This is a genomic window from Streptomyces sp. NPDC017940 (assembly GCF_044328435.1).
In the GTDB taxonomy this organism is placed as follows: domain Bacteria; phylum Actinomycetota; class Actinomycetes; order Streptomycetales; family Streptomycetaceae; genus Streptomyces.
Genome location: NZ_JBIRHJ010000002.1, coordinates 457917 through 688602 on the forward strand (window position 1 = coordinate 457917; position 230686 = coordinate 688602).

At 73.2% G+C, this 230686-nt stretch carries 173 protein-coding genes, 1 tRNA gene and 4 pseudogenes (1 of these 178 running past the window's edge); 77 read left to right on the forward strand and 101 right to left on the reverse strand.

The annotated features are described in order from the left end of the window. Positions 1 to 206 precede the first annotated feature (206 nt). The 3 genes from ACH4DX_RS07640 (at position 207) to ACH4DX_RS07650 (ending at position 2741) form a co-directional block, all read left to right on the forward strand. Positions 207 to 1151, forward strand: coding sequence for an aldo/keto reductase family oxidoreductase (locus tag ACH4DX_RS07640; RefSeq protein WP_398114304.1), 945 nt, complete (start codon positions 207 to 209; stop codon positions 1149 to 1151). Between the two features lie 56 nt (positions 1152 to 1207). Further along, positions 1208 to 1678 carry an MSMEG_6728 family protein gene (locus ACH4DX_RS07645; protein ID WP_398114306.1) on the forward strand — a complete coding sequence of 157 codons (471 nt, stop codon included), beginning with the start codon at positions 1208 to 1210 and terminating at the stop codon, positions 1676 to 1678. Between the two features lie 133 nt (positions 1679 to 1811). Continuing rightward, complete coding sequence (locus tag ACH4DX_RS07650; RefSeq protein WP_398154400.1) at positions 1812 to 2741, forward strand: type II CAAX prenyl endopeptidase Rce1 family protein; 930 nt, start codon at positions 1812 to 1814, stop codon at positions 2739 to 2741. Positions 2742 to 2906: 165 nt separating this feature from the next. On the opposite strand, the gene ACH4DX_RS07655 is transcribed toward ACH4DX_RS07650, so the two are convergent. From ACH4DX_RS07655 to ACH4DX_RS07675, 5 genes are all read right to left on the reverse strand, one after another. After that, positions 2907 to 3965, reverse strand: a complete 1059-nt coding sequence (locus tag ACH4DX_RS07655) for a type III polyketide synthase (RefSeq protein WP_398154401.1) — start codon at positions 3963 to 3965, stop codon at positions 2907 to 2909. Between the two features lie 59 nt (positions 3966 to 4024). Then, a complete protein-coding gene (locus tag ACH4DX_RS07660; RefSeq protein ID WP_398154402.1) occupies positions 4025 to 6205 on the reverse strand; it encodes an MMPL family transporter in 2181 nt (726 codons plus the stop codon). Positions 6206 to 6342: 137 nt separating this feature from the next. Continuing rightward, entirely contained in the window at positions 6343 to 7566 is a 1224-nt protein-coding gene (locus ACH4DX_RS07665) for a beta-ketoacyl-[acyl-carrier-protein] synthase family protein (protein ID WP_398154403.1), read from the reverse strand. After that, on the reverse strand, positions 7556 to 7897 hold the full coding sequence (locus ACH4DX_RS07670; RefSeq protein ID WP_398154404.1) for an acyl carrier protein: 342 nt from the start codon (positions 7895 to 7897) through the stop codon (positions 7556 to 7558). The genes ACH4DX_RS07665 and ACH4DX_RS07670 overlap by 11 nt, the downstream gene beginning before the upstream one ends. 141 nt (positions 7898 to 8038) lie before the next feature. Continuing rightward, positions 8039 to 8239, reverse strand: a complete 201-nt coding sequence (locus ACH4DX_RS07675) for a hypothetical protein (RefSeq protein ID WP_398154405.1) — start codon at positions 8237 to 8239, stop codon at positions 8039 to 8041. Between the two features lie 29 nt (positions 8240 to 8268). On the opposite strand from ACH4DX_RS07675, the gene ACH4DX_RS07680 reads away from it, so the two are divergent. Next, positions 8269 to 9081 (forward strand): MMPL family transporter, encoded by an 813-nt coding sequence (locus ACH4DX_RS07680; protein WP_398154753.1) that lies wholly within the window; start codon positions 8269 to 8271, stop codon positions 9079 to 9081. Between the two features lie 724 nt (positions 9082 to 9805). On the opposite strand, the gene ACH4DX_RS07685 is transcribed toward ACH4DX_RS07680, so the two are convergent. The 9 genes from ACH4DX_RS07685 to ACH4DX_RS07725 form a co-directional block, all read right to left on the reverse strand. Beyond that, positions 9806 to 11224, reverse strand: a complete 1419-nt coding sequence (locus ACH4DX_RS07685) for an MDR family MFS transporter (RefSeq protein WP_398154406.1) — start codon at positions 11222 to 11224, stop codon at positions 9806 to 9808. Then, positions 11221 to 21213 (reverse strand): amino acid adenylation domain-containing protein, encoded by a 9993-nt coding sequence (locus tag ACH4DX_RS07690; protein ID WP_398154407.1) that lies wholly within the window; start codon positions 21211 to 21213, stop codon positions 11221 to 11223. Before ACH4DX_RS07690 ends, ACH4DX_RS07685 begins: the two co-directional genes overlap by 4 nt. A gap of 1 nt (position 21214) precedes the next feature. After that, positions 21215 to 22000: an ABC transporter ATP-binding protein gene (locus ACH4DX_RS07695; RefSeq protein ID WP_150164510.1), complete on the reverse strand. Its 786-nt coding sequence runs from the start codon at positions 21998 to 22000 to the stop codon at positions 21215 to 21217. Then, positions 21997 to 22938, reverse strand: coding sequence for a FecCD family ABC transporter permease (locus ACH4DX_RS07700; protein ID WP_398116015.1), 942 nt, complete (start codon positions 22936 to 22938; stop codon positions 21997 to 21999). Before ACH4DX_RS07700 ends, ACH4DX_RS07695 begins: the two co-directional genes overlap by 4 nt. A gap of 77 nt (positions 22939 to 23015) precedes the next feature. Next, complete coding sequence (locus tag ACH4DX_RS07705) at positions 23016 to 24041, reverse strand: FecCD family ABC transporter permease (protein WP_398154408.1); 1026 nt, start codon at positions 24039 to 24041, stop codon at positions 23016 to 23018. Further along, a complete protein-coding gene (locus ACH4DX_RS07710; protein ID WP_398154409.1) occupies positions 24038 to 25033 on the reverse strand; it encodes an ABC transporter substrate-binding protein in 996 nt (331 codons plus the stop codon). The genes ACH4DX_RS07705 and ACH4DX_RS07710 overlap by 4 nt, the downstream gene beginning before the upstream one ends. Before the next feature lie 125 nt (positions 25034 to 25158). Further along, complete coding sequence (locus tag ACH4DX_RS07715; RefSeq protein ID WP_398154410.1) at positions 25159 to 26010, reverse strand: siderophore-interacting protein; 852 nt, start codon at positions 26008 to 26010, stop codon at positions 25159 to 25161. Continuing rightward, entirely contained in the window at positions 26007 to 26246 is a 240-nt protein-coding gene (locus tag ACH4DX_RS07720) for a phosphopantetheine-binding protein (protein WP_398114332.1), read from the reverse strand. The genes ACH4DX_RS07715 and ACH4DX_RS07720 overlap by 4 nt, the downstream gene beginning before the upstream one ends. Positions 26247 to 26402: 156 nt before the next feature. After that, the gene (locus ACH4DX_RS07725) at positions 26403 to 27767 is read right to left on the reverse strand and encodes a mycothione reductase (protein ID WP_398154411.1); all 1365 of its coding nucleotides are present in this window, start codon (positions 27765 to 27767) and stop codon (positions 26403 to 26405) included. Positions 27768 to 27979: 212 nt separating this feature from the next. On the opposite strand from ACH4DX_RS07725, the gene ACH4DX_RS07730 reads away from it, so the two are divergent. The 3 genes from ACH4DX_RS07730 (at position 27980) to ACH4DX_RS07740 (ending at position 29918) form a co-directional block, all read left to right on the forward strand. Next, entirely contained in the window at positions 27980 to 28126 is a 147-nt protein-coding gene (locus ACH4DX_RS07730) for a hypothetical protein (protein ID WP_398114336.1), read from the forward strand. 89 nt (positions 28127 to 28215) lie between these two features. Further along, on the forward strand, positions 28216 to 28788 hold the full coding sequence (locus ACH4DX_RS07735; RefSeq protein ID WP_398154412.1) for a dihydrofolate reductase family protein: 573 nt from the start codon (positions 28216 to 28218) through the stop codon (positions 28786 to 28788). A 164-nt stretch (positions 28789 to 28952) separates the two neighbouring features. Further along, the gene (locus ACH4DX_RS07740; protein WP_398154413.1) at positions 28953 to 29918 is read left to right on the forward strand and encodes a pirin family protein; all 966 of its coding nucleotides are present in this window, start codon (positions 28953 to 28955) and stop codon (positions 29916 to 29918) included. A 57-nt stretch (positions 29919 to 29975) separates the two neighbouring features. On the opposite strand, the gene ACH4DX_RS07745 is transcribed toward ACH4DX_RS07740, so the two are convergent. Beyond that, on the reverse strand, positions 29976 to 30341 hold the full coding sequence (locus ACH4DX_RS07745) for a PRC-barrel domain containing protein (RefSeq protein WP_398114342.1): 366 nt from the start codon (positions 30339 to 30341) through the stop codon (positions 29976 to 29978). A 377-nt stretch (positions 30342 to 30718) separates the two neighbouring features. Here ACH4DX_RS07745 and ACH4DX_RS07750 point away from each other — a divergent pair, with 377 nt between their 5' ends. The 4 genes from ACH4DX_RS07750 to ACH4DX_RS07765 all read left to right on the forward strand — a co-directional run bounded on the left by ACH4DX_RS07750 (position 30719) and on the right by ACH4DX_RS07765 (position 35570). Beyond that, the gene (locus tag ACH4DX_RS07750) at positions 30719 to 32302 is read left to right on the forward strand and encodes an SDR family oxidoreductase (protein WP_398154414.1); all 1584 of its coding nucleotides are present in this window, start codon (positions 30719 to 30721) and stop codon (positions 32300 to 32302) included. Positions 32303 to 32355: 53 nt separating this feature from the next. Further along, positions 32356 to 32700 (forward strand): tetratricopeptide repeat protein, encoded by a 345-nt coding sequence (locus tag ACH4DX_RS07755; protein WP_398154415.1) that lies wholly within the window; start codon positions 32356 to 32358, stop codon positions 32698 to 32700. 592 nt (positions 32701 to 33292) lie between these two features. Beyond that, positions 33293 to 34528: a glycosyltransferase family 4 protein gene (locus ACH4DX_RS07760; RefSeq protein WP_398116017.1), complete on the forward strand. Its 1236-nt coding sequence runs from the start codon at positions 33293 to 33295 to the stop codon at positions 34526 to 34528. A 115-nt stretch (positions 34529 to 34643) separates the two neighbouring features. Next, positions 34644 to 35570, forward strand: a complete 927-nt coding sequence (locus ACH4DX_RS07765) for a glycosyl hydrolase family 18 protein (protein WP_398154416.1) — start codon at positions 34644 to 34646, stop codon at positions 35568 to 35570. 13 nt (positions 35571 to 35583) lie between these two features. Here the strand turns inward: ACH4DX_RS07765 and crcB are convergent, their stop codons facing one another. Both crcB and ACH4DX_RS07775 read right to left on the reverse strand, forming a co-directional pair. Continuing rightward, a complete protein-coding gene (gene crcB, locus ACH4DX_RS07770) occupies positions 35584 to 35958 on the reverse strand; it encodes a fluoride efflux transporter CrcB (protein ID WP_398154417.1) in 375 nt (124 codons plus the stop codon). Then, a complete protein-coding gene (locus ACH4DX_RS07775) occupies positions 35955 to 36425 on the reverse strand; it encodes a fluoride efflux transporter FluC (protein ID WP_398154418.1) in 471 nt (156 codons plus the stop codon). Before ACH4DX_RS07775 ends, crcB begins: the two co-directional genes overlap by 4 nt. Before the next feature lie 295 nt (positions 36426 to 36720). Between ACH4DX_RS07775 and ACH4DX_RS07780 the strand changes: the two genes are divergently transcribed. Together ACH4DX_RS07780 and ACH4DX_RS07785 are read left to right on the forward strand one after the other, a co-directional pair. Then, positions 36721 to 37800 carry an aminoglycoside phosphotransferase family protein gene (locus ACH4DX_RS07780; RefSeq protein WP_398154419.1) on the forward strand — a complete coding sequence of 360 codons (1080 nt, stop codon included), beginning with the start codon at positions 36721 to 36723 and terminating at the stop codon, positions 37798 to 37800. A 65-nt stretch (positions 37801 to 37865) separates the two neighbouring features. Next, entirely contained in the window at positions 37866 to 38192 is a 327-nt protein-coding gene (locus ACH4DX_RS07785; protein ID WP_398114356.1) for a WhiB family transcriptional regulator, read from the forward strand. 140 nt (positions 38193 to 38332) lie between these two features. On the opposite strand, the gene ACH4DX_RS07790 is transcribed toward ACH4DX_RS07785, so the two are convergent. Further along, positions 38333 to 39775, reverse strand: coding sequence for a dihydrolipoyl dehydrogenase family protein (locus tag ACH4DX_RS07790; protein WP_398154420.1), 1443 nt, complete (start codon positions 39773 to 39775; stop codon positions 38333 to 38335). A 152-nt stretch (positions 39776 to 39927) separates the two neighbouring features. Here ACH4DX_RS07790 and trxA point away from each other — a divergent pair, with 152 nt between their 5' ends. After that, complete coding sequence (trxA, locus tag ACH4DX_RS07795; RefSeq protein ID WP_398114360.1) at positions 39928 to 40311, forward strand: thioredoxin; 384 nt, start codon at positions 39928 to 39930, stop codon at positions 40309 to 40311. A gap of 146 nt (positions 40312 to 40457) precedes the next feature. On the opposite strand, the gene ACH4DX_RS07800 is transcribed toward trxA, so the two are convergent. Next, positions 40458 to 41591, reverse strand: a complete 1134-nt coding sequence (locus tag ACH4DX_RS07800) for a LacI family DNA-binding transcriptional regulator (protein ID WP_398154421.1) — start codon at positions 41589 to 41591, stop codon at positions 40458 to 40460. Between the two features lie 459 nt (positions 41592 to 42050). Here ACH4DX_RS07800 and ACH4DX_RS07805 point away from each other — a divergent pair, with 459 nt between their 5' ends. The 6 genes from ACH4DX_RS07805 (at position 42051) to egtD (ending at position 48769) form a co-directional block, all read left to right on the forward strand. Next, the gene (locus ACH4DX_RS07805) at positions 42051 to 43472 is read left to right on the forward strand and encodes an amidase (RefSeq protein ID WP_398154422.1); all 1422 of its coding nucleotides are present in this window, start codon (positions 42051 to 42053) and stop codon (positions 43470 to 43472) included. Between the two features lie 59 nt (positions 43473 to 43531). Continuing rightward, complete coding sequence (locus ACH4DX_RS07810) at positions 43532 to 43891, forward strand: hypothetical protein (RefSeq protein ID WP_398154423.1); 360 nt, start codon at positions 43532 to 43534, stop codon at positions 43889 to 43891. Between the two features lie 280 nt (positions 43892 to 44171). Continuing rightward, entirely contained in the window at positions 44172 to 45569 is a 1398-nt protein-coding gene (egtA, locus tag ACH4DX_RS07815) for an ergothioneine biosynthesis glutamate--cysteine ligase EgtA (protein ID WP_398154424.1), read from the forward strand. Continuing rightward, positions 45559 to 47004: an ergothioneine biosynthesis protein EgtB gene (egtB, locus tag ACH4DX_RS07820; RefSeq protein ID WP_398154425.1), complete on the forward strand. Its 1446-nt coding sequence runs from the start codon at positions 45559 to 45561 to the stop codon at positions 47002 to 47004. Before egtA ends, egtB begins: the two co-directional genes overlap by 11 nt. After that, positions 47004 to 47759, forward strand: coding sequence for an ergothioneine biosynthesis protein EgtC (gene egtC, locus ACH4DX_RS07825; protein WP_398114372.1), 756 nt, complete (start codon positions 47004 to 47006; stop codon positions 47757 to 47759). Before egtB ends, egtC begins: the two co-directional genes overlap by 1 nt. Then, a complete protein-coding gene (gene egtD / locus ACH4DX_RS07830; RefSeq protein WP_398154426.1) occupies positions 47756 to 48769 on the forward strand; it encodes an L-histidine N(alpha)-methyltransferase in 1014 nt (337 codons plus the stop codon). The genes egtC and egtD overlap by 4 nt, the downstream gene beginning before the upstream one ends. 80 nt (positions 48770 to 48849) lie before the next feature. Here egtD and ACH4DX_RS07835 read toward each other — a convergent pair whose 3' ends face one another. Beyond that, the gene (locus tag ACH4DX_RS07835; protein WP_398154427.1) at positions 48850 to 50124 is read right to left on the reverse strand and encodes an extracellular solute-binding protein; all 1275 of its coding nucleotides are present in this window, start codon (positions 50122 to 50124) and stop codon (positions 48850 to 48852) included. Between the two features lie 259 nt (positions 50125 to 50383). On the opposite strand from ACH4DX_RS07835, the gene ACH4DX_RS07840 reads away from it, so the two are divergent. Then, the gene (locus tag ACH4DX_RS07840) at positions 50384 to 50599 is read left to right on the forward strand and encodes a dodecin (RefSeq protein ID WP_030571831.1); all 216 of its coding nucleotides are present in this window, start codon (positions 50384 to 50386) and stop codon (positions 50597 to 50599) included. Positions 50600 to 50683: 84 nt separating this feature from the next. Here ACH4DX_RS07840 and ACH4DX_RS07845 read toward each other — a convergent pair whose 3' ends face one another. Beyond that, positions 50684 to 51184, reverse strand: coding sequence for a hypothetical protein (locus tag ACH4DX_RS07845; protein ID WP_398114376.1), 501 nt, complete (start codon positions 51182 to 51184; stop codon positions 50684 to 50686). A 25-nt stretch (positions 51185 to 51209) separates the two neighbouring features. Then, positions 51210 to 52409: a PP2C family protein-serine/threonine phosphatase gene (locus ACH4DX_RS07850; RefSeq protein ID WP_398154428.1), complete on the reverse strand. Its 1200-nt coding sequence runs from the start codon at positions 52407 to 52409 to the stop codon at positions 51210 to 51212. 219 nt (positions 52410 to 52628) lie between these two features. Between ACH4DX_RS07850 and ACH4DX_RS07855 the strand changes: the two genes are divergently transcribed. Beyond that, complete coding sequence (locus ACH4DX_RS07855) at positions 52629 to 53492, forward strand: SigB/SigF/SigG family RNA polymerase sigma factor (RefSeq protein WP_398154754.1); 864 nt, start codon at positions 52629 to 52631, stop codon at positions 53490 to 53492. Here ACH4DX_RS07855 and ACH4DX_RS07860 read toward each other — a convergent pair. Continuing rightward, a complete protein-coding gene (locus ACH4DX_RS07860; protein WP_398154429.1) occupies positions 53489 to 54994 on the reverse strand; it encodes an amidase in 1506 nt (501 codons plus the stop codon). The genes ACH4DX_RS07855 and ACH4DX_RS07860 overlap by 4 nt on opposite strands. Before the next feature lie 188 nt (positions 54995 to 55182). Between ACH4DX_RS07860 and ACH4DX_RS07865 the strand changes: the two genes are divergently transcribed. From ACH4DX_RS07865 to ACH4DX_RS07875, 3 genes are read left to right on the forward strand one after another with little or no spacing between them, the layout of a single operon-like run. After that, entirely contained in the window at positions 55183 to 55794 is a 612-nt protein-coding gene (locus tag ACH4DX_RS07865) for a TetR/AcrR family transcriptional regulator (protein WP_398154430.1), read from the forward strand. Continuing rightward, the gene (locus ACH4DX_RS07870) at positions 55791 to 56927 is read left to right on the forward strand and encodes an MsnO8 family LLM class oxidoreductase (protein WP_398154431.1); all 1137 of its coding nucleotides are present in this window, start codon (positions 55791 to 55793) and stop codon (positions 56925 to 56927) included. Before ACH4DX_RS07865 ends, ACH4DX_RS07870 begins: the two co-directional genes overlap by 4 nt. Before the next feature lie 42 nt (positions 56928 to 56969). Then, a complete protein-coding gene (locus ACH4DX_RS07875) occupies positions 56970 to 59369 on the forward strand; it encodes an ABC transporter (RefSeq protein ID WP_398154432.1) in 2400 nt (799 codons plus the stop codon). Positions 59370 to 59451: 82 nt separating this feature from the next. Here the strand turns inward: ACH4DX_RS07875 and ACH4DX_RS07880 are convergent, their stop codons facing one another. From ACH4DX_RS07880 to ACH4DX_RS07890, 3 genes are read right to left on the reverse strand one after another with little or no spacing between them, the layout of a single operon-like run. Beyond that, complete coding sequence (locus ACH4DX_RS07880; RefSeq protein ID WP_398154433.1) at positions 59452 to 60198, reverse strand: succinate dehydrogenase/fumarate reductase iron-sulfur subunit; 747 nt, start codon at positions 60196 to 60198, stop codon at positions 59452 to 59454. Beyond that, positions 60195 to 62243 (reverse strand): fumarate reductase/succinate dehydrogenase flavoprotein subunit, encoded by a 2049-nt coding sequence (locus ACH4DX_RS07885; protein WP_398154434.1) that lies wholly within the window; start codon positions 62241 to 62243, stop codon positions 60195 to 60197. The genes ACH4DX_RS07880 and ACH4DX_RS07885 overlap by 4 nt, the downstream gene beginning before the upstream one ends. A gap of 3 nt (positions 62244 to 62246) precedes the next feature. Next, positions 62247 to 62954, reverse strand: coding sequence for a succinate dehydrogenase (locus tag ACH4DX_RS07890; protein ID WP_398114392.1), 708 nt, complete (start codon positions 62952 to 62954; stop codon positions 62247 to 62249). Positions 62955 to 63048: 94 nt separating this feature from the next. Between ACH4DX_RS07890 and ACH4DX_RS07895 the strand changes: the two genes are divergently transcribed. Beyond that, positions 63049 to 63924, forward strand: coding sequence for a LysR family transcriptional regulator (locus ACH4DX_RS07895; protein WP_398114394.1), 876 nt, complete (start codon positions 63049 to 63051; stop codon positions 63922 to 63924). 168 nt (positions 63925 to 64092) lie between these two features. Further along, positions 64093 to 66969, forward strand: coding sequence for a hypothetical protein (locus ACH4DX_RS07900; RefSeq protein WP_398154435.1), 2877 nt, complete (start codon positions 64093 to 64095; stop codon positions 66967 to 66969). A 124-nt stretch (positions 66970 to 67093) separates the two neighbouring features. On the opposite strand, the gene ACH4DX_RS07905 is transcribed toward ACH4DX_RS07900, so the two are convergent. The 3 genes from ACH4DX_RS07905 to ACH4DX_RS07915 all read right to left on the reverse strand — a co-directional run bounded on the left by ACH4DX_RS07905 (position 67094) and on the right by ACH4DX_RS07915 (position 71317). Then, positions 67094 to 69244, reverse strand: a complete 2151-nt coding sequence (locus ACH4DX_RS07905) for a putative bifunctional diguanylate cyclase/phosphodiesterase (RefSeq protein ID WP_398154436.1) — start codon at positions 69242 to 69244, stop codon at positions 67094 to 67096. After that, positions 69241 to 70053, reverse strand: coding sequence for an SAM-dependent methyltransferase (locus tag ACH4DX_RS07910; protein ID WP_398154437.1), 813 nt, complete (start codon positions 70051 to 70053; stop codon positions 69241 to 69243). Before ACH4DX_RS07910 ends, ACH4DX_RS07905 begins: the two co-directional genes overlap by 4 nt. 229 nt (positions 70054 to 70282) lie before the next feature. Continuing rightward, a complete protein-coding gene (locus ACH4DX_RS07915; protein WP_398154438.1) occupies positions 70283 to 71317 on the reverse strand; it encodes an SCO0930 family lipoprotein in 1035 nt (344 codons plus the stop codon). Positions 71318 to 71579: 262 nt separating this feature from the next. On the opposite strand from ACH4DX_RS07915, the gene ACH4DX_RS07920 reads away from it, so the two are divergent. The 3 genes from ACH4DX_RS07920 (at position 71580) to ACH4DX_RS07930 (ending at position 74100) form a co-directional block, all read left to right on the forward strand. Continuing rightward, a complete protein-coding gene (locus ACH4DX_RS07920; protein ID WP_398154439.1) occupies positions 71580 to 72233 on the forward strand; it encodes a hypothetical protein in 654 nt (217 codons plus the stop codon). Between the two features lie 16 nt (positions 72234 to 72249). Beyond that, the gene (locus ACH4DX_RS07925; RefSeq protein WP_398114404.1) at positions 72250 to 73014 is read left to right on the forward strand and encodes a DUF4239 domain-containing protein; all 765 of its coding nucleotides are present in this window, start codon (positions 72250 to 72252) and stop codon (positions 73012 to 73014) included. 552 nt (positions 73015 to 73566) lie between these two features. Beyond that, entirely contained in the window at positions 73567 to 74100 is a 534-nt protein-coding gene (locus ACH4DX_RS07930; protein WP_398154440.1) for a hypothetical protein, read from the forward strand. Between the two features lie 61 nt (positions 74101 to 74161). Here ACH4DX_RS07930 and ACH4DX_RS07935 read toward each other — a convergent pair whose 3' ends face one another. Continuing rightward, a complete protein-coding gene (locus ACH4DX_RS07935) occupies positions 74162 to 74656 on the reverse strand; it encodes a hypothetical protein (protein WP_398114408.1) in 495 nt (164 codons plus the stop codon). A 341-nt stretch (positions 74657 to 74997) separates the two neighbouring features. Here ACH4DX_RS07935 and ACH4DX_RS07940 point away from each other — a divergent pair, with 341 nt between their 5' ends. Then, the gene (locus ACH4DX_RS07940) at positions 74998 to 75660 is read left to right on the forward strand and encodes a class F sortase (protein WP_398114410.1); all 663 of its coding nucleotides are present in this window, start codon (positions 74998 to 75000) and stop codon (positions 75658 to 75660) included. A gap of 74 nt (positions 75661 to 75734) precedes the next feature. On the opposite strand, the gene ACH4DX_RS07945 is transcribed toward ACH4DX_RS07940, so the two are convergent. Then, positions 75735 to 76610 (reverse strand): polysaccharide deacetylase family protein, encoded by an 876-nt coding sequence (locus ACH4DX_RS07945; RefSeq protein ID WP_398154441.1) that lies wholly within the window; start codon positions 76608 to 76610, stop codon positions 75735 to 75737. Positions 76611 to 76778: 168 nt separating this feature from the next. Here ACH4DX_RS07945 and ACH4DX_RS07950 point away from each other — a divergent pair, with 168 nt between their 5' ends. Both ACH4DX_RS07950 and ACH4DX_RS07955 read left to right on the forward strand, forming a co-directional pair. Next, positions 76779 to 77249 (forward strand): universal stress protein, encoded by a 471-nt coding sequence (locus ACH4DX_RS07950; protein ID WP_398114414.1) that lies wholly within the window; start codon positions 76779 to 76781, stop codon positions 77247 to 77249. A 159-nt stretch (positions 77250 to 77408) separates the two neighbouring features. Next, positions 77409 to 78842: an amino acid permease gene (locus ACH4DX_RS07955; protein ID WP_398154442.1), complete on the forward strand. Its 1434-nt coding sequence runs from the start codon at positions 77409 to 77411 to the stop codon at positions 78840 to 78842. A gap of 54 nt (positions 78843 to 78896) precedes the next feature. Here ACH4DX_RS07955 and ACH4DX_RS07960 read toward each other — a convergent pair whose 3' ends face one another. After that, entirely contained in the window at positions 78897 to 80150 is a 1254-nt protein-coding gene (locus tag ACH4DX_RS07960; RefSeq protein WP_398154443.1) for a CapA family protein, read from the reverse strand. A gap of 293 nt (positions 80151 to 80443) precedes the next feature. Between ACH4DX_RS07960 and ACH4DX_RS07965 the strand changes: the two genes are divergently transcribed. Beyond that, on the forward strand, positions 80444 to 80977 hold the full coding sequence (locus ACH4DX_RS07965; protein WP_398114419.1) for a hypothetical protein: 534 nt from the start codon (positions 80444 to 80446) through the stop codon (positions 80975 to 80977). Positions 80978 to 81019: 42 nt separating this feature from the next. Here ACH4DX_RS07965 and ACH4DX_RS07970 read toward each other — a convergent pair whose 3' ends face one another. Together ACH4DX_RS07970 and ACH4DX_RS07975 are read right to left on the reverse strand one after the other, a co-directional pair. Then, positions 81020 to 81880: an Fpg/Nei family DNA glycosylase gene (locus tag ACH4DX_RS07970; RefSeq protein WP_398114421.1), complete on the reverse strand. Its 861-nt coding sequence runs from the start codon at positions 81878 to 81880 to the stop codon at positions 81020 to 81022. Positions 81881 to 81887: 7 nt separating this feature from the next. Continuing rightward, on the reverse strand, positions 81888 to 83897 hold the full coding sequence (locus tag ACH4DX_RS07975) for a SpoIIE family protein phosphatase (RefSeq protein WP_398116024.1): 2010 nt from the start codon (positions 83895 to 83897) through the stop codon (positions 81888 to 81890). A 306-nt stretch (positions 83898 to 84203) separates the two neighbouring features. Between ACH4DX_RS07975 and ACH4DX_RS07980 the strand changes: the two genes are divergently transcribed. Continuing rightward, positions 84204 to 85595: a lipase maturation factor family protein gene (locus ACH4DX_RS07980; protein WP_398154755.1), complete on the forward strand. Its 1392-nt coding sequence runs from the start codon at positions 84204 to 84206 to the stop codon at positions 85593 to 85595. A gap of 129 nt (positions 85596 to 85724) precedes the next feature. After that, positions 85725 to 86771 (forward strand): hypothetical protein, encoded by a 1047-nt coding sequence (locus ACH4DX_RS07985; protein WP_398154444.1) that lies wholly within the window; start codon positions 85725 to 85727, stop codon positions 86769 to 86771. A 53-nt stretch (positions 86772 to 86824) separates the two neighbouring features. Here ACH4DX_RS07985 and ACH4DX_RS07990 read toward each other — a convergent pair whose 3' ends face one another. After that, positions 86825 to 87298: a MarR family winged helix-turn-helix transcriptional regulator gene (locus tag ACH4DX_RS07990; protein WP_398154445.1), complete on the reverse strand. Its 474-nt coding sequence runs from the start codon at positions 87296 to 87298 to the stop codon at positions 86825 to 86827. Between the two features lie 89 nt (positions 87299 to 87387). On the opposite strand from ACH4DX_RS07990, the gene ACH4DX_RS07995 reads away from it, so the two are divergent. Continuing rightward, complete coding sequence (locus tag ACH4DX_RS07995) at positions 87388 to 88239, forward strand: alpha/beta fold hydrolase (protein ID WP_398114434.1); 852 nt, start codon at positions 87388 to 87390, stop codon at positions 88237 to 88239. A gap of 90 nt (positions 88240 to 88329) precedes the next feature. Here ACH4DX_RS07995 and ACH4DX_RS08000 read toward each other — a convergent pair whose 3' ends face one another. The 5 genes from ACH4DX_RS08000 to ACH4DX_RS08020 form a co-directional block, all read right to left on the reverse strand. Then, complete coding sequence (locus ACH4DX_RS08000; protein ID WP_398154446.1) at positions 88330 to 91347, reverse strand: alpha-mannosidase; 3018 nt, start codon at positions 91345 to 91347, stop codon at positions 88330 to 88332. Positions 91348 to 91613: 266 nt separating this feature from the next. After that, positions 91614 to 92888 (reverse strand): glycosyl hydrolase, encoded by a 1275-nt coding sequence (locus ACH4DX_RS08005; protein WP_398154447.1) that lies wholly within the window; start codon positions 92886 to 92888, stop codon positions 91614 to 91616. A gap of 86 nt (positions 92889 to 92974) precedes the next feature. Next, positions 92975 to 93796 (reverse strand): carbohydrate ABC transporter permease, encoded by an 822-nt coding sequence (locus ACH4DX_RS08010; RefSeq protein ID WP_398154756.1) that lies wholly within the window; start codon positions 93794 to 93796, stop codon positions 92975 to 92977. Between the two features lie 125 nt (positions 93797 to 93921). Further along, on the reverse strand, positions 93922 to 94950 hold the full coding sequence (locus ACH4DX_RS08015) for a carbohydrate ABC transporter permease (RefSeq protein WP_398154448.1): 1029 nt from the start codon (positions 94948 to 94950) through the stop codon (positions 93922 to 93924). Positions 94951 to 94999: 49 nt separating this feature from the next. Then, positions 95000 to 96238: an extracellular solute-binding protein gene (locus ACH4DX_RS08020; RefSeq protein WP_398154757.1), complete on the reverse strand. Its 1239-nt coding sequence runs from the start codon at positions 96236 to 96238 to the stop codon at positions 95000 to 95002. 604 nt (positions 96239 to 96842) lie between these two features. Between ACH4DX_RS08020 and ACH4DX_RS08025 the strand changes: the two genes are divergently transcribed. Continuing rightward, a complete protein-coding gene (locus ACH4DX_RS08025; RefSeq protein WP_398114442.1) occupies positions 96843 to 97862 on the forward strand; it encodes a LacI family DNA-binding transcriptional regulator in 1020 nt (339 codons plus the stop codon). A 369-nt stretch (positions 97863 to 98231) separates the two neighbouring features. Here ACH4DX_RS08025 and ACH4DX_RS08030 read toward each other — a convergent pair. The 9 genes and pseudogenes from ACH4DX_RS08030 to ACH4DX_RS08070 form a co-directional block, all read right to left on the reverse strand. Further along, positions 98232 to 98978 (reverse strand): annotated as a pseudogene (locus ACH4DX_RS08030) (class I SAM-dependent methyltransferase). A 58-nt stretch (positions 98979 to 99036) separates the two neighbouring features. Continuing rightward, positions 99037 to 99660, reverse strand: a complete 624-nt coding sequence (locus tag ACH4DX_RS08035) for a histidine phosphatase family protein (RefSeq protein ID WP_398114446.1) — start codon at positions 99658 to 99660, stop codon at positions 99037 to 99039. Beyond that, positions 99660 to 101060, reverse strand: coding sequence for an MFS transporter (locus tag ACH4DX_RS08040; protein WP_398154449.1), 1401 nt, complete (start codon positions 101058 to 101060; stop codon positions 99660 to 99662). The genes ACH4DX_RS08035 and ACH4DX_RS08040 overlap by 1 nt, the downstream gene beginning before the upstream one ends. After that, the gene (locus ACH4DX_RS08045; protein WP_398114450.1) at positions 101053 to 101799 is read right to left on the reverse strand and encodes an ArsR/SmtB family transcription factor; all 747 of its coding nucleotides are present in this window, start codon (positions 101797 to 101799) and stop codon (positions 101053 to 101055) included. The genes ACH4DX_RS08040 and ACH4DX_RS08045 overlap by 8 nt, the downstream gene beginning before the upstream one ends. A 189-nt stretch (positions 101800 to 101988) precedes the next feature. After that, positions 101989 to 102162 carry a hypothetical protein gene (locus ACH4DX_RS08050; RefSeq protein ID WP_169749740.1) on the reverse strand — a complete coding sequence of 58 codons (174 nt, stop codon included), beginning with the start codon at positions 102160 to 102162 and terminating at the stop codon, positions 101989 to 101991. Positions 102163 to 102416: 254 nt separating this feature from the next. Then, the gene (locus ACH4DX_RS08055) at positions 102417 to 103985 is read right to left on the reverse strand and encodes an SDR family NAD(P)-dependent oxidoreductase (RefSeq protein WP_398114452.1); all 1569 of its coding nucleotides are present in this window, start codon (positions 103983 to 103985) and stop codon (positions 102417 to 102419) included. Between the two features lie 379 nt (positions 103986 to 104364). Then, complete coding sequence (gene glgC / locus ACH4DX_RS08060; RefSeq protein WP_398154450.1) at positions 104365 to 105609, reverse strand: glucose-1-phosphate adenylyltransferase; 1245 nt, start codon at positions 105607 to 105609, stop codon at positions 104365 to 104367. Positions 105610 to 105626: 17 nt separating this feature from the next. Further along, complete coding sequence (glgA, locus tag ACH4DX_RS08065; protein ID WP_398154451.1) at positions 105627 to 106799, reverse strand: glycogen synthase; 1173 nt, start codon at positions 106797 to 106799, stop codon at positions 105627 to 105629. Positions 106800 to 106836: 37 nt separating this feature from the next. Next, on the reverse strand, positions 106837 to 107634 hold the full coding sequence (locus tag ACH4DX_RS08070) for a (2Fe-2S)-binding protein (protein ID WP_398154452.1): 798 nt from the start codon (positions 107632 to 107634) through the stop codon (positions 106837 to 106839). A 238-nt stretch (positions 107635 to 107872) separates the two neighbouring features. On the opposite strand from ACH4DX_RS08070, the gene ACH4DX_RS08075 reads away from it, so the two are divergent. Beyond that, positions 107873 to 109105 (forward strand): DMT family transporter, encoded by a 1233-nt coding sequence (locus ACH4DX_RS08075; RefSeq protein ID WP_398154453.1) that lies wholly within the window; start codon positions 107873 to 107875, stop codon positions 109103 to 109105. 67 nt (positions 109106 to 109172) lie between these two features. On the opposite strand, the gene ACH4DX_RS08080 is transcribed toward ACH4DX_RS08075, so the two are convergent. Beyond that, entirely contained in the window at positions 109173 to 110516 is a 1344-nt protein-coding gene (locus ACH4DX_RS08080) for a transglycosylase family protein (RefSeq protein ID WP_398154454.1), read from the reverse strand. A gap of 152 nt (positions 110517 to 110668) precedes the next feature. On the opposite strand from ACH4DX_RS08080, the gene gndA reads away from it, so the two are divergent. Beyond that, a complete protein-coding gene (gene gndA / locus ACH4DX_RS08085) occupies positions 110669 to 112081 on the forward strand; it encodes an NADP-dependent phosphogluconate dehydrogenase (protein ID WP_398154455.1) in 1413 nt (470 codons plus the stop codon). Between the two features lie 137 nt (positions 112082 to 112218). On the opposite strand, the gene ACH4DX_RS08090 is transcribed toward gndA, so the two are convergent. From ACH4DX_RS08090 to ACH4DX_RS08105, 4 genes are all read right to left on the reverse strand, one after another. Next, positions 112219 to 112440 (reverse strand): hypothetical protein, encoded by a 222-nt coding sequence (locus ACH4DX_RS08090; protein WP_398154456.1) that lies wholly within the window; start codon positions 112438 to 112440, stop codon positions 112219 to 112221. A gap of 223 nt (positions 112441 to 112663) precedes the next feature. Further along, positions 112664 to 113104 carry a nitroreductase family deazaflavin-dependent oxidoreductase gene (locus tag ACH4DX_RS08095; protein ID WP_398114466.1) on the reverse strand — a complete coding sequence of 147 codons (441 nt, stop codon included), beginning with the start codon at positions 113102 to 113104 and terminating at the stop codon, positions 112664 to 112666. A gap of 101 nt (positions 113105 to 113205) precedes the next feature. Further along, positions 113206 to 114258, reverse strand: coding sequence for an aldo/keto reductase (locus tag ACH4DX_RS08100; protein WP_398154457.1), 1053 nt, complete (start codon positions 114256 to 114258; stop codon positions 113206 to 113208). A gap of 188 nt (positions 114259 to 114446) precedes the next feature. Further along, on the reverse strand, positions 114447 to 118142 hold the full coding sequence (locus tag ACH4DX_RS08105) for a hypothetical protein (RefSeq protein WP_398154458.1): 3696 nt from the start codon (positions 118140 to 118142) through the stop codon (positions 114447 to 114449). Between the two features lie 344 nt (positions 118143 to 118486). Here ACH4DX_RS08105 and ACH4DX_RS08110 point away from each other — a divergent pair, with 344 nt between their 5' ends. Next, the gene (locus tag ACH4DX_RS08110) at positions 118487 to 119023 is read left to right on the forward strand and encodes an RICIN domain-containing protein (protein ID WP_398154459.1); all 537 of its coding nucleotides are present in this window, start codon (positions 118487 to 118489) and stop codon (positions 119021 to 119023) included. 57 nt (positions 119024 to 119080) lie between these two features. Further along, entirely contained in the window at positions 119081 to 119683 is a 603-nt protein-coding gene (locus tag ACH4DX_RS08115; protein WP_398154460.1) for an RICIN domain-containing protein, read from the forward strand. A gap of 117 nt (positions 119684 to 119800) precedes the next feature. On the opposite strand, the gene ACH4DX_RS08120 is transcribed toward ACH4DX_RS08115, so the two are convergent. The 3 genes from ACH4DX_RS08120 to ACH4DX_RS08130 form a co-directional block, all read right to left on the reverse strand. Next, entirely contained in the window at positions 119801 to 120445 is a 645-nt protein-coding gene (locus ACH4DX_RS08120; protein ID WP_398154758.1) for an aspartate/glutamate racemase family protein, read from the reverse strand. A 217-nt stretch (positions 120446 to 120662) separates the two neighbouring features. Next, positions 120663 to 121232, reverse strand: coding sequence for a TetR/AcrR family transcriptional regulator (locus tag ACH4DX_RS08125; protein WP_398114476.1), 570 nt, complete (start codon positions 121230 to 121232; stop codon positions 120663 to 120665). A gap of 103 nt (positions 121233 to 121335) precedes the next feature. Beyond that, positions 121336 to 123252, reverse strand: a complete 1917-nt coding sequence (locus ACH4DX_RS08130; RefSeq protein WP_398154461.1) for an ABC transporter ATP-binding protein — start codon at positions 123250 to 123252, stop codon at positions 121336 to 121338. A gap of 191 nt (positions 123253 to 123443) precedes the next feature. On the opposite strand from ACH4DX_RS08130, the gene ACH4DX_RS08135 reads away from it, so the two are divergent. Further along, positions 123444 to 125771, forward strand: coding sequence for a glycoside hydrolase family 3 N-terminal domain-containing protein (locus ACH4DX_RS08135; RefSeq protein ID WP_398154462.1), 2328 nt, complete (start codon positions 123444 to 123446; stop codon positions 125769 to 125771). Between the two features lie 52 nt (positions 125772 to 125823). Here the strand turns inward: ACH4DX_RS08135 and ACH4DX_RS08140 are convergent. Beyond that, a pseudogene (locus ACH4DX_RS08140) lies at positions 125824 to 126345 on the reverse strand (GNAT family N-acetyltransferase). Positions 126346 to 126402: 57 nt separating this feature from the next. Here ACH4DX_RS08140 and ACH4DX_RS08145 point away from each other — a divergent pair. Together ACH4DX_RS08145 and ACH4DX_RS08150 are read left to right on the forward strand one after the other, a co-directional pair. Further along, entirely contained in the window at positions 126403 to 127497 is a 1095-nt protein-coding gene (locus tag ACH4DX_RS08145) for a medium chain dehydrogenase/reductase family protein (RefSeq protein WP_398154463.1), read from the forward strand. A gap of 324 nt (positions 127498 to 127821) precedes the next feature. Then, a complete protein-coding gene (locus ACH4DX_RS08150) occupies positions 127822 to 129759 on the forward strand; it encodes an ATP-binding cassette domain-containing protein (protein ID WP_398154464.1) in 1938 nt (645 codons plus the stop codon). On the opposite strand, the gene ACH4DX_RS08155 is transcribed toward ACH4DX_RS08150, so the two are convergent. From ACH4DX_RS08155 to ACH4DX_RS08175, 5 genes are all read right to left on the reverse strand, one after another. Further along, positions 129719 to 131674 (reverse strand): helix-turn-helix domain-containing protein, encoded by a 1956-nt coding sequence (locus ACH4DX_RS08155; RefSeq protein WP_398154465.1) that lies wholly within the window; start codon positions 131672 to 131674, stop codon positions 129719 to 129721. The two genes, ACH4DX_RS08150 and ACH4DX_RS08155, sit on opposite strands and share 41 nt — an antisense overlap. A 26-nt stretch (positions 131675 to 131700) precedes the next feature. Next, positions 131701 to 133203, reverse strand: a complete 1503-nt coding sequence (locus ACH4DX_RS08160; protein WP_398114485.1) for an MFS transporter — start codon at positions 133201 to 133203, stop codon at positions 131701 to 131703. A gap of 72 nt (positions 133204 to 133275) precedes the next feature. Continuing rightward, the gene (locus ACH4DX_RS08165; protein ID WP_398114487.1) at positions 133276 to 134061 is read right to left on the reverse strand and encodes a 3-hydroxybutyrate dehydrogenase; all 786 of its coding nucleotides are present in this window, start codon (positions 134059 to 134061) and stop codon (positions 133276 to 133278) included. 270 nt (positions 134062 to 134331) lie between these two features. After that, entirely contained in the window at positions 134332 to 134817 is a 486-nt protein-coding gene (locus ACH4DX_RS08170) for a phospholipase (protein ID WP_398154466.1), read from the reverse strand. A 654-nt stretch (positions 134818 to 135471) separates the two neighbouring features. After that, a tRNA-Pro gene (locus ACH4DX_RS08175) sits at positions 135472 to 135545 on the reverse strand. Positions 135546 to 135684: 139 nt separating this feature from the next. On the opposite strand from ACH4DX_RS08175, the gene ACH4DX_RS08180 reads away from it, so the two are divergent. The 3 genes from ACH4DX_RS08180 to ACH4DX_RS08190 all read left to right on the forward strand — a co-directional run bounded on the left by ACH4DX_RS08180 (position 135685) and on the right by ACH4DX_RS08190 (position 139577). Beyond that, positions 135685 to 136242, forward strand: a complete 558-nt coding sequence (locus ACH4DX_RS08180; protein WP_398154467.1) for a DUF309 domain-containing protein — start codon at positions 135685 to 135687, stop codon at positions 136240 to 136242. Between the two features lie 229 nt (positions 136243 to 136471). After that, the gene (gene cobF, locus ACH4DX_RS08185; protein WP_398154468.1) at positions 136472 to 137269 is read left to right on the forward strand and encodes a precorrin-6A synthase (deacetylating); all 798 of its coding nucleotides are present in this window, start codon (positions 136472 to 136474) and stop codon (positions 137267 to 137269) included. Between the two features lie 166 nt (positions 137270 to 137435). Beyond that, positions 137436 to 139577, forward strand: coding sequence for an MDR family MFS transporter (locus tag ACH4DX_RS08190; protein WP_398154469.1), 2142 nt, complete (start codon positions 137436 to 137438; stop codon positions 139575 to 139577). Positions 139578 to 139580: 3 nt separating this feature from the next. Here ACH4DX_RS08190 and ACH4DX_RS08195 read toward each other — a convergent pair whose 3' ends face one another. From ACH4DX_RS08195 to ACH4DX_RS08215, 5 genes are all read right to left on the reverse strand, one after another. Then, complete coding sequence (locus tag ACH4DX_RS08195; protein ID WP_398154470.1) at positions 139581 to 140363, reverse strand: sulfite exporter TauE/SafE family protein; 783 nt, start codon at positions 140361 to 140363, stop codon at positions 139581 to 139583. Between the two features lie 48 nt (positions 140364 to 140411). Beyond that, positions 140412 to 141599: a thiolase family protein gene (locus tag ACH4DX_RS08200; protein WP_398154471.1), complete on the reverse strand. Its 1188-nt coding sequence runs from the start codon at positions 141597 to 141599 to the stop codon at positions 140412 to 140414. A gap of 246 nt (positions 141600 to 141845) precedes the next feature. After that, the gene (locus tag ACH4DX_RS08205) at positions 141846 to 143189 is read right to left on the reverse strand and encodes an NAD(P)/FAD-dependent oxidoreductase (RefSeq protein ID WP_398154472.1); all 1344 of its coding nucleotides are present in this window, start codon (positions 143187 to 143189) and stop codon (positions 141846 to 141848) included. A gap of 14 nt (positions 143190 to 143203) precedes the next feature. Further along, the gene (locus ACH4DX_RS08210; protein ID WP_398154473.1) at positions 143204 to 144817 is read right to left on the reverse strand and encodes an FAD-dependent oxidoreductase; all 1614 of its coding nucleotides are present in this window, start codon (positions 144815 to 144817) and stop codon (positions 143204 to 143206) included. Then, positions 144817 to 146253, reverse strand: coding sequence for an FGGY family carbohydrate kinase (locus ACH4DX_RS08215; protein WP_398154759.1), 1437 nt, complete (start codon positions 146251 to 146253; stop codon positions 144817 to 144819). Before ACH4DX_RS08215 ends, ACH4DX_RS08210 begins: the two co-directional genes overlap by 1 nt. A gap of 419 nt (positions 146254 to 146672) precedes the next feature. Here ACH4DX_RS08215 and ACH4DX_RS08220 point away from each other — a divergent pair, with 419 nt between their 5' ends. Next, complete coding sequence (locus ACH4DX_RS08220) at positions 146673 to 147674, forward strand: hypothetical protein (protein WP_398114517.1); 1002 nt, start codon at positions 146673 to 146675, stop codon at positions 147672 to 147674. 110 nt (positions 147675 to 147784) lie between these two features. Then, positions 147785 to 149311, forward strand: coding sequence for an amino acid permease (locus tag ACH4DX_RS08225; RefSeq protein WP_398114519.1), 1527 nt, complete (start codon positions 147785 to 147787; stop codon positions 149309 to 149311). A gap of 95 nt (positions 149312 to 149406) precedes the next feature. Here the strand turns inward: ACH4DX_RS08225 and ACH4DX_RS08230 are convergent, their stop codons facing one another. The 4 genes from ACH4DX_RS08230 to ACH4DX_RS08245 form a co-directional block, all read right to left on the reverse strand. After that, positions 149407 to 152604 (reverse strand): M20/M25/M40 family metallo-hydrolase, encoded by a 3198-nt coding sequence (locus ACH4DX_RS08230; RefSeq protein WP_398154474.1) that lies wholly within the window; start codon positions 152602 to 152604, stop codon positions 149407 to 149409. Between the two features lie 223 nt (positions 152605 to 152827). Then, entirely contained in the window at positions 152828 to 154240 is a 1413-nt protein-coding gene (locus tag ACH4DX_RS08235; RefSeq protein ID WP_398154475.1) for a helix-turn-helix domain-containing protein, read from the reverse strand. A gap of 175 nt (positions 154241 to 154415) precedes the next feature. Beyond that, positions 154416 to 155147: an SDR family NAD(P)-dependent oxidoreductase gene (locus ACH4DX_RS08240; RefSeq protein ID WP_398154760.1), complete on the reverse strand. Its 732-nt coding sequence runs from the start codon at positions 155145 to 155147 to the stop codon at positions 154416 to 154418. 29 nt (positions 155148 to 155176) lie between these two features. Beyond that, entirely contained in the window at positions 155177 to 156487 is a 1311-nt protein-coding gene (locus ACH4DX_RS08245) for a radical SAM protein (RefSeq protein ID WP_398154476.1), read from the reverse strand. A 226-nt stretch (positions 156488 to 156713) separates the two neighbouring features. Between ACH4DX_RS08245 and ACH4DX_RS08250 the strand changes: the two genes are divergently transcribed. After that, complete coding sequence (locus ACH4DX_RS08250; RefSeq protein ID WP_398154477.1) at positions 156714 to 158177, forward strand: CAP domain-containing protein; 1464 nt, start codon at positions 156714 to 156716, stop codon at positions 158175 to 158177. Positions 158178 to 158268: 91 nt separating this feature from the next. Here ACH4DX_RS08250 and ACH4DX_RS08255 read toward each other — a convergent pair whose 3' ends face one another. The 6 genes from ACH4DX_RS08255 to ACH4DX_RS08280 form a co-directional block, all read right to left on the reverse strand. Then, positions 158269 to 159288: a Gfo/Idh/MocA family protein gene (locus ACH4DX_RS08255; RefSeq protein ID WP_398154478.1), complete on the reverse strand. Its 1020-nt coding sequence runs from the start codon at positions 159286 to 159288 to the stop codon at positions 158269 to 158271. Further along, positions 159285 to 160346 (reverse strand): Gfo/Idh/MocA family protein, encoded by a 1062-nt coding sequence (locus ACH4DX_RS08260; RefSeq protein ID WP_398154479.1) that lies wholly within the window; start codon positions 160344 to 160346, stop codon positions 159285 to 159287. The genes ACH4DX_RS08255 and ACH4DX_RS08260 overlap by 4 nt, the downstream gene beginning before the upstream one ends. 83 nt (positions 160347 to 160429) lie before the next feature. Then, on the reverse strand, positions 160430 to 161317 hold the full coding sequence (locus ACH4DX_RS08265) for a carbohydrate ABC transporter permease (protein ID WP_398154480.1): 888 nt from the start codon (positions 161315 to 161317) through the stop codon (positions 160430 to 160432). Continuing rightward, positions 161310 to 162254: a carbohydrate ABC transporter permease gene (locus ACH4DX_RS08270; protein WP_398154481.1), complete on the reverse strand. Its 945-nt coding sequence runs from the start codon at positions 162252 to 162254 to the stop codon at positions 161310 to 161312. The genes ACH4DX_RS08265 and ACH4DX_RS08270 overlap by 8 nt, the downstream gene beginning before the upstream one ends. Further along, the gene (locus ACH4DX_RS08275; RefSeq protein ID WP_398154482.1) at positions 162251 to 163513 is read right to left on the reverse strand and encodes an ABC transporter substrate-binding protein; all 1263 of its coding nucleotides are present in this window, start codon (positions 163511 to 163513) and stop codon (positions 162251 to 162253) included. The genes ACH4DX_RS08270 and ACH4DX_RS08275 overlap by 4 nt, the downstream gene beginning before the upstream one ends. A 46-nt stretch (positions 163514 to 163559) precedes the next feature. Beyond that, positions 163560 to 164687 (reverse strand): ROK family protein, encoded by a 1128-nt coding sequence (locus ACH4DX_RS08280; RefSeq protein ID WP_398154483.1) that lies wholly within the window; start codon positions 164685 to 164687, stop codon positions 163560 to 163562. Positions 164688 to 164920: 233 nt separating this feature from the next. Between ACH4DX_RS08280 and ACH4DX_RS08285 the strand changes: the two are divergent. From ACH4DX_RS08285 to ACH4DX_RS08305, 5 genes and pseudogenes are all read left to right on the forward strand, one after another. Continuing rightward, positions 164921 to 165229, forward strand: a pseudogene (locus ACH4DX_RS08285) (hypothetical protein); the annotation flags it as partial. Further along, positions 165226 to 166134, forward strand: a complete 909-nt coding sequence (locus ACH4DX_RS08290; protein ID WP_398154484.1) for a hypothetical protein — start codon at positions 165226 to 165228, stop codon at positions 166132 to 166134. The pseudogene ACH4DX_RS08285 and the gene ACH4DX_RS08290, both read left to right, overlap by 4 nt. A 584-nt stretch (positions 166135 to 166718) precedes the next feature. Beyond that, positions 166719 to 167819: a mechanosensitive ion channel family protein gene (locus tag ACH4DX_RS08295; protein WP_398154485.1), complete on the forward strand. Its 1101-nt coding sequence runs from the start codon at positions 166719 to 166721 to the stop codon at positions 167817 to 167819. Between the two features lie 258 nt (positions 167820 to 168077). Further along, positions 168078 to 169481, forward strand: a complete 1404-nt coding sequence (locus ACH4DX_RS08300) for a family 2B encapsulin nanocompartment shell protein (RefSeq protein ID WP_398154486.1) — start codon at positions 168078 to 168080, stop codon at positions 169479 to 169481. After that, positions 169468 to 170814, forward strand: coding sequence for a SufS family cysteine desulfurase (locus ACH4DX_RS08305; RefSeq protein WP_398154487.1), 1347 nt, complete (start codon positions 169468 to 169470; stop codon positions 170812 to 170814). Before ACH4DX_RS08300 ends, ACH4DX_RS08305 begins: the two co-directional genes overlap by 14 nt. Positions 170815 to 170851: 37 nt before the next feature. Here the strand turns inward: ACH4DX_RS08305 and ACH4DX_RS08310 are convergent, their stop codons facing one another. From ACH4DX_RS08310 to ACH4DX_RS08325, 4 genes are all read right to left on the reverse strand, one after another. Then, positions 170852 to 171676, reverse strand: a complete 825-nt coding sequence (locus ACH4DX_RS08310; RefSeq protein WP_398114550.1) for a hypothetical protein — start codon at positions 171674 to 171676, stop codon at positions 170852 to 170854. Then, positions 171663 to 172328, reverse strand: coding sequence for an ABC transporter ATP-binding protein (locus tag ACH4DX_RS08315; RefSeq protein WP_398154488.1), 666 nt, complete (start codon positions 172326 to 172328; stop codon positions 171663 to 171665). The genes ACH4DX_RS08310 and ACH4DX_RS08315 overlap by 14 nt, the downstream gene beginning before the upstream one ends. Then, positions 172325 to 173098 (reverse strand): TetR/AcrR family transcriptional regulator, encoded by a 774-nt coding sequence (locus ACH4DX_RS08320; protein WP_398154489.1) that lies wholly within the window; start codon positions 173096 to 173098, stop codon positions 172325 to 172327. Before ACH4DX_RS08320 ends, ACH4DX_RS08315 begins: the two co-directional genes overlap by 4 nt. 74 nt (positions 173099 to 173172) lie before the next feature. After that, positions 173173 to 173682, reverse strand: a complete 510-nt coding sequence (locus ACH4DX_RS08325; protein WP_398154490.1) for a hypothetical protein — start codon at positions 173680 to 173682, stop codon at positions 173173 to 173175. Here ACH4DX_RS08325 and ACH4DX_RS08330 point away from each other — a divergent pair. The 4 genes from ACH4DX_RS08330 to ACH4DX_RS08345 all read left to right on the forward strand — a co-directional run bounded on the left by ACH4DX_RS08330 (position 173681) and on the right by ACH4DX_RS08345 (position 179452). Further along, positions 173681 to 174385 (forward strand): BTAD domain-containing putative transcriptional regulator, encoded by a 705-nt coding sequence (locus tag ACH4DX_RS08330; RefSeq protein ID WP_398154491.1) that lies wholly within the window; start codon positions 173681 to 173683, stop codon positions 174383 to 174385. The genes ACH4DX_RS08325 and ACH4DX_RS08330 overlap by 2 nt on opposite strands. 99 nt (positions 174386 to 174484) lie before the next feature. Next, positions 174485 to 177778: a beta-ketoacyl synthase N-terminal-like domain-containing protein gene (locus ACH4DX_RS08335; protein ID WP_398154492.1), complete on the forward strand. Its 3294-nt coding sequence runs from the start codon at positions 174485 to 174487 to the stop codon at positions 177776 to 177778. Next, positions 177775 to 179079 (forward strand): L-prolyl-[peptidyl-carrier protein] dehydrogenase, encoded by a 1305-nt coding sequence (redW, locus tag ACH4DX_RS08340; RefSeq protein ID WP_398154493.1) that lies wholly within the window; start codon positions 177775 to 177777, stop codon positions 179077 to 179079. Before ACH4DX_RS08335 ends, redW begins: the two co-directional genes overlap by 4 nt. Before the next feature lie 16 nt (positions 179080 to 179095). Then, positions 179096 to 179452: a RedY protein gene (locus ACH4DX_RS08345; protein ID WP_398154494.1), complete on the forward strand. Its 357-nt coding sequence runs from the start codon at positions 179096 to 179098 to the stop codon at positions 179450 to 179452. A gap of 89 nt (positions 179453 to 179541) precedes the next feature. Here ACH4DX_RS08345 and ACH4DX_RS08350 read toward each other — a convergent pair whose 3' ends face one another. The 5 genes from ACH4DX_RS08350 to ACH4DX_RS08370 all read right to left on the reverse strand — a co-directional run bounded on the left by ACH4DX_RS08350 (position 179542) and on the right by ACH4DX_RS08370 (position 185081). Continuing rightward, on the reverse strand, positions 179542 to 180219 hold the full coding sequence (locus ACH4DX_RS08350; protein WP_398154495.1) for a response regulator transcription factor: 678 nt from the start codon (positions 180217 to 180219) through the stop codon (positions 179542 to 179544). A gap of 413 nt (positions 180220 to 180632) precedes the next feature. Further along, complete coding sequence (locus ACH4DX_RS08355; RefSeq protein WP_398154496.1) at positions 180633 to 181907, reverse strand: RedV protein; 1275 nt, start codon at positions 181905 to 181907, stop codon at positions 180633 to 180635. A 13-nt stretch (positions 181908 to 181920) separates the two neighbouring features. Beyond that, complete coding sequence (locus ACH4DX_RS08360) at positions 181921 to 182682, reverse strand: hypothetical protein (protein ID WP_398154497.1); 762 nt, start codon at positions 182680 to 182682, stop codon at positions 181921 to 181923. Between the two features lie 4 nt (positions 182683 to 182686). Further along, complete coding sequence (locus tag ACH4DX_RS08365) at positions 182687 to 183631, reverse strand: DUF6206 family protein (RefSeq protein WP_398154498.1); 945 nt, start codon at positions 183629 to 183631, stop codon at positions 182687 to 182689. A 55-nt stretch (positions 183632 to 183686) separates the two neighbouring features. Next, complete coding sequence (locus tag ACH4DX_RS08370; RefSeq protein ID WP_398154499.1) at positions 183687 to 185081, reverse strand: beta-ketoacyl-[acyl-carrier-protein] synthase family protein; 1395 nt, start codon at positions 185079 to 185081, stop codon at positions 183687 to 183689. Between the two features lie 506 nt (positions 185082 to 185587). Between ACH4DX_RS08370 and ACH4DX_RS08375 the strand changes: the two genes are divergently transcribed. From ACH4DX_RS08375 to ACH4DX_RS08420, 10 genes are all read left to right on the forward strand, one after another. Then, the gene (locus tag ACH4DX_RS08375) at positions 185588 to 186619 is read left to right on the forward strand and encodes a beta-ketoacyl-ACP synthase III (RefSeq protein ID WP_398114572.1); all 1032 of its coding nucleotides are present in this window, start codon (positions 185588 to 185590) and stop codon (positions 186617 to 186619) included. Between the two features lie 83 nt (positions 186620 to 186702). Next, a complete protein-coding gene (locus ACH4DX_RS08380) occupies positions 186703 to 187065 on the forward strand; it encodes an acyl carrier protein (protein WP_398154500.1) in 363 nt (120 codons plus the stop codon). A 7-nt stretch (positions 187066 to 187072) separates the two neighbouring features. After that, positions 187073 to 187333 carry an acyl carrier protein gene (locus tag ACH4DX_RS08385; RefSeq protein WP_398114575.1) on the forward strand — a complete coding sequence of 87 codons (261 nt, stop codon included), beginning with the start codon at positions 187073 to 187075 and terminating at the stop codon, positions 187331 to 187333. Beyond that, on the forward strand, positions 187330 to 189204 hold the full coding sequence (locus ACH4DX_RS08390) for an aminotransferase class I/II-fold pyridoxal phosphate-dependent enzyme (RefSeq protein ID WP_398154501.1): 1875 nt from the start codon (positions 187330 to 187332) through the stop codon (positions 189202 to 189204). Before ACH4DX_RS08385 ends, ACH4DX_RS08390 begins: the two co-directional genes overlap by 4 nt. Before the next feature lie 5 nt (positions 189205 to 189209). Next, positions 189210 to 191054 (forward strand): amino acid adenylation domain-containing protein, encoded by a 1845-nt coding sequence (locus ACH4DX_RS08395; RefSeq protein ID WP_398154502.1) that lies wholly within the window; start codon positions 189210 to 189212, stop codon positions 191052 to 191054. An 11-nt stretch (positions 191055 to 191065) separates the two neighbouring features. After that, the gene (locus ACH4DX_RS08400; RefSeq protein ID WP_398154503.1) at positions 191066 to 199267 is read left to right on the forward strand and encodes an aminotransferase class I/II-fold pyridoxal phosphate-dependent enzyme; all 8202 of its coding nucleotides are present in this window, start codon (positions 191066 to 191068) and stop codon (positions 199265 to 199267) included. 48 nt (positions 199268 to 199315) lie between these two features. After that, on the forward strand, positions 199316 to 200146 hold the full coding sequence (locus ACH4DX_RS08405; protein ID WP_398154504.1) for a thioesterase II family protein: 831 nt from the start codon (positions 199316 to 199318) through the stop codon (positions 200144 to 200146). Next, positions 200134 to 201273 (forward strand): SAM-dependent methyltransferase, encoded by a 1140-nt coding sequence (locus tag ACH4DX_RS08410; RefSeq protein WP_398154505.1) that lies wholly within the window; start codon positions 200134 to 200136, stop codon positions 201271 to 201273. Before ACH4DX_RS08405 ends, ACH4DX_RS08410 begins: the two co-directional genes overlap by 13 nt. Next, positions 201270 to 204008 (forward strand): PEP/pyruvate-binding domain-containing protein, encoded by a 2739-nt coding sequence (locus ACH4DX_RS08415; protein WP_398154506.1) that lies wholly within the window; start codon positions 201270 to 201272, stop codon positions 204006 to 204008. Before ACH4DX_RS08410 ends, ACH4DX_RS08415 begins: the two co-directional genes overlap by 4 nt. 49 nt (positions 204009 to 204057) lie before the next feature. Then, positions 204058 to 205332, forward strand: a complete 1275-nt coding sequence (locus tag ACH4DX_RS08420; RefSeq protein ID WP_398154507.1) for a Rieske 2Fe-2S domain-containing protein — start codon at positions 204058 to 204060, stop codon at positions 205330 to 205332. 49 nt (positions 205333 to 205381) lie between these two features. On the opposite strand, the gene ACH4DX_RS08425 is transcribed toward ACH4DX_RS08420, so the two are convergent. From ACH4DX_RS08425 to ACH4DX_RS08435, 3 genes are all read right to left on the reverse strand, one after another. After that, positions 205382 to 206413 carry a Ppx/GppA family phosphatase gene (locus ACH4DX_RS08425; protein ID WP_398154508.1) on the reverse strand — a complete coding sequence of 344 codons (1032 nt, stop codon included), beginning with the start codon at positions 206411 to 206413 and terminating at the stop codon, positions 205382 to 205384. Positions 206414 to 206481: 68 nt separating this feature from the next. Next, positions 206482 to 207366 (reverse strand): DUF4097 family beta strand repeat-containing protein, encoded by an 885-nt coding sequence (locus tag ACH4DX_RS08430; RefSeq protein ID WP_398154509.1) that lies wholly within the window; start codon positions 207364 to 207366, stop codon positions 206482 to 206484. Between the two features lie 175 nt (positions 207367 to 207541). Next, positions 207542 to 209797: an MMPL family transporter gene (locus ACH4DX_RS08435; RefSeq protein WP_398154510.1), complete on the reverse strand. Its 2256-nt coding sequence runs from the start codon at positions 209795 to 209797 to the stop codon at positions 207542 to 207544. A gap of 423 nt (positions 209798 to 210220) precedes the next feature. On the opposite strand from ACH4DX_RS08435, the pseudogene ACH4DX_RS08440 reads away from it, so the two are divergent. Next, positions 210221 to 210464: pseudogene (locus tag ACH4DX_RS08440) on the forward strand (hypothetical protein); the annotation flags it as partial. 556 nt (positions 210465 to 211020) lie between these two features. Here ACH4DX_RS08440 and ACH4DX_RS08445 read toward each other — a convergent pair. The 4 genes from ACH4DX_RS08445 to argJ all read right to left on the reverse strand — a co-directional run bounded on the left by ACH4DX_RS08445 (position 211021) and on the right by argJ (position 216388). Beyond that, positions 211021 to 212313 carry a cytochrome P450 gene (locus ACH4DX_RS08445; RefSeq protein WP_398154511.1) on the reverse strand — a complete coding sequence of 431 codons (1293 nt, stop codon included), beginning with the start codon at positions 212311 to 212313 and terminating at the stop codon, positions 211021 to 211023. A gap of 683 nt (positions 212314 to 212996) precedes the next feature. Then, entirely contained in the window at positions 212997 to 214271 is a 1275-nt protein-coding gene (locus ACH4DX_RS08450) for an acetylornithine transaminase (protein WP_398154512.1), read from the reverse strand. A 54-nt stretch (positions 214272 to 214325) separates the two neighbouring features. Further along, the gene (gene argB, locus ACH4DX_RS08455; RefSeq protein ID WP_398114600.1) at positions 214326 to 215237 is read right to left on the reverse strand and encodes an acetylglutamate kinase; all 912 of its coding nucleotides are present in this window, start codon (positions 215235 to 215237) and stop codon (positions 214326 to 214328) included. Continuing rightward, a complete protein-coding gene (argJ, locus tag ACH4DX_RS08460) occupies positions 215234 to 216388 on the reverse strand; it encodes a bifunctional glutamate N-acetyltransferase/amino-acid acetyltransferase ArgJ (protein WP_398154513.1) in 1155 nt (384 codons plus the stop codon). The genes argB and argJ overlap by 4 nt, the downstream gene beginning before the upstream one ends. A gap of 665 nt (positions 216389 to 217053) precedes the next feature. Between argJ and ACH4DX_RS08465 the strand changes: the two genes are divergently transcribed. Beyond that, positions 217054 to 217278 carry an MbtH family protein gene (locus tag ACH4DX_RS08465; protein ID WP_030568432.1) on the forward strand — a complete coding sequence of 75 codons (225 nt, stop codon included), beginning with the start codon at positions 217054 to 217056 and terminating at the stop codon, positions 217276 to 217278. Positions 217279 to 217426: 148 nt separating this feature from the next. Here the strand turns inward: ACH4DX_RS08465 and ACH4DX_RS08470 are convergent, their stop codons facing one another. Next, a complete protein-coding gene (locus ACH4DX_RS08470; RefSeq protein WP_398154514.1) occupies positions 217427 to 218740 on the reverse strand; it encodes a lysine N(6)-hydroxylase/L-ornithine N(5)-oxygenase family protein in 1314 nt (437 codons plus the stop codon). 400 nt (positions 218741 to 219140) lie between these two features. On the opposite strand from ACH4DX_RS08470, the gene ACH4DX_RS08475 reads away from it, so the two are divergent. Further along, complete coding sequence (locus ACH4DX_RS08475; RefSeq protein WP_398114606.1) at positions 219141 to 219785, forward strand: FMN-binding negative transcriptional regulator; 645 nt, start codon at positions 219141 to 219143, stop codon at positions 219783 to 219785. 228 nt (positions 219786 to 220013) lie between these two features. Here the strand turns inward: ACH4DX_RS08475 and ACH4DX_RS08480 are convergent, their stop codons facing one another. Beyond that, positions 220014 to 220718, reverse strand: coding sequence for an LmbU family transcriptional regulator (locus ACH4DX_RS08480; RefSeq protein ID WP_398114608.1), 705 nt, complete (start codon positions 220716 to 220718; stop codon positions 220014 to 220016). Between the two features lie 1369 nt (positions 220719 to 222087). Between ACH4DX_RS08480 and ACH4DX_RS08485 the strand changes: the two genes are divergently transcribed. Then, positions 222088 to 223296, forward strand: a complete 1209-nt coding sequence (locus tag ACH4DX_RS08485) for an IS701 family transposase (RefSeq protein WP_398154515.1) — start codon at positions 222088 to 222090, stop codon at positions 223294 to 223296. A 201-nt stretch (positions 223297 to 223497) separates the two neighbouring features. Here the strand turns inward: ACH4DX_RS08485 and ACH4DX_RS08490 are convergent, their stop codons facing one another. Then, entirely contained in the window at positions 223498 to 224103 is a 606-nt protein-coding gene (locus ACH4DX_RS08490; protein WP_398154516.1) for a hypothetical protein, read from the reverse strand. Between the two features lie 192 nt (positions 224104 to 224295). Between ACH4DX_RS08490 and ACH4DX_RS08495 the strand changes: the two genes are divergently transcribed. From ACH4DX_RS08495 to ACH4DX_RS08505, 3 genes are all read left to right on the forward strand, one after another. After that, positions 224296 to 224721: a nuclear transport factor 2 family protein gene (locus ACH4DX_RS08495; protein WP_398114613.1), complete on the forward strand. Its 426-nt coding sequence runs from the start codon at positions 224296 to 224298 to the stop codon at positions 224719 to 224721. Between the two features lie 113 nt (positions 224722 to 224834). Continuing rightward, complete coding sequence (locus tag ACH4DX_RS08500) at positions 224835 to 225158, forward strand: nuclear transport factor 2 family protein (RefSeq protein ID WP_398114614.1); 324 nt, start codon at positions 224835 to 224837, stop codon at positions 225156 to 225158. A gap of 229 nt (positions 225159 to 225387) precedes the next feature. Beyond that, complete coding sequence (locus ACH4DX_RS08505; protein ID WP_398154517.1) at positions 225388 to 228693, forward strand: AfsR/SARP family transcriptional regulator; 3306 nt, start codon at positions 225388 to 225390, stop codon at positions 228691 to 228693. Here ACH4DX_RS08505 and ACH4DX_RS08510 read toward each other — a convergent pair. The 4 genes in view from ACH4DX_RS08510 to ACH4DX_RS08525 are tightly spaced (each overlapping or abutting the next) and all read right to left on the reverse strand, a layout consistent with a single transcriptional unit that may run on beyond the window. After that, a complete protein-coding gene (locus ACH4DX_RS08510; protein ID WP_398114616.1) occupies positions 228665 to 228982 on the reverse strand; it encodes an AzlD domain-containing protein in 318 nt (105 codons plus the stop codon). The two genes, ACH4DX_RS08505 and ACH4DX_RS08510, sit on opposite strands and share 29 nt — an antisense overlap. Next, a complete protein-coding gene (locus ACH4DX_RS08515; RefSeq protein WP_398154518.1) occupies positions 228979 to 229686 on the reverse strand; it encodes an AzlC family ABC transporter permease in 708 nt (235 codons plus the stop codon). Before ACH4DX_RS08515 ends, ACH4DX_RS08510 begins: the two co-directional genes overlap by 4 nt. Beyond that, complete coding sequence (locus ACH4DX_RS08520; RefSeq protein WP_398154519.1) at positions 229683 to 230639, reverse strand: branched-chain amino acid transaminase; 957 nt, start codon at positions 230637 to 230639, stop codon at positions 229683 to 229685. Before ACH4DX_RS08520 ends, ACH4DX_RS08515 begins: the two co-directional genes overlap by 4 nt. Continuing rightward, a protein-coding gene (locus tag ACH4DX_RS08525; protein ID WP_398154520.1) for a nuclear transport factor 2 family protein crosses the window boundary here: on the reverse strand, positions 230636 to 230686 show its 3' portion. It continues 384 nt past the right edge of the window; 51 of the gene's 435 nt are visible here — the last part of the coding sequence; its start codon lies beyond the right edge, outside the window — the gene reads right to left on this strand; it ends in the stop codon at positions 230636 to 230638. The genes ACH4DX_RS08520 and ACH4DX_RS08525 overlap by 4 nt, the downstream gene beginning before the upstream one ends.

The window sequence follows — 230686 nt, forward strand, 5'->3', positions numbered from 1 at the left end:
GCCCCCCCGCCCACGGAGAATACCAGGGCCGGGGCCACCCAGGGGGGGCGCGGGGCCGGGCGGGGGACCCCCCGGTGGCCACCTCCGGGGGGGGCGGCCCCTTCGAAGGGGCCGCCCCACCGGCATGTGCCGCGGTGACGCGGTAGGAAGGCGCGCCCTGGGCACATCTCCGGTGGGAGAGTCCACCGAGACAGGGAGGGCGACGCATGACCGGGCAGACCGACGTACGCGCCGGACAGCCGGTGTACGGGTGCATGGGGCTCGGCGGCACGTGGGACGGCGTGCCGTACACCGCCGCGGACATCGCGCACGCCGAAGCCGCCGTCGAGGCCGCGCTCGACGCGGGGATCACGGTGTTCGACCACGCCGACATCTACCGGCGCGGCAAGTCCGAGGCCGTCTTCGGCGAGTTGCTCGGCAGAGCGTCCGGGCTGCGGGAGCGCATCGTCCTCCAGACCAAGTGCGGCATCCGGCAGGCCGAGGGCCACCGCCCCGGCATGTACGACCTGCGGCGCTCGCACATCCTGCGGAGCGTCGAGGAGAGCCTCACCCGTCTGCGCACCGACGTGCTCGACGTCCTGCTCCTGCACCGGCCCGACCCGCTGGCCGACCCGCAGCACATCGCGAAGGCCCTCACCTCGCTGCACGGGCAGGGCCTGGTGCGCCGCTTCGGCGTGTCGAACATGAGCGCCGCGCAGATCGCGCACCTCCAGGGCCACCTCGATGTCCCGCTGGTCGCCAACCAGCTGGAGATGAGCCTGGGCAGCCGGGACTGGGTCGAGGCGGGCGTCCTCGTGAACACCCCCGCGGCGGCCGGGAACGGCTTTCCGCACGGGACCGTCGAGTACTGCCACGCCCACGGGATCCAGCTCCAGGCCTGGGGCGCCCTGGCCCAGGGGCGTTACACCGGCGCCGCCGACTCACCGGCCGCGCGGCTCGTCGCGGACCTCGCCGAACGCAAACGGACGACACCGGAGACCATCCTGCTGTGGTGGCTGCAACGCCACCCGGCCCGCATCGCCCCGGTCATCGGCACCAGCCGTCCCGAACGCGTCCGCGCCTGCCGCGACGCCGTGAGCCGCGCGCCGGAACTCACCCACGAGGAGTGGTACGACCTGTGGGTCACCGCCCGCGGCGGCCCCTTGCCCTGACCGAACCGGCCGAACGGGTACGGGTGGGACCGGGCCTGCCGCGGTAGGCATTGCGCGTGCAGACCTTCCTTCCGTACGCAGACTTCACGCGCTCCGCCGCGGTCCTGGACCGGGCCCGGCTCGGCAAGCAGCGGGTCGAGGCCCTCCAGGTGCTGCGCGGCCTGACGGTGCCCGACTACGGGTGGCGGCACCATCCCGCGGTACGCATGTGGATCGGCTACGAGGAGGCCCTGGTCCGCTACGGGCTCGACGTGTGCGCGGTGTGGGTGGCGGAGGGGCGCGCCGACACCTGCGCCGCCACCTTGGTCACCGACTTCACCCGACACCGCCCCGGCGCCACCGTCCGCGCCCAGGAGCAGCTCGCCGCCGAGGGCGAACTGCCGCCCTGGCTCGGTGATCCCGCCTTCCACCGCAGCCACCGTTCGGCGCTGGTCCGCAAGGCCCCGGAGGTCTACACCCCCCTCTTCCCGGACGTCCCCGCCGACCTGCCCTACCTCTGGCCGGCCTCGGACCGCGCCTCCTCCTAGTCCCGGGAGCCACGTCACCGCTGCATCGAACGGTGTACCGGCATCTCGTCCGGCGCTACGACCCGCACGCGCTGCCCGGCGCGGAGGATGGTGAGTGATCACACCCCGCACGCCGTGGAACGAGGAGAGACACATGACCGGGCTCGCATCCCGCGCCTGCGTACCCACACGTTTCGGAGCTCTCGGGCGCGCGCTGGGCGGCGCGCTCCTCATGGGCGTCGCGTTGGGCTCGGGGACAGAGCTCGGGCCGGCGGTCGCCGATGTGCTGGGGCTGACCGGGTTCGCGGCGCGGATGATCCCCGCCCTGCTGGTCAGTGCGGTGGCGGTGCCGCTGGTGGGGTGGGCGTTGCGCCGAAGGGGCGGTTCGCTCGAGGACATCGGCTTCGGTGGCGCGGGGGCGAACGTCCGGGCTCTGCTCTTCGGGGCGGGGGTGACCCTGGCGGCCGCGGTGCTCGTCCTCGGCGCGGGGACGGCCGCCGGGATGCTGCGCTGGACGCGACCCGACCTGTTCGCACTCACCGGGTACGTCGTGGCGAACGGGGCGGTCGCGTTGCTCCTCGAGGCGCTGCCCGAGGAGACGACGCTGCGGGGTTACGCGTGGACGTCCCTGCGCGGCCGGTTCGGCGGCCTCGGCGCCGCGCTCGGCACGACCGCCCTGTTCCTGGTCACACCCGGCGTCTCCACGGTGGTGGGTGCGGGGGTGGCGCCCCTCGTCGGCCGCGAGGCCGGGCCTGTCGGGTTGGCCCCCGGCGGTCAGGAGCCGGTCGGCTATCTGATCCTCCTCACGGCGTTCGGCGTGCTGCTCCTCGCGGCCCGCACCGCGACCGGGCGCGCTCCCCTGTGCGCCGCGATCGGCGCCCACCTGGCCTTCCTGACCGTCAACCGCGTCGTGTTCGAGGGCGACCGACGCGACGCGGGCTGGTACGCCGAGCTGTCGTCACCCGGGGTGGAGCTCCTCGTACCGGTGTACGCGCTGGTCGCGGCGGCCGGGTTCGCGCTGTGGCGGCGCCGGGCGGTTGAGCCGTTCGGCCAGGGCGCGGTATCTGCCCGCGCGGGCCGCTGATTCCTCCAGGTGCGCGGCGATCTCTTCCTGGGCGTGCCCGCCGTGTCGAGCGCGTCGGCGACTACCGGTTCGAGATCGATCAGGATGCGTGCGTCGGCGGGGATGGCGGGCACGGTCCGTGACACCTTTCCAGTCGTGCGGGCGGCGGTTTTCGGCGGGCGGCCGCTACCAGCGGAGGAGGACCAGTTCGATGGCGAACCCCGGCCCCATGGCGGCGACCAGGCCGGGGGTGTTCGCGGGGGGCGGTGTCTCCATGGCCGCGCGCAGGATGTCCAGTACGGAGACGGACGAGAGGTTGCCCCGCTCGGCCACGGAGCGCCGGGTGAGCTCCAAGGCACCAGGTTCCAGGCCGAGGGCCTGCTGTACAGCGGTGAAGACCTTCGGTCCGCCGCCGTGGATGATCCAGCTCGCGATCTGGTGCGGGGCCAGCGCGTGCCGCGCGAGGAGCCCTTGGACGGCCGTCGGCACGTGCTTCTCCGTGAGCGCCGGGACCTCGGGCGACAGCAGGATGCGGAAGCCGTGGGAGCCGATGTCCCAGCCGAGGACGTCCTCGGTGCCGGGGACCAGCAGGCTGTGCGTGTCCACCAGCGCGGGCCCGGCGGGGCAGCCGTCCCGCCGGGATCCGAGGGCCACGACGGCGGCCACGCCGTCCCCGAAGAGGCTGCCCGCGACGATGTTCGCCACGGAACCGTCCGCGAACTGGTGTGCCAGGGAGCACAGTTCCACGGCGAGCAGGACGGCCACCTGGTCGGGGTGGGCCAGGAGGTGGTCGTGGAGCCGGGCCAGACCTACGGCGCCTCCGGCGCAGCCGTTGCCGAACAGCGGGATGCGTTTGACGTCCGGTCGCAGCCCGACCCGGTGGGCGAGCCGAGCCTCCAACGACGGTACGGCAAGGCCGGTGACGGTGGTGCTGATCACCGCGTCGACCTCATCCGGCTGGACGCCCGCGGTGCGCAGCGCGCCGGTCAGCGCCTGTTCCCCCAGGTCCATGGCGGTGTCGAGCCAGACGCGGTTCTGCTCGGTGAAGTCCTTCCCGCGGGTGAGTTCGACGAGCTTCTCCAGCGGCAGGGACAGGGAGCGGGTCTCCACACCCGAGTTGGCGTGGATCTTGCGGAGGACCAGGGCGCCCGTCTCGGACTCCAGGAGCGTCGTGCGGGCGAGGGCGGCGAGGATCTCCTCCTGCCGGTACTGGTACGGCGGGAAGACCGTCCGGATCGCCGCCACCTGTGGCCCGGCGGCTCCTGACGGCCGGGTGTGGTCATGTGTCGCCTGACGCGTCGGCATCAGCTTCCGCCTTTCTTCACGGGTGCGGTGGTCGACAACGGGGACCTGACGAGGGCCGGGGCCCACCAGTTCGCCGGGCCGAGGGCCGCCATGACAGCGGGCACCAGGACTCCTCGCACCAGGACGGCGTCCACGAGCGCGCCGAGTGCGACGCCGATGCCGATGAACTTGAGCAGGGCGACGTGGGAGGTGGCCATGGCCGCGGTCGAGATCGCCACGGCTGCCGCGGCGGACGTCATCAGCCGGCCGGTGCGGGCGACGCCCTCGATGATCGAGGTGCGGTTGTCTCCGCAGCGGTCGTACTCCTCCCGGATGCGGCCGAGGAGGAAGACCTCGTAGTCCAGCGACAGGGCGAGCGTGACGAGCAGGACGAACAGCAGGGTCGAGGCGTCCAGCGCTCCCGTCGCCGTGAAGTGGCCGAGCAGCGCGCTGCCGTGGCCGTCCTGGAACAGGACGACGAGCGCGCCGAGGCTCGCCCCGAGGCTGACGGCGGCCACGAGCAAGGCTTTCAGGGGGGCGACCAGCGTACGGGTGCAGGCGCTGAGCAGGACCAGGAGCCCCACGGCCAGCAGGAGCAGGCACCATGGGAGGGCGCCGAGTACGGCGTCCGCCGTGTCGACGACCTCCGCGGCCCGCCCGCCCACCTCGACGCCCCCCGGGGCGGAGGTTTGCCGTACCTCGCGCACCACGCTGTCCGCCTCTGGCGTGCCGGGCGCGGCGGACGTGGCCGCGAGCAGCACGAACGCCGCACCGGACGGAGCCATCCGCACCACGCGGACACCGGTGATGCCCGGGACCCGGGCGAGCCGGTCGCGGTAGGCCGGTGCGGCATCCGCGATGCCCGGGACCGGGGCGGGTCGGTCGGCGTGAGCCGGTGCGCCGTCCGCGATGCCCGGGAGACGGGCGGGTCGGTCGCTGTGAGCCGGTGCGCCGTCTGCGACACCCGGGATACGGGCGGGTCGGTCGGCGTGAGCCGGTGCGGCGTCCGTCGCCCGCGGTCCGGTGACGACCACGGTGAGGAGCCGCTCCGGTGGCACGGTGAACTCGGCGCGCACCCGCTCGGCCGCGGCGGCGGCCGGAGCCGTCGCGGGCAGCGTGCGTTCGTCCACGACGCCGAGCCGTGCGTGGGTGAAGGGCAGCGCCAGCAGGGCCAGCAGCAGCACCGCGAGGCCGCCCGCCAGGAGGGGCCGTGCGGTGACCGTGGACGTCGTGCGGTGCCAGAAGCGACTCACGTCCCCGGTCCGGACACGCCGCCACCGCGCCAGCGGGTCCCACGCCTGCGCCCGGGGGCCGAGCAACCGCAGGCAGGCGGGCAGTACGGTCAGGGCGACCAGTGCCGCGAGCACGGTGACGATCATGCCCGCCAGGGACAGTGCGCGCAGCATCGGCACCGGCACCAGCAGGGCGCAGGCGAGGCACACGGTGACGGCGGCGGCGGAGAACGCGATGGAACGGCCGCTGGAGCGGCGGGCGGCCACCAGCGCCGTGTGCAGGTCCGCGCCCCGCGCGGTCTCCTCCCGTACGCGGGCCATCAGGAAGAGGCTGTAGTCGACGGCCAGGCCGAACCCGATCGCCGACGCGGCGTTGACCGCGACCCGTGAGATGTCGGTCACCTGCGCCAGCAGGCCCAGAACGGGGACGGTGCAGCCGATGGCGAGCGCCGCCACGACGACGGGCAGCAGCGCGGACACCACGGACCCGTAGACGAAGACCAGGACGACGAAGAGCACCGGCGCGGCCAGCAGTTCGGCCCGGCTCAGATCGTGCTCGACGGTCTCGTCGATCGCGCGGTCGGCCCACATCTCGCCGCTGGGCTCCACCCGCGTCCCGGGGACGGCGGAGCGGGCGGCCGCCACCACGTCGGGCGCCGCCTGCTTGCGTTCGTCGTCCGTTCCCTTCAGCCGTACGGCGACCAGGTGGGTCCGTCCGTCCTTGGAGCGCGGCCCTGTGCCGTCGGTGGTCTGTGCCGGCCACACGGCCTCGACGTCGCGCTGCCCGGCCAGCTTCGCCGTCATCGCTGCGGTGCCGTCCCGGACGCGGGCCTGACGTTCATCGCCGGGGCGCTGTGCGACGGCCAGGAAGAGATCGGGCGTGAGCACGCCGAGCCGCTCTGCCCGCTGCCGGGCGCGCGCCGCCTCCGTGTCCGTCGCGACCGTGCCGCCCGTGCTGAGCGCCGACATGGCGACGGGGGCAAGCAATACTGCGCACACCGCCGCCGGCAGGGCACTCAGCACCACCCGCCGGGCCCGGCGCCGCAGGCGCGTCCGTTCGTGTGCCTCCGTCCCGCCTCCGGTCCTGGCGCTACGTCCGGCTCCCACTAGGAAGCCGTGAACAGCAGAACGGCGTTCTGGCCGCCGAAGCCGAAGGAGCAACTGAGCCCCGCTCCGCCGCGCGTCGGGCGGGGCCGTCCGGCGACGATGTCCAGCTTGTGCTCCCCGTCCTGGCCGTCGAAGTTCGCCACCGGCGGGACGGCAGCATGGCACAGCGCGAGGACCGTGTACGCCGCCTGGATCGCCCCGGCCGCCCCCAGCGCGTGCCCGATCACGCCCTTGGACGCGGTGACCGGCGGCCCGTCGGCACCGAAGACGCGGACGATGGCCCGTGCCTCGGCCGCGTCGTTCAGCGGGGTGGAGGTGCCGTGCGCGTTGACGTGGCCGACGTCCCCCGGCCCGCACCCGGCGTCCGCGAGAGCGGTGTGGATGGCACGGACCGCGCCGTCGCCCTGGGGGTGCGGGGCGACGGGGTGGTGCGCGTCGGCACCGGCTCCGTAGCCCCGCAGCAGCGCAAGGACGGGAGCCCGCCGTGCCCGGGCCGCGCGGGCGCGTTCGAGGACGAGGACGCCGGCGCCCTCGCCCAGGACGAAGCCGTCACGCCGCGCGTCGAACGGGCGGCTGGCCAAGTCCGGTTCTTCGCCGCGCCGGGACAGCGCCCGCATCCGCGTGAAGCACGTGGCCGTCATGCGCGAGCGAGCCGACTCGCTGCCGCCCGCCAGGACGATGTCACAGGTGCCGGACCGCAGCAGGTCCCGGGCCACTCCGATCGCGGTGGCGCCCGACGCGCAGGCGCTGGCGGTGGTGAAGTTGGGGCCGCGCGCACCGAGGTCGATGGCGACCTCGCCCGCGGCCATGCTCGGAACGCTGCGCGTGAGCGCGAGGGGCGAGACCCGCTCGGGCCGCCCCGCGCCGAGGTGGCCGAACTCGGTGACGTACGCACTCAGACTGTTGGATCCCACGCCCAGCACGACACCGACCCGCTCCGCTTCCCAGGTGCGACGATCGAGGCCCGCGTCCGCGACGGCCCGCCGGGCGGCGACGCGGGCGAACTGGATGAAGCGGTCCACGCGCCGGGCCTGCGCCCGGCCGAGCTCCGTGTCGGCGTCGAAGTCCGTCACCCGGCAGGAGAAGTCGACGGGCAGTCCCGCCAGGTCGGGATCCGTAGCGGCCAGCGAACGCCCTCGGCACAGGGCCGTCCAGTTGGCGTCCGCCGTGTGCCCGGCCGGGGTCACCAGGCCAAGCCCGGTGACCGCGATCTCAGCGTGCATGCGCGAACGCCCGAGCCGCCTCGCCCAGGGTCGAGGACGGGCGCAGGTCCAGAGCGTCCGCGGGCAGGACGATGCCGTACTCCTCCTCCGCCGCCACCACGAACTCCATCAACGACAGCGAGTCCAGGCCGAGACTCTCGAACGTCGTCCCGCCGGACAACTCACCGGCATCCGCCCGCACATCGAGGCGGCCGGTCAGCAGGGCCACCAGTTCCTCGGGAAGAGCGGACTCCGCCGCCTCGGGGAGGACCACCTCCGCTTCCTCGGGAAGGACCGCCTCCGCTCCCTCGGGAAGGACCGCCTGCGCCGCGTCCTCCGCTGCCTGCGTCATGCCTGGATCTCCTGTCACCCGTTTGTCCGTGCGCCACCGTGTAAACACCGGCGAGGGGTATATGGGGACGGTCTGTCACCCGTTGGTGTCGCGTCATCGGGCAGCAGGGGGCTTCGGGAAGCGTGCTCGCGGGCCGCACTGTCATGCCGCGGTGTGCTGTTCCAGGCCGCCGAGGATGAGGGTGAGGTCCGCCTCGAACGCCGTCTCATGATCGAGTACGGGGACGTCGCCCGGCAGGTCCTTGGCGTCCGGCGGCTCTGTGTCCGCCTGCTCCTCCAGGACGCAGCCGACCGTGTAGCGGCCCGCTGCCAGCATCGCCGTCTGCGCCGCCCGCTCGGGCACCCGTCACCTACACCGTCTCCAGCGACGAACTGAGCGGAGCCACGTCCGCCGCGCTCATGGACGCCGTCGAAGACGGCCGCGCGGCGGGCCTGACCGTGGAAGTCGGAGGTTCGGCCGTCGACGGCGGCCCTGAACTCGGCGGTGTCACCGAACTGATCGGCATCGCTGTCGCCGCGCTCGTGCTGTTCATCACCTTCCGTGCGATAGTCGCCGCCGGACTTCCCTTGGTCACCGCCCTCGTCGGCCTGGGCGCCGGAGTCTGCGCCATCGTCACCGCGGGCATGTCCACCACGACGATCACCCTGGCCCTGATGCTGGGCCTGGCCGTGGGCATCGACTACGCCCTGTTCATCGTCTCCCGCTACCGCGCCGAACGGACCGCGGGGCACGCGCCGCAGGAGGCCGCGGGCCGGGCGGTGGGCACCGCCGGATCCGCGGTCGTCTTCGCCGGCGCCACCGTCGTCATCGTGCTGGCCGGGCTGTCCGTGGCGGGCGTACCGACGCTGACGGACATGGGTCTTGCCGCCGCAGGAACCGTCGTCATCGCCGTACTCGTCGCCCTGACGCTTCTGCCCGCCCTGCTCGGCTTCTTCCCCCGGGCCGTCCTGCCGCGCGCCCAGCGCCGCGGCGCCCCCAACCGCCCCCCGCGCGTCACCGCAGCGGCCACGGTCCCTGACGTACGCGACATCGAGGCCTCCGGCGACGACCAGGGCGGTGGTCGCAGCCACGCAGTCGGTCACGGGCATGGCCGTACGAAAGCGGGAGCGATGCCCATCTCCGACGGCACCGCTCCCGCTCACCTTGCGATCCACTCACCCTGTTGGTCGGGTTCCCCTATGTGAATTCCGCCCATACGCCCGGCATCGTCGGCCGCGCGTTCAGACCGGGTCGCGTCACGTCGGGTTCGGCGTAGCGAGATTGCGGGTTCAGCAGGAAGGCAAGGACCCCCGACAGGCCGGTGCCGAAGTCAGCGAGCACGGCGGCGCCCGACTCGTCCGGGAGCTCACGGCGCGATGACGAGTGCGGTCAGGCCTGCGGCATGTTGCGTGCCGCTCCGCTCCGAGACAGCGCGCCGCATGGGCCCTTGCCCCCTTTTTTTTGGTTGTCCTGCCGTGCGTTCTCGTGCCGCTGTCTGCTCGCCTGTGTATCGAGTGAGTGCGGTGCATGAGCGATCAGGTCGCAGGCGAGGAGTATCTCTGCGCGCCTCCAGCATGGCCAAGGTTCGTTCCGCTGAGCGGAACAGCACGTGCCGGCGTCACCAAAGTGGACCCGCGCCGTGCCCGCGCCCTCCACGTCGTGGACGAGTCGGCGCGCGTCGAACGGTTCCAGAGGGCCACAGTCCACAGCGCGCTTGCAGCTCATGGCCGCGATGGGCGTGCCCGACGCCGCCGACCTGGGCCCGCATCTCGTGCGGCGCCGCGAGGACAACGGCAGGTTCCGGTCCTACGTACGCCGAGCTGTACGACTGGCTCTCCCCCGGCGAGCTCACCGCCGGGCCGCCCGAGAGCTGGGCCGCCGACCGGCACACGGCGGTCCCGGACAGCTTCACCCCCTGACGACGCCCGCTCACCCCTTGGGGCGAGTCCTCGGCAGCCTCGTCGCTCCCGCGGCGGCGAGCAGGCAGAAGCCGAGGACCCACCAGAAGGTGTCGCCGAACGCCGCGGAGATGTCGGGGCCCCGGGCCGCGAGCCGGTTCTCCAGGACCACGGCTAGGGCGGCCGTGCCGACCGAGCCGCCCACCGTGTTGAGCAGGTTGAGCGCTCCCGCCGCCCGCGGGAGCTGTTCGGGCTCGATGCGGCTGTAGACGATGTTCATCACGGGCGCGCCGATCATCGCCATCCCGATCCCGCGGACCACGAGCGCCACGATGATCACCGCGTCCGGCGGTTCGTGGCCGAGCAGGGTGAACGGGACCGTCCCGGCGACGATCAGGGCGATGCCCGTGACGACCAGGGTCCGCGGCGCGACCTTGTCGATGGTGCGGTTGACCAGGACGGACCCGGCCGCCGCGCCGATGCCCTGCGGGGCGAGCAGCAGCCCGGCCTCCCACGCGGAGAGGCCGCGGCCCGTCTGGAAGTACAGCGGCAGCAGGAACGTCGTACCGAACACCGACGCGCCGAGGACGAGCAGCGCGAGGGCCGCCGCGCCGAACGGCGGCCGGGCGAACAGCCGGGGGTCGACCAGCGGCGTGGCGCGGGTGCGCAGCCCGTGCACGGCGAAGCCCGCCAGCATCGCGAGGCCCGCCGTCACGCCGAGCGCCGCGGGCAGGTCGCGGCCGTGGGCCACCTCGGTCAGCCCGTACACGAGGACGGCGAGGCCGGGCGAGAGCAGCACGGCGCCCCGCAGGTCGAACGCCGTGCGCCGGGGCGCTGGGGGCACCGCGGGAACGTGGCGGCGGGCGAGGACGGCCGCGACCACGCCGATCGGCAGGTTGACGAGGAACAGCCACGGCCAGGACGCCGCGCTGAGGATGGCGCCGCCGACGAGCGGGCCGAACACCGGTGACAGCAGCGGGACGACGGCGACGACGCTGATCACGCGGCCGGTGCGGTTGCGGCCCGCGATGCGGGCGAGCAGCGCCTGCCCGGTCGCGGGCAGCAGCCCGCCGCCGAGCCCCTGGACGACCCGGAACACGATCAGGCTGGTCGCCGACCAGGCAAGCGCGCACAGCACCGAGCCGAGCAGGAAGACGCCGATGGCGGCGAGCCAGGTGCGTCGGCCGCCGAAGCGGTCGGCGAGCCAGCCGGACGCGGGGACGGCCGCGACGACGGCCAGGAGGTAGGCGGTGCTGACCCACTGGATGTCGGCGACCGACGCGTCGAACTCCTCGGTGAGGCGGTCGATGCCGACGCTGACGATGGTGGCGTCCAGCGTGGCCATGAAGGTGCCGAGGACCAGGATGAACGCGATGCGCAGCAGGCGGCCGTCGACCCGGTCGGCGGGCGGCGAGGCCTCCGTCGCCCCGCCGCCCGAAGTGCTGGTCATCGGCCCTCCAGGAGGTCGCGGACGTCGCGGTCGAGGTGCTCGTCCAGGGTGCGGAGGACGTCGAGGAGTTCGTCGGCGAGTCCGTCGGCGCGCACCCCGGCGCGGTGGGCTAGCACGCCGGTCCAGCCGTCGCCGTCCGGCATGACCGTCAGGGTCACCGGGTGGTGCGTGGACTCGCGGAAGCGGGTGCCGACGACCGTGAGCCCGGGGGCGGGCTCGCGGAGCCGGTCGGGGTCGACCGGGTAGTTCTCGAAGACCACCATGCTGTCGAAGAGCCTGCGCCGCCCGGTCAGCCGCTCCAGGTCGGTCAGGGCGACGTGGTGGTGCTCGACCAGTGCGCGCTGCCCGGCCTGGAGCCCGGCGAGCGTCTCGGCGAGGGTGCCCGCGAGCCGAGCGCGGACCGGGACGGTGTTGGCGAGCAGGCCGACGATCTCCTCGACGCCCGCGAGCTCCGGGGGACGGCAGGCGACCATGGCGCCGAAGCAGACGTCCGTACGGCCGGAGCGCCGTGCGAGCAGCACCGACCAGGCGCCCTGCACCAGCGTGTTGCGGGTGAGGCCGCGGCGCGCGGCGAGGCGGGTGAGGGCGTCGACGAGTTCCGCGTCGAAGGTGATGAGGGTGGGTTCCTGCCAGGCGGGGCCCGGTTCGCCCTCGCTCAGGTAGTCGCCCTCGGGCAGCCCGGCCAGTTCGGCGGTCCACAGGCCGAGGTCGGGTTCGTGGTCGGCGCGCCAGCGCAGGTAGTCGCCGAACGGCACGGGGGCGGGCAGGTCGGGGGCGACACCGCGGGTGCGGGCCGTGTAGAGGTCGAACAGTTCGGTGAGGATGCGCGGGGCGGACCAGCCGTCGGAGAGGACGTGGTGGCTGGTCATGACGAGGTGGGACCGGTCGGCGCCGTCGCGGATCACGGTCAGGCGCAGGAGCGGGCCCTCGGCGAGGTCGAACGGTTCGGCGAGGTCGGCGGCGAGCGCCTCGTCGGCGGGTCCCTCGACGACGCGGAAGTCCGGCCGCGGCGACGTGGGGAGCACCGCGAGGTCGGCGGGGAAGACCGCGCCGAGGTTCGGGTGGCGTCCCATCAGGTCGGCGCCCGCCGCGCGCAGGGCGTCGACGTCGAGCGGCCCTTCGAGGGTGAAGGTCGACTGGACGGTGTACGGGTCGGGGTGTTCGGTGCGCGAGTGCCGGAGCATCACTTCCTGGAGCGGGGTCAGCGGCTGGATCTCGGCGCCGGTCCCGCCGCCGTCGAGTGCGCTGATCTCCGGTGCGGCGGCGAGTCCGAGGAGGGCGGTGCGCAGGCACTCGGCGAGCTCCTCCGCCTCCGCGGCGGTGAACAGGGCGGCGGGCCGGGTGAGGCGGACCCCGAGCGCGTCGTCGCGCACGAGGGCGTTGACCATCAGGCTGTGCGGCAGGGGCAGGGCGTCGGTGCCGCCGGAGCCGAGCGGGTCGGCGTCCGGGGACGGCTGCCAGGGCGTCTCGTCGGTGGGGGCGCCGGGGAACTGGCCGAGGTAGTTCCAGGCGATCTCCGGCGTGACCGGGTCGAGGAGACCCGCGGAGGTGAGGATGCCGTGGCCGAGCCCGTCGCCCTGGGCGCGCAGCCGCTCCTTGACCGTCTGTACGTCGTCGTCCGCGTCGAGGCGCACGGGGTGGACGGCGGTGAACCAGCCGACGGTCTGGGAGAGGTCGACGTGCCGCGGGCGTCCGTGGCTCTCCAGCGCGACGAGGACCCGCGGGGTGCCGCGCCAGGCCCGTACGGCACGGGCGAGCGCCGTGAGCAGCACGGCGTCCGGTGTGGTGCGGTGGGCGGCGGGCAGGGTCGTGATCAGCGCGCGGGTCGCGTCGGTGTCGAGGTGGATCTCGTGGTGGCGTGCGGTGGCGACGGTGTCTCTGGTGGGGTCGAGCGGCGCGGTGAGGGCGGGAGTGGCGGTCATCCGCTGCCAGTGCGGGAGTTCGGCTCGGCGGTCGGCGTCGCGCAGACCCTGTGCCCAGCCGAGGAAGGACTGCCCGTGCCGGGTCAACTCCCCGCCTGTGTAGGCGTGTTGGACGTCGTCGAGGAGGATGCGCCAGGAGACGCCGTCGGCGACCAGGTGGTGGGCGACGAGGACGAGCCTGCCGGGCCTGTCGGGTCCGGCGTCCACCCACAGGGCCCGCAGCAGTGGTCCTGTGCGCGGGTCCATCGCGTCCCGGATGTCGGCGACGCAGGCGTCGATGAGGGTGCGCAGGTCGCCGTCGGCAGCGCGGACGACGGTGAGGATGTCGGCGCCGGTGACCGCGCCGGCCCGCGGGATGTGCAGCACGTCCGCGCCGAGGCGGGCGCGCAGCACGTCGTGCCGGGCGAGCAGCGCGTCGAGCACGGCCTGCCACTCCCCCGCGTCGCCACCGGCCGGGACGCAGATCTCCACCCACTGGCAGAAGCCGTCGGCGGCGGTTCCGGCGCGGCGCAGCAGGTCGCGCATGATCGGGGTGAGCGGTGCGTCGCCGGTGGCGGGTGCGTCGCCGTCGTCGAGGGTGCGGGCGCGGGCGGCGATGCCGGCGACCGTCGCTCCCTCGAAGACGTCCCGTGCGGTCAGGCCGAGGCCCTTGCGCCGGGCGCGGGAGACGACTTGCAGTGACACGATGCTGTCGCCGCCGATGGCGAAGAAGTCGTCGTCGGGTCCGACGGCGTCGGTGCCGAGGACGTCCCGGAAGACGCCGAGGAGTACCGCTTCGGCTTCGGTGGCGGGGTCGCGGCGTGCGGCGGTCACGGTCTCGGGGGCGGGCAGCGCGGTCGGGTCGAGCTTGCCGCTGGGGCTCAGCGGCAGCCGGTCGATGGGTACGAGCACGGTCGGGACCATGTGGTCGGGCAGCTCCGCGGCGAGGAACTCCCGTACGCGGGCGGTGTCCAGGTCGGCGCCGTCGGTCGGGATGACGTAGCCGACGAGGCGTCCTTCGCGCACGATGACGGCGCAGGCGCGGATGTCGGGGTGCGCGGTGAGCGTGGACTCTATCTCGCCGAGTTCGACGCGGAAGCCGCGGACCTTGACCTGGTGGTCGACGCGGCCGAGGAACACCAACTGCCCGTCGGGGCGCCACCGCACCAGGTCGCCGGTGCGGTACATGCGCTCGCCGGGCGGCCCGAACGGGTCGGCGACGAACCGCTCGGAGGTGAGTCCTGGACGCCCCAGGTAGCCGCGGGCCAGGCTGGGCCCCGCGAGGTACAGCTCACCGGTCACGCCGACGCCGACCGGCTGGAGGCCGCCGTCGAGGACGTACGCCCGAACGTTGGGGTCGGGCAGGCCGATGGGCAGCGGCCCCTCGTCGTCCGGGTCGTAGTGCCAGGTCACGGAGTTGATGGTGACCTCGGTCGGGCCGTAGGCGTTGAAGAGCGCCCGCCGTCCCTGCCCCCAGCGCCGCGCCAGTTCGGGGTCGAGGCGCTCGGCGCCGACGACGAAGAACACGTCGGGGTCGACCGTGCGGTCGTCGGGCATCGCGGCGAGGAACGACGGCAGCAGGTTCACGCCCGTCACCCGGTGCTCGACGATGTAGTCGAGCAGTTCGTCGCCGGGGACGCGCACCTCCTCCGGGGCGATGACGGACGTGCCGCCGGAGAGGAGCGGCACCATCGTCTGCCAGAACGCGACGTCGAAGCTGGTCGACGCGAAGTGCAGGTACCGGTCGTGCTCGGTGACGCCGACGACCTCCTCCTGCAACGCGATCAGGTCGGGCACGCCCCGGTGGGTCACGCCGACGCCCTTGGGGCGCCCGGTGGTTCCGGAGGTGTAGATGACGTACGCGAGGGCGTCCTCGGTGAGCCGGGCGCGGGCGTCGGCCGGGTCGGTGTCCGGCGCGGCGGCGAGCGTGGCGGGGTCGTCGAGGCGCAGGACGGGGATGTCGCGGTCGACGGGCAGTGCGGCGCCGGTCGACACGACGGCGGCCGGGGCGATGTCGTCGAACATGTACGCGAGCCGCTCGCGGGGGTAGCTCGCGTCCATCGGCACGTACACCGCACCGGCCTTCGCCACGCCGAACAGTGCCACGGTCATCTCGATGTCGCGGCCGAGCAGCACGGCGACCGGGTCCTGCGGGCGGACGCCGCGGGCGATCAGCGCGTGGGCGAGGCGGTTGGCCTCGCGGTCGAGTTCGCTGTAGCTGAGACTGCGGTCGCGGCAGACGAGGGCCTCGGCGTCGGGCTTGCGGCGTACCTGGGCGGCGAACTCCTCCAGCCAGTGGCCGCGGGCCTTGGCGGGGACGATCTCGGTGCCGGTGCGCAGGATCCGCTCGCGCTCGTCGGCGTCGAGGGTGGGCAGCCGCAGGGCGGGGCGTGCCGGGTCGGCGACGATCTCGCGCAGGAGGTGGTGCAGCCAGCGGCCGTAGTCGCGGACGGTGCCCGCGTCGAAGGCGCGCGGCTGGTAGCCGAGGCCGATGGTGATCTCGTCGTCGGGGATGACGATGACGGTCAGGGCATAGTGCGTGGCGTCGGTGATGTCGACGCCCGTCAGGTCGAGTCCGGGGGCGAGCGGGGCGCGCTTCCTGCTGGACAGCGGGAAGTTCTCCATCACCAGCATGGTGTCGAAGAGTTCACCGACGCCGACCGCCCGCTGGATGCCGGGCAGGCCGACGTGGTGGTGCTCGGCGAGCGCGACGCTCTCCGCGTGCACGTGCGCCATGAGGTCGCTCGCGGTCTGGTCCTGGGTGTGCCGCACGCGCACCGGGATGGTGGTGCCGAGCTGGCCGATCATCGACTCCACGCCCGGGACCTCGGCGGGGCGGCCCGACACGGGGCAGCCGAAGACGACGTCGCGGCGCCCGGTGAGCTTGCCGAGGAGCAGGCCCCACGCCGTCTGGAGGACGGTGGTGAGGGTGATGCCCTGTTCGCGGGCGAAGGCGCGCAGCCGGTCGCTGAACTCGCGGTCGAGGGTGACGCATTCGCGTCCGGGCCGCTCGACGGCGGTCCCGGTGCTGGCGGGGGCGAGGCGGGTCGCGTCGTCGACGCCGCCGAGCGCGTCCCGCCAGGCGCCGAGCGACGCCTGGTGGTCGCGGTCCGCGAGCCACCGGAAGTACTCGGAGAGCGGCGGGGCGACGGGGGCGGCGGGGCCGCCGGTCAGCTCGGCGTAGAGGGCGAGCAGGGTGCGGCCGACGATCGGCATGGACCAACCGTCGAGCAGCGCGTGGTGGTTGGTGATGACGAGCTTGTGCTCGTCGGGGCCGACGCGGGACAGCAGGAAGCGGACGAGCGGCGGGCGTGCCGGGTCGAAGGGGCGCTCCAGGTCCTCGCGGGCGGCCTCGGGGAACCGGTCGTCCTCGCGCCAGTCGAGGTGGACGTCGGCAGGGACGACCTGGACCACGTCATCGCCCACCGTGCCCAGGTACACGCGCAGCGCGGGGTGGCGGCGCAGGAGTTCGCGTGCGGCCTCGGCCATCACCTCGGGTCGTACCTCGCCGACGAGCGTCGTCACGGCCTGCACGACGTACACGTCGGCTTCGTGGTCGTCGCGGACGAGGGTGTGGAAGGAGAGCCCGACCTGGAGCAGGGTGGCGGGCAGGACGTCGGCGACGCGGCCGGTGCGTTCGAGGGCGTCGATGGTGGGCTGGTCGAGGTCGACCAGCGGCAGGTCCGACGGGGTGAGTCCGCCGGAGGTGTGGCGCGCGTGCTCGGCGAGCGCGTCGAGGGCGGCCGTCCAGGCGCTTTGCAGGTCCGCGACCGCTTCGGCGCCGAGGACCGCGGACGCGGCCGTCCACTCGACGGCGAGCCGGGGGGCGCCCTCCTCGTGGACGAAGCAGTTGAGGGCGAGGACCTGTTCGAGTGCTTTGGCGTCGGGCTCGATGACGGAGAACGCGTCGTGTTCGGGCAGCCGCCAGCCGGTGCCGGGCAGCGAGCCGAAGCGGCCCAGGTAGTTCAGCAGGACGTCGGGCGGGCCGACGGCGCCCAGTTCGGCGCCCGCCTCCGGGTCGAGGTGGCGCAGGACGCCGTAGCCGATCCCGGCGTCGGGGACGCCGCGCCGGGCCTCCTTGGCCGCGCGCAGCGCCTGCCCCACGCCGTCGGCCAGGGGGACGCGGACCGGGTACTCGCTGGTGAACCAGCCGACCGTGCGCGACAGGTCGAGGTGTTCGCGGCCGTGGCCTTCCATGGTGACGGTCACCGCGTCGTCGTCGACCGGTCCCCACGCGCGCAGGGCGAGCACCAGTGCGGCGAGCAGCACTTCGTCGACCCCGGCGCGGTAGGCCGCGGGCAGCGTGGTGAGCAGCGCCTCGGTGACCTCGGGCGAGGCGACGGTGACGGTCCGGCGGGCCGTCGCGACGGTGTCCCGCTTCTGGTCGAGGGGGCGGGCGCCGACGCGGGACGCGGAGCCGAGGGCGGCGCGCCAGTGGTCGAGTTCGGGGCGGCGCGCGCCGGACGCGCCCTGCTCGGCCAGGAGCGTGGCGTGGCGGCGCCACGACGTGCCGGCGGGTTCGAGTGCGGCGCCCGTGCAGGCGGTGTGCAGGTCGGGCAGCAGGATGCGCCAGGACACTCCGTCCATGGCGAGGTGGTGGACGACGACGACGAGCCGGTCCGGCGTGTCGTCGCCCGTACGGAGCAGCGCGGTCCGCACCAGGTCGCCCGTGCGCGGATCGAGTCGCGCGGCGAGGCGTTCGGCGAGCGCGGTGACGTCGTCCTCGCCGTGGACCTCGTCGACGACGGCGCGCACCGCGCCGCGGGGCAGCACGTCGAGTCCGTCGTCCACGCGCAGCCGCAGGGCGTCGTGGTGGTCGAGGACCGCCTGGACGCCCGCGACGAGGTCGCCGTGGGCGAGGTGGTCGTCGACGTACAGGGCGGTCCACTGGGCGTACCCGGCGACGGTGTCGACGTCCGGGTGCGGGTCGAGGAGGCCGCGCACGATGGGCGGCGCGGGCACGGGCCCGGTCGGCTCGTCCGCCGGGCCTGCGACGTCCTGAACGAGGGTGGCGGAGGCGGCGAGCGCGGCGAAGCTGCGGCGGGCCAGGAGGTCCCGCGGCCGCAGTTCGAGGCCCTTCGCGCGCAGGCGGCTGCTGAGGGAGATCGCGGTGATGCTGTCACCGCCGAGGGAGAAGAAGTCGTCGTCGACTCCGACGCGTTCGACCTCGAAGACGTCGGCGAGTACGGCGCACAGGAGCCGTTCCCGCTCGGTGCTCGGCTCGCGGCCGCCGCCGGAGGCCGCAGGGGCGGGCAGGGTGGCCCGGTCGAGCTTGCCGTTGGGGGTGACGGGCAGTTCGTCGAGGACCACGACGGCCGCGGGCACCATGTGCTCGGGCAGCCGCGCGGCGAGTTCGGCGCGGACCGCCTCGCCGGTGACGGTGGTGGACACGACGTACCCGACGAGGCGGGAGGAGCGGACGGTGGCGGCGGCCGCGGTGACGCCGGGCACGGCGCCGAGCGCGGCCTCGACCTCGCCGGTCTCCACGCGGTGGCCGCGGATCTTGACCTGTCCGTCGCCGCGGCCCAGGTAGGTGAGGCCGCGGCCCGGTATCCAGCGGGCGAGGTCGCCGGTGCGGTACATGCGCGCGCCGGGCGGGCCGAAGGGGTCGGCGACGAACCGGTCGGCGGTCGCGCCGGGTCGGCCCAGGTAGCCGCGGGCCAGGTGCGGGCCCGCCAGGTACAGCTCGCCGGTGCGGCCGTGCGAGACGGGTTGCAGCGCGCCGTCCAGGACGTAGACGCGGGTGCCGGCGAGGGGGTGGCCGATGGTCGGCTCGCCGCCGTCGATGCGGGCGGTGGTGGCGTCGACGGTGGCCTCGGTCGGGCCGTACATGTTGCGCGCGGTGATGCCGGAGTCGGCGACGCGCCGCCACAGCGCGGGCGGGGTGGCCTCGCCGCCGAGGACGAGGAGCGTGGGTCTGCGGTCGAGGAGGCCGCCGTCGATCAGCGGCGCGGCCATGGACGGCGTGGTGTCGACGATGTCGATGGCGTCGCGGGCGTACGCGGCGAGCAGGGCGTCGGCGTCGCGGGCGGTCTCGGTGTCGTACACGTGCAGGCGGTGCCCGCACAGCAGCCAGATCAGGTGGTCGAACGCGGAGTCGAAGGCGAACGAGTAGGTGTGGGAGACGTGCAGTTGCCTGCCCGCGGCGCCCTCGGCCTCGGCGACGACGGTCGAGCGCTGGTGGTGCAGGAGCGCGGCGAGGCCGCCGGTCCGGCCGAGCACGCCCTTGGGGCGGCCGGTCGATCCGGAGGTGTGGATGACGTAGGCGAGGTGTTCGGGGTGGCGGGGCGCTGCCAGTTCGTCGACGGTCAGCGGGGCGCCGGACAGGGTGGCGGCCTCGTCGAGCAGCGTGCTCCAGGGCACTCCGTCGATGTCGTCGGCGGCGGTGAGCACCAGCGCGGGGCGGGTGTCGTCGATGAGGCCGCGCAGCCGCTCGGTGGGGTACGCGGTGTCCAGGGGCAGGAAGGCGGCGCCCGCGTCGAGTACGGCGAGGAGGGCGACGACCGAGTCGGCGGAGCGGGGCAGCGCGAGCGCCACGACGTCGTCGGTGCCGATGCCCCGGGCGCGCAGGGCGCGGGCGACCCGGTGGACGCGGTCGGCCAGTCCGGCCGCGGTCCACCGGTCGTCGCCGCACACCAGGGCGGTGCGCCCGGGGTCGGCCGCGACCATCGCGTCGAACGCGGCCGGGATGTCGGCGGGCACGCCGGGCAGGGCGGGCGGGCACCAGGCCGCGAGGAGGCGCTCGGTGTCCTGCGGGCTTCCGGCGAGCGGGATCCGGCCGACGGGCCGGCCGTCGATCAGCCCGGCGAGCAGGGCGCGCAGGCCGGAGAGGAGCCCGTCCACGGAGGCCTGGTCCTGGGACCTGGCATCGACCTCGAAGCCGAGCAGCAGCCCCCCGTCGCGGGCCGGCAGGACGCTCAGGCCCATGTCCTCGGGCGGGCCGCCCGCGACGTTGCGCAGCACGCCATTGGCGCCGGCGAAGTCGAGGGCGAGGTCGAAGGCCTTGAGGTTGATGCCGCGGCCGTGCAGGAGCGCGCCCGCGCCGGGCACGCCGAGGTCGCGGGGCAGGTCCTCGCCGCGGTAGCGCTGGTGGTCGCGCATCTCCTTCATGGCGGCGGCGACGCGGCGGCTCAACGCGCCGAGCGCGTCGCCGGGTTGCACGGTGACGCGCAGCGGCAGCACGTTGACGGCCATGGCGGGCGTGCGCAGCTCGACCGAGCCGGTGCGGCACATGAGCGGCAGGGCGAAGACGACGTCGGTGCGGCCCAGCATGCGGTGCAGGAACGCGGCGTAGCAGGCGATGAGCGCTTCGCCCCAGGTGACGCCCTCGGCGTCGGCGAACGCGCGGAGCGCGGCGGTCTCCTCGGGGGTGAGGGCGGCGCGTGCGGTCAGCGTGCTGTCGGGCGCGCCGCCGGCGGCTTCGGCGTGCTCGCCGAGTTCGGGGAGCGGCGTGAACCGCTCGACCCAGTACGCGCGGTCCTCGGTGAAGCGGTCGCTCGCGCGGTAGGCGCGGTCGGCCTCGACGAGGGCGGCGAACCCGCCGAACGTCGACGTGCGGGGCTCGGTGCCGTCGACGAGGGCGGTGTAGCGGGCGGCGGTGCGGCGGGCGAGCATCGCGGCGGTGTAGCCGTCGAAGATCAGGTGGTGGCCGAGCTGGGTGTACCAGACCTCGCGGTCGGAGAGCCGGATGACGGTCCGCGCGTACAGCGGCCGGTCCACCATGCCCCGGCAGGCGGCGCCCGTCCGGGCCCGTTCGGCGTCGACGAGGGCGTGGGCGGCGGCCACCGGGTCGGGGTCGCCGCTGACGTCGATCACCTCGGGCGCGGCGACGGGGTCCTGCGAGACCGTCTGGCGCGGCCCTTCCGGGGTGTCGTACACGCGCAGCCGCAGCGTCTCGGCTTCCTCGGTGGTGGCCCGGACGGCCTCGACGAGCGCGGCGACGTCGACGGGTTCGCCGCCGGATATCTCGACGACGTCGCCGACCACGTAGTACGGCGAGTCCGGTTCCAGGCGCTGCGCGTTCCAGATGCCCAGCTGGGCGCCGGTCAGGGGGAGCAGGCCGTCCGAGGAGACGCTTGCGGTGCTCAACTTACTCTCCTTGCAGGGTGGGGACGACCATCGGCGTGGCGGTGACCGGGTCGGGGACGATGACGCTCGGCAGGTCGAAGACGTCCTTGATCAGCGCGGCGTCCACGATGTCCCCGGGGTCGCCCTCTGCGACGACCCGGCCGTCCTTCATGGCGACGAGGTGGTCGGCGAAGCGGCACGCCTGGTTGATGTCGTGGAGTACGGCGATGACGGTGCGGCCCTCGTCGCGCAACCGGGCGAGCAGGCCGAGCAGTTGGTACTGGTGCGTGATGTCGAGGAAGGACGTCGGCTCGTCGAGCAGGAGGTAGGGCGTCTCCTGGGCGAGGACCATCGCCATCCACACGCGCTGGCGCTGTCCGCCGGACAGCTGTTGCGCGGGCCGGTCGCCGAGGTCCTCGACCCCGGCGGCGACCATCGCCTCGTCGATGGCCGCGTCGTCGTCCGGGGAGCGCAGGGCCAGCAGCGACTGGTGCGGGAAGCGGCCCCTGGCCACGAGCTGGCGGACCTTGATGTCCTCGGGGGCGAGGGGGTCCTGCGGCAGGAAGCCGAGCTGCTTGGCGAGGGCCTTGGCGGGGTAGCCACCGACTTCGCGGCCGTCGAACTCGACGCGCCCTTCGTGGGGGCGCAGCAGCCGCACGAGCGCCCGCAACAGGGTCGATTTGCCGCAGGCGTTGGGGCCCACGATGGCGGTGAAGGCGCCGTCGGGGACGTCCAGGTTCAGCCGGGTGGAGACCACCCGGTCTCCGTAGCGCAGGGTGATGTCCCGCGCGGTCAGGCGTGCGGTCACGCGCGCGCCACCTCCTTGCTGAGGAGCCAGATCAAGTAGCAGCCGCCGATCGCGGTGCTGACGACGCCGACCGGCAGGGCGACAGGGGCGAGGAGCATCTGGGCGATCAGGTCGGCGCCCTGGAGGAGCACCGCGCCGGTCAGCGCGGCCGGGAGCAGCGGCACGCCCGCGGCGCCCGCGAGTCTGCGGCCGATCTGCGGGGCGGCGAGGGCGATGAACGCGATCGGTCCGGCGACGGCGGTCACCGTGGCGGTGCAGCCGACGCCGACGAGCACCATGAGCAGCCGCAGCCGGCCCAGTCCGACGCCGGTGGTCACGGCGATCGCGTCGCCGAGTGCCGCCTGGTGCATGGCGTGCGCCCGCGACGCCATGAGGGCGAGGAGCACGGCGATGACGGTGAAGGGGATGCCCAGGTCCTCCCAGCCGACTCCGGCGAGGGAGCCCGCGCTCCAGCCGACGGCGGCGATCGCCACTTCCAGGTCGGCGCGGAGCACGATCCACGAGTTGACCGCGGTGACCATCGCGTTGACGGCGATGCCGATGACGACGAGGCGCAGTCCGGAGAAGCCGCGGTCGAACGAGAGCAGATAGATCACGGCGGCGATGACCAGTCCGCCGAGCACCGATCCCGTGGCCAGCTGGGCGGAGGTGCCCGACAGGACGGTGAGGGCGAACAGGGCGCCGGTGTAGGCGCCCGCGTCGAGGCCGATCACGTCGGGGCTGCCCAGCGGGTTGCGGGTGAGGTTCTGGAAGAGGGCACCGGCGACGCCGAGGGCGGCGCCGAAGACCAGTCCGGCGAGGACGCGCGGCAGCCGCCAGTCGGAGATGACCACGGAGCGGTCGGTGCCGGTCAGCGAGGCGAACACCTCGCCGGGGGTGGACCATGACGTGCCGTAGCAGAGTCCGAGCAGGCCGAGGCCGAGCATCAGGACGGTCATGACGGCGACGAGGACCACCGTGCGGCGTTCGGTTCTCGGTACGAGGGTGTGCACGGCTCTTTTCGTCACGAGTGTGTTCACAGCGACCCCGCCCCGTAGCGGCGCACGGCCCAGATGAGCATGGGGCCACCGAGGAACGCGGTCACGATGGCCACCGGCACCTCGCCGGTGGGCAGCAGGACGCGCGAGCCGATGTCGGCGACGAGGAGCAGGATCGGGCCGAGCACCATCGTGTAGAGGATCAGCCACGGCACGGAGCCGCCGGCGGGCCTGCGGACCAGGTGCGGCACGATCAGGCCGACGAACAGGATGGGTCCCGCCACGGCGGTCGCCGCGCCGCTGAGCAAGGTGATCAGCACGAGTGCGGCGATGCGCACCCGTCCGACGTTCGCGCCCAGCGTGTGCGCGACGGTCTCGCCGAGCGACAGGGCGTTGAGCGCCCGGCTCAGGAGCAGCGCGCCGACGAGGGCGAGGGCGATGACCGTCAGGGGCAGGGCCATCGGTGCCTGTTCGCGGGCCGCGAGGGAGCCGACCGACCAGAACCGGTACGCGTCGAAGGTGTCGGGGAGCATCAGGCGCAGGCCCAGGGCGACACCGTTCAGTACGGCGGTGAGGGCGACGCCCGCGAGCACCAGGCGCAGCGGCGAGTGCCGTCCGACCGCGACGACGACGAGTGCGGCGACGACCGAGCCGGCGACCGCGAAGCCCAGCTCACCGGCTTGATTGACCGTCAGCCCGAGGGCCGAGCCGATGGTGATGGAGAATCCGGCTCCGGCGGTGACCCCGAGGATGCCGGGTTCGGCGAGGGGGTTGCGGGCCAGCGTCTGGATGAGGGCGCCCGCCACCGCGAGGGCCGCGCCCACCGCGATGGCGAGCAGGGCGCGCGGCACGCGGACGTCCCGCACGATCACGTGGTCGTCGTTGGAGCCCTGGTAGTCGAACAGGGCCCGCACGACCTCGCCGGGCGCGACCGAGCGGGCGCCGATGCCGATGCTGAGCACGGCGACGACGGCCATCAGCACCAGGCCGCCGACGAGCAGGCCGGTCCGCGAGACGGTCCTTCCGGTTCCGGCCGCCTCACAGGCGCGGCCCGCGACGGTCACCGCTTCAGGAGCGGAGCGAACGACGTGTCGATCGCGTCCAGGGTCTGCATGGCCTGTCCGTAGGTCGCGGCCTCGGTGTAGCGGATCGGGAAGGTCTTGCCGGCCTTGACGGCGGGCAGGTTCTTCCAGAGCTTGGAGTCCATGACGTACTTGACCGGCTTGGGGACGCTGCCGTCGGGGTTGACGGAGTAGGTGATGGCGTCGGCCTCGCCGAGGGCGTCCGGCAGTTCCTCGATGGAGGGGTACTCGCTGACGGCCTTGGAGCCGGGGCCGGGCTCCTTGACCTTGCCGTAGTACTTCGCGCCGACGTCCTGGGCGATGTTGGTGCCCCACGAGCCGCCGAACTCGCGCTGGAACGTGCCCTTCGCGGTCTCGCCGTACGCGCCGACGTGGCCGAGCTTCAGCCGGGGCAGCACGTTCGCGTATTTCTCGGCCAGCTTGCCGGCCTCGGTCTCGTACTTCTCCTTCGCGGCGTCGAACTTCTTCAGCGCGCCCGCCGCGTCGGACTGCTTGTGGGCCAGCTTGCGCCAGGCGGACGGCACGGTCGGGCCGATCGCGACGACGGGGGCGATGCCTTCGAGCCGCTTGACGTCGATGTCGCCGAGGACCGGGGCGGGCACGCCGATGACGATCAGGTCGGGCTCGGCCTCGGCGATGGCCTCGTAGTTGGTCTCGGTCGCGAGCTCGCCCGCCACCTTGGGCGTCTTCTTGTACGTGGCGAGGTCCTGCTTGCTCATCATCGACTCGCCCCGCTTCCAGGACGAGATGCCGACGAGGGGGGCGCCGCCCTCGATCAGGGCCGGGACGGCGTAGCCGGTGGCGACCACACGCTTCGGGTCGGACGGGATCTTGATCTTGCCGTTGTCCGCGGTGAACGTCCGGGTCTTCCCCTTGCCCGAGTCGTCCGACCCGCCGTCCGACGAACCGCACCCGGTCACCAACAGGGCCAGCGCCACGGCACCGACCAGACCCGACGATCTGCGTATGGACATGTTTCGCTCCTTGTTACGTGTTACTAGTTACTTGTTACTCAGGTAGGGGTGGCCTTGGTGGACGGCCCGCCCGGCAGGTCGATCGGGGCGCGTGACGGTGTCGCGCGCCCGGTCCGGCCGGTTGATCAGTGGTCGTCCTCGTCGAAGTCGGCGACGCCGCGCTTCCAGTACCCGGTGATGTCGTGGTCGGCCTTGCCGAGCCCCAGCTCGTCGCGGACCCAGCGGCGCAGGGGCTTGATCTGGCCCGCCTCACCGGCGACCCACACGTAGACGCGCTCACCCGGGGGCACGGACACCGCGGTCACGGCACGCTCCAGGGCGCCGCCCGTGCCCGCGGGCAGCCCGCCGCGGTGCAGCCAGTGCACCTCGAAGCCCTCGGGCGCGGACAGCTCGATCTCCTCGCCGGCGTCGGCCACTTCGACGAACGCCCAGCCCTTCGCGGTCCGCGGCAGCTCCTCCAGCCGGCGCGCGATGGCGGGCAGGGCCGTGATGTCACCGGCGAGCAGATAGCGGTCGTAGGTGTGCGGGACGATCAGGCCGCCGGGCGGGCCCGCGACGTGCACGACGGCTCCGGGCTCGACCGCGTGCGCCCAGTCCGACGCGAGGCCGCCGTCGTGCGGGACGATGTCGATGTCGAGTTCGCCCGTGGCGGGGTCGTAGCGGCGCACGGTGTACTCGCGCGAGGTGGGCGCGGGCCGGGGCCAGCGCAGCATCGCCCCGTCGCGCTCGGGCAGCCGCAGCTCGCCGTCCGGTTCCGGGAAGATGAGCTTCACGTGCTCGTCCGGGGCGTGCGCCTGGAACCCCTCGGTGCCGGGACCGCCCAGGGTCAGCCGCAGCAGCCCTTCGCCGACCTTGGCGGTGCGGACGACCTCGGTCCTCCGGATGCCGATCGGGTAGCCCACCTTCTCGGCGTGCTGCCCTTCGCGGACCTCGGCGATCCGGTCCAGGTGGCGGTGGCGGTGGTCGGCCCGGGTCACGCGGCGCGCTCCGTCACGAGGGCCGTCCAGTGGCCCAGTTCGGGCTGCTCGGCCAGGTCGGGGAACTCCAGCGTGGTCGCCCCCGCGGCACGCCACCGCTGAACCAGGGTCATGATCCGCACCGAGTCGAGACCGAGGTCGAACAGGTCCTCGTCCGGAACGATCTCGGCGGGGTCGCAGTCGAGCAGCTCCGCGATGTCGGCGCGGACACGCTCGGGCGACAAGCTCTGGTTCATCGGACGCTCCTTCAGGAAAACACGCAGCACGGACTCTCCGCCCCCGCCACCAATTCAGGGAAGGCTAACCTAACTTAACCATGGTGGGAGCGTGAAAACGGGAGGCCTGTTCGAAGGCCTCCCGTTGTTCCGTGCCGATTGCCGCGTGCCGCGGCGTCACATGGCGTCGCGCAGGGCGTTCTCCACCACTTCGGTCAGGGCCGGGTGGATCCACAGCGGACGCTCGGCGACGTCCCGCGCCGTCAGCCCGAAGGTCATCGCGAGGACGAGCGGCTGGATGAGGGTCGCGGCCTGCGGCCCCAGCACATGCGCGCCGAGCAGGCGGCCCGTCCGCCGGTCCACCAACACCTTGCAGAAGCCCTGGGCTTCCTCCAGGGCCCAGCCGTACGCCACGTCCTCGTACCGGCGCGCGCCGACCACGTACTCCTCGCCCTGCTCGCGGGCCTCCTGCCCGGTGAGCCCCACCTGGGCGATCTGGGGCCGGGTGAACACGGCCGCGGGCACCACGTCGTACGACATCGTGCGCGGCCGGTCGGGGTGCAGAAGGTTGTGGGCCACCACTTCTGCCTCACGGTTGGCCACGTGCTTCAGGGGCGGTCCGGGGATGATGTCGCCGAGCGCCCAGACGCCCTCGGCGCCGGTCCGCAGCTGCGCGTCGACCTCGATCATTCCCTTGTCGTCGCACGCGATGCCCGCCTTGTCCAGGTCGAGGGTGTCGCTGTTGGGCTCGCGGCCCACGGCGACGAGCAGCGTGTCGGCCTCGACGACCGAGTCGTCGTCGAGGGTGAGGCGCAGCCGCCCGGGGCTTCCCTCCACGCGGACGAGCTCGCGGCCGAGCCGCAGGTCGTACTGGTCGCGCACGGCGTCGGTGAAGGCCGACGCGACCGATTCGTCCTGCTCGGCGAGGAGCGTGTCCTTCTTCTCGACGACGGTGACGGAGGTGCCCGCCGCGTGGAAGACGTGGGCGAGCTCGGCGGCGATGTAGCCGCCGCCGAGTACCACCATCCGCTCGGGCACCTCGTCGAGGCGCATCACGGTGTCGGACGTCTCGTAGGGCAGACCGGAGTCGGCGACCGGGGGCGGGACGACGGGGCGGCCGCCCGCCGCGACGACGATCCGGTCCGCGCGCAGCGTCTCGGGCCCGTCGGCCGTCTCGACCAGGACCTCGCGCTCTCCGGTGAAGCGGGCGCGGCCGCGGTACACGGTCACGAAGTCCGAGGCGCGGCGGCCGTCCTCGCCGTCCCGCGACACGGAGTCGAGACGGTCGAAGACGCGCTTCTGGACGGCCGGCCAGTCGATGCCGTCCGCCGTCGCCCGCACGTCGTGCCGATCCGCTTCCCGTACCCCGTCGGCCACCTCGGCCGTCACGGACAGCATCTTGCTGGGGATGCAGCCCGCGTTGAGGCAGGTGCCGCCGAAGGGGCCCTCCGCCAGGACGGCGACGTCCAGATGGGAGAAGCGGTCGTCGATCAGCACGTTTCCTGAGCCGACGCCGAGGACGAGGAGATCATGGTGACGCATGTACGGAGAGTATCCATATATGACCTTGGTACACCTCCGGTGCCGCGCTCCCTCCCGCCCATGGCGTGCGGGCCGCCGTGCCGTCGTGCTCATCTATACGGGCGGTCGGTCAGACGGCATCAGACGGGCCGCTCCGGGTACGGGAACACCAACCGAAGACCGACCGCCCCCGCCCTTACGGCAGGACCGCGGAACGAACCGAGGAGGACTCCATGGCCGGACTGCTCTCACGCCTCAAGGCCTACAGTCGCACCCCGCAGGGACGACGCACCATCACGTCCGCGCGCCGCGCCGCCTCCGACCCGCGCAAGCGCGCGCAGGCCCGCTCGCTCCTCTCCCGGCTGCGGGGACGCCGCTGAAAGCGGCACCCGGACCTGCGATGAGTTCCCGCGCGTGCGGCGGTCCTCAGAGATAGTTGCCGCACACCAAGACTTCCGGGAGCCTCCAGATGCGTACCTTGATCAGCACCGCTTTCGTCTCGCTCGACGGCGTCGTGGAGGCTCCGGGAGGTGAACCCGGCTACCGGAACTCCGGGTGGACGTTCAAGGACATCGACTTCCTCCCGGAGGCGTACGAGATCAAGGGCCGGGAGCAGCAGGAGGCCGCCGCGATGATGATGGGCCGGGTCAGCTACGAGGCGTTCAGCCCCGTCTGGCCGGGCATGGAGGACTTCGCGGACTACAAGGTGATGCCGAAGTACGTCGTCTCCACGACCCTGCGCGAGGGCGACCTCGTCGACAACTGGGGCGAGACCACGATCTTGCGCTCGCTCGACGACGTCGCCACGCTGAAGAAGACCGAGGGCGGCCCGATCATCGTCCACGGCAGTGCCGCGCTCAACCGCGGTCTCGCGGACGCCGGTCTGATCGACCGCTACCACCTGCTCGTCTTCCCGCTCCTCCTGGGCGCGGGCAAGCGGCTGTTCAGCGACACGGACAAGGACGCGCAGAAGCTGCGGCTCGTCGAGCACGAGGCCTACGCCAACGGCTTGCAGAAGAATGTGTTCGACGTGCTGCACTGACCTCGATCGCGTCCGCCTCACTGCGACAGAGCGGCGGACGTTGGGACGTCGCCGACCAGTGCCCCGCACTGGAACCCGACGCCGCGCCCCGGTCCACTCGTCTCCGCGAGACGGGATCGGGGCGCCGGTATGTCCGCCACCAGACCACGGATACGTTGTCCGACATGAGTAACCTTGACCAACAGGCCACCCCCTCACTGTGCGGTGGCCGCGGGTTCGTCGTGGCCGAACCCGTCCGGGAGCTGCTGAGCCCGCGCCGTGTACAGCTCGGCGCGGGCACGGAAGTCCGCCGACTCCTGCCCAACCTCGGACGACGCATGATCGGGGCGTGGGCCTTCGTTGATCATTACGGGCCCGACGACATCGCCGACGAGCCCGGCATGCAGGTGCCGCCGCACCCGCACATGGGTCTCCAGACCGTGTCCTGGCTGCACGAGGGCGAGGTCCTGCACCGCGACAGCACCGGCAGCCTCCAGACGATCCGCCCCCGCGAACTGGGGCTCATGACGTCGGGCCGGGCCATCTCCCACTCCGAGGAGAGCCCCAGGGCACATGCCCGCCTCCTGCACGGCGCGCAGCTCTGGGTGGCCCTGCCGGACGCCCACCGGCACACCGAGGCGCACTTCGAGCACCACGCGGACCTGCCGAAGGTGACCGGCCCCGGCATCGACGCCACCGTGATCCTCGGCAGCCTCGACGACGCCACGTCACCCGGGACCACGTACACGCCGATCGTCGGTGCCGACATCACCCTCGCCGCGGGCACCGAGACCCGCCTGCCGCTCGTGCCCGACTTCGAGTACGGCGTGCTGTCGATGTCCGGCGAGGTACACGTCGACGGCGTCCCGGTCCTCCCCGGATCGATGCTGTACCTGGGCTGCGGCCGCACCGAACTGCCCCTGCGCGCCGAGTCCGAGGCCGGAGTCATGCTGCTCGGCGGTGAGCCGTTCGAAGAGGAACTGATCATGTGGTGGAACTTCGTCGGCCGCACGCAGGAGGAGATCGAGCAGGCGCGCGCCGACTGGATGACCGGCACCCGGTTCGGCGAGGTGAAGGGGTACGACGGTGGCCCGCTCCCTGCGCCGACACTCCCCTCGACGCCGCTCAAGCCGCGCGGCCGGGCACGGTAGGACAGCCGCCGCGAACGCCCCCGCCCGCATCGCTACTGGTGGGGGCGTTCGGGCCGCTCAGAGCTCGGAGCCGGTGTCCAGCGTGGCGTAGTACGCGCCCACCTCGTTGAGGTACGCCGGATCCCTCGTCTCGCTGTCGGTGGTGAACTGCGGTGCCTCCTTCACCTGCTCCTTGGAGTGACCGACCGTCACCGTCCCGGCCTCGCGGTCGATGCGGGTGACCGCGCCGGCCGGGATGAGCACACTCTTGCCGAAGACCCACACGCCGGTGTCCACCACCAGGTGCTGTCTGCCCGGCTGGTCCACGTGCCGGTCCACCTGTCCGATGACTCCGTCCGTCGCCTCGACCGTGAATCCGGTCAGGGAATCCTGCTGCTCGCCTTGGTGACCACTGCCGGGCGGGTAGGCCCAGATGTCGTTCACGGCATGCGCTCCTGGTTCTCGCGATGTACGCGGTTCGGCTTCGCTCGGTGTGCGTGGTGTGGGGTGTGCGGGGTGTGCGAGGTACGTGGGGTGTGGGGGTGTGCGTGGTAGGCGGTGTGCGGGGTGTGCGGTCTACGTCGTGTGCGGTCTGCGTCGTGTGCGCCCGGCGCGCGGTGTGCGGCGTACGCGGTGTGCGGAGGCGGCCCATTGTCCACCCCGCGCCGCCGTGCGCCTGCCGGTGTTCGGCACAACTCCGTTTTCCCGTTCCCGGCGATGCATGCGGCCCCCGGTCGGGCCGCGCTCCGCCCCGGTTGCCGCCCGGTCGCGGCACCGTACGGAGGGCATCACCATGGGCAGATGGGGAAGAACGAGTTCCGATGACGAAGAAGAGGGGAAGCGACGACGACCTGCCCTCCGGCGGGGAATCCGACCGCGCCTGCGACCACCGTCCCGCCGAACCCGGCCTCCGCGTCCTCGTCACCGGGGCCACCGGCTACATCGGCGGCCGTCTCGTGCCCGAGCTGCTGGCGGCGGGGCACCGCGTGCGCTGCCTCGCCCGCTCCCCGGAGAAGCTGCGCGACCACCCCTGGTCCGGGCGCGCCGACGTCGTCCGGGGCGATGTGACCGACCCGCGGTCCGTGGGCGACGCGATGCGGGACATCGACGTCGCGTACTACCTGGTGCACGCGCTCGGCACCGGCTCCGGTTTCGAGGACACGGACCGGCGCGCCGCCCGCGTCTTCAGCGAGGCGGCGCGCGCGGCCGGGGTCCGCAGGATCGTCTACCTGGGCGGGCTCACCCCCGCGGGGAAGCCGGAGGCGGAGCTGTCCCCGCATCTGCGCTCCCGCGCCGAAGTGGGGCGGATCTTCCTGGACTCGGGCGTCGAGAGCGTCGTGCTGCGCGCCGCCGTCATCATCGGCTCGGGTTCGGCGTCCTTCGAGATGCTGCGCTACCTCACCGAGCGGCTGCCCGTCATGGTCACCCCCAGCTGGGTCCGCACCCGCATCCAGCCCATCGCCGTACGCGACGTCCTGCGCTACCTGGTGGCCGCCGCCCGGCTGCCCGCGGGCCTGAACCGCACCTTCGACGTCGGCGGCCCCGACATCCTTACCTACCGCGACATGATGCGCGCCTACGCCGTGGCGGCGGGCCTACCGCAGCGGGTCATCCTGCCCGTGCCCGTCCTCACCCCGACCCTGTCCAGCTACTGGATCGGCCTGGTCACGCCCGTCCCGCACGCCATCGCACGGCCGCTCGCGGAGTCCCTGCGCCATGAGGTGGTGTGCGCGGAACACGACATCGCGCGGTACGTGCCCGACCGCCCCGGCCAGCCGCTGACCTGTGCCGCCGCGCTGCGCCTCGCCCTGCGGCGCATCCACGAGGCGCAGGTCACCACCCGCTGGTCCTCCGCCGCCGTGCCGGGCGCACCCAGCGACCCGCTGCCCACGGACCCCGACTGGGCCGGAGGCAGCCTCTACACCGACGACAGGCACATCGCCGTGGCCGCGTCGCCCGAAGCGCTGTGGCGAGTCATCGAGGGCATCGGGGGCGACAACGGCTGGTACTCCTTCCCGCTCGCCTGGGCGATACGGGGCCTGCTCGACCGGCTTGTCGGCGGGGTCGGGCTGCGGCGCGGGCGCAGGGACGCCGCCCGGCTGCGCGTCGGGGACTCCCTGGACTTCTGGCGGGTGGAGGAGATCGAGCCCGGCCGGCTCCTGCGGCTGCGCGCCGAGATGCGGGTGCCCGGCCTGGCCTGGCTCGAGATGTACGTGGAGCGGGGCGACGACGGCCGTACGCGGTACCGGCAGCGTGCGCTGTTCCACCCGCGCGGGCTGCTCGGGCACGCCTACTGGTGGAGCGTCGCGCCCTTCCACTCCGTCGTCTTCGGCGGCATGGCCCGCAACATCGCCCGGGCCGCGGCCGAGGAGCCGAGTGCCGGGCGGAGCACGCCCGCGACCTAGATGGTGGAATATTCAACCACTGGGTTCGGTTGTGGCCGTCGAGGAGGCACACAGTGGAGTTCACCTACTTCGACCACGGCACGCCCGCCGAGCGCTGGGAGCGTGCGCAGCAGTTCTTCGACGCCAAGGAGTACGCGACGGCGGCGCTCGTCCTCGCCCCGCTGGCCGACGAGGTGCCCGAGCAGGTCGCCCCGCGGCTGCTGCTCGCGCGCGCCTACTACCACTCGGCGCAACTGCGGCGCGCGGAGGCCGCGTTGCGGACGGTCGTCGACCTCGACCCGGTCGAGGGCTACGCCCGGCTGATGCTGGGCCGCACGCTCCAGCGCCAGGGCAGGGACGACGAGGCCGAGGGGCACCTGCGGGTGGCGGCGGCGATGTCGGGTGAGCCGGTGGTTTGATCCCCGCCGTGCCCGAGCGGAGCCATGTCGCCCCGCTCGGGCACGGAAGGCGGTCGCGTCACCACGCCCGCCCGCCAGTGGGCGGCGACTTCGCGGTCCGCGCCGGACACGGGCATCCGCGGGGTGACGCGGCCGACGACCCCGCCGCCGGGGTCGCTCTGGGTCGATCCGCAGGTCACCAGCCACGCCCCGGCCGCCGGAGCCCTCACCGCAGGTCGCCAGCCACACCCCGGCCGCCCGGCCGCTCGCCGCAGGACCCGGCCGCTCCCCTATCCCCGGGCCCCCGGGAGCCATCGGGCCAGTCCACCAACCGCCGAGGCCGCCCCGGACGGGGCCCGCGCACCGCACCCGCCAGGGATGGCCCATTCTCACCGCCCTCCCACCCTGGCCGGATCCTGGGTTACCCCGGGGTACAGGAGTGGCCTTACGTTTCCCGTACCGCCGCACACCGTTCACCGGCCCGCACCGCTTTACTCTTGACCACTCTTGATCTTTACTCTTGATCGTACAAATCCGTGCAAAATTGACCATCCGTACGGCTCCGTCGAACATCGCCGAGTTCCACCCAGGGGGACCTCTCCGCATGAAGGCTCTGAAGGTCGTGTTCCTGCTGCACAACGCCTACGGCGTGGGCGGCACGATCCGCACCACCCTCAACCTCGCCTCCGCGCTGGCCGACCGCCACCGCGTCACCATCGTCTCGTTGCAGCGGCACCGCGAGGTGCCGCGCTTCACCGTGGACCCGCGCGTGACCCTCGTACCGCTGGTGGATCTGCGCCCCGAAAGCGCGGACGCGGCGGACCCGCTGCTCGCGGAGCCCGCCACGGCGTTCCCGTCCGCGGAGGGCCGGCACCGGCAGTACTCACGTCTGCACGACGTGCGTGCCGCGGCCTGGCTGCGGGACTGCGACGCCGACGTGATCATCGGCACGCGCCCGGGCCTGAACGTCTACCTCGCCCGCTACGGACCCCGTGGCGCGCTGCGCGTCGCCCAGGAGCACCTGCGCCACGACGCGCACAGCAAGCGGCTGCGCGGACAGCTGGCGCCGCACTACCGGAAGCTGGACGCCCTGGTCACCACCACGGAGGCCGACGCCGCTGTCTACCGCGAGCGGATGGCGCTGCCGGGTGTGCGGGTGCTCGCCGTGCCCAACATGGTGCCCGCCCCGGACGTGCGGCCCTCCGACGGCACCGCGGAGGTCGTCGCGGCGGCGGGGCGGCTCGCTCCGGGCAAGCGGTTCGACCTGCTGGTGCGGGCGTTCGCCACGGTGGCCGAGCAGCACCCCGGCTGGCGGCTGCGGATCTACGGCAGCGGCACCCAGCAGGAGCCGCTGCGGGACCTGATCGACGAGTTGGGGCTCGGCGGGACCGTGGAGCTCGCGGGGGTGCGCTCCCCCATCGAGCCCGAGTTCGCCCGGGCCTCGATCGTCGCCTCGGCCTCGGACGCGGAGTCGTTCGGGATGACACTGGTGGAGGCGATGCGCTGCGGCGTCCCCGTGGTGTCCACCGACTGCCCGCTCGGCCCCGCCGAGATCATCACCGACGGACACGACGGCAGGCTCGTGCCGCCCGGCGACGCCGCGGCGCTCGCCAAGGCCATCGTCGAGCTGATCGAGGACCCCGGGCTGCGGCGGACGATGGGCGCCGCGGCCCTGGAGAGCGCCCGCCGCTACGACCCGGGGCCGATCGCCGCCCGCCACGAACGCCTCTTCGCCGAGCTGCGCGCCGCCCGCCGCACACGTGCCCTGCGGAGCGCGCCGAGACGGTCCGTGCGGCGGGCGCGGAAGCTGGCGGGACGGGTGCTCCGGCGGCTGCGCCCCACCCACTAAAGCGCATTAGTTTTCTCCGTGCTCTAGCCTCCGACCGCCCCGCTCGCCAGAATTGCCGTCACCCGGAGGAGCGGCATTACCCGGGCAATTCCACGTACCCGGAGGAGAGTTCAGGATGAAGAGACGGAGTGTCCTTCTCGGCGCCCTCGCCCTGACGGTGGCGACGGGCGCGACGGCGACGGCCGCGCCCCGCGCCGCGGCGGGCAGGCGCGTCGTCGTCTACTACCAGACGCAGTACACCAACGGCAGATATGTCTCGCCGCTGGGTCTGACCAGGAACAACACCGGCGTGACGGATGTGCTCGTGGCCGCCGTGCACCTCAACGACATCAACGGCCCCTATGCGCCGGTGCACCTGAACGACGATCCGCCGACGGCCGCGAAGTTCGACCAGATGTGGCGCGACCTGAAGACGATGCAGGGGCAGGGCGTGCACGTCCTCGCGATGGTCGGCGGTGCGGCGCCGGGCAGTTTCACACGGCTCGACACCGAATTCGACACGTATTACCCGCTGTTGCGCGACTTCATTCGGCGGTACGGGCTCGACGGCGTCGATCTGGACGTCGAGGAGCGGATGTCCCTCGCGGGCATCGAGCGGGTCATCAACGCGCTGCGCGCCGACTTCGGCCCCGGGTTCCTCATCACGCTCGCCCCGGTGGGCTCCGCGCTCAGCGGCGGCGGCAACCTCTCCGGGTTCGACTACGAGCGCCTCTACCGGGACCGGGGCAAGGACATCGCCTGGTTCAACGCCCAGTTCTACAACGGCTGGGGCAGCATGACGTCCACCTCCAGCTACGACGCGGTCGTGCGGCGCGGGGTCGTCCCCCCTTCGAAGGTCGTCGCGGGCACCCTGACGGACCCCTCCAACGGCGGCAGCGGCTATGTCTCCCCGGCGCGGCTCAAGTCGACGGTCCGCAGCCTGGTCGCCAAGTACCCGGACATGGGCGGCGTCATGGGCTGGGAGTACTTCAACTCGCAGCCGGGGGGCACGGCGGAGCCGTGGCGGTGGGCGGCGGAGGTGTCGTCGGCGCTGCGGGGCTGAGGGCCCGGCTTCCTCATGCCCACCAGGCCTGCGCGCAGGCGACTCCCGCGAAAGCGGCCCCGAGCCCGGCGAGCACGCTCGCGGCGGCGTTGACGAGGGCGGTGAGCCGCGCGCCCTCCTGCGCGAGCCCGAGGGTCTCGTACGAGAACGTCGAGTACGTGGTCAGGGCGCCGCACAGGCCGGTGCCGAGGAACAGCTGCGTGTGCGCGGACGCGGCCCCCGCGACCGCCGCGCCGGTCACCAGGCCGAGGACGAGGCTGCCCACGACGTTCACGGTGAACGTGCCCCACGGGTAGCGGGTGCCGTACCGCGCCCGCAGCGCGCGGTCGGTGAGATACCTGAGGGGTGCGCCGATCATCGCCCCGGCCACCACCAGGAGCCAGCTCACCGGCCCTCCCCCGGGCAGGGCCGCCACCGCGCCACGGCGCGCCGCGTGACCGCCGTCGCGCACCACACGGCCGCGAGTGCCGCGAGCAGCGTCAGGGCCAGGTAGGCGAGGCCGGTACGGACGTGTCCCGCGTCGGCGAGGCGCTCGACGTCCACGGTGTACGTCGAGAACGTGGTGAAGCCGCCGAGGACCCCGGTGCCGAGGAACGGCCGCAGCAGCGGGTGCGCCGGTCCTCGCCCGGTGACCTCGGTGGTCCCGGTGACCAGGACCATCAGGACGCCGATCGCCGCGCACCCGGTGACGTTCACCGCGAACGTCGTCCAGGGGAAGCGGCCCGCGGCGGTCGGCCAGAGCAGCGCCGCGCCGTACCGGGCGGCGGCGCCCAGGGCCCCGCCGACGGCCACGACGGCGAGGACGCGCCCCTGTCCGCGCAGCAGGGCGGGGCGCCGGCCGGGTTGCGTGGACATGCGTACGTCTCCTACTCGCCGCGCGCCCGGCACCGGGCGCGCTCCGTCGCAAGCAGGGACCGTCGGCGGCACCGTCGCCGCGGTTCGGGTGCGGCGGGCCCCACCGCCGCGCGGCGTCCGCAGAAGATCACCGCGGGTACCAGGCTAGCCGCCGCCTCCGGGGCCGGGCCACCCGGGCCGTCCGGGCGGCGTACGGAAACTCGGTGGACATCCTTTCGCCCGGTGGGTGGGATGAGCGTCCGCGTGTCCGGCTGCCGCCGGGCCCGGTCCGGTCGAGGTCGGCAGAGGAGAGTTCGTGTCAACAGGTGGTGGCCAGGAGTCGATGGCGTACGCGGAGTACGCGGACCACGACGAGTTCGAGGACCACGAGGACGACGACGAGACCGACGGCGCCGACGGCACCGACGGCGCAGACGGGGTCCGGGACACCGTCGGCGGGCCTGCGGGAGGTGACGGGGGCGACGATGACGAGGAGGGCCCTCGCATTGATGAGCCGCTGTTGCGGCGGCTGCTCACCGCGCAGTTCCCGCAGTGGGCCCATCTGCCGATCAGGCCGGTGCCGCGCCCGGGGATGGACAACGCGACGTACCGCCTCGGTGACGACATGGCGCTGCGGCTGCCCCGGTACGAGCGCTGGGTCGGGCAGGTCGAGCGTGAGCAGCGCTGGCTGCCGTGGCTGGCGCCGCGGTTGCCGCTCGATGTCTCCCAACCGCTGGCGCAGGGCGAGCCGGGGGCGGGTTACCCCTTCCCGTGGTCGGTGTGCCGCTGGCTGGAGGGTGTGCCCGCGACGACGGACGGCCTGGCCGATCCGCACCGTACGGCGGCGGAGCTCGGGGCGTTCGTGACGGCGCTCCAGGGGATCGACGCGACGGGCGGTCCCGCACCGCAGCGGAGCAACGCCTTCCGGGGTGCTCCGGTCGGTGCCGAGTGCGACGCGCTGACCGCCGACTCCTTGGTCCGCGCCAAGATCGCGAAGCTGCGCGGGACGGTCGACACGGACGCGGTCACGGCCGTGTGGGAGGAGGCGCTCGCGGCGCCCGCGTGGGACAGGCCGCCGGTGTGGCTGCACGGGGACCTCGCCACCGGCAACCTCCTCGCCGTGGACGGCCGCCTCACCGCGGTGATCGACTTCGGCACGCTGGCCGTGGGCGACCCCGCCTGCGATCTGATCCCGGCGTGGATGTTCCTGCCCGCCGCGGCGCGCGCGACGTTCCGTGCGGCAGTCGGCGCCGACGACGCGACCTGGGCGCGGGGGCGTGGGATCGCTCTCGCCGGGTCGCTGCCGGTTCCTGACGACCCGTTCTTCCAGCAGGACCCGGCCCGGGTGACGACGGCGCTGCGCCATCTGGAGGCGATCCTCGCGGACGGGTCGTGAGGGCCGGGACCGCGCGATTTCCCGAACTCCGTTTGTCCGTGGATGCGTCGGGCACCCGCCGACGCATGGATGAGGTACCCCTGCGACAGGAGTGGATCCAGAAGGCCGCGTGCGCCGACGAGGATCCGGAGCTGTTCTTCCCGGTCGGTACGACCGGCCCCGCGGAACGCGATCAGGAGGAGGCGAAGCGCGTGTGCGAACGCTGTCCCGTGGCACGCCAGTGCCTCACGTACGCCGTGCGGACGGGCCAGATGGCGGGCGTGTGGGGCGGCAAGGACGAGGGTGAGCTCGCGGCACTGCGCCGCAGGCGCCGCGCGGCGGAGCGGCGCGGGGCGCCTCCCGGGGTCGCGGCCCGGGAGGCGGCGGAGGCCGGTTTCCGACGCGCGGGCTGAGACGGGCCCCGTACCGCCGGGCCACCCATGGCCGGGCCTGGGCCCGACGCGGGCCGGTCCGACGACTGCCGCCGAACCCGGCCCGGCGGGCGGGCGGAACCCCCGGTGCACGGGTCCCGCCCGCCGCCGGGCGGGGACCCTCAGCCCCGGTACGTCTCCAGCAACCGCAACCAGACCTCGCTGATCGTCGGATACGCGGGCACCGCGTGCCACAGGCGGTCGACGGGGACCTCGGCGGTGACGGCGATCGTGGCCGAGTGGAGGAGTTCGCTGGTGCCGGGCCCCACGAAGGTGACGCCGAGGAGGACCTCGCGGTCGAGGTCGACGATCATGCGGGCGCGGCCTCGGTAGCCGTCGGCGTACAGGCCGGAGCCCGCGACGTTCGCGAGGTCGTAGTCGACGGCTCGTACCCGGTGGCCCGCGGACTCGGCGGCGGCGAGCGTGAGGCCCACCGATGCCGCCTCGGGGTCGGTGAAGACGACCTGCGGCACCGCGGCGTGGTCGGCGGTGGCGCTGTGGGCGCCCCAGCGGTCGGTCTCCAGGAGGGGGACCTGCTGGGCGCGGGCGGCGATGGCGGCGCCCGCGATGCGCGCCTGGTACTTGCCCTGGTGCGTCAACAGCGCCCGCCGGTTCACGTCGCCGACGGCGTACAGCCAGTCCTTGCCGGTCACCCGGCAGCTGTCGTCGACGGACAGCCAGCCGCCGGGTTCCAGGCCGACGGCGTCGAGGCCGAGGTCGTCGGTGCGCGGGGCGCGCCCGGTGGCGAAGAGGATCTCGTCGGCTTCGATGTCGCTGCCGTCGTCGAGGACGACGGTGACGGTGTCCCCGTCCCGGCGCACCTCGGTCACGGAGACGCCGACGCGCACATCGGTGCCCGCCTCGCGCAGCGCGTCCGCGACCAGTTCCCCGGCGAACGGCTCCATCTTCGGCAGCAGCCCCCCACCGCGTACCAGCAGTGTCACCCGGGAGCCGAGTGCCTGCCAGGCCGTGGCCATCTCCACGCCGACCACGCCGCCGCCCACCACGACAAGCCGTCCGGGCACCCGGTCCGCGCTGGTCGCCTCCCTGCTGGTCCACGGCCTGGCGTCGGCGACGCCCGGCAGGTCGGGCACGACGGCGCGGCTGCCGGTGCACACCGCGACGGCGTGCCGGGCGGTCAGGCGCACGGTGGTGCCGTCGGCGCCGGTGACCGTGACCTCCTTGGTGCCCGTGAGGCGGCCGTGGCCGCGGTGCAGGTCGACGCCGACGGACTCGAGCCAGCCGACCTGGCCGTCGTCCTTCCAGTGCGAGGTGTAGTCGTCGCGGTGGGCGAGGACGGCGGCCGCGTCCAGGTCGCCGTCGACGAGGTGGCGCAGGCCCGGGACCCGGCGGGCGTCCGCGCGGGCCACGACCGGGCGCAGCAGGGCCTTGCTGGGCATGCAGGCCCAGTACGAGCATTCGCCGCCGACGAGTTCGCTCTCCACGATCGCGGCGCTCAGTCCGGCCGCGCGGGCCCGGTCGGCGAGGTTCTCGCCGACGGGTCCGGCGCCGATGACCACGACGTCGTAGGGAATCGTCCGGCTGGCAGTCGAGGCTTCCGTCATGGGGACAGTCTGGTCCATGTGTGCGCCGTGGCCACACGGGTACGCGCGCGGAATGTGGCCACACGGGTACGCGCGCGGAATACGGCCGTCGCCCCGGCCGTTGTGCACGACGGCTTCGCCCTCATCAGGAAGATCAGGAAGAGAGACAGACCATGAGCAGCACGACAGTGGAGCTCACCAAGGAAAACTTCGACCAGACGATGACGGAGCACGACTTCGTCCTGATCGACTTCTGGGCGTCCTGGTGCGGGCCCTGCCGCCAGTTCGCCCCGGTGTACGAGAAGGCCGCGGAGGCCAACCCCGACCTCGTCTTCGGCAAGGTCGACACGGAGGCCCAGCCGGAACTGGCGGCCGCGTTCGGCATCCAGTCGATCCCGACCCTCATGATCGTGCGCGATCAGGTGGCGGTGTTCGCGCAGCCCGGCGCCCTGCCGCAGGAGGCCCTGGAGGACGTCATCGGCCAGGCCCGCAAGCTGGACATGGACGAGGTGCGCAAGTCGGTCGCCGAGCAGCAGGCCGGCGAACAGGGGCAGTGAGGGGCCCCCAGGGCCCCGGAGCCGAGCGGCCGGGGGGGGGGGGGCGGGGGGGGGGGGGGGCCCCCCCCCCCCCCGGGGGGGGGGGGGGGGGGGGGGGGGCCCCCACCCCCCGGCCCCCCCCCCCCCCCCCGACTCCGCGCGTGCGGTCAGCTGGACTCGCGGTGCACCACGCCCGCGCCGAGCAGGTCGTGCGTCTCCGGCCGCCCGCCGGGCTCGCGCACCACCCGGTCGACCAGCTCGGCGAGCTCGCGGCCCGAGGGCAGCTCGATGCGCACGCTGCTCAGGCGGGGTCTCAGGAGCCGGGCCAGCATCAGGTCGTCGGAGCCGACCACGGCGGTGTCCCCGGGGACGGCGACGCCACGGTCCTGGAGGGCGCGCATCAGGAGCATGGCGTAGTCGTCGTTGTACGCGAAGACCGCGTCGAGGCCGAGCGCGGACCAGTGGTCGGTGAGGCGGGCCGCGGAGGCCTCCGTGTAGGCGAGCGGCAGCTCGGTCACCGCGCCGCCGTCCGCACCGCGCACGGCGGCGCGGACGCCGTCCAGGCGCGGCCGGGAGAAGACCTCGAGTCCGGGTTCCTCGGGGACGACGACGCCGATGCGGCGGCGGCCGCGGGCCAGCAGGTGCTCGGCGGCGGCGCGGCCGACCAGGCGCTGGTCCATCAGGAGGGCGTGCGCGCCGTCGGCCCGCTGCGGACCGAGGGTGAAGACGGCTTTGGCGCCGGAGCGCTTGAGTACGGCGACGCCGCGGGCGCCGAGCGCGGTGGCGTCGGGCGCGAGGACGGCGACCGGACGCAGCTCGGCCCAGGCCCGGGCCGCGTCCTCGCCGGTCAGGCCGAGGCTGCCGTACTGCACGACCGTGTAGTCGAAGCGGCTGAGCGCCCACTGGAGTTCGTTGAGGAACGCGCTGAGCAGCGGCCCCACAGCGATCTGCGGCGTGGGCATGAGGACCATGCGGGAGTGCCCGGCGCGCAGGCTGCGGGCGGCGGCGTGCGGGACGTAGCCGAGTTCCTTGGCCGCGGCGTGCACACGGCGGCGGGTCGGCTCGCTGATCCGGACGGCGCTGGTGTTGTTCAGGACATAGCTGACGGTGGCGCGCGAGACGCCGGCGAGGCGGGCGACGTCGGCGCTCGTCGGCACGGAGTGCGGCGTGCCCTGCGGCACGGAGTGCGGCGTGCCCGGCGGCACGGAATGCGGCGTGCCCTGCGGCACGGAGTCGGGCGGGGGGCTCGGCGCAGCCGGTGCCGGGCCCGGCACGGACTGCTGCTTCGGTATCTGCACCATGACGGCCGCAATCCTTCCAGACGAACCCGGGGCGCACCCAGGCGGGCGCGGGGGCGCTGCCGGGCAGGCGGCGGGGCACGGCCGCGCACACCGTCCTGTCCGGTCGCGTGCCACGACACGCACGCCCGCGGCGGCGCACACGCGGCGCCGACGGTGGGTCGCACGCCGCCCACGCGCGCCTCCGCGGTGGCCGCCGCTCCCGGGGGCGGCGTGAACTCCGCCGCGCGGATGGCGCGTTGGGACGCCGACGACTACCGTGCGGTCACCCGCACGCCCCCTCGGCCCCGGCCCGCTCCGGCCCGCCCCGGCCCGTCCGTCCGGCCCCCGACCCGCCGACTGCCCGCCTCCCCGGCCGCCCGCCCGCCTGCCCTCTGCCCTGCCCTCTGCCCTCTGCCCTCTGCCCTCTGCCCTCTGCCCGGCTACCGTCCGGTCCGCCCGCCCGAATGAAGGTGCCCCCACATGACCGCCGATCGTTCCGCGGGACTCGCGGAGACCGCCCGTGCCCTGGCCGCGGGGGAGGTGTCCGCGCGGGAGGTGACCGAGCGGGCGCTCGCCCGGATCGAGGCGGCGCAACCCGTGCTCAACGCGTTCCGGGTGGTGCGTGCCGATGCCGCGCTCGCCGAGGCGGACGCGGCCGACCGGCAGTTGGCGGCGGGGGTGCGCACGCCGCTGCTCGGCGTGCCGGTGGCGGTGAAGGACGACACGGACGTGGCCGGTGAGCCCACCGCGTTCGGCTGCCCGGGGGACTTCCCGCCGAAGGCAGCGGACGCGGAGGCGGTGCGCAGGCTGCGGGCGGCGGGCGCGGTGATCGTGGGCAAGACCAACACGTGCGAGCTGGGGCAGTGGCCGTTCACGGAGGGCCCCGCCTTCGGCGACACCCGCAACCCGTGGCACACCGGGCACACCCCGGGCGGCTCCTCGGGGGGTTCGGCGGCGGCGGTGGCCGCGGGCCTGGTCCCCGCGGCCCTCGGCTCGGACGGCGCGGGATCGGTGCGGATACCGGCGGCCTGGACGCATCTGGTCGGCATCAAGCCGCAGCGCGGGCGCATCTCGACCTGGCCGTGGCCGGAGGCGTTCAACGGCATCACCGTCAACGGCCCGCTGGCCCGTACGGTCGCCGACGCCGCGCTGCTCCTGGACGCGGCGAGCGGCAACCACGCGGACGACCCGCACCGGCCCGCCGCGATCGGGGCCGCCGACGCGGCCCGGCGCGACCCGGGGCGACTGCGGATCGCCCTGTCCCTGCGCATGCCCTTCACCGCCACGCCGAAGCGGCTGCACCCGCTGGTGCACGGCAAGGTCGTCGAGCTGGCGGAGCGCCTCGCCGCGCTCGGCCACGAGGTGGAGGAGGCCGATCCGCGCTACGGCCGGATCGGCCTCGCCTTCGTGCCGCGTGCCACGGCGGGCGTCGCGGACTGGGCGCGCCGGGTGCCCGACCCCTCGCTGCTGGACCGGCGCACCAAGGAGGCCGCGCGCCTCGGCCGTCTCCTCGGCGGTGCCCCGCTGCGGCTCTCGCGCCGCGCCGAGGCCACGCTGCACCGCCGGGTCGGCGCGGTGTTCGCCACCTACGACGTGGTGCTCGCGCCGACGACGGCGACCCCGCCGCCCCGCGTGGGCGCCATGGCCGGGCTGAGCGGTTGGCGCACCGACCAGGCGATCATCGCGGCCTGCCCGTACGCGTGGCCGTGGAACGTGCTCGGCTGGCCCGGCGTGAACGTGCCCGCGGGCCGGGTCGCGGGCGGTCTGCCCGTCGGCGCCCAGCTCCTCGGCCCCGCGGGCAGCGAACCCCGGCTCCTGTCGCTCGCCGCCCAGCTCGAGGACGATCTGCCCTGGCACGAGCACTGGCCCGAGCCGCTCGCCGGCGCCCGGGCGGCGCCCTGACACCGGCAAGCGGTGAAAAACCTGTGCGTACGCGCTCGCGTGCGCCTAACGTCCAGAACGTGCAGATCTACGAAATCCACATCCACGGATGCGCCGGGACGGACGAGGCGCTCGCACTCCAGGAGCCCCTGGCCCGGCTGCTGTGTCCCGTCGAGGACCACGAGGGCCCCTGCGAGGTGCCGTGGGGCTGCACGCTGCGCACCGAACCGGACGAGGGCGACGGCGACGGCGACGGCGAGCCGGAGCATGTCCTCGTGCTCGGCATCTTCGCGGACGCGCGGAAGGCCGCGGAGGTCCTGGCGCGGGTGCGGTCGTTCGTCGGCGACGCGCACCGGGTGGTACTCCGTGAGGCCGTCACGGACACCTTCGACGAGCTGGCGGAGCAGTACCGCATCGAGCAGGGCCTCGGCACCACCTGAGCCGGGGGCCCACCCGCCCCCGGTGGCCCGCGCCGCACTCCGCGTGCCCCGCGCCCCGACGTCGCGCATTCTGGACATACGCATTCCGCCCAGGAACCCGTCCGTCGGACCGATCTCCCCCGTGCCGTGCGTGAACAGATGGTGTGCCGCTCCCGACGGCCGTCGCAACAGCGTTTTTCGGCCATGAAGGCAGTCTTGTGCGAAATAGCTTCACGGTCTTGGGTGTTACGAGCGCTGCCGGGCAGTCCGCCCGTGCAGGCCGGAACAGGAGGAACTCGACATGCCAGAGGGAGACTGTACGGAACGCCCCGCGCGGCTCGGCCGAGCCGTGACGGAGCCGGAGATCGAGGCCCTGGTGCGCGGCATCTGCTTCAAGACGGGCCCGCCCACCGTCACCGGTGTGGAGCTGGAATGGCTCCTGCACCGACCGGACGCACCCGACGCCCCCGTGACGTCCGCCCGTGTCGACGCCGCCCGCGCGGCCCTCGGGACCAGGTCCCTGCACTCGGCGGTCACCGTGGAACCCGGCGGCCAGCTGGAGCTCAGCTCGCTGCCCGCCGACTCGCTCATGGAGTGCGTCGCAGCCGTATCGGCCGATCTGGCCGTCGTGCGCGACGCTTTGAGACCCCTCGACCTCACCCTCACCGGCCTCGGCGCCGACCCCTGGCGCGCCCCGAGCCGCATCCTGCACGAGCCGCGCTACGACGCGATGGAGACCTGGTTCGACCGCGCGGGTGACGCGGGGCGCCGGATGATGTGCTCCACGGCGTCCGTGCAGATCTGCCTGGACGCGGGGTACGAGGAGCCGGGTCCCCTCGGCTACGCCCGCCGTTGGCGGCTCGCGCACCTGCTCGGGCCCGTCCTGGTAGCCGCCTTCGCCAACTCCCCGCTGACGGAGGGCAGGCGCACCGGCTGGCGTTCCACGCGGCAGGCGGTGTGGGCGGGCATCGACCCCGGCAGGTCGGCGGCTCCCGCGCTCGACGAGGAGCCGCGGGCGGCCTGGTCGCGGCACGCCCTTGACGCGCCGGTGATGTGTGTGCGCGCCGAGCCCGCCGACAGCGCGCCGTGGCTGGTGCCCGAGGGCCTGACCCTGCGGTCCTGGGCGCGCTCGAGGACGCCCCGCGCGCCCACCCGCGACGACCTCGACTACCACCTGACGACGCTGTTCCCGCCGGTCCGACCGCGCGGGCACCTGGAGCTGCGGATGGTCGACGCGCAGCCCGGCGACGACGGGTGGATCGTGCCGCTCGCGGTGACCTGCGCGCTGTTCGACGACGCGGAGGCGGCCGAGACGGCCTACCGCGCCGTCAAGCCCCTCGCCGAGCGCGCGGGGGCCACGCCGCCGCCGCACAGCCCGCTGTGGCTGGACGCGGCCCGGTACGGCCTCTCCGACCCGGAGCTGCACGACACCGCCGCGGTCTGCTTCGCCGCCGCGCTCGACGCGCTGCCGCGGCTCGGTGCCGACCGGCGGGTGCTCGCGGCGGTCGCCGCGTACGCCGAGCGGTACGTGGCCCACGGCCGCTGCCCCGCCGACGACCTGCTCGACGCCCTGCCCGACGACACGCCCGTACACGGGACACACGAGATACCTGGGACACACGGGACGCACGGGGCAGACGAGACACACCAGGGACTTGGGACGCCCCACCCGGGAAGGACGCACACCGATGACCGGTGACAGGACCGGAATCCAGGACGACGTTTCGACCACCCCCCACGGCACCCCCCACGGCACCCCCCACGAGACCTCCCACGGCACCCCCCACGACACACCGGCCGACACCCTCACCGACCCCGAGGCGCTGCGCGAGCGCGCGCGGACCGCGCTGCTCGCCGCGCGGGAGCGCACCGCGCTGCTCACGTCCTGCGTCGAGGGCCCCGAACTGACCGCGCAGCACTCGCCGTTGATGTCCCCGCTGGTGTGGGACCTCGCGCACATCGGCAACCAGGAGGAGCAGTGGCTGCTGCGCGCCGTCGGCGGCCGTGACGCGCTGCGGCCCGAGATCGACTCGCTGTACGACGCCTTCGAGCACCCCCGGGCCGCCCGGCCCTCGCTGCCCCTGCTCGCGCCGGACGAGGCGCGCCGCTACGCCGCCGACGTGCGCGGCCGTGCGCTCGACGTCCTCGAGAGCACGCCGTTCCACGGCTCGCGGCTCACCGACGCGGGCTTCGCCTTCGGGATGATCGCGCAGCACGAGCAGCAGCACGACGAGACCATGCTGATCACGCACCAGCTGCGCGCGGGCGCCCCGGCGCTCACCGCTCCCGATCCCGAGCCCGCTCCCCCGTTCACCGGCCCCGCCGAGGTCCTCGTCCCCGGCGGCCCGTTCCGGATGGGCACGACGACGGAGCCGTGGGCGCTCGACAACGAACGGCCCGCGCACCGACGGGTCGTGCCGCCGTTCTTCCTCGACACCACGCCGGTCACCAACGCCGCCTACCGGCGCTTCATCGACGCGGGCGGCTACGACGACCCGCGCTGGTGGGACGAGCGCGGCTGGGACACGGTGCGCCGCGACGAGCTGACGGCGCCGCTGTTCTGGCGGCGCGAGGCGGGCCAGTGGCTGCGGCGCCGCTTCGGCCACGTCGAGCCGGTGCCCGACGACGAACCGGTCCTGCACGTCAGCTGGTACGAGGCGGACGCCTACGCGCGCTGGGCCGGGCGGCGGCTGCCCACGGAGGCCGAGTGGGAGAAGGCCGCCCGCCACCACCCCGGCGAGGACCGCTCGACGCGCTACCCCTGGGGGGACGCGGAGCCGACGCCGGACCGGGCCAACCTGGGCCAGCGGCACCTGCGCCCGGCGCCCGCGGGCAGCTACCCGCGGGGTGCCTCGCCCCTCGGCGTCCGGCAGCTGATCGGCGACGTGTGGGAGTGGACGTCGAGCGACTTCCTGCCCTACCCGGGCTTCGTCGCCTTCCCCTACCGGGAGTACTCGGACGTCTTCTTCGGCGGTGACTACAAGGTGCTGCGCGGCGGTGCCTTCTCCGTGGACGCCGTCGCCTGCCGCGGTACGTTCCGCAACTGGGACCACCCGGTGCGGCGGCAGATATTCTCCGGCTTCCGCACCGCGCGCGACCTCACGGCGGCCGAGACCGCCGCGGGACTCGCCTGATGTGCCGCCACCTCGCCTTCGTCGGCGAGCCCGAGACCCTCGGCGCGCTGCTCGTGGCGCCCGCGCACAGCCTCTTCCGGCAGTCGTGGGCGCCCCGCAGGCAGCGGTACGGGACGGTCAACGCGGACGGCTTCGGCGTGGGCTGGTACGCGGACGGCGATCCGGTGCCCGCGCGCTACCGCAGGGCCGGGCCGATCTGGGCCGACCAGTCGTTCGCCGACCTCGCCCGCGTGGTGCGCTCGTCGGCGGTGCTCGCCGCGGTGCGCGACGCCACCGAGGCGGGCGCCGACGGGGAGGCCGCCGCGGCCCCGTTCGGCTCGGGGCCCTGGCTGTTCAGCCACAACGGCGCGGTGTCCGGCTGGCCGGGCACGCTGGCCTCCGTCGCGACCGCGCTGCCGCCCGCCGACCTGCTGTCCCTGGAGGCGCGCTGCGACTCCGCCCTGGTGTGGGCCCTGGTCCTGGAGCGGCTGCGGCGCGGCGACGCCATGGCGCAGGCGCTTGGCGACGTCACCGCCGAGGTCGCGGGGGCCGCGCCGGGCTCCCGTCTGAACCTGCTGCTCACCGACGGCGAGACGATCGCCGCGACGGCCTGGGGCGACACCCTCTGGTACCGGGCCGAGCCCGGCCGGGGCACCGTCGTGGCCTCCGAGCCGTACGACGAGGACCCGCGCTGGCGCGAGGTGCCCGACCGCACCCTGCTCGCCGCGGGGCGCACCGACATCCTGCTGACCCCGCTCAAGGAGCCCACCGCGTGAGCCCGTTCCTGCTGACCCGCACCCTGCCCGAGGACGCCACCGGCGCCGCGCTGCGCGCCGACGTCCTGCACGGCCTCACCCGATCCGCCGCCCACGACCCCGCCGACGGCTCCGCCCGCCCGGGCGTGGCCCCGACGGCGAAGTCGCTGCCGCCGAAGTGGTTCTACGACGCGCGCGGCAGCGTCCTGTTCGACGAGATCACCACCCTGCCCGAGTACTACCCGACGCGTGCCGAACGGGAGATCCTGGTGGCCCGTGCCGCCGAGATCGCCGAGGTGACGGGTGCGCGCACCCTGGTCGAGCTCGGTTCGGGCTCCTCCGAGAAGACCCGTCACCTGATCGACGCGCTGCCCGGCCTGCACACCTATGTGCCCGTCGACGTCAGCGAGTCCGCGCTCACCGGCGCGGCGAACACCCTGCTCGCCGAGCGTCCCGCGCTGAACGTGCACGCGCTCGTCGCGGACTTCACCCGCGGTCTCGCGCTGCCCGGCACGCCGGGGCCGCGCCTGATCGCGTTCCTCGGCGGCACCATCGGCAATCTGCTGCCCGCCGAGCGCGCCGCGTTCCTCGGCTCCGTACGCGATCTGCTCTCCCCCGGTGACGCGCTGCTCGTCGGCACGGACCTGGTCAAGGACGAGTCGGTGCTCGTGTCGGCGTACGACGACGCGACGGGGGTGACCGCCGCGTTCAACAAGAACGTCCTGCACGTCATCAACCGCGAGCTGGGCGCGGACTTCGATCCGGACGCGTTCACGCACGTCGCGGTCTGGGACTCCGCCCGCGAGTGGATGGAGATGCGGCTGCGCTCGGGCGTGGACCAGACCGTGAAGATTCCCGCGCTCGACCTCGCGGTGCACTTCGAGCGGGGCGAGGAGATGCGTACGGAGATCTCCGCGAAGTTCCGCCCGGAGGGCGTGCGCGCCGAGCTCGCCGACGCCGGTCTCGCGCTGACCCACTGGTGGACGGACGAGCGGAACCGCTTCGCGCTGTCGTTGAGCACTCCGTCCTGAGGGTCCGACCGGAGCGGGCCGTCCCTTGACCGTGCGCCGGGGGTGGGGCGCACCACGCGCCCCACTCCTCGGCATGTCGGTCAGGGGGCGTCCAGTTCCTCGGTGAGCCGGGCGGACGCCGCCTTGGCGGCGGCGGCCGCGTCGGCGCCGCCGAGCACCTTGGACATGTACTTCTTGATCGGGTTGTCGGCCTCCACGGCCGCCCACTGGGGCGAGTTGGGCGTGGCCCTGCCCTGCGCGGCCCCGGTGGCCATCGCGGCGACGGCGGCCTCCCCGGAGACGGCGGAGGCCAGCGTCGTCTTGTTCGGCACGTAGTCCATGGTGCGCGCGAGGTCGCGCTGCCACTTGTCACCGGCGAGCGCCTTCACGACCTCGACGGCGCCCTTGCGCTCGCCGGTGCCGTCCCGCACGACCAGGTCGGAGCCGCCGGTGAAGACGGCGCCGGGCTTGCGGGCGGTCTTGCCGGGGACGGGGAAGTAGCCGAGCTTGCCCTTCAGCTCGGGGTTCTTCTCCTCGATGGCGCGGGCGACTCCGGGTACGGCGATGAGCTGCGCGACGTCGCCCTTGGCGAACACCTCCGCCTGCGGCGGGTGCTCCTCGTCCGCGTTCGGCGGTCCTTCGCCGAGCGCCTGCAACTGCCGGTAGAAGTCCATGCCGCGCAGCGCGGCGGGCGTGTCGAGGGTGCCCTGCCAGTTGCCGGAGCTCTCCTTGGCGAGGTCGCCGCCCTCGTCCCAGATGAAGCCGGCGAGGGTGTACCAGTCCTGGCCCGCCAGGTAGATCCCCTGGGTGCCGCCGGAGTTGAGCCGCTCGGTGTCCGCGAGCCACTGCTGCCGGGTCCTCGGGGGCTTCTTGATCCCGGCCTGGGCGAACAGCTCCTTGTGGTAGATCACGACACGGTTCGCGGCGTACCAGGGGATGCCGTACTGGCCCCCGTCGTAGCGGCCCGGCTCGGCGAGGCCCGGCAGCCAGTCCTCCATGCCGAGGTCGCGGGCGGACTCCAGGGTGAGGTCCTCCAGGCCGCCCTGGTCGACGTACTGGGCGACCTGGGTGTTGCCGACCTCGATGACGTCGGGCCCGTCGTCGCCCTTCAGGGCGGCCTTGACCTTCTCGCCGATGCCGGTCCACTCCTGGAGCTTGATCTCCAGGTCGAGGTCGTCGTGCTGCTTCTCGAACTCCTCGGTGAACCGCTTCAGGAAGGCGTCCGACGCGCTGCCCCTCATCAGCCACACCGTGACGGTGCTGCGGTCGTCACCGCCACCGGGCAGGAGGCCGCAGCCGGGCAGCAGGGCGGTGGAGGCGAGAGCCAGGGTGAGGGAAAGGGCGATACGGAGGCGGCGCGGGTTCACGTCGGTCACTTTCTGACTGCGGACAGCACGGGGATGGCCCGACGTGGGGAAGAGCTCAAGCTCGAAGGAGCACCAGCTCGAACGGGTGTGCAGGATTTTGGTATGGACCAACTCACCGGTCAAGGGGCGTGCACACATTTGTGGCACATCTGTGGCACTTCGGTGGACACGTGCCCACGGGTTCCTACGATTCCTCCGAGAGGCCCCCGCACGTACCCGGCACTACGGTGGGGGGCACCGCACCGCCGCGGAGAGGAGAAGCCCGCTCATGTCCGACCACACCTATCGGGTCACCGAGATCGTCGGCACCTCGCACGAGGGCGTCGACCAGGCGATCCGCAACGGCATCGAACGCGCGTCACAGACCCTGCGCGGCCTCGACTGGTTCGAGGTCACCCAGGTGCGCGGCCACATCGAGGACGGGGAGATCCAGCACTTCCAGGTCGGCATGAAGGTCGGATTCCGCCTGGAGGACGCCTCCTAGGCCGCTGCCCCCAGGCCACCGCGTCACAGGGCGCGTCCCGGGACACGGCCTGCCCGCACGCATCGACCGCGGGTGGCACGCCCCTCACGTACGCCCCTGCCGTTCCTGCGCGTCCCGCAGCTCCGCGGACGCGCTGCCCCAGCGCGCCCGCACCACCGTGAACCCGGCACGCTCCGCGTCGGCGCACACCAGCTCGTCGTCGTCCACCAGCATCCGGACCTCCCGGTCCCGGGCGAGGCGGCGCAGGATCTCCAGCTTGGTGCGGCGCGCGGGGCGCCGGTCCTGGTCGCCGCGCATCCAGATCCGCCCGGCGGGCAGCCCCTGCGCGGCCAGCCACGCCTCGGTGTCGGCGCGGCAGCGCTCGGGCCGCCCGGTCAGATAGACGACCTCGCACTCCTCGGCGCTGTCGCGCGCGAGCCGCACCCCCCGCTCCAGCGGCGGGTCGGCGGGGGCGGCGGCGAAGAACGCGTTCCAGTCACGAGGTCTGCGCCGCAGGTGGCGCTGGCGGTGCGCGGTGTCCGCGAGGGTGTTGTCCAGGTCGAACACGGCGAGGGGCCGCTCGCCCCTGCTGTCGTCGTACGTCACGCGGCCAGCCTAGGGAACGCACCCGTCAGCCGCTCGGCGGGCACCACTCGAGGAGCAACAGCGTCGCGTCGTCGCGCAGTTGGTTCCCCTGCCGGTCGAGGATGGAGTGGATGAGCTGGCGCAGCGCCTCCGGGGCCGATTCGCCCGCGGCCGTCGCCCGGATGATGCTGTCGGTGAACCGGTCCAGGCCGAACTGGGTGCCGCCGCCGGTGCGCAGCTCCGTCACGCCGTCCGTGTACATCAGCACCCGGTCGCCGGGTTCGAGGGGCTCCTCGTGGACCTCCCACGCGACGTCGGCCAGCATCGCGGGGGTGCCGAGGGGCGGCTGCGGCGGGCGTTCGAGCGCGCCGCCGAGCACCCGGTGGTCACGGATGAGCAGGGGCGGCGGATGCCCGCAGTTGCACCACCGCAGCACCCCGCCCGCGAGGTCGAGCTGGGCGAGGATGCCCGTGCAGAACTGCTCGGGCAGCCACTGGGCGAGCGCGTGCTGGATGGTGTCGACCAGCTCGGGCAGCTCCGCCTCGGCCCGCCGGGCGTTGCGGCAGCCGGCCATGGCCACCGACGTCGTCAGGCCCGAGGCGAGGTTGTGGCCCATGGCGTCCAGGATCGCCACGTGCAGGGTGGAACTGGTCAGGGAGTGGTCGAAGACGTCGCCGCCGATGCTGTAGGCGGGTTCGAGCACGGCGGTCGAGACCACCCGCGAGTTGCCGACCGTACGGGGCGGCAGGAAGGCCCGCAGCATCTCGGCGGGGAGCTGCATGACCTGGGAGCGGGTGCGGCGCGCGAAGCTGTCGCTCGCCGCCCGCTTCGAGGTGATCACCATGGCCAGGACGGAGGCCAGCATGCGGCAGCGCCGCAGCAGCACCCCGTCGATCAGCGGGGCGGTGGCGCCGATCACGCCGAGCCGCTCGGCCCCGTCGATCAGCGGCAGCCAGGTGGTGATCTTGCCGCCCTGGGCCAGTTCCTCCACGCGCAGCTCCTGCGCCCGATAGGCCGATCCGGCGACGGACGTGGACACGCTCAGGGCGGGCGGCCCCTGCGCCAGCGGCACCAGGGCCCGCTGCTGGAGGTCCACGAGGTACACGTCGATCCGGTCCAGGCCCTCGGCGTCGGCGAACCGCTGCACCAGGGCGGGCAGCTCCGCCGGGGTCGCCGCGTGCGCCGCGGCGAGGAGCTCCTCCAGGAGCTGCTCCCCCGGCCCTGACGCCCTCGGTTGGCTCACCATCTGCGATCACCGCCTCAGGGGCAGTCTCACACCGGGCGCCGCATCCCGCCCGCGCTCGGCCCCGGTGCGCGCGGCGGGTCCCACGGCCCCCGGCCGGGGGGCCATGGTCCCGGGGGTTCGTGCGTTTGGTCCCGGTGTGCGGCGCCGCCGAACGCGGAACCAGATCCCGGACCGCACGAACCGGCTGAGGGAGTTAGGGCTGTGCCAGGCGAGACCGGTATGCGCCACGCCGGGGAGCCCGTGTGCTCCCGTACGGCCGACGTCGACCTGCCGTGGATCGAGGAGGCGGTCCAGGTCGCGCCGCGCGACGCCCGGGAGCTGACGAAGCTGTTCTTCGACCGGCTCCAGGGCCTGGAGCCGGGCACGCCGGAGCACACGTACGCGCGCAACACCCTGATCGAGATGAACGTCACCCTGGTGCACTACGTGGCGAGCCGGTACCGCAACCGCGGCAGCGGTCACATGGAGGACATCGTCCAGGTCGGGACGGTGGGGCTGATCAAGGCGATCGACCGGTTCGACGTGGGCCGCGGCTTCGAGTTCACCTCGTTCGCCGTGCCCTGGATACTCGGCGAGATCAAGCGCCACTTCCGTGACACCAGCTGGGCCGTGCACGTGCCGCGCAGACTCCAGGAGCTGCGGTCCGAGCTGTCCAGGTCCCAGGAGCGGCTCTCCTGCGTCCTCGGCCGTGAGCCGACGGTCGACGAGCTCGCCGCCGATCTGGGAGTGCCGCAGGAGCAGGCCCTGGAGGCGATCGTGGCCGCCAACGGGTACGCCGCCGGGTCCCTGGACGCGCCGAACGACCCCGGCGAGGACGGCGACACCCGCAACGGCGGCCGCTCGGTCGCCGACGTCATGGGCGCGCCGGACCCCGCCCTGGAGATCGTCGAGCAGCTGCACGCCCTCGCCCCGCTCCTCGCGGAGCTCGGCGAGCGGGAGCGCCGCATCATCGAGATGCGGTTCGGCCAGGAGCTGACCCAGGCCGAGATCGGCCGGGTCCTCGGCATCTCGCAGATGCAGGTGTCGCGGCTGCTCTCGCACACCCTGGCGCGGTTGCGGACGGGCCTGCTCGCCTGCGACTAGCCCGGGGCGGCGCGGCCCGGGCCCGGCGGGACCGACCCGGCCCACACCCCCGGGACGCGGTGGGCCCAGGGGGCGGCGCGCTCCAGCTGGCCGGCGAGGCGGAAGAGGGTGTCCTCGCGGCCGTGTCCGGCGGCGAACTGCATACCGACGGGCAGTCCGGTGGCGGGGTCGGACTCCAGTGGCACGGACATGGCGGGGGTCCCCGCGACGTTGTGGACGGCGGTGAAGGGCGAGCGGTCGAAGATCCGGTCGATCCACCCGGGGCCGTCGAGGTCCTCGACTCCTTCGGCCCACTCGCCGAGGCGCGGCGGCAGTTCCGGCAGGGTGGGGCCGAGCAGCACGTCGTACCGCAGGAAGTGGCGGCCGACGCTGCGGGCGACGGTGTTGCGCACGCCGAGCGCGCGGACGAGGTCGGGGCCGGTGACGCGGCGGCCGAAGGAGTAGCCCGCGAGCGTCTCGGCCTGCACGGTGCCCGGGTCGACGGTCCTGCCGAGCGCGGCGGCCAGGCCGTCGAGCCAGGGGACCAGGTTGGCCGTCCACAGCCGCGCGTTGGCGAGTACGTACTCCTCCCAGCTCACGCCGAGGTCCAGCGTGGCCTCCGACACGTCGTGGCCGAGCGAGGTGAGGAGTTCCGCGGTGCGGGACAGGGCGGCGGCCACCGGGCCCGCGGTGCCGCGGCCACCGCCCGCCGCGGTGACGACGCCGACGCGCAGGCGGCCCGGGGCGCGGGTGACCTCCTCGGCGTAGGCGCGGTCCGGCTCCGCGGCGGAGTACGGGTCGCCGCTCTCGGGCCCCCGCATCCGGTCGAGCAGCGCCGCGCTGTCGCGCACCGTGCGGCTGACGCAGCTCTGCACGGCGAGGCCGTTGAAGATCTCGTCGGCGTCGGGGCCCATGGAGACCCGGCCACGGGTCGGCTTCAGACCGAACAGGCCGGTTCCGGCCGCCGGTATGCGGATCGAGCCCGCGGCGTCCGTGCCGTGGGCGATCGGGACGATCCCGGCCGCGACCGCCGCCGCCGCGCCGCCGCTGGAGCCGCCCGCCGAACGGCCGAGGTCCCAGGGGTTGCGGGTCGGCCCGTACAGGACGGGCTCGGTGGTGATGCCGTAGGCGAACTCCGGGGTCGCGGTGCGGCCGAAGGTCGCGAGCCCGGCCGCGCGGAAGCGGCGCATCAGCGACGAGTCGTCCCGCGCGACCATGCCTCGGGCGAGGCGGCTGCCCAGCTCCGACCGCTTGCCCGCCATGGTCACGCCCACATCCTTGATCAGGAAGGGCACCCCGGCCAGCGGCGCCGGCCCTGCGGCCGCCCGGTCCGCGCCGCCCGCACCGTCCGCCCCCTCGCCGCCTTCGGCGGGCCAGGTCTCCACCACCGCATTGATCAGCGGGTTGACGGCGGCGACGGCATCGAGCGCGACCGCCTCCAGTTCGGCCGCGGTCACCTCGCCCCGGGCGACGAGCCCGGCGAGCCCCACGGCGTCATGGGTCACGTACTCCGACAGTTTCACGGGAATCCCTCCACAGAAAGCACCGTTCAGTCTCGAACGATACCGACCGGTATCATACAAGACCGGACGGTACCGTAACATGGGACCTGACCGACGGCCGGGCGAGATCTTTTTCAGCCCGTCCGGCGTTTGAGGACGAGGCGCGAAGCGCCGATTGTCTGAACGGATCCGGACGGAAAGGGGCAGCCATGCCGGAAGCAACGAACGAGGCGAGGCCCGGCCGCGCGAACCGCGTGGCCAAACTGCCGCCCCGCGAGCGCATCCTCGACGCGGCCGAGGAGCTGTTCCACGCCGAGGGGATCAGGGGCGTCGGCGTCCAGGCCGTGGCGGACAGGGCCGGGACCACCAAGGCCGCGCTGTACCGCCACTTCGGCACCAAGGACGCGCTGGTGGCGCAGTGGCTGCTGATCGTCGCCGCCGACTACGTGGCGGCCTTCGACCGGGTCGAGGCACGGTGGCCGGACGACCCCCTGGCACAGGTCAGGGGCATCGCCGCGTTCGTCGTCGACACCCTGCCGACGCTCTCGCACCGGGGCTGTCCCTTCATCAACTCCCTGGCGGAGCTGCCCGACCGCGACCACCCGGCGCGCCGGGTCGTCGAGGAACACAAGGCGCGCCAGCTCCGCCGCCTCACCGCCATGTGCGCGGCGGCAGGGCTCACGGACCCCGAGGGGGCCGCGGCGGAGATCACCTTCGCCCTGGAGGGGGCCCAGGTGAGCGCTCAGAACGGCAGCGTGGACCGCATCGGCGAACGGCTCGTCGCGTGCGTCGACGCCGTCCTCGCTCGGCACGCCGCATGAGCGGCGGCACGCGGGACCGGGAGCCGGGCGGCTCCCAAGCGGTGTCGGCTCCGGCTCCCGGCGTCCCGGCGGTGCGGTTCTCGGTGCTCGACCGCTCCCGCACCCGGGAGGGGCACGACGACGCCGCGGCGCTGCGGGACTCCGTGGCGCTCGCGCGGGAGCTCGAAGGCCTCGGCTACCACCGGTTCTGGGTGTCCGAGCACCACGGTGTGCCCGGGGTCGCGGGTTCGGCGCCGACGGTACTCGCGGCGGCGGTCGCCGCGGCCACGCGCACGATCCGCGTGGGCACCGGCGGCGTGATGCTGCCGAACCACCAGCCGCTGGTCGTGGCCGAGCAGTTCGGGGTCCTCGAGGCGCTCTTCCCTGGGCGGATCGACATGGGGCTCGGCAGGTCGGTCGGGTTCACCGACGGTGTGCGCAGGGCGCTCGGGCACGACAAGGGCGACGCGGACGACTTCGCCGCCGATCTGGCCGAGCTCCTCGGCTGGTTCCGCGGTACGTCGGGGACGGGCGTGCACGCCCGTCCGAGCGAGGGCCTGAGGGTCCCGCCGTTCGTCCTCGCCATCGGCGAGGGCGCCGCGATCGCCGCGGCCGCGGGTCTGCCGCTGGTCGTCGGCGACCTCAGGGGTCGCGAAAAGATGCTGGCCGCCATCGACCGCTATCGTGCCGCGTTCCGGCCCTCCGTCTGGTCGGACGAGCCGTACGTGGTGGTCTCGGGGACCGTCGCCGTCGCGGAGTCCGAGGCGGCGGCCCGCCGCCTGCTCGTGCCGGAGGCCTGGTCGATGGCGTACTCACGCACCCACGGCACGTTTCCGCCGCTGCCGCCCGCCGAGCGCGTCGAGGAGCGCGCGGCGACCGGTGCCATGAAGCAGAAGGAGCGCGACCTCTACGAGTCGGGGCTGCGCGGGCACATCCACGGCACCGAGGACCAGGTCGCCGAGGCCCTTGCGACACTGATCGGGCAGAGCGGCGCGCAGGAGGTCCTCGTGACCACGAGCACCTACGACCGCGAGGGCCTGCGCGACTCCTTCAGGCGCCTCGCCCGGATCACCGGCCTGCCGTCGCCCGCCCCCTCGCCCGCACTCGCGCGGGGCACCGGACGCCCCCGGGGTGCGGAAAGCACCCCGGCCTAGAATCGTGGGGTTTGCCCCCGATCCGCGTACGGAGCCCGCCCCATGCACAGTCGCCCCGACCACGGCCACGATCCCTTCGTACGGGTCCGGGGTGCCCGGGAGCACAATCTGCGCGGGGTCGACGTGGACGTTCCGCGTGACGTCCTCGCCGTGTTCACCGGGGTCTCCGGGTCAGGGAAGTCCTCGCTCGCCTTCGGGACGATCTACGCCGAGGCCCAGCGGCGCTACTTCGAGTCCGTCGCCCCGTACGCACGCCGCCTGATCCACCAGGTCGGCGCGCCGAAGGTCGGCGAGATCACGGGCCTGCCGCCTGCGGTCTCGCTCCAGCAGCGCCGCGCGGCGCCCACGTCCCGCAGCTCCGTGGGCACGGTCACCACGCTGTCCAACTCGCTGCGGATGCTGTTCTCCCGCGCGGGCGACTATCCGCCGGGCGCGGAACGGCTCGACTCCGACGCCTTCTCGCCCAACACCGCGGCCGGCGCCTGCCCCGGCTGCCACGGCCTCGGCCGGGTCCACCGCACGACCGAGGAACTCCTGGTCCCCGACCCCTCCCTGTCCATCCGCGAAGGCGCCGTCGCGGCCTGGCCGGGCGCCTGGCAGGGCAAGAACCTGCGGGACGTCCTCGACGCGCTCGGCCACGACGTGGACCGCCCGTGGCGCGAGCTGCCGCGGGCCGACCGCGAGTGGATCCTGTTCACCGACGAGCAGCCGGTCGTCACCGTCCACCCGGTGCGCGACGCGGGCCGTATCCAGCGCCCCTACCAGGGCACGTACATGAGCGCCCGGCGCTACGTCATGAAGACGTTCGCCGACTCCAAGTCCCCGGCGCTGCGTACGAAGGCGGAGCGCTTCCTGACCAGCGAGCCGTGCCCGGCGTGCGGCGGCAGCCGGCTGCGGCCCGAGGCGCTCGCCGTCACCTTCGCGGGCCGCACCGTCGCGGAGCTGTCCGCGCTGCCCCTCACCGACCTCGCGCGGTGCCTGCGGGAGGCGGCGGGGTCCGGCAGGGGAGCGGCGGGCGCGCAGCCGGCGGAGGTGCTGACCGACGACCTGCTCGCCCGCATCGCCACGATCACCGAGCTGGGCCTCGGCTATCTCGCACCCGACCGCGCGACCCCCACCCTGTCCGCGGGCGAGCTGCAACGCCTGCGCCTGGCCACGCAGCTGCGTTCGGGGCTCTTCGGCGTCGTCTACGTCCTCGACGAGCCGTCGGCGGGACTGCACCCCGCCGACACGGAGGCCCTGCTGACCGTCCTCGACCGGCTCAAGGCCGCGGGCAACTCGGTGTTCGTGGTCGAGCACCACCTCGACGTGATGCGGCACGCGGACTGGCTGGTGGACGTGGGCCCCCGGGCGGGCGAGCACGGCGGCCGGGTGCTGCACAGCGGCCCGGTGGCCGGTCTGGAGGCGGTGGCCGAGTCGGCGACGGCACGCTTCCTGTTCGACCGGACGCCTGTGACGCCTCGACAGGTGCGGACGCCGCGGGGCCGGCTGAAGGTGGGGCCGGTGTCGCGGCACAACCTGCGGGACGTGACCGCGGAGTTCCCGCTCGGCGCGTTCACGGCGGTGACCGGCGTCTCCGGGTCGGGCAAGTCCACGCTGATCGGCGAGCTCACGGAGGACCTCGCGGGTGTGGACCGGCTCGTGTGCGTGGACCAGAAGCCGATCGGCCGCACCCCGCGTTCCAACCTCGCCACGTACACCGGACTCTTCGACGTCGTCCGCAAGGTCTTCGCCGGCACGGACGAGGCGCGGGCGCGCGGCTACGGCGTGGGCCGCTTCTCCTTCAACGTGGCGGGCGGCCGCTGCGAGACCTGCCAGGGCGAGGGGTTCGTGAGCGTCGAGCTGCTCTTCCTGCCGAGCACCTACGCCCCCTGCCCGGACTGCGGGGGCGCCCGCTACAACCCCGAGACCCTCCAGGTCACCCACCGCGGGCTCACCGTCGCGGACGTCCTGGACCTGACCGTCGAAGCCGCCGCGGCCTTCTTCGCCGACACCCCGGCGGTGCTGCGCAGCCTGCGCACGCTCCTCGATGTGGGGCTCGGCTATCTGCGGCTCGGGCAGCCCGCGACGGAGCTGTCCGGCGGGGAGGCGCAGCGGATCAAGCTGGCCGGCGAGTTGCAGCGGGTGCGCCGCGGGCGCACCCTCTACCTCCTCGACGAGCCCACCGCCGGGCTGCACCCCGCAGACGTGGAGGTCCTTGTGGGCCGGTTGCACGAGCTGGTGGACGCGGGGCACTCCGTGGTGGTCGTCGAGCACGACATGTCCGTGGTGGCGGGCGCGGACTGGGTGATCGACCTCGGTCCTGGCGGCGGCACGGAGGGCGGGCGCGTGGTCGCCGCCGGGACGCCCGCGGAGGTGGCCGCGGCGGTGAACAGCCGGACGGCGCCCTATCTGGCACGGGCGACGTCTCCTCGTGCACGACCCTCAGGGCATGGCCGCTGATGCCTCGTACCGCCAGCTCGGGACCTCGGGACCTCGGGCCGGAGGGTCGGCGTCCGGAAGGGGGCGCCGACAGCCGTCGGTGTCAGCGCCGTGCCTTGCGCGTGGCCCGCAGCCACTCCTTGTTCATGGCCGCGATCGACGGCAGCGGGATGCCCTTGGGGCAGGCGGTGGCGCACTCGCCGGTGAGGGTGCAGCCGCCGAAGCCCTCCGCGTCCATCTGCGCGACCATGTCGAGGACCCGGGTCTCGCGTTCGGGGGCGCCCTGCGGCAGGACGTTGAGGTGGTTGACCTTCGCCGAGGTGAAGAGCATCGCCGAGCCGTTGGGGCAGGCCGCGACGCAGGCGCCGCAGCCGATGCACTCGGCGTGCTCGAAGGCGAAGTCCGCGTCCGGCTTCGGCACGGGAGTGGCGTGCGCCTCGGGTGCGGAACCCGTGGGGGCGCTGATGTAGCCGCCGGACTGGATGACGCGGTCGAAGGCGGAGCGGTCGACGACCAGGTCCTTGACGACCGGGAACGCGGCCGCCCGCCACGGCTCGATGTCGATGGTGTCGCCGTCCGCGAAGGACCGCATGTGTAGCTGACAGGTGGTGGTGCGCTCGGGCCCGTGCGCGTCGCCGTTGATGACGAGCGAACAGGCACCGCAGATGCCCTCGCGGCAGTCGTGGTCGAAGGCGACCGGATCCTCGCCCTTGACGATCAGCTCTTCGTTGAGGGTGTCGAGCATCTCCAGGAAGGACATGTCGGCCGAGATGCCGTCCACCTCGTACGTGGACATCGCGCCGTCGGTGTCGGCGTTCCGCTGGCGCCAGACGCGCAGGGTGAGCTTCATGCGTAGCTCCGCTGAGTGGGGTGGACGTACTCGAAGACGAGGTCTTCCTTGTGCAGGACGGGTGCGGTGCCGGTGCCGGAGAACTCCCAGGCCGCCGCGTACGAGAACTCCTCGTCCCGGCGCTCGGCCTCGCCGTCCGGGGTCTGGGACTCCTCGCGGAAGTGGCCGCCGCAGGACTCGGCGCGGTGCAGCGCGTCGAGGCACATCAGCTCGGCGAGCTCCAGGTAGTCGACGATGCGGTTGGCCTTCTCCAGGGACTGGTTGAACTCCTCGCCGGTGCCGGGGACCTTGATGCGGCGCCAGAACTCGTCCCGGATCTGCGGGATGCGCTCCAGGGCCTTGCGCAGCCCGCTGTCGGTGCGCGCCATGCCGCAGAACTCCCACATCAGCTCGCCGAGTTCGCGGTGGAAGGAGTCGGGGGTGCGGTCGCCGTCGACGGCGAGCAGCAGGTTCAGGCGGTCCTCGGTCTCGGCGAGGACCTCGCGGACCACCGGGTGCTCGTCGTCGACCTCGTCCTGGTGCGGGTGGCGGGCGAGGTAGTCGTTGATGGTGGACGGCAGCACGAAGTAGCCGTCCGCGAGGCCCTGCATCAGGGCGGAGGCGCCGAGCCGGTTCGCGCCGTGGTCGGAGAAGTTCGCCTCGCCGATCGCGAACAGGCCCGGGACGGTGGTCTGGAGGTCGTAGTCGACCCACAGTCCGCCCATCGTGTAGTGCACGGCGGGGTAGATCCGCATCGGGACCTCGTAGGGGTTCTCCGCGGTGATCCGCTCGTACATGTCGAAGAGGTTGCCGTACTTCTCCTCGACCGCCGCCCGGCCCATGCGCCGGATCGCGTCCGCGAAGTCCAGGTACACGCCCTGGCCGCCGGGGCCCACTCCCCTGCCCTCGTCGCACACGTTCTTGGCCGCGCGCGAGGCGATGTCGCGGGGCACGAGGTTGCCGAAGGAGGGGTAGACGCGCTCCAGGTAGTAGTCGCGCTCGTCCTCGGGGATCTCGTTCGCCGGGCGGGTGTCGCCCTTGGCCTTCGGCACCCAGATGCGGCCGTCGTTGCGCAGCGACTCGCTCATCAGGGTGAGCTTGGACTGGTGGTCGCCGGTGCGCGGGATGCAGGTGGGGTGGATCTGGGTGAAGCAGGGGTTCGCGAAGTACGCACCGCGGCGGTGGGCCCGCCAGACGGCTGTCGCGTTGGAGTTCATGGCGTTCGTCGACAGGTAGAAGACGTTGCCGTAGCCGCCGGTGGCAAGGACGACGGCGTCCGCGAAGTAGGTGTCGATCCTGCCGGTGACGAGGTCGCGGGCGACGATGCCGCGGGCCCGCCCGTCGACGACGATCACGTCGAGCATCTCGGTGCGCGCGTGCAGCTCCACGTTCCCCGCGGCGATCTCCTTCGACAGGGCCTGGTAGGCGCCGAGGAGCAGCTGCTGGCCGGTCTGGCCGCGGGCGTAGAAGGTGCGGGAGACCTGGACGCCGCCGAAGGACCGGGTGTCGAGGAGCCCGCCGTACTCGCGGGCGAACGGCACGCCCTGGGCCACGCACTGGTCGATGATGTTGACGGAGATCTGCGCCAGGCGGTGCACGTTGGACTCGCGGGCGCGGAAGTCGCCGCCCTTGACGGTGTCGTAGAACAGGCGGTGCACGGAGTCGCCGTCGTTGCGGTAGTTCTTCGCGGCGTTGATGCCGCCCTGCGCGGCGATGGAGTGCGCGCGGCGCGGCGAGTCCTGGTAGCAGAACTGCACGACGCGGTAGCCCTGTTCGGCGAGCGTCGCGCCCGCGGAGCCGCCCGCGAGCCCGGTGCCGACGACGATGACGGTGTGCTTGCGGCGGTTGGCGGGGTTGACCAGCTTGGCCTCGAAGCGCCGGGTGTCCCAGCGCTCGGCGACGGGGCCCGGCGGCGCCTTGCTGTCGAGGACCGGTGCGCCGCTGGTGTAGGCGGCGTACTCGGCGTATGCGGCGTTCACGGGATACGCGGCACTCTGGGCATTCTCGGCGCTCTCGGCGCTCTCGGCGCTCCCGACGTTCCCGGCGCTCTCTGCGGATGGATTCATAGGTCAGCTCACCACTCCGGTCATGACACCGACGGGTACGGAGACGAAGCCCGCGGTCAGCAGCAGCGCGAGGCCGTTGGCACAGGTCTTCAGGACGCGGTCGCGGGTCGCGCTGCCCACGCCGAGGGTCTGGGCGGCACTCCAGAAGCCGTGCCGCACATGGAGGCCGAGGGCACAGACGGCCACGATGTAGACGACGTTGCCGTACCAGGTGGAGAAGGTGTCGACGACGTTCTGGTACGGGTGCAGATGCTCGTAGCCGCCCGGGTGCGCGGTGCCCGTCGTCAGGTCCAGGATGTGCCAGACGATGAACAGGCCGAGGATGACCCCGCCCCACCGCATGGTGCGGGTGGCGTAGCTCGCGCGCGGCTTCCTGTGCACGTACTTGCTCGGGCGCGCCGCGATGTCACGGCGGCTGAGCTGGTACGCGGACACGGCGTGCGCGACGACGGCGACGACCAGGCCGAAGCGGACGACCCACAGGGTCCACTCCCAGCGCATGACGGGACCGCCGAGGGTGCGCAGCCAGTGCGCGTAGTGGTTGAAGTCCCCGGGCCCGAAGAAGATCTTCAGGTTCCCCACCATGTGGGCGACCAGATAGAGCAGCATGATCAGGCCGCTCACCGCCATCACGGTCTTCTTGCCGACGGTGGAGTCCCACACCGTGCGCGGAAGGGACGGCCGTCGGTCCGTCCGCGTTGCCAGAGCCATGTCATGCACGCTACGGCCGAAGGCCCCGATCAGTCCAAGAGATGGATCTGCTCATCTGCATAGGCAGAGCCTATGGAGGCGTATCGTGGGGCGCATGCAGTTCCAGCAGCTCCTCTACTTCGTCGCCGTCGCCGAGACCCGGCACTTCACGCGCGCCGCCGAGCAGGTGCACGTCTCACAGCCGTCGCTCTCGCAGCAGGTGCGGGCGCTGGAGAGCGAGCTGGGCGCCGAGCTGTTCAGCCGGGCGCGCGGCAACATCGCCCTCACCGACGCGGGCGAGGCGCTGCTTCCGCTGGCACGCCGCATCCTCGCCGACGCCGACACGGCCCGGATCGAGGTGCAGGAGCTGGTGCAGCTGCGCCGGGGCCGGGTGCGGCTCGGGGCGACGCCGAGCGTGTGCACGGGTCTGCTGCCGCAGGTCCTGCGCGACTTCCACGACCGGCACCCGGGCATCCAGCTCCTGATCGAGGAGGGCGGCAGCCACGACCTGGTACGCCAGCTCGCGCGCGGCGCCCTGGACCTGGCCCTGGTGGTGCTTCCGCTGCCGACGGCCTCGCCCGCCCTGACGACGGTGGAGCTGCTCCGCGAGGACCTGGTGGTGGTGTCCGCGCCGGACGCGCAGGGCCTCGGCGCGTCCGCGCGCGTCGCCGACCTGCGGGGTGAGCGCCTCGTGATGTTCCGGCACGGGTACGACCTGCGGGAGCTGACGGTCGCCGCCTGCCGCGCGGAGGGCTTCGAGCCCGAGTTCGCCGTCGAGGGCGGCGAGATGGACGCCGTCCTCGGTTTCGTCCGCGCGGGTCTTGGCGTCGCCGTCGTCCCCCGCATGGTCGCCGAGCGCGCGGGCAGCGACCTGCGCATGACTCCCCTGTCCCGCCCCCGGCTGCGGCGCACCATCGCGCTGGCCCACCGCAGCGACGTCGCGCCACCGCGGGCGGCGCGCGAGTTGCAGCGGATGCTGCTGTCGCGTTGAACGACCGGGGCATTGAACGACCGGGGCGTTGAACGACCGGGGGCGCGAACCGTCGCACGCGCTCCGTGAAAGTACCCTGTGCGCCGGGTATTTCACGCCATCCCGAGGGTCCCGCAAGCCGTGCGCCCGGCTCTAACCTGACTCTCCTTGAGCGGGAGGGAGCGCCCCATGGCAGCGGCTCAGGGCGGGGGCACGGCGGCGGGCGGCGCGGCGACGGGCGGCGCGGCGGCGGGCGGATCCAGGGCGGGCCGAGCGGCGGCAGGCAGAGCGGCGGGCCGGGCGACGGCCGTGGTGCTGCTGTGCGCGGTCGTCGTGGGGTGTGCGGTGTGGGCGTCGGACGAGTGGGGCGACACCGCTCAGCGCCAGGTCGCCGGGCAGTTCGCGGAACGCGCGCACGCCGGGCTCAGGCCCCTGAAACCCACCAGCCCCTCGGCCCTTCCCGTGCCCACGGCGGACGACAGGCCGGGCAAGGGCAGCAGCGGTGAGATCGTGGTGCGCGTCAGCCGCGCCAAGGGCGCCGACTGGCGGGTCACGGCACAGTACCGGCTGCTGCTGCGCGAGTCGGACCCGCTCGCGGCCCGGCTCAGGGCCGGGCCGGACACCTTCGGCGGCGTCTCCGGCGTCATGCCCGGCGGTTACGCCACCGCCCTCGCGGCACGGCGCAACGCCACGGACCGGACCTACCCCGAGCGCGGCACCGTCAGCCAGACGTCCGCCCGGGGCACCGTGACGGTCACGGCCGAGCACAGCACCACGTTCAAGGACCTCCAGCCGGGGACCCAGTTCGCCTACCGTTTCGGCACCCTGGTCACGGACGCCGAGGCCAAGCCCGTGCCTCGCCCGCCGGGACGCTGGCACTGGCGCATGGACGTACCCGACGGCTGGGGCTTCAGCGTCAGCGGACGGCCGACCCTGCAAACGGCGAGAACGGTGCGGTACACACTGCCGGAGCAGCCCGCGCAGATGACGGTCATCGCCGAGCTCGTCGCGCCCCGCACCGCGCAGAAGGGCGAGCGCCGCCCCGTGTGGCAGGTCCGTCCGGGCAGCAGCCAGGAGGCCCTGCTGTCGCTGCTCGCCCTGGCCGCCGTCACCGTGGGCGCGCTGTCCGCCTTCCTCACCGCGCCCGGCGGCTCGGCCGCGAGCCCCCGGCGGACCCGCGCCGCCGTCGCGCTCACCGTCACGGCGCTGCTCGGCGCCGTCGCCGCGCTGCTCGTGCACTCCTACTCGAGCAAGTGGCGGGTCCTGTTCTGGCTCTGGGGGGCCGTCAGCTACCCGCACAACGCACTCGTCCCCAACACCCTGCCCCTGGAGTCCCGTACCCAGGGCACGCTCCTGGGTACGGTCCTGTTCGTCCTGCCGGTGCTCGCGGTCACCGTCACGCTGCGGCTGCGCGCAGGTCGCCTCCCGCACCGCGCCGAGCTGTGCCTCGTCGCCGCCCCCGCACCGGCCCTCGTCCTGCTGGCCTGGCTCATGGGCGGCGGCCACTGGACCCGGGCGGTGCTGACCTGCCTGGTGACCGCGTCGGCCGCCGCCTGCGCCGTGTACGCGGCGCTGCGGTGGCGGCTGTGCGGGTCCGCCGCGCGGCCCTGGGCCGCGCCGCTCGCCGTGGCGGCCTGGACGGCGGTAGCGGCGGTCGTGGTGCTCCAGGTCCTGCCGTGGCAGTTCCAGCTGTCGCCCGACGACGGAACCCTCAGCCTCACCGACCGCGATGTGGGCGTCTCCTGGCCCCTGGCCTTCCTCCTTCCCGTGCCCTGGGTGACGGCGCTGCTCCTGCTGGCCTGCCCGCTGCTGCCACCGGCGATCCGTCCCGCCTGGAAGGGGCGCCTCGCCCTCGGCGCGGTGCTCGTCACCGCCCTGCTGCCGTGGTGGACGTCGCTGCGCAGGCCGGGCCGCCCGGCCACCAGTGACCTCTTCGCCCAGCTCGCGGGGCAGTGGCCCGGCGACGACTTCATCTACGGCGTGCGCACCATAGCCCCGGCCGTGCAGGTGATGTGGTGCGCCGCCGTCGTCGTGCTGCTCGCCCACCTCTACGCGGGCGGCACCGAGCGTGGCCGCTGGGGCCCCGGCGTCCGCCGCGACTGCGTCACGCTGCTCCTGTTCGCGGCGTCCGCCACCGTCATCGGCTCACCCGACAGCTGGCTGCCGTACTGGACCACGGCCGCCGCGCTGCTCACCGCCTGGGCGGGCGCGCACCTGCTGCTTCCCCCCGCCCGCGCGGCCCACGCCACACGCCTGCACGCGCTGTCCGGCGCCGCCCACGCCAGGCTGCTCAACTCCCTGGCCCGCGCGCTGCTCTTCGCCGAGGGCAGGCACCGCTTCCTCACCTCGTCCCGCTCCACCCTCGCCGACACCTCGCTGGCCGCCGACAGCTGGGAGGAGACCTGGCAGAGCCTGCGGCAGCCCACCGCGGCGGACGCGGCCCGCGAGACGGCGCGGCTCAAGGCCGTCGCGCTCGGCGGCTCGGCGGGCCGTACCGCCTGGTGCAACGGCGTCACCGCGGCCGCGGTCACCGCGTTGCTCACCCTGCCGTGGACGGCGTGGACGCTGTGGCAGGCCGACGGCTACAGCGGGGTGCCCGAGGCGGTGACCGTCGCGGGCGCGCCGACCTGCGTCTGGCTCGCGCACGGCTTCGCCTACGGCTATCTGTATCCGTGGCTGCGGGGCGCCACCCCGGTGGCCAAGGCGGGCTGGCTGTGGGCGGTGATGTCGGCGGTGCAGGTCCTGCTGCTCGTACCGCGACTGCGCGTGCCGCAGGGTCCGATCGCGCTCTCGGTGTTCCTGCTGCTCGCCCAGAGCACCGTCCTTGCCCTCGGCCTCGCCCTGTACTGGGAGATCCGCCTGGTGCGCAGGGCGGACCTGCTGTGGGGCCACATCCGCAACTTCCGCCGCCTGTCCTCGCTGGCCACCCCGCTCAGCGCGGTACTGGTCGCGACCATGGCAGCCGTGGCCACGGTCCTGGCCACGACCTGGGCGAACAACGTCACGTCCCCGGTGGAGACCCCGAGCCCGTCCCCGTCGACGACATCGGCCCCGGAACGCCCTTAGGGACCCTCAGGGAAGCGCCCCGAAGGGGCGCGGGGAACGGCGCGCCAAGCCCCCACAACCCCGCAGCCGCGCCACGAACCCGGGCGGCACCCCGAGGTGAACCAGCCCAAGGCGCCCCCGCCAGCTACCGCGCGTCGGCGAGCGCCAGCTCGTGCAACCGGTCGGGCGGCCCCGGCCGCGCGTAGTACCAGCCCTGAGCGGTGTCGCACCCCAGCTCCCGCAGCTGGTCGGCCTGCGCGCCGGTCTCCACGCCCTCGACCGTGACGGCCAGGTCGAGGCTGTGCGCGAGGGACACGATGCCTTCGATGATCTTCAGGTCGACCGGGTCGGCGGGGAAGTGCTGCATGCCCTGGGTGAAGGCGCGGTCGAGCTTGAGGACGCTGACCGGCAGGCGGCGCAGGTTGGCGAGGTTGGAGTAGCCGGTGCCGAAGTCGTCGAGCGCGATGTCGACGCCCATCTCGGCGAGCCTGCGCAGCGGCTTGAGCAGGTCGTCGTCGGCGCCGATGAGCGCGGACTCGGTGACCTCCAGGCACAGCGAGGCCGGCGCGAGGCCCGCGCGCTCCAGGATCTCCACGGTGTCGGAGACCAGGCCGGGGTGGGTGAGCTGGCACGGCGACAGGTTCACGTTGACGCGCAGCGGGCCCGCGGCCTGCGCCGCCCCGGTGCGCGCCTCCCAGGCACGCGCCTGCCGCACCGACTGCTCCAGGACCCAGCGGCCGAGCGGCACGATGAGCCCGGTGTGCTCGGCGAGCGGGATGAAGCGGTCCGGACTGATGACGCCGTGCTGCGGGTGCAGCCACCGTACGAGGGCCTCGGCGCCGCGGACGCTGCCGTCCCCGAGGTGCACGAGGGGCTGGTACTCGATGAAGAACTCGCCGCGCTCCAGGGCCACCGGCAGTGCCGTGGTGAGCCCGTGCCGGGTGATGGTGCGGGCGTCGGCCTCCGGGTCGGCCAGCTCGTAGCGGTTGCCGCCCGCGTGCTTGGCGCGGTACATCGTGATGTCGGCGCTGCGCAGCACCTCCGCGGCGCCGCGGTCGGCCGCGGGTCCCTCGACGATGCCGATGGAGCCGCGCACGGTCAGCTCGCGGCCCTCGACGCGGATCGGAGCGGCGAGGGCGTTCATGATGCGGCCCGCGAGGTCGTCGACCTCGCTCGCGGTGTCGGGGCCCGTGGTCAGCGCCACGAACTCGTCGCCGCCGAGCCGCGCCACCATCTCCCCCGGCGCGGTCGCGCAGGCCTGCAACCGGTCCGCGACCTCCACCAGGAGCCGGTCGCCCGCCGCGTGCCCGAGGCTGTCGTTGACGGTCTTGAAGCCGTCGAGGTCGAGGTAGCAGAGCCCGAACCGGGCGCCCTCACCGGCCGCGAGGGCCTTCTCCAGGCGCTCGAAGAACAGCGTCCTGTTGGGCAGTCCGGTGAGGGCGTCGTGGGTGGCCTCGTAGCGCAGGCGCAGGTTCAGGAGCCGGCGCTCGGTGGTGTCCTCCATCAGCGCCAGCTGGTACTGCGGCGCCCCGTCGGCGTCCCGCAGCAGGGACACCGTCAGATTGGTCCACAGGACGGTGCCGTCGGGGCGGTAGAAGGCCTTCTCCACGCGGTAGTGCTCGCGGTCGCCGCGCACCAGCTCCTCGTACAGCCTCCACACGTGCGGGGAGTCGTCGGGGTGCGTCCACTCGGCGACGTTGCGCCCGCGCAGGTGGTGCTCCAGGCCGCCGAACATGCGGATCAGCGCGTCGTTGGCCTCCAGGACCGTGCCGTCGAGGTCGGCGATGGCGATGCCGACGGCGGCGCCGTGGAACACCGCGCGGAACCGCGCCTCGCTGGCGTGCAGGGCCTCCGCCACGGTGCCGCGCGCCTCCAGGGCGGCCCGGGCGATGGCCTCCTGCTCGACCAGGGTCCGCTCGCGCAGTGCGCGGGCGAACCCGGCCGCGACGGCGTGCTGGATCCGGGAGCAGCGCGCCCGCAGCTCCTCGCGTTCACCGCTGCCGGCGTCCGCGCCGCAGTAGAGGACGAGGTAGGCGTCGACGACGTCGAGCGTGCGGCTCAGCGCCTCCGGCTCGGTGCAGTGCGCGGCGACCAGGGACTCGCCCACGGCCTCGCTCCCCGCGGCGGCGAACACCCGCTCGTCGAGGGCTTCGCGCAGCCGCCGGGCGAGGGGCAGCAGCAGACGCTCGAAGTCGGGGCGGGTGATCGAGGTCGCGGTCACCGGGAACAGCGCACGGCTCCAGATCGTGGCGAACCTGCGCAGTCTGTCCTCCGGCCCGTCCGGCTCCGCGCTCAACGCTTGCGTCCCACGCCGGCGAACCCGGAGAAGGACCACGGGTCCTCGTCCGCGAGCTCCGTGTCGGCCCGCCAGTGCGGCATCGGCACGAGGCCGGGTTCCACCATGTCGTATCCCTCGAAGAACCGCGCGATCTCGGCACGCGATCGCATGATCAATGGATTGCGGATGTCCTTGTATACGCCGACGGTCCCGCCGGCCTGTTCCTGCGGAACCGGTATCCCTTCGTACGAGGCGTGTGTCACGGCGATCAGGCTGCCGGGCGCCGACGCGTCCCGCAGTTCGGCGACCGCCGCGTAGGGATCGTACGCGTCCTCGACGAAGTGGAGTATGGCCACCAGGAGAAGCGCGACCGGCCGGTCGAGGTCCAGCTGGTCCCGCACCTCGGAACTGCCCAGGATGTCGCGGGGTTTGCGCAGATCCGCGTAGAGGGCCGCGGCCTGGTCATTGTCTTCGAGAACCGCACGGCTGTGCGCCACGGCGACCGGATCGTGGTCGACGTACACGACGCGCGCGTCCTCGTCGGCCCGCTGGGCGACTTCGTGCACATTTCCGAATGTAGGGATTCCCGAGCCGATGTCGAGGAACTGGGTGATGCCCTCGTCGACGGCGAAACGCACAGCTCGGCGCATGAAGGCACGATTCGCCTGCACGATCTTGGGCAGTCCCGGCATGAACTCCATCGCCCGGCGCGCGGCCTCCCGGTCCACCTCGAAGTTGTGGGAGCCGCCCAGGTAGTGGTCGTGCATCCGGGCCACGCTCGGCATCGTGGTGTCGATGCCCGGCGGGGCCCAGGCGGGACGCTCCATCAACACTCCAAGGATTCGGGCAAAGGTCGTAGTCGAGGCGAGCCGGTGTTCGAGGGTGAGGCTACTGATCGTCGGCCAACGGAGCGAGTCGAACCGGAAATTGGCCGTCCGTTCTCGGTCACTGCCGTTGGCACGTGCTGTCCACACACCGAAGAACCGGTCCATTCCCTCCCTTTGGTGCGGAAGGAACGGACCGGCCGACGAGGGTGGGGCGATGCCCGGGGGCGGGCTACTCGGTGGCGCCCACCGCCCTGCCGTTCGGCGCCGCGGCGTACCAGGTGCCGCCGACGCCCTGACCGTTGGTGTCGCCGGGCTTCTTGTCACCCGCGAACGTGTACAGCGGCCAGCAGTCGATCGTCTGCTGCTCGATGCCGTCGGGCCGGTCGAAGGTGACGAAGCCCTTCTTCAGGATGCCCTCGGTCGCGTCCTTCTCCACGGGTTCGACGACCGGCCACTTCTTCAGGCAGGCGCCGGTGCACGCCGACTTCATGGGCCAGGCGGAGTCCTTGGTGAAGCGGTAGACCGTCATGCCGTTCCTGTCGACGACGATCTCGCCGAGCTTCGGGTCGTTGCGGGTGGAGAGCCCGGCCGGATCGGCGGGCCGGGCGGCGTCGTCCCCGGCGTCCCCGGCATCGTCCCCGGCGTCCCCGCCGCCCCCGGCGCCCGGTGCGGCCTTCTTGCCGTCGGGCGCCGCCGCGTACCAGGTGCCGCCCACGCCCTGGCCCTTGGCGTCGCCGGGCTTCTTGTCCTTGGCGAAGCGGTACATCGGCCAGCCGTCGATGGTCAGCTGCTCGGTGCCGTCGGAGCGGGTGACCTCGCCGAGCAGCGACTTGTCGACGCCGGGGGCGGCCTCGGCGCCCTTGGCCGCGACGACGGGCCAGGCGGTCTCGCAGGCGCCGTCGCAGGTGGACTTGGGCGGCTGGGCGGTGTCCTTGTCGAACCGGTAGAGCGTGCGGCCCGCGCTGTCGGTGACGACCTTGCCGAGCCTCTCGCTGTCCCACACCGCAAGGCGCCCGGCGGACTTGGCCTTGCCCGCGCCCTCATCGCTCCCCGAGTCCGAGCCGTAGCCGTCGCCCGATCCGTAGCCGTCGCCCGCGCCCGCCCCGTCCTCGACCGGCGCCTCGTTGCCCACGTTCTGCCCCTTGGGGGACTGCTCGCCCTTGTCCTGACCGCACGCCGTCGTCAGCGCCAGCAGGGCCGCAGCCGCCGCTACGAGCGAGGCGCTCCGCCGGGCCCGGAGGGAACCCCCTGATACATGCCGCATCTCTTACTCCTGCTGTCGCTCAGCTGTGGTGACGCCACGTGCGTCACGGTGACGCCCGCTGCGTCACGCATGGCCCTAGGTACGAGAGGAAACCGGCGCGGCGTTCAACGCGCTCAAGAAAAAAATTCCTCGGGGCGTACGGGTGTGAGTGCGGCCGGGCGCGCTCCGCGGGGTGGCGAACTCCTGTCCGACCGCACCCCCCTTCGAGCGATCGTGCGCCTCCTCGCGCCCGCGCGGGCGGCGTACGCCTCATGATCTGCTCGTGCCCGGATCCTCCCGGGGCCGTACGGCCCCCGTCACCCGTGCCCTCGCGCTGCTCACCGTGGCCTGGCTCGTCGGCGCACCGGCGGGCGCCGCGGCGGCGCCCGCCGACGCCTGCGCGTACGCGTCGGGCGGAACCGCGACGGCCGCCGCCGGCAGCGGTGTGCGGTGCACGCCGCCCCCGACACCCCCGCCGAAGCCGACGCCGAAACCCCCCAAGCCCACGCCCCCCAAACCCCCCAAGCCCACACCGCCCAAACCCCCGGAGCCCACGCCTCCCAAGCCTCCCGAGCCCACTCCCCCGCCCGAGCCGACGCCACCCCCGAAGCCGCCCCCGCCCCCCGAGCCCACCCCGCCACGCACCTCCGCGCCCCCGCCCGCGCAGACGGCCCCCGCACCTCCCGCACCGCGTCCACCTCGCGTCACGCCCCCGCCTCCGCCCCCTCCCGCACCCGTCGCACCTTTGCCCCCGCCACCACCCGCCCCCGCCCCCGAGCCCCCGAGGGTCACCCCGCCGCCCGAGCCCGTGGCCTACCCCGCGCACCGCCCGTCCCCGCACAAGCGGCCGCCCCGCAACGGCTCCTCACTCGTGACCCTCACCCTGCTCATCACCGCGCCCGCGGTGCTCGCCGTCGCCGCGCTGCGACCGCGCTGACCGCCGGAGGACCCCCATGTCGGAATGGCTTGTTCTCACCCTCGCGATGCTCGCCGTGTGCGGCATCGTCCTCACCGTCGTGGTGCTCCAGCGCCGACGAACCGCCCCGGATGTGGACGCTTCGGAAACACCGGACGTGATGGAGTACATGACGATGATGATCGGCGTGGTCTACGCCATCGTCCTCGGACTCGCCATCGCCGGTGTGTGGGAGGCCCGCAGCGCGGCCCAGGATCATGTGCGTGCCGAGGCCCAGGCCCTGCACGAGATCCACGAGCGGGTCCGGGTGTACCCCGTCGAGGCCCGGGACCGCATTCGCGACGACGTAACGGCGTATGTCGGCCATGTCGTGAACACCGAGTGGGACGCCATGGTCGAACGGCAGACAGTGACGGACCGCGGTGACGAACTGCTCGCGAAGCTGCGTCACGACGTCACCGACTACGAACCGGCGAACGACTTCCAGGCCCAGGCCTACCAGCCGCTGCTCGACCAGATCACACTCGCCGACGAGGCCCGCGGCAACCGCGGCGACAGCGTGGAGGCCACCATGCCGGGGGTGGTCTGGTTCGGGCTGATCACCGGCGGGCTCGTCACCGTGGGCCTGATCTTCCCGCTCCAGATCCGCCGCACCGCCCGCGAACTGCTCCTGGCGGGCCTCTTCTCCTCCCTGATCGCCTTCCTGCTCTTCCTCATCTGGGACTTCGACGCCCCCTACAGCCGCGGCATCGCGGCCACGGCAGAGCCGTTCGAGACGCTGTTCCCGGGAATCGGCGACTAGGGCCGCGGAAGCGGCGGCCCTGCCGGAGCGGGCAGCGGGTCCTGCCGGGGAAGGCGGGTCGGCAGGACCTGTCCGAGGGGGCCACCGGCGCGGGGGAAGTTCCGGTGGCCCTGCCGCCGGACGCCCCCGTTGTCCCCCGTGTTCCCCCGCGGCCCTTGGACGGACCCCATCCGTGCGGCATATGCGACATCAAACCCCTTTCCCCGGCCGCGCGGGGAGTGTGTGCGGGGCGCCAGTAGGTGCGCGGGGAACACACGGCGTGTGAGCCGCACCCGTCCCCCGGCCGCGGAGCGCACCGTCGGTGCCCGCCCCCGGCCGCGCCGTCCGTACCCGTCCCCCGGCCGCGGACGCACCCCCCTCTGCCCCGTCCCGCCGCCCGTGCGGCACGCCACGCCGTCACCTTCGCCCGTCCGGCCCAGCCCTGTGACCCGTTCGCACGACACCGATCGCGGGGCGCCCCGGCCCTGCCTAGCGTTCGGGACATCGAGGTGCATCACCGGCGCAAGCGGAAGAAGGTCCGCGGCTGCTCCTCGGGGACCCGGAGGAATGTTCATGCACGCGATACGCGTCGCTTCGGCCGCTCTGCTCACCGCCACCGCCCTGGCCCTGACCTCGCCCCCCGCGTCGGCGGCCCGCGCCGGCGAGGAGAACGTCACCTCGTTCGGCTTCCGCGTCACCCCCGCCGCGATCGCCGCGGGCGGCCGGGTCACGCTCAGCGTCGAGGGCTGCGAGCACAACGCCAAGGTGACGTCCGGCATCTTCGACGACGTCACGATCCCCAAGGGCCAGGCGTCGGCCACCGCGAAGGTGTTCTGGGACGCCAAGCCCGGCGCTATGTACGAGGTCACGTTCGCCTGCGGCCAGGAGTCCGGCACGACCGACCTGACCATCGTCGGCGGCGGCTCGAGCAACAACCCCACCCACCAGCCCTCCCCGCGCCACACCCGGGGCGTCAAGGCCGGTGTCGGCGGCAGCTCCGACGGTTTCGACGCCCAGCAGCTCGCGGTCGGGGGCGCCCTCGTCGCGGGCGTCATCGGCACGGCGTACGTCTGGACCCGCCGCAGGACCGGCCGCCACGGCTCCTGACGTCCCGGCGTCCCGGCCCGGCGCGGAAGGGGTCGCACCGGGCAGGGAGGCCGCGGGGCCGTCAGACCTTGCTCTCGGACCGGCGGCGCATCCAGAAGACCCCACCGCCGACGACCGCGACGGTCACCAGGGCCCCGCCGATCGCCATGTCGGTCCGGGTCGCACCGGACGTGGTGCCGCCGCCGACACCGCCGCGGACCCCGCCGTGGATGACGGTGAAGGCGTGCGGCCTGGTCAGGGGCTTGCCGCTGCAATTGGCCGTGATGTCGTACGCACCCGGGTGGGCGTTGTGGTTGATCTTCACGGTCGCACTCGCGGTGGTGCCGCCCGTGATGGGCTTGAGGTGCGTGCGCGGGAACGCCGGTGACTCGACATAGCTGCCGGCCGCGTGGCAGGAGCTGCCGTCGACGGTGACCGTGAGATGACCGCCCCTGGCGATGACGCTGGGCATGGCGACGATGTTGCTGGGTTCCGCCCAGGCCGCGGCCGACGGCGCGCCGAACCCGACCAGGGCCCCGGCGGCCACGACGGCCGCGAGTGCACGAGAGTTGCGCATGGGTCTCTTCCTCCGCGGAAAGCGTCCCGGGGACACCATTTCCCCGGTCGATCGGCGAGAACGCCTCCCAGTCAGACCCTCGGGCGCGGTGCGTGGGGCCGCATTTCGGGAATCGGCCGTACTGGTGAGAAGACACGCCGAAGGGCGTCCGCGCAGGTCGATATTGCCGCAGGTCACGGACCGTCAGAAATTTCCTGCGGGCCCGAACTCGGATGGCGCACGCCGCCGGTGCGGGCCACCCGTTCGCTCCCGCCCTTTCGCACGCGGGGCGCGCTGCGCATAGCGTTTTTCGTACGCGCAATGGACGTGGCCGCACAAGTCGCGTCGAGAGGGGATAGAGCATGTCTTCGTCCCAGCCGTCGGAAGAGTTCGAAGAGGAGGAGAGGCAGCGCAGACGGGCGCCGTGGGGCGTCATGGCGCTTGTGCTGCTGACCGGGCTCGCACTGATCCGCAATGGCTCCGGAGAGTTCGACGTGGGCCCGCCGCAGCCCGCGTCGGCCGCGGCCGCGGACCGGGCCCCCACCAGGAAGGGCGCCCCCGCGCCGCTGGCGTTCTCGCCCGCGGACCGCATCCGCATCGAGCCGATCCGGGTGGACGCCCCCGTGATCGCGGTCGGCCTCGACTCGGAGGGCTGGGTGGACGCGCCGCCGCCGGACGACTCCAATCTCGCGGGCTGGTTCACGGGCGCGGTGTCGCCCGGCGAGCGGGGCACGTCGGTCGTCGTCGGCCATGTGGACAATCAGCAGGGGCCCGCCGTCTTCTACGGCCTCGGCTCGCTCGAGAAGAAGCAGCGCATCGAGATCGAACGCAAGGACCGGCGCACCGCGGTCTTCGAGATCTACGGCATCGAGGTGTTCGCGAAGAACAAATTCCCCGGCGACCGGGTGTACAGGAACGGCGCGACTCCGGAACTGCGGGTCATCACGTGCGGTGGCGGCTTCTCCAAGCAGAACGGCTACGACGGGAACGTGGTCGTGTTCGCCCGTCTCGTGGACGTGCGCTGAGGCGTTCCCCGAGGCGGCTCCCGGTGCGGCGCGCGGCGGCGTTCTCGCGCGCCGCGCGCCCGCTGTCACGGGCGCTACACCCGGTACCGGCTCGGCACCGTGAGCCGGTAGCCCTCGTCGAGGAGCTCTGGCAGATAGCGGCGCAGCGCCCGTACGCTCTGCGAGCGGTTGCCGCCCGCGTCGTGCGAGAGCACCACGACTCCGGGCCCCGCGCCCCGGAGCACCCGCCGCACGATGGTGCCGGTGCCGGGTGAGCGCCAGTCCAGGGTGTCCACGGTCCAGGCGAGCGGTTCCATGCCGAGGTCCGCGCCGATCTCGAAGGCCGCGCGGTTCCAGGCGCCGTACGGGGCACGGAACCACACCGGCGGCGTGCCCGCCACGGCCTCGACGACCTCGCAGGTGCGCTCCATCTGGCGGCGGATCCCGGCGCGGGTGAGGCGGGTCAGCAGCGGGTGGCTCCAGGTGTGGTTGCCGATCACATGTCCGTCGGCGGCCATCTCGCGCAGCAGGTCGGGGTGGGACGCCGCCATCTCGCCGCACACGAAGAACATCGCGCGGGTGTCGTGGCGCCGCAGGATCCGCAGGATGTCCTTGGTGTACCGCGGGTCGGGGCCGTCGTCGAAGCTCAGGACCATGGAGCGGACGCGGCCCGGGACGCGCAGGATCGGCGCCCTGCGCACCGGCGGGCGGGCCGGGGCGCCGCGGTGGGGGCCGTACCCCGCCATGGGCTGCAACCGGTAGGGGGCGCGCCCGGGGGCCTTCGGCGCGCCGCCCGCCTGCGGTCCGGCCGCGGATCCGGTGCCGGACTCGGCGCCGGTGCCCGCGGGGGCGCGCGGGCCGGGGGGCTCCGCGGTGTCCGCGGTCAGGAACCGGGCCGTGGTGGCGACGCCGAGCACGGCTGCCCAGCCGAGCAGGGCCCGGCGTCCCGGAGGCATCTGATCGTTTTTCATGAATAATCCGTGGCACGGCCGAGGCCCGCGGCGTCCTCGCGACACCGGCGCGGCAGGCGATTGCACCCGATGGGACCAGCGGTCCGCGGAGGGGCGCCCCGCCCCCGGGGCCTGCGATGTGCGCCCCCCGGGCCTTGTGGAGGGTGGGGGCTGGGCTAGCCTCGGGGGGTGACGGAAGACGCCCCTCAACAGTCCCACCAGTTCGAACGCGGCACCGACGGTCCGAAAGTGATCGTCGCCGGGGTCGACGGCTCGGACTCGTCGCTGCGTGCCGCGGCCTACGCCGGTGGCCTGGCCAGACGACAGCGCGCGCTGCTCGCCGTCGTCTACGTCCAGCCGGTGGTGGCCGCGGGCGCCGCCCTCGGCGCGCCGATCGCGGACACCACCGAGGAGATCGCGGAGAACCTGATCGCCGAGATCCGCGACGCGACCGAGCGCGTGAAGGGCATATTCGACGTGCGCTGGGAGTTCCACACCTTCCGCGGCGACCCCTACAACGGCCTGGTCACCGCCGCCGACGAACTCAAGGCGGACGCCGTCGTGGTCGGCGCGTCGGAGCAGGCGGGGCACCGCATCGTCGGCTCGGTGGCGGTGCGTCTGGTGAAGGCGGGCCGCTGGCCGGTCACCGTGGTGCCGTAGGACGGGCTCCTTCCCGGGCGCCGCAGAGCCGACCGGGCGAACCCCTTCGCCGGTGCCACCGTGCCCCCGCGCGTACTGCGTGGTGTCTTCCGTGCCGCGAGTCGCTGAGCCATCATGATCCGCCATCAGCCGACCGCCGTCAGCGAAGAGGTGAGGCTCATGGCCGGACCACGGACGGGGCAGGGAATCCTGCGCCGCAAGCCCATCGACCACATCGAGGACACCGAGGCGGGCGGCGGGCCCGCGCGGCTCACCCGCACCCTCGGCCTGTGGCAGCTCACCGCGATCGGCGTGGGCGGCATCATCGGCGCCGGGATCTTCACCCTCGCGGGCACCGTCGCGAACGAGAAGGCAGGGCCTGCCGTTCTTCTCTCGTTCCTGATCGCGGGCGTGGCGAGCGCCGCCGCCGCGTTCTCGTACGCGGAGTTCGCCGGTCTGATCCCGAAGGCGGGTTCGGCGTACACCTACGGCTACGCGGTGCTCGGTGAGATCGCGGGCTGGTTGATCGGCTGGGACCTGCTCCTGGAGTACACGGCGATCGTGGCGGTGGTCGCGATCGGCATCTCCGGGTACTTCAACTTCCTCCTGAACGAGATGGGCACGGAGCTGCCGGCGTGGATGCTGGGCGCGCCGGGCACCGGCGACGGCCACAGGGTGGACCTGTTCGCGGCGGTCCTGTGCCTGTTCATCGCCTATCTGCTGACCCTCGGCATCAAGAACGCGGTGCGTTTCGAGATGGTCGTCGTGATCCTGAAGGTCCTGGTGGTGCTGCTCGTCATCGGCGTCGGCTTCTTCCACGTCAGGACGGGCAACTACGAGCCGTTCTTCCCGTTCGGGCTCAGCGGCGCCTTCACGGGGGCGGCCACCGTGTTCTTCGCGGTGTTCGGGTACGACGCCATGTCGACCGCGGCCGAGGAGTCCAAGGACGCCCAGCGGCACATGCCGAAGGCGATCATGTACTCGCTGGCCGTCTCCATGGTTCTGTACGTGCTCGCGTGCCTGGTCCTGACGGGCATGCAGGACTACAAGGACATCGACCCCGAGAGCGGCTTCTCCTCGGCGTTCAAGGCGGCGGGCCTCGGCGGGCTCGCCGACGTCATCGCGGTCGGCGCGATCATCGGCATCCTCACGGTGATGTTCACGTTCATGCTGGGCTGCACGCGCGTGTGGTTCGCGATGAGCCGCGACGGACTGCTGCCGAAGTGGTTCGCGAAGACGCACCCCACGCGGCACGTGCCGACGCGCGTGACGTGGATCGTCGGGTTCGCGTCGGCCGCGATCGCCGGCTTCCTGCCGATCGGTGAGGCGGCCGAGCTCACCAACATCGGCATCCTGCTCGCGTTCGTCGTGGTGTGCGTGGCGGTGATCGTGCTGCGCTACAAGCGGCCCGACCTGCCGCGTACGTTCCGCTGCCCCGGCATGCCGGTGGTGCCCGCGCTCGGGGTCGTCTTCTCCCTCTGGCTCATCACGTTCCTGGAGTGGCAGACCTGGGTGCGGTTCGGGGTGTGGTTCGCCCTCGGCCTCGTCGTGTACTTCGCGTACTCCTACCGCAGGTCGGAGATGGCGAAGGCGGAGCGGCGACCCGGCTCCTAGGCGGGCGCCCGCCGCATTCCGCCACCGGGCCGTCCCCGTCCCGGTGGCGGATGGTCACTGCCCCATCGTCAGGCCGTCCTTGCCCGCGCCCCGGCTCAGGACGACGCCCCGGATGCGGTCGCGCAGTCCACCGACGTCCCGGCCGCGGTCGAGGGCGGCGTTGAGGTTGACGACGCGGCCCGCGTCCGTGTCGAACCAGAACGGCACGAACTCCGCCTTCGCCACCTTCCAGCGGCCACCGGGCTTCTCGGGGGCGGCGAAGGTGAAGCGGCCCGCGGTGCCCTGGTTGCCGCGCGGGTCCGCCGCGCCCGCGTGGTTGATCATGGCACCGGCGATCTGGTCGCCCATGCCGTAGACGACCCAGGTCCCGTTGACCTTCTCGTAGGCCTGCGGGACGTGCGCGTGGGTGCCGATGATGAGGTCGACGTCCGGTCGGCCCGCGGTGCGCGCGGCGGTCAGCCGCCTGCCCAGGTCCAGCTGCTGCCGGTCGGGGGCGTCCTGCCACTCGGTGCCCCAGTGCAGGGACACGACCACCACGTCGGCGCCCGCCCTCCTCGCCGCGCGGGCGTCGGAGAGGACGCGGTCCCTGTCGATGAGGTTCACCGACCAGGGCTTGCCCTGGGGGAGCGGGATGTCGTTGGTGCCGTAGGTGTAGGCGAGCTGGGCGACCTTGGCGCCGCCCGCGCGCAGCCAGGCCGGGGAGCGGCCCTCGGTGGCCGTGCGCCCGGAGCCCGCGTGTGCGACGCCCGCCCGGTCCAGGGCGGCCAGGGTGCGGTGGATGCCGTCCGCGCCGTCGTCGAGCGTGTGGTTGGAGGCCGTGGAGCACGAGTCGTAGCCCGTGGTCCGCAGCGCCCGGGCCACGTGCGGCGGCGACTTGAAGGCCGGATAGCCGGTGTAGTCGCCGGGCGGCCCGTACACCGTCTCCATGTGACAGATCGCCAGGTCCGCGTCGGCGACCACGGACCTGGCGCCCGCCAGCATGGGCGCGAAGTCGTAGCCGTCGCCGCCCGCGTCGGCGTGCGCCTGCCGGATGATCGAGGCGTGCGGCAGCACGTCGCCGGAGGCCACGAGCGTGAAGGCGCGGGCGTCGTTCGCGCCGCCCGCCGCGGACGGCGCGGACGCCGGATGCCGGGCGGCGGACGCCCGCTCGTGCTCCTTGTCCCGCTCGGACGGCTGCTGCGCGGTGCAGCCTGCGGTGGCGCCGACCAGTGCGGCGGTGAGGACGGCGAGGGCCCGGTGCGCGCGCCGGGTGCCCCGGGTGCGGCGAGTGCGGCGGGCGGGCCGTGCGGGGCGGGTGCGCTGTGTCATCGACCGGACTTCCGTATGGGGAGATTTTCGTTAAAAACGATCCACATACGAATACAAGGGTGAGTCAAGGAGCAATGGCCTGCAATTCACCGAAATAGCGTCAAACTCTTCACCCGGTGAGCCGAAGAACACAGCCGCCGCGACCTGCGGTGAAACCGTAGGCCGGGTCAAGGCTCGGTAAAGCGCCTTGCTCGGTACCCCTGTTGGGTAATCGGCTGTCCTCATCCGTGTTCCGGGGTGGGGGGCCATGAGCCGGTGACGCGTACACACGGAGCACAGGAAGGCGGAGCGTGATGCTGCACGAGAGCACGGACGGCGCCCAGGGCCCCGACGGGGACGAGCTGACGGTCCCGATGGCGTGGCTGTACGCCGAGTACATCGCGGACGAGTTGCTGCGCACCGGCGACCTGATGCCGCCCACGTCGTTCGAGTACCGGGCCGGGCGCGACGCCCTCGCGCTCACCATCTTCCTGTCGGACACGCGCGGGGAGCTGTCCGGCATCCGCGTGGTCTCGCAGCTGGAGACCTGGCTCTCCCTGACGGCCCACGACCAGCCGTGGCAGGAGTGGGTGCGCGAGCGCATGGACGGCCTCGGCGCCGACGTCGCGGCGGCGGGCGGTCCCGCGCCCGATCTCGTGCTCGCCGAGGCGGCCTGGCGCTGGCTGGAGGAGACCGAACTGCTCGCCCCGGACCTGGACGCCGTCCCTGGGGACCCGGACCCGTACGCCGGGTACGGGGACGACGACGAGGACCACGTGCCGAAGGTGTGGACGGCCGCGTGGCAGCTGGGCCTTCCGCTCGGGCATCTGGCCATCCAGCTGTTCTGACCACGGGCCGCTGCCTGACCGGGGTTTCTTACTCGCGGGGGCCTACTTGAGGAAGCGGGACGTCCGGCGGTCGGCCAGGGGCTTGCCGCCGGTCTGGCAGGTGGGGCAGTACTGGAGCGACGAGTCGGCGAAGGACACCTCGCGGACGGTGTCGCCGCACACCGGGCAGGGCTCCCCCGTGCGCCCGTGCACACGGAGGCCGGACTTCTTCTCCGACTTCAGACGGGCCGCGGCGACGCCCCGCGACCGCTCGACGGCCTCCTCCAGGGTCGAGCGCAGCGCCGCGTACAGATGCTCCGTCTCCTGCGCGGAGAGACTCCCGGCGAGCTTGTACGGCGACATGCGGGCCGCGTGCAGGATCTCGTCGCTGTAGGCGTTGCCGATGCCGGCGATCAGGCTCTGGTCGCGCAGCGCGCCCTTGACGCGGCGCCGCTCCCCCCGCAGCAGCTCCGCGAACCTCTCCGGCGTGAAGTCCGCGGCCAGCGGGTCGGGGCCCAGGCGGGCGATGCCGGGGACGGTGGCGGGGTCCTCGGTGACGTACACGGCGAGCCGCTTCTGGGTGCCCGCCTCCGTGAGGTCGAAGCCCGCCCCGGTCTCCAGGGCCACGCGCAGCGCCAGCGGGCCCTTGCCCGGCCGGGGGACGCCGCCCGGCAGCGGGTCCTTCCAGTGCAGCCAGCCCGCGCGGGCGAGATGCGTGACGAGCCGGGGTCCGCCGGTGTCGACGGCGAGGAACTTGCCGTACCGGGCGACGCCCGTGACGGTTCTCCCTTCGAGCGCGGTCACCGGCGGGTCGTACGTCTTCAGGACGCTGATCGCGACCGGCAGGACCCGTACGATCTCGTGCCCGGTCAGCTCCTCGTCGAGGAAGTCCCGCAGGGCCTGTACCTCCGGCAGTTCCGGCATGCCTCGTTCACCCTCCGTCCGTCGCGCCGCGCGCGGGCACCACGAACTCGCACCACACGCACTTGCCGCCGCCCCGCGAGTCCACCCCCCACACGTCCGCGAGCCGGTCCACGAGCAGCAGTCCGCGCCCGGACACCCCGTCGTCGGAGGCCTCGCGGAGGCGGGGCAGCGCGCTGGAGGAGTCGTCGACGTCGACGCGCAGCCGCCGGTCGGCGGCGGACACCACGCGCAGGGTGACGATCGCGGGCCCGTCGGTGTGCATGAGGGCGTTCGTGATCAGCTCGTCGGCGGCCAGCTCGATCTCGTCGGCGCGGTCGCGGGCGCCCCAGGCGCGTACGGCGGCCCTGATCATGTGCCGTGCCTCGGCGAGTGCCTCGGGGTCGTTCGGGGCGACGTGCTGCTGGAGCCTGCCGCCGGAGCGTGGCGCGTCCGCGGTGCGGCGGCGCAGCAGGAGCAGTGCCGCGTCGTCGTCGCCGCGGCGGTCGTCGACCCGGCCGCACAGCCGGTCGGCCAGCTCCTCGAGGTCGTGCGGGCCGACGGCGACGAGCTCGGCGAGGGCCTGGGTGCCGTCGTCGAGGTCCTCGCCGGGCTCCTCCACGAGGCCGTCGGTGTACAGCAACAGGGTCTGGCCGGGGTCGAGTTCGACGGTGGCCGCGGGATAGTCGAGCCGCCCGAACTCGGCGGAGAGGCCGAGCGGCAGGCCGCCCTCGACGGGCACGCGGCGGCAGGTGCCGTCGGTGAGCCGCAGCAGCGGGTCGATGTGCCCGGCGCGCACCAGCTGCACCACACCGGTGCTGAGGTCGGTCTCGGCGTACAGGCAGGTCGCGAAGCGGTCGGTGTCCAGCTCGTGCAGGAAGCCGGAGGCGCGGGCCATCACGGTGGCGGGGGTGTGGCCCTCGGCGGCGTAGGCGCGCAGCACGATGCGCAGCTGGCCCATGACGGCCGCGGCGTGCGTGTCGTGGCCCTGGACGTCACCGATGACGGCGCCGACCCGGCCGCCGGGCAGCGGGATCACGTCGTACCAGTCGCCGCCGATGTCGCGGCCGAGTGCCGCGCTGCGGTAGCGCACGGCGATGTCGGCGCCGGGCACGCCGGGGATGGTGCGGGGCAGCATCGCCTGCTGGAGGCCCTGGGCGAGGTCCTTCTCCTGCTCGTACAGCATGGCTCGCTGGAGGCTCTGCGCGATGCTGCTGCCGAGCGCCACGAGGACGGTGCGCTCCTCCTGCGTGAAGCCGGTGCGGTCCTGGTAGAGCAGGCCGAGCACGGCGAGCGGCTTGGCCTGGGCGATCAGCGGCAGATAGGCGGCGGAGGTGATGCCCAGGTGCGCGATGTGCGGCCACAGCTTCGGGTAGGAGGAGGCGAAGTCCTGCGGTGTCTCGATGTAGCGCGGTGCCAGCGTGCGCACGGCCTCGCTCATGGGGTACTGCTCGTCGACGCGGGTGAGCCGGGTGCCGGGTACGTAGCCCTCCGGCGGCCCCTCCGCGACCAGGCGGATCCTGCCCGCCTCGACCAGACCCATGACCAGGTGCGACGCCCCCAGGTGCGCGAGGCCCCTGGCGTCGTTCAGGACGTCGATGACGTCGGCGACGGTGCGGGCGTGCGCCAGGGCCGCGGTGGTGCCCTGCACGACGCTGGTGCGGCGGCGCCGGTCCGCCTCCTCCTCGACGCGTTCGCGGTGCGCCGTGCTGTCGCTCAGCTCGCGGGTGGCGTCACGGATGACCCCCACGATGCGCCGCGGCCGCTCGGAGCCGTCGTGCAGGACGTGGCCCTGGGTGTGCCGCCAGTGCATGCTGCCGTCGCGCAGCCGTACCCGGAAGTACGCGCCGTAGCCGACGTCGCCGCTCTTGATGGCCTGGGACACCTGGACGTCCAGGCGGTGGGCCTCGCCCGGCGGCACCCGCACGGCGAGGCACTGCGGCCGGTTGTCGAACTCCTCGCGCCGCATGTCGAAGAGGGCGAGCCCGGCCTCGTCCAGGAGCAGCACATTGGACCCGAGGTCCCACTCGAAGCTGCCCATTCCCAGGCCGGGGCCGTAGGACTCCAGGAAACAGCAGGTGGGGCCCGAGTGAGCGGATGCACAGCCGCCGCAGCGCCGCAGCGCCGCCTCGACACCTCCCGTGCCCGCGTCCATGCGCCAACGCTAGGCGCACCCTCGGTCGGCCGCATGTGGACGGCGGACCGGCGGGCGGGCGCACCACCCGGTGCTCCCGGTCCACTGGTCGCGCCCGTCCGTGACGCGCTTCCTTCGCTCTCCTGCCCACAATGGAGCAGTGGATGGTTCACGGCGGACTCCTACTGGCTCAGCCGTCTCGTCCTCCAGCGGATGCTGGCCGCGCTGTACCTGGTGGCCTTCCTGGGCGCGGCGCTTCAGTTCCGCGCGCTCATCGGCGAGCGGGGCATGCTGCCGGTGCCGCGGTTCGTCGCGCACATGCCCTTCCGCCGGGCCCCCGGCCTCTTCCACCTGCACTACTCGGACCGGTTCTTCGCGCTCTGCGCCTGGGCGGGCTGCGCGGTCGCGGTGGCGCTGCTCGCGGGCGCCGACGGGCTGCTTCCGCTGTGGGGCGCGATGCTGCTGTGGTTCGTGCCGTGGGTGCTGTACCTGTCGATCGTGAACGTGGGGCAGGTCTGGTACGGCTTCGGCTGGGAGTCGCTGCTGCTCGAGGTCGGCTTCCTCGCCGTGTTCCTCGCGGGTGACGACGTGGCGCCGCCGGTGCTCGTGCTGTTCCTGCTGCGCTGGGTGCTCTTCCGGGTGGAGTTCGGCGCCGGGCTGATCAAGCTGCGGGGCGACGCGTGCTGGCGCGAGCTGACCTGTCTGTACTTCCACCACGAGACACAGCCCATGCCGGGGCCGCTGAGCTGGTTCTTCCACCGGCTGCCGCGGCCGCTGCACCGCGTCGAGGCGGCCGCCAACCACGTCACCCAGCTCGTCGTGCCCTTCCTGCTGTTCACTCCGCAGCCGGTCGCGACGGGCGCGGCCCTGCTGATGATCGCCACCCAGCTGTGGCTGGTGCTCTCCGGCAACTTCGCGTGGCTGAACTGGCTGACGATCGTGCTGGCCGTCGGCGCCGTCGACTTCACCCGCCTGTTCGGCGGCGCGGCGGCCCCGCCCGCGGACCTCGCCGCCCCGCCGCTGTGGTACGAGGTCCTCGTCGTCGCCGCGGCCGCGGCCCTCGTCGGCCTCAGCTACCGCCCGGCCCGCAACCTGTTCTCGCGGCGGCAGCTCATGAACGTCTCCTTCGACCCGCTGCGCCTGGTCAACTCCTACGGCGCGTTCGGCAGCGTCAGCCGCACCCGGCGGGAAGTCGTGATCGAGGGCACGGCGGACGCGGTGCCGCGGGCGGACTCCGTGTGGCGGGAGTACGAGTTCAAGGGCAAGCCCGGGGACGTACGGCGGCGACCACGCCAGTTCGCACCCCATCACCTGCGCCTCGACTGGATGATGTGGTTCGCCGCCCTCTCCCCCGCGTACGCCCGCCCCTGGTTCGGCCCGTTCCTGGAGCGGCTCCTGGACGGGGACCGGGACACGGTCCGGCTCCTGCACCGGGTGCCGTTCCCGGCCGCCGCCCCGCCCGCGTACGTACGGGCCGTGCTCTACCGCTACGAGTTCGCGACGTGGCGGGAGCTGCGGGCTGAGGGGGTGTGGTGGCGGCGGACGTATGTGCGGGAGTTCTGGCCACCGACACGGCTCTCGTCGCCGCGCGAACCGGGACCGTGATCGCATTCTGCGGCGCGTCGCTGTTCCGGTCAGCGGAACAACCGTTGTCCGCCGCCGTCCGGCCCCGGCACAGTCGACGGGCCCGCGCCTCTGTCCGCGCGGGCGGTTCCACGACCGAGGGGGCACACCATGAAGGCGTCACGGACACGGACACCACGCACGGCCGCTTCGCTGAGTCGCCGTCGGGTGCTCGGCCTGGGCGCGGCGGCGGTCGCTGCGGCGGGGGTGCCGGGGCTCGCCGCCCCGGAGGCGTACGGCCTCGCGCCCGCGAGAGGCCGCGCGAGCGACGGCAGCACGTACATGGCCTGGCGCGGCCTCGGCGGCGACCAGCGGGTCTGGTGGAACGGCGTGCGCAACGACGGCGGCTGGACCGGCCCGCAACCGGTGCCGGGCGCTCTCAGCAGCGGCGGCGTCGCCCTGGCCGGGCCTTCCGGCGGGGCCCTGCACATGGCGTGGAAGGGTGTGGAGGGCGACGAGCGGATCTTCTGGAACCGGCTCGACGGCACGACCTGGACCGGGCCGGAGCCGGTGCCCGGCGCCTTCACCAAGGTCGGCCCGGCACTCGCTCCGTACGCGGGTGTCCTCATGGCGTGGCGGGGGCTCGGCGGGGACCAGCGCATCTGGTGGAACAGCCGGTTCGGGCGCTGGACGGCACCGCAGATCGTTCCCGGCGCCCTCACCGGTTTCGGTCCCGCCCTCGGCGTCGACCACATCGGCACCTACGGGGTGGCGCGCATGGCGTGGCGGGGCGCCGACGGGGACGAGCGGATCTGGTGGAGCACCTACCGGGGCGGCGACAGCGGCACCAACGACTGGACCGGCCCGCAACCGGTGCCGGGCGCCCTGAGCAGCGCGGGGGTGGCCCTGACCGGGGTGCCCGGTGGCGGCATGCACATGGCATGGAAGGGCGCCGGGGGTGACGAGCGGGTCTGGTGGAGCCGCCTCTACGCGGGCTCGACGGCCTGGACGGCTCCCCAGCCCGTGCCGGGTGCCTTCAGCAGCGTCGGCCCGGCGCTCGCGGTGCACTCCGGCTCGGTCTACATGACGTGGAAGGGCGTGGGCGGGGACGAGCGGATCTGGTGGAGCAGGTTCCCCGCCACCACGTGGACGCCTCCGCAGCCGGTCGACGGCGCCCTCACCGCGTTCCGCCCGGCGCTGGCGACCATAGGCAACTGAGGCGGGGCCAGGTCCGGGCCTGCGCCCGGACCTGGCGGTCCGTCTCCATGGCCTCAGTCGACGTCGACGTCGTCGAACAGCTCCAGCATCCTTGTCAGTACATGGACGCAAGCCGTCACGTCGGCGTCGGTGAGGTGGCCGCCGACCTGGCGCAGGAGTATCTGCTCGCGGTCCACGACGGCGGTGACGGCCGCGGTGCCCGCCGCGGTGAGGCGGATCAGGGACGACCGTTGGTGGGCCGGGTTGGGGATGCTCTCGACCAGGCCGTGGGAGGCCGCGTCGTTCACCATGCGCTGGACGAACTGGCGGCTCAGGGACTGTGCGCGGCCCAGTTGCGGGACGGTCATGGGGCCGTGCTCGCGCAGCAGGACCATGACGGCACGGGTGCCCACGGAGAGGCCGTCGAGCGGCGCGGCCAGCTCCACCTTGCGGTGCACGCGCCGGTACAGGGGGCCCACCAGGTCGAAGACCTCGGTGAGGCGGGCGGCGAGGTCATCGGGGGCGAGCGGTTCCGCGGCGTCGGTCACGGCGCCAGTATGACACCGTAGGTGTCAAGCGTCCTGTCAACATGACACCTTGGTTGTCAAAGTTGGGGGGAGGTGACACCTTGGTTGTCATGATGGATACCCACACCCCCGACGTGCTCTTCCTCGACACCGCCGACGGCCCGCTCGCCTATCGCGACACCGGCTGGGGCGCCCCGCTCGTCCTGCTGCACGGCGGCTTCGTGGACCACCGCATGTGGGACGACCAGATCGCGCGCTTCTCCCGGACCTTCCGCGTCATCGCCCCCGACGCCCGCGGCCACGGCCGGTCCGCTAACGCGAGCGTGCCGTTCCGCCAGACCGACGACCTGGCCGCGCTCCTGCGCCACCTGGACGTCGGCCCGGCCGTCCTCGTCGGGCTCTCGATGGGCGCGGGCATCGCGGTGGACACCGCCATCGAACACCCTGATCTCGTCCGGGCCCTCGTGGTCAGCGGCGCCGGGACCAGCGAACCCGAGTACGACGACCCGTGGGTGAAGGCCATCCGGGCGGAGTGGGCACGGGCGGCGGCCACCGGTGACGCGGCGGCGTTCGCCGCGGCGCACCTGCTGTTCGTGCCGGGGCCGCACCGCACCCTCGACGACGTGGAGCCGAGCGTGGTCCAACGGGTGCGCGACATGGTCACGCACACGTTGAGCAAGCACACGGGCGCGGAGCCGCCGAAGATCGTGCCGGTCACCGACACCTGGGCCCGCGCCGCGGAACTCGACGTACCCGTGCTGGCCCTGAGCGGCGCCGTCGACTCCGCGGACTGCCTGGCCATGGCCGAGCGCCTCGCCTCCTCCGTGGCGGACGGCCGGACGGTCACCCTCGAGGACTGCGCGCACTACCCCAACATGGAGCGCCCCGACGCCTTCAACGACGCGCTCCAGACGTTCCTGGACCAGCTGGCCGCAGACGCGGTCGCCATGTACGGCAGGTGAGGGCACCGCGCGCGACCGGGTCCGGTGCGGCGGGCACGGAAGGGGCGCACGGAAGTGGCCGCCCTCCGTACCCGCCGCGGACGGACCCGCTCAGGCTCGCGCCACCCGCAGCGTCACCAGCTCGAACGGCCGCAGCGACACCGTGAGGACGGCACCGTCCCGCTCCGGGGCCACCGCCCCGTCGAGCGGCCGCTCCAGAAGGTCCGTCACGGCGACGGACCCGGCCTCGAAGCCGAGGGTGAGCGTCGTCCTGGCGCGCCCGCCGTGCGCCTCGTGGAAGCGGACCACCACGTCCCCGCTGCCGTCGTCGGCGAGCTTGACGGCCGTCACGACCACGGCGTCGTCGGCGACGGCGACCAGTGGGGCCACCGCGTCCGCGGCACCCGTGACACGGCGTTCCGGCAGGTTGATGCGGTACCCCTCACGCACGGCGTCGACGATGCCCGCCCCCGGCACCAGGGCGTGCCGGAACCGGTGCACCCCCTGGTCGGTCTCGGGGTCGGGGAACCGCGGCGCCCGCAGCAGCGACACGCGCACCGTCGTGGTCGTACCGGCGTCGGCGTCCCGCACGGCACGGGTCACGTCGTGCCCGTACGTCGAGTCGTTGACGAGGGCGACACCCCAGCCGGGCTCCTCGATGTGCAGGAAGCGGTGGTTGCACGCCTCGAACTTGGCCGCCTCCCAGCTGGTGTTGGTGTGCGTGGGCCGGTGGAAGTGGCCGAACTGGGTCTCCGAGGCGTACCGCTCGGCGTGCACGTCGAGGGCGAAGGCCAGCTTGAGGAACTTCTCGGTCTCGTGCCAGTCGACCTCCGTGTCGATGTCGAGGCGCCGCTCGCCCGGCGCGAGGGTCAGGACCTGCGTCAGCCGGGAGGACCCGAACCGCCGCACGACGCGCACGGAGGCCCCGTCGCACGGGACGACCTCCACCACGTCCGTCAGGTCGGTCACGGAGTGGCGGTAGAACTCGTCGACGTCCCAGGCGTCCCACATGTTGGGGAAATCGGCGTGCAGCTGGGGCAGGTTGGCGGCGGCACCGGGGGCGACGGTCTCGCGTCCCGCGGCGATGTCGTACGCGGAGACCACGAGGCCACGGGTGTCGATCTCCACCCGCAGCAGGCCGTTGTCGAGGAGGTAGCCACCGTCGGCGCGCGCGGCGATCGCCGACTCGCCGACCGCCACCGGCAGCGCGGCACCACCCGCGGGCACGCCCTCGCGGGTGTGCGGCGCGGAGTTGAAGACCAGGGTGCTCGCGCCGTCACCCGCCAGGGCCCGCTGGGCCGCGGTGATGATCGCGTCGAGTTCGGCCGCCACCGCCGCGTAGGTGGCGCGGGCCTCGCGGTGCACCCAGGCGATCGACGAGCCGGGCAGGATGTCGTGGAACTGGTGCAGCAGCACCGTCTTCCAGATCCGGTCGAGGTCCTCGTACGGGTAGGGGAATCCGGCCCGGACGGCGGCCGTCGCGGCCCACAGCTCGGCCTCCCTGAGCAGGTGCTCGCTGCGGCGGTTGCCCTGCTTGGTGCCGGCCTGGCTGGTGAGGGTGGCGCGGTGCAGCTCCAGATAGAGCTCGCCGACCCATACCGGCGCGTTCGGGTACTCCGCCTCGGCCTTCTCGAAGAACGCGGCCGGGGTCTCCCACCGCACGCTCGCCGAGCCCTCGAGGTCGCGCATCCGGGCGGCCTTGGCGATCATCTCGCGGGTCGTGCCGCCACCCCCGTCACCCCAGCCGGTCGGCGCGAGCGAGTGCCGTGCGACCCCCTTGTCCTTGAAGTTCCTGGCCGCGTGGGCGATCTCGCTGCCCTTCATGGAGCAGTTGTAGGTGTCGACGGGCGGGAAGTGCGTGAAGATCCGGGTGCCGTCGATGCCCTCCCACTGGAAGGTGTGGTGCGGGAACTTGTTGGTCTGCGACCACGAGATCTTCTGCGTGAGCAGCCACTTGGACCCCGCCGCCTTGATGATCTGCGGAAGCCCCGCCGCGAACCCGAAGGTGTCCGGCAGCCACGCCTCGTCGTTCTCGACGCCGAACTCCTGGAGGAAGAACCGCTTGCCGTGCACGAACTGCCGCGCCATGGCCTCGGAACCGGGCATGTTGGTGTCGGACTCGACCCACATGCCACCGGCGGGGACGAACCGCCCGTCCGCGACGGCCTTCTTCACCTTCGCCCACACCTCGGGCCGGTGCTCCTTGATCCACGCCCACTGCTGTGCCTGCGACATGGCGAACACGAAGTCCGGCTCGTCGTCGAGCAGCGCCGTCATGTTGGACGTCGTACGCGCCACCTTGCGCACCGTCTCGCGCAGCGGCCACAGCCAGGCGGAGTCGATGTGGGCGTGCCCCACGGCGCTGACGCGGTGCGCGGAGTCGTGCGCGGGCGCGGCGAGCACGCCTTCGAGCGCGGCGCGCGCGGCGGGCGCCGACCCGTTGACGTCCTGGAGGTCGACGGCGTCCAGGGCGCGGTCGACGGCCCGCAGGATCTCGTGCCGGCGGCCGGAGTCCTCGGGCAGCTCCTGCATCAGCTCGCCGAGCACCTCCAGGTCGACGACGAGCTGCCACACCGTCTCGTCGAAGACGGCGAGGTCCATGCGCTCCAGGCGGTACTGCGGTTCGCTGCCCGCCGTCTCCTTGTCGCCGAGCTGCGTCGGCAGGAACGGGTGGTAGTCCAGGATCACCGGGTTCGAGGCGGCCTCGATGTGCAGGCACACCTCCTCGCCGCCCTGCGCCGGGGCGGCGATCCGCACCCACTGGTTGCGCGGGTTCAGGCCCTTCACCGGGGTGCCGTCCGGGTGGTACACCAGGCCCTCGCACTGGAAGCCCGGCATGTTCTCGTCGAAGCCGAGGTCGAGGATCGCCTCGACCGTCCTGCCCGCCCACTCAGCCGGGACCGTGCCCGTGACCCGGAACCAGCTGGTGCCCCAGGGCGCGCCCCAGCGGGCGCCCACCTCGGTGGGCCCCGGCTTCGCGGCGATGCCCTCGGCCACCGGTACCGGTTCGCCCGGGGCGTTCCAGACGGCTACGTCCAGGGGGACGGAGGCGGGGTATACGGCGGGGCGGATGCGTTCGTCGAGGACGCGCTTGAGGCGGCCCTCGACCAGGCTGCGGTCGTCGTGCATGTGGGGTCTCCGTGTTGTGGGGTGCGGGGTGCGGGGTGCCGGGTGCGGTGGGTGGTGCGGTGCGGGTGGGTGGGGCCTCGCGGGGGCGCCCCAGTCCCGCCCCTTCACCGAAACCGGGGCTCCGCCCCAGACCCCGTTGTCGGCCTGCGGCCTCGTCCTCAATCGCCGGACGGGCTCAAGAACCCTCCCCGTGCGGCGAGGATTTCAGCCCGTCCGGCGTTTGGTTACGGGAAGGGGCGGGACTGGGGAGCCCCCGGCAGGGACCCTCAGCCGAGGACGTCGGACGGGCGGACCACCTCCCGGATGCCCCGGGCGGCAAGATGGGCGGCGTCCCCCACCCGCTCCGCGAGCACACACGCGGGCCGCACCCCCTCCCCGGCGAGCCGGGCGAACGCCTCGAACACCGCTCCCCCGGGAGCACACACGGACCGCCCCCCGAAGCCGGCACCCGCGTCGACGACGAGCGCGGTGGCCCGGACCGGCGGCGCGGGCCGGTCACGCCACTCCTTGGCGAGCCGCGCCAACGCCTCCCCCGCGGGCTTCACCCGCCCGTCGTTGGTCAACAGGCCGAGGCTGTACTCGAGTTCGGGGAAGTCGGCAAGGGAGCGGGACACATCGTGGGAGCACCACCACGTCACGCCCCACACGTCCGCGCAGTCGAGCGCCGCGTTCACGGTGGCCTCGGTGAAGTCCGCGGCGGCGGCGGGCGGTATGAGCGGCGCGGGTGCGCCGACCTCCTGGAGCCACACGGGCCGGTGCGGTGCGAGGGCCCACGCCTTGGACAGTTCGATCATGTACGCGGCGTGCTGCCCGGTGGCGACGCCGTCCTGCCCGTGCCGCTGGGCGGTGCCGTTGAACACCCAGGAGTGCACGGCCGTGACGGCGCCGGCGCGGGCGGCCTGGGCGGGTGTGAACGGCTGGTCGTCCTGGTACCAGGCGGCGTCGTACTCCGCGTGCAGGTGCAGCTTCCCGGGGGCGCCCTCCTCGCAGGCGGCGAGGACCGTGCGCAGCCAGGTGTCCGCCTGCTCGGGGGTGATGCGGTCGGGGTCGGGGTGCGGCCCGGCCGCGAACTGGTTGATCTCGTTGCCGATGGTCATGCCGATGAAGTTCGGCCGGTCGGCGAGCGCGGCGGCGAGGGTGCGCAGATAGGCGGCCTGCCCGGACACCACGTCGGGGTCGGTGAAGATGTTCCTGCGGTGCCAGGTCTGGGTCCAGGCGGGCAGGAAGTCGAAGCTGGACAGGTGGCCCTGGAGGCCGTCGACGTTCACGTCGAGTCCCCGCTCGGCGGCGGCGTCGGCGAGCGCGACGAGCTGCTCGACGGCCCGCGGTCTGATCAGGGTGCGGTTGGGCTGGAAGTACGGCCAGATGGGGAAGACCCGGACGTGGTCGAGGCCGAGGGCCGCGACGCCGTCGAGGTCACGGCGTACGGCGTCGATGTCGAAGTCCAGCCAGTGGTGGAACCATCCCTGGCTCGGGGTGTAGTTGGCGCCGAAGCGGGGCCGGGCGGCGGGGGCCGCGCCGGTCGTGTCGTCAGACGTCATGCGGATCCTGCTTCTGGGAGCTGGGAGCTGGGAGCTGGGTTCTCGGAGCTGGGGCGGTGCGGGCGGGCAGCGGCGGACGGCGCCTGTCAGCCCTTGACCGCGCCCTCGCCGACGCCGCGGAAGAAGTACCGTTGCAGGCAGGCGAAGAGCACGATCAGCGGCAGGACCGCGATCACGGTGCCCGCGGCGACGAGGCGTTCGTCGTTGGCGAAGGTGCCGTGGAGGTAGTTGAGGCCGATGGTGAGCGTGAACTTGTCGGGGTCGCTGAGCACGATCAGCGGCCACAGGAAGTCGTCCCAGGCGCCCATGAAGGCGAAGATCGCCACCACGGCGAGCGTGCCCTTCACCGCGGGCAGCGCGATGCGGAAGAACCGCTGCCACACATTGGCGCCGTCCACGAACGCGGCCTCCTCCACCTCGTAGGGCAGGTTGAGGAAGGCGTTGCGCATCAGGAGCACGTTGAGGGCCGAGACACAGCCGGGCAGGAGCACGCCCATCAGGGTGTTGTTCAGACCGAGGTCCCGCATCGTCGTGAACTGGGCGATGATGATGCCCTCGACGGGGACCAGCATGGCGAGGATGAACACCAGGGTGGCCGCCTTGCGGCCGCGGTAGCGCAGGCGGGCGAGGGCATAGCCGGCGAGCGCCGCGCCCACGCAGTTGGTGAAGACGTTGGCGGCGGCGACCTTGAGGGAGTTCAGGGCGTAGTCCCACACGGGGATGGTGTCGGCGACGCGTTCGTAGTTGTGCAGGGTCGGGTCGGAGGGCAGGAAGCTCGGCGGCGAGCTGAAGATGTTCTCGTGCGGCCCCTTCAGGGACGTCGAGAGCTGCCACAGGAACGGCCCGATCATCAGGGCGAGCACACCGAGCAGCAGGGCGTAGCGCAGGATCAGCTCCCACACGGGCATGCGCCGGCCGTTCTCGTCCCTGACCCGGCCGCGGCGACCGCGGGCGCCGGGGGCGGTGCGGTTCTCCTTCGACACGGGCGCCACCTGCGCCACCGGGGCCTCGGGGGCCGTCCTCGGTGCGGGCATCACGCGTCCTCCTTCCGGTCCGCGCGCAGCACCAGGAGCATCAGTGCGACGGTGACGACGAAGATGACCACGGAGATCGCGGAGGCGTAGCCGACGCGCCCGGTCAGGCCGGTGCCGGTGCGCTGCACGAGCATCACGAGGGTCGTGTCCTCGCCCGCGGGGCCGCCGGTCGGCCCCGCCATCAGATACACCTCGGAGAAGACCTTGAAGGCGGCCACCGAGGACAGCGCGGCGACGAGCACCATGGTGGAGCGGACCGCGGGGACGGTGACGGAGAGGAACCGGCGTACCGGTCCCGCGCCGTCCACGGCGGCCGCCTCGTGCAGTTCGCGGGGCACGTTCGCGAGCGCCGCGAGATAGATGATCATGTAGTAGCCGAGGCCCTTCCAGACCGTGACGGCCATGGCGGAGAACAGCAGCAGCCACTGGTCGCTGAGGAAGCCGACCTTGCCCGCGCCCACCGCCTCCAGGACGGCGTTCACCAGGCCGCGTTCGTCGAGCATCCACACCCAGATCAGACCGACCACGACGATGGAGGCGACCACCGGCGTGTAGAAGGCCGACCGGAAGAACGTGATGCCGGGGATCTGCTTCTGCACCAGGAGTGCGAGCAGCAGCGGAAGCACCACGAGGGCGGGCACCACCACGAGGACGTACAGCGTGCTGTTGCGCAGGCCGATCCAGAACATGTCGTCGTGCAGCAGCTCGCGGAAGTTCGCGAGGCCGACGTACTTGCCCTCGACCAGCTGCCGTTTGTCCGTGAAGGAGTTGATGACGGTGCTGACGAACGGATAGAGGATGAAGACGCCGACGATCGCGAGGCCGGGGGCGGCGAACAGCCAGGGGCTGGTGACCAGTTGGCGCCGGATGCGGCGCCGTGCGGGTCCCTTCCCGGGGGTGCCCGACGCGCCGTCGCGTCCCTGGCGCCTTCCCGCGGGGCCCGGCGCACCGGCACGGCGCCCGCGCCCCGGCGCGGGGGCGGCCCCCGGACCCGCGGTGGCCGCCGCGGCTGCTCCTTGACTCTTCATGGCGTACGTTCCCTGGTCCTGGGGTGGTTCAGCTGACTCGGCACCGGGTTCAGCTCTGCTTCAGCAGCCGGTCACAGCTCTTGACAGCGTTGTCAAGCGCTTCCTTGGGGCTCTGCTTGCCCTGGAGGGCCCGCGCGACGGCGTTGCGCAGCTCCACCTTCATCTGCTCGCTGAACAGCACGGGCGTGTAGTTCACGGCGGTCTTCAGGGACTTGGCGGCGGCGATCCGCACCCTGGTCTGGTCCGTGCCGTCCGTCCTGGTGAAGTACGGGTCGTCCAGGGAGCCCTTGGTGCTGGGGAAGATGGCGACCTTCTTGGCGAAGGACATCTGGCGCTGCGCGTCGGTGACGAAGTGGGCGAAGGCCACGGCGGCGGGGGTCTTCTTGGTGCGGGTGTTCACCATCACCCCCATCACGTACATGTTGTCCTTGCCGGTGCTGCTGATCTGCGGGGTGATGCCGATGTTCTCGTAGAGCCGGGGCGCGTCCTTCTTGAACTTCTCCAGGTCGAGCGCGCTGCCCGGGTTCATGGCGACGGCCTCGGTGAGGAACTTCTTGCCGGTCGACTCGGGCGTCGCGGTCAGCGCCTGGCCGTCCAGGGCCTTGGCGTCGTACAGCTTCTTGTACTTGGTGAGCAGCTCGACGCCCTTGGCGTCGTTGAAGGCGAAACCGGTGCCCTCCTTGTTCATCAGGGGGACGCCGTAGCGGCCGAAGTCCTCGATGGTGGGCACGTTGGCGAGCGTGGCGACCTTGCCGTCGCTCTTCTCGGCCAGCTTCTCGGCGTCGGCGAACAGCTGGTCGTAGGTCTTCGGCGGCTTCTCCGGGTCCAGACCGGCGTCCTTGAACAGGCGCTTGTTGTAGAACAGCGGCCCGGTGTTCAGGTACCAGGGGAAGGCGTACGTGCCCCCGAGGCCCGGCACCTGGTGGCTCTTCCAGGCGCCCGGAAGGTACTCCTTCTCGTACTTTCCCGCCGACTTGTCCAGATCGAGCGCGAGACCGGCCTTGGCGAGCGGGGCCACCAGGTCGGGCGAGACGTTCACGACGTCGGGCAGCGTGCCCGCGGCGGCGTCCGCGCTGATCTTGTCGGCGTAGCCCTCGCCGGGCTGGTCCACCCACTTGACCTCGGCGTCGGGGTACTTCTTCTCGAAGTCGTCGATCAGGCCCTCGAAGTACGACTTGAAGTTCGCCTTCAGGTTCCAGGTCTGGAAGGTGATGTCGCCCTCGACCTTGCCGGAGGCGTCCGCCGAGCCGGTGTCGTCGCCGCTGCCGCAGGCGCTCAGGCCGAGCATGACGGCGGCGAGGGCGGCGGCGGTGACCGCTGCGCGGGGGCTTCTCGATATCCGGGAACTCCGGGATTGACGCACGGTGAACGGCTCCTTTGCTCGGCCCGGCGTGGGCGGCGGCGATCACCGGCGGCAGTGTGGGCCGCGTCGGAATCGCACCGAGGCAGACCCTGCATGGAACGGAAGTGAAAAGTCAATGGATTGGGGACGATTTGCTGGTTCCGAACCTGTTCGCACTGCCGAACTAGCAGGTCAGAAGGGTGCGTTGAATCCCTTGCCAGGGAAGACTAAAGCGCTTTAGGCTGTGCTGGCTCAAGCGCATTAGTACGTACGAGGGCTCGTACGGGCTCGGGTACGAGAACGAGTACGGGCCCGGGTACAAGTGCGGGTACGAGTACGGGCCGGGTACGGGTACGACCAGTACGAGGTCGAGCACGGTGCGTGGCCGCGCAGGCGGTGGTCGGCAGGCGGCGGTCGGCCGTCGATGCGCGCACCGAGTCCACGCCCGCGCCGATTCCCCGCGCGCGGCGCGGCACACACCCTGCGCGTCGCCGCAGGCGGAGAGGGGCACAGGGTGCAAGGCAAGCGGTCACCGGCACGCCGGCCGACCATGAAGGACATCGCACGGCGCGCCGGGGTGTCCGAGAGCGCCGTCTCCTTCGCGCTCAACGACCGTCCCGGGGTGTCCGACATCACGCGTGACCGGGTGCGCAGGGTCGCCGAGCAGTTGGGCTGGCGGCCCAGCACGGCCGCGCGTGCCCTCTCGGGCGAGGGGGCGGCGACGGTCGGCCTGGTGGTGGCACGCCCTGCGGGGACGCTGGGCGTGGACTCGTTCTTCCTACAGTTGATCTCGGGCATCCAGGAGGTCCTGGCGGAGCGGCAACTGGGCCTGCTGTTCCAGGTGGTGGAGGACGTCGCCGCCGAGTGCGCGGTGTACCGGCGGTGGTGGGCCGAGCACCGGGTCGACGGTGTCCTCGTCGTGGACCCGCGCACCGACGACCCGCGGCCCGAGCTGCTCGCGGAGCTCGGGCTGCCCGCGGTCGTCACCGGGGGTGTGCCCGACCCCGAGCGGCCGCAGCGCCCCGGTCTGTCCACCGTGTGGGTCGACGACGCGGGTGCCATGGCGTCCGTGGTCGGGCATCTGCACGCCCTCGGTCATCGCCGGGTCGTGCACATCGCCGGGCTGCCCGGTCTCGCGCACACCGAGCGGCGCGTGCGGACGCTGCGGGCTGAGGCCGACCGGCGGGGGCTCACCGAGGTGCGCTCGGTGACCACGGACTACTCCGACGCGGAGGGCGCCGCGGTGACGCGGCGCGTCCTCGGGGCGGATGCTCCGCCGACGGCGCTCGTGTACGACAACGACGTGATGGCCGTGGCCGGGGTGGCCGCCGCGGCCTCCCTCGGCTTCGCCGTCCCGGACGACGTGTCCGTGGTGGCCTGGGAGGACTCGGCCCTGTGCCGCATGGTGCACCCGTGGCTCACCGCCCTCTCCCGTGACACGGTGTCCTTCGGGCGGACGGCGGCGCGGGAGCTTCTCGGTCTCCTCGACGACGGTCCCGCGGGTACGGTGCAGGTGCCGCTGCCGCGGCTGATCGAACGGGAGAGCACCCGTGCGGTGCGCACCGCCTAGGCCTGCGCCCCCGCCTTGACGCGACCCCGCGAGACCTCGCGGGTGCGTCTGCGGGTAATTCGTGGCCGAGCGCGCAGTTCCCCGCGCCCCTAACGGGGCACAGTCCAACGCCCCCTCAAGGGGCGCGGGGAACGGCGCGACCAGCCCACAACAACCCGCACACGCAACTGCCACAACACCCCGCAGACGCGACTGCGGCTATTCCGTGGCTGAGCGCGCAGTTCCCCGCGCCCCTGACGGGGCACACCCCAACACCCCCCCTCAAGGGGCGCGAGGAACTGCGCGACCAGCCCACAACACCCCGCAGACGCGACTGCGAGCACTTCGTGGCTGAGCGCGCAGTTCCCCGCGCCCCTGATGGGGCACACCTCAACGCCACCCACCATGGGGGGCCTGCGTGCGGGTCAGGAAGACCAGTTCTCTGCCGGGGCGGTCGGGGGCGTCCCGTACGGCGTCCAGGAGGTAGCCGGCGGCGGCCAGGTCGGACTCGACCTCGGCGCGTTCGCGGAACCGCAGGGTGGACTGCGAGGTCAGGACCCGGCCGTCCGCCGCGAACACATAGCTCCAGCGGAACGTCACCAGGGGGCCCTCGACCGCCACCAGGTCGACCCAGCTCTCGACCTCCCCGACCCCGGGCACCTCGGTCACGCCTTACGAGGCCGCGCGGTTCCACGACTCCCAGGCCCGCAGGGCCGGATCACGGGTCTCGAACACGAACCGCCCGCCCGGCCGCAGCGCCCCCCGCACGCCCCGCAGCGTCGCCCGCCAGGCCCCGGCACCGGTGATCTGCTGCGCGGCGTTGGCCGTCATCGTCACGAGGTCGACCCCGAGCGGGGGCAGACCCGCCCCGTCCCCGTGGATCCATCGCACCCGCTCGGCGCCCGGCTTGGCCCTCGCCACATCGAGGGAGGCGAGCGCCGGGTCGACGCCCACGACGTCGATGCCCCGCTCGGCGAGGAGCAGCGCGAACACCCCCGTACCGCACCCCAGATCGATGACCCGCCGCGCACCGAACTCCGTCACGATCCCCACATACGCGTCGAGGTCGCCGCGGTCGGGGTCCAGCACGTCGTAGAGCGCGGCGAGCCGCGGGTCCTGGAACATCTCGTCGGCCATGCGGGCGAAGGTATCCGCGCCCGGCGCGCCGGGGCCTCCGGTTTTCGGGGAGGCGCTGTCACGGCGGGGGCATGTGACCCAGGCGTACGACCTGACGGTTGTGGAAGAAGTCGTCCTGGCGCAGCACGGTGATGCTGCCGGAGGGCACCGGGAAGCTCACGGAGCCCACGGATTCCAGGGGCATCCCGATCCACGCCGTGACGACGAACGTCAGGGCGAAGCCGTGGGTGACGACGATCTGGTGCGCGCGGGGGCGGCGCAGCATGTCGTCCACCGCGGCGTGGACGCGGCGCGCGCACTGCCCCCGGGTCTCGGCGCCCCGCGGGCCCTCGTGGTGGTTCATCCGGTCGCCCTCGGCCGGCGGCGGGACGAAGCGCCGGTCGAGCCACTCCTGCGGCCTGCCCTCCGCGTCACCGTAGGACTTCTCGCGCAGCCGCCGGTCGAGGACCGGCCGCACACCGAACAGTTCGGCCACGGCGTGGGCCGTCTGCGCGGTGCGCCGCAGGTCCGAGGAGATGATCTCCACGTCCGCGCCGCCGGGGATGTCGGCGCGCAGGGCGCGGGCGATGGCGGCCGCGGACTGCCGCCCCGCGGGAGTCAGTTCGGAGTCGTGCCAGCCGCCGACCACCTTCTCGACGTGGTGGGTCGCCTCCGGGTGGGTGACGACGTGGAGGGTGCGCATCAGGACGTGCCTTCCTTCGCGGTGCGTGCGGTGCGTGCGGGGCGGGTGGGCGCGGAGCCGCCGGGTTCCGTGGCGGCCGGGGTGCGGCGGGCCCACAGCAGGGCGCCTGCGAGCAGGACGAGGCCGCCGAGGAGCCAGCGCGGCGCGCCCCCGGGGAGGTGGCCGACGACCATGCCCGTGCCCGCGCCGACCAGTTGCAGGGCGAGGGACTGCACCGACAGGGCGGTGGCGCGCCCCGCGCTGTCGACGCGGCGGTGCAGGAGTTCGTTCTCGCTGGGGCCCGCGGCGCCGAGTCCCACGTACACGAGCGCGTAGCCGAGGACGGCCAGGGCGAGCGGGGCCGGGCCCGCGGGGCCCGAGGGCACCGCGGCTGCCGCGGTGGCACCGAGCAGCAGCAGCCCGGCCGCCGCCGCGCCGAGGCCTGCGAGGACGGCCCGTTCGCTACCGCCCGCGACCCGGGCGAGGAGCGGCGCGAGGTGGCTGCCCGCCATCGAGCACAGGAACCCGGCGCAGGCGAGGCCCGCGAAGAGCACCGCCCCCGTCTCCGGTGCGCCGGTCAGGTCGACGGCCCGGCCGGGAGTCAGGACCTCCACGGTGACCAGGGCGCTCCCCGCGGCCGCGGCACTGAGCAGGACGCGCCGCACGAGGGCGTCCCGGCCGCCGAGGCGCACCCCGGCCATGACGGTGGCGGGGACGCCGCTGAGGACCCCGCGCAGGGTGGTGCGCGGCCGGGGCGGCTCGGGCAGCGCGGTGAGCACGTACACGAGGAAGACGATCTCGACCGCCACACCGAGCAGCGCGGGAGCGGAGAGCGGCAGCACGAGCCCGCCCGTGGCCTGCTCGATCCGGGCGCCGAGGTCGGGGCCGAGGCCGAGGAGCCAGGGCAGCGCGCCGCCGATGAGGACGCCGGCCGCGAGCGCCGCGCCGGTCGCGGCGGCGCCGCGGGCCAGGCCGGTGCGCAGCTCCGCGTCGGGCCCGGCGCTCGCGTGCACCGTGTCGACGTACCAGGCTTCGGCGGGGCCGCTGGACAGGGCGCGGCCCGCGCCCTTCAGGGCCATGCCGAGGGCGAGCACCCACACGGTGGTGCCGAGGGCGTGCAGGACGAGGGCGACGAGGTCGAGCAGACCGGCCGCGGCGAGTACCGAGCGCCGGCCGAGCACGTCGGACAGGCCGCCGGTGGGGAGTTCCAGGACGGCGGCGGTGAGGGAGTGCGCGGCGACGCAGCCCGCGACGGCCGCGAGGCCGAGGCCGCGTTCGGTGAGCAGCGCCACCATCGGGGCGATGGCCATCCCCAGCGGCAGCCAGAACAAGGCGCACACCACGGCGTAGCGCCGCCGCGCGGTACGCGGATCGAGGACGTCGCTCCGGCGTACGGGTCCGGCACCGCCCGCCTCAGTCATGGGTGTAACCCCGTACGCGTCTCGGCACGGAACGGTCCGCCACGTCGCCGTCATCGACCGGCCCGGCGTCCGGGCCGCCGTCGGTGTCACCCGGCGCCCCCGGCGGTTCCACCACCCCGGCTCCCCCGGCGCCCTCCGTCCCGCCCGTCCCCGTACGGTCCGCGGCCGGCAGTGTCGCCAGGAGCACCATCACCTGCTCGGCGCGGGCGTCCCCCGCGTCCCGTGCCCTGAGCTCCGCCAGCTTGTCCTCGAACGCCTGCTGGAGCTCCCCGAGCGACTCGGGGGTCAGGCGTGGCATCAGGTCGGTGATGCCGGAGTGCCGGAGCCACTGGGGTCCGAGGCGTCCGGAGGCCATGTCGCTCTCGTGCTGGGCGAGCGAGGCCGCCAGCTGTTCCACCTGCCGCCGGGCCATGGTCGCGGCGAAGTCCCTGCCGACCGGGGACGCCTCCATCGCCGCGTGGTCCCAGGTGGTCACCTCGTGCACGGCGCGCCAGCGCCGCTCCCGCGCGTCCCGGTGCTCCGCCTCGGTGACGAACGCGTGCTTCGCGAGGACCCGCAGGTGGTAGCTGGTGGCGGCGGACGACTCGCCGGTCTTCGCCGCGAGTTCGCTCGCGGTGGCGGGGCCGTCCCTGCGCAGCAGGCCGAGCAGGCTGATCCGCAGGGGGTGCGTGAGGGCCTTGATCGCGGCGGGCTCGCGCTCGGGGTCGAGCACCCGCAGGCGCCATCCTTCGTCGGTCATGACAGGAGCGTAGGACGGCCGGGCACTCTGCAAAAGTATTTTTGCAGAATTACTTTGGGAAAGCCCTCCGGCCCGGGCCGCACCGCAGGTCGCACTCGCACCCGCAGATCGCGCCGCTCCGGGAGTACGGGGAAAGCACCGCGCCCCCGCCGCGGGAGCGACGGGGGCGCAGGGGCATGCGTACAGGGTTCAGTCGACGCCGGGGAGGATGTGCGGCTCGGCGAGGTCGTCCTCGTACCCGGCGAGCCGGATGGGTGCCGCCTTGGCCCACGCCTCCAGATTGCGGAGCTTGTGGGGCCGCCCGCCCCGCTCGCCGCCGCGATCGGCCGGTCGCTTCTCCTGCTTGGTCGGATCTGGTGTCACCGCGCACTCCTCTGTGTCGCGTAACGGAAGAACCTGCCAGTGCGGCAGCGCTGTCGCACTGTCTTCGCGGTCGCGGTGGCGCCGTGTCGGGGCGGGATCGCGGCCGTCGGTCGCAGCCTGTCCCGGGACGGCGTGGAGGGTGCCGGTGTGCGCCCTGTGGCCGTCCACTCGCACCAGGTTAACCAAATGAGCGCGGCCGTGCTCGATGGCGCTCACCCAAGAGGAGGAATCGTGACGCCTCCGCTACGGAGTCGTCACCATTTGCCGGGCTTGTAATCCTTCAGGAACACGCCGTACAGGTCCTCCCCCACCTCGCCGCGCACGATCGGGTCGTAGACGCGGGCCGCTCCGTCGACCAGGTCGAGCGGCGCGTGGAAGCCCTCGTCGGCCAGGCGCAGCTTGTCGAAGTGCGGGCGCTCGTCGGTGATCCAGCCGGTGTCGACCGAGGTCATGAGGATCCCGTCGGACTGGAACATCTCCTGCGCGCTGGTCCGCGTCACCATGTTCATCGCGGCCTTCGCGGCGTTGGTGTTGGGGTGTCCCGCACCCTTGTAGCCGCGGCCGAAGACGCCCTCCATGGCCGAGACGTTGACCACGTAGGCGCGCCCGCTCTCCGCCTTCCTCGCGGCCTCGGCCAGCTGCGGCCGCAGCCGGCTGATCAGGATGAACGGCGCCGTGTAGTTGCACAGCTGGGTTTCCAGCAGCTCCACCGGGGAGATCTGCTCGATGGTCTGCACCCAGGTGTTGCTGTCCACCACGTCCGGCACCAGACCGCCCGCGTCGATGGCGCTGCCGTCGCGGTGCCGCTCGACACTGGCGTTGCCCGCGACCAGGGCGAGATCGGCGACCTGCTGTGCATCGAGGCCGCTGACGCCGACGGGCAGCGCGGCGGGTCCGCCGAGATCACCGACGGCGCCGGAGTTGAAGGCGCCGATCACCTGGTGGGCGGGCAGTTCCCCGGCGGGCAGCGGAGCGCTCTCGCCCTCGACGAGCGCGGCGTAGGCGGCGGGCAGGCGGCGCACGGTCTGCGTCGCGTTGTTGATGAGGATGTCCAGCGGGCCCTGCTCCGCGACCTGCTCGGCGAGGCCGACCACCTGCGCGGGGTCGCGCAGGTCGATGCCGACGACCTCCAGGCGGTGCAGCCAGTCCGCCGAGTCGTCCATGGCCTTGAAGCGGCGGACGGCGTCCTTGGGGAAGCGGGTGGTGATGGTCGTGTGCGCGCCGTCACGCAGGAGCCGCAGCGCGATGTACATGCCGATCTTGGCGCGGCCGCCGGTGAGGAGGGCGCGCTTGCCGCCGAGGTCGGCGCGGACGTCGCGCTTGGCGCGGTTCTCGGCGGCGCAGTCCTGGCAGAGCTGGTGGTAGAAGTAGTCGACCTCGACGTACCGCGTCTTGCAGGTGTAGCAGGAGCGGGGGCGCTGGAGTATCCCCGCGATCTCCCCCTTCTCCGTCGCCGACGAGGGCAGGATGCCTTCCGTCTCGTCGTCGATGCGCTGCGCGGAGCCGGTGGCGGTGGCTTCGGTGACGGCCTTGTCGTGGGCGGTCTTGGCGGCGCGGCGCTCCTGGCGGCGGCGCTGCTTGACCGTTCGGTAGATGCCCGCGGTGGCGCGGCGCACCGTGATCGCGTCGGGGTGGTCGACATCGAGTTCGTCGAGCTCCGCGAGCACGGCGAGGCAGACGGCGAGCCGCTCGGGGTCGATGCCGGGGCCGTGCGCGGAGGCCTCCGCCGCGGCCTCGGTCGCAACCCGCGCCGCAGGCTCCGACGGCGCCCCGCTCGAAGCCGGCGAGGCGCTCTGCCGCGTGCTGTCCTCTGTCACCGTCATCGCGCTGTCGTTCCTCACCGCACTCGTACCGCGGCTCGTCTGAGGTGACCGCGGAAGCTCCAAAAGCGGAACTTTACGTAGAGCGGGCGCTCGGCACCAAACCCGAACGGTCGCCCCGCGGAGGCGGGCTCCGGCCGATCCCCTTCCCGGAGGGGTGCCGGAGCGTCTCCGACCGTCAGTCGCAGCCCCGCACGGGCGCCTGGGAGGCGGGTGTTGTAGCCGCGTGCGGGAGGCGGAGGCGGGGTCCTGTCGCCGCAGGAGCCGGTTTCGTCGCCGCAGGGGGCGGTCCCGTCGCCCAGGAGCCGGTCCCGGAGCAGCAGTGGCGGTCCTGTAGCCGCAGGGGCGGTCCTGTAGCCGGGCAGGGGCCCGTCCCGAGGGTCTAGGGGAACGTGAGCGACGTTCCGTCCACCGGTACCCGCTGGCCCTTGCCCAGGGCGATCACGCCGCCCTTCGACACCGTGTACAGCTCCTCGTCCCGCTCTGGGTTCACGCCGATCGTGGCGCCGGGCGGGACGTCGACGTTCTTGTCGAGGACCGCGCCGCGCACCACCGCTCCCCTGCCGACCCGGACGTTGTCGTGCAGCACCGAGCCCTGCACGACGGCGCCCTCCTCGACGATCACACCGGGCGACAGGACGGAACGGGTGACCTGCCCGCGGATCACGCATCCGGGGCTGACGACGGACTCCCCCGCGATGCCGCCCGCGCAGAACTTGGCGGGCGGCAGCTGCCCCGGGTGGGTGTAGATGGGCCAGCGGCGGTTGTCGAGGTTGAAGGCGGGCCGGTCGGAGATCAGGTCCATGTGGGCCTCGTAGTAGGCGTCGAGGGTGCCGACGTCGCGCCAGTAGCCGTGGTCGCCCGCGGTCTCGCCGGGGACGTGGTTGTCGGCGAAGTCGTAGACCTGCGCGAGGCCGCGCTCGGTGAGGGACGGCAGGATCGAACCGCCCATGTCGTGCACCGAATCGGGGTCCTCCGCGTCCCGCTGCAACGCGTCGACGAGCACTTTCGTCGCGAAGACGTAGTTGCCCATGGAGGCGAACACCTGGTGCGGGGAGCCGGGCAGGCCCGGCGGGTCCTTCGGCTTCTCCAGGAAGCTGCTCACCCGGGTGCCGTCCCCGGCGGGCGTGATGATCCCGAACTGGTCGGCGTCCGCGCGCGGCACCCTGATCCCGGCGACGGTGACGCCCGCGCCGGACTCGATGTGCTGCGCCAGCATGTGGCGGGGGTCCATGCGGTAGACGTGGTCGGCGCCGAACACCGCGATGTGGTCCGGCTGTTCGTCGTGGACGAGGTTCAGGGACTGGAGGATGGCGTCGGCGCTGCCCAGGTACCAGCGGGGGCCGAGGCGCTGCTGGGCGGGGACGGGGGTGACGTAGTTGCCGAGCAGGCTCGACATCCGCCAGGTGGTGGAGACGTGCCGGTCCAGGGAGTGCGACTTGTACTGCGTCAGGACGCAGATGCGCGTGATGTCGCCGTTGACGAGGTTGGAGAGCACGAAGTCGACGAGGCGGTAGGTGCCGCCGAAGGTCACCGCCGGTTTCGCCCGGTCGGCCGTGAGCGGCATCAGTCGCTTGCCCTCCCCGCCCGCGAGCACGATGCCGAGCACCGAAGGTCCACCGCGCATGGCCGCCCCCTTAGCCGCTAGTCGGACTTGCGTAACGCCATGACTTCGCCGTACACGTCCACGGTGCGCCGTGCCACCGTGTCCCAGCCGAACTCCCGCACGGCCCGCTGCCGTCCGGCCGAGCCCATCGCGGCCGCCCGCCCGGGGTGGGCGGCCAGTTGGTTCAGGAGCGCGGCGAGGTCGTGCTCGAAGCGTTCGGGCCGCAGCGCATCGTAGGGCGCGAGCAGGCCCGTGGTGCCGTCGGAAACGACTTCGGGGATGCCGCCGACGCGGGACGCCACCACGGCGGTGCCGCACGCCATCGCCTCCAGGTTCACGATGCCGAGCGGCTCGTACACCGAGGGACACACGAACACCGTGGCGTGCGTGAGGAGTTGCACGACCTCCGGCCGCGGCAGCATGCGGGGGATCCAGATGACGTCGCCCCTGACCCTGCCGAGCTCCTCGTGCAGCGTACGGAACTCCTGGTCGATCTCCGGGGTGTCGGGGGCGCCCGCGCACAGCACCAGCTGGATGCCGGGGTCCAGGGCGCGGGCCGCGCGCAGCAGGTGGGGCACGCCCTTCTGGCGGGTGATGCGGCCGACGAACAGGACGTAGGGGCGGCCGGGGTCGATGCCGTGGCGGGCCAGGGCGTCGGTGTCGTGGTCCGGCCGGTACAGGTCGGTGTCGATGCCGTTGTGGACGACGTGCACCTTCGCCGGGTCGACGGCCGGGTAGCAGGACAGGATGTCCTCGCGCATGCCGTGGGAGACGGCGATGACGGCGTCGGCGGCCTCCACCGCGGTGCGCTCCGCCCAGCTGGACACGGCGTAGCCGCCGCCGAGCTGTTCGGCCTTCCAGGGGCGCAGGGGCTCCAGGGAGTGCGAGGTCAGCACGTGCGGGATGCCGTGCAGGAGCTTGCCGACGTGGCCCGCGAGGTTGGCGTACCAGGTGTGGGAGTGCACGAGGTCGCGGCCTTCGAGCGCCGCCGCCATGGACAGGTCCACGGAGAGGGTGCGCAGCGCGTCGTTGGCGGAGTCCAGGTCGGCCCAGGCGTGGTGGCGCACCACCCCCTCGCCCGCGCCGTCGCCCCAGCAGTGCACGTCGAGGTCGGTGAGCGCCCGCAACTCCCGGGCCAGGAACTCGACATGGACGCCCGCGCCGCCGTAGACGTCCGGCGGGAACTCGCGGGTGAGCAGTCCCACTTTCACGAGCGGAGCCCCCCGTCGTCGACCGGCTCCCTCATGGTCACTCAGACACCGCTCCGTGGGAAGACCGCTGCGGCGGCCGGTCGAAACAGCAGTCGCCGCACAGGCCGCCGCCGGGGCAGCGGTAGTAGAGGCAGCAGCTGCGGCGCCGGAACGCGGTCCCCGCCAGGGTGCCGGTGGCCTTCAGGGCGGGGCCCGCGAAGAGTTCCGCGGCCAGGGCGAGGGCGCGCCGGCCCACCTCGGGGCGGCCCTCGCGCCCGGCCCAGGCGTGCAGTTCGCGGGCCGCCCCCGCGAGGGCCGAGCCCGCGTTGCCGCGCAGCAGGGCCGGGGAGACGCGGAAGCGGGCGCGCAGGGCCGCGGCGAGCGGGGTGAGGTGGGCGTCCTCGACCACCTTAAGGACGCGGGCGGCGTCGGCGGGGTACGTCCGGGTCCCGGCCAGCCACAGGTCATCGGGCGAGGTGCCGTCCGCGTCCCAGCGCAGCAGGGCCGGGTCGAGGTCGGGCACCCGTCCGTACAGCGCGGCCGGGCCGAGCGCGAGGGACCACAGCCGGGCGGCGAGCCCGAGGTGCGCCACGGACGCGGCGACGCGTTCCTCGGGGGCGCGCAGGCGTCCCGCGACCTTCGCGACCCGAAAACCCAGCGGATCGCCGCAGTCCTGGTGGAGGCCGGGTCGCGGTGCGGTGGAGGCCCGGTCGGGCCCCACTTCAGGTGGCCTTGCCGTGTACACGAGAGCCAGCGGAACATGGTTCCCACCACAGGGTTCACCCGTCCTGAGGGCGAAGAAGCCGCCGACGGTCCCGACGGTGTCCCAGTCGATCGCAGAGGTGTGCGCAGTCACGACAGCAGTACAGCAGGAGAGCGTTTTCCGAGCGTAACCAGACCTGGGGAGGACATGTGCGAAGCCATACTCCATCGGGAGTAGGACACATTGACTGCTCAGGGACGACGACGGAACGCGCTCCGCGCGACATCGTGGTGAACATGGAAGCCGACCGCTCGCCGCACTCGTCGCCCCGGGTGCGCAGGGACCCCGCCGACCGCACCCGCCGGTCGTGCCGCGCGCCGCGGAGCACCTCATGAGTGCCCTCGCGCTGTCCGTCGTGCTCTCCCTCGTCTCCGCGGTGGCGTACGCCGGCGGGGCGATCATCCAGGAGCAGGTGGCGGCGAGGGCGGCGGAGCAGCAGTACGCGCCGCTGCGCAGCGGCGCCTGGTGGGTCGCGGTGGTGCTCAACGGCCTCGGCGGGCTCCTGCACGTGGTGGCGCTCGCCTTCGGCCCGCTGAGCCTCGTGCAGCCGCTCGGGGCCCTTACGATCGTGTTCGCCCTGCCGATGGCCGCGATGTTCGTGCGCCGCCGGGCGGGGGCCACCGCGTGGCGCGGCGCCATCATGGCGACCGTCGGCCTCGCCGGGATGCTGTCCCTGACGCAGGCCACGGCCTCGCAGTCGCTCGCCGGCACCGAGCGCGTCGTGCTCGGGCTCGGCACCGGTGGCGCCGTCGTCGCGCTGATGCTGCTCGCGCACGCCGTGCACCGGCACCCGGCGGTGCGCAGCATGCTGCTCGCCACCGCGGCGGGCATCGCCTTCGGCGTCTCCTCGGTGTTCACCAAGACCGTCGCCGTGGACTGGGACATGCAGGGGTCACTCACCCGGCAGGCGCCGAGCCTCGCGGTCATCGGTGTCCTCGCGGTGAGCGGGCTGCTCCTGTCGCAGGCCTCGTACAAGGGCGCGGGCCTCACGGCTCCGCTGTCGGCGGTGACCGTCGTGAACCCGGTGATAGCGGCCGCCGTCGGGCTCACCCTGTTCGGAGAGTCCTTCCGCTACGGGACGTCGGGCACCGCGCTCGCGCTGGCCTGCGGTGTCGTCGCGGCGGGCGGTCTCATCCTGCTGACGACGGAGCGCATCGGCGGGGCGCACGCGAGCGCCGCGGCCTCCGGTGCCAGTGCCGATGCCGGTGAGCAGGCCGCAGGTGTCAGGACCCGCGACCGTGCGGCCCCGTCGGACGCCGGTGAGGCGGCGGTCCTCGTCACCGACGACGCGAGCCGGGTCGTGGCGCAGCGCGCCCCCTCGCACGAGGAGCGGTCACCTGCCGACACCGGGCACCGCCCTTCGTCGGGCCCGCTGTCGAACGAGCCGTCCGCACCGGACTCCTCCACCGCGCCGCGGGGCCCGGACCCGGACCCGTCGGACACGCTGCCGGAGACCGTGCCGGACGCCTTGGTGGCCGACGTCCTGACCGCGCTGCCCCTCCAGCCGATGGCGTTCACGCGCAGGCCCCTGCCGCGGCCGACGCCCGAGCACAGCGTGTCCTGAGGCACGCCCCGCTCCGTCGGACGCCCCGCGTCCCGGCGCGGGGCGTCCGACGCGTGTGCCGCGTACGTCAGATGCGCACCCCGCGGGCCCGCAGATAGGCGAGCGGGTCGACGTCCGAGCCGAAGCCGGGCCCGGTGCGGATCTCGAAGTGCAGGTGCGGGCCCGAGCTGTTGCCCGTCGAACCGGAGCGGCCGATGCGCTGGCCCGCCGCGACCCTCTGGCCCGCCTTCACGGTGAGCGCCGACAGATGGCCGTACTGCGAGTATCTGCCGTCGGTGTGGCGGATGACGACCTCGTAGCCGTAGCTCCCGCCCCAGCCGGAGGAGACCACCGTGCCCGCGACGACGGCCTTCACCGATGTGCCGGTGGGCACGGGGAAGTCGACGCCCGTGTGGTAGCCCTTCGACCAGGAGCTGCCCGTCGCGTGGTACGGGGTGCCGATGGAGCCGGAGACGGGGGCCGCGGCGCCGGACGAGGTGGCGGCCTCGGCGCGCTGCCTGCTCGCGGGCGCGGTGTCGCGCTTCTGCTTCGGTGCGGGCTTGGTCTCCTTGGCCGGCGGATGCGACCGTTCGGACCTGCGCTCCTGCTTCTTCTCGGGCTTCTTCTCCGCCCGCTTCTCGTCGTGGCGCGCGGGCCGCTTCTCCGGGCGCGTCTGCCGGTCGGGGTCGGCACGCCGCTCGGGCGGCCGCACCGGTGCCTTGCCGCGCTCCGCCTCGCGCAGGGAGAGGCGCTGGCCGGGGGTGATGAGGTCCGGGTCGGTGCCGATGGTGCCGCGGTTGCTGTCGTACAGCTGCGGCCAGCCGCCCCGCACCCGGCGCTCGTCGGCGATCCCGGAGAGGGTGTCGCCGTGGACGACCGTGTACATCCGGGCGGTGCCCGCCGTGGACTGCGGGGTCACCTCGGGCTTGACGTCGCGCACCGTGCGCTTGGGCGCCTTGGGGACGCCCTCGGTCTTCGCGCCGCCCGTCGCCTTCTGCTGCGGGGCCGCCTTCCGCTGCGGGGCCGACGCGGGCCTCAGGTCGGGGCTGTCGCCGCCGCGGGTGAGCCCGGCCCGCTGGGAGCAGACCGGCCAGGCGCCGGGCCCCTGGCCGTCGAGGACCTTCTCGGCGACGGTGATCTGCTGGGCCTTGGTGGCGAGGTCGGCGCGCGGGGCGTAGACGGTGCCGCCGTAGGCCTGCCAGGTGGACTGGGTGAACTGGAGGCCGCCGTAGAAGCCGTTGCCGGTGTTGATGCTCCAGTTGTTCGTGGACTCGCAGGCCGCGACCTTGTTCCAGGTGTCCACGTCCGCGGCGTGGCCCGTGCCCGCGGTCATCAGCGGCAGGGCCATTCCGGCGCCACCTGCCGTGACCGTGAGCGAGGCACGGTTGATCCGGCTCGGCTGGTACCGGCGATGCCGGCCTCGTAAGGCCATGGAAGCCCCCTCAGACATACGTCGAACTCGTCGAACTCAACGTCACACGTCAGCCACAGGACAGGCGGCAAGTTAGCCGGTCGGCCATGGCTGTGACAAGAGCGGTTTCCGGAGGGGGCGTTCAAGTCGACGTCAGCCGTCCGGTTCCACAAATGCCCTTTGAGCCGTCGCAGTTGGACATCCCGCTGAAATGGGCTCCGTCGGCCTCGTGGCCGCCGATGGAGTACGACTCCAGCGATCGTTCCGGGCGGACACGGTGCCGGGATGTCACGCTACGCCGCAGGACGACACCGGCGCCCGCACGCGGTGCCCCGGATCGGACCGCGCGGCCGCGCCGCCTGGTGGTGATGGTCAAGGCGGGCGAGCCCACGGACGCCGTCATCGAGGAGTTCGCGCCCCTCCTGGAGCCGGGCGACATGATCGTGGACGGCGGCAACGCGCACTTCGCCGACACCCGGCGGCGCGAGCGCGCGCTGCGCGAGCGGGGGACCCACTTCGTCGGCACGGGCGTGTCCGGCGGCGAGGAGGGCGCTCTGCACGGCCCGAGCATCATGCCGGGCGGCTCCGAGGAGTCCTACGCGGCGCTCGGCCCGATGCTGGAGAGGATCTCCGCGAAGGCCGCGGACGGCAGCCCCTGCACGGCGCGTATCGGCCCGGACGGCGCGGGCCACTTCGTGAAGATGGTCCACAACGGCATCGAGTACGCCGACATGCAGCTGATCGCCGAGGCGTACCAGCTGTTGCGTGACGTCGCGGGCTACTCCCCCGCCGAGATCGCGGACGTCTTCCGCACCTGGAACACCGGGCGTCTCGACTCCTACCTGATCGAGATCACGGCCGAGGTGCTCGCCCACGTCGGCTCCGCGACGGGTGCGCCCTTAGTGGACGTCGTGCGGGACCAGGCCGAGCAGAAGGGCACCGGGCGCTGGACCGTGCAGATCGCCCTCGACCTCGGCGTGCCCGTCTCCGGCATCGCGGAGGCGGTGTTCGCCCGCTCGCTCTCCGGCCACCGGGAGCTGCGCGAGGCGTCGCGCGACCTCGAGGGCCCGAAGGCGGAGCCGCTCGGCAAGGAGGAGGCGGCCGCGTTCGCCGACCAGGTCGAGCAGGCCCTGTACGCCTCGAAGATCGTGTCGTACACGCAGGGCTTCCACGAAATCGCGGCGGGCAGCGAGGAGTACTCCTGGAACATCGACCTGGGCGCGGTTGCCTCGATCTGGCGCGGCGGCCGCATCATCAGGGCCGCGTTCCTCGACCGCATCCGGGCCGCCTACGACACGCGGTCCGACCTGCCGAGTCTGCTCGCCGACAAGGGCTTCGCGCGGGAGATCGGCGAGGCGCAGGACGACTGGCGTGCCGTGCTCGTCGCCGCGACGCGCCAGGGCGTGCCCGCACCGGGCTTCTCCGCGGCCCTCGCGTACTACGACGCGCTGCGCGCGGACCGGCTGCCCGCCGCGCTCACCCAGGGACAGCGCGACTACTTCGGCGCGCACACCTACCGGCGCACCGACCGCGACGGTGCGTTTCACACCCTCTGGGGCGGGGACCGCTCCGAGGTCCCGGCGTAGGCGCCCGGCGGGCGGGGGTCGCCGTGCACGGCCGTCGGCGCCCGGGCCGGGGCGGACCCCGGCCCGGGTGGGCCTCCGGGTGGCCGGATCTCGCCCCTGGGCGCGGGGGCCGGCCGCTGCCCGGCTGGCGGGTCCGGCTACGTCAGGCCGGGGATGTCGCTGCCCGGCGTCACGGGCCGCCCCAGGGGTGAGGGCTCCGGCTCCGGTGGCGGCGCGGGGTCGGGGCCCGGCGGCCGCGGCGTCGGGGCCGGCGGGGGCAGCGGGACGGGGTCCGGCTCCGGGTTCGGGGGCTGCGAGGGGTCGGGGGGCGGGCCCGGTGTGGGTGCCGGTGGTGCGGGGTCGGGGAACGGATGGGTCATGGTTCCTCCAGCGGTTCGGAGGCGGCTCTTGGCCGGGATCGGCGCACGCCGGGGGGCGGCGTGGACCGGGGCCCGGCCGTTCCACTCTCTCCCGCCTCGCGTGCCCGCGCCCGGCGACTCCACGCGTCCGCGTGGCCCCGGGAGCCGCGGCGCGCCGCCCCCGCGGAGTCCGCACGGGGACGGCGCGGGGGGGCGGTCACGGGGGCGGTGCGGAGGCAGGTGGTCAGCCGTCGGTGCGGCTCAGGCGTACGACGGGGATGTCGCGCCGGGTCTTGAGCCGGTACTCGGCGTACGGGGCGAAGACGTCGACGAGGTGCGGCCAGACGCGTTCCTTGTCCTGCGCCGAAAGGGTCGTGGCACGGGCGTCGAACCGCTCGGTGCCCACGCGCAGCCGGACGTCGGGCTCGTCGCACAGGTTCAGATACCACAGGGGGTGCTCGTCGGCGCCGCCGTTGGAGGCCACGACCAGGTGGTCGTCACCGTCGCGGCCGTAGATGAGGACGGTGCGCCGCCACTGCCCCGTGCGACGGCCCCTGTAGTCCAGCAGGAGGCAGGGGGCGCCGTGGACGGTGGTGCCCTCGGTCCCTCCCGACTCCTCGTAGCGGCGGGCCTGTTCGGCCACCCAGCCCGTCGGGCTCAGCACGGCTTCTTCGGATGCGGTCATGGACGCACCCTAGGACCTGTCGTCAAGCCCTCTCCGCCGCCCGGAGGACAACATCGCGGCGTCAGGCGCGTGCCGGCGGCGTGCCGGGGGTGGGCGTGCGGTCAGACGGTGGCGGCTCTGGTGTCGATCGTGCGGCGGCGCAGCGCCGGGGTGGTGAGCGCGGGCGGGGACCACACGCCGTCCGGCGGATAGACGTCGCTGCCGGGCGGCACGATCGCGTCGATCCGGTCGAGGGCCGCGTCGTCGAGGACCACCGAGGCGCCCTTGAGCGTGTTCCGCAGCTGCTCCATCGTACGCGGGCCGATGATCACGGAGGTGACGGCGGGGTGGGCGAGCGGGAAGGCGATCGCCAGTTCCGGCAGCGAGCAGCCCACGTCCTCGGCCAGGGCGACGAACTGCTCGACGGCGTCGAGTTTCGCGGTGGTGAGCGGGGCCGACGGGTCGAAGCGGGCCGGGTGCAGGGTGGGCCGTCCGCTGCTCAGATCGAGCGCCAGGCCCTTGCGGTAGCGGCCGGTCAGGAACCCGGAGGCCAGCGGCGACCAGGTGAGCACACCCATGCCGAGGCGCTGCGCCACTGGCAGCACATGCTTCTCGACGCCGCGGGCGAGCAGCGAGTAGGGCGGCTGTTCGGTGCGGAACCGCTGGAGCCCGCGGCGGTCGGCGACGTGGTGGGCCTCGACGATCTGGTCCGCAGGGAACGTGGAGCAGCCGAACGCCCTGATCTTGCCCTGCCGCACGAGGTCGGTCAGGGCGGACAGCGTCTCCTCGACGTCGGTCGTGTGGTCGGGGCGGTGCACCTGGTAGAGGTCGATCCGGTCGGTGTCCAGGCGCCGCAGGCTGTCCTCGACCGCCCGGACGATCCAGCGCCGCGAATTGCCGCCGCGGCCGGGCCCCTCGCCCATCGGGAAGTGGACCTTGGTCGCGAGCACCACGTCGTCACGGCGGCCCTTCAGCGCCTTGCCGACGATCGTCTCCGACTCCCCGGCCGAGTACATGTCGGCGGTGTCGACGAAGTTGATCCCCTCGTCCAGCGCGGCGTGGACGATCCGTACGCAGTCGTCGTGATCGGTGTTGCCGACGGCGCCGAACATCATGGTGCCGAGGCAGTAGGGGCTGACCTCGATGCCGGTCCCGCCCAGAACACGGTGGCGCATGCACTCTCCTTGGACGCCGTCCTGTTGGATGCGGCGACTGTACGAGCTGGAGTCCACTTCAACGCAAGGGCGACCGGCGTGCGGTTGCGATCCCGCGATTCCGAGGGTGCCCCGCGGGCGCAGGGCCCCGCCTGGGCGCCCCGCGGCCTCCTGGGATCGGCGCTGCCGGAACGCTGCGCCACGGCGCCTCAGGAGGAGCAGACGGGCCGTGCCGGGCGATCCGGCAGGTAGATGGAGTGCTCCAGTGGGGTGAGGTCGCGATGGATGCGACCGCATATCGTGCGGACGATCACGGCGGGGGCGGGCAGGTCCACCTTCCACAGCCGTACCGTTCCGTCGTCGCCGCTGGTGATCAGGGTTCTCGCGTCGGGGCTGAACGCGACGGCGTCGACGCTGTCGGTGTGACCGGTGAACGTGGTGCGCGCCTCGCCCGTCTCGACGTCCCACAGCCGCACCGAGAAATCGGAAGCGGAGGCGGCCATCAGGACCTGCCCGCCGGGGCCGAACGCCAGCGCCGTGATCCCGGCCGAGCGGCGGATGACGGTCTTGCGCGCCTTGCCGGTCGCCACGTCCCACAGCCGTACGGTGCTGTCGTCGCCGCGCGTGGCCAGAGTGCGCCCGTCCCGGCTGAACACCATGTTCGTCAGGGCCGCGGTGTGACCCCTGAGGACGGTGCGGGTGCGGCCGGTGGTGGCGCTGCGCAACCGCACCGCGTGATCCTCGCTGCCGGTGGCCAGCGTCCTGCCGTCCGGGCTGAACGCGAGCAGGAAGGTGTGTGCGCGGTGGACAGCGCGTCTCTCACCCGTGACGACGTTCCACATCCGCACATCGCCGTGCCGGTCGGAGAACGCCAGGGACGCACCGTCCGGGCTGAACGTCCCCGCCCAGGACTCGGCGGCGAGCACGGCGCGGCTCCTGCCCGTGCGCACGTCCCACAGCCGTACCGTGTCGTCGACGCTGCCCGTGGCCAGGGTCCGCGAGTTCGGGCTGAACACGATCCATTTGATGTCACGGGTGTGGCCGGTGAGGCGCGAGCGCCGTTCGCGCCGGGCCGCGTCCCACAGGTGCACCGTGTCGTACAGGTCGGCCGTGGCCAGGGTCCGGCCGTCCGGGCTCAGCGCCGACACATAGCCCCGGCCGACGTGGTGGGTGACCGTCGCCCGGGTGGCACCCGCTCCCACGTCCCACAGCCGTACCGTCTTGTCACCGCTGCCGGTGGCCAGGGTGCGCCCGTCCGGGCTGAACAGCATCACATGCGTCACGTCGGTGTGACCGGGGAGCGCGGCCCGCCTCCTGCCGGTCCTCACATCCCACAACTGTGCCGCGCCGTAACCTCCCGTGGCCAGCGTACGGCCGTCCGGGCTGAAGGCGAGCACGTCCGCTCCGGTGGGCAGAGCGGAGCGCGCCCTGGCGGATGCCGTGTCCCAAAGCCACACCCGACGGTCCACGCCGTTGGTCGCCAGAGTGCGGCCGTCGGGACTGAAGGCCAGCGCGTCGGCCGACCCGAAGGGGCCGGTCAGCAGGGCGCGCAGGCGGCCTGTGGCCACGTCCCACAGCCCCGCCCCGTCATCGGTGCCGACGGCCAGCGTCCGCCCGTCCGGGCTGACGGCGAGCCCACCGGCTGCCTCGGGGCGGCCGCCGGTGAGGGTGGTGCGCAGCTTGCCGTCGGCCACGCCCCACAGCCGCACCCCCACATCGCATCCGGTGACGAGCGTCCGGCCGTCCGGACTGAACGCCAGTTCGTCGCAGCCGTCCATCCTGGGCAAGGCATGCCGCACCTTTCCCGTCGACGCCTCGATCAGCCGTACCGTGTCGCTGTCGTGGACCGGGTCGCTGTCGTTGTCGTCGTCGCTGCTGGCGACGGCCAGGGTGCGGCCGTCGCGACTCAGTGCCCATGCGCCCGCCTCGTCGACGGCGTCGCCGGTGCCGGTAGCGGACCGCTTCTCTCCGCCGGCCGTGTCCCACACATACGTCGTCCGGGCCTCGTCGGCGGCGAACAGGGTGCGTCCGTCGCGGCTGAACGCCAGGGCACGGACCTCGCCGGCGTGACCGTCGAGGCGGTGGCGCAGGGGAAGGCCGAGGGCGGAGTGGAGGCTGTCGGCGGCCTCCCGTGTGGGGGCCGTGCGATGCGCCTGAACGGCGAGGAGCGAGGCCAGGTCGGGATCCTCGTCGAGCAAGGTCGCCGACTGCGCGGCGAGTTGGCGGGACTGGGCCACGCGCTGTGCGTCCAGGGCCCGGTCGCGTTCCCGGTCGCTGCGGCGGCTCTGGTCCCGGGCCAGGAGCCCGGCGGTCAGAGCGAGGGCGAGGAGGACGGCCAGGGCCGCGGTGGATCGGCGCAGGCGGCGGGTGGTGCGATCCACGGCCTGCTGTTCCTGGTCACGGGCGTTCCCGCTGGCGGTGAAGAAGGCCCGCTCGATGCCGGAGAGCTCCAGTCGGCGGCGCGCGCAGGAGAAGTGCTCCTCTGCGGTGGCCAGCAACGCGCCCCGATACAGCACCCCGTCGTCGTGGCCCAGCTCTTCCCACATGCGGGCGGCGTCGGTGAGCCTGCGGTGGCAGCGCAGGTGGTCGCGGCTGTCCTCGATCCAGGCGTGCAGGCGGGGCCAGGCGGTGATGAGGGCTTCGTGCGCGAGGTCGACGGTGTGGTCGTCGAGGGTGACGAGGCGGCCTCGGGCCAGTCGGTCGAGTACGTCGTCGACGGCGGCCGGGGTAGCGGCCACCAGGTCGAGTTCGCTGCGGGGAACGGGGCGGCGGGTGTCCTGGGCGCCCTCTCCCGGGGTGATCAGACGAAGCAGGAGCAGTCGGGTGAGCTCGGCCTGGGAGGTGGTGAACCGCGTGTAGAGGGCCTCCGCGCTCTGGGCGATCGCGCCGTGCAGGCCACCGGCTCCCGCGTATGCCTCGACCGTCAGGGTCCGTCCCCGGCGTCGGCGCCAGGTCTCGAGCAGTACGTGCGAGAGCAGCGGCAGACTGCCCGGCTGCCCGGCCGCTTCCTCGATCAGGCGTGCTGTGAGGGCGCGCTCGACGATGAGGCCGGCGGCCGCCGCGGGTTTGACGACGACGTCCCGCAGTTCCTCCGGGGTCATCGGGCCGACGGGCAGACTCGCCTTCGCCAGGACGGCTGCGAGGTCCGCGTGCTCCAGACAGCGGACGTAGAAGTCGGCCCGCACCCCCAGCACCACCCGCAGGCCGCTCCCGGCGTCACGAGCACGCATCAGCAGGTCGAGGAAGGCACACCGTTGCGGGGCGTCCTGGCAGACGGTGAAGACCTCCTCGAACTGGTCGACCACCAGCCAGGTGTCCCCCGGGCCCGCCACGGGCACACACCGCTCCCGGTGCTCGTCGAACGGGCGGGCGCCGGGCGTGAGGATGCGGATGGCGGACGCGGGCGGCACCCCGTCGGCGGACCCGCGCAGGCGGGGGATGAAGCCCGCCCGCAGCAGGGAGGACTTGCCGCTGCCCGAGGGGCCGATGACCACCGCGATCCGCTGCGCACGGGTCAGCTCGACGAGCGCGTCGGTCAGACGGCCGCGGCCGAAGAACGCTTCCCGGTCCCCGGGCTCGAACCGTGCCAAGCCCCGGTACGGAGCCGCCTCGGCGAGGACGGGTTCCGCCGGGAGCCGCGCGGCCTCGGCCCTGGCCTGCCGCCAGCGCCGCTCCCACTCCTCGGTGGACGCACCGCAGGCAGCGGCATAGGCCAAGGTGACTGCCAGGGAGGGGAGTTGCTCCCCGGCCGCGGCCCGCGAGAACGCCGTCGCGGAGTACGGCGCCTGCCGTGCCATCGCCCGGTACGTGGGCGTGCCCGCTCGCGCGCGCAGCACCCTCAATGCCAGGGCGAACCGTGCGACCGGCCCGGCCGCCGGGTCCAGCGGATTCTCACGACGCCCCACGCAAGCCCCCCACGCCCTTCGGCCCCGGCCCTGCCCCCGGTGGCTCCCCACCGTGCGTGCCCATCCCTCCGGCAGGCAGTGCAGCACACCGCCTGCGGACACGACCGGACCGTCGTCGGCCCTCGGCCAACGCCACGGGTACGCGGGATTGATGCGCGGCACCGAAAGGGGCTGCTCATCAAAGTCCCGCGGCCGAACCTGGGTGCGCGCCGGGAGAACACCGTCCGCGCACCGTGCGGGACGCGGCACAGGCGCTCGTCCGCGGCCTCCCCGTTCCGTGCATGTCAGGCCCAGAGCGAACTCACGTCCAACGCGCTCTCCCAGCAGAGCCGGAAGGAATGTGTATGTCTGTCCGAAAGAAGCTGACGTCCGCTGCCGCGGCCGTGGTCCTCACGACAGGAGTAGCCCTCCTGACCGCTCCCCCAGTCACGGCGACCCCCTCCGGCACCACCGGCACCACCGCGGCGCCGGTCACCGCCGCCCCGCCCTCCGCCGGGACGCTCTCCGGCAAGGCCGACCGCGCCGAAGGCTTCCTGCTGCGAAACGTGCACCTCGACCAGTGCCTGGCCAATCACCACCCCAGAGCGTTCGCGACGCGCTGCGAGGGTGCCTACGCGGATCAGTACTGGTCCCTGGGCAACTACGGCATGCTGCGGAACCGCCACAGCGGCCAGTGCCTGGCCATGCACGGCAACGGCAGAGTCTTCACCGACCCCTGCAACGCCTCCTACCGCGACCAGCACTGGATCTACCGTGACGTCGGCGACGCCGTCATGATCGAGAATTCCTTCCACAGCGGCAGGTGCATCGCGGCACCCCGCGACAACGACGCGTTCGGATTCGCGTGCACTCCGGAGTACAGGGACCAGCACTGGCGCTAGTGCTGACGCCCGAAAGTCCCGGTTCCACAGGCAACCCGAGGAAAACGGAGGGAAGACATGCGCAACCGGAAACGTGCTGCCGTCACGGCGGCCGTACTGACCGCACTGCTCGCGGGCGCGCCGCCGGCGGCGGGCGCGACCGAGACGGACAGAACCGCGCCCCGCGGCGGAGACACGTCGCCGGCACCGCTGCGGGGTGCCGTCCGTGCGACCCCGGGCCCCGCCACGGATCGTGCGGCGGCGCTCGCGGCGCACATCGTCAACAACGGCAGCGGTAAATGCCTCGCCGTACCCGGCGGCAGCAAGGAAAAAGGCACCGGACTCATCCAGTGGGGCTGCGACGGCTGGGCGGATCACTACTGGTCCGTGGATCCGTGGACCATCGACGGAGTCCTCCATTACCGGGTGATCAACTACAACAGCCAGCAGTGTCTGGCCGTGCCCGGCGGCAGCAAAACCCCCGGCACGCAGGTCATCCAGTGGCCGTGCGGCGAGTGGGACGACCACTTCTGGCGGTTCGACGACGCCGGTGGCGGCCGGTTCAAGCTGGTGAACTACAACAGCCAGCAGTGCCTCGCCGTGGAGAACGGCAGTGGCGCCGACGGTGCGAAGGCCATCCAGTGGCCCTGCGGCACCTGGCCCGACCACTTCTGGCGGTGACCTAACGGCACAGTGCCGTTCGCGGGCCGGTCCGGCGCCGGTGGTCCGTTGGCGGTGGCCCGTTGGCGGTGGTCCGTTGGCGGTGCTGCCAAGTGGCCGTCACCGCGCCGTCCCTGACTAGGCGCGGAGCCGGGCCGCTGCCGCCAGTCCCGTACGGGGGCTGGCGAGCACCGGCACGTCCACGGACACGCGGGCGGCCGCGTCGGCCATGGACGCCTGGGCGAGGACCACCGCGTCGGCCGTTCCCGCGACGCGCTCGACGGCGTCGGCGACGAGCCGCAGATGCCCCTCGCGTTCCCCCGCGGCGAACCGCTCCCAGGCGCGCTCGACCAGGACAGTGCGCGGCTGGAGCCAGTCGCCGGGGCGGCCGGCGCGGGCGGCCTCGTCCGCGACCAGGGCGGCGGTCGGCTCCAGCGTGGAGGCGACCGTGGCGACGACGGCGACGCAAGGACCCGCCCGCACCGCCGCAGCCGCCATGGGCCGGTCGACGCGCAGCACGGGCACCCCGGCTACGGCCCCCGACTCGGCGACGCCGCCGATGGTCGAGCAGGTGCACAGCACGGCGTCGGCGCCCGCGGCGGCCTCGGCGAGCGCCGCGAACACGTCGTCCGCGACGGCTTCCACACCGTGCGTCCTCGCGCGGGCCAGGAGGTCCTCGTGGACGACGTGGCGCAGCCCGAGGCCGGGGTGGTCCGCGTCGCGCAGCGCGTCGAAGACGGGGATGTGGACGGGTGAGGTGTGCAGCAGGGCCAGGGTCGTCACCACGGGCGGGGCCCTCCTCGGTCGGGTGCGGGCGCGTACGGGCGGATGCGGGCCGGTACCGGCGGAGCGGGCCGGTACGGGTGGCCGGGCCGGTACGGGCGTGGGACGGTACGGGCGGAGCGGGACGGTACCGGCGGAGCGGGCCGGTACCGGCGGAGCGGGCCGGTACGGGCGAAGTAGACCGGCGCGGGCGGCCGGGCCGGTACGGGCGGAGCCGTCAGCGCAGCAGTCGCTGCGCGAGTTCCTCGATGAGCTTGTCGGTCGAGTGCGGTGCGAGCAGGTCGGGCACCGTGAGGTCGTCCACGATCAGGCCCAGCGTGGCGAGGTAGATCAGTACGACTCCGGTGCGGTCGCCGGGCAGTCCGGCACCGAGGTGGAAGTCGATGTTGGCTTCGAGCTGCTCGGCCATGAACCGCGTCAGCTCGGCGTGCAGTTCCGGGCGGCGCGTCGCCTCCAGGCGGAGCTCGAGGAGGGCGAGGTGGCTGCTGCGGTCGGCGCGGGTGCGTTCCACGAGCTGCTTGAGGAGCGTGCTCACCAGCTCCGTGGACGGCTGGGCGCGCAGGGTGTCGGCGAGCGCGTTCTCCTCCGGCGTGAGCCGTACCAGGATGCGCCGCATGACCTGCGCGAGGAGTTCCGCGCGGTGCGGGAAGTAGTTGCTCGCGGTGCCCTTGGGCACCGCGGCCTCCGCGTCCAGGGCCCGCAGCGTGAGGCCGCGGGACCCCTCGCGCGCGAGCACCTCGATGGCGGCGTCGAGCAGCGCGGTGCGCCGGGCCGGGTTCTGCCGCATGGGGGTCGTCCTCTCCCTCTGCTACGTCATCCGCAGTACTGCCATGTGACCACTGCAAACAGAGTGTCACGCCGGGCGGCCGCGCCACCATCCGGCCCGGGGCCTACGCGGCGACCACCGCCTCGTCACCGTCCGCCGGGCCGTCCGCGCGGCCGTCCGCCTTGCCCGCGAACTGGGTCCGGTACAGCTCCTCGTAGCGGCCCCCGGCGGCGAGCAGTTCCTCGTGCGTGCCGCGCTCCACGATCCGCCCTGCCTCCACCACGAGGATCTGGTCGGCGGACCGCACCGTCGACAGGCGGTGCGCGATGACCACGGCCGTGCGTTCCGAGAGCGCCTCGGCGAGGGCTTCCTGCACCGCGGCCTCGGAGGTGTTGTCCAGGTGCGCCGTCGCCTCGTCGAGGATCACCACGCGCTGCCGGGCGAGCAGCAGCCGCGCGATGGTCATCCGCTGCCGCTCACCGCCGGAGAGCCGGTAGCCGCGCTCCCCGACCACCGTGTCCAGGCCGTCGGGCAGCGAGCGCACCAGGTCGTCGAGGCGGGCCCGGCGCAGCACGTCCCACAGCTCGTCCTCGCTCGCGCCCGGGCGGGCCAGGAGCAGGTTTGCCCGCACCGACTCGTGGAAGAGGTGGCCGTCCTGGGTGACCATGCCGATGGTGTCCCGCAGGGATTCGGCGGCCAGGTCCCGTACGTCGTGTCCGCCGACGCGCACGACACCGGAGTCGGCGTCGTACAGGCGCGGAAGGAGTTGCGCGACGGTCGACTTGCCCGCGCCGGAGGACCCGACGAGCGCGACGGTCTGGCCGGGCTCGGCCCGGAAGGAGAGGCCGTGCAGGACCTCGTCACCACCGCGGCCGTCCAGGGCGGCGACCTCCTCCAGGGAGGCGAGGGAGACCTTGTCGGCGGCGGGGTAGCCGAAGCGGACGTCCTCGAACTCCACGGCGACCGGCCCCTCGGGCACCCTGCGCGCGTCCGGCTTCTCGTCGATCAGCGGCTTCAGGTCGAGGACTTCGAAGACGCGCTCGAAGCTCACCAGAGCGCTCATGACCTCGACGCGCGCCCCGGCGAGCGCCGTCAGTGGCGCGTACAGCCGGGTCAGGAGCAGCGCGAGGGCGACGACGGCGCCCGCCTCCAGGGTGCCTTCGAGCGCGAAGTAGCCGCCGAGGCCGTAGACGAGGGCGAGCGCGAGGGCGGACACCAGGGTGAGGGCGGTGATGAAGGCGGACTGCGCCATGGCGGTGCGGACGCCGATGTCCCGTACCCGGCGGGCGCGCGCGGCGAACTCGGCGGACTCGTCGGCGGGCCGCCCGAACAGCTTGATGAGCGTGGCGCCGGGCGCCGAGAACCGTTCGGTCATGCGGGTGCCCATGGCCGCGTTGTGGTGCGCGGCCTCGCGTTGCAGCCCCGCCATCCGGGTGCCCATGCGGCGCGCGGGCACCACGAACACCGGGAGCAGCACCAGGGCGAGGATCGTGATCTGCCAGGACAGGGCGAGCATCACGCCGAGGGTGAGGAGCAGCGTGACGATGTTGGACACGACTCCGGAGAGCGTGTTGCTGAAGGCCCGTTGCGCGCCGATGACGTCGTTGTTGAGGCGGCTGACGAGCGCCCCGGTGCGGGTGCGGGTGAAGAAGGCGACGGGCATGCGCTGTACGTGGTCGAAGACGGCGGTGCGCAGGTCGAGGATCAGCTCCTCGCCCAGGTTGGCCGACAGCCAGCGGCCGACGAGCCCGAGTCCGGCCTCGGCGACCGCGATGACGGCGATGAGCACCGCGTAGCGGACGACGGTCGAGGACTGCTCGCCGGACACGATCGCGTTCACGACCCGCCCGGCGAGCACGGGAGTCGCCACGGCGAGCAGCGCGGTCACGACACTCAGCAGGACGAACTGGATGATGCGGCGGCGGTGCGGGCGCGCGAAGGCGGCGATGCGGCGCACGGTGGCGCGGGCGAAGGGTCGGCGTTCCTGCTCGGCGTTCATGACGCTGTGCAGCTGGGTCCAGGCTGTCGTTTCCATGCTCATGTGCAGCACCGTAGAACCTCAAGTTATGTCGAGGTCAAGCGCGACACCATCCGTTTGCACCTCCCGTTCCCCTCCACCCCTCGGACCTCTGTCGTGTCTGTTGACCCGCCTGTAACCGGCACGTACTTTCGCTTCAACTCTTGAGCGCACCACTCCGGTTACTCGTGTCCTGAACGTGAGAAGGCGAACGCATGCGCGATGTACGAAGGCGTACTCTGCTGACCGCGATGGGCGGCACCGCCGTCGCGGGTGGCGTCCCGGCCGCCGAGGCCGCCGAGGCCGCGACCGCTTCTCCGGTCCCGGACCGCGCCGGGCGGGGCCGCGGGACCCCGTACGACCGCGAGGTCCGGCGCCTTCTCGACCGTATGACTGTCGAAGAGAAGCTTGGCCAGCTCCAGCAGCTCGCCTGGTCCTGGGACACGGGTCCGGGCGGCGGCGGGACGAAGGAGGCCGAGGACGCGGCACGGGCCGGGCGGCTCGGCTCGGTGTTCTCGATCTTCGGCGCGCGCAGCAGCAACGCCCTCCAGCGCCTCGCGGTCGAGGAGTCCCGCCTCGGCATCCCGCTGCTCTTCGGCCTCGATGTGATCCACGGCTTCTGGACGACGTTCCCGATTCCGCTCGCGCAGGCCGCGAGCTTCGATCCGGACGTGGCGCGGAAGGACGCCGAGGTGTCCGCGAAGGAGGCCAGGTCCAACGGCGTGCACTGGGCCTTCTCGCCGATGATGGACGTCACGCGCGAGCCGCGCTGGGGCCGGGTCGCCGAGGGCTCGGGCGAGGACCCGTATCTGACGTCCGTGTTCGCGGCCGCCAAGGTCGAGGGCTACCAGGGCCCGGGGCGCGGGTACGGCGCCGGGGACCGCGTCGCCGCCTGCGCCAAGCACTTCGTGGCCTACGGCGGGGCCGAGGGCGGGCGGGACTACAACACGGTCGACGTGTCGGAGTCACGGCTGCGCAATCTCTATCTGCCGCCGTTCAGGGCGGCCCTGGACTCGGGCGCCGCCACGGTCATGGCGTCCTTCAACACCGTCGGCGGCGTCCCCGCGCACGGCAACACCCACACCCTGACCGGGATCCTCAAGGAGCAGTGGGGTTTCGACGGCGTCGTCGTCAGCGACTGGACCGGCGTGCGGGAGCTGGTCGCGCACGGCTTCGCCGAGGACGGCGCGGCGGCCGCCCGGCTCTCGCTGAACGCGGGCGTCGACATGGAGATGGTCAGCACCACTCTGCGCGAGCACGGCAGGAAGCTGGTGCGCGGGGGGAGGATCAGCGAGCGCCGCCTGGACGACGCGGTCGCCCGCGTCCTGCGGCTGAAGTTCGCCCTCGGTCTCTTCGAGAACCCGTACGTGGACGAGGACGCGGCGATCGGCGGCCCGACCGCCGCCGCCCGCGAGGCAGCCCGCGAGACCGCCGCCCGCTCGATGGTGCTCCTGAAGAACGAGCGCGGGATCCTGCCGCTCAGGACCTCGGCCCGATCGATCGCCGTCGTCGGCCCGTTCGGGAACTCCGGCGACCTGCTGGGCACCTGGGTGGTCCCGGCCGCCGCCGAGAAGTACCCGTCGGTGAAGGTCCTGGACGCGGTGCGGCGGGCGGCGCCGCACGCGAAGGTGACGTACGCGCGCGGCGTCGGCCCCGAAGGCCCCGGGAGCCCCGGGAGCCCGGAGAGTGGGGACACCGGTGGCATTCCGGCGGCGGTCGCCGCGGCGAAGGCCGCCGACGTGACGGTCGTCGTCGTGGGCGAGCCGCCCGCGATGAGCGGTGAGGCGGCTGCCCGCAGCGACATCGGCCTGCCGGGCGCGCAGGAGCGGCTCGTGAGGGCGATCGCGAGGACCGGCAAGCCGTTCGTCGTCGTCCTCGTGAACGGCCGCCCGCTGACGATGGGCGGCTGGCTCGCGCGGACGCCCGCGGTCCTCGAGGCCTGGCACCCCGGCGTCGAGGCCGGGAACGCCATCGCCGACGTGCTGTTCGGGAAGGTCAACCCGGGCGGCAAGCTGCCCGTATCCTTCCCGCGCACGGTCGGCCAGCTCCCGGTCCACTACAACCACGAGTCGACGGGGCGCCCCTACGACGCCGGCAACAAGTACTCGTCGAAGTACCTGGACCTGCCGCCGGACCCGCAGTTCCCCTTCGGCCACGGCCTGAGCTACACGGCGTTCGAGATCGGCGCGCCGAAGCTCAGCCGCACCTCCGTCCCCGCGGGCGCCCTGCGCGCGGGCGACACCCTGGAGGTGTCGGTCACCGTCTCCAACACCGGCGACCGGGAGGGCGACGAGGTCGTCCAGCTGTACGTCCACGACCTCGCGGCGAGCATCCCGCAGCCGGTGCGCAAGCTGCGCGGCTTCCGGCGGGTCACGCTCGGCGCGGGGCGCTCCACCGTCGTCCGCTTCCGCGTCGGCGCCGAGGACCTGGGCTTCTGGACGAACGATCCGCACGGCGAGTTCCTCGTCGAGGAGGGCAGGTTCGACCTGTACGTGGGCAACAGCTCCACGGCCACGGCGAAGAGGACGCTGACGGTGACCTGAGCGGCGGCCCCGGCGCCCCAGCCGCCCCCCGTGGGCCGCCGGTGCCCGCGGTTCAGCCGAGTTCGAGCGTGGTCACGCCGTACACCCGCTCCGCGCGAACTCCCGTACCGGACCGGTGTACATGCGCGCGGTGGCGAACGTCGGCCGCATGCCGCGGTCCTCGGCGAGGGCGACGGCGTGCGCGTTCGTCTCCGGTACGTCCAGGGCGACGGGCGCGCCGCCGACGCCGGCCGCCAGCGCGTCGAGCAGCGCCTCGGCGTCCGCGCGGGTGTGCCGGTACGCCGTCGAGGCCCACGGTCCGGTCCCCGGCGTGCGGGAGTGCGGCCCTCCAGGTCGCGGTGCCGTGACCGTGGCCGCGTACGTCGGAACGGACCAGGTAGAAGCCGAGGAAGGCGTACGCGGTGTCGTAGGTGACCACGGAGATCGCCGAGACCGGCTCGCCGTCGACGCGCCCCACGAAGAATCCCGCCGGGTCCTGTGCGAAGAAGGCCGCCGCGTCGGGGGTTCGCCCGCCGGGGGGCGCCCAAGAGGCCACTTGACAACCCTTCCGTAGGGGCACATGCTCAAGTCGCAGTTCAGTTAGAACCTGTAACTGTAGGGATAGTGGAACGCACACGAGAAAGGCTCAACCATGCGAGAGACCTACACGCACAAGAACGCGAGTGAGCCCAGGTCGGACACCGTCACGACCGAGATCGTCCTGCCCGGTGTCGTCGAGCCCGAGGGTCTTGAGGTCCGGCGCGTGGACACCGCCGCCCCCGGCCCCGGCGAGGTACTGCTCGCGATGGAGGCCACCGGCGTCTCGTTCGCCGAGCAGCAGATGCGGCGCGGCAAGTACTACGACCAGCCGCCGTTCCCCTTCGTGCCGGGATACGACCTCGTCGGACGGGTCGCGGAGACCGGCCCGGGGGTGGACCCCGCACTGAGGGGACGGCGGTACGCGGCCCTGACGAAGACCGGCGGCTGGGCGAGCCACGTCGTGGTGCCCGCCGCCGACCTGGTCGAGGTGCCGGACTCCGTGGCGTCCGCCGACGCCGAGACACTGGTCGTGAACGGCATCACGGCCTGGCAGATGCTGCACCGCACGGCCGGGGTCGAGCCGGGTGACACGGTCGTCGTGCTCGGCGCGAACGGCGGCGTCGGCTCCACCCTCGTCCAGCTGGCCCGGATCGCCGGGGTACGCGTGATCGGCACCGCCGCGCGGCGCCACCACGACCGGCTGCGCGACCTCGGCGCCGTCCCCGTCGACTACCGCGACCCGGACCTGCACGGGCGGCTGCGCGGCCTCGCCCCCGGCGGGGTGCGCGCGGTCTTCGACCACGTGGGCGGCGAGGGCGTCGTGGACTCGTTCCGGCTGCTCGCGCCGGGCGGCACCCTGGTGTCGTACGGCACCGCGTCCACCCGGGACGTCACCGGGTCCGCCAAGGCCCCCGTCCTGAAGCTCTTCGCACGCCTGCTGCTGTGGAACGCGCTGCCCAACTCCCGGCACGCGCACTTCTACAACATCTGGGCGGGACGCCGGAACGCCGACGCCTTCCGCGAGCGGCTGCGCACCGACCTCGGGCAGGTGTTCGCACTGCTCGCAGCGGGCAGCATCCAGCCGCAGGTCGCCGCGCGCGTCCCGCTCTCACGGGCCGCCGACGCCCTGCGCCTCGCCGAGTCCGGCACGGTCGCGGGCAAGGTCGTCCTCGTACCGGACGGGAAGGCCCCGTCGGCGGACCGGTGACACGAATACCGGCCACATCATCAACTACCGTCAATACAGGGCTCTTTCAGACATTTGTACGGAATTTTCGTCCGCCCTGCACCGTTGCACCGGTCTCCTCGACAGGATCGACAGCAGCGACAGGCCGTCCGGGCAACCGTGCCGGACGGCCGGCGTCACCTGGGAGGAACTTTGGTACGTCATCGACGACCGGCGCCCCGACCCCCCGCCGAGCCCGGCCCCACCGCGGCTCGCCCCCCGGAGCCCCCGTCGGACCCCCCACCGGCCAAGGAGCGGCGGCACACCCCGCCCTCGCCGCCCGAACAGCTGCTCTTCGGCGGGCGGTTGCGCAGCTCGTGGGGCTGGACCGCGCACGAGGGCGCGCGCCTGAACGCCTCGTTCCGCTCCATCCTCCGGCAGATCCCGACCCTCTTCCGGCACACCGTGTCCCTGGCCTGGCACGCCGACCCGTGGGCGCTCGTGGTGGTCGCGGCGGCCCAGCTCGGCCAGGCCGCGGCGACCGCGTTCGGGCTGCTCGCCACCAACCGCGTGCTGGTGTCCCTGTTCGCCGCGGGCCCGACCGCCGAGCGGGTGCGCGAGGCGCTGCCGTCCCTGGTGTGGGTGGCCGCGGCCAGCGCGTTCGCGGCCACGCTGCGCGCCGTGTCGTTCGCGGCCGCGGGGCGCCTCGGACCCAAGGTCGAACGGCTCGCGGGCCTGTCCATGATGGAGCAGGTCATCCGCGTGGAGATGGAGCACATCGAGCGCTCCGACTTCCACGCGGCCCTGGACTCGGGACAGCACGGCCAGACCGCGGCCCGCCGCCTCATCGAGCACACCCTCGGCATCGTCGAGGCCCTCATGGCCCTGATCGCCGTCAGCGGAGTCCTCGCGGTGCTGCACCCGGTGCTCCTGCCGCTCCTGGTCGCCGTGGTGGTGCCGAAGGCCTGGGGCACGGTCCGGGCGGCGCGCCGCACCTACGAGTCGGTGCAGATCTGGCTGGAACACGTACGCCAGCAAGGGGCGTTGCGGCGGCTGCTCATCTCCCAGAAGGCGGCACCCGAGCTTCGTGTGCACGGCGCGGGCCCGTTCCTGCTCGACCAGTTCGACCAGATGGCGGCGCAGGCCGCGGACGAGCAGACGCGCCTCGCGCACCTGGAGGCCCGCACCGAGCTGGGCACGTCCGCCCTCTCGGGCCTCACCGCGGGCGCCACGTACGCCGTACTCGCCTGGCTCCTCACGCACGGCCAGCTGCCCCTCGCGGCGGGCGCGACCGCCGCGCTCGCCCTGACCAGCGGCACGGCGGGGCTGCGCCGGATGGTGACGCACATCCACCACCTCTACGAACAGAGCCTGTTCATGAACGACCTGATCCGCGCCCGCGAGGAGGCGCGGCGGCGAGCCATCCCCGCCACCGGTGTCCCGGTGCCCGAGCCGCCCGAGGTCATCGAGTTCGACCGGGTGACGTTCCGCTACCCCGAGCGGACGGCCCCCGCCCTCGACGACGTGTCCCTGACCGTCCGCAGGGGCCAGGTCATCGCCCTGGTCGGCGCCAATGGATCGGGCAAGACGACCCTGAGCAAGCTCCTCGCCGGCCTGTACCTGCCGACGTCGGGCACCATCGGCTGGGACGGCACGGACGTGCGCGCGCTGCGCCGCGACGACGTCTTCGCCCATGTCTCCCTGGTCCTCCAGAACTTCCAGCAGTGGCCGTTCACCGCCCGCGCCAACGTGGCCATGAGCAGGCCCGGTGACATCCACGACACCTCCCGCCTTGACGCCGCCGCCGCGTACGCCGACGCGCACAGCGTCCTGGCGGACCTCCCGCACGGCTGGGACACCCTGTGCGAGAAGGGCTACGAGGGCGGTGTCGACCTGTCCGGCGGTCAGTGGCAGCGCCTGGCCCTGGCCCGCGCCTACTTCCGTGACGCCGACATCCTCATCTGCGACGAGCCGACCAGCAGCATGGACCCGGCCGCCGAGATCGACGCCTTCCGGAAGATCCGCGCCCTCGCGTCGAAGGACCAGACGATCGTCCTGGTCACGCACCGGCTGCACAGCGTCAAGGAGGCCGACGTCATCTACGTGCTCGACGAGGGCAGGCTGGTGGAGCACGGCGACTTCGCGACCCTGATGTCCGCCGACGGGCCGCAGCTGTTCCGGCGCCTGTTCGAGCTCCAGTCGCACCAGTACCGCACGGACACCCTGGACGGCGTACCCGCGCAGCGGACCCGTTCCCGCGACGCTATGCCGGACCGGTCCCCGGCGGCCGGCACAGCCGGATGAGGCGCAGCGCGAGCTGGATCTCCAGGGCCCGTTCGGGGGTGTTCCAGTCGGGGCCGAGGAGCCGGGCGGTGCGGTCGAGGCGCTGCACGACGGTGTTGACGTGTACGTGCAGCGCGTCCTTGGCGCGCGCGAGGCCGGTGCCCGCGGCGAAGTAGGCGTCGAGGGTGCGGACGAGTTCGGTGCCGCGCCGCTCGTCGTAGTCGATGACGGGCCCGAGGACCCGGCGGACGTAGCCGTCGACGTCCCCGCGGTCGCCGAGGAGCACCCCGACGAAGCCGAGGTCGGACAGGCTCGCGCCGTGGCCGGTGCGGCCGAGGGCCCTGAGCGCCTCCAGGCAGCGGAGCGCCTCGGCGTGCGCGGCGGGCAGCCCGGCGGGCGCGTCGGCGGGCCCGGCGGCGCCACAGGTCACCGGGGCCCCGAGGCTCCGGCCGAGGTCGGCGGCCAGGCGCTCGGCGAGCGGCCCGGGCGCCGCGGTGGGGGCGAGCAGGACGACCTGGCCGCCCTGGGGTCCGGCGAGGCCGCGCAGGGTGCGGGCCCTGCGGGCCGCCTCGGTCGTGAGGCGGCCGCGCAGGCCGGGGTCGCAGTGCAGGACGAGGACGGACATGGGTTCGGCGAGGTCCACGCCGAGACGGCGGGCGCGCGGGGTCAGGCGCGCGCCGCGCCGCGGGTCGGTGGCGTGCGCGGGGGTGAGCAGGTCGTCGAGGAGCTCCCCGCGCACGCGGTCCTCCGCCTCGGCCACCGAGCGGCGCAGGAGCAGGAGCAACGCCGTGTCCCTGCTGGCCCGTTCGAAGAGGCGGCGGTCGCTGTCGGGCAGGCCGGGACGGCCGCTCAGCGCGATGGAGCCCAGCTGTTCGGGCCTGGCGAGCACGGCGGACACCCAGACTCCGTCGACGTGCACGGCGCGCCCCGCGGTGCGGGACGCGGCCACACCGTGGGCGGGCGGCGTCGGGGACGCGGCACCCACGCGGGCCAGTTCGGTGCCGTCGGCGTCCTGGACGACCAGGCCGCCGTCGAGGAGCGCGGCGATCTCGGCGGCCAGGTCGGCCACGTCGCCGCCGCGAAGGACCAGGTCGGTGAGGCGGTCGTGGGTCTCGGCGGCGCGGCGCATGGCTTCGCTCTGCGCGCGGGCGGTGGCCGTCGCCGCGTTGAGGTCCACCAGGGCGGCCCGGGTCTCCTCCAGGAGGCGGGCGCTGTCGATGGCGACGGCCGCGTGGTCGGCGAGGGAGGCCAGCAGCGCGATCTGGTCGGGGGCGAAGTCGCGCGGCGTCCGGTCGGCCGCGTACAGGACACCGATGACGCGGCTGCCGACGCGCAGCGGCACCCCAAGGATGCCGCGGAGCCCTTCCTCGCCGACGCCGGCGTCGATGGTGGGGGTGTGCAGGAAGCGGGTGTCGCTGCGGTAGTCGGCGCTCGCGTAGGGCCGGGCGGTCTGGGCGACGAGACCGCCGAGCCCCTCCCCCATGCCGAGCCGCAGCTCCTGGAACCGCGCGGACGTCGACCCGTCGGTGACCCGCATGAACGTGTCGCCCGCGGCCGGGTCGTTGAGCGTCAGGTACGCCACGTCGGTACGGAGCAGCAGCCGGGCGCGGTGGACGATGGCGCGCAGCACCGCGTCGAGGTCGCTGAGCGCCGCCAGGTCGCCCGCGGTGTCGAACAGCGCGGACAGCTCGGCCTCGCGCCGCCGGTGCTGGTCGAGGGTGCGGCGGATGCCGAGTGCCGCCTCGGTGGCCTCCTCCACGCGGGCCAGCTCCGCGGGGTCCGCGCCCGCCTCCCTGGCAGCGGCGGCGGCCCGGGTGAACTCCTCGGCGGGCGCCTGCCGTCCGAGGAGGTCGAGCAGGTGCCGCAGGGCGGTGACGGCGGGGCCCGCGGTGCCGTCGGGGGGCTGCGGGGTGGGGCGGGGGCGGGCGGTGGCCATGGGGCGTGGTGCCTTTCGCGCGCTGCTCAGGAGGGTTCGCCGGAGCGTACTGCCGCTTCGCCGGTACGCGCGGTGGGGGCGCCGGAGGCCACCGGTACCGGGGCCTCTGCTCCCGTCGCGGCGGCGCGCAGGTCGCGGCCGAGGGTCTCGCGGGCCAGGGCCACGGTCACGGTGGTCACCACGGCGGCCAGGCCCAGGTACACCGCGACGGGCACGGACGAGTCGTACTCCTTCAGGAGCTCCACGGCGATGATCGGGGCGAGGGCGCCCGCGACGATCGAGGCGAGCTGGGAGCCCATCGAGGCGCCGGAGTAGCGGACCCTGGTGTCGAACATCTCGGAGATGAACGCCGCCTGCGGCCCGTACATGGCACCGTGGAACAGCAGCCCCACCGTCACCGCCGCGGTGATCACGGCGAACGACTCGGAGTCGACGAGCGCGAAGAACGCGAAGGCCCACAGCGTCATGCCCACCGAGCCGACGAGCGTCACGGGGCGCCGTCCGACCCGGTCGGAGAGCGCGCCCCAGGCCGGGATGGTGGCGAAGTGCACGGCGGAGGCGATGAGGACGGCGTTCAGGGCGGTGCTCTTGGGCAGGTCCAGGTGTGTGGTGACGTACACCAGGACGAAGGAGGTGAGGATGTAGTACGAGATGTTCTCGCCGAAACGGGTGCCGATGGCGGTGAGGACCTGCCGCCAGCTCTTGCGGAACACCTCCACGACGGGCGGCTGTTCCGTCTCGCCCCGCGCGGCGGCCGCCTCGGCCTTGGCCTGTGCTTCGAGGAAGACCGGCGACTCGGAGACGGAGAGCCGGATCCACAGGCCGACCACGACCAGGACGCCGGAGAGCAGGAAGGGCACGCGCCAGCCCCAGGACTGGAAGGTGCTCTCGGACTGCACGGCGGCGAGCAGCGCGAGGACGCCGGTGGCCAGGAGGTTGCCGCCGGGTGCGCCCGACTGCGGCCAGGACGCCCACAAGCCGCGGTGCTTGTCGCCGCCGTGCTCCGACACGATGAGGACGGCGCCGCCCCACTCGCCGCCGAGCGCGAAGCCCTGCACGAGCCGCAGCACGGTGAGGAGCACGGGTGCGCCCACGCCGATGGCGTCGTAGGTGGGCAGCAGCCCCATGGCGAAGGTGGCGCCGCCCATCAGGAGCAGGCTGAGCACGAGGAGCTGTTTGCGTCCGACCTTGTCGCCGAAGTGTCCGAACACGACGCCGCCGAGGGGCCGGGCGAGGAAGCCGATCGCATAGGTGACGAAGGCGATGAGGGTGCCGGTGAGCGGATCGGCGGTGGGGAAGAAGAGGTCGTTGAAGACGAGGGCGGCGGCGGAGCCGTAGAGGAAGAAGTCGTACCACTCGATGGTGGTGCCGACGAGGCTGGCACCGACGATCCGGCCGATGCCGGGCTTGTGGCCCGTACTTGGCTTCCGGCCGGTACGGGGCTGCTGACTGGTACGGGGCTTCCGGCCGCCACCGGACTTCCGGCTGTTACGGGGCTTCCGGTCTGCTCCGGGCTTGGGACGCGCCATGGGGTTCACCGTGTTCTCGGTCGTGGGTCGGGGTTCTCGCGCGGGGAGCGGGCGGGGAGCGGGCGGGGCGGCTCAGTTCGCCGCCCAGCCGCCGTCCATCGACAGGGAGGTTCCGGTGACGTAGCCCGAGTGGGGGCCGCACAGCCACAGGGCTGCCGCGGCGACCTCCTCGGGTTCGATGAGCCGCTTCATGGGTGAGCGGGCGAGCAGCACATCGGAGACCACCGCCTCGTCGCTGATGCGGTGGGCGGCGGCCTGGTCGTGGATCTGCCCCTGTACGAGGGGGGTGCGGACGTAGCCGGGGCTGACGCAGTTGCTGGTCACGCCGTGCGGGGCGCCCTCGACGGCGGTGACCTTGCTGAGCCCCTCCAGGGCGTGCTTGGCGGCGACGTACGCGCTCTTGTAGGCGCTGGCGCGCAGTCCGTGCACGGAGGAGATGTTGACGACGCGGCCCCAGCCGCGCGCGTACATGTGCGGCAGGCTCTGCCGGAGCAGCAGGAACGGCGCGGTCACCATGACCTGCTGGATGAGGGCGAACCGCGCGGGCGGGAACTCGGTGAGCGGGGCGACGTGCTGGAGCCCCGCGCTGTTGACGAGGATGTCGACGCCGGTGGGCAGCGCGGCGACGGCGTCGGCGTCCGCGAGGTCGGCGACGTGCGCGTGTCCGCCGACGGCGTCGGCGACGGCCTTGGCCGACGGGGCGTCGATGTCCACGACGTGCGTCTCGGCGCCCGCCGCCGCGAGGGCCCGCACGCAGGCCCGGCCGATGCCGCTGCCACCACCGGTGACGAGGGCGACGCGCCCGCGCAGATCGATGCCGGACGCCGCGGGGACGGGGTGGTCGGGTGCGCTTGTCATGGCGGGAAACATAGGGTCGACGGGCGGCGGCGCCCATGTGGGCGGGAGCTACAGCTGGGGCGGGTGGCATGGTGGGGGCTGCCATAGGGGGCCCGGCCCAGGCGGGCGCGGGCGGTGGGCTGCGCGGCGCCTCAGCCGTCGGGGCCCCGGGCGCGGCTGAGGCGGTGCGCGGGGCGCGGCCCTGCGTCAAACGGCTGGTCCCCGCCGCCCGGTGGCGCCGGGGACCACACCTGGCCCCCGGCGCTCGGCGGCCGAAGCCGTCGCCGGAACCTACGCGGCCGCGCCGCCGTCGACGGCGGACGAGCGGCCGAACTTGTCGACGGCCTGGTAGTACGTCCAGGCGAGACCGTCGCACGAGGTCTTCTGCACGCCGGTGTAGCGGGCGCACACCCGCTTGAGGTCGGCGTAGAAGGCGCTGTCGACGCGGGCCTTGTTGGCGTCGAAGGAACCCGCCTCCTTGTAGTTGCGGTACCCGAAGTCGTGCCGGGCACAGGACGTCTCGAAGGGGAAGCCGAGCGGGTTGTCGGGTGAGGAGGAGCAGTAGTCGGTGCTCCAGTTGAACCGGTACGCGCTCCACGCGCCCTGGTTGTTCCGCGCGGCGAGCCAGGAGTTGTAGCTGCTCGCGTCGGTCTGGGTCCAACTGCTGAGCACCCGGCCCTTGTCGGCGGGGACGGCGGCGGCAGGGGACGCGGCGAGACCGGTCCCGAGGGTGAGGGCGGCAGCGCTCACTGCGAGCGCGGAGAGTCGACGGCGCATGGGTGGGGGTCCTCCCGTTGAGTGGTGCACGAAGACGAATGTGGGGGGCGTGCCGCGGGCCGTACGTGGACGGCCCGCGCCTCAAGTGATCACCACCGACCCGTCGGCCGGTGGTCGGGCGCGTCGCGCGGAGCTTTCGATCCGGTGACCGGTTCGGTCCGCGCGGCATCTTGCCTATACGGCACGGGAGTTGCCGCCAAACATGTCAAGGGGCCAGTGGTGGGGCGCGGGGGCCAGGTGGTGCACGGTGGCGCGCCGTGCGTTCCGGAGTGCGGCGACGTGCGCGACGCGGCGCGACGTGCGCGCCCGGTGGGTGCCGGTGGCGAACGGTGTGCGTCTGGGGGGGCGGTTGTGGCTGCCGGTGGGGCACCGGCTGGGGCGGACGCAGGTGCTGCCGCTCGGTCTGCCGCCGCTGCCGCTGCCGCTCGCCATGCTGATGGCCGAGGAGGTCACCCCTGGCCGGGGGGAACGGCTGAGGGCGGCCGGGGGCCCGAACGCCCTCGCGCCCGATTCCTCACCCGGGCCTGGCGGCCCCACCCTGCTCGGGCACGGCCACCGGGCCGAGGAGGCCAGCCACCTCCCCGTCGCCACCGCCGACGGTGGAGAAACGAAACAGGGGCCACCCGAAGGTGACCCCTGCATGCGACGTTTCCGTCGGGACGACAGGATTTGAACCTGCGACCCCTTGACCCCCAGTCAAGTGCGCTACCAAGCTGCGCCACGTCCCGGTGCGTGTCCCTGCGGTGTCCCGCGTGATCACGCAGGTAGAACTCTACCGCACGTGACGGGGTGGTCCGGTGCGGTTTCGGCTCTCGTGGGCGGGCGCCCCGGCCCGCCCCGGTGCGCGGAGCGCGCGAGGATGGGGGCATGAGTGGTGCGTGTGGACCGGAGGACAAGGCCCCCGAGCGGGGTCGGCGGGATCGGGACGCGGAGGGGCGGGCCCGTAACGCCCGGCCCCGTGACGGGCTCGGGCGGCCCTTGCCGTACGGCGCCGACGGGGTGGGGCGGCAGCCGGAAGGCGTGGTGCGCTCGCCCCGGGAGACCGTCGCGGAGGCCCAGGCGCTGCTCGACGCCGGGCGGCCCTTCCACGCGCACGAGGTCTTCGAGGACGCCTGGAAGTCGGGGCCCGAGGAGGAGCGCGGGCTGTGGCAGGGGCTCGCCCAGCTCGCCGTCGGCCTCACCCACGCCGCCCGCGGCAACACGAAGGGCGGGGCCCGGCTGCTGTTGCGGGGCGCCGGTGCCGTCTCGGACTGGTCCGCGGAGGAGACCGGGCGGCAGCTGCCGTACGGGATCGGCGTCGCGGGCGTGGTGGCTTGGGCGCGGGAGCTGGCCGCGCGCCTGGAGGGCGCGGAGTACGCGCGGGCGGAGCAGGTCCTGGACCCGGCCGCGTGCGCCCCGCGCCTGGCGGCGGATGAGCAAGGCTGAGACGCGACCGCCAGGACGGCACCGACCGTACGGGAACGAAAGGACGGGAGCGAAAGGACAGGAGCGAAAGGGCGGCGCTGACAGTACGGAGCCGACACGACGGGCCTGACCAAGACGGGACTGACAGTACGGGGCCGACAAGGCGGGGCTGACGAGACGGCGCCGGCAAGGCCGGACCGGCGGCAGGGGGTGCCGGATCGCCCGCCCCCGCATACGGCACACTCACCCCGTGCGAAAGATTCATGTCATCGGCATCGGCGCGGGGGACCCCGAGCAGCTCACCCTCCAGGCGGTCGGGGCCATGAGGGACACCGATGTGTTCTTCCTGGTCGGCAAGGGCGAGGAGAAGGACGACCTCGTGGCGCTGCGGCGCGGGATGCTGGCGGCGCACCGACCCGACGGGGCCTACCGCGTCGTCGAGGCGCGGGACCCGGAGCGGGACCGGGCGGCGCGGGGCGAGCGGTACGCGGGTGCCGTGGACGAGTGGCGTGCCCGCCGCGCCGTCGTCTTCGAGCGGCTCATCGGCGACGAGCTGGGCCCCGAAGGGACCGGGGCGTTCCTGGTGTGGGGCGACCCGGCGCTGTACGACAGCACGATCGCGGTCCTGGAGGAGGTGCTAGGGCGCGGCGCGGTGACGTTCGCGTACGACGTCGTCCCCGGCGTCAGCAGCGTCTCCTCGCTGGCGGCGCGCCACCGGATCGGGCTCAACCGCGTCGCGCGGCCCTTCCAGGTCACCACCGGCCGCCGCCTCGCCGACGAGGGCTTCCCGGAGGGGGTGGACGACGTCGTGGTGATGCTGGACGCCCGGCAGGCCTTCCTGCGCTTCGTCGACGACGGGGACGATCCCGACCTCCACATCTACTGGGGCGCCTACCTCGGTACTCCCGACGAGATCCTCGTCTCCGGCCCGCTCGCCGAGGCCGCCCCGCGCATCGGGCGGCTGCGCGCCGAGGCCCGTGCGCGCAAGGGCTGGATCATGGACACGTATCTGCTGCGGCGAGGCGGGGACACCACCACCGGCGACTGACCGTCGGCACCCCGGCACCGGACCGGGCCGTCACCGGACCGAACCGGACCACCGGCGGACGCGACCGTCACCGCACCTGACCTGACCGGACCACCGCCGAACCGGACCGTCACCGCACCGGACCGCCCCGCATGCACCGCGGCGGCCCCGGTGTGAGGGTGAGGCTGTGACCGTTACCGATCAGCCCGCGGCCGCGGCGGAGCAACCCGGTCGGCCGGAGCAGGGGCCACCGGTCCTCGACAAGCGCAGGCGCAATGTCGTCTTTGTGACGATCATGCTGGGTGTCCTGCTCGCCGCCCTCGACCAGACGATCGTGGGCACCGCGCTGCCGACGATCGTGTCGGACCTCGGCGGCGCCGAGCACATGTCGTGGGTCGTCACCTCGTATCTCCTCGCGGAGACCGTGGCGACGGTGCTCGTCGGCAAGTTCGGCGACCTGTTCGGCCGCAAGGTCGTGTTCCAGGTGTCGGCGGTCGTCTTCATCACCGGCTCGTTCCTGTGCGGTCTCGCCACGAACATGACCCTGCTCATCGCCTGGCGCGCGCTCCAGGGCATCGGCGCGGGCGGTCTGATGGTCACGGCGATGGCCCTGATCGCCGACGTCATCCCGCTGCGCGAGCGCGGCAAGTACCAGGGCGCGATCGGCGCGGTCTTCGGTGTGTCGACCGTCGTCGGGCCGCTGCTCGGCGGGCTCTTCACCGATCATCTGACCTGGCGCTGGGCGTTCTACGTGAACGTGCCTATCGCGATCCTCGTCGTCGTGGCCGCGGCGCGCACCCTCCCCGTCGTGAAGTCCGCTTCGCGGCCCGTCATCGACTATTTCGGCATCGCCCTGGTGGCGATCGGGGCGAGTGCGCTGATCCTGGCCACCAGCTGGGGCGGCAACCAGTACGCGTGGGGCTCGGGCGTCATCATCGCCCTGTTCACGGGCGGGCTGCTGGCCCTCGCCGCCTTCTGCGTGGTGGAGACGCGGGCCGCGGAGCCGATGCTGCCGATGCGGCTCTTCGCGAACCCGGTCTTCACCGTCTGCTCGGTGCTCAGCTTCGTCGTGGGCTTCGCGATGCTCGGCGCGATGACGTTCCTGCCGACGTATCTCCAGTACGTCGACGGGGACTCGGCCACCACCTCCGGGGTGCGGACGCTGCCGATGGTCGTCGGGCTGCTCATCGCCTCGATCTTCAGCGGGAACGTCGTCAGCAGGACCGGCACCTACCGGATCTTCCCCATCGTGGGCTCGCTCGTGATGGCGCTCGGCCTGTACCTGCTGTCGCTGATGGGCCGCGACACCAGCACCTGGCTCGCGTCCCTGTACATGTTCGTGCTCGGCATCGGCATCGGTCTGTCCATGCAGGTGCTCACCATCGCCGTGCAGAACACCGTCGCGTACGCGGACCTCGGCACCGCGACGTCCGGCGTCACCTTCTTCCGGACCCTCGGCAGCTCCTTCGGTACGGCCGTCTTCGGCACGATCTACGCCAATACGCTGGCGCCGAACCTGCGCGAGGGGGTCGCGGCGGCGGACCGCACCGGCGCCGCACCGCCGGACGTCGTCGCGCAGGCGTCGCAGAGCCCGCAGTCGCTGCACGACCTGCCGGGCGCGGCCGCGGCACCCCTGATCGAGGCGTACGCGGACACGTTGCAGACGGTGTTCCTGTGGACGGTTCCCGTCGCCCTCGTCGGGTTCGTCGTGGCCCTGTTCCTCAAGCAGGTCGAGCTGCGCGACAGCGCGCGGATGAACTCGTCCGACCTCGGCGAGGGCTTCGCGTCACCGCAGGCGGGCGACCCGGCCAGGCTGCTCGAGCTCGCCGTCGGCAACATCCTGCGGTCCCAGGGGCCGCAGACCGCGCGCACCGTGATCCAGGGGTCCGACACACGCCTGGACATGGCGGGCGCCTGGGCGGTGATGCAGGTGGAGCTGTTCACCCGCCTCGTCGGGCACGCCAATCTGCCGCTGATCGCGGCCAGGCGTCAGCTGCCGCCCGAAGTGCTCGTGCCGGTCTTCGACCGGATGGTCGACGAGGGGTATGTGACCCGCACCGGCACCCTGTTCCAGCACACGGCCGCGGGCGCGCGCGAGGCCGAGGTCATCGGCCGGGCGTGGGCGTCCTGGCTGCGCGAGCGGTTGCGCGCGGACGGCGGGGCCGGCTGGAGCGCCCTGGAGGACATCGCGGCCGAGGGCGACGGGAAGCTGTGGGAGGCGGTCGACGCGATCGCCAAGCGGCTGCTGGCTGAAGACCTCGCCCAGGGCCTCGCCCTGGGCGAAGGCGCACGGCGGGGGGCACGTCCGGCGGCGGCGACAGCGGCCTAGCCGTCAGCGCAGCAGGAGCTGGAGGCCGCCGAGCACCGTCGCGCCGATGACGAGCTGCTCGAAGAGCCGCTGGTTGATGCGGTGCACGCAGGCCCTGCCGATGAGCGCGCCGGGGAGCACGAAGAGGACGAGCGCCGCGTCGAGCAGCAGCGAGGGGCCGTCGATGAGGCCGAGGCCGACGCTGAACGGCACCTTGGACGTGTTGACGATGAGGAAGAACCACGCCGAGGTGCCGAGGAAGCTCAGCTTCCTGAAGCCCGCGGAGAGCAGATACATCGACATCACCGGGCCACCCGCGTTGGCGACCATCGTGGTGAAGCCGCCGAGCACGCCGTAGGAGGGCGCGGCGGCCCGGCTCGTCCCCTTTCCCGCATCGCCCGCCGCCCCCGCATCCCCGGCGGCGGCACGCTCGGCCGACCTGCGGCGCCACATCGTGACGGCCGCCATGAACAGCAGGATCGCCCCGATCGACGTACGCATCACGGCGTCGTCGGCGAACAGCAGGAACGCCGTGCCCACGGCCACGCCCACGCCGACCGCGGGGAACAGCCGCCACAGGGTGGGCCAGTGCGCGTGTTTGCGGTAGGTGAGGACGGCGAGGACATCGCCGGCGATCAGTATCGGCAGGAGCACGCCCGTGGACGCGCGGGCCGGGAGCACCGCGGCGAAGGCGGCCAGGCTGATCGTGTTGGCGCCGCTGACAGCGGTCTTGGAGAAGCCGACGAGCCCGGCCGCCAGGGCCAGGACGGCGAACTCCAGGACGGTGATCTCGGCGAAGGCATCCATGCTGGGATCCGATGGTATGCCCAAGCACTTTCCCGGGAGCCGGTGGTGTCAGTCCCGCTCCACGAGCAGGGCGCTGCCCTGACCCACGCCCACGCACATCGTGGCGAGGCCGCGGGTGCTGCCGGTGCGGCGCATGCGGTGCAGGAGCGTGGTGAGGATGCGGGCGCCCGAGCAGCCGAGCGGGTGCCCGATGGCGATGGCGCCGCCGTCGGGGTTGACCAGGTCGGGGTCGATGCCGAGCGCGTCCACGCAGGCCAGGGCCTGGGCGGCGAACGCCTCGTTGAACTCGGCCTCCTGGATGTCGTCGACGCTCCAGCCGACCCTGGCCAGGGCCTTGCGGGTGGCGGGCACCGGGCCGAGCCCCATCACGTCCGGGTGCACGCCCGCGGAGGCGCCCGCCGCGTACCGGCCGAGGGACTCGAGGCCGAGTGCGTGCAGGGCCTCCTCGCTGACCAGGAGGAGGCCCGCCGCGCCGTCGTTCATCGGCGACGCGTTGCCCGCCGTGACGGTGCCGCCCTGCCGGAACACCGGGCGCAGCCCGCTGAGTTTCTCGTACGAGGTGTCCTCACGGATGCTCTCGTCGGCGGCGACCACCGTGCCGTCGGGGGTGGTGACGGGCAGCAGTTCGTCGTCGAAGCGGCCGTGTCCGCGTGCGGCGGCGGCGCGGCGGTGGCTGCGCAGGGCGAAGGTGTCCTGGCGTTCGCGGGAGATGCCGTGGCGGGCCGCCACCTCCTCGGCGGTCTCGCCCATGGAGAGGAGTCCGTGCAGCTCCTTCATCCGCGGGTTGACCAGGCGCCAGCCGAGGCGGGTGTCGGGCGCCTCCATGCGGTGCGGCAGCGCCTCGTCGGGGCGGGGCAGGACGAAGGGGGCACGGCTCATCGACTCGGAGCCGCCGGCGAGCACGATGTCGGCTTCGCCCGCCGCGATGGCGCGGGCCGCGGTGGTGACCGCCTCCATGCCCGAGGCGCACAGGCGGTTGACCGTGGCGCCGGGGACGGACTCGGGGAGCCCGGCGAGCAGGACCGCCATGCGGGCGACGTTGCGGTTGTCCTCGCCCGCCTGGTTGGCGGCGCCCCAGTAGACGTCGTCGATACGGGCCGGGTCGAGCTGCGGCAGATCGTCGAGGAGACCGCGGACCACGGCTGCGGCGAGGTCGTCGGGGCGGACGGCGGACAGCGCGCCGCGGAGCCTCCCGACGGGGGTGCGGCGGGCTGCGGCGAAGTGGACGGTGCGCACGGTGGGCTCCGGATCTGCTGCGAGGGGCTCGATCTGCTGTGCAGGGCTGATCTGCTGCGGAAGGCCGATCTGCCGTGAAGGGCTGATCTGCTACGAAGGGCTCGGTACGCGGCTTCGCTAATTAGCGGTGCTAGTTTTGGAGTGTAGGGCGTGGCCGGGGGTTGCGGAAGGACGGCGTGGGCCGGTCGGACCCCGGCCCTCGGCCCCCGCGGCCGCGAGTCGGACCCCGGCCCCCGCGACCGCCGGTCAGCCCCTCGCGACCGCGACGCGCAGCGGCCCCCCGCCCGTGTCCGCGCGCGGGAGCCAGGAGGCGTCGAGCGTCCACGTCCGGCCGGGGGCCCTGCGCCCCCAGGAACGCTCCCGGTGCAGCACGTGGCCGTCCTGTTCGACGAGCAGGACCGGGTGGGTGAGGAACTCGGTGGCGCGCAGGAGGAAGCGACCGCCGACGGGGCGGGGGCCGTCGGCGGCGAGCCGGTTGGGGGTCACCCAGTGCAGCGGCGCGGCCACCTCGACGGCCGGACCCGGGTCCGGCCACGCCCCGGAGCGCAGGAAGCGGCGTACGGCCGCCGCCGCGGCGGCCCCCTCCGCGGCCACCGCGCCCGCGTCCGCCACCGCGTGCAGCAGGTTGCCGGCCGCGAACACCCCGGGCAGGGCGGTGCGGAAGGCCGCGTCGACGGCGGGGCCGCGGGTGCCCGCCGCGAGCGGTACCCCGCCGCGCCGGGCGAGCTCGTTGTCCGGGACGAAGTCGCCGGTGAACACCACGGTGTCACAGGCGAGGTGCGTGACGCGTCCGGAGCGGTGCCGAAGGCGCACGCCCGACAGGCGTCCACGGCCGGTCAGTTCGGCCACCTCGGTGCCGGTGAGCAGCGGCACCCCCCGCACGATCCTGGCTCCGGCGGCGCGCCACGGCGCCGCCTCGTGCCGGGCGCGCCGCGTCACCTGGGCGGCCACCTCGACGCCCGCCCGGCGCAGCGTGTCGAGGGCCGCGTACGCCACCGGCTCCGCGCCGACGACGACCGCGCGGGTGCCCACGGCCCTGCGGTAGACGTGGACCTCCTGCTGGAGTTCGCCGGTGGTGTAGACGCCCGCGGGCCGGGTGCCGGGGACCAGGCGGGCACCGCGCGGGCGTTCGCGGGCGCCGGTGGCGAGGACGACGGCCCGCGCGGTGACGCGTTCCAGGCCGGCCGGTGACGTGGTGTCCAGGGTCAGGGGTCCCGCCCAGCCGGTGACGGTGACGCCGGTGCGCAGCGTGGCGCCCGCGCGCACCGCCGCGTCGACGCACCGCTCGGCGTACTGGGGGCCGCTCGTACCGAGACCCCGCAGGCCGGGGAGGTCTCGGCGGGCGGAAAGACCCGGAAGACCCCCGAGCCCGGGCTCGCCCCCCGCGGCACCGACGTCACCCGAGCCGACGAAGCCCCCGAAACCACCGAAGCCGCCGTGGTGGCAGTGGCGCGGGATGCCACCGGCCCGCTGCTCCCGCTCCAGGATCTCCACGCGGCCCGCGCCCACACCGGCGAGGGCGGCCGCGGCCGCGAGTCCCGCGGGACCGGCGCCGACGATCAGCACGTCGACGGCGCGCTCGTGTCGCATCGCCCCTCCACCCCTCATCGCCGCTCCGCCCGGCCGCGGACTTCGCGACGCCCGGGTTCCCCACGGCCCTCGCCGCTCGTACGACCCTCGCCGCTCTCATGACCCTCGCCGCCCTCGCGGCCCCCGCGGCCCTCAAAGAGTTCCCGTACCGCCGCGCCGCAGTAGAAGCCCTGGCAGCGGCCGCCGCGCGCCCGTGTGCGGCGGCGCAGTCCGTCGATCGACGCGGGCGGGACGGTACTGGCGAGCGCGTCCCGGATCTCGCCGCGGGTGACGCGTTCGCAGTGGCAGACGACGGTGCCGTACTCCGGGTCCGCCGCGATCAGATCGGCCCGCTGGTAGGGGCGCGGGAAGTTCTCACCGAGGTTGGGCACGGTGAGGGGCGGCAGGTCCCGCGGCGGGCCGCCGAGGTCGAGGCCGCAGTCGGCGAGCAGGTCGGTGACGTGGGCGGCGATGGCCATGGACGCGGTCAGGCCGGTGGAGCGGATACCGCCGACGGTGACGAGGCGCTGCCCCGGCCTCGCGTGGATGCGGTAGTCGTCGTCCTCGGTCGCCGCGCGCAGCCCCGCGTACGCGGTGGTGACGTCCTCGTCGAGGAGCCCGGGCAGGACGCGCGCGCCCTGCTCGCGCAGGCGGCGCAGGCCGTCGGCGGTGGACTCGGTGGCCTGCTTGTCGTCGAGGTCCTCCGCCGTGGGGCCGAGCAGCACGTTCCCGTACACGGTGGGCGCGACGAGGACGCCCTTGCCGAGTGCCGTCGGTACGGGCAGCAGGATGTGCCGGACGAGGTCGCGGGCCGGCTTGTCGAAGACGATGAGCTGGCCGCGGCGCGGGGTGACCGTGAAGGTGTCGTGGCCGAGCATGCGGTCGACGGTGTCGGCGTGCAGACCGGCGGCGTTGACGAGGTGGCGGGTGCGCAGGGGGCCGCGGGTGGTGGTGAGCGCGTGCAGGTCACCGGCGTCCGGTTCGACGCCGGTCACGCGGCAGTTCAGGTGCAGGTCCACGCCCGCCGCTACCGCCTGCGTCACGTACGCCAGTGGTGTCGTCCAGGGGCAGATGATGCTCTCGCCGGGTACGTCGAGGGCGCCGAGCGCTCCGAGGCCGAGGTGGGGTTCGCGGGCCGCGACCTCGGCGGCGTCCAGGAGCACCGCCTCTTCGTAGCCGTTGCGCTTGGCCTTCTCGAGCAGGCCGGGGAGGGCGGCGAGCTGGTCCCCGTCCCAGGCGACGAGGAGCGCGCCGGTCCGTTCCACGGGGATCCCGCACTGGGCGGCGTACGCGGTCAGACGCCGGTACCCGTCCTGGACGAGCCGGGCCTCCAGGGACCCCGGCACCGCGTCGAACCCCGTGTGCAGGATGGCCGTGTTGGCCTTGGACGTGCCCTCGCCCACGTCGTCCGACGCCTCCACGACGGCGGTCCGGAGCGGGTGGCGGGCCAGCTCGCGGGCGATGGCGGTGCCGACCACACCGGCGCCGACCACGACGACGTCGTACGGTTCGCCGGGCGCGCCGGAGGCGGACGCGGGCGCCGGGGGCCCGCTGCGGGTGACCCGGCCGGGCCCGCCGCTCGCCGCGTCGCCGGCCACGCCGCCCGTCGCGTCGCCGGCCACACCGCCCGCGGCGTCGTCGAGCGGCATCACGGACTGCGTTCGAGGAGCGCTGCCACCTGCGCACGGAACCCGGCGCGGCGCGCGGCCGCCTCGTCGGGGCCGATCCGCGGCTCGTACACGGCGGCGGGCCGCCAGTCGGGCACGACGTCGCGCAGGCGAAGGCGCGGGTCGAGGCCGAGGCGGGCGACGGCGGCCACGCCGAGGGCGGTGACGTCCGGCACGGCCGAGACCTCCACGGGCAGTTGGAGCAGGTCGGCCTGGGTCTGCATGAGCAGCTCCGAGCGGGTCAGACCGCCGTCGACGCGCAGCGTGCGCAGCGGTTCGCCGAGGTCGTCCGCCGCCGCGTCGGCGAGCTCGGCGACCTGGGCCGCGATGCCTTCGCAGAGGGCCCGCACCAGGTGCCCCGCGGTGGTGTCGAGGCCGAGGCCGGTGAGGGAGCCGCGCAGGTCGCCGCGCCACCAGGGCGCCGCGAGTCCGGCGAGCGCGGGCACGAAGGCGACCCCGCCGGTGTCGGGGACGGCGGAGCCGACCGGGTCGATGTCCCCGGCGCCCCCGAGCACGCCGATGTCGGTGAGCCAGCGGACCGCGGAGGCCGCGGTGTACACCTGACCGTCGAGGCAGTAGCTGGAGCTGCCGCCGAGCCGCCAGGCCACGCAGGCGACGAGTCCGGAGTCGCCGCGGCGGGGGCGGGCGCCGGTCTGCGCGAGCAGGAACGCGCCGGTGCCGTAGGTGCACTTGGCGCTGCCCGGCTCGGTGACGTCCTGGGCGAGGAGGGCGGCCTGCTGGTCGACGAGCAGCCCGGTGAGCGGGATCTCGGCGCCGAACGCCGTCGTCGTGCCGATGTCCTCGGCGGCGTCCACGACCCGGGGCAGTCGTTCGCCGGTGAGTCCGAAGACGTCCAGGGCGCGCTCGGACCAGGTCACGGAGTCCAGGTCGAGGAGCTGGGTGCGGCCCGCGGTGGCCGCGTCGGTGACGAAGGCGCCGGTGAGGCGGTGCACCAGCCAGGCGTCGCTGGTGGTCACGACACCGGCGCGGGTGAGGTGGCGGCGCACCCAGGCCATCTTGGGGGCGGCGAAGTACGGGTCGAGCGGCAGGCCCGTGAGCGCCTTCAGCTCGTCGGCGTGCGCGGCGAGCTCCGCGCACAGCGGCTCGGCGCGGCGGTCCTGCCACACGAGGGCGTCGGTCAGGGGCTCCCCGGTCGCCGGGTCCCAGGCGAGCACCGTCTCGCCCTGGTTGGCGAGGCCGACGGCGGCCACCGGCTCGCCCGCGTCCGCCAGGGCCGCGCGGCCCGCGTCGACGACGGAGGCCAGCAGCTCGTCCGGGGCGACCTCGACGAGCCCGCCGGGCAGGTTCCGTGGGCGCACGGGCGCGCCGCCCGAGCCGATCACGCCCCGCTCCGGGCACACCACGAGGGCCTTCGTGCCGGAGGTGCCCTGGTCGACGGCGAGCACCGGGCCCGTCATCGGCGCCGTCCACGGCACCCGGGGCCCTGCCGACGGCACGGGACGAGGGTGCGCCCGCAGTAAGTCGTGATCACCGCGGAAGCCTGCTACAGCGGGCGCGGCACCGTCAAGGGTCGCGGTGGCACCGCCAAGGGGCGCGGCGGGCCACCGAGGGACGCGGCACGCCTCAAATGCCGCAATAGGGGTTCGTGTTGAGCGGAAGAGAACGCAATGTTCACACCGGCGCGCCGCGTTGACACAACTTGGTCAAGAAAGATCCGGGGACCAGCCATCAATCGAAAGACTCCGCTCTACACTGACCGCCGAACAACATCCGCCACTCGCACAACAGTTCATCCCTGCACATCACCGCACATCACAGCACATCACAGCACTCCGGACACCCCGCCCGCCCCCAGAGCTCAGAGCCCAGAGGACCCATGCCGATGCCGTTAGCCCGCCCGGTGTATCACCCGGCCGGTCACGACGCTCCCCTGCGCGCCGTGCTCCAGGACCTGAAGGCAGGCCGCTGGGTGTCGACGAGAAACCTCCTGACCGAGACCCCCGACTGGGGACTGTGGACGCAGCGCACACAGATCCTGGCCGCAGCCGTCGCCGGTTCCGACGTGGTGCGCGCCTGGCTCTCCGAGGAGCCGCGCAGCGTGGCCGCGACGGTCCTGCATACGCGTGTCACCGTGGAGCGTGCCCTGCGCGCGCACCGCGCGGGGCACCGGCACACCAACGAGCTGTGGCGGGAGGCGAACGACGCCTGCCGTCTCGCCTCGCAGACCACGCCCGAGGACCCCGTGCCGTGGATCTGCCTGCTCGCCCTCGCCACCCTCGACGAGGGCCAGCGCTGGGACGAGCACCGGCTCGCGGCGCCGGAGCCGATGCTGTTCCCCGGCCCGTGGGGGATCCTCGCCGAGGTCGACAAGCGCGACCCCGGGAACCGTGAGGCGTACCACCGCATGCTCCAGTTCGCCTACCACCGCAGGCCGGGCGCGCCGCTGACCGAGGCGGTCAACTTCGTGCACTGGGCGTCCGCCGCGGCGCCCGCGGGCTCGGCGCTGCACATGCTTCCGCTGTACGCGCGCGTGGAGCGCTACCGCCGCGAGGGCGGCAACGAGCGCGCCCTGGACCTGCACTGGGTCGGTGAGGACGCGACGCGCAGCGCGCTCAGGGCGCTCCAGCTGTGGTTCGACCACGCACAGCCGGAGTCGACCTCGCTGCTCGACCTCAACTACCTGGCGCACGCGCTGTGGGGCGCCCACCAGTTCCACGACGCGGTGCGGGTGTTCGAGGCCCTCGACCCCTTCTTCACGGTGGTGCCGTGGACGTACCGCACGCACGCGCCCCAGGACGCGGAGGCGGCCACCGAGGCCTTCGTCCAGGCCCGTGCGCGCTGCTACCACGCCGCTCGCGGCCCCGGCCCGCACGGCTGACCCCGGGCGGAGCCCGTCCGCCGGCCGAACCCCCCTCCCCCACGCGCTCCACCTCCCCCCGCTGATCCCCGCACCCCCGCACCCCCCGCTCTTCCCCCGGAGGTTCACCCGTGTCCCGCACCACCGTGTCGAGCTCCGTCCCGGCGTCAGCGCTCCCGGACGAGGAACAACGGCTCAGAGAGCTCGGCTACCAGCCCGTACTCGCCCGCCGCATGGGCGGTTTCGGCAACTTCGCCATCAGCTTCTCCGTCATATCCATCCTGTCCGGCTGCATGACGCTGTACGGCTTCGGCCTCGGCACCGGCGGGCCCGCGGTGATGATGTGGGGCTGGGCGGGCGTCGGCCTGATGGTCCTGTTCGTGGGGCTCGCGCTCGCCGAGGTCACCAGCGCCTACCCCACGTCGGGTGCGCTGTACTACATGGCGGACCGGCTCGGCGGGCGCCGCTGGGGCTGGTACACGGGGTGGCTGAACCTGCTCGGTCTGCTGGGTGCGATCGCGGGCATCGACTACGGCGCGGCCCTGTTCAGCGGCGCGCTCCTGAGCATGCACACCGACTTCCACCCGACGGCCGGGTCCACGTTCGTCATCTTCCTGTGCATCCTGCTCCTGCACGCGCTGCTGAACCTCTTCAACGTCCGCCTGGTCAGCCTCTTCAACTCCATCTCCGTGTGGTGGCACCTGACCGGTGTCGCGGTGATCGTCGGTGTCCTCGCGATCTTCCCCGACAGCCACAAGTCGCCGTCGTTCGTCTTCGGCGAGTTCGTCAACGACACCGGCTGGTCGAACCCGCTGTACGTCACCATGATCGGTCTGCTGCTCGCCCAGTACACGTTCTCCGGGTACGACGCGTCCGCGCACCTGTCGGAGGAGACCAACAACGCCTCCGTGACCGCGGCCCGCGGCATCGTGCGGGCCATCTGGGTCTCCTGGGTCGCCGGCTTCGTCCTGCTCGCGGGTCTCACCTTCGCGATCCAGGACTACGTCGGCACCCAGGAGAGCGCGACCGGCGTGCCGCCCGCGCAGATCTTCATCGACGGCCTCGGCACGTCGGGCGCCACCGCCCTGATGCTCATCGTGATCGTGGCGCAGCTGTTCTGCGGCAACGCCGAGACGGCCGCGGCCAGCCGCATGGTGTTCGCGTTCAGCCGTGACAACGCGCTGCCGGGTTCGAAGATCTGGCGCAAGGTCAACGCCCGTTCGCAGGCGCCGGTGCCCGCCGTGTGGCTCTCGGTGGGCCTCGCCGCCGTCATCGCGCTGCCCTCGCTGTACTCGAAGACGGCCTACGGCGCGGTCACGGCCATCAACGTCATCGGCATCACACCCGCGTACGCGATCCCGGTGTTCCTGCGCCTGCGGGCGGGTGACCGCTTCCAGCCGGGCCCGTGGAACCTCGGCCGGTGGAGCAAGCCGATCGGCTGGGTCGCGGTCTGCTGGGTCGCCTTCGTCACCGTCCTCTTCTGCCTGCCGCAGGCCTCGCCGGTCACCGCGGACTCGATGAACTACGCGTCGATCGCCCTGGCCGTGGTCCTGGTCCTCGCCACCGTGTGGTGGTTCGTGGCCCGCCGCTCCTACAGCACGCCGTCCGCGTACGGCACCGACAAGGAGCAGGCGGAGATCGCGGAGGGAATCATCTGACCGGAGGCCGAACGGCACGGCACCGGACGGAAAGGGGCGGTCCACCGGGTGGACCGCCCCTTCACGCTGTCAGGACCGCTGTCGACTCAGCTCGCTCAGACGGCCTCCCACAGGGCCGGGACGTTCGGGGGCTCCCAGCCCGGGTGGGCGGTGTGGCCCTGGACGCAGCGGTAACGGACGCCCTCGTACGTCACCACGTCGCCCGCCGCGTAGGTCTCCCCCAGCTTCCAGGTGGTCTCGCCACCGCCGTCGCCGGGCACGGTCAGGGTGTAGGTGGTGCTGTGGCTGGTCTTGCCCGCGCCCGTGAAGGTCAGGGTGTAGGTGCCCTGGGCGGTGCCCGCGGCGACCTCGACGGTGGCGGTCGCGGACTCGCCCGACGTCACCGTCTGCGGGCTGACGGACACGCTGACCCCGGCCGGGGCGCCCGAGGACGACAGGGTCACCTTCTGCGGCTCGCCGGAGGTGGTGGCGGTGGCGAGGGTGACCTTGGCGGACGAGCCGGGCTCGACGGTGCCCGAAGAGGGGTTGGCGGAGACCGAGAAGTCGTCGACCGGGGCGGGCGTGTCACCCACCGCCGTCTTCCAGATCGTGTACGCGACACCGTCGGCGCTGCGGTCGAGGGCGGTGGCGTTGATGTTGCCGGTGGTGTCGCACGCGGAGTGGTAGCAGGGGTCGTAGGCGCGGCCCGCGGTGCCGCCCCACTTCGCGGCCTCGGCCGCGGACTTCGTCGCCGAGGCGCCGGTGGCGTAGCCGGAGGTGGGGATGCCCACCCGCTGGAAGGAGGCGTCGTCGGAGCGGCCCCGGCCCTCGACGTTCTCCTGCGGGGCGAGGTTGAGGGAGTTCCAGTACTCCCGCATCGGCGCCGAGGCGGCGGAGTTCACGTTGTTGATGAAGTAGCCGGCGTTGGTCGAGCCGACCATGTCGAAGTTGTAGTACGCCTTGATCTTGGCGCGCTCGGTGGCGGAGAGCGCGGAGGTGTAGTACTCGGAGCCGTTCAGGCCCTGCTCCTCGTCGGTCCACCAGGCGAAGCGGACCCGGTTCTTCATGGCGGGGTTGTTCTGTGCCAGGGCGAGGGCGGCCTCCAGGATGGTGGCGGAACCGGAGCCGTTGTCGTTGATGCCGGGCCCGGCGGCCACGCCGTCCAGGTGCGCGCCGAACATGTGGACGTTGTTCGCGTCGCCGTGCGGCCACTCGGCGATCAGGTTGTTGCCCGCGCCCGCGGAGCACCCGGACGCGCACTGCTGCTCGGTCACGGTGTAACCGGCGGCCTGGAGCTTGCCCTTGACGTAGGCGAGCGAGGCGCGGTAGCCGGGTCCGGTGGCGCGGCGGTTGCCGCCGTTCTGCGAGGCGATGGTGTTGAACTGGGTCAGGTGCTCGCGCACCTTGGCCACGTCGACGTCCGGCGGCTGCGTCGGGTTGCCGCCGCCTCCGACCGTCAGCGTGTACTGGGCGGTGTGCGTCTTGGTTCCCGCGGTGCCCGTGACGGTGAGCGGATAGGTGCCGGGCTTCGCGGACTGCGCGGCGGTGACCTTCATGGTGGCGTCGGAGCCGGAGGTGACGGTCCCGGGGGTGAACGCGACGTCGACGCCCGTCGGGGCGCCGGAGGCGGTCAGGGTGACCTGCTGGGCGCTGCCGGTGACGGTCGTGGTGGTGACCGTGGCGTTGGCCGTGGCGCCCGGGTCGACCTGGCCCGAGGACGGGTTGAGGCCGAGGGAGAAGTCGTTCTGCTGCCCGGTGCAGGTGGGGTCGCCGCTCTGCGCGGGGATGCTGATGGCGTCCCAGGCCGCCTTGGTGGCCTCGAACAGGCCGCAGCTCGCGTCCAGGTTCTTCGCCGAGGTCAGCGTCGCGGTGCGGTAGCGCTTGTACGTCATGCCGCTGGTCTTGAGCAGCATGGCACCGTAGAAGATCTTGCCCGCGTTCTGGTGGCCGACACCGGTCACCGTCTTCTGGTTGCAGGTGGGGCTCGTGGGCTTGCCGCCGCCCGGGTTGGAGCCCTCGGCCAGCAGATAGAACCAGTGGTTCATCGGCCCGGCCGCCTTGTGCTCCTCGGTCGTCGGGATCGACGCGTTGTAGCAGTTGGGGTCGTTGTTGACCCGGCTCGGGTCGTACATGTTGCGGATCGGGCCGCGGCCCTGGAGGTTGATCATCTCGCCGACGGTGTAGTCGGGGGTGTCGTACGGAGCGGACTGGTTGGCGTACGCCTCGGTCAGCGCGCCCATGATGTCGCCGGTCGCCTCGCCGAGGCCGCGCTCGTTGTTGGCGCCGCCGGGCGTGTTGGAGTCCAGGCCGTGGCCGAACTCGTGGGCGACGACGTCCATTCCGGCGATCCACTCGTTGGCCGTGTTGCGGCCGATGGTGACCGTGGATCCGTCCCAGTAGGCGTTGAGCTCGTTGAGGCCCACGCGCACCGGCCAGCTCCGGCCGTTGCCGTCGTGTCCGTTGCGGCCGAACCACTCCTTGAACATGTTCCACTGCTTCTGCGCCGCGAACATGACGTCGACGCAGCCGGTTTCCTTGCTCTTGGGGTCGCCGGTGCCCCAGTCGTCGGTGGCCTTGCTGAACACTCCGCCGCTGTAGTCCGAACACTGGAGTCCGGGGCGGGTGGTGTCGCGCAGCACGTAGTTGCTGCCCGACTTGGAGGTGTCGATGGTCAGGGGGCTCGGGCCGTTCCACTTGCTGCGTCCGGTGCCCGCGCGCACGTCGTCGTAGGTGTCGACGACCTTGCCGGTGCGGGCGTTCACGAAGACGTGCAGCCTGCTGGGGTCGCCCGCCTTGGACCTGCCGGTCAGCACGGTCTCCCAGGCGAGCGTGGGGGCGTCGTCCTTGATCCGGACGACCAGGCGGCTCGTGTCGGCCTTCTCGACCGACGCGAGTCTCGCACGGCTGGTTCTCTCCGCCTGCGCGGCCTTGACCTGCGCTCTGGTGGTGACCGAGATCCGGGCGTCGGTGGCCGCGTGCACGGAGCGCACCGTGCCCTTGCCGTCGGCGAGGACCACGGCGTCACCGCCCACCACCGGGAGCCCCCGGTAGGTGCGTTCGTAGGCGACGGAGTACAGGCCCTTGCCGAAGGGCGTGACCTGCTGCCGGTCGTACTGTTCCTCGGGCCCCTTGGCGAGCGCGTCGAGGCCGCTCTGTGCCGCCAGGTCGGCGGCGGCGACGGCCTTCGCGAGGGGGTCCGGCTTGCCCTCTGGGGGCGAGGTGTGCGCCGCGGCCGAGGCGAAGGTCGCGGGCGCCACCACCCCCCCGAGCACCAAGGCCAGGGTTATCCCGGCCGCTGTGGTCTTTCTGGGCATCTCGGCTCCTTGTGAGAGGTGGGGGAGGCCCCGTTCAGCCCGCGAGCTCCGGACGCGGTGATGCCGGGCGTCCGGTACCTCCCTCGCGATTCGACTGACCGTGACATGACACGAAAGGGCTGGCGGAACCCTCACACCCCGTCGGCCGGTGGTCAATGAATTCAGGCCGCCCGGCACGTCCTGGCAAGATCTGGCAAGTCCGGCGAGGTGGTCCCGACCCGGTTCACTCCGCCCCGTCCCCGAGCCCCTCCCGATGCTCCCTGACCTCCGGCAGGTCGCCCCAGCGGCCGGCGAGCCTGCTGCGCAGCCCGCGCAGCTCGGCGGTGATCATCAGTTCGCGGGAGCGCGCGGCCTCGGCGCGCACCGGCTCGGCGAGCGCCACCGCCGCGACCGGGTCGCCTGCGCACGCCCAGCTGTCCGCGAGCCGCAGCGTGAGCAGCACCCGGGTGGTGCGCATCAGGGGCGGGAGCAGCGCGCACGACCTCGCGGTGGCCTCGATCGCACGCCGGGCCGCCGCCCGGTCACCGGTCGCCGCCGAGAGGTCGCGCAGCGCCCCGCCGATGGCGGACTCCAGGCGCATCACGCCTTCGGCACCGGCGAGCCAGGGCGCCTCCAGGAGGTCCCTTTCGTCCAGGCGCGCGAAACCGCGGCGGGCCGCCGTGATGTGGCGCCTGCACTCGGCGGCGTCCCGACCGAGCGCGTACGCCCGCGCCTGGTAGAGGTCCCCGAGCACCGCCGTCCAGCGCCGCCCGGTGTCGACCGCGCCGATGGCCTCCGCGTACACGAGCGTCGACGCGGCGTCGCCGTCGAGCCTGACGAGGGTGCACACGTCGCTCAGGAGGGTCGCCCGGGCCGCGGCGTCCTGGGCGGCGTCCGCCCACCGCAGGCCCTGCCCGAACCAGGCCATGGCGACGCCGCTCTGCCCCCGCTCCATCCGCAGCCGCCCGGCGACCTGGGCGTACTGCGCGGCGAGCCGTAACTGCCCGCACGGGAGACGGCCCGTCGCGTCGACGGCCTCGGCCCAGCGCACCACCCCGCGAAGGAGTCGCTCCACGGTCGCCGCGCACGCCTCGGTCGGGTGGACGAACACCTCGCGGATCAGGCAGGCGAGGACGGCGGTGAGGCCGTGCAGCAGGTCCGCCTCGGCGCCGACCGCCTCGCCCGCGCCGCCGAACGGCCCCGTCGCGCCCTTGAGGAGAACCGCCGCCTCGCTCTGGTCGGGCACGGCGCACCCCACCGTGCCGTGCAGCGGGCAGGCGAGCCCCTCGGCCGGGAGCCGTGCGGGCCACGAGGGAAAGACCGGCGGCGCCTCGTCGCCGGGCGCGTCCGCTCCGGGGATCGGGGAGAACAGCGCGGGCGACGCCGGACTCCGGCCGGCAGCCCGGGGGGCCCGGCGCGGCGCGACGAGGGTCGCCGCGAGCCGACCACCGGTCTCCAGGACCGTGTCGAGGCGGCACACCAGGTCGAAGGGCGGCTCCCGCAGGCCCCCTTCGAGCCTGCTGATGAAGGTGTGGTGGTAGCCCACCCGCCGGCCGAGCTGCGACTGCGTCAGCCCGGCCCGCCGGCGGTGGAAGCGCAACTGCCGCCCGAACTCGGCCCGACCCGGCTCGACCGTCTCCGACACGCCGACGGACATGACCCCTCCCCCGTTGGGCTCTCACCCTGGGGGCAGTCTGACACCCGGCATTGGTACGTACCAATACCCGTAAGGCCAAATCTCCTTAAGGAGTTCTCCTCGAGTCGTGCGGCCGTCGCGGGTGCGGACGGAGCCGGTGAGCCGCCGGGCTCCCGCGGTCATGGTCTCGGCGCGCTCACATGCCGCCCGCGACGCGCAGGACCGCGCCCGTCGTGTACGACGCGTCGTCCGAGAGCAGCCACGCCACGGCGCCGGAGACCTCGTCCGGGTGGCCCGAGCGCCCCATGGGGATGGTGTGGGCGAGCTTCGCCGGGCGCTCGGGGTCCTGGTGGAACCCGGTCCGGATGACGCCGGGGGCCACGCAGTTGACGCGGATGCCGAGCGGGGCGACCTCCTTGGCGAGGCCCACGGTCATGGTGTCCGTCGCGGCCTTCGTGGCGGCGTAGTGGACGTACTGCCCGGGGCTGCCGAGGGTCGCCGCGCCCGAGGAGATGTTCACGATCGCGCCGCCGCCGGTACGGGTCATGTCCCGCACGGCGCGCCGCGCGCAGAGCAGATAGCCGAGGACGTTGACGTCGAGGGCCCGGCGCATGCCCTCGGCGTCCGCCTCGGCGAGGGGGCCGTTCGGGCCGCTGACGCCCGCGTTGTTCACCAGGCCCGTGACGGTGCCGAGTTCCGCGGCCGCCTCCTCGAAGAGACGGTCCACGTCGTGCTCGTCCGTGGTGTCGATGCGGACGGCGACGCACCGGCGTCCGGCCGCGCGGACGGCCTCCGCGGTGCGCTCGGCCGCCTGCTCGTCCGAGCGGTAGCCGACGGCGACGTCATGGCCGTCCCGCGCGAGACGCAGGGCGATCGCGGCGCCGATGCCGCGGGTTCCTCCGGTGACGACGGTCACGTACTGCCGCACGGGGCCTCCAGTCGGGTCGCTCGGCCTGGTCACGCCGGCAGGCTGTCCATGAAGCTGCTCACCGAGAAGACCGCGTTGCCCGGTCCCGCGGGGCCGTAGCCGGGGGGCGAGGACAGGCCGAACTCCTCCATCGTGGCGCGGTACTCCTGGAGCAGCCGCACGTGGTACTCCAGGGGCGCGCCCAGCGGGTTCGCCTTGCCGAGCGGGGTGGTCGGCTCCGGGCACCAGGTGGTGAAGCGCGGCGTGATCCCCCGCGCCATGAAGTACCTGAGGCCCTCGACGGTGGAGTCGATGGCCTCGTCGACCGTCTTGAACCCGAAGGGCTCGGCCATCTCGACGCCCGCGACGAAGTTCGGGATGACGTTGCGCGGCCCGAACACCTCGGCGGAGTCCAGGATGCGCCGGTGCCACTCGTCGCGGCCCACGTAGCGCTCCTTGCCGGGGCAGTAGCGCTCGAACAGATACCGGTCCCACACCTCGTAGTTGGGGTGGTAGATGCGCACGCCGTAGTCGTGGAAGCGCTGTACGTCCTCCTTGGGCAGGGCCTGCGCGACGACCTTGCCGATCCAGCGGCCGGGGAAGCGCTCCTCGATGGCCTTGGCGTACTGGCCGTAGAAGTCGGCCTCGTCCTTGCCGCCGATCGTCGAGGTGACCGCGCCGCCGGTGAGGGTGTACGCCGTGGAGGTCTTCGCCGTGTCGTACTTGTCGATGATCTCCAGGGCCTCCAGGACCTCCTCCACGGGCTTGACGCCGGTGTAGGGGCGGCCGGCGGCCTTGTGCTGGCGCCAGTTGTGGTTGATGTCGCAGTACTGGCACTCCTCCTTGGCGCCGAAGTACTGGCAGACCCGGAAGACCGTGAGGTAGACCAGGTAGCCCCACTGGATGGTCGGCGCGACCTCCATGACGGACTTGCCGTTCGCGAGCTTGTGCCGGTAGTAGTCGGGCATCGGCGGCAGGCCCACGTCCGAGATGCGCTGCCCGTCCAGGTAGAGGCCGAGCAGCCCGTCGGCGTCGGCGGCCACGCGGTACGGCGACGAGGGGTTCACCCGCACCGACACCACCGTGCGGCGCAGGTCGTAGGGGCCGCCGGTGAGCACGATCTCCTCCGGCGGGCGGCGCAGGGCGGCCTCGCCGAGCTCCGGCAGGGTGCCGTGGTCGAAGGAGAAGATGAAGTACGACTTCGGCTTGACGTCGCCTGCGGCCTCGTTGGCGCTGTCGCTGAGCGCCGACTCGTCGAAGGCGATCCCGCCGCGCAGCAGGTCCTCCTTGATCACGGCCTCGCGCGGCACCTGGGAGTGCCGCTGCATGAGTCCTTCGATCAACTCCGTACGCCTGGGCATGGGGCGGGCACCTCGGATCCTCTTGAGCTTTGACGTTTTTGTCGCGTTATATCCGTTTTGCCGGAACGCTCGGGGTCACCGTGCGCAAGGTCCACGCTAATACCGCTGCTCGCGGCGCCGAACCCGCCCCGGGAACCAGGCCGCCCCGGCCGTGCGTTCTCCCAGTCACCGCACATGGTCACGGAGGTGCGGCGGCCGGTCCCGGACGACGCGCAGGGGGGCGCTCATGAACGATCTGGTGGCGGGAGGCAATCTGCCTCTGCCGGACGGCGCCCTCACGCTGCGCGTGCCGGGGCCCTTCGACCTGTCGGCCCTGATCACCGGCGACGGGGGCAAGGTCGCGGGCGACGCCGACTTCGTCTTCTACAACCAGCCCGCCGCGCCCGGCGCCCGCCTCAGCGGCGACACGATCACGGTCGACGCGCGCCGTCTGCGGCCCGGCGCGAGCCGCGTCACCCTCGTCGTGAGCCCGGCCGAGCCCGGCACCCCGCTCGGCCGCCTGCCCGCGGTGGCCCTCCAGGTCAGCGGCCCGCGCGGGGAACACGTGGCCCGCTTCACACCGCCGCGCCCCGGGCACGAGACGGTGCTGCTGCTCGCCGAGATCTACCGCCGCGGCACCGGCTGGAAGCTGCGCGCGCTCGGTCAGGGGTACGCGGACGGGCTCGCCGGAGTGGCCAGGGACTTCGGCCTCGATGTGGCCGACGACGGCCCGGCTCCCCCGCCGCCCAGGGTGCCCCCGGCCGCCCGCCCGGGTGCGTCCCCGATGGCCCGCCCAGCTGCGCCCTTGGCCGCCCGCCCTGCCACGCCCCCGGATGCCCGTCCCGGTTCGGGCGGCTTCCACCCGGTGGGGGGCCGCACCGCACCGCGGCCGTCCGCTCCCCCGCCCGCCCACATACCGGTGCACACGCCCCCGCGAGGTGACCCCTTCCTCGATCTCGTCAACGCCGCGCGCGCCCGCGCGGGCGCCGGGCCGGTGCGGTCCGACCCCCGGCTCACCGACGCGGCCCGCGCGCACGCCGCCGGGATGGCGGCGCGTGGCAGGCTCGGCTCCGAGGGACCCGACGGCATCTCGCTCCACCAGCGCCTGGCCGCCGGGGGGTACGCCTATCTGACCGTCGGCGAGCACCTGGTGTCAGGACCGCGCACCCCCGCCGACTTCCTCGACTACTGCCTGGGCGACGCCCGCTCCCGGCAGACGGTCCTCGACCCGGCGTACGTCCACGCGGGCGCGGCGCACGTGCTCGACGCCCGCTCCGGGGACATGTTCTGGACGGCGCTGTGGGCCGAGCCGCTCACGCCGCAGGGCCTCGCCCGCACGACGGCCGACGTCCTCGCGCTCACCAACGGCCACCGCGCCGCGGCCGGACTGCGGCCCCTGGCGCCCGACGCCCGCCTGGCCGCGGCCGCCCAGGCGCACACCGCCGACATGGTCGCCCGCGGCTTCTACTCCCACACCGCGCCCGACGGCAGCGAGCCCTGGCACCGCGCCGCCGCCGCGGGCAGCACCCGGCGCACGATCGGCGAGAACATCGCGTGCGGCCAGCGCTCGGCCGCCGAGGTGGTGCGGGGCTGGATGGACAGCCCCGGACACCGCGCCAACATCCTCAAACCCGCCTTCACCCACCTCGGCGTCGGCTTCGCGGGCGGCGGCTCGGCGGGGACGTACTGGACCCAGCTCTTCGGAGGCTGACCTGCGCTCCCCCGCTGAGCCGACTCTGGGGGGAGCCGACTCTGCGGGGCCGACTCCGCGCGGCCTATCCGCCCCGGGCCGCGGACCCGCCTCAGCCGCCCGCCACGGCCACCGCCTCCCCCCGCCGTGCCGACTCGTACCCGGCCTCCACGATCCGCAGGGTCCGCAGGCCGCCCTCGCCGTCCGCGAGGTCCATGCCGTCGGGGCCCGGGCCGAACAGGAACGCGCGCAGCATGCGCGAGTCGAGGTCGACGCCGAAGGAGAGCTCCAGGGGGCGGCCGTGGCGTTCGCTGTGGCCGTGCACCTTCTGGTCGAAGGCGTCCATCTCCAGGGTGGCGTGCTCGCCGACGACGGTCATCTCCAGGCCGCCCCAGGCCGGGTGGGACCGCGGGTGGGACCAGCTGCAATCGATGGTGGCGACCGCGCCGTTGTCGTACTCCACGATCACGAGGCCCGCGGTCTCCACGGCGGCCTCGCCCGCGTACAGGAGGTTGTTGGTCTGTGCGTAGACCTCCACCGCGCGGGCCGCGAACAGGTCGTCCAGCAGGTCGGCGATGTGCACGGTGTGGTCCATCAGGGCGCCGCCGCCCGCGAGTTCGGGGTCGGCGAACCAGCGGCGCGCCCTCGTCGGCATGTGGCCGTTGTTGGCACCGGACACGGTCAGGACGCGTCCGGCGTCACCGGCGGCGACGGCCCGCTTGACGGCCGCGTACGCGGGACTGAAGCGCACCGGGAAGGCGACCGCGAGCCGCACGCCCGCCGCCCGGCACGCGGCGACCATGGCCTCGCCGTCCGCCGCGGTGGTCGCGAGCGGCTTCTCGCAGAGGACGTCGACGCCGTGGGCGGCGGCGAGTTCGACGAGCGGGCGGTGGCGGGCGTTCTCGGAGCAGACGACGACCGCGTCGGGCTCCCGGGCGAAGGCCTCCTCGTAGGAGTCCACGTACGGCACTCCGTGCTGGTCGGCGAAGGCGCGGCCACGGGTCTCGCCCGGGGCCGCGGCGGCGGCGCCCTCCGGGTCGGCGCCGAGGACCTCCACGCCCGGCATGTCGCGCAGCAGGTGGAGGTAGGAGGCCGCGTGGACGTGGGCGAACGAGAGGACGGCGACCTTCATCGGGTGGGCTCCTCGGGGTCGGTGGCGTGGGTGGCCGAGGCGGGGCGGGGGGCCGGGGGCAGTTCGACGGCCGCGCCGGTGCGGCTCGACTCGACCGCGGCGCAGGCGATCCGTACCGCTGCCGTGCCGTCGTGGGCGTCGACGCGCGGCCGGGCGGCGGGATCCTCCCAGGAGGCGGCGAACTCGCGGAGTTCGGTGAGGTAGGGGCTCTCCGTCATCGGGCTCGACGGTATGCCCTCGTTCGCGGCGCGCACGCCCTGCGCGGTGATGCGGAAGCCGGGCACGGCGAGGGAGTCGTGGCACAGCAGGCCGTCCGCGCCCGCGATCCGGAACGTGGTGCGGAAGCGCTGGTCGGGCAGTCCCCAGAGGCCGGTGACCTGGCTGACGGCGCCGGAGGCGTGGGTGAGCACGGCCGTGGCCGTCACGACGTCGGCCGGGGCGCCGGTGGCCCGCTCGGAGCCGCGGGTGCGGGCGTGCACGCGCACCACGTCGCCCGCGACCCAGCGGGCGATGTCGATGTCGTGCACCATCAAGTCCATGATCACCCCGCCGGACTTGGCGGGGTCGCCGAACCACGGCGCCCACTGGGGCCGCGCGCCGCCCCGGGTGAAGCGCAGGACGGCGAGGTCGCCGAGCTCGCCGCGGACGACGGCGTCCCGCATCGCCGCGTACGCGGGGAAGTAGCGCACCACGTGCGCCGGGTGCAGCCGCACCCCCGCCGCCGCGGCGGCGGCCGCGATCTCCTCGGCGTCCGGCACGGTCAGGGCGAGCGGCTTCTCGCAGACGACGTGCCTGCCCGCGGCGACGGCGGCGAGCGCGAGGTCCTTGTGGGTCGGCGTCGGCGTGCAGATGTCGACGGCGCGGCACCCGGCGAGTACGTCGTCGAGGTCGGGCACGGCGGTGACGTCGTACCCGAGCTCCGCGTACTCACCGGCGAGCTTGTCGGCGGAGCCGTCCTGGGTGTGGACGCTGACCCGCGCGCCCAGTTCCAGCCAGCCGGGCAGATGCGCGCGGGCGATACCGCCCGCGCCGAGCAGGCCGATGTGCAGGGGTGGCATGGAGGACCTGGCCTTTCTCGGTACGTGAGGTCGTGGTGCGGATACGTGCGCGGGTTGCGCCGCCGGTCCTCGGCGTCCGGGGGTCAGCCCTTGGACCCGGAGAAGGCGACGCTCTGCACGAAGTGGCGCTGGAGGAATACGTACACGAGCAGCATCGGAAGGCTCGCGACGAGGGAACCGGCCATCATCACCGGGTAGTTCGTCTCGTACTGGCCTTCCAGGGAGGACAGCCCGGCGCTGATCGGCATGGCCTGGGGGTCGGTGTTGACGATGAGGGGCCACAGCAGGTCGTTCCACGCGGTCATCGCGGTGATGACGGCGAGCGCGGCGAGCGCGGGCCTGATCAGCGGGAGCATGATCGACCAGAAGATGCGGAACGTGCTCGCGCCGTCGATGCGGGCGGCCTCCTCCAGCTCCCTGGGCAGGGCGAGGAACGCCTGCCGGAGCAGGAACGTGCCGAAGGCGCTGAACATGCCGGGGAGGAACAGCGCGGGCGTGGAGTTGAGCAGCCCGAACTGCTGGATGATGTCGTACTGCGGCAGGACGAGCAGGGAGCTCGGCACCATCAGGACCGAGAGGAAGAGGCCGAACAGCACGTCGCGGCCGCGGAACCGCAGCCGTGCGAAGGCGTAGGCGGCGAGCGAGCAGAACACGAGCTGGCCCGCGGTGCGCCCGGCGGTGGCGAGGACGCTGTTGGTGAGCATCTCGCGGAACGGCAGCGCGGTGAACACCTCGTCGAAGCTCGACCAGTTCCAGTCGTCGGGCAGGAAGGTGGGCGGGACCCGGGAGACCTCGGCGAGCGACTTCACCGCGGTGAGCAGCTGCCACAGGAACGGGAAGACCATCACGAGCGCGCCGAGCGAGAGCGCCGCGTGGGTCGCCACGGAGCCCGCGTCCACCCGCGGTGGCCGGGGTGCGCCGGCCCCACCCCCGACCGGGGCCCGTACGCCGTCGGTCCTGGTGTCAGCCATAGTGCACCCACTTCCGCTGGAGCCGGAACTGCACATAGGTGAGGCCCGCGATGAGCAGCATCAGGAGGAAGGCGAGGGCGGCCGCGGCGCCCTGGGCGTTCTCGATGAACGCCCATTTGTAGAACAGGCCGACGACCGACTGGGTGTCCCCGACCGCCGGGTTCTTCTCGCCCATCATGATGTAGATCAGGTCGAAGGTCTGCAAGGACTGGATCATGCAGATGACGGAGGCGAAGAACAGCGTCGGGCTCAGCAGCGGCAGCGTGATGGTGAAGAAGCGGCGCAGCGGCCCGGCGCCGTCCAGCTCCGCGGCCTCGTAGTAGTCCTGCGGGATGGACTTGACGCCGGCCATGAAGATGACCAGGTAGTAGCCGGTGGTCGACCAGACCATCACGGCGCCGATGGCGAGCACCGCCGTCGAGGGGTCCGACACCCAGTAGTGCCGGTCCACGCCGAACCACCCGAGGATCTCGTTGAGGAGGCCGAAGTCGCCGTTGTACAGCCAGTTCCAGACCAGGCCGACGGCGACGGGCAGGGTCACGAACGGCACGAAGTACAGGGCGCGGTAGACGGCGACGCCGCGCAGGCCGCGCCGGTTGAGCAGGGCGGCGACGACGACGGCGAGGGGCAGCGCGAGGAGCCCGATGCCGCAGTAGACCAGGGTGTTGCCGAGCGCCTGCCAGACGGTCACGTCGCGCAGCACGCGCGCGTAGTTGTCGGTTCCGGTCCAGGTGTGGCCGCCGAAGGGCCCGAACGTCGTGAAGCTGAAGTAGAACGTCTGGATCATCGGCCAGAAGTAGAAGACCGCGAAGCCGAGTCCGAGGGGGGCGATGAACCAGTACGCGCTCCGCCGGCCGCGCGCCGCGGGCCGTGCGGCGGAGGTGGGGGACCCGCGTCCTGCCGACTTCGCGGCCGCCGTGGCGGGAAAGACACTCATGACGCGCGCTCCTCCTTCAGGGCCCGGTCCATCTGCTCGCCCAGGGTGCGGGCCGCGTCCTCGATGCCGCCCTTGCCGCTGAACGCGGCGCCGAGGAGGGGGTACTGGAGGTTCTCCCAGACGGCGGTGTTCTTCGAGCTGGGGTACGGGGCGCCGTACTTCTCCATGTCGATGAAGTGCTGGAGGTCGAACTCCGGCATCGACTTCAGCCAGGCGTCCTGGGTGCCCGCGTAGCTGGAGATGGTGACACCGGACTCGGCCTGGATCTCGGCGGCCCTGCGGCCCGCCATGAAGTGCACGAGCTTCCAGGCGGCGGCCTTCCTCCTGCTCTTGGCGGAGATCACGTTGGCGAGGCCGTGGATGACGGTGGTGCGTTCGCGGCCCTTGGGAAGGACGGTGACGCCGCCGTGGTCCTTCAGGGCGGGCACCGCGTACATCTGCCCGGCCATCGCCGACAGGTCGTTCACCATGGCCGCCTTCTCCGACCAGAAGCGCACCCGGCCGATGTTCTCCACCATCGCGCTCTGCGGCGGCGACCAGCCGCGGTCGATCATGTCCGTGAGGAACCGCAGCCCCGCGATGGAGCGTTCGTCGCCGAACCCGGACCTCCCGTCGCGCAGGACGTGGCCGCCCGCGGCGTGGATGGCCGGGTAGAGGACGATCTGGCGCTGCATCTCGGAGCAGTAGCCGTGTACGCGCTCGTGCGGGTCGGTCAGCTCGGCGGCGGCGTCCCGCAGGTCGTCCCAGGTCCAGGTGGTGTCGGGGTACTTGATGCCCGCCTTGTCGAAGAGGGCCTTGTTGTACCAGAGGCCGATGGTGTCGAAGTCCTTGGGCAGGCCGTACTGGGTGCCTTCGTAGGAGTAGAGCCGCACGAGCTGCCCGGGGTGGCGGTCGACGGGGGTGCGGTCGCGCTCGATGTGCTCGGACAGGGGCTCCAGGACGTCATGGGCCGCGTACAGCTGGAAGTTGACGGCGTTCATCCAGAAGACGTCGGGGGCGGTGCCGCCGCGCATCGAGGTCTTCAGGGTGGTCCAGTAGTTCGCCCACGGCGTCAGCTCGATGCGCACCCGGATGTCGGGGTGCTCCTTCTCGAACGCGGCGATGATCTGCTCCATGCCGGGGACCTGGGCGGGGTCCCACATGCCGTACGACAGCGTGGTGCGGCCGCCGGACTCGGTGCCGCCGCCGTCCGAGCAGGCGGCGAGCACGGGTGCCGACGCCGCCGCCAGGCCGGAGCAGAGGAGGGTCCTCCTGCGCATATGTGCCTCCGCTTGCGTTGCGTGGGAATCGGTGGGGCGGGCGGGGTCAGTTAGCCGGGTCGGTGAGCAGCTCCTCCTCCACGCGGTCGAGTGCCCTGCGCACCGCGCCGAGGGCGACGCCGCGCTCGCCGAGGTCGCTCAGCGCGATCCGCGGGACGTGCAGGGTCAGCGGGCGCAGCCGTTCCTCGATGAGCGGTACGAGATGGGGGCCGAGCGGGGTCGCGCCGCCGGTGAGGACGACGAGTTCGGGGTCGACCGCGAGCGCGAGGGCGGCGATGCCGGGGGTGATGCGGTCCGCGAAGTCGCCGAGGGCGGCGAGCGCCCGGGGGTCGTCGGCGGCCGCGGCCCCGGCGAGCGCGGCGACCTCGGACTCGCCGGGGCGCGGGTCCCCCTGCCACCGCAGCGCCTCGTGCGCGGTGTTCATGCCGAGCAGCGGCAGGAGGCCGAGTTCGCCGGCGCCGCCGCGGCCCCCGCGGTGCAGCCGGCCGCCGATGGTCAGGCTGCACGAGACGCGGTGGCCGGTGAGGACGCAGATCACGTCACCCGCCAGGGTGGCGGCGCCCTGCCAGCGCTCGGCGAGCACGGCGAGGTTCACGTCGTTCTCGACGAGCGTGTGCCCCGACTCGCCGTCGGCGAGGAGCCGTCCCAGGTCGACGCCGGACCACTCGGGCACCACGACGGAGGTGATGTGGCCGCCCCCGTCCACGACGCCGGGCACCCCGACGCAGCGGGCGAGCACCAGGTCCCGCCGGACGGCGTGGGCGTCGAGGAAGGCGTCGATGCCGTTCTGGAGGAGGGTGAGCCGGGGGCCGCCGCCCAGGCCGGGGTCGACGTCACGGCGTTCGGCGGCGATGACGGTGCCCGCGAGGTCGGCGAGGAGCAGCACCATCTTGTGCAGCCCTATGTCGGCGCCGACCACGTAGCCGGCCTCGCCGCGGAACCGGAACCGCCGTGCCGGGCGCCCCCGCGCGCGCTCCCCCGCCGCCGCCTCCGTGACCCACCCCTGGCCGGTGAGCTCCTCCAGGGCGGCGTCCACGGTCGGCCGGGACAGGCCTGTGCCCGCGGCGAGTTCGGCGAGAGTCTGGGGGCTGCGGCGGTGCAGGGCGCGCAGGACGACGGTGGTGTTGAGGCGGCGCAGGGCGGCCAGATCGTGGCCACGCGTTCTTTTTCGCATCAGCTCTGCACCTCGGTGACATGGCGGGGCAGCCCGATGACGGCCCGTTCGGTGCGCGGGCGTCCGTCTCGCGCCGAGATTCGGTAGGAGAGTTGCATAAAGCGGGGCCGCCGGGAAGACCCCGCGCGAGCACCGTCCGACCCGCCCCTTCGGGTCTCCTTGACGATAAGGAGCGATCCCCATATCGTCTGAGTGACGAAAACGGGAGGGGTTCCACCATGACCGACATCACCGCCGACGCGGAGTCGGCGCGCACGGTCGGCGAGGCCCGCGCCGCCGCGCAGCGCTCCTGGCTCGACGCCCACGCGAGCGCCGACCCCACCACGCTGCACGCCCTCGCGGCCACCCGGCTCGCCGAGAACGTCCCCCGCATCGAGAGCCTCACGCTCAGCCCGGACGTGCTGACGGGGCTGCTCGCCCGGCTGGGGGGCGGGGCGGGCGCCGGTGGCTCGGCAGGGACTGGGGGCGAGGCGGGTGCCGGTGGCCCGGCAGGGGCCGGGGGCGGGGCCGACGTGGGCGGCGCGGGAAGCGGGCGGGTGTGACGCTCGCGCCGCGTGCCGTCGTCGTCCACCGCACCACCGAGTACGAGGAACTGGTCACCCGGCACGGCACGCACGGGCAGGCCGCGTTCTTCCTCACCACGCGCGGCCGGGACATCGACGAGGTGTCCGGGCGGCACCGGCGCACCCGGCAGGCGCTCACCGACGTCGCGGCGGCCGTACCACTGCGCTGGCGGAGCGCTCGGGTGGAACGCGCCGACCTGGACCGCTTCCTGTTCGGACCGGAAGACGTGGTGGTCGTGGTCGGGCAGGACGGGCTCGTGGCCAACGCGGCGAAGTACCTGTCCGGGCAGCCGGTCGTGGGCATCGACGCCGAGCCCGGGCGCAACCCCGGCGTCCTCGTGCGGCACCGGGCCGCCGACGCGGCGAAGCTGCTGCCGCACGCGGCGGCGGGTGCGGCCGGGGCGTCGGAACTCACCATGGTGGAGGCCGTGACGGACGACGGACAGCGGCTGCGGGCCCTGAACGAGATCTACATCGGCGCCGCGGGCCACCAGACCGCCCGGTACCGCATCAGCTCCGGCGCCGGGCAGGGCGCACCCGGCGCCTCGGAGGCCCAGGCGTCATCCGGCGTGATCGTCGGCACCGGGGCGGGGGCCACCGGCTGGCTGGGGTCGCTGCGGCGGCAGTCCGGGGCCGGCCCGCGTCCGCCGGAGCCGCACGAGGGGCGGCTGCTGTGGTTCGTACGGGAGGCGTGGGCGTCCCCCACGACCGGTACCGCGCTCGTGCACGGGGAGCTGACCCGGGACCAGCGGCTGTGGCTGACCGTGGAGTCGGACCGGCTCGTGGCCTTCGGCGACGGCATGGAGGCGGACGCGCTGGGCCTTTGCTGGGGGCAGAGCGTGCGGGTGGGGGTGGCGGACACCGCCCTGCGGCTGGTCGGCTGAGCGCGCCGCGGGTCGTTCCGGCAGGGGTCGGCTCACCGCGGAGGGGGGCGGCGGGCCGGCGCCGGAACCCCCGGTGGTGGGGGGCACGGGCCTCCGGATCCCACGGCGGCGGGGCGCGGGCCCCAGACCGCGAGTCGGCGATGGGGCACGAACCCCGGACCCCACGGCGGCGAGGCACGAGCCTCGGCCCGCGCGGCAGCGGCGGGGCACGAACCCCGGACCGCACGGCAGCGGCTGGGCGCGGGCCCCAGACCGCACGGCAGCGGCGGGGCACGGACCCCGCACTCTACGGCGGCGAGGCACGAACCCCCGACCCCACGGCAGCGGCAGGGCACGAACCCCAGACCCCACAGCAGCGGTGGCACGGCCCCAGACCCCACAGCAGCGGCAGGACACGAACCCCAAACCCCACAGCACCGGCGGGGCGTGCGCCCCCGAGGCCGGTCCCGGGGGTGAAGATCGCAGGTGGGGCTCGGTGTGAGGCTATCGTGCGGATAGGGCAGGATGGGCGGCCGTGTCGCCCGGCGCGGGAGTGCGCGCGGCGGTGGGCACGGAGCGAACCGGCCGACCACGGGAGCGTATTGATGGACCGAGCCCTCACCCTGCACGACTGGACGATCGCCGGTGTCGCGGTGCTCTGCGGACTCGCCGCGGCCCTGCTGCTGCGGACGGCCCTGCGCTGGCTCGGCGAGCGCGCGAGCCGTACCCGCTGGGGCGGGGACGACGTCATCGTCGACGCGGCCCGGGCCATCGTGCCGTGCGCGGCGGTGGCGGCGGGCCTGGCAGCGGCGGCCGCCGCGCTGCCGCTGACCCCGCACACCGGACGCACCGTCAACCTCGTCCTGTCCGCGCTCCTCATCCTCGCGGCCACGGTCACCGCGGCCCGCATCGTGGCGGGGCTCGTGAAGTCCCTGGCCCAGTCGCGCTCCGGCGTGGCCGGCTCGGCGACGATATTCGTGAACATCAGCCGCGTCGTGGTGCTCGCCATCGGCTTCCTCGTCGTGCTGCAAACACTCGGCGTCTCCATCGCCCCGCTGCTCACGGCGCTCGGCGTGGGCGGGCTCGCCGTCGCGCTCGCCCTCCAGGACACCCTCGCGAACCTCTTCGCGGGCGTGCACATCCTCGCCGCCAAGACCGTGCAGCCGGGCGACTACATCGAGCTGACCAGCGGTGAGGAGGGCTATGTCGTCGACATCAACTGGCGCAACACCGTGGTGCGCAACCTCTCCAACAACCTCGTCATCATCCCGAACGCCAAGCTCGCCGGCACCAACATGACCAACTACAGCCGCCCCGAGCAGGAGCTGTCGATCATGGTGCAGGCGGGCGTCGGCTACGACGCCGACCTCGACCGCGTGGAACAGGTCACCATCGAGGTCGTCGACGAGGTCATGACGGAGATCACCGGGGCCGTCCCCGACCACGAGGCCGCGATCCGCTTCCACACGTTCGGCGACTCCCGGATCGGCTTCACGGTGATCCTGGGGGTCGGCGAGTTCAGCGACCAGTACCGGATCAAGCACGAGTTCATCAAGCGGCTGCACCGCCGCTACCGGGCGGAGGGCATCCCGGTCCCCGCGCCGACGCGGACGGTGACCGTCCGGCAGGGGGAGCTGCCCGTGCTGATCCCCCACCAGCGGGACGCGTCCGCGCGGCCGGTGGCGCACGGCGAGACAGCGATCTGAAAACCCTTTCCATAAGGGGCCCTTGGGGGCGCGCGAACACCGCGTGGGGGAGCAGATCCGGCCGCATATGCCGCGGGGGCATGTGGGGAACATCCCGGGGCGGCCAGGGATCCGCCGCTCGGGGGGCGGCCCCCGCCGCGTCCGACCAGGAGTGCGGTTTTTTCCGGCCCAGCACCGAAAGTAGTCGAAAAGTTCCACCTTGTGGTCACGGATCCCCATGAAGACGATCGGCCTCTGCCCGTCTTCGAGGAGGTTCCCGTGACCGATCGCCTTTCGCTCTCTCCGGACGCCGCACGGCAACTCGCGACCGCCACCAAGACCGCGCCGCAGATGCGCGGCACCACGCCCCGCTATCTGATGCGCGCCCTGCCCTGGGTGGACCTCAAGTCCGGGGTGTACCGCGTGAACCGGCGTCGTACGTTCGTGCTCGGCGACGACCGCATCGCCACCCACTCCGACAGCGGCTCGCCCCGCGTCGTGCCGGGCGACCTGCGCGAACTGCCGTATCTGCGGGACGCCGAGGAGTCCTGTCTCACCCAGCTCGCCGACGCCTTCACCGAGGTCTCCTTCGAGGCGGGGCAGATACTCGCGCAGGAGGGCGACCCCGCGGACCGGCTGTGGATCATCGTGCAGGGCCGCGCCGAGAAGCGCGTGACCGGTCGCTACGGCGAGGAACAGCTCATCGAGGTCATAGGAGACGGCCAGTTCTTCGACCTCGGCGCCTGGACCCGCGAGGAGAACTCGCCGTACCGCGTGCAGGCCCTGACGCCCGGTACCGCCCTGTGCGCCGAGCGCGGCGCCCTCGCGTCCCTCGCCGACCGCGACGAGGGGGTGCGGTCCTCCTTGACCGCGTACGTCTCCAGCAACGGCGTCCGGCCCGGCGCCGAGGTGCCCGTGGACCTCGCCGCCGGTCACATCGGCGAGCCCGACCTGCCCGCCACGTACGTCGACTACGAGGACGCGCCCCGCGAGTACCACATGACGCTCGCGCAGACCGTGCTGCGCGTGCACACCCGCGTCCACGACGTCTACAGCGGCGACGTCGACCAGACCCGCCAGCAGGCCCTGCTCACGATCGAGGCGCTGCGCGAGCGGCAGGAGTCGGCGCTCCTCAACCACCCCGAGTTCGGCCTGTTCCACAGTGTCGCGCCCGGCCAGCGCGTGCAGTCGCGCACCGGCTCACCGACCCCCGACGACCTCGACGAACTCCTGGCGAAGGTGTGGAAGCAGCCCTGCTACTTCCTCGCGCACCCCAAGGCCATCGCCGCGTTCGGCCGTGAGTGCACCCGCCGCGGTGTGCCTCCCGTGACCGACAGCCGGTTCGGCAGCCCGCTGCTGACCTGGCGCGGGATACCGCTCCTGCCGTCCGACAAGGTGGCGTTCAGTTGCGGCGTCGGCTCCGGCGGGTCGGCCGCGGCACTCGGCACCACCGAGATCCTCCTGATGCGGACGGGCGAGGCGGACCGGGGCGTGGTCGGTCTGCGGCCCTCGGAGGTCGCCGACGAGCTGGAACCCGGTCTGTCCATGCGGAACATGGGGACCGACCGCAAGGGCATCACCTCGTACCTGATGACGGCGTACTTCAACACGGCGGTGCTCGTCGACGACGCCCTCGCGGTGCTCCAGAACGTCGAGGTGAACAACTATTATGACTACTCCTGATCTCAGGACACTGCTGCGGGCCCCGGAGCAGGCACCTCCACCGGTGCCGCCCGTGCCCGTGCCCGACGCCGCCGGGCTGCCCGCCGCGGCCCCGCCGGGCGGCTTCTCCCCCGAGGCCGCGCGCAAGGACGTGCCGATCCTGCACCGCACCGTCAACGACCATCCGCTGATCTGGCTCGACAACGGCGCGACCACGCAGAAGCCGCGCCAGGTCATCGAGGCCGTCAGCGCCTACTACAGCGCGGCCAACTCCAACATCCACCGCGGCGCGCACACCATGGCCCGGGAGGCGACGGAGCTGTACGAGGCGGGGCGCGCCGCGGTCGCGCAGCTCCTGGGAGCGCCCTCACCGGACACCGTCATGTTCGTACGGGGCACCACGGAGGCCATCAACCTCGTGGCGCAGAGCTGGGGCCGCACGCATCTGGGCCCCGGGGACGACATCCTCGTACCCGTACTGGAGCACCACTCGAACATCGTGCCCTGGCAGTTGCTCGCGGACGAGACCCGCGCCCGGGTGGTCCCGGTGCCGCTCACCCCGGACGGCGCGATCGACCAGGACGCCTACGCCGACCTGCTGTCGGCCCGCACCCAGCTGGTCGTGGTCAGCCAGGCGTCGAACGTGCTCGGCACCGTGCCGCCGGTGCGTGAGATGGCCGCGCTCGCCCACCGCTACGACGCGAAGGTCCTGGTCGACGGGGCGCAGGCGGTGGCCCACATGCCGGTGGACGTGCAGGAGTTGGGTGCGGACTTCTACGCCTTCTCCGGGCACAAGCTGTTCGCGCCGACCGGCATCGGGGCGCTGTTCGCGACCCCGGAGGCCATGGCGGCGATGCGGCCGTGGCAGGGCGGCGGCAACATGATCGAGTCGGTGAGCTTCGAGCGGACGGCGTTCGCGGCGATGCCGCACATGATGGAGGCGGGCACCGGGCACATCTCCGGCGTCGTCGGGCTCCTGGCGGCCATCGACTGGCTGCGCGGCTTCGACCAGCGGGCCGTGGCGGCGTACGAGCAGGCGCTGATGTCGTACGCGCGGGCGGCCCTCGCGACCGTGCCGGGGGTCGAGGTCATCGGCACGGCCGCCGAGCGGATCGCGGTCCTGACGTTCACCCTCGCGGGCCACGATCCGGCGGCGGTCGCGGACTGGCTCGACCGGGACGGGATCGCGGTGCGCGCGGGCCACCACTGCGCGCAGCCCGCGCTCGCTCACTACGGCCTGGAGTCCGCCGCCCGCGCCTCCCTCGCCCTGTACAACACCTCCGGTGAGGTGGACCAGTTGGAGGCGTCCCTGCGGCGCCTCCAGGAGGCCGGTCCAGGCGCCGGCGAGGGATAGCCGGGAGGCGGATGCTCCGGTTCGGGGCCCGGGGCCGTCAGCGCGTCGGGCGGCGGCTCCGGGTCCTGAGGTGGAAGACGATCAGACCGATGACGGCGAAGGACGCGGCCCAGAGCAGACCGAAGCCGAGATAGCGCCACATGACGGTGTCGCCGAGCGAGCCGCCGACGGAGAACTGCATCGGCCCGAAGGACGGGAAGTACTGGAGGGCGGGCTTGTTGGCGGCCGGGTTGCCGAGCGGGTTCTGGAGGAACGTGTCCGTGAGGCCGCCCATGATGATCAGGAAGAAGCCCTCCAGGTCGTTCTTGACCAGGACGCCGAGCAGCAGCCCGAGCGAGCCGTAGGTGAGCGTCATGGTGACGAACCCGGCCAGGACGGTCGCCCAGCCGGTGAGCCCGGGGCGCCAGTAGATCAGCAGGGCGAGGGCGGTGTAGAGCGCGATCGTGCCCGCGACGATGGCGATGGCGAGCATCTTGGCGCCGATGAGGGTGGACTGGCGGAACCCGGCGAAGGCGAGGCGCTTGTCGAAGTTCAGGGCCTTGCGGACCGCGTCGAAGACGACGAAGCCGGAGATCATCGTCAGCGAGTTCATCCCCGCGGTGATCAGCGTGACGTGCGTGCCGTCGACGCTCAGGAGCTCACCGGTCGCGTAGAGCTTGAACTCCAGGTCCTTGTCGCCCGCGATCGAGGTCATCATGAGATACCAGATCGGTACGAACAGGACCAGGAGCAGGGCGGCGAGGCGGTTGCGGCTCTGCTCGCGCACGGAGAACCCGAGCGCGGTCGGGAACTGGCGGTACAGCGGGGTGCTCGGGGCACCCGGGCCGCCGGGGGTGCCCGTGAGGGTCTCAGGCGCCGACATTGCTGTGCTCCTTCGCTGCCGCTGCCGCTGCCGCTGCCTTGCGCGGCGTGAGACGGCCCTCGACGAGGTCGGCGAGCACGTCGAACCGCTCCTGCTCGAAGACGAGGTGGGTGATGACGACGACTGCCTTGTCCCGCTCGTGCAGTTGGTCGACCAGGTCCCAGAAGCGCAGGTACGTCTCCCAGTCGAAGCCCTGGTACGGCTCGTCGAGCAGCAGGACGTCCGGGTCGTGCAGCAGCGCGAGGGTGAGGTTGAGCTTCTGCCGGGTGCCGCCGGAGAGGTCGCCCGCCGCGGTGTCGCGGTACTTCTCGTAGCCGAGCAGGTCCACCAGTTCGTTGCCCCGGTCCAGGCTGCGGAGCTTGTGGGCGGCGGCGAAGTACCGCAGGTGCTGGTCCACGGTGAGGTTGAGGTTGAGGACCGGGTCCTGCGGGCAGTAGCCGAGCTCGCCGCCGATGCGGACCTCGCCGCTGTCGACGGCCAGGGTGCCCGCGATCGCCTTCAGAAGAGTGGACTTGCCCGAGCCGTTCTCGCCGACCACGGCGACCAGTTGGCCCGGCTCGACGATGAGGTCCGCGCCTCGCAGGACCTGGCGTTTGCCGAACGCCTTGTGGATGTCCCTGGCGGCGAGTGCGGGCTGTGGCCTTGGGGTCATGCCTGACCTCCTACTGCTTCGGGTGCCTGTGGGGCCTGTGCGGCCTGTGGTGCTTGCGGTGCTGGGTGCGATGCCTGTTCCGGTGCTTGTGCCGGTGCTTGTGCCGGTGCTTCCTGTGCCTCCGGGGCCGCCGGTGATATCTCCGGCGCCGGGGCGTCCGCGTTCAGGCCGCCCGCGTAGATGCTCAGGAGTTCGGGGCCGAGGCGGGCGAGACCGGCCGCGGACAGCGGGTCGACGCCGAGGACCGCGGTCAGCTGATCGCGGAGCAGGAACACCGAGAGGTCGTTGACCAGCAGCAACGCGGCGCGCACGCGTGGGTCCTTGCCGCGGGACGCGGCGCCCGCGTCGGCGAGGGCGTCCAGGGTCTGGCGGCTCACGGCGTACAGACGGCGGAACAGGCCGCGGCCCGCCTCCGTGTCGGAGAGCAGGAGCATGCGCAGATAGCCGGGCAGCGGTGAGCCGACGGGCAGGTGCTGGAGGAAGATCTCGCCCAGGGAGCCGGTCGCGGCGCCCGCGTCCTCGAACGAGACCGTGCCGTCGCCGGTCAGCTCGCCCAGCAGGCCCTCGAAGACGGTGAGGACGTACTGGTCGACCTCCCGGCGCAGATTGTCCTTGGAGCGGAAGTGGTGCACGACCAGGGCCGGCGAGACCCCCGCCGCGGTCGCGATCTGCCGGATGGTGACGGCTTCGGGGCCCTGCGCGGCGAACAGTCGCAGGGCCTCGTCTCGGATGACCGCCCGGGTGGTGCGGTCATCGGGCATTGAACGCATGTACAGCAGACTAAACAACTGTTTAGCCCGCTGTCCAGCAGGGCGGAACGCCGGGCTCCGCGCGGATCACACGCTCACCGCTCCGGCGCACCGACGCACACGGCGCGCGCCCCTCTCAGCCGTCCGTTGAGGCGCGCTCCGGTATTTCTCCACGAATGATGGAGGCGGTCATCCGGAAATCGATCAGGACGCATATCACGTAAACCCGCCAGGTGATCGATGGCCGCGGGGCGGCGGTTCCTGGGAAAATCGTGCACAGCTGAACGAGAGGCCTCGGGAGGGGTCGCGGAGACCAGGGGGATTCGGCGCCCGCTTTTCCCTCTGCGCAGCTCTCCCGTCCTCTGTTTCTTCTGCTTCTGCTTCTGCTTCTGCTTCTGCTTCTGCTTCTGCTGCATCTTCTGTTGCTTCCGCTGCTTCTGCTTCTTCTGCCTCTCCTCATCCGAGCGACGCGAGCTGCCCTTTGCTGCCCAGCGATGTCGATTGCCGCACCGGGGGAACATCATGCACATCAATGTCCTGGGACCCGTTTCCGTGGCCGCGGACGGAATGCGCCACGGAATCCAGTCCAACAAGGTGCGGGCCATGCTGGCCACGCTCGCGCTCGACGCGGGCCGGGCGGTCTCGCACGCGGACCTCGCCGACGAGCTGTGGGCGGGCCAGCCCCTCGGCAACGCCCGCAACGCGCTCCAGGCGCACGCCACCCGGCTGCGCAAGGCCCTCGACGGCCACCATCCGAAGCGGTGCGGGAGGACCGTGCTCCGCGCGGTGCGCGGCGGCTACCTGCTCGACGTGCCGCCCGCCTGCGTCGACGGCAATCGCTTCCTCGACCTGGCCACCCGTGGTGCGGCCGCGCTGTCCGTGCGGCCCGAGCGCGCCATCGAGCTGTTGCAGGCGGGCCTGGAGCTCTGGCAGGGGCCCGCGCTCCTCGACGCGGGGGACGGGCTGCGGTGCCGGGGCGCGGCCGCGCTCTTCGACGAGCGGCGCCTCACCGTCTGGGAGGACCTGGTCCGCGCCCGGATCGCGGTCGAGGACACCTCGCGGGCGGTCGCCGAACTGCGCCGTCTCGTGGCCCAGCACCCCCTGCGCGAACGCTTCTGCGAATTGCTGATGCTCGCCCTGTACCGGACGGGGCGGCAGGCGGACGCCCTGGAACTGTTCCACGCGACGCGCAGGCGACTCGACGAGGAGCTGGGGGTGCAGCCGGGAATCGTACTGCAACGGCGGCACACGGAAATCCTTTCGCAGGATCCGGCGCTCTCCCTCTCCAGCGCCACAGCCGCCCCGTGAGTCATTTCCCTCTCCACCCACCGCCACCCAAACCGTCCGGCAGCACCCGCCCCGCTTTTCCTTTCTCCGCGCCCCTTCCACGACCGCAGGAGCAGCCGCGTGACGACGTTTGATCCGCAAGCGCACCGGTCCTGGCCCGTGCGGCCAGGAGAGCCCGTCGCGATCGTCGGGATCGCCGAGCTCGATCCGGGCACGCTCGACGACGTCGTCGTCGACGTGGCCCGGTTCGGCATCCCGCCGATGCAGGCCAAGTCCATGAACCGGATGCAGCTCCTCATGCTGGAGGCGGCACGGCGGTGCCTCGCCGACGCGGGCCACCCGGACCGGCCGCTGCCCGCCGAGCGCACCGATGTCATCACCGGCCTGTGCTTCGCCCTCGACCGGCAGCACGCCAACGCCCTGCGCGTCGAACTGCCCCGGTACGCACGCGAGGTGGAGCGCGCCGCGATCGCTGCGGGCGCGGAGCCCGACCGTGCGGCGCGCGCCGCCGAGGAACTGCGCGGGATCCTCACGCGACGGCTCGGCGGTTCGCCGCACGACCGGGTCGGCGAGATGGCGAGCACCATCCCCGCGCGGATCGCGGCGGCCTTCAAGCTGCGCGGCCGTACCCTCGCCGTCGAATCGGCGGAGGCCACGTCGTTCGTGGCCGTCGCGCAGGCGGTGCGGCAGCTGCGCGCGGAGGTGTCGGACGCGGCTCTCGTGCTCGCGGGGCAGCGCCGCGAGAGCCCGTACGTGGCGGCGGCGCTGGCCGCGAAGTTCCGGGCGGGCCCGGGCATGGGCGGTCCGGAGCGGCCCGGCGACGGAGGGCCGCGCGCGCTGCCGCTCACCGAAGGCGTCGGCGCCGTCCTCCTCAAGCGGCTCCCGGACGCCGTCCGTGACGGGGACCGCGTCTACGCCACGATCCTCGACTGCACCCTCCGCCACGACCCGTCGCCCGGCTGCTTCCGCCCGTCACGTTCCACCGCGCTGCGGCGGCTCGCGGCGGAGGAATCGCTGCGGGCGGCGGGCGTCGGCGCGGAGACCGTGCAGTATGTGGAGGCGGTGGAGTCCGCGCTGGGGTCGGGCGTGGACACCGGGCACGCTTCCGCGGGGGCCGGTGGCCCTTCCGGGGGTGTTGGACTCCCCTCCGGGGGCGTTGCACACCCATCCGGGGACACCGGTCACCCGTCTGCGGACGCCGGGCACCCTTCCGGGGACGCCGGGCACCCTTCCGGGGACGCCGGACACCCCTCCACGGACGCCGGCCACCCTTCCGGGGGCATTAGGCACCCCTCCGGGGGCATCGGCCGCGTCTTCGCAGGCGCGGCCCTCGGCACCGGTGACGGTCGCGCGTTCGCCCACGCGGGGCTGGCCGCCCTCGCCAAGGTCGCGTCCGCGCTGCATGCCCGGAGGTATCCGGCACCGGGCGGGGCTGCCGCCGTGTCGTCCACCGGTACGCGTACGGGCGCGCCCTGGACGACGGGCGTGCGGTCCGGGGTGCCGCGACGGGCGGTGGTCCACGGGGCGTCGCTCACCGGGACGTTCTGCCATCTCGTGCTGGAGGAACGCCCGGGCGCGGGCGCGGTGCCTGCGGGCGCGGTGCCTGCGGCCAAGGGGCTCGGTGGCGCGGGGGCCTTGGGTGCGGGGTCCGGAGGCACGGGGCCCGCGAGCACTACACCCATCGGTACGGGAACCGGGGGCGCCGCGCCCGCGCCCGACGGTGCGGACCCATGGAGCCCCGCGCCCGTCGGCACGGGACCCGCGAACACGGCACCCACCGGCACGGGCCCCGGGGGCACCGCACCCACCGGCACCGCACCCACCGGCACCGGCCCCGCGAGCACCGCACCGGGCAGTGCAGGCCAAGGGCGCGCGGGACCCGGAGGTGCTGGCGGCCACCCGGGGCCCGGGAGCGGTGGGTGGTTCGCGCCGGGGCGGTCCCGGGCGCGGCGGGTCCGGGGCGCCGTCGCGCGGGCCGTGCCGATCGCGGTGGTCGGGCTCGGTGGGCGGTTCGCCGGGGCCGACGACGCGGCCGGGTTCTGGCGGGTCGTACGGTCGGGCCGCACCCGCATCGCGCCCGTGCCGGACAGCGTCCTCGACCGGGAGCTGTACCACTCCCCCGGCGCCCTCAGCCTCACCCACACCTACACCGACCGGGGCGGCCACGTGCCGGTGCCCGCCGAGCCGCCGGAGGACCCGGTGGTGCTGCCGCCGCGGTACGCGGTGCTCGACGGCGCGCAGCGGCTCGCGCTGACCGTCGCCGCGGAGCTGTTCGCGCCGCGCCGCGCCCGGGGGCGGCCCACCGGGCGCGGCATCGTGGCCGTCGGCGGCACACTCGGGCCGACCCGGGAACGGCGCGCCCACACCGCCCTCGCCCTCGGCGGCCTCGACGACACCGTCACGGGCCTCGCGGCGCTCGGTGGCTTGACCGCCCTGCAACGCAAGAAGCTCCTCGAGCGGCTGCGGGAACGTACCGGCCAGGACGAGCACGGCGGCGGCCTCGCCCCCGCGCTCCTGGACGGCTGTCTGGCCAGCGGCGTCGCCGCGCTGCTCGCGAACGAGTACGGGCTCGCAGCGGTGCCGCTCGCCGTGGAGGCCGCCTGCGCGTCCTCCCTCGCCGCGCTCGACATCGCCGTCGGCGAGCTGCGCGCGGGCACCGCCGACTACGCCGTCGCGGGCGGCGTCGAACTCGCCTGCACCGAGCGGGACATGGTGCTGTGCTCGGCGCTCGGCCTCCTCTCGCACGGCACGAACGCACCGTTCGACGCCGCGGCGGACGGGTTCACCCCCGGTGACGGCTGCGGACTGTTCCTGCTCAAGCGGTACGACGACGCACTCCGCGACGGCGACCCGATCCACGGTCTGATCCGGGCCGTCGGCGCGTCCAACGACGCCAAGTCACTCATCGCGCCCGATGTCGACGGCCAGGTGCGCGCCATGCAACGCGCCTTCGCACAGGTCGACTTCGAGCCCTGCACCGTCGACTACCTGGAAGCCCACGGCACCGGCACCAAGGTCGGCGACCGCGTCGAGATCGCTGCGGCGGCCCGGCTCTACGCGGGCGGGCCACGGGCCGAACCCCTGCGGATCGGCTCTGCGAAGTCGTTTTTCGGACACACTTTCGCGGCGGCCGGCAGTGCCGGGCTGCTGCGCACCCTGCTCGCCCTGCGGGCGGCGACGCTGCCGCCCAACACGTCGCTGCGCACGCTCAACCCGGCCCTTGGTCTCGCCGCCATCCCGGCGGAGATCCGCACCGGGCCCGCACCGTGGACCCGGCCACCCGGCAGGCCGCGGCGCGCGGCCGTCAGCTCCTTCGGCACCGGCGGCATCAACTACCACGTACTCGTCGAGGAACACCCCGACGGCCGCGACGCCCCCGACGAAGTCCAGGAAGAGGAGGTCCGGCCTCGATGAGCCGCACCCACAGCACCACCACCGAGGCGGAGACGCAGGAGATGTGCCGCGCGGTGGAGCAGTTCGCCCGGCGTGAGCTGGGCGAACCCCCGCACCCCCTGGATCACGCGGAGTTCCGGCGGCGCTGGCTGCTCGCGGGCAGGCAGGGCCTCGTCGGCAGTGTCGTACCGGAGCGCTACGGCGGCAGCGGCCTCGACGCCGTGGCGGTGACCGCCGTCCTGGAGGCCCTGGGCCACGGCACGCCCGACACCGGGTTCGCGTTCTCCGTCGCCGCGCACCTGTTCGCGGCCGTGATGCCCATCGTGGAGTTCGGCACCGAGGAGCAGAAGCGGCGCTGGCTGCCCGCGCTCTGTTCGGGCGAACGGATCGCCGCGCACGGCATCACGGAGCCGGAGGCCGGTTCGGACACCCTGGCCCTGCGGACGCGGGCGGTGCGCGAGGGCGACCACTACGTCCTGGACGGTGCCAAGGCGTTCACGACGAACGCGCCCGTGGCGGACGTCCTGGTGGTGCAGGCGGCGACGGCGCCCGGCGGGGGCTTCTTCGGGCTCACGGCGTTCGTCGTCGACGCGGACACACCGGGGCTCACGGTCGGGCCCGCGTACGACAAGGTGGGTCTTCGCGGCTCACCCACGGCGGACGTGCGGCTCGACGGGTGCGTGGTGCCCGCGGACCGTGTCCTCGGCGCCGAGGGGGCGGGGGCCGGCGTCTTCGCCGGGTCGATGAAGTGGGAGCGCACCTGTCTGTTCGCGGCGTACCTGGGTGCGATGCGGCGGGTGGTGGAGTCCACCGTCGACCATGTGCGCGAGCGCGAGCAGTTCGGCGTGCCCATCGGCGGCTTCCAGGCGGTGAGCCATCGCGTGGTCGACATGGTCCTCGCCCTGGAGTCGGCGCGGCTGCTCCTGCACAAGGCGGCGCGGGGGCTCGCGCGGGGCAGCGAGGACGAGGTCGCGCCCGCACTCGCGAAGCTCGCGGTGAGCGAGGCCGCCGTACGGATCGGGCTCGACGGCGTCCAACTGCGGGGCGCGCTCGGCGTCCTGACGGGTGGTGACGCCGAGACCCTGCTGCGGGACGCGCTGCCCGCACGGATCTTCTCCGGGACCAACGAGATCCAGAAGAACAACATCGCCCGCGCGCTCGGCCTCGGCGGCAGCCGCCACCCGAAGCGCCGCCGCACCTCGCCCCCGACAGGGCACGCCACCACCCCGACCGACCGTGCCGCCACTCCGACCAGCCGCGCCTCCGGTCCTACCGACCGTGCCTCCACGCCGACCGACCGTGCCTCCACGGCCACCAGCTGACGGGAAGTCACTCACCATGTCCTCCGCCGCTCCTGCACCCGGCCCCGCCGCCCCGACCGTCATCGTGCACCGCATCCGCCTGCATGAGGGCGTGGAACCCGAGCGCTTCGAGTCCTGGGTCCGTGACGTCGACTACGCGACCTGCCCGCACCTGCCGGGTGTCGTGGCGTTCACGGTGCTGCGTGTACCCGAAGCCGAAGCCGCCTCGCCCGGCGAGTACTTCGAGATCATCGAGGTGACCGGCCGGGAGGCCTTCGAACGCGATATGCAAAGCGAGCCATTCCGTCGGCTGGTTGCCGATTTCGAGAAGATGGCCGTGGTGGTGGCCGAGTCGACCGGCGAGCGAGTGGGTTCCGGATACCGTTCCCGCTGATGTTGCGAACCGAAAAACCGGACGGTCGGAACAGGCGGCGTAAACCGCGTCGAATAAAGTTCAAACATGCCGACGGGGAGCGGCCCCGGTCACCATTCCCGGCCGCGGAATTCAGCGGTCCGCCCAATGGCCGCCATTAAACCCGTTTCATAGGCAATGGCGACTGCCTGGGCGCGTGTGCTCACACCCATCTTGCGGAGCACATGGTGAACATGGGACCTGACGGTCGCCAGGGACACCGAGAGTTCCTCGGCGACCTCCGCGTTCGACTTGCCCTGCGCGAGCAGCACGATCACCTCGGACTCGCGCGGGGTGAGCTCCGCCGCCATCTCCGCGGAACGGCTCGTCCACCCCTGCCGCTCGGGCAGCCGTTGCAGGCTGCGCCGGGCGGCGGTCGGCATCACCATGGTGGCGCCCGCGCTCACCGTGCGGAGCACGTGAATCAGGTCGTCGGCCGAGGAGTCGGGGGCGAGGACCGCCCTGACGCCGATGCACAGGGCCTCGACGGAGCGGTGCGCGGACTCGGCCTTGGCGATGAGGATGATCTTCGTGAGGGCGGCCAGCTCGGCCAGCTCGCGTTTGTCCTCCAGGCCGAGCGCCGGGGCGACCACGATCATGACGTGGGGTGCCATCTCGGCGACGGCCGCGGCGGATTCACGGCCGGTGGCATAGCCCGTGACCTCGATGTCCGGCTGCTGATCGAGCAGCGCGCGCATCGCCGCGGACATGATCGACTCATCGCAGCAGACCAGGACTCGGATCTTCATGGGTCGCCGCCTCACCGCATCCCGTTCGGCGGCGTCCCGCCGCCGCGCCGGACCGCGTCTCCCGTCACACCAGCACGCCGGGGCAGGCCGGCCGCACCGCGCCGGTGGTGCCTTCCGGAAGGTGCCCCTTGCAGCAGTTCCCCATCTCGCCGCCCCCTGTTGAATGACACGACCATGCGCCCTCGGGTACCCCTCGTCGCTGCTGCCCGTAAACGAGTCCGCCGCGTGTTCGATTTGCGCTCTACCCCGCCCCTCCTTCGCTCTGCCGACCTATCGGGCCGCCGACTATCGGGGCAGACACGCGGGTGCCGAATATCCTGTCCGCACTGCACCAGTATGTGGCCACAACTGGCCCCTGGGCGAGGGTTAATGAAAGAAGCATGAGAATGGCTCGAAACGACGCGGAGCGAAAGTCAGATCGCGCGTATGGGCGCGCCCGCCGAGCGCCTCGGGGAGCGCGGGAACTCGGTCGTGGGCCACCCCAGACGGCTCACGAAGAAGGCGCGCCCGGGAATATCGAGGCGCGACTGGAAGGCGGCCCGCACGTCTTCGTGCTGGAGTACGACACTCACGGGGTGCAGGGCGAGCCCCGCCCGGGTCGCACACAGCCAGTAATCGGCCAGTCGCATTCCGCCCCGCACGGCGTCCTCGGCCGTCGGCGCGCGCTCCGGCGCCGGAGCGCCCTCGGCGTTCGGCTCGCTCCCGGTGAAGCTCATCACGACCAGGGCCGGGGTGGGGCGTACGACCTGCGCGAGCCCCCGGGCGAGCAGGCGGTCGTAGCGCGCGTGGCTGAGCAGCCGCATCGTCGCCGGGGCGAGGGCCACGCGCAGGGCCTGGCGGCGCGGCCACGGCAGGGGGCCGAAGAGCTGGTCGAGGGCGAACCCGTCACCGCGCGCGGTGGCCGCCGCCCGGGTGGGCCGCAGATAGGCGTGGGTCTCGCGCCAGGCCGCGCGGTGGCTGAAGTCGCGGCCCCCGTACCGGGCCACGAGGTCCGCGAACGCCGCGCGGTCGGCGTCGGACGTCAGGTGCCGTACGGCGACATCGGCACCGCGGGCCGCACCGAGGCCCGACGGGGTCGCCAAGCCGTCCAGGAGTGCGGGGCCGACCGGGTGGGTGCGGTAGGGGGCACGGTTGGTGCGGCGTGCCCCGGCGGCGGTGCGCAGGGCCGCCAGCTCCCCGGCTCGCTCCGCCGTGCCCGTCGCGGGCCGCAGCCGCACGACGCACAGGGCAGCCCAGGTACGGGGCCAGTCGGTGCCGGGCAGCGGTAGGCCGGGCGCCGGCTCGCCCTCGGCGGGGCCCGCCGCGAAGCGCAGGGCGTCCGCGGTCCAGCCCTGCGCGTCCAGGGCCCGCAGCAGGAACTGCCCGTACAGGCCACAGCTCAGCAGCATCTCGACGGCGTGGGCGGGCAGCGCGCGCAGAGCCCTGTCACGGTCGAGCCCGAGGACGAGGTACTGGCACGTTCCGTCGGCGCCCTCTCCTCCGGCCGGCGGTGTGCCGCCTGCCTCCTCCAGCAGCCGCGCGGCCGCCGCCCGCGACTCGGCGCCGCGCGCCCACGCGAGCGCCCAGGGCTGGCAGTTGTGCGACGAGGGGCTGAGCACGGCGATCCGGGCCGCCGTGTCCACGGCGTCGGTGAACCGGACGGTTTCGGCGGGGGCAGTGGCGGGGCGGGGGGCCCGGTGGGTGGTCATCGTGATGTTCTCCTCAACTCCACACGAGGGCGAGGGAGTAGCCGTCGACCTCTCCCGCCCAACTGTCCAGGCGGGCGGCGTTCGCGGTGGGGGCGTAGCGGCGCAGCCCGGGGCCCGGGCGCCAGGAGAAGCGGCCGTCGGCGCGCCAGGCGGTGAGTTCGACCTCCCGGGTGTCGACGCGCAGGCCGAAGCCGAAGTGCTTGAGCACGGCCTCCTTGCAGGCCCAGCGCAGTGAGAGCGGCATGGTGGCGAGCAGGGGGCAGCCGGGCGCGGCCGGGGTCAGGAGCTCGGCGAGCGCCCGGGGCACCTGGCGGGTGCGTTCCAGGTCGATGCCGAGCGTACGGGGGCCGCAGGCGGCCACGGCCAGGTCGCCGGAGTGGGTGAGACCGACCTCCACCGGCGCGTTCACCGTGGGCTTGCCCGCCCTGATGCCCCGGGGCACCGTGTCCACGCGCACGTCCCGGGTGTGGACGTGCCCGCCGTCGTGGCGGCGCAGATACGCGCTGACGCCGTGCTTGAGCGCGAGACGCCCGGCCGTCCACTCCACGCGCCGCTTGGGTACGGGGAGTTCGGCGGCCCGGGCCGCCTCGTCCGCGGACAGGTGCCTGGCCTGGATCGCGGCGCGGTCGGCCTCGTCGCGGGCCCGCATCCAGGCGATGGACACCACGGCCAGGGTCAGGGGGCCGCGGACATGGGCTATCCGCAGCGGGCGGGCGGGGTCGAGGGTCACGCCGTCGTCGAGACCGGGCGCCGGGGTGCGCGCGAGGAGTGCCATGGGGTCAGCGGTCCACCGGGGGCGGCAGCAGGAAGGGGTAGGGCTTGCGCCGCACGGTGCGGTGCCAGAAGCGGTCGGCGGCGCGCAGCCGCTGGATCAGCTCCCACATCCGGGCGTCGCCCCGGTAGTACGCGGTGACCTCGTCGACGGTGAGCGGCTTCTCCAGACGGGCGTTGGCCTGTTCGAGGAACGCGGGGACCAGGGCGTCCAGGCGCTCCTTGTGGAGGTTGCCGAGGAAGTCGAGCAGCACGCCGCGCGTCTCGTAGAACTTGTCGAAGATCGACCTGGACATGGAGACGCGTACGACGTCACGCAGGATCCACGGCAGCGAGGTGAAGAAGAGGCGCACGTCGAGGCGTTCGCGGCCGCGGGCGTCGCGCATCAGCGGCGTGGTGACGTCCAGGTAGGTCAGTTCGCCGTCCACGTCCATCCAGTTGGAGGCCTGCGCGTCGAGGCCGAGGCCGGGGTGCACGGCGGTGTCGACGGCGTCGAGGAAGCGGGCGAAGAAGTTCTTCGCCCAGGTCTCGTCCCGGGTGTGGAGCAGCCGCGAACACAGCCGCTCCCCCGGGAGCTCGCGCTGCACGCAGTAGGCGACGACGCGCCCGCCGGGCCCGGGGGTGTGCCACACCTCGGTGGGGGCCACGGTGAGGCCGCGCTCCGTCAGGAGGCGCAGGTACTCGTCCAGGGAACGGCGGTAGCGGTCGAAGCGGTCCCGGTCCGGGAAGGCGGGCAGCCGTTTGCAGGCGAAGGACCCCTCGGGGGTACGGAGCCGCAGGACGAGGGTGATCTCGCCGTAGCCCAGCACGTCGAGGGTGCTGCCTTCGCGGGCGCCGTGGGTGCCGCGGGTGCTGCGGGCGCCCGTGCGGGGGGTGTCGTCGGGGGTGCGCAGGGCGTCCTGGACCTGTGTTTCCAGGCGCGCCAGCGCGGTGTGCGGGACCTTGAAGGACATGGGGTGCCTGCCTCTCGGCGCGGGTCGTTCCTGTGGTCGGCGGCCCGGGGCCGCCTCACGCCGCGGTCACCACGAGCACGGCGTTCTGGCCCCCGAAGCCGAAGGAGTTGCTGACGGCGGCCTCGAGCCGCCGCTCGCGCGGGGCGCCCGCGACGATGTCCAGTTCGACGTCGGGGTCCTGGTGGCACAGGTTGGCGGTGGGCGGCACCCTGCCGTGCTGTACGGCGAGCACGGTGAGCGCCGCCTCGATGGCGCCCGCGGCGCCCAGGGTGTGGCCGAGCACGCCCTTGGTGGAGGTGACCGCGGGGCCCGTGCCGAGGAACTTGCGCACGGCCGCGGCCTCCGCCGCGTCGTTGAGCGGTGTGGACGTGCCGTGCGCGTTCACATGGTCGACCTCGTCCGGCATGACGCCCGCGCGTGCGAGCGCCGTACGCAGCGCCAGGAGCACTCCGGTGCCCTGCGGGTCGGGTGCCGTCATGTGGTGGGCGTCGGCCGACGCGCCGTACCCGGCGATGCGGGCCCGCACGGTGGCGCCCCGCGCGCGGGCGTCGGCGGCCCGTTCGAGGACGAGCATGCCGCTGCCCTCGCCGATGACGAATCCGTCCCGGTCCCTGTCGAAGGGGCGGGAGGCGGCGGCGGGTTCCCCGGTCCGCCGTGAGAGGGCGCCCATCTGCGCGAAGCCGGTCACCATCAGCGGGGTCACCCCGGCCTCGCCGCCGCCCGCGACCACCACGTCGCAACTGCCGTCGCGGAGCAGGGCGAGCGCGGTGCCGACGGCGGTGGCGCCGGAGGCGCAGGCCGTGGCGGTCACCAGGTTCGGCCCTGTCGCGCTCAGGTCCATGGCGAGGTGTCCCGCGACCATGTTCGGCACCAGCATGGGGACCAGGAGGGCCGATACCGCCTGCGGTCCCTCGTCCAGCATGCGGCGGTGCTGGGTCTCCCAGGTCGCGACGCCGCCGAGACCGCAGCCCACCACGACACCCACCCGGGCCCCGTCCCACGTACGCGGATCGAGCCCGCTGTCCGCGACGGCCTCGCGCGCGGCGGCCAACGACAGCTGGATGAACCGGTCGTGCGTCAAGGCGCTGCGCCGACCGACGTGCTCGCGGGCGGAGAAGCCGGGCACGGTGCAGGAGATGTCGACGGGGAGCCCCGCGAGGTCCGGGTCCCTCGCGGCGACGGAACGGCCCGCGCACACCCCGGCCCAGGTGGCGTCCACACCGATGCCGGCGGCCGTGACGAGGCCGAGACCGGTGACGGCGATGGCGGTGGTGTGGGCGTCCGTGGTGTGGGTGTGGGTGGGGGTGGTGTGGGCGGCGGGGCTGTGGGCGACGGTTGTGTTGTCGGCGGCGATGCTGTGGGCGGCCGCGTGGGCGCCGGGTGGTGCCGCGTCGGCGTCGACGGCCGCGCCCGGTTCCTGCCGGATGGCCCTGCCGTACCTCGTGCTCATCGGATGCGCCCCACCTCTCCGGTCGCTTGAGGTCGAGTCTGCGCGCCGTGCCTGACCGGTCACGCCGCCGGACGCTGACCGATGGCTGACCACGCGGGCTCTCGACGGGGCCGCGCCGCCGCTCCCGGCCCGATCAGCGTGCCGTCAGCGAGCCGTCAGCTTGCATGACCGTGTCCTGTCAGCCCGCCCCGGGACACTCGATGTGTACCGCACGGTCGCACGGCGACGCCTCCGACAGGCGACGCCTCCGAAGCCCGCGGTACGCACCCGGGCCGCGCCCGGTTCGCCACCACCGAGAGCCGACGACCGGCAACAGCTGGGCACCGCCGCACCGGCACACCTGCACACCTGCACACCTGCACACCTGCACACCTGCACACCTGCACATGGCACACCCGCGCACCGCCACACGAGCGCACCCAGCACCCAGCACCCAGCACCAGCACCAGCACCAGCACCAGCACCAGCACCCAGCGTCCTGCCGTCCGGGAGACCGAGGAGCACGCGTGACCGCACCCCCACCGAGTCAGCCGCCACCGCAGCGGGCCGCGGTCCTCACCGGGATCGGCGGCTGTCTGCCGCCGACCGTCGTCGGCAACGACGAACTCGCCGCGCGCCTCGACAGCTCCGACGCGTGGATCAGGTCCCGCACCGGCATCAGGCAGCGGTACTTCGCCGCGCCCGGCACCGCCACCTCCGACCTGGCCGTCGGCGCCGGCGCCAAGGCCCTCAAGTCGTCCGGCACGCCCGTCGTGGACGCCGTGCTGCTCGCCACCACCACGCCGGACCGGCCGTGCCCGGCGACCGCGCCCGCCGTCGCGGCGCGCCTCGGCCTGACCGGTACCGCCGCCTTCGACGTGTCCGCGGTCTGTACGGGCTTCGTGTACGCCCTCGCCACCGCGGCCGGTCTGATCGCCACCGGTGCCGCCGAGCGTGTCCTGGTGATCGGCGCGGAGACGTTCTCCACCCTGCTCGACCCCGGGGACCGGTCCACCGCCGTGATCTTCGGTGACGGTGCGGGCGCCGTGGTCCTGCGGGCGGGCGACCCCGCGGAGCCGGGCGCGCTCGGGCCGTTCGACCTGGGCAGCGACGGCGGCAGGGAGGACCTGATCACGGTGCCCGCGGGCGGGTCGCGGCAGCGTCTCTCGGGCGTGCCGCCGCAGCCGGCGGACCGCTACTTCGCCATGGACGGCAAGGAGGTGTTCCGGCACGCGGTGCAGCGCATGTCGGCGTCGGCGCGGGCGGTCCTCGACCGCGCCGGATGGGCGCCGCGGGACGTCGACCACCTGGTCGGGCACCAGGCCAATCTGCGCATCACCAACCATGTGGCCGACGAGGTCGGCATTCCGCGGCCGCGCTGCTTCAGCAACATCGCCGACGTCGGCAACACCGCGGCCGCGTCCATCCCCCTCGCCCTGGACCAGGCCCACAACGACGGCGTCCTGCGGGCGGGCGGACGGGTACTGCTCACCGCGTTCGGCGGCGGGCTCACCTGGGGGTCGACGGTGCTGACCTGGCCGCGGCTCGACCGCGGCTGAGGACTCGCCGCCATCCGAGGACGCGACCGCGGCTGCGGACCGCAGCCGGGGCCGGTCGCGCGACAGAGCAGAAGGAGAACCGCATGAGCCAGACACGTCAGACGAACGGGACGGGCGAGGCGACCCGAACGGGCAAGACGGACGAGCCGGATGAGATGGGCGAGATGGGCGAGACGTACGGCAGGCTGGTCGATCTGCTGGTCGAACGGTTCGAGGTGGACCGCGCGGAGGTCGCCCCGGACACCAGGTTCGAGGACCTCGACATGGACTCGCTGTTCCTGGTCGAGCTGCTCCTCGTCATCCAGTCCGAGTTCAAGGTCGACACCGGTGAGGACGCGGCGACCCCGGGCGACACGGTCGCGGCGGTCGCCGCGCTCATCGCGGGCAGGCGGCCCCTCGCGAGCCCGGGCGCCGGCGCGGCGTCGGTCTCCGGAGACCGGGCGTAGGGCTGCCATGACCACCGAAGAGTCGATCATCAACTACATCGCCGACGTCTGGCTCGACGGCGACACCGAAGGCCTCGACGCCCACCTGCCCATCACCGAGCTGAACATCATCGACTCGGCCGGGATCTTCGACCTGGTGCACTACTTGCAGAGCGACTTCCGCGTCACCGTTCCGTTGCAGGAGATCTCCCCGGCGAACTTCAGGACCGTCGACTCGATCGCCGCGCTCGTCGAACGGCTGCGGGCCGAAGGAGAGAGCGTGCGATGACCGACGTCACGGACACCACGACCCCGCGCGTACCCGGACCCGATGTCTCCCACGGCCACGACGACGTGCGGCGGCAGATCGTGGACATCGTGGCGTCGCGGACCCTGTACGACGAGGCGTACCTGCTGCCCGACAGCCACTTCGAGGCGGAGCTCGGCATCGACTCCGTGATCCACGAGTCGATCCTCGCCCTGGTGCGGGAACGCTTCGCGCTCACCGCACCGCTGCCCGCGGGACTGGCGACGATCGGCGAGCTGACCGCCGCCGTGCGGGCCGCGCTCCGCGGCCCCCGCCCCGAGCCGAACGGCCCGCAGGCACCGGTCGCGCACGCCGACGACCCCTTCGCCGAAGCCGTCATCGGCGCCGCCGTGCACCACACCCAGTACCGGCGCGCCCAACTGCCCCTCGACGCCGACCTCGAGGGCGAACTCGGCGTCGACTCGGTGGTCCTCGTGTCGATCGTGGCCGACTGCGCCCGCGAACTCGGCCTGCCCGACAACCTCGCGGGCACGCTCACCGCGCCGACACTGCGCGGTCTGATCACCGCGCTGCGCGAGCACGTCGACGCGAGCGCCGCCGACGAGCAGCGCCCCGCGGACGAGGGGGCCGCCTGGGACAGCCGGTCCATGAAGGACTTCGTGGAGGAGCGCGACGGCGACCTGTTCGCCAAGGCCCGCAGCTTCCGTTCCCATCTGCGCGGCCGCGAGGCCGAGCGCCTCTACTGGTACGGCATGCCGCTGCACTCCCGCTGCGGCAACCGCGCGGTCATCCTCGACGAACACACCGGCCGCAAGCGCGAGTTCCTGATGTTCGCCTCCAACAACTACCTCGGGGTCGCCAACCACCCGAAGGTGGTCGAGGCGGTCTGCGACGCCACCCGCACCTTCGGCGCGACCCACACGGGATCGCGCTTCATCGGCGGCACCAACATGCTGCACAAGGAGCTGGAACGGCGCCTCGCCGCGTTCAAGGGCCGGCCGTCCTGCATCGTCTTTCCCGGCGGGTACGCGGCCAACCTCGGCACCATCTCCGCGCTCGTCAAGAGCTACGACACGCTGGTCGTCGACAAGCTCAACCACATGAGCATCGTCGACGGCGCCCGCCTCTCGGGCGCCGTCCGCAAGATCTACCAGCACAACGACATGGCGGACCTGGAGCGCATCCTCAAGCGCTGCGACGACCGCGGCACCGGCAGGCTCATCGTCGCCGACGGCGTGTTCAGCATGCACGGCGACATCTGCGACCTGCCCGAGATCGTCAGGCTCGGCCGCGAGTACGGCGCCCGCGTCATGATCGACGACGCGCACGCCACGGGGGTGCTCGGCGAGCGCGGCTCCGGCACCGCCGAGCACTTCGGCCTCAAGGGCGAGGTCGACCTGGAGCTAGGCACCATGAGCAAGTCACTCGCGGGCATGGGCGGCTTCGTCGTCGGCGACGAGGACGTCGTCGAGTACCTGCGGTACTACGCCAGTTCGTACGTGTTCGCCGCCAACATCCCCGCCGGGGTCGCCGCCGGGCTCATCGCCTCCCTCGACGTCATCGAGGCGGAGCCGGAGCGGCTCGTCAAGCTCTGGTCCAACATCCGCTTCCTGCACCGGCAGCTGGCCGACGCGGGCTTCGACCTGGAGAACACCGAGAGCGCCATCCTGCCGCTCGTCATCGGCGACGAGCGCAGGGCCCTGGAGATGGGCAGGGCCGTGCGGGCCCGCGGCCTGTTCTGCCAGACGGTGGTGTTCCCCGGGGTGCCGCTCGGTGACGCACGGCTGCGGGTCAGTGTGACCTGCGAACACACCAGGGAGGACCTGGAGACGGCCGCGGGCGTCTTCGTCGAGGCCGCCCGCGAGACCGGCGTCCTGCCGTCGGCCGGGTGAGCCCGATGACCCTCCGCGCGCGGGACCTGTTCCGGCCCACCACCGCCACCCCTCCCCCCGGCCCGTACGACACCCGCGGCCCCTCCGCCCCCTCCGCGCGGGCCCGGCCCGCCCGCACCGCACCGTCCGATGTCGCGCTCATCCGCAAGCCGTGGCCGCAGGACGCCGGGCAGTCGGCGCGGCCCGCGTTCGTGGGGCCCGGCGCCCGCACGTACGGCGAACTCGCCGCGCAGGTCGCCGCCGTCGCCTCGGGGCTGCTCGGGCTCGGCGCCGAGGTCGGCGACCGGGTGGCGATCTGGGCGGACAAGGAGCCGCGCTACGCGGAGGCGATCCTCGCCGCGCTGCACGCGGGCTGCGCGTACGTGCCGCTGGACGGCGGGCAGCCGGTGGCGCGGGTACGGACCATCCTGGCGGACGCCGAACCCGTCGTCCTCGTCACGGACAGCCGGCGCCTGACGTCCCTCGCCGACCGCCCGCTCCCCGCGTCGGTGCGGGCGGTCGTGCTCACCGACGACGAGCCTCCGCGCCCCGACGGCGGCGGCCCGGACCGGACCCGGCGCCGGGCGCCGTCCGGCGGGGCACCTCGCCAACCCGCCGTGCACGGCTGGTCCGCGTTCACCTCCAGCGCCGCGGGGCACGTCGTGCTGCTGCCGTCCCTGGAGCGCGACGACCTGGCCGCGATCCTGTACACATCGGGGTCGACGGGAACGCCCAAGGGCGTCCGCATCACGTACCGCAACCTCGCGTGCTTCATCCGGTGGGCGCGCGAGGAGCTCGATGTCGGGCCCGGCGACGTGTTCGCGGGCCACGCCTCGTTCAACTTCGACCTGTCGACCTTCGACCTGTTCACCGCCCTGTCCGCGGGCGCGGGCCTGTGGATCGTGCCGGACGCGGCGACCCGGGACGTGGGCGCGCTCGCCGCGGGCATCCGTGCGCACGGCGTCAGCGTCTGGTACTCGGTGCCGTCCGTGCTGCACCTGCTCACGGCCTCGGGCGCGCTCACCGCCGACACCGCAAGGAGCCTGCGGTACGTGCTGTTCGCGGGCGAGGTGTTCCCGATGCCGCAGCTGCGCGCGCTCGCGGCCCGGCTAGCGCCGGACACCGGGCTCTACAACCTGTACGGGCCCACCGAGACGAACGTGTGCACGTACCACCGGGTGCGCACGCAGGACCTGTCCCGGCACGAGCCCGTGCCCATCGGCACCCCGCTGCCCGGCGCCGAGGTGTCCGTCGTCGACGATGCGGGCCGGGTGCTGACCGGGCCCGACGCGTTCGGGGAACTCGTCGTCGAGGGCGACTGCGTCACCCCCGGCTACTGGCGCCGCGAGTCCGAGCCGGCGGCGGCCTCGCACCGCCGGGGCCGCCACCACACCGGCGACCTGGTGGGCCTCGACGACGGCGCCCTCGTGTACCGGGGCCGCAAGGACCGCATGGTGAAACTGGCCGGGCACCGCGTGGAACTGGGCGAGATCGAGGCGGCCGTGCTGCGGCACCCCGGGATCGCGCACGCCGCGGTCGTCGTCACCCCCGGCGGTACCGGCTCCGACACCGGGAACGGCTCCCCCACCGGCCCCGATGCCGGGAACGGCTCACCCTCCGGCTCCGGCTCCGGCACCGGCGACGGAAGCAGCGTCGCCCTCTACTTCACGCTCAGCGGCAGCACCCCGCGGCCCGGGCTCATCGAGCTCAAGCGGCACTGCGCGCGGTACCTGCCCCGCTACATGGTGCCGCGCACGGCCACCTGCCTCGACGAACTGCCGCGCAACGCCAACGGCAAGACCGACTACCGGCGCCTCGGCGGCGCGGCGCCCGCGCCCGCCACCGCCCCGCGCGCCGTGCCCGGCAAGTGACGGAGACATACATGACCCAAGGCCCGAGCGAGAACCACCGCCGATGCGACGCGCCGCGGACCCTCGTCGCCGTGCTGCGCCGACACGCCGAGCAGCGGCCGGACACACTCGCCTACCGCTTCCTGAGCGGCACCGACGCCACCGGGACCGCGCGGCCCGACACCGCGGGACACGACATCGCGGGGCACGCGGACCCGACACCCGGCGCCGAGGCGTACGGCACCGACGCCACCGGCCCGGCGGGCGGCACCGGCGCCGAGCGCTCCTGGACCTTCGGCGAACTCGACCTCCAGGCCCGCCGCGTGGCCGCCCTGCTCCAGCACGAGGGCGCGGCGGGCGAACCGGTGCTGCTGCTGCATCCGCCCGGGCTCGACTACATCGCCGGGTTCCTCGGGTGTCTGTACGCGGGGGCCTTCGCCGTGCCCGCGTACCCGCCGGACACCCGCCGCTTCGGGCAGACCATGCCGCGGCTCGCCGCCATCGCGCGGGACTCGGGGGCCACGCACGCGCTCACCACCGGCGGCCTGTCCCGGTTCGCGGGCGACCGCAGGGACGAGCTCGCCGCGCTCGGGCTCGGCGGGCTGCGGTGGCTGGTGACGGGCGGCACCGAAGGACCGGGCGCGCCGGGCGCCGGGGGCGGCGCGCCGGACGGCCTGGGCGCCGTGCACGCGGACGACTGGCGCGAACCCGGACTGAGCGCCGACTCGCTGGCGTTCCTCCAGTACACGTCCGGTTCGACGTCCGCGCCGAAGGGCGTCATGGTCGGCCACGGCAATCTCCTGCACAACCTCTCCGCCATCCACCGGAGGCTGGCGCACGACACCGGGTCGGCGATGGTGTCGTGGCTGCCGCCGTACCACGACATGGGGTTGATCGGCGGCATCCTGTCGCCCCTGTACGGCGGGTTCCCCGCGCACCTGATGGCCCCGATGTCGTTCGTGCGCCGCCCCCTGCTGTGGCTCCGGACCCTGTCCGAGACGCGTGCCTCGACGAGCGTCGCCCCCGACTTCGGCTTCGAGGCGTGCGTCGGCCGGATCACCGACGAGGAACGTGACCGGCTCGACCTGAGCCACTGGCGCCTCGCCCTGAACGGTGCGGAGCCGGTGCGCGCCGACACCCTGGACCGGTTCACCGAGCGGTTCGCGCCGTGCGGGTTCCGGCGCGCCGCGCTGCTGCCGTGCTACGGCCTCGCCGAAGCCACCCTGATGGTGACCGGCGTGCGCGCCGACGAACCCCCCGTCGTCGGGGAGTTCGACACCGCGGCGCTCGGCGCGGGCCACGCGGCCCCGGCCGCCGGAGGCCGGGTCACCCGGGTCGTGGGCTGCGGTCCCGCGGTGCCGGGCCTCGACGTGGCGGTGGTGGACCCGGGGACGCGGCGCCGCGTGGCGGAGGAGGGCACGGTCGGCGAGGTGTGGATCGCGGGCGGCAGCGTGGCCCGCGGCTACTGGCGCCGCCCGGAGGCCACCGAGGCGACGTTCCGCGCCCTCCTGGACGGGGAGGACGACGGCGGCGGGAGCGGCACGCCGTATCTGCGCACGGGCGACCTGGGCTTCCTGCGCGGCGGACAGCTGCACGTCGTCGGCCGTACGAAGGACGTCGTCATCGTCCAGGGCCGCAACCACTACCCCCACGACGTCGAACGCACCGTGGAGCGCGCGGAGCCCGCCGTCCGCAAGGGCTGCGGCGCCGCCTTCGCCGTCGAGGTGGACGGTGCCGAGCGCCTCGTGGTCGCGTACGAGATCGACGGTAGGCGGGCCGACGACGCGCCGGGGCTGCTCGCGCGGCTGCGGTCCGCCATCGCCGACGAGCACGAGGTCGCACCGCACGCCGTCGTCCTGCTGAAGCGGTCCACGGTGCACAGGACCACCAGCGGTAAGATCCAGCGCCAGGCCTGCCGCCGGGACTTCCTCGGCCTCGGCCTGAAGGTGGTGGCGGCCAGCGTCGCCCGCGACACACCGTCGCCGGCCGCCCCGGAGGCCGGGCCGCCGCCGCGGCAACCGGCGGGCGCGGCGGTCGAGGAGGTCCTGCGCGCTTACGTCGACATCGGCGGCGGCCCGCCGGACGCGGCCCCGCAGACGTTCGCCGAGCTCGGGCTCGGCTACCAGGACCTGCTGTCCGTGGTGGGCGAGCTCGAGCGGCGGCACGGTGTCGCGATCCCGGTCGGGGAGCTGCTCGTCCGTCCGCGCGTCGACACGCTGACCGGGCTGCTCGCCGCCCGGGTCCCGGTCGGCGCCGTCTGGGACCCCGACGCCGTGCGGTCCTGGCTGACCGCCCGTGTCGCCGAACGGCTCGGGCTCGCCGCGGCGGCGGTGGACCCGGCCCTGCCGCTCGCGTCCCTCGGCCTCGACTCCAAGCAGGCCGTGGCGGTCCTCGCGGAGCTGAGCGCCCGCACCGGCCGCGAGATCCCCGCGACCGTTGTCTTCGACCACCCGACGATCCGGGCCATCGCCGCCCACCTCGCCACGACCGCCGCGGAGCCCGCCCCGACGCCGCACACCACCGTGCCCGCGCACCACAACGCGCACACCACCGTGCGGGCCCACACCACCGTGCCCGCGCGCGCCACCGTGCCCGCCCGGTCCGCCGCGCCCACTCCGTTACCTCGCACCACGGCGACCACGCGGTCGGGTGGGCATCCCGAACAGCCCGAACAGCTGCTCCAGCCCCTCCAGCCCCTGCCCGACGGCGGTGGGCACGAGCCGATCGCCGTCGTCGGCATCGGCTGCCGCTTCCCCGGCGCGCCGGACCCGGACAGCTACTGGCGGCTGCTCCGCGACGGCCGCGACGCGATCACCGAGGTGCCTCGGGACCGCTGGGACGCCACGCGGGTCGCCGCGCCCGACTTCGGCGGCTTCGTCGACGGCGTCGAGGAGTTCGACGCCCGGTTCTTCGGCCTGTCGGCGCGCGAGGCCGTCCGCATGGACCCCCAGCAGCGGCTGCTCCTGGAGACCGCCTGGCAGGCCCTGGAGGACGCGGGCAGCGACCCGACGTCGCTCGCGGGGAGCGACACCGGCGTGTTCGTCGGCATCAGCAGCCACGACTACGCCGAGGTGGTCATGGGCCGCCTGGACACCGTCGACGTGCACGGCGCCACCGGCAACGCGCACGCCGTCGCCGCGGGCCGGCTGTCCTACGCGCTCGACCTGCGCGGCCCGAGCCTCGCCCTGGACACGGCGTGCTCGTCGTCCCTGACAGCCGTCCACCTGGCCTGCGACAGCCTGCGCGGGGGCGCGTGCTCCCTGGCGCTCGCGGGCGGAGTGAACCTGATGCTGACGCCCGGCCTCTCGGTGGCGTTCGCCGACGGCGGGATGCTGTCGGCCGACGGGCGCTGCCGCACCTTCGACGACGCGGCGGGCGGCTATGTGCGCGGCGAGGGCGCGGGCCTCGTCTGCCTGAAGCCACTTACGGCCGCCCTCGCCGACGGCGACCGCGTGCACGCCGTGATCAGGGGCTCGGCCACCGGCCACGGCGGCCGCAGCAACGGCCTCACCGCGCCCCGGGGCTCCGCCCAGCGCGCCGTCGTCGAGCAGGCCCTGGCGCGCGCCGGGCTGAGCGGCAAGGAAGTCGACTACGTCGAGGCACACGGCACGGGCACACCGCTCGGCGACCCCGTCGAGTGGGAGGGGATCGCGGCGGCGTACGGGATGGGGCGGCCGGACGGCGCCCGGTGCCTGGTCGGCTCGGTGAAGACCAACATCGGGCACCTGGAGGCGGCCGCGGGCGTCGCGGGCCTCATCAAGGCGGCGCTCGTCGTACGGGAGCGCGAGGTGCCGCCGACGCTCCACCTGACCACGCCCAACCGGCAACTGGACTTCGACGGCGCGGGCCTCGACGTACCGACGCGCCGTACGCCGCTGCCGCGGCGCGGGCCGGTGCGGGCGGCCGTCAGCTCCTTCGGGTTCGGCGGCGCCAACGCGCACGTCGTCCTGGAGTCACCGCCCGAGCCGACCGAGCCGGCCGAGCCCCCGCCCGCCCCCACGACCGCGCGGCCGGTGCACGCCCTGTGCCTGTCGGGCCACACGCCGACCGCCCTGACCACCCTGGCCCGGCGCTGGCGCACCCACCTGGCCGCGCACCCGGAGGTACCGGTGGCCGACCTGTGCCGGTCCGCGGGGACCGGACGGGCCCGGCTCGGGCACCGCGCGGTCATCGTCGGCGGGTCGGCGGCGGCGCTCGACGCGGGCTTCGAGGCACTGGCGGGCGGCACGGCCTCGACGGCCGTGGTGCGCGGCACGGCCGGGCACGGTCCCGGCCCGCGCACGGCGTTCCTGTTCGGCGGCCAGGGCACGCAGTACCCGGGCATGGGCAAGGGCCTGTACGACACGCACCCGCCCTTCGCCCGCGCCATCGACCGGGCGGACGACGTGCTGCGCCCGCACATCGGCGTGCCCCTGACCGAGCTGCTGTTCGCCGACGACGGCACGCGGCTGCGCGCCACCCGCTACTGCCAGCCCGCGCTCGTGGCCCTGGAGGTCGCGCTCGCCGAGCTGTGGATGTGCCTGGGCGTACGGCCCGCCGCCGTGCTCGGGCACAGCGTCGGCGCCTACGCCGCCGCGTGCGTGGCCGGGGCGATGACGTTCGACGACGCGCTGCGGCTCGCGGCGATCCGCGGCAGGCTCATGGACGAACAGCCGGGCGACGGCGCGATGATCGCCTGCCTGGGCGACGCGTCGACCGTGCGTGACGTCGCGGAACGGTACGGACCGCTGTCCGTGGCCGCCGTCAACTCGCCCACGCATCTGGTGCTGTCCGGTGGCCGCGCGGAGATCGAGCGGGCCCGCACCGCGCTCGCGGAGCGCTCCGTCGTGGTCAAGCCCCTCGCCGTGTCGGGCGCCTTCCACTCGGCGCTCATGGCGGGCGCCGCGGAGCCGCTGCGCGAGGCCGCGCGTACCGTGCGCTTCGCCGAGCCCGTCGTCCCGTGGGTGTCGGACGCCACCGGCGAGGTCGTCGGGCGCGTCGACGGCGACGCCCTGGTGGACCATCTCCTCGGCACCGTGCGGTTCGCCGACGGCTTCGGCACGCTGCGGCGCCTCGGCTGCGGCGCCTTCGTGGAAGTGGGCCCGCATCCGACGCTGCTCGGGCTCGGCCGGTCGATGACGGCTTCCGGCACGGCGGAGTCCGGCCCGGACGCGGACCCGCCGCTGTGGCTGCCGTCGCTGCGGCGGGGCCGTGCCGGAGCCGTGCCGGGCGCCGCGGGCGACTGGGAGACGCTGCTCCAGTCCCTGGGGCGGCTGCACTGCGCGGGCGCCACGGTGGACTGGGCGGCCCTCGACGAAGGGCGGCGCGGCCCTGTCGTTCCGGTGCCGCACGCGGTGTTCGAGCGGGAGCGGTACTGGTTCACGCCGCCTCCGCCGGGAGAGGCCTCCGGCCCCGGTTCCGTACCTCGGGAAGCCCTCGTACCGCGGGAAGCAGATCCCGTACCGCAGGAAACCCTCGTACCGCAAGAAACTCCCGTACCGCGGGAAGCCGCTCCCGTACCCCGGAAAGCAACCCCAGCCCCGGAAGCCCCGCAAGCCCCCGACGCCCCCGACGCCCCCCAAGAAGTCCTCACGCAGGTGTCCCGCGTCTGCGGGCACCCCGTGGAGCACATCCCGCACGACGCGCGCCTCGGCGCCGACCTGGGCTTCGACTCGCTGATGCGTACGGAGCTTGAGCGGGCCCTGCGACGGCTGTTCCCGGGATGGTTGGACGGGAACCGCGAGCAGCTGCCCGAGGACCCGACGGTGGCGCAGCTCGCCGCGCTCCTCACGGGCGCCGCACCCGTGCGTGCCGGCGCCCTGCCGGTGCCCGCGCCCGCCGCCCCCGCGGCGCCGGGCACCACCGACCCGCCCGTGCGGCAGGAACGCGTCTTCGAGGAGTGGCCGGAGTACGCCGAGCTCCAGGGGCGGCTCCGGCAGGCCACCGCCGACGGGGACAATCCCTACGGGCGCACCCACGAGGGCTACAACAGCGCCAGGGCCAGTGTCGGCGGGCGCACCGTCCTGAACTTCTCCGCCTTCAACTACCTGGCCCTGTCCCACCATCCGCGCGTCCGGCGGGCCGCCCGCGCCGCCGTCGACCGGTACGGCACGTCCTGCTCGGCGACGCCGCTGCTGTTCGGCGAGACCCCGCTGCACCATCGACTGGACGCCGAGATCGCCTCGTTCCTCGGCACCGAGGCCGCGATCGTCTTCGCGGGTGGGCACGCAACGAACGTCGCCACCATCGGGCACCTCTTCGGCCCGGAGGACCTGATCCTGCACGACGAGTGGATCCACGACAGCGCCGTGCGCGGCAGCGTCCTGTCGGGCGCGCGGCGCCTGCCCTTCCCGCACAACGACTGGCGGGCGCTCGACCGCGCGCTCGCCGGGTCCCGGGCCCGCGCGCGCCGCGCCCTCGTCCTCGTGGAGGGCGCCTACAGCCAGGACGGGGACCTTCCCGACCTGCCGAAGTTCATCGACGTCAAGAACCGGCACGGCGCCCTGCTGATGGTCGACGAGGCCCACTCCCTCGGGGTGCTCGGGCGCACCGGGCGCGGCATCGGGGAGTACTTCGGCGTCGACCGCGCCGACGTCGACCTGTGGATGGGCACGCTCAGCAAGGCCGTCGGCAGCCTCGGCGGCTACGTCGCGGCGCGGCGCACGATCGTCGAGTACCTGAAGTTCACCGCGCCGCTGCACATCTTCAGCACCGGCACGTCGCCCGCCAACACGGCCGCCGCCCTGGAGGCGCTGCGGGTCCTGCGGGACGAACCGGAGCGCGTGGCCCGGCTGCGGCACCTCGCCGAGCACTTCCGGGACTCGGCGCGCGCCCGCGGCCTCGACATCGGCGTGTCGCGTGCCTCGGCGGTGGTCCCGGTCGTCATCGGCGGCTGGGAGGAGACCATGGCGCTCTCCAACGCGCTGCTGCGCCTCGGCGTGAACGTGATGCCGATCGGCTACCCGGCCGTGCCGCGCGACGAGTGCCGCCTGCGCTTCTTCGTCAACGCCGACCACACCGAGGACGAACTCGACCGCGCACTGGACTTGTTGGGGCACGCCATGACGCAACGCAGGACGAACGGAACCGCACCCACCGGGCCGCACGCCGGGACGGCCCCGGAGACACCCCCCGGGACGGCTCGGGAGACGCCACCCGAAACGGCAGCGGAGACGCCGCCCGCCACCACGGCCGCCGCCCCCTCCCCCGCACCCGCCACGGCCCCCGCACCCTCCGCCTCCTCCACCGCGCCCGACGTCCTGGTGGCGGGCGCGGCCGGGTTCATCGGCGGGCACCTCACCCGGCGCCTCGCCGAACGCGGCCACCGCGTGCGTGCCCTCGTCCGTGCGGGCAGCGACCGCTCCGCCTTCGCGGGGGCCGACGTCGAGGTGGCCGTCGGGGACCTGGGCGACGCGGACAGCCTGCGCCGGGCCGCCACCGGGGTGCGGCACGTGTACAACTGCACGGGCCTGTCCGCGGACTGGGGGCCCTGGGCGGACTTCAGGCGCGTCAACGTCGACGGCAGCCGCAACCTCGTCGAGGCCGCGGTCCACGCGGGCGGCGTCGAGCGCTTCGTGCACGTCAGCACCACCGACGTGTACGGCTACCCGGTCCGCCCCTGCGACGAGGACACCCCGCCGCGCGACATCGGGCTGCCTTACAACCGCAGCAAGCTCCTCGGTGAGCAGGCCGTGCGCGAGGCCGCGGCGCGCGCGGGCCTGCCGCTGACCGTGGTGCGCCCCGTGAGCGTGTACGGGCCGCGCAGCAAGGACTTCGTCGTCGAGATCGCCACGCTGCTCCTGAGCAGGCAGATGGTCTACATCCGCGGCGGCCACGTGCCCGCGGGGCTCCTGTACGTGGCCGACGCCGCCGACGCCATGATCGCCGCCTGTGCGTCGGCGAGCGCCGCGGGCGGCACCTACAACCTGCGCGACGCCGACCCCACCACCTGGCGCGAGTACGTCGAGGCCCTGGCCCGCGGCCTCGGGGTGAAGCCGCCCTTCCTGAGCCTGCCCGCGCCGGTGGCGCGCGGGGTCGCCACGGTGTCGGAGGGGCTCTACGGGGCGCTGCGGCTCAAGGCACGGCCGGTGCTGACCCGGCACGCGGTGCACCTCTTCGACCGCGACCAGTCCTACGCCGTCGACCGTGCCCGCGACGACTTCGGCTTCAAGAGCGAGGTCGGCTTCGAGGAGGGCGTGCGGCTGACGCTCGCCTGGCTCGACACGCCCGAGGGCCGCGCCCGCGTCCCGCGCTGACGTCCCCGCGTCCGCGATCCCGCCCGCCCCGAGCCCGAGAGGAACCCGATGCCCCGCACCGAACGGCCGCGGGCGCCGGCCCGCGCCTGGTTCACCGGACCCGGCTTCGCGCCCGCGCCCGACCCCGCCGCCGACCCCGCGGGGCCCCGCCTCGTCTGCTTCGGCTACGCGGGCGGCACCCCGTCCGTGTTCCGCGACTGGGCGGACGGCGTCGGGCCCGGCGTCACCGTCGTACCCGTCCTGCTGCCCGGCCGCGGCCTGCGGAGCGAGGAGGCCCCGTACACGGAGATGGCGGAACTGGCACGGGACGCGACCGAGGCCCTGGTCGCCGCCGGGCACGCGGCCCCCGGGGCCCGGCACGTCTTCTTCGGGCACAGCATGGGCGCGCTGCTCGCCTACGAGGTCGCCTGCGCGCTGCGGGACCGCGGGCTGTCCGGGCCCCGGCACCTGTTCGTGTCCGGCAGCAGGGCGCCGCACCTGTACGGCGGCCCGGACGGCCAGGACCTCGGCGACGACGCCCTGCGGCAGCTCGTGCGCGACCTCGGCGCGCTGCGCCCCGACGACCGGGTGGGCAGCGCCTACCTGGAGCGCAGACTGCCGGTGCTGCGCGCCGACCTCGCGCTGTGCGCGCGCTACCGCTGGCGGCCGCGCCGCCCGCTCGGCTGTCCGATGACGGCGTTCTCTGCGGACCGCGACCCGATCGCCCTGCCCGCCCAGGTGGAGGCGTGGCGGGCGTACACCGCCGCCTCCCTGCTGCACCGCAGGGTGCGGGGCGGCCACTTCTTCCTGCACGGACCCGCACGGCTTCCGCTCCTTCGTGAGCTGCGCGCCGAACTCACCCGTACCGCCGAGGAGAGGGAACCCTCATGGACCCACTGAGCCTGGCCAGGGCCGTCAAGGACCGGGCGCAGGAGCCGTTCAGGCACCTGGCCGCGACGGCGAGGACCGTCGCGGACCCGCGTCTTCCGCTGCTTGTCGCGCTCAACCGCACCCTGTTCACGCCGCTGTACCGGGCGTCGTTCCTGGCCGCCGCCGCGGGCTCCGGCGTGCTGCGCTGCATGGCGACGCGCCCCTGCGACCTGGAGAGCATCGCCGAGCACCTGGGCACGGGCCCCGAGGAGCGGCGGCGGCTGCGCGCCTGGCTCGACATCGGGGTGCGCCTCGGCGAACTCGACCTGCGCGAGGGCTGCTACCGGCTCAGGAGCCGCACCGCCAAGGCGCTCGCGCGGGAGGGCAACGACGCCGTCGCTGCGGCTCTCGAGGAGCTGCTGCGCTTCCATGTGCCGGCGCTGCGGGACGCCCCGCGGATGCTCCAGGGCGGCGGCCGGTTCGGCCTCGGCGACCAGGACGGCCTGGTCGTCGCGCGGTCGTCCCTGGTGGTGCGCGGCCTCGTCGAGGCGGCCGTCAGGAGGGCGCTGCCGCGCACCGCGCCGGTCAGGCTCCTGGAGGTCGGCTGCGGCAGCGGCGCCCACGTGCGGTACGCGGCCCGGCTCAATCCGCGCCTGACCGCGCTCGCCATCGACCTCCAGGCGGAGGTCGCCGCGCGGGCGGCCAAGAACATGGCCCAGTGGGGGCTCGCGGACCGCGTCGAGATCCGCCGCGGCGACCTGCGCACGCTCGACCTGCAACCGCAGTTCGACGTCGTGACGATGCACAACAACATCTACTACTTCCCGCAGGACGAACGCGCCGAGGTCCTCGCCCGCGCCCGCTCCCTGCTCGCCCCCGGCGGCACGCTGCTGCTCACCTCGTCCTGCCGGGGCAGCGGCACCCTCGGCATCGAAGTGCTCAACCTGTGGTTCGAGTACGCCAGGTTCGGCGGGCCCCTGCCGCGGGAGGACGAACTGCTCGACCAGCTGCGCGCGGCCGGTTTCGACGACGTACGGGCCTCGCGGGTGCTGCCGGGACAGGCGTTCCGCGCGTTCACCGGCAGCAACGCGGCGACGGGCCCGGCCCGGGCGCTCCCGGCCCGCTCCACCGTCACCGCCGAGGGGGCCGCGTCATGACCGCGAAGGCGACGACCGGGTCCTGGGCGACCACCGCGCCCGCGGGCGCGGCTGCGCACGCGGACCTCGTGGCCGTGCTGGGCGGCCCGCACACGGCGGGTCCTGGCGAGCTCGGCGGCAAGGGCGCGCGGCTCGACGAGCTGATCAGGGCGGGGCTTCCGGTGCCGCCCGCCTTCTGCCTCACCACCGGGCTCTTCGAGTTGTTCCTGCGCGAGAGCGGCCTCACCGCCGAACTCCGCGCCGCCGAGGCCCGCTCCGCGCCACCGGCCGCCGTCCGCGAGGCGGTCCTGGCCCGGGACGTCCCCGAGCCGCTCGCCCGCACGGTCCTCGCGGCGTACGAGGCCCTCGGCCGCCCGCGGGTCGCGGTGCGCTCCTCGGCGCCGCGCGAGGACTCCGCCGAGCGGTCCTACGCCGGTCAGCACGACACGGTCCTCGATGTGTCCGGGGACGCGGCGCTGCTCGACGCGGTCAAGGCCTGCTGGGCCTCGCTGTGGTCGGACCGCGCCGCCGCCTACCGCGCCGGGGAAGCGGCGGGGGCCATCGCCGTCGTCGTGCAGGAGATGGTGCCCGCCGACGTCAGCGGGGTGCTCTTCACCGTCGACCCGATCGGCGGCAGGCCGCACCGCCTGGTGGTGGAGGCCTGCTGCGGGCTCGGTGAGGGCCTGGTGTCCGGCAGGGTCTCCAGCGACTTCTTCGTCGTGGACGACCGCACGCTCGACGTCGTCGAGGAACGCGTGCGCTACAAGGTCACCAAGTGCGCGCCGCTCGCGCCGGGACGCATCGGCATGACGAAGGTCGACGCCGCCGACCGGGACGCCCCCTGCCTGACGCGCGACCAGCTCGCCGCCCTCGCGCGGCTCGCCCTCGACGTCCGGGACCGGTACGGCGCGGAGCAGGACATCGAGTGGGCGCTGCGCGACGGGGCGCTGCACCTGCTCCAGGCCCGCCCGATCACCACCGGGCCCCGGCCCGAGACCTCCGGCGACGCCCGCAGCCCCTACCTCCCCGAACGCCTCGAAGGACAGCCGGACGCCGTGCGGCACGGCACCCTCTGGTCGCGCATGGACATCGGGGAGATCTTCGTCGGCCTGATGACACCGCTCGGCCTGAGCTTCGCCCGCCACTACCAGGATCATGTGCACGGCGACTGCGCGGCGGCGCTCGGCGTCCGCGACACCGGTGACGTGGGCCTGCACATGGGCTTCCTCCAGGGCCATGTGTACCTCAACATCTCCTACACCTCCTACCTCCTCGGCCAGGCCCTGCCCACCCGTGACCAGCGGCACTTCACCCGCCGGTTCGTGAGCGAGGAGGTGGACCTGGCGGCGTACGAGAACCCGTTCGGCACCTTCCCCGGCGGGATGCGGGACCTGCTGTCGGCCACGCACTGGCTGCGGGCCACGGCGAACGAGATGCTGGTGATGAAGGGCCGGGCCCGCACCATGGTCGACGCCCGCCTCTACGAGTTCGACCGGGCCCGGCGCCTGGACCTGACCCGGATGGGCCGCCGCGAACTGCACGCCGAACTCAGCCGCTACCTGGACTACTTCCACGACGCGCACGTCGGCTACATGCCGTACTACATCAACGCGTTCGGGTTCTACGGCATCCTCACCGAGCTGTGCGCCCGCTGGCTCGGCGCGGCGGGCGACAACTTGCAGAACCGCATCAAGACCGACATGTCGAGCCTGCGCACGGTCGCGTCGGCCCAGGAGATCTGGGCCGTCGCCCAGGCCGCGAAGGCCAGGCCGCGGGTCATGGAGATCATCGAGGCGGCGCCCCTGGAGGAGGTCGCGGACCGGCTGCGCGCCGACCCGGACGGCGAGGCGTTCTGGCAGGCGCAGATGGAGCCGTTCCTGCGCGCCAACGGCACCCGCGGCCGCCAGGAGATGGAGCTCACCCACCAGCGCTGGATCGACGACCCCTCGTACATCTTCCAGATGATCCGCCGCTACGCCGCCGACGGCTTCACCGCCGACGACATCATGGGCCGCAGCCGCGCCCGGCAGGAGGGCGACGCCCGGGAGGTCCTGAAGGAGCTGCCGCTGCCGCAGCGGGCGACCGTCGAAGGCCTCATCTCGATGTACGCCCTGTGCAGCGAGCTGCGCGAGACCACCCGGATGTCGATGATCACATCGATCTGGCTGGTCAGGAACGTCGTGTACGAGGTGGGGCGGCGGCTTGTCGACGAGGGGCTGCTGCACTCCTTGGACGAGGTCGCCTACCTCGACTTCGCCGACGTACGAAGCTATCTGGCCACAGAGCTGCCCGCGCGTGCGGTGTTCCCGCGGGCGCGGACCGAGGAGCGGCGGCGGGTGCACGAGTACCGCAACCGGCTGCCGGAGCCGCCGCTCACCTTCGTCGGCGAGCACGACAGCACGCGCGCGGTGCGGCCCGTGAAGGACGGGGCGCGCCTTGCGGGGCTCGGGTCGAGCCCCGGGCGGATCGTGGGCCGGGCCCGCATCGTCGAGGACCTGGTGTGGCAGGCCGACGAGTTCCAGGCCGGGGAGATCCTGGTCACCCGGCACACCGACGCCTCCTGGACGCCGCTGTTCGCCATCGCCGGCGGGGTCGTCACGGACATCGGCTCGATGCTCTCGCACAGCTCGATCGTGTCCCGGGAGTTCAACGTGCCCTCGGTGGTCAACACCAAGTACGCCACGCAAGTGATCAACACCGGCGACATGGTCATGGTCGACGGCGACACCGGTGTCGTCGAGGTCGTGGAGGGCTGAGCGCCCCGCCGGCACGCGAGGTACACGAGAGGAAGGTGAGACGTTCCAGATGATCCCGAACCAGTGGTATCCGATCCTGCGGACCGAAGACATCAAGAAGGACACCCCCACCGGCGTGCGGCGCCTCGGCGAGGAGCTCGTGCTCTGGCGCGACCTCGACGGCAGGCTGGTGTGCCAGTCGGCGCGCTGCCCGCACAAGGGCGCGAACCTCGCCGACGGGCGCCTGGTGGGCAACTCGATCGCGTGCCCGTACCACGGCTTCCGGTTCACCACCGAGGGCACCTGCCGGCACGTCCCCGCGCTCGGCGCGGAGGGCCGCATCCCGGCGTCCCTGAAGGTCGACACCTATGAGGTGCGCGAACAGCACGACCTGGTGTGGCTGTGGTGGGGCGACAAGCGCGAGGTCCTGCCGGACATCGCCCTCGCGCGCGAACTCGCGGAGCACCCGCGGCCGTACGAGACGATCACCTTCAGCCGTCCGGTGCACTACACGCGCTACATCGAGAGCCTGCTCGAGTTCTACCACGTGACGTTCGTGCACCGCGATCACTGGGCGAACATCATCGACTACACCTTCATGTACGGCAGTTGGCGCAAGCTCTGGCTGGACGGCCGGGAGCGCTACATCGCCGCCAACAAGATCGTGAACCATCGCGTGGACGTCGAGGGCACGATCATCCGCAACACCTTCGACCAGTGCGAGGAGGGCAACCCCTCCAACATCTGGCACTTCGACCTCATCTACCAGGCGCCGTGCATGACCCACGTACGGCAGGGCCTGTTGGAGGTCACGACCTGGCTGGTGCCCATCGACGAGCACAACACCCAGGCGATCATGCGGCTCTACGAGTATCCGCTGCTCAAGAAGATGGTGCCGGTCAAGCAGCTGCGGCCGCCGATCCTGCGGCTGTCGCTGATGATGGAGCAGTACGTCCAGGACCGGCAGGACAACGACATCATGGCCCGGCAGGAACCGAAGGTCAGTGAGCGCGGCGTGAACAAGTTCATCGCCGTGGACGAGCTGAACGCCAAGTTCCTCCAGATGCGCGACCGGTTGAAGGCGGAGGCGCGCGCGGCGGAGGAGGAGCGCGCGGCGGCGAAGTCGCCTGTGGGGCCTGTGGCGGCGGAGAAGCCTGCGACGGCGGAGAAGCCTGTGGCGGTGGAGGCTCCTGAGGCGCAGCCGGGTGCGGTGGTCCCGGGTCCGGCCGCGGGCCAGGGCCGGGAGGCGGTGCCCGCCGGCGGTAACGGCCATGGCCCTGGCAACGGGGACCGGCGGGCCAGGAAGGAGGCCCGTGCGGGCGGGTTGAGCAGGACCTCGCCCTGACCCCGGCGCGCGTTCCGGCACCGCCTGCCGGAACGTGCGCCACGGGGCGTCAGCGCCTGGCCACCCGCAGCGCCACCGGTGCGGGCACGGCGGTGTCGTCGGGGTCGTCGGCGCTTTCGGGGTCGTCGGTGAGCCGTGCGGTCAGGCCGGCCCACCACTGCGGCCCCTCCTCGATGTGGCGCAGCAGGATGCCCTCGCGCACCGCCCAGGGGCAGACCTCCGCCGTGTCGATGCCCATGAGCTTCATGGTGGTGTGCGCGACGACCGCTCCGGCCAGGCTCTGCGCGGCCCGCGGCGCCGAGATCCCCGGCAGCCGCGCCCGCTCGGACACCGGGAGGCGGGCGAGTCGCTCCTGCGACCTGCGCAGGGCCTCGCGCTCCAGGCTCCGGTGCACGAAGGGACCACGCCGCCCGGGGGCCTCACCGGTCAGCCGCGCCAGCTGCTGGCACGTGCGCGAGGTCGCGACCGCGGTGCGCGGGCCCTCCCAGCGGATCCGTGCCCCCACGTCCCGCAGCTGGTGGCGCACCTTGCGCCGCATCGCCTTGACCGTCTGCGCGGACGGCGGGTCGTCGCCGGTGAGGAACTCGTGGGTCAGCCGGTTCGCGCCGAGCGGCAGCGACACCGCGAAGTCCGGCAGGCGCCCCCGCCCGAAGGCCACCTCCAGCGAGCCACCGCCGATGTCGAACAGGACCAGGGGCCCCGCCTGCCAGCCCAGCCAGCGCCGCGCACCGAGGAAGGTCAGCTCGGCCTCCACCTCGCCGGGGAGCGTGCACAGGGCGACGCCGGTGCTCGCCCGCACCGCGCGCAGGACCTCGACGCGGTTCGGCGCGTCGCGCACCACGGCGGTCGCGAAGGCGAGCGGCAGCGCGGAACCCCAGCGTCCGGCGGTCGACGCCGCGGCGTCGACCGCTCGTACCAGAAGGCGCACGGCCTCCTCGTCGAAGGGGGCGCCGGGTGCGACCCGGTCGCAGAGCCTCAGCTTCCACTTCTTCGTGTGCACGGGCAGCGGCGCCCCACCAGCGGCATCCGCCACCACGAGGCGCACGGTGCGCGATCCCACGTCCAGCACGCTCACTCGCATGCTCCCTCAGTACCCAGGGGGCTTCACGCCACGCCCCACACCGAGTACGCCTGGCGTTTTCCCGTACTTCAACTGGCCGTAACCTTTCGGTCACCTCCCGCGTCCGGGAAAGCCTGGGCGCGGCGGATCACGATGTCGCCGAGGCCGGTGCGGGCGCGCACGTGCACGGTCTGTGCCCCCTGGCCGGGGCCGTCGACCGGGCCGAGGTCGTTGTGCACGGTGCCCGCCCGGGAGGTGACGTCGAGCCAGGCCGCGGTGCCCGGGTGGATGCCGATCTCCAGGTTGCCGGTCTGCGTCTGGAGGTCGACGCGGCCCCGGGCGACCTCCGCGATGCGGATGTCGCCGCCGGCGGACTTCGAGGCGACGTCGGCGTACGCGCGGCCCACGGAGACGTTGCCGTTGGCGGCCTTCAACCGCAGTTCGCCGGATATCAGGTCGACCCAGGTGTCGCCGTTGGAGTTCCTGATCTCCGCGGCGCCGTCGATCTCGTGGACGCGCACCCGCCCGGATCCCGTGGTGACCTCGGCGTGGCCGTCGATGTGGTTGACGGTGACGGCACCGCGCTCCGTGCGCAGGCGCACCGGGCCGGTCCTGTCGAGGCGGATGTCGCCGTCCAGGGTGTTCAGGGCGCAGGCGCCGAGGGGGCCGTCGCCGGTGAAGTCGCCGAGGGACGCGGTGCCGTTGAGCCGGGAGCCGCCGGGCAGCCGTACCTCGACGAGGACCGCGCCCGCGTCGCCGCGCCGCAGCCCGGGTTCGGGCGTCCGTACCGTGAGGCGGTTGCGTACGAAGTCGACGCGGGTGCCGTGCGCCGCCCGGACGTCGGCGTCGTTGTCCTTGTCGCGCGGGTGCACCTCGACGACGGTGATGGCGCGGCCGCCCGCGGTGATGTGGGCGACGCCGACGGCGATGTGGATCGTGGCGGTGATCGGCTCTGGGGTGTCGAACGTGGGCAAGGTCCCCTCCTCGTGACTCTGCCGGGCGTCCCCGCCGAGGGGACGTGCTGGGTCGGCGCCGCGCGGGCCGACGGGGGATCGGCGCCGCGCGGGGCCGACATCGGGAGCGGGCCCCGCCGGCCGGTGAGGCCGGAGGAGCCCGCTGTGTGGACGCCCGGGGGCGAAGGCGCTGCGGTCAGCCGCGGTACTGCGGTTCGCGCCGCCGCTGCCAGGGCCGGGTCTGCTGCTGCGCGGCCAGGCGCCGGGACAGCTTCTCGCCCTCGACGTCCATGTTCGGAAGCAGCCAGTCGAGCCATTTCGGCAGCCACCACGCCGCCCGGCCGAGCAGGGCGAACAGCGCGGGCACGAGCGCCATCCGGACGATGAAGGCGTCGAAGAGCACCGCGACGGCGAGCCCGAAGCCGATCATCTTGACCAGGTCGTTCTCCTCCATGATGAAGCCGGAGAAGACGCTGATCATGATGATGGCGGCGGCGGTGACCACTCGTCCGCCGTAGCGGAAGCCGGTGACGACCGCCTCGCGCGGCTCGACGCCGTGCACGTACGCCTCGCGCATCCGCGTCACCAGGAACACCTCGTAGTCCATCGCGAGGCCGAACACCACACCGATCATGAAGATCGGCATCGTGCTCATGATCGGGCTCGGCTGGTCCACGCCGAAGACGTCCGCGAGCCAGCCCCACTGGAAGACCGCCACCACGGCGCCGAGCGCGGCGGCCACCGAGAGCAGGAAGCCGAGGGCGGCCTTCAGGGGCACCAGGATCGAGCGGAAGACCAGCATCAGGAGCAGGAAGGCCAGGCCGACGACCGTGCCGAGGTAGGGCAGGAGCGCGTCGTCGAGGGTCTTGGAGAAGTCGATGAACGACGCCGTCTGGCCGGTGAGCAGGATCTCCGGGCCGTGGTCGGCCTTGATGTCCTTCGCCATGCCGCGCAGGGACTTCACCAGGTCCTTGGTGTCGTCCTCGTCGGGCCCCGTGGTGGGCACCACGTTCACGATGGCGGTGTCGCCCGCCTTGTTGAGCACGGCGGGGCCGACGGACTCGACGCCCGGTTCCTTCGCCATCTTCGCACGGACGCCCGCGGACTCGCTCTTGGCGTCCTTGTCCTCGATGGTCACCATCAGGGCGCCGTTGAAGCCCTTGCCGAAGGACTCCGACATCATGTCGTAGGCCTTGCGCTGGGTGGTGTCGGGAGCCATGGTGCCCTCGCCGGGCAGGCCGAGCTTCATGCTCGCGGCGGGTACGGCGACGGTGCCGAGGCCCACGACGGCCAGGAGGAGCACACCGACCGGGTGGCGGAGCACGAAGCGCGCCCAGCGGGCACCGAGGTTGGGGCGCTGCAACTTGGCGGCCCGCTTCTCGGCCTTGCGCTGCTTGCGCGCGGAGAGCGCCTTGCCCTTGTACCGCGCGCGGTCCTTGCGGGCGAGCACCTTGATGGGCGCGAAGCCGAGGAGCGCGGGGACGAGGGTCACGGCGATGAGGACGGCGACGGCGACGGTGCCCGCGGCCGCCATGCCCATCTTGGTGAGCATCGGGATGTTCACCACGATCAGGCCGCCGAGGGCGATGATGACGGTGAGCCCCGCGAAGACGACGGCGCTGCCCGCGGTGCCCACGGCCCGGCCGGCGGCGTCCTGGCGTTCACGGCCCTCGGCGATCTCGGACCGGTAGCGAGAGACGATGAACAGGGCGTAGTCGATGCCGACGGCGAGCCCGATCATCATGGCCAGGGTGGTGGTCGTGGACGACAGGCCGAGCGTGGAGCCGAGCGCGGTGATGCCGGAGATGCCCACGCCCACACCGACGAGCGCGGTGAGCAGCGGCATGCCCGCGGCGATCAGGGAGCCGAAGGTGAGCAGCAGGACGATCGCGGAGACCGCGATGCCGACGGCCTCGGCGGAACCGTTCATCGTCTGCTCCACCTTGACTGCGTCACCGCCCGCTTCGGCCCGCAGACCGCTCTTGCGCGCGTCGGCCAGCGTGTCGTCCAGGGCGTCGTGCGCCTTCTCGGACACCTTGGTCGCGATCACCTTGTAGGTGGCGGACACATAGACGGTCGACTTGTCCTTGCTGACGGCGGCGCCGCCCGCGTAGGGGTCGCTGACATTGGCGACCTGGGGCGCCTTGCGCAGTTCGGCGACCACCTTGCCGACCTTGGCCCTGGCCCCGGGGTCGGTGATCTTCCCGTCGCCGGGCATCCGCAGCACCACGCGGGCGGTGGCGCCGTCGGCGCTCGCGTCCGGGAACTTGTCCTCCAGCAGGTCGTACGCCTTCTGCGACTCCGTGCCGGGCATCGAGAACGTGTCGGCGGGGGGCGTCGGGGCGGACGAGGCGGCGTAACCCACACCGCCGAATATCAGCACCCACAGCAGAGCCATCATGCCGCGTCGCCGGAAGGCGAAGCGGCCCAGTTTGTAGAGGAGGGTAGCCACGGCGGGGGGACTCCTGTCGGGTAGTCAGGAACGAGGGGACGGTCGTTGCTCCTGTACGGCGTACGACCCGCAGCGCAACTATGGCACCACCATGGCGCCACGGCAAGCTCACTTTGGCGCAGCTGCGGCGCCAGCAGGGAAGGGATGGCTCACACGCCCGGCGTGCGTGCCGTGGAGCACGCCACGACGTCGCGCTCCACCTGCCCGAACGCACCCCGCACATCGCCTCACCCGCCCCAGGCCGGGAATGCAGTCCCGGCCGACCCGCCCGCTCCGGACCGCCGCGCCTTCCCGTATACCCCCGCATCCACCGGCCGCACGGTCGGTTTCCGGCAAAACCCAGGAGGGCCGGTATCCAGCCAGGCAGTCCGGCGTACCTCTGTTGGCGCTTGAATGGCGCCATCGTTGTGCCATGATGACGTCATGGACCTCACCCCGTACCTCGACGATCTCCGCCAGGAGCTCGCGGTCGCCGCGGACGCGGGCGGAGCCGAGACCCGGGCCCTCGCCCGGCAACTCACCGGCCCCCTGCGGACCGCCGCCCGGCTCACCCTGCTCAACGCCCTGTGCGCCGCCATGGGCGAGGTCAACCGCGACCTCGCACCGGGTTCGGTGGTCGTACAACTGCGAGGCCTGGAACCCGAGTTCGTGGTGACACCGCCGCCCTCGGCTCGGGACCGCGTGGTGGGTGCGCGGAGCAGGACGGCTTCCGGGGCTATGACTTCGGACGCGATGACTTCGGACGCGGTGGCGTGCGGCACGGGGGCATCCGACGCGATGGCGTCCGACCCGATGACGTGCGGCACGGGGGCATCCGACGCGACGGTTTCCGACGCGATGGCGCGTGGCACGGGGGCGTCGGACGCCGTGGCGCCGGTGATCCCGTTGTCCGCCGAAGGGCCGTGCGGCGGCACCATCCGGCTTCAGTTCGGCACCTCCACCGGCATGGCGGAGGCAGCCGAGCTCTTCGACTGCGTCCGCGCCGACCACGAGGAACGCACCCTGCACCTGCCGAGCGACTGTAGTGTCGCGGACGTGCGGGCCGTGCTGGACGCCCTGGACGGCGCGGCGATCGAGGCGGACGCGATCACGGTGCACCGCTCCACCCTTGACGACGTCTTCCACTCCCTCGTCGGCCCGCTCCGACCGGACGACGGCCCCGGCCCCGGCTTCGGCGAGCCCGCCGAGGACCACAGGTTCCCCGGCCCCGGCCGGTGCTCCCCCTAGCGGCCGGTGACCAGCGGCAGCGAACGCGGCCCCGTCAGTTCGGGGCTCCGCATCAGGACCGGCGGGTTGTCCGGATCCGTGCGCAGTTCCGGGTAGCGCTCCAGGAGGATGCCGAGCGCGACCCTGCCCTCGAGCCGGGCGAGCGGCGCCCCCAGGCAGAAGTGGATGCCCCTGCCGAACGCGAGGTGCGGGTTGGGGTCGCGCTCCGGACGGAACTCCTGGGGGTGGGCGAAGACCCGCTCGTCACGGTTGGCCGCGCCGGCCCACACCGCGACCACCTGCCCCGCGCGCAGCGTCCGGCCGCCGAGCCGCACGTCCTCGGTGGTGACGCGGTGGAAGACCTGGAACGGCGTGAGGACGCGCAGGGTCTCCTCGACGACGCCGGGCAGGCGCGCGGGGTCGCGCCGCAGCCGCTCCCGCTCGTGCGGGTGCGCCGCCAGGCAGAGGACCGCGTTGCCGAGCGTCATGGTCGTGGTGACGTGCCCGCCCACGAGCAGCAGTTGGGCCAGGTTGCCGATCTCGGCGCCGGTCAGCCGCTCGCCGTCGACCTCGGCCAGGACCAGGTGGGTGAGCAGGTCCTGCCGCGGGTGGCTCCTACGCTCCTCGGCGTACCCGGCGAAGTACTCGCCCATCCGGCGCGACAGGTCGAAGACGGCCGCGGCGGACTCGGTGGTCAACGCGTCCCCGACGGAGGCGTGGTCGCGGGGGATCATCGCCTCGCTCCACTCCCGGAACAGGACGCGGTCGCTGCTCGGCACGCCGAGCAGTTCGGCGATCACGGTCACCGGCAGCGGGTGGGCGACGTCGTCGACGAGTTCCAGGGTGCCGGTGCCGCGCTCGTCGGCGCGGTCGAGCAGCTCATGGGTGAGCGCGGCGATCTGCGGCTCGAGGGCGGCCACGAGCCGCGGCGTGAAGGCCCGGCTGACGAGGCGCCGCAGCTTGCGGTGGTCGGGCGGGTCCATCTGGGTGAGCAGGCCGCTCTTCTCGTACTCCGGCGTATCGGGTACGAGCACCGGCACCGTGTCCGACGAGTAGGTACCGGGGTTGGAGAGGACCTCGACGCTCTCCGGGTGGCCGTAGACGTTCCAGAGGCCGATCGCGCCGTCGCCGTCGAACTCGACGGGCCGCTCCGCGGGGGTGCCGCGGAGCCAGAAGTGCTCCTTGGGTGCCTGCCAGGCGTCGACCAGCGTGGCGAGGGACGGGGTCGGAGGTGACGTGGGGGGTGATGTGGGGGGTGACGTGCGGGGTGACGTGGGCGGCGACGAAGGGTTCAGTGACTGGTAAGTCACGATATTTCACCTGTTTCAGGGTGTGCGGGAGTGCGCCCGTACGGTCGGGGACCGTACGGTGCCGGGGCCGCGCGAGAGTTGCGCGAGAGCTGCGAGGGGTTACGGGAGCCGCGTGCGGGGAGGCCGCCGGGCGGTCACGCCGGTGAGCGGCGGAGGGTGGCGCCGAAGACGCGAGGAAGGGCGGCGGAGACGCGGGGGTCGGGCGCCGGGGTCAGGCGCTGCGTATGCCGGTGCGGGGGCACGCGTGCAGCGCGTGGCGGAGACGGCCGGACTGCGGCACGGATTCCATGACGCCACCATGGCATCATGATGGCGCCATTGCAAACCGGCACGGCTCACTCCGGTTCCGCCACCGGGTTTCGGCCGCGGGCCGGAGCGCACGACGAAGGCCGTCCACCTCCGGGTGGACGGCCCGTCGAGTCGGTGCGGTCAGGAGCGGTCAGACGCGGCGAAGGCGCTGTTCGGGTGCGGTCGGGCGCGGCTCAGGCACAGCTCGGGTGCGGTCGGGCGCGGCTCAGGCACGGCCAAGCTGCGGCTCAGGCGCGGCCACCGCAGCACAGGTACGGCCTAGGCACGGCCAGCCACAGCACAGGTACGGCACAGGTGCGGCCAGCCGCGGCACAGTTACGGCCCAGGCACGGCCAGCCGCGGCTCGGAGACGGCCAGCCGCGGCTCGGGCGCGGTCAGGCGCCGGATCCTCGCCGCGCCCGGTCCAGTACGCCGGGCAGCCTGCGCAGGAACGCCGACACCTCGTCCTCGCCGATGATCAGTGGCGGGGCGAGCCTGATGGTGTCGGGCAGGGCGGCGTTCACCAGGAGCCCCGCGTCCTGCGCGGCCTGCTGCACCTGCGGGGCGCACGGCTCGGTGAGGACGATGCCGAGCAGCAGCCCGGCGCCGCGGACCCGGTCGACGAGCGGGTGCCCGAGGGCCTCGATGCCCTGGCGAAGGTTCTCGCCCTGGCGTTTGACGTGGTCCAGGAGTCCGTCGCCGTGGATGGTGTCGAGCACGGCGAGCGCGGCGGCGCAGGAGACGGGGTTGCCGCCGAAGGTGGTGCCGTGCGCGCCGGGAGCCATCAGGTCGGCGGCAGGCCCGAAGGCGAGGGTCGCGCCGATGGGCAGGCCGCCGCCGAGGCCCTTGGCAAGTGTGAGGACGTCGGGCTCGACGCCGTGCGCCTGGTGCTCGAACCAGTGGCCGGTGCGTCCGATGCCCGTCTGCACCTCGTCGAGGACGAGCAGCGCCCCGGCGGCGCGGGTGATCTCACGGGCCGCGGCCAGATAGCCGGGGGGCGGGACGACCACGCCGTTCTCGCCCTGGATCGGCTCGATGACGACGAGCGCGGTGTCGGTGTCGACGGCGGCGCGCAGCGCTTCGGCGTCGCCGAACGGCACATGCGTGATGTCACCGGGCAGCGGTTCGAACGCGGCGCGCTTGGCGGGCTGTCCGGTGAGGGCGAGGGAGCCCATGGTGCGGCCGTGGAAGCCGCCCTGGGCGGCGACCATGCGGCGCCGGCCCGTCAGCCGGCCGATCTTGAAGGCCGCCTCGTTCGCCTCCGCGCCGGAGTTGGCGAAGAAGACCCGCCCCGAGCGCCCGGTCAGCCGCAGCAGCCGCTCCGCGAGCAGCACCGGCGGCTCGGCGACGAACAGGTTGGAGACGTGGCCGAGCCGGGCTATCTGCTCGCTGACGGCCCGGACGACGGCGGGGTGCGCGGTGCCGAGCGAGTTGACGGCGATGCCCCCGAGGAAGTCGAGGTACTTCTTGTCGTCCGCGTCCCAGAACGCGGCGCCCGCACCGCGCACCAGCGGCACCCGCGGTGTGCCGTAGTTGTCCATGAGCGACGCCTGCCAGCGCTCGGTGAGCTTGGTGTTGCCCCGCTCCCCCGCGGCGGCGCCGGTGTCACCGGTCTCGCCGGAGCCGCTCGCGCCGCCCGTGGCGGTACTGGCGGTTCTGCCTGTGTTCATCGCATCCCCTCGGTGACGGCCGCGCTCGTCGCGGCCTTCTGTCGGCGGCCCCGTTCAGCGCAGGTCGTCCTCGATGTCGGGCATGACCAGCGTGCCGATCTCCTCACGCGTGAACATCTCGAGCAGGACCGAGTGCTGGACCCGCCCGTCGATGACGCGCGCGCTGCCCACGCCGTTGCGGACCGCGTGCAGGCAGCCTGCCATCTTGGGGACCATGCCGTCGGCGAGCTCCGGGAGGATCTTCTCCAGTTCGCTGGCGCTGAGCCTGCTGATGACCTCGTCGCTGTGCGGCCAGTCCGCGTACAGGCCCTCGACGTCGGTGAGGAAGACGAGCGTGTGGGCGTTCAGGGCACCGGCTATCGCGGCGGCCGCGGTGTCGGCGTTGACGTTGTAGACGTAGTCGTCGTCGACGCTGCGGGCCACCGGGGAGATGACCGGGATGCGGCCGTCGGCGAGCAGCGCCTCGACGGCGCCCGCGTTCACCCCGGCGATCTCGCCGACGCGGCCGATGTCGACCTTCTCGCCCTCCGCGCCCTCCGGCCAGTGCTTGACGGCGGTGATGGTGTCCGCGTCCTCGCCGGTGAGGCCGACCGCGAGCGGGCCGTGCTGGTTGATGAGGCCGACGAGCTCGCGCTGCACTTGTCCCGCGAGCACCATACGGACGACGTTCATGGCCTCGGGCGAGGTGACCCTGAGGCCCGCCTTGAACTCGCTCTCGATGTCGTGCAGCTTCAGGGCCTTGCTGATCTGCGGGCCGCCGCCGTGTACGACGACGGGCTTGAGCCCGGCGTGCCGCAGGAAGACGATGTCGTGCGCGAAGGCGGCCTTCAGCTCGTCGTCGATCATGGCGTTGCCGCCGAACTTGATGACGCAGATCTTGCCCTGGTGACGGTTGAGCCACGGCAGCGCGTCCATGACGGACTGCGCCTTGACCAGTGCGGGGTGCTCCTGGGTGCTGATCCTCATGACGAGTACGCGCTGTTCTCGTGGACGTACTCGGCGGTGAGGTCGTTGGCCCACAGGGTGGCCGACGCCCCGCCGGCGGCGAGGTCCGCGGTGATGACGACCTCGCGGCCGCGCATGTCCACCGATTCCCGGTCCGCGCCGATCGCGCCGTCCTTGCAGACCCAGACGCCGTTGATGGCGACGTTCACCCGGTCGGGGCGGAAGGCGACGGCGGTGGTGCCGATGGCGGAGAGCACCCGGCCCCAGTTGGGGTCCTCGCCGTGGATGGCGCACTTGAGGAGGTTGTTGCGGGCGATGGAGCGCCCGGCCTCCACGGCGTCGTCCTCGCTCGCCGCGTTCACGACGTCGATGCGGATGTCCTTGGAGGCGCCCTCCGCGTCCCCGATGAGCTGGCGCGCCAGGTCCTCGCAGACGGTGCGCACGGCGTCGGCGAACTCCGCGTACGCGGGGGCGACGCCTGCGGCACCGGAGGCGAGCAGGAGCACCGTGTCGTTGGTAGACATGCAGCCGTCGGAGTCGACCCGGTCGAAGGTGACCCGGGTCGCCGCCCGCAGCGCCTTGTTCAGGACGTCGTTGCCGAGGTCCGCGTCGGTGGTGAGGACGACCAGCATGGTGGCGAGGCCGGGGGCGAGCATGCCCGCGCCCTTGGCCATGCCGCCGACCGTCCAGCCCTCGCCCTCGTACACCGCCGTCTTGTGCACGCTGTCGGTCGTCTTGATGGCGATGGCCGCGTCCTCGCCGCCGTCCGCGGAGAGCGCCTGCGCCGCGGTGTCGACACCCGCGAGCAGCCTGTCCATCGGCAGGCGTACGCCGATGAGCCCCGTGGACGCCACGGCGACCTCGCCGGCGCGCAGCCCGCCGAGGCTCGCCGCGACCTTCTCTGCGGTGGCGCGGGTGTCCTGGAAGCCCTCGGGGCCGGTGCACGCGTTGGCGCCGCCGGAGTTGAGGACGACGGCGCCGACGGCGCCGGTCCTGATGACCCCTTCGCTCCACACCACGGGCGCGGCCTTCACACGGTTCGAGGTGAAGACGCCCGCCACGCTCCGCCGCGGTCCCGCGTTCACCACCAGGGCCAGGTCCGGATTTCCGTTGCTTTTGATTCCGGCCGCGACACCCGCGGCTGAAAAGCCTTTTGCTGCCGTGACGCTCATGGCGCTACTACTCCTTGGTGGAAGTTCCCAGTTGCCTGAGAAAGCCGAGGGGGCCACCGGCAATGACATGGCCCGAGCCGCCCCATTCCTCGATTCTGACGACGGAGCGCCGCACCCCGACCTCCCGTCCGTCCGTTCCCGTCGAACGCCCACATCGCTGATTTGGCAGCTCACCGATGTGCCACCGGCGCCGACGCGCGGGGCCGGGCCGACAACCCGCAACAAACTACAGGTAATTCGGGCTGTCGGCATCGGCTGTCCTGTCCACGGGACAGTGGGACGCCGTCGCCGACCCCCCGGAGAACTCCGTGCCCGCGGCCGGGAACCGCGTGTGTGACCCCCTTCGCACCGGTCCATGGGCGTACGGACACCAGGTTCGCAGGCCCTCGTGGGACGCCCGTCACATTTTCCCGGACATTGTCGGGACCGCTGCGCGGATTTAACGGAGTTGCCACGGCGGGCGCGCGGGCGGCACCGGGCAATTCGCCGGGGCGCGGCCGGGTCTGGACGCCGGGCCCGTATCGTCCGACAATGACGGGGCTGGCGCGTCTGTGCCAGGCTCGACCGGGACGCAAGCCCGGCGGCACGGACTTGTGTGACTCAGTACACGGAACCGGTGCCTTGAGACGGAAAAGGCACCGGGCAGGCTTGAAATGGAGTGGACCATGAGCAGCAACCCGTTCGACGACGCGGATGGCCAGTTCTACGTCTTGGTGAACGACGAGGAGCAGCACTCGCTGTGGCCGTCCTTCGCCGAGGTCCCCGCCGGTTGGCGGGTCGTGTTCGGTGAGGCCGCCCGCCAGGAGTGCCTGGACTACGTGGAGCAGAACTGGACCGACCTGCGCCCCAAGAGCCTGCGTGACGCGATGGCCGCGGACGCGGCGGCCTGAGCCGGGCTCGAGCCGACGCGTCCTTGACGCGACGGGCCCCGGTGCCGTATAGCGGCGCCGGGGCCCACTCATGTCCGCAGCCCGGCTCCCGGGCATGCGAACGGCCCGTCGGCAAAGAGCCCGACGGGCCGTTCGGCGGGTGCGTGACTCAGGCCTTCGCGCCGGCGCCGCGCCGCTCGACGAGGGAGTCGGCGATCTCACCGCTGCGCACGGCGATGTTCGAGAGCAGCGACGACGTGAGGCCGTGCGTGTGCTCGGTGCCGCCCTGGAGGTAGATGCCGCAGGACAGCTCCGGGCTGGTGACGACGCGGTAGTCGCGCTCCACCTGGTGGCGGCCCTCGGTGTCCCGCAGGCAGAAGCGGTCCAGGTCGCCGAGGAGTCCGGTCGGGTCCATGGTGCTGTAGCCGGTGGCGAAGACGAGCGCGTCGACGTCCATCTCCTGCTCGGTCTCACCGTCGAGCAGCGAGTGCAGGACGACACGGGTGTCGTCGCCGGAACGCTTGACCTCCTTGACCCGGGTGAGGTTCAGGAAGTGCAGCCGCTGGGCGCCCGCGACCTCCTCCTCGTAGCTGCGCCGGAACAGCTCCCTGATCACGTCGTCGTCGACGACGGAGTAGTTCGTGTTCTTGTGGTAGCGCCAGAACGCGTCCCGCGTCTTCTCGGTGCCGTAGTAGTAGTGGTCGACCGCGTTCGGGTCGAACACCTGGTTGGCGAAGGGCGTGTCGTCCGCGACGGAGTAGCCGTACGACGGCAGGATCGCCGAGACCTGGGCCCCCGGCAGCATGTCGTGCAGGTACTTGGTGATCTCGGCCGCGCTCTGGCCCGCGCCGACGACCGCCACGTTCCTCAGTTCCTCGGGCCGCATCCTGCCGAACTTGGCGAGGAACTCCGAGCTGTGCCACACGCGCTCGTCGCGCTCCATGCCCTCGGGCATGCGGGGCACGAGGCCGGTGGAGACGGTGACGTTGCGGGCCTTCACCACGCGGGTGCCGCCGCCCACGGTGTCGCGGACCACGACCTCCAGGTGCTGGCTGCCGCCGGGGGTCTCCTCGTCGACCACCCGGACCTCGGTGACCTCGGAGTTGTAGGAGACGCGGTCCTTGAAGCCCGCCTCCGCCCACTGCAGGTACTGGTGGAACTCCTGGCGGGTGGGGAAGAAGTCCTGGTTGTTCACGAACTGCACGAGGCGGTTCGAGGCGTGCAGGTACGAGACGAAGCTGTACTTCGACAGCGGGTTGCGGAAGGTCGCCAGGTCCTTCAGGAACGAGATCTGCATCGTCGCCTGCGGGAGCAGCATGTTGCGGTGCCAGCCGAATTCCGGTTGCCGCTCGAAGAACGCGGCCGCGACCGGCTGTTCCGAGGAATTCTCCTGATGTTCTTCGAGGGCGATGGCGAGAGACAGGTTGGACGGGCCGAACCCGATGCCGACGATGTCGTATATCTCGCGCTCACGAGTACCCATAGATTTATCTCCCGCTGGTGTAGCTTCGACTTCGACAGGGACTTCCGCATTTTCGATGAGGCAATTGCGGTTACCCAAGATGACCTTGGACTGAAATGCTTCGGTCGAAAATGCTGTCAACTCTCGTCCGACGTAGGGCTGATGGTCTCGATAATCTCGACCGGTGATCCGGGAGACACGCCTTCAGTATTGCGCCTGAGAACACCGCCACGCCAACTTAGAGGGGCCGGACGTACCTTTCAAGGGGCACCGGCCGTACTGTCTGCCAAGCACCGCTGTCCTGCCGACAGGACAGCCAGGTGGCCCAGCCAACTTTCTTGCCGACGACTCGCAATGCCCTGGTAGCGTCGGCGAGTTGGCACCGTACCGTGAGTGATATCAACGAAGGGGTGAACTCCGGATGTTCGTTCCCAGCCAGTACCGTCAACCGGACAGTTCGTGGATGCTGGACATCATCCGCGGCAATCCTTTGGCCCAGTTCGTGAGCAACGGCAGCCCCGAGGAGGGCCCGTTCGTCACGCACCTGCCGGTGATACAGGACCCGGAGTGGCACGGCGAATGGTCGAGCGACCTCGCCGGCGGCCGGCTCCTCGGACACATGAACCGCGCGAACCCGCACTGGAAGTCCCTGGAATCGGGCAGCGTGAATCTGCTGACGTTCACGGGACCGCACGGCTATGTTTCGCCGACTGTCTACGAGGTGACGCCTGCCGCACCGACGTGGAACTTCACCTCGGTCCATGTGCACGGAATCGTGGAGAAGATCGAGGGGACGGAGAACACCCTCGAGGTCGTACAGGCCACCGTACGTGCCTACGAGAAGGACTTCGGCACCGGATGGGACATGACGGAGTCCCTGGACTACTTCCGGAAGATCGTCCCCGCCGTGGGCGCGTTCCGCATCAAGGTCACCGGGGCCGAGGGCATGTTCAAGCTCAGCCAGGAGCAGCCCGACGAAGTCCAGGAGCGCGTGCAGCAGTCCTTCGGCGGCCGTGAGTGCACCCGGCACCGGGCTACGGCCCAGCTGATGAGCAAGCTGCCGTAGCCGGGGCGGAGCCGCGCGCGTCGGCGCAGGGCCCGCGCCCCCTTCAGGAGGAGCCCGGGCCCTGCGCGGTGTATGACCGTCCGCCGAGGTCAACAGCCCTGACCTCGGCGGACGTTGTACTGCTCGCGTACCTCCGGTTGCTGCTTGCGTACCTTCCGGTACCGCTTGCGTACCTTCGGGTACTGCTTGAGCGCCTCCGGGTCACCCCGGCCGGTGCGGCCGCGCGGTTCAGGCGCTGATGCCCGCCTGCTCCCGCTGCGCCTCTTCCTCCTCCTCCACCAGTGCGCGCTCGGCGGCGTTGTCCAGCGTCGCGAGCACCCACTGCTCGAAGTCGATGCCGGACTGCTCCGCGGCCTTGTGCCACCACTGGAGCCGGCTGCCCGGAACGGCGAGCCGTCGCATCGTCTCGGGGGTCCCCGAGCCGTCGCGCACCTCGTCCTCACGGGCGTCCCGGATGGCGCTGCGCAGCTGCTTCGTCGTCCACTGCATCTGCTCGGCGCGGTCGAGCCAGAGTTCCTGCTCGTCGATGGGCAGGGACGCCAGCTCGGCGTGGTGCTGGAAGCTCAGCGCCGCGCGGCGACGGCTGAAGTCGAACCGCCGTGAGACCCACGCGTAATTGCGCAGCGTCTGGTACTGCAATCCGGCCGCGCGGATTCCCCGCTGATAGCGGTCGGTGTAGTGGTCCTTGCCGTATACCAGCCAGTCCCCCAGCCACCAGGAAGAGGAGTTTACGATTCCGGAGAGCTGGCGTCCGGCCCGCTCCCAGTCCTCGAAGGTCAGCCCGGCCGGCATTTGCAGGCCCACCTTCGTCGTCAGGACCTGGCCACGACGCTCGTCGACTCCGGCCTTCCGCTGCCGCGGAACCGCGGTCGCGTTTCTGCGGAACAGCACGACCTTGGAGTCCTCTACGTCGCTGACCTGGTTCGTCATCATGCCTCCATGTGAATGAACGTCGAACGGACGCGGACGCGACAGTCCGCATCCGATCGGGAAAAAGCCATGCGGGTATGGCGCAGCCACAGTCCGGATCCCTCACGGATCGGGCGCCCTCGCGCGCAGCGCGGCGCAAGGCACAGGCTGGCCTGTCAATCACAGCCGATCGGCCGGATGAGGGGCTCACGAAAGCCGCTCGCCGATTCGGGTCGTCAGAGTTCCGTCAACTCACGGCTGGATCCGTCGGCGTGGCAACGTGCTCGTACGCCGTCGGCTCTCCCTCACCGTTCGAGGTGGCCGCCGGCACAGCGCACGGGCAGGTCCGGCCGTTCGGCGCGTCCGTCAGGACCACGCAGAAGGCATTCAGTCGGCATGTGTGCAGATACGTACATCAAGTACTCGCCCCGTTCAACTACTCGCCCCGTTTGCCTCGACCACGACCCCCCACGTGATCAGGTGGCGGTCGTCGACGTCCCCCGTCGGCACCGATCCCCCGGTCTCGCAAGCGGTCTCTTCTCAAGGCTCACCCGAGTAGAACCCGAGGCCCGTTGGAGATTCAAGGAAGAGGCCGTCGCTCGTCGCGACTTTTCGAAGTTCGAACAAGATAGCTCAGCTTCGCTATCGGTGTCCTGGGTGCGCGGTACGCGGATTCCAGCCTTCCGCATGTGCCACACCGATCAACTTCCGCCAGGAGAAGTAAGAATTCAGCCAACCAGAACTGTGGCGAAACAGTTGCAGAAGAGAAGGAGGCCGCCGGGGAACGCGGATGCCTCGGCCAGTTCGCGAGCCGGGAACGTCCGCTCCCGACGCGTCGGACGCCATTGGCGGACCCTTAGCGGAATCCTCGGACACCCGGAGAGCACCAGTATTTTCCATACGGACCCTTAACGCCAGTATGAGCCACGTCACCTGCACCGATCCCCGGGTGCCCTGGCGAGCCGCCGTGACAAGTCGCCCGGACAAGTCGATCGGTGCCGACCGGAGTTCGCGGCGCGCGGCGCGACGAGAGGCACGCGCCGCGGCCGCCGCGGGAAGCGGAATCGGCGCGGCTCCCCGCGCGGCCCCGCATCCGCAACCGCGCGGCCGACACTCCCGGCGCCGCCTCGACGCACCTCCGCGACCCGCTCGGGACCCGTACCGGAGGGCGCTCGCGGGCACCCGGACGAGCCCGCCGCACGCCCGTCGCACGCTCGCGCGCGGGCGCTGTTTGCTGGCGTGGTTGCCACACCGGGCACACCCGCCGCAAGATGGTGCGACGCGCTCGCGGATCCTAGACTCGACGCTCGGCAGCCGCCGCTCAGGGACGTCCGGGAGGGATCGCAGCATGGTTGTGCCCTGCGCATTGCCCATATCGACTCCGGTCAGTGGGGTGCCTGAGACCGAGCTGCCCGAACCCCGTCTCGCGTCCCCCTTCAGCACCTTCACCGACCAGGTCTTCCAGAACCTGCGCCGCGCCGACCAGCGCCGGTGGGCGGGGGCCTATCTCGCGGGGCTGCTCATCACCCCCGGCAAGAAGTCCGTGCGCCGACTCGCGGGCGCGGTCTCCCCCTCCCCCACCGCGGTGCAGTCCCTGCGCCAGTTCGTGAGCCTGAGCCCCTGGGACTGGGACCCGGTCATGTACGAGCTGACGCGCTGGGCCGAGGGTCATGGCCCCGCCGCCACCTGGGCGATCGGCCGCGCGGTGCTGCCCAAGCGCGGGGACCGCTCGGTGGGCGTGCACCGCTACTTCGACCCCGCCTCCGGGCGCACCCTCAACTGCCAGCTGGGGCTCGGCGCCTTCCTCGGCATAGGTTCCCTCCAGGTGCCTGTCGACTGGCGGCTGCTGCTTCCCGCGCCCTGGACCGAGGACCCCCAGCTGCGCCGGCGCGCCCGCATCCCCGACGAGGTCAGTCACCGCCCGCTGTGGGCGCAGGCCCTCGACCTCGTCGACACCCTGCGGGCCCGGACCGCGAACACGGCCGCGCCCGTCGTCGCCGACATGAGCGACGACCCGGACGTGAGCCTGTTCCTGCGCGGCCTCAGCCAGCGCGCCCGGGACTTCGTCGTCGCCGTGCCCCAGCATCTGAAGGTGCTCCCCGTCGGCGAGCGGACGCCGGGCATCCCGGAACCGGTGAGCGCGCGGGCCCATATCTCCTGCGGCAGCATCGACCCGGTGCTCGTCACCGCGCCGGACGGCAGGCAGCAGCACACCCACGCCCAGTCCGTCCTCGTGCGGCTGCCCGGCGCGCGGTCCGGCGCCACGCAGGAATACCCCTACCGGCTCTTCACCGAGGCCCTTCCGGACGGCAGCCCCGGGACCATGTGGATCACCAGCCTGACCCACCAGCGAATCGACAACGTTGCCTCGCTGGCCACCCATCGCGTCGGCACCACCACCGCCGTCGCGGGCATGGAACGGCACTTCGGCCTTCTCGACTTCGAGGGCCGGTCCTTTCCCGGCTGGTACCACCACATGACGCTCGTATCGGCTGCGTACACCTATCAGCGCTTGACCCACCGTCCCGTTCCACGGCATCTGCCCTGCTGTCCCGCCCCCCTGCCGCGACGAACCCAGGAACGACTGCACCTGGTCCCGTGATCGGGGCTCGCGTGCCACGGCGTTCTTCCCGCGCATACCGCGACCGGCCTTCCTGACGGGAAGTCAGCCGCAGGACCGCGGCAGGAAAAGTCGGGAAAAGGGTGCGGCCCCGGGAACCGCCGGGGGAGGTCGGTTTCCGGGGCCGCGGGATCGGTACCGGCGTGCGTCGGCACGGCCGGCCCGAAGCTGAGGGCCGCTAGCTCATGTCACCCAACCCGTATACCGCTGGGAGCTGCCCGGAGTGGCGCCGGGGGCGCGGTGCTCCGCACGGCGGGCGTGTTCCTCCGTGTCGAGCAGCCCCGAGACCGAGCGGACAAGCCAGGCGTTGACGGAGAGGCGTTCACGGCCCGCGGCCGCCTCGATGCGCGCCTTCAAGTGCTCGGGCGGGCGGAAGTTGATGCGTGAGGGCGCACTGTCCTCCTTGGTCGGTGCGCCCCCCTCTCCGGTCGGTGCGCTCCCCTCCCCGACAGCTGCCGCTGGCACCAGTGACGCCATGGATGGCGCCATTCCGTTCCGCGCATGGCCGATGTCGTGCCGGGGCTCTTCGTCGAACTGCCGCTCGGGGGCGGGCGGCGTCACGACGAAGGTCGGGTCGAGGCCCCGCAGCCGGATCTCGACCGAACCGGGGCTCAATTCCTGGGTGATCTCGTCAGCAGCGGCCGACAGGGCGTCGAGGAGCGTCAGGCGGACGGCGGAGGACAGCGGCGTGACAAGGCGTTCGGCGAGTTCCCGTGTCGCCTCGTCCCCCGTCTCCACCACGCCCGAGAGCTCCTGGCGCAGGCTGTCGACATACCGCGCGAGTTCCATGGCGCCATCGTTGCACCACATTGGCGCCACGCGCAAGTTTTCGAGTCCTGCCTCCGTACCGGGGTCCGGCCTGACCCGCTGCGGATCGCCAACTCGTGGCGCGAACGGGGCGTCTGGCTTACGCTCGCCGCCACAGGCGCACCACACTGGAACTCCACGACCAGGGCCGGCACGTGACGAGGAGTTGGTGAGATGTCCACTCAGTCCCCCACGGGATCCGCCGAGGCCACCAGAGAGGTGATCGACGCCTATCTGAACCGTCTCGAGGAACGGGACCTGGACGGTGCGGCGCGGCTGTTCTCGGAGACGGTGGAGTGGGTCGCTCCCGGTTCCCCGGACGTGCCGTGGTCGGGCAACCGGTCCGGGCGGTCGGGCGTCATGGCGTTCTTCCGGGAGCTCCACGAGTACCTTCAGCCCGAGGAGTTCACCGTCACGCACATCGTGGTCGACGGCGAGCAGGGCGTCATCCTCGGCCACCTCCGCGACACCGTCAAGGCCAACGGGAAGCCGCTGACCACGCCCTTCGCCGCCCATCTCACGGTCGCGGGCGGCCAGGTCACGCGCTACCACCTCTTCGAGGACACCTACGCCCTGCACCGCGCCGTCACCGAAGCCTGAGCAGTCCCGACCCCCACCCCCTGAGCACCCCCCTCCACCCCCTGATCCGCCACTTCGCCCCCCGGCCCCCCAGCCACCCCACACGGCACAGGACACCAGGAGAGGCACGAACGATGACCCCCCGTGACGGCGCGCCGTCCCATCCGGCGGTACGCGCCTTCGTAGCCGCCGTCAACGCCCAGGACCCGCAGGCGCTGTGGACCGTCCTCGCCGAGGACGCCACCGTCATCGACGTCGGAACCGAACGCGACACCGGCGCGTGGGTGGAACGGGAGCTCTTCTCGTCCCACGCGCACATGGAGGTGATGGAGGAGTCCCCGGACGGTCTGTCGGTGCAGGCCCGCTTTCACAACGACATCTGGGGCGACATCGACACCGCCTGGGAGTTCTCGGTGTCCGACGGCATCATCCGCCGCTTCGCCACCGGCCCCGCCTGAGCACGCACGCGGAACCGCACCGGCGCCCGAGCACGCGCGCGGAACCACACCGGTAAGGGGAACCAGCACGGGCAGACGAGAAGAGGACGGCAGCGCGAACGGCCGGAGCAGCCCGCACACAGCACAGGCGCCGACGGGAACGGGGACCAGGGGAACCACGGGACCCACGGAATTCATGGAAGCCACGGAATCCGGGGGACCCAGGGCACAGGGAAGCAGAGGGAATCGGGTGAGCCGCACCCCGGGGCCCGAGGTGGAGCAGGCGCCGAAGGAATCGGTGCGGATCCGCCTCCTCGGCCCGGTGAGCGTGGAGGTCCGGGGTCGCCATGTGAACCTCGGGCCGCAGCAGCGCGCACTGCTCGCCGCCCTCGCGCTCGCCCGGGGCCACCCCGTCAGCACCACCCGGCTCGCCGAACTCCTGTGGGAGGGCGACACCCCCGACGGCGCGATCAGCGCGCTGCGCACCCACGTCCTGCATCTGCGCCGCATCCTGGAGCCGGGCCGGCGGGCCACCTCCGGCTTCGAGGTCCTGGTCAGCGCCGGTGCCCGCAGCAACACCAGCTACACCCTCCAGGTGGGGGACGACCAGGTCGACGCCCTGCGCTTCGTGCACCTCACCGACCGGGCCCGCGAGGCAGCCGCCGACGGCGACACCGGCGCCGTCGTCGCCCACCTCGACGAGGCGCTGTCCCTGTGGACGGGCCCCGCCCTCGAAGGGGTGAGCGACCGCAGCTTCGCCCTGGCCGAGGCGGAACGGCTCGGGGAGCTGCGCCTCGTGGCCCGCGAGGACCGTCTCGACGCCCTCGTCGAACTCGGCCGCTACGAGGAGTCGGTGGCCGAACTGACCACCCTGGTCGCCGAGTACCCACTGCGGGAGAGACCGCGCTGCCAGCTGATGCTGGCCCTGCACCGATCGGGCCGCCAGGCCGACGCCCTCGCCGCGTACCGCGAGTTCTACCAGCTCCTCGACGACGAGGTGGGCATCGAGCCCGGCCGCCGCATCAAGGAACTCCACCAGCGCGTCCTCGCCGGGGACCCCGACCTCGGCCCCGCAGGACCGGCCGCCGACCACGCCCCCGCCGCCGCTCCCCCGCCCGCCGCCCGCCCCGTTCCCCGCCAGCTCCCGCCCGACATCGCCAGCTTCACCGGCCGCGGCGACTATCTGCGCCGGCTCGACACGCTGCTCGCGCAGGCCGAAGCGGGCCCGGGGCAGACGCTGGTGATCTCCTCGGTGTCCGGCATGGCGGGCGTCGGCAAGACCGCGCTCGCCGTGCACTGGATGCACCGCGTGGCGGACCGCTTCCCCGACGGCCAGCTGTACGCGAACCTGCGCGGCCACGACCCCGCGCCGCCGACCACCGCCGACGAGGCCCTCGGCCAGCTCCTGCGCGCCCTCGGCGTCGGCACCGCGCACCTGCCCGAGAGCACCGACGAGAAGGCCGCGCTCTACCGCTCCCTGCTCGCGGGCAAGCGCGTGCTGATCCTCCTCGACGACGCGGCCGGACTCGAACAGGTGCGGCCGCTCCTTCCGGGGTCGCCGACCTGCTTCGTCGTCGTCACCAGCCGCTACGACCTGCGGGGCCTGACCGCGTTCCACGACGCCCACCGGATGAGCCTCGCGGTGTTCGGCGAGGAGGAGGCCCTCGCGCTGCTCGCCCGCGTCATCGGCGCGGACCGGGTGCGGCACGAGCCGGAGGCCGCCACCGAGGCGGTCCGGCGGTGCGGTCTGCTTCCGCTCGCCGTACGGATCGTCGCCGCGCACCTCATCGGCGACCGGCATCCGCCGATCGCCGAGGTCGTACGGCAGCTGCGCGGCTCCGAGGGCCTCGACACGCTCACCCTCGACCAGGACGCGCACACCGGTGTCCGCAGTGTCCTCGCGCTCTCCTACCGGTCCCTGTCCGTGCCCGAGCGGCGGTTGCTGCGGCTGCTCGCCCTCGCGCCCGGGCCCGAGATCTCCGCCCCGGCCGCCGCCGCCCTCGCCGGGGCCGCGCTGCCCGCGACGGCCCGGCTCCTGGACCAGCTCGTCGCCCGCAGCCTCCTTGAGACCCACCACTCCGGCAGGTTCCACCTCCACGCCCTCGTCGCCCTCTTCGCCCGGGAGCGGGCCGAGGCGGAGGACGCCGCCGAGCTGCGTGAACAGGCCGTCGAGCGGCTCCTGACCTGGTGCCTCGCGACCGCCGAGCAGGCCGCCCACCTGCTGTACGGGACCTTCTACTCCTGGTACGCGGCCCGCCCGCCGGAGCCGGACGGCTCCCCCACGGCGCCCCTGGTCTTCCGCGGCGGCGCCGACGCGCTCGCCTGGCTCGACGACGAGCGTCCCGTGCTGCTCGCCTGCACCCAGCACGCCGTTCGGCACGGGCCGCGCCCCTTCGCCTGGAAGTTCGCCCTCGCCCTGCACGGCCACCTCATGGAGCACGGCAGACGCACGGACTGGCTGCGGGTCGCGGGCGCCGGGCTGCGGGCCGCCGAGGCCGAGCAGGACGACCACGCGCGGGCCGTCATGCACTGGAGCCTGTGCTACGTCCTGTGGGAGCTGGCCAGGCACGACGAGGCGCTGTGGCACAGCGCCCACGCGGAGACGCTGTTCACCCGGACCGGCGCGCCCGTGGAGCGGGCCGGCGCGGTCCTCGGGCTCGCCGCCGCGCACCGCGAGCACGGCGCCCTGGAACAGGCGGCCTACGACGCCGAACGCGCCCTCGCGCTGTACGAGGAGGGCGGGCAGCCGGCCGGTGCGGCGTGGGCGCTGTACCTGCTCGGGGCCGTCCGCCTCGACCAGGGCCGCGTCGAGGTGGCCCTGGACCACTTCACGCGCGCCCGGGAGCACGCCGATCTCTCCGCGGACCAGCACACCGTCATGCTCTCCCTGTGGGGCCTCGCCACGGTCCGGCACGCGCTCGGCGCGGCGGAGGAGGCACAGCACCTGCTCACGCGTGCGCTCGCCGTCGACGGCAGGCTGCTGTCCACGTACGCGGCCGAGGGCGCGCTCAACGCCCTCGCGGTGGTGTGCAGGGACAGCGGCGACCCGCGCCTCGCGCTCAAGTACGCCGTGGACGCGCTCGGCGTGACCCACCGCACCCGGCGGCGCCTGGTGGAGCCGGACGCCCTCAACACCATCGGCACGGTGCTCCTGAGCCTCGACGACGCGCCGGGCGCGCTCGACCACCACACCCGTGCCCTGGAGGCGGCGCGCGCGACGGGCTGCCGCCGCGCCGAGGCCGAAGCCTGTCTGGGCCTGGCCGCGGTGCACCGGGAGCAGGGCGAGTACGGGGAGGCACTCGCCTGCACCCGGCGGGCCCTCGGCGCGGCGCGGCAGGCCGGGCTGCGGCTCGCGGAGGGGGCGGCGCGCACCGAACTGGCGCGGGTGCAGCTGGCGTCGGGTCAGCCCGGCAGGGCGGCCAGAACGGCGGAGCGGTCCGTGCGGCTGCACCGGACCTGTGGCCACGGGCCGGGGCTCGCCGCGGCCCTCGAGGTGGCCGCCACCGTGCGGCGCGCGGCGGAGGACGTCACCCCAGCGCCCGTACCCCGGCCGTGACCGCCGCGGCCACCAGGATGACGAGGGGCACGGGTGCCTTCAGACGCCAGGCCACTAGGGCGCCCGCGAAACCCGCGATCCTGGCGTCGAAGGTCATGCCGTGCGCGCCCGCGGAGCCCACCAGCTGGGTGACCACGAGGACGGCGAGCAGGGCGGGCGTCAGATGCTCCACGAACCGCGGGAACCACACGGGCAGTTCCCGGTCGCCCATCACCAGCGAACCGGCGCCCTTGATGAGGAACGTGGTCACCACCAGGGCGCCGACGACGATCCACGGGTCGCTGCTCAACGCGCCCTCCAGGTCCACACGACGGCGATGAGGCAGGCCACGGCGATGGCCGTGTCGGGCACCGCCACGGCGGTGAGCAGCAGGGCACAGGCCGCCGCGGTGAGCGCCGCCGTCCGCTTGCGCGGGGTGCCGAGGTGGGGGGCGAGGAGCAGGAAGAACAGCACGGGTGAGACGGCGTCGAGGCCGTAGGTGAGGATGTCCACGGCCTTGAGGGGGCCGACCGCCCCGAGGAGGGTGCCGAGGACCCAGCCGAGCCAGAGCACCACCCCGGAGGAGAGCAGGCGCACCCGGTCGAAGCGGCCGTCGGCGTCGCTCGCGATGGCCCAGGACTCCTCGATGACCAGCTGGGACTCCACGGCTCGGCGGGCCCTGCCGCCGCGCAGCGCGGGCAGGATGGCGAAGCCCATCACGAGGTAGCGCAGGTTCAGGAGCGTTCCCGCGAGGGCTGCCGCGGCCCAGCCGCCGCCGTTGACGATCACCGAGACCGCGGCGAACTGCGAGGAGCCGACGAAGACGAGGCCGGACATCGACGTCGCGGCGAGCGCGTCGAAGCCCGCGCCCCGGGCGAGCACCCCGAAGGAGATCCCGAACGCGAAGATGGCGACGGTGAACGGCACGGCGGCCCTGGCCCCCGCGATCCAGGCGGCACGCCGCGTGTCGGCGGGCGCAGCGGGGCGCCCGCGCTCGGCCCCGCTGTCCGTCATCCGCTCTCGCTCCGCGCGGCCGCGGCCGCCGCGGGGTCGCGCCCCGCCGTGCCTGCCGCCGCCCCGTCGGCGGCCCGCACCCGTTCCGCGTACGCCATGGACAGGGTGGCGCCCACGTCGCCCAGCGGGAAGACGCGGTGGTCGACGGAGGTGACCGGCTGGACCTCGTAGGCCGTGCCGGTGAGGAACACCTCGGTGGCGCGGTCGAGTTCGGCGGGGTCGAGGTGGCGTTCGACGACGGCGATGCCCCGTTCCCTGGCGATGTCGATGACGGTGCGGCGGGTGATGCCGTCGAGGACGCACTCCGGGGGCGGGGTGTGCAGGCGGCCGTCGATGACCAGGAAGAGGTTGGCGCCGGTGGCCTCGGCGAGCCGGCCGCGGTGGTCGAGGAGCAGCGCGTCGTCAGAGCCCGCTTCCTCGGCCTCCTGCCCGGCGAGGGCGCCGAGTGCGTACAGGGCCGCGGCCTTGGCGCGCACCGGCGCGGTGTCGGGGGCTGGGCGGCGCCAGCGCGAGGTGTGCAGGCGGATGCCGCGCGGCCCGTCGTCGAAGATCCGCGGCCAGGGCCAGGCGGCGATGGCCACGTGCACGGCGGTGTCGGGGGCGACCAGGCGCAGGGTGTCACCGCCCCGCCAGGCGACCGGGCGCACATAGCCGTCGGTGAGCCCGGCGGCGGCGACGGTCTCGCGGGTGGCGGCCGCGAGGTCGGCCGCCGTCCAGGGCAGCCGGTAGCCCATGTGGCGGGCGGAGGCGACGAGGCGCGCGCTGTGTTCGTGGAGCTTGAAGACGCGGCCGTCGTAGACCCGTTCGCCCTCGAAGACGCTGCCGCCGTAGTGCAGTCCGTGGCTGAGGACGTGCAGTTGGGCGGAGCGCCAGGGCACGAACGCGCCGTCGAGCCAGATGACGCCGTCCCGGTCGGCCAGCGGGGTGGTGGGCGCGGGGGCGGCACCGGTCATGTGGCGAACCCGCGCTCGGCGTAGGGGAAGCCTTCGAGTTCGTTGGC

What these genes read in the sequence shown, in the direction of transcription:
- ACH4DX_RS07640 (WP_398114304.1), top strand. Translation starts at nt 207, where the DNA reads ATGACCGGGCAGACCGACGTACGCGCCGGACAGCCGGTGTACGGGTGC.
- ACH4DX_RS07650 (WP_398154400.1), top strand. Translation starts at nt 1,812, where the DNA reads ATGACCGGGCTCGCATCCCGCGCCTGCGTACCCACACGTTTCGGAGCT.
- ACH4DX_RS07660 (WP_398154402.1), bottom strand. Translation starts at nt 6,205, where the DNA reads ATGTCGGCGCTCAGCACGGGCGGCACGGTCGCGACGGACACGGAGGCG.
- ACH4DX_RS07665 (WP_398154403.1), bottom strand. Translation starts at nt 7,566, where the DNA reads ATGCACGCTGAGATCGCGGTCACCGGGCTTGGCCTGGTGACCCCGGCC.
- ACH4DX_RS07670 (WP_398154404.1), bottom strand. Translation starts at nt 7,897, where the DNA reads ATGACGCAGGCAGCGGAGGACGCGGCGCAGGCGGTCCTTCCCGAGGGA.
- ACH4DX_RS07685 (WP_398154406.1), bottom strand. Translation starts at nt 11,224, where the DNA reads ATGACCAGCACTTCGGGCGGCGGGGCGACGGAGGCCTCGCCGCCCGCC.
- ACH4DX_RS07700 (WP_398116015.1), bottom strand. Translation starts at nt 22,938, where the DNA reads ATGACCGTCCTGATGCTCGGCCTCGGCCTGCTCGGACTCTGCTACGGC.
- ACH4DX_RS07710 (WP_398154409.1), bottom strand. Translation starts at nt 25,033, where the DNA reads ATGTCCATACGCAGATCGTCGGGTCTGGTCGGTGCCGTGGCGCTGGCC.
- ACH4DX_RS07720 (WP_398114332.1), bottom strand. Translation starts at nt 26,246, where the DNA reads ATGAACCAGAGCTTGTCGCCCGAGCGTGTCCGCGCCGACATCGCGGAG.
- ACH4DX_RS07725 (WP_398154411.1), bottom strand. Translation starts at nt 27,767, where the DNA reads ATGCGTCACCATGATCTCCTCGTCCTCGGCGTCGGCTCAGGAAACGTG.
- ACH4DX_RS07730 (WP_398114336.1), top strand. Translation starts at nt 27,980, where the DNA reads ATGGCCGGACTGCTCTCACGCCTCAAGGCCTACAGTCGCACCCCGCAG.
- ACH4DX_RS07735 (WP_398154412.1), top strand. Translation starts at nt 28,216, where the DNA reads ATGCGTACCTTGATCAGCACCGCTTTCGTCTCGCTCGACGGCGTCGTG.
- ACH4DX_RS07740 (WP_398154413.1), top strand. Translation starts at nt 28,953, where the DNA reads ATGAGTAACCTTGACCAACAGGCCACCCCCTCACTGTGCGGTGGCCGC.
- ACH4DX_RS07750 (WP_398154414.1), top strand. Translation starts at nt 30,719, where the DNA reads ATGACGAAGAAGAGGGGAAGCGACGACGACCTGCCCTCCGGCGGGGAA.
- ACH4DX_RS07765 (WP_398154416.1), top strand. Translation starts at nt 34,644, where the DNA reads ATGAAGAGACGGAGTGTCCTTCTCGGCGCCCTCGCCCTGACGGTGGCG.
- ACH4DX_RS07775 (WP_398154418.1), bottom strand. Translation starts at nt 36,425, where the DNA reads ATGTCCACGCAACCCGGCCGGCGCCCCGCCCTGCTGCGCGGACAGGGG.
- ACH4DX_RS07785 (WP_398114356.1), top strand. Translation starts at nt 37,866, where the DNA reads ATGGATGAGGTACCCCTGCGACAGGAGTGGATCCAGAAGGCCGCGTGC.
- ACH4DX_RS07790 (WP_398154420.1), bottom strand. Translation starts at nt 39,775, where the DNA reads ATGACGGAAGCCTCGACTGCCAGCCGGACGATTCCCTACGACGTCGTG.
- trxA (WP_398114360.1), top strand. Translation starts at nt 39,928, where the DNA reads ATGAGCAGCACGACAGTGGAGCTCACCAAGGAAAACTTCGACCAGACG.
- ACH4DX_RS07800 (WP_398154421.1), bottom strand. Translation starts at nt 41,591, where the DNA reads ATGGTGCAGATACCGAAGCAGCAGTCCGTGCCGGGCCCGGCACCGGCT.
- ACH4DX_RS07805 (WP_398154422.1), top strand. Translation starts at nt 42,051, where the DNA reads ATGACCGCCGATCGTTCCGCGGGACTCGCGGAGACCGCCCGTGCCCTG.
- egtA (WP_398154424.1), top strand. Translation starts at nt 44,172, where the DNA reads ATGCCAGAGGGAGACTGTACGGAACGCCCCGCGCGGCTCGGCCGAGCC.
- egtB (WP_398154425.1), top strand. Translation starts at nt 45,559, where the DNA reads ATGACCGGTGACAGGACCGGAATCCAGGACGACGTTTCGACCACCCCC.
- egtC (WP_398114372.1), top strand. Translation starts at nt 47,004, where the DNA reads ATGTGCCGCCACCTCGCCTTCGTCGGCGAGCCCGAGACCCTCGGCGCG.
- ACH4DX_RS07840 (WP_030571831.1), top strand. Translation starts at nt 50,384, where the DNA reads ATGTCCGACCACACCTATCGGGTCACCGAGATCGTCGGCACCTCGCAC.
- ACH4DX_RS07850 (WP_398154428.1), bottom strand. Translation starts at nt 52,409, where the DNA reads ATGGTGAGCCAACCGAGGGCGTCAGGGCCGGGGGAGCAGCTCCTGGAG.
- ACH4DX_RS07855 (WP_398154754.1), top strand. Translation starts at nt 52,629, where the DNA reads ATGCGCCACGCCGGGGAGCCCGTGTGCTCCCGTACGGCCGACGTCGAC.
- ACH4DX_RS07865 (WP_398154430.1), top strand. Translation starts at nt 55,183, where the DNA reads ATGCCGGAAGCAACGAACGAGGCGAGGCCCGGCCGCGCGAACCGCGTG.
- ACH4DX_RS07870 (WP_398154431.1), top strand. Translation starts at nt 55,791, where the DNA reads ATGAGCGGCGGCACGCGGGACCGGGAGCCGGGCGGCTCCCAAGCGGTG.
- ACH4DX_RS07875 (WP_398154432.1), top strand. Translation starts at nt 56,970, where the DNA reads ATGCACAGTCGCCCCGACCACGGCCACGATCCCTTCGTACGGGTCCGG.
- ACH4DX_RS07880 (WP_398154433.1), bottom strand. Translation starts at nt 60,198, where the DNA reads ATGAAGCTCACCCTGCGCGTCTGGCGCCAGCGGAACGCCGACACCGAC.
- ACH4DX_RS07885 (WP_398154434.1), bottom strand. Translation starts at nt 62,243, where the DNA reads ATGAATCCATCCGCAGAGAGCGCCGGGAACGTCGGGAGCGCCGAGAGC.
- ACH4DX_RS07890 (WP_398114392.1), bottom strand. Translation starts at nt 62,954, where the DNA reads ATGGCTCTGGCAACGCGGACGGACCGACGGCCGTCCCTTCCGCGCACG.
- ACH4DX_RS07895 (WP_398114394.1), top strand. Translation starts at nt 63,049, where the DNA reads ATGCAGTTCCAGCAGCTCCTCTACTTCGTCGCCGTCGCCGAGACCCGG.
- ACH4DX_RS07900 (WP_398154435.1), top strand. Translation starts at nt 64,093, where the DNA reads ATGGCAGCGGCTCAGGGCGGGGGCACGGCGGCGGGCGGCGCGGCGACG.
- ACH4DX_RS07910 (WP_398154437.1), bottom strand. Translation starts at nt 70,053, where the DNA reads ATGGAGCGTCCCGCCTGGGCCCCGCCGGGCATCGACACCACGATGCCG.
- ACH4DX_RS07915 (WP_398154438.1), bottom strand. Translation starts at nt 71,317, where the DNA reads ATGCGGCATGTATCAGGGGGTTCCCTCCGGGCCCGGCGGAGCGCCTCG.
- ACH4DX_RS07925 (WP_398114404.1), top strand. Translation starts at nt 72,250, where the DNA reads ATGTCGGAATGGCTTGTTCTCACCCTCGCGATGCTCGCCGTGTGCGGC.
- ACH4DX_RS07930 (WP_398154440.1), top strand. Translation starts at nt 73,567, where the DNA reads ATGCACGCGATACGCGTCGCTTCGGCCGCTCTGCTCACCGCCACCGCC.
- ACH4DX_RS07935 (WP_398114408.1), bottom strand. Translation starts at nt 74,656, where the DNA reads ATGCGCAACTCTCGTGCACTCGCGGCCGTCGTGGCCGCCGGGGCCCTG.
- ACH4DX_RS07940 (WP_398114410.1), top strand. Translation starts at nt 74,998, where the DNA reads ATGTCTTCGTCCCAGCCGTCGGAAGAGTTCGAAGAGGAGGAGAGGCAG.
- ACH4DX_RS07945 (WP_398154441.1), bottom strand. Translation starts at nt 76,610, where the DNA reads ATGAAAAACGATCAGATGCCTCCGGGACGCCGGGCCCTGCTCGGCTGG.
- ACH4DX_RS07955 (WP_398154442.1), top strand. Translation starts at nt 77,409, where the DNA reads ATGGCCGGACCACGGACGGGGCAGGGAATCCTGCGCCGCAAGCCCATC.
- ACH4DX_RS07960 (WP_398154443.1), bottom strand. Translation starts at nt 80,150, where the DNA reads ATGACACAGCGCACCCGCCCCGCACGGCCCGCCCGCCGCACTCGCCGC.
- ACH4DX_RS07965 (WP_398114419.1), top strand. Translation starts at nt 80,444, where the DNA reads ATGCTGCACGAGAGCACGGACGGCGCCCAGGGCCCCGACGGGGACGAG.
- ACH4DX_RS07970 (WP_398114421.1), bottom strand. Translation starts at nt 81,880, where the DNA reads ATGCCGGAACTGCCGGAGGTACAGGCCCTGCGGGACTTCCTCGACGAG.
- ACH4DX_RS07975 (WP_398116024.1), bottom strand. Translation starts at nt 83,897, where the DNA reads ATGGGCAGCTTCGAGTGGGACCTCGGGTCCAATGTGCTGCTCCTGGAC.
- ACH4DX_RS07980 (WP_398154755.1), top strand. Translation starts at nt 84,204, where the DNA reads ATGCTGGCCGCGCTGTACCTGGTGGCCTTCCTGGGCGCGGCGCTTCAG.
- ACH4DX_RS07985 (WP_398154444.1), top strand. Translation starts at nt 85,725, where the DNA reads ATGAAGGCGTCACGGACACGGACACCACGCACGGCCGCTTCGCTGAGT.
- ACH4DX_RS07995 (WP_398114434.1), top strand. Translation starts at nt 87,388, where the DNA reads ATGATGGATACCCACACCCCCGACGTGCTCTTCCTCGACACCGCCGAC.
- ACH4DX_RS08000 (WP_398154446.1), bottom strand. Translation starts at nt 91,347, where the DNA reads ATGCACGACGACCGCAGCCTGGTCGAGGGCCGCCTCAAGCGCGTCCTC.
- ACH4DX_RS08005 (WP_398154447.1), bottom strand. Translation starts at nt 92,888, where the DNA reads ATGACGTCTGACGACACGACCGGCGCGGCCCCCGCCGCCCGGCCCCGC.
- ACH4DX_RS08010 (WP_398154756.1), bottom strand. Translation starts at nt 93,796, where the DNA reads ATGCCCGTGTGGGAGCTGATCCTGCGCTACGCCCTGCTGCTCGGTGTG.
- ACH4DX_RS08015 (WP_398154448.1), bottom strand. Translation starts at nt 94,950, where the DNA reads ATGAAGAGTCAAGGAGCAGCCGCGGCGGCCACCGCGGGTCCGGGGGCC.
- ACH4DX_RS08020 (WP_398154757.1), bottom strand. Translation starts at nt 96,238, where the DNA reads ATGCTCGGCCTGAGCGCCTGCGGCAGCGGCGACGACACCGGCTCGGCG.
- ACH4DX_RS08025 (WP_398114442.1), top strand. Translation starts at nt 96,843, where the DNA reads ATGAAGGACATCGCACGGCGCGCCGGGGTGTCCGAGAGCGCCGTCTCC.
- ACH4DX_RS08035 (WP_398114446.1), bottom strand. Translation starts at nt 99,660, where the DNA reads ATGCGCACCCTCCACGTCGTCACCCACCCGGAGGCGACCCACCACGTC.
- ACH4DX_RS08040 (WP_398154449.1), bottom strand. Translation starts at nt 101,060, where the DNA reads ATGACTGAGGCGGGCGGTGCCGGACCCGTACGCCGGAGCGACGTCCTC.
- ACH4DX_RS08045 (WP_398114450.1), bottom strand. Translation starts at nt 101,799, where the DNA reads ATGACCGACGAAGGATGGCGCCTGCGGGTGCTCGACCCCGAGCGCGAG.
- ACH4DX_RS08055 (WP_398114452.1), bottom strand. Translation starts at nt 103,985, where the DNA reads ATGACGGTGACAGAGGACAGCACGCGGCAGAGCGCCTCGCCGGCTTCG.
- glgC (WP_398154450.1), bottom strand. Translation starts at nt 105,609, where the DNA reads ATGCGCGGTGGACCTTCGGTGCTCGGCATCGTGCTCGCGGGCGGGGAG.
- ACH4DX_RS08075 (WP_398154453.1), top strand. Translation starts at nt 107,873, where the DNA reads ATGAGTGCCCTCGCGCTGTCCGTCGTGCTCTCCCTCGTCTCCGCGGTG.
- ACH4DX_RS08080 (WP_398154454.1), bottom strand. Translation starts at nt 110,516, where the DNA reads ATGGCCTTACGAGGCCGGCATCGCCGGTACCAGCCGAGCCGGATCAAC.
- gndA (WP_398154455.1), top strand. Translation starts at nt 110,669, where the DNA reads ATGCCCTTTGAGCCGTCGCAGTTGGACATCCCGCTGAAATGGGCTCCG.
- ACH4DX_RS08090 (WP_398154456.1), bottom strand. Translation starts at nt 112,440, where the DNA reads ATGACCCATCCGTTCCCCGACCCCGCACCACCGGCACCCACACCGGGC.
- ACH4DX_RS08095 (WP_398114466.1), bottom strand. Translation starts at nt 113,104, where the DNA reads ATGACCGCATCCGAAGAAGCCGTGCTGAGCCCGACGGGCTGGGTGGCC.
- ACH4DX_RS08100 (WP_398154457.1), bottom strand. Translation starts at nt 114,258, where the DNA reads ATGCGCCACCGTGTTCTGGGCGGGACCGGCATCGAGGTCAGCCCCTAC.
- ACH4DX_RS08110 (WP_398154459.1), top strand. Translation starts at nt 118,487, where the DNA reads ATGTCTGTCCGAAAGAAGCTGACGTCCGCTGCCGCGGCCGTGGTCCTC.
- ACH4DX_RS08115 (WP_398154460.1), top strand. Translation starts at nt 119,081, where the DNA reads ATGCGCAACCGGAAACGTGCTGCCGTCACGGCGGCCGTACTGACCGCA.
- ACH4DX_RS08125 (WP_398114476.1), bottom strand. Translation starts at nt 121,232, where the DNA reads ATGCGGCAGAACCCGGCCCGGCGCACCGCGCTGCTCGACGCCGCCATC.
- ACH4DX_RS08130 (WP_398154461.1), bottom strand. Translation starts at nt 123,252, where the DNA reads ATGAGCATGGAAACGACAGCCTGGACCCAGCTGCACAGCGTCATGAAC.
- ACH4DX_RS08135 (WP_398154462.1), top strand. Translation starts at nt 123,444, where the DNA reads ATGCGCGATGTACGAAGGCGTACTCTGCTGACCGCGATGGGCGGCACC.
- ACH4DX_RS08145 (WP_398154463.1), top strand. Translation starts at nt 126,403, where the DNA reads ATGCGAGAGACCTACACGCACAAGAACGCGAGTGAGCCCAGGTCGGAC.
- ACH4DX_RS08155 (WP_398154465.1), bottom strand. Translation starts at nt 131,674, where the DNA reads ATGGCCACCGCCCGCCCCCGCCCCACCCCGCAGCCCCCCGACGGCACC.
- ACH4DX_RS08160 (WP_398114485.1), bottom strand. Translation starts at nt 133,203, where the DNA reads ATGGCGCGTCCCAAGCCCGGAGCAGACCGGAAGCCCCGTAACAGCCGG.
- ACH4DX_RS08165 (WP_398114487.1), bottom strand. Translation starts at nt 134,061, where the DNA reads ATGACAAGCGCACCCGACCACCCCGTCCCCGCGGCGTCCGGCATCGAT.
- ACH4DX_RS08170 (WP_398154466.1), bottom strand. Translation starts at nt 134,817, where the DNA reads ATGCGCCGTCGACTCTCCGCGCTCGCAGTGAGCGCTGCCGCCCTCACC.
- ACH4DX_RS08180 (WP_398154467.1), top strand. Translation starts at nt 135,685, where the DNA reads ATGAGTGGTGCGTGTGGACCGGAGGACAAGGCCCCCGAGCGGGGTCGG.
- ACH4DX_RS08195 (WP_398154470.1), bottom strand. Translation starts at nt 140,363, where the DNA reads ATGGATGCCTTCGCCGAGATCACCGTCCTGGAGTTCGCCGTCCTGGCC.
- ACH4DX_RS08205 (WP_398154472.1), bottom strand. Translation starts at nt 143,189, where the DNA reads ATGCGACACGAGCGCGCCGTCGACGTGCTGATCGTCGGCGCCGGTCCC.
- ACH4DX_RS08210 (WP_398154473.1), bottom strand. Translation starts at nt 144,817, where the DNA reads ATGCCGCTCGACGACGCCGCGGGCGGTGTGGCCGGCGACGCGACGGGC.
- ACH4DX_RS08215 (WP_398154759.1), bottom strand. Translation starts at nt 146,253, where the DNA reads ATGACGGGCCCGGTGCTCGCCGTCGACCAGGGCACCTCCGGCACGAAG.
- ACH4DX_RS08220 (WP_398114517.1), top strand. Translation starts at nt 146,673, where the DNA reads ATGCCGATGCCGTTAGCCCGCCCGGTGTATCACCCGGCCGGTCACGAC.
- ACH4DX_RS08230 (WP_398154474.1), bottom strand. Translation starts at nt 152,604, where the DNA reads ATGCCCAGAAAGACCACAGCGGCCGGGATAACCCTGGCCTTGGTGCTC.
- ACH4DX_RS08235 (WP_398154475.1), bottom strand. Translation starts at nt 154,240, where the DNA reads ATGTCCGTCGGCGTGTCGGAGACGGTCGAGCCGGGTCGGGCCGAGTTC.
- ACH4DX_RS08245 (WP_398154476.1), bottom strand. Translation starts at nt 156,487, where the DNA reads ATGCCCAGGCGTACGGAGTTGATCGAAGGACTCATGCAGCGGCACTCC.
- ACH4DX_RS08250 (WP_398154477.1), top strand. Translation starts at nt 156,714, where the DNA reads ATGAACGATCTGGTGGCGGGAGGCAATCTGCCTCTGCCGGACGGCGCC.
- ACH4DX_RS08255 (WP_398154478.1), bottom strand. Translation starts at nt 159,288, where the DNA reads ATGAAGGTCGCCGTCCTCTCGTTCGCCCACGTCCACGCGGCCTCCTAC.
- ACH4DX_RS08260 (WP_398154479.1), bottom strand. Translation starts at nt 160,346, where the DNA reads ATGCCACCCCTGCACATCGGCCTGCTCGGCGCGGGCGGTATCGCCCGC.
- ACH4DX_RS08265 (WP_398154480.1), bottom strand. Translation starts at nt 161,317, where the DNA reads ATGGCTGACACCAGGACCGACGGCGTACGGGCCCCGGTCGGGGGTGGG.
- ACH4DX_RS08270 (WP_398154481.1), bottom strand. Translation starts at nt 162,254, where the DNA reads ATGAGTGTCTTTCCCGCCACGGCGGCCGCGAAGTCGGCAGGACGCGGG.
- ACH4DX_RS08275 (WP_398154482.1), bottom strand. Translation starts at nt 163,513, where the DNA reads ATGCGCAGGAGGACCCTCCTCTGCTCCGGCCTGGCGGCGGCGTCGGCA.
- ACH4DX_RS08280 (WP_398154483.1), bottom strand. Translation starts at nt 164,687, where the DNA reads ATGCGAAAAAGAACGCGTGGCCACGATCTGGCCGCCCTGCGCCGCCTC.
- ACH4DX_RS08295 (WP_398154485.1), top strand. Translation starts at nt 166,719, where the DNA reads ATGGACCGAGCCCTCACCCTGCACGACTGGACGATCGCCGGTGTCGCG.
- ACH4DX_RS08305 (WP_398154487.1), top strand. Translation starts at nt 169,468, where the DNA reads ATGACTACTCCTGATCTCAGGACACTGCTGCGGGCCCCGGAGCAGGCA.
- ACH4DX_RS08310 (WP_398114550.1), bottom strand. Translation starts at nt 171,676, where the DNA reads ATGTCGGCGCCTGAGACCCTCACGGGCACCCCCGGCGGCCCGGGTGCC.
- ACH4DX_RS08315 (WP_398154488.1), bottom strand. Translation starts at nt 172,328, where the DNA reads ATGACCCCAAGGCCACAGCCCGCACTCGCCGCCAGGGACATCCACAAG.
- ACH4DX_RS08320 (WP_398154489.1), bottom strand. Translation starts at nt 173,098, where the DNA reads ATGCGTTCAATGCCCGATGACCGCACCACCCGGGCGGTCATCCGAGAC.
- ACH4DX_RS08330 (WP_398154491.1), top strand. Translation starts at nt 173,681, where the DNA reads ATGCTGGCCACGCTCGCGCTCGACGCGGGCCGGGCGGTCTCGCACGCG.
- ACH4DX_RS08325 (WP_398154490.1), bottom strand. Translation starts at nt 173,682, where the DNA reads ATGGCCCGCACCTTGTTGGACTGGATTCCGTGGCGCATTCCGTCCGCG.
- redW (WP_398154493.1), top strand. Translation starts at nt 177,775, where the DNA reads ATGAGCCGCACCCACAGCACCACCACCGAGGCGGAGACGCAGGAGATG.
- ACH4DX_RS08345 (WP_398154494.1), top strand. Translation starts at nt 179,096, where the DNA reads ATGTCCTCCGCCGCTCCTGCACCCGGCCCCGCCGCCCCGACCGTCATC.
- ACH4DX_RS08350 (WP_398154495.1), bottom strand. Translation starts at nt 180,219, where the DNA reads ATGAAGATCCGAGTCCTGGTCTGCTGCGATGAGTCGATCATGTCCGCG.
- ACH4DX_RS08355 (WP_398154496.1), bottom strand. Translation starts at nt 181,907, where the DNA reads ATGACCACCCACCGGGCCCCCCGCCCCGCCACTGCCCCCGCCGAAACC.
- ACH4DX_RS08360 (WP_398154497.1), bottom strand. Translation starts at nt 182,682, where the DNA reads ATGGCACTCCTCGCGCGCACCCCGGCGCCCGGTCTCGACGACGGCGTG.
- ACH4DX_RS08365 (WP_398154498.1), bottom strand. Translation starts at nt 183,631, where the DNA reads ATGTCCTTCAAGGTCCCGCACACCGCGCTGGCGCGCCTGGAAACACAG.
- ACH4DX_RS08370 (WP_398154499.1), bottom strand. Translation starts at nt 185,081, where the DNA reads ATGAGCACGAGGTACGGCAGGGCCATCCGGCAGGAACCGGGCGCGGCC.
- ACH4DX_RS08380 (WP_398154500.1), top strand. Translation starts at nt 186,703, where the DNA reads ATGAGCCAGACACGTCAGACGAACGGGACGGGCGAGGCGACCCGAACG.
- ACH4DX_RS08385 (WP_398114575.1), top strand. Translation starts at nt 187,073, where the DNA reads ATGACCACCGAAGAGTCGATCATCAACTACATCGCCGACGTCTGGCTC.
- ACH4DX_RS08390 (WP_398154501.1), top strand. Translation starts at nt 187,330, where the DNA reads ATGACCGACGTCACGGACACCACGACCCCGCGCGTACCCGGACCCGAT.
- ACH4DX_RS08395 (WP_398154502.1), top strand. Translation starts at nt 189,210, where the DNA reads ATGACCCTCCGCGCGCGGGACCTGTTCCGGCCCACCACCGCCACCCCT.
- ACH4DX_RS08400 (WP_398154503.1), top strand. Translation starts at nt 191,066, where the DNA reads ATGACCCAAGGCCCGAGCGAGAACCACCGCCGATGCGACGCGCCGCGG.
- ACH4DX_RS08405 (WP_398154504.1), top strand. Translation starts at nt 199,316, where the DNA reads ATGCCCCGCACCGAACGGCCGCGGGCGCCGGCCCGCGCCTGGTTCACC.
- ACH4DX_RS08410 (WP_398154505.1), top strand. Translation starts at nt 200,134, where the DNA reads ATGGACCCACTGAGCCTGGCCAGGGCCGTCAAGGACCGGGCGCAGGAG.
- ACH4DX_RS08415 (WP_398154506.1), top strand. Translation starts at nt 201,270, where the DNA reads ATGACCGCGAAGGCGACGACCGGGTCCTGGGCGACCACCGCGCCCGCG.
- ACH4DX_RS08420 (WP_398154507.1), top strand. Translation starts at nt 204,058, where the DNA reads ATGATCCCGAACCAGTGGTATCCGATCCTGCGGACCGAAGACATCAAG.
- ACH4DX_RS08425 (WP_398154508.1), bottom strand. Translation starts at nt 206,413, where the DNA reads ATGCGAGTGAGCGTGCTGGACGTGGGATCGCGCACCGTGCGCCTCGTG.
- ACH4DX_RS08450 (WP_398154512.1), bottom strand. Translation starts at nt 214,271, where the DNA reads ATGAACACAGGCAGAACCGCCAGTACCGCCACGGGCGGCGCGAGCGGC.
- argB (WP_398114600.1), bottom strand. Translation starts at nt 215,237, where the DNA reads ATGAGGATCAGCACCCAGGAGCACCCCGCACTGGTCAAGGCGCAGTCC.
- argJ (WP_398154513.1), bottom strand. Translation starts at nt 216,388, where the DNA reads ATGAGCGTCACGGCAGCAAAAGGCTTTTCAGCCGCGGGTGTCGCGGCC.
- ACH4DX_RS08465 (WP_030568432.1), top strand. Translation starts at nt 217,054, where the DNA reads ATGAGCAGCAACCCGTTCGACGACGCGGATGGCCAGTTCTACGTCTTG.
- ACH4DX_RS08470 (WP_398154514.1), bottom strand. Translation starts at nt 218,740, where the DNA reads ATGGGTACTCGTGAGCGCGAGATATACGACATCGTCGGCATCGGGTTC.
- ACH4DX_RS08475 (WP_398114606.1), top strand. Translation starts at nt 219,141, where the DNA reads ATGTTCGTTCCCAGCCAGTACCGTCAACCGGACAGTTCGTGGATGCTG.
- ACH4DX_RS08480 (WP_398114608.1), bottom strand. Translation starts at nt 220,718, where the DNA reads ATGATGACGAACCAGGTCAGCGACGTAGAGGACTCCAAGGTCGTGCTG.
- ACH4DX_RS08490 (WP_398154516.1), bottom strand. Translation starts at nt 224,103, where the DNA reads ATGGAACTCGCGCGGTATGTCGACAGCCTGCGCCAGGAGCTCTCGGGC.
- ACH4DX_RS08495 (WP_398114613.1), top strand. Translation starts at nt 224,296, where the DNA reads ATGTCCACTCAGTCCCCCACGGGATCCGCCGAGGCCACCAGAGAGGTG.
- ACH4DX_RS08500 (WP_398114614.1), top strand. Translation starts at nt 224,835, where the DNA reads ATGACCCCCCGTGACGGCGCGCCGTCCCATCCGGCGGTACGCGCCTTC.
- ACH4DX_RS08515 (WP_398154518.1), bottom strand. Translation starts at nt 229,686, where the DNA reads ATGACGGACAGCGGGGCCGAGCGCGGGCGCCCCGCTGCGCCCGCCGAC.
- ACH4DX_RS08520 (WP_398154519.1), bottom strand. Translation starts at nt 230,639, where the DNA reads ATGACCGGTGCCGCCCCCGCGCCCACCACCCCGCTGGCCGACCGGGAC.